General features: G+C 72.0%; 206 protein-coding genes, 1 tRNA gene and 1 pseudogene. 118 read left to right on the forward strand and 90 right to left on the reverse strand.

Going from position 1 to position 228228, the window contains the following annotated elements; translation table 11 throughout:
- Window positions 1–301 precede the first annotated feature (301 nt).
- Complete coding sequence (locus tag VIS07_02930; GenBank protein ID HEY8514448.1) at window positions 302–2059, forward strand: alpha/beta fold hydrolase; 1758 nt, start codon at window positions 302–304, stop codon at window positions 2057–2059.
- Between the two features lie 209 nt (window positions 2060–2268).
- The gene (locus VIS07_02935) at window positions 2269–2598 is read left to right on the forward strand and encodes a hypothetical protein (GenBank protein HEY8514449.1); all 330 of its coding nucleotides are present in this window, start codon (window positions 2269–2271) and stop codon (window positions 2596–2598) included.
- 45 nt (window positions 2599–2643) lie between these two features.
- Here the strand turns inward: VIS07_02935 and VIS07_02940 are convergent, their stop codons facing one another.
- Window positions 2644–4899: a molybdopterin-dependent oxidoreductase gene (locus VIS07_02940; GenBank protein HEY8514450.1), complete on the reverse strand. Its 2256-nt coding sequence runs from the start codon at window positions 4897–4899 to the stop codon at window positions 2644–2646.
- 164 nt (window positions 4900–5063) lie between these two features.
- Between VIS07_02940 and VIS07_02945 the strand changes: the two genes are divergently transcribed.
- Window positions 5064–5543, forward strand: a complete 480-nt coding sequence (locus VIS07_02945) for a helix-turn-helix domain-containing protein (GenBank protein HEY8514451.1) — start codon at window positions 5064–5066, stop codon at window positions 5541–5543.
- 21 nt (window positions 5544–5564) lie between these two features.
- Here VIS07_02945 and VIS07_02950 read toward each other — a convergent pair whose 3' ends face one another.
- A complete protein-coding gene (locus VIS07_02950) occupies window positions 5565–7052 on the reverse strand; it encodes an NAD(P)/FAD-dependent oxidoreductase (protein HEY8514452.1) in 1488 nt (495 codons plus the stop codon).
- A gap of 87 nt (window positions 7053–7139) precedes the next feature.
- Here VIS07_02950 and ybaK point away from each other — a divergent pair, with 87 nt between their 5' ends.
- Window positions 7140–7604 (forward strand): Cys-tRNA(Pro) deacylase, encoded by a 465-nt coding sequence (ybaK, locus tag VIS07_02955; protein ID HEY8514453.1) that lies wholly within the window; start codon window positions 7140–7142, stop codon window positions 7602–7604.
- Window positions 7605–7641: 37 nt separating this feature from the next.
- Here the strand turns inward: ybaK and VIS07_02960 are convergent, their stop codons facing one another.
- Window positions 7642–8484: an enoyl-CoA hydratase-related protein gene (locus VIS07_02960; GenBank protein ID HEY8514454.1), complete on the reverse strand. Its 843-nt coding sequence runs from the start codon at window positions 8482–8484 to the stop codon at window positions 7642–7644.
- A 74-nt stretch (window positions 8485–8558) separates the two neighbouring features.
- Between VIS07_02960 and VIS07_02965 the strand changes: the two genes are divergently transcribed.
- The 7 genes from VIS07_02965 (at window position 8559) to VIS07_02995 (ending at window position 14724) form a co-directional block, all read left to right on the forward strand.
- Window positions 8559–9602 (forward strand): methyltransferase, encoded by a 1044-nt coding sequence (locus VIS07_02965; GenBank protein ID HEY8514455.1) that lies wholly within the window; start codon window positions 8559–8561, stop codon window positions 9600–9602.
- The gene (locus tag VIS07_02970) at window positions 9521–10219 is read left to right on the forward strand and encodes a phosphatase PAP2 family protein (GenBank protein HEY8514456.1); all 699 of its coding nucleotides are present in this window, start codon (window positions 9521–9523) and stop codon (window positions 10217–10219) included. The genes VIS07_02965 and VIS07_02970 overlap by 82 nt, the downstream gene beginning before the upstream one ends.
- Window positions 10216–11475, forward strand: a complete 1260-nt coding sequence (locus VIS07_02975) for a hypothetical protein (GenBank protein ID HEY8514457.1) — start codon at window positions 10216–10218, stop codon at window positions 11473–11475. Before VIS07_02970 ends, VIS07_02975 begins: the two co-directional genes overlap by 4 nt.
- Window positions 11472–12218 (forward strand): lysophospholipid acyltransferase family protein, encoded by a 747-nt coding sequence (locus VIS07_02980; protein ID HEY8514458.1) that lies wholly within the window; start codon window positions 11472–11474, stop codon window positions 12216–12218. The genes VIS07_02975 and VIS07_02980 overlap by 4 nt, the downstream gene beginning before the upstream one ends.
- Before the next feature lie 20 nt (window positions 12219–12238).
- Entirely contained in the window at window positions 12239–13900 is a 1662-nt protein-coding gene (locus tag VIS07_02985; protein ID HEY8514459.1) for an NCS2 family permease, read from the forward strand.
- A gap of 115 nt (window positions 13901–14015) precedes the next feature.
- Window positions 14016–14387, forward strand: a complete 372-nt coding sequence (locus VIS07_02990; GenBank protein HEY8514460.1) for a hypothetical protein — start codon at window positions 14016–14018, stop codon at window positions 14385–14387.
- Window positions 14388–14397: 10 nt separating this feature from the next.
- Window positions 14398–14724, forward strand: coding sequence for a copper-binding protein (locus tag VIS07_02995; protein HEY8514461.1), 327 nt, complete (start codon window positions 14398–14400; stop codon window positions 14722–14724).
- Window positions 14725–14757: 33 nt separating this feature from the next.
- Here VIS07_02995 and VIS07_03000 read toward each other — a convergent pair whose 3' ends face one another.
- Window positions 14758–16785, reverse strand: a complete 2028-nt coding sequence (locus tag VIS07_03000) for a PQQ-binding-like beta-propeller repeat protein (protein ID HEY8514462.1) — start codon at window positions 16783–16785, stop codon at window positions 14758–14760.
- A gap of 93 nt (window positions 16786–16878) precedes the next feature.
- On the opposite strand from VIS07_03000, the gene VIS07_03005 reads away from it, so the two are divergent.
- Entirely contained in the window at window positions 16879–17883 is a 1005-nt protein-coding gene (locus tag VIS07_03005) for an AraC family transcriptional regulator ligand-binding domain-containing protein (protein ID HEY8514463.1), read from the forward strand.
- 166 nt (window positions 17884–18049) lie between these two features.
- Here the strand turns inward: VIS07_03005 and VIS07_03010 are convergent, their stop codons facing one another.
- Window positions 18050–19036 carry an LLM class flavin-dependent oxidoreductase gene (locus tag VIS07_03010; protein ID HEY8514464.1) on the reverse strand — a complete coding sequence of 329 codons (987 nt, stop codon included), beginning with the start codon at window positions 19034–19036 and terminating at the stop codon, window positions 18050–18052.
- Window positions 19037–19216: 180 nt separating this feature from the next.
- Between VIS07_03010 and kdsB the strand changes: the two genes are divergently transcribed.
- The 16 genes from kdsB to VIS07_03090 all read left to right on the forward strand — a co-directional run bounded on the left by kdsB (window position 19217) and on the right by VIS07_03090 (window position 33156).
- On the forward strand, window positions 19217–20038 hold the full coding sequence (gene kdsB / locus VIS07_03015) for a 3-deoxy-manno-octulosonate cytidylyltransferase (protein ID HEY8514465.1): 822 nt from the start codon (window positions 19217–19219) through the stop codon (window positions 20036–20038).
- Window positions 20031–21713, forward strand: a complete 1683-nt coding sequence (locus VIS07_03020) for a CTP synthase (protein ID HEY8514466.1) — start codon at window positions 20031–20033, stop codon at window positions 21711–21713. The genes kdsB and VIS07_03020 overlap by 8 nt, the downstream gene beginning before the upstream one ends.
- Window positions 21710–22555, forward strand: a complete 846-nt coding sequence (kdsA, locus tag VIS07_03025) for a 3-deoxy-8-phosphooctulonate synthase (GenBank protein ID HEY8514467.1) — start codon at window positions 21710–21712, stop codon at window positions 22553–22555. Before VIS07_03020 ends, kdsA begins: the two co-directional genes overlap by 4 nt.
- Window positions 22552–23553 (forward strand): KpsF/GutQ family sugar-phosphate isomerase, encoded by a 1002-nt coding sequence (locus VIS07_03030; protein ID HEY8514468.1) that lies wholly within the window; start codon window positions 22552–22554, stop codon window positions 23551–23553. The genes kdsA and VIS07_03030 overlap by 4 nt, the downstream gene beginning before the upstream one ends.
- Window positions 23553–24506: a lysophospholipid acyltransferase family protein gene (locus VIS07_03035; protein ID HEY8514469.1), complete on the forward strand. Its 954-nt coding sequence runs from the start codon at window positions 23553–23555 to the stop codon at window positions 24504–24506. The genes VIS07_03030 and VIS07_03035 overlap by 1 nt, the downstream gene beginning before the upstream one ends.
- A 91-nt stretch (window positions 24507–24597) precedes the next feature.
- Window positions 24598–25251: an LPS export ABC transporter periplasmic protein LptC gene (gene lptC, locus VIS07_03040; GenBank protein HEY8514470.1), complete on the forward strand. Its 654-nt coding sequence runs from the start codon at window positions 24598–24600 to the stop codon at window positions 25249–25251.
- An 8-nt stretch (window positions 25252–25259) separates the two neighbouring features.
- On the forward strand, window positions 25260–25907 hold the full coding sequence (locus VIS07_03045) for an LptA/OstA family protein (GenBank protein ID HEY8514471.1): 648 nt from the start codon (window positions 25260–25262) through the stop codon (window positions 25905–25907).
- Between the two features lie 17 nt (window positions 25908–25924).
- A complete protein-coding gene (gene lptB, locus VIS07_03050; protein ID HEY8514472.1) occupies window positions 25925–26686 on the forward strand; it encodes an LPS export ABC transporter ATP-binding protein in 762 nt (253 codons plus the stop codon).
- Between the two features lie 21 nt (window positions 26687–26707).
- The gene (gene rpoN / locus VIS07_03055; protein ID HEY8514473.1) at window positions 26708–28219 is read left to right on the forward strand and encodes an RNA polymerase factor sigma-54; all 1512 of its coding nucleotides are present in this window, start codon (window positions 26708–26710) and stop codon (window positions 28217–28219) included.
- Entirely contained in the window at window positions 28216–28572 is a 357-nt protein-coding gene (raiA, locus tag VIS07_03060; protein HEY8514474.1) for a ribosome-associated translation inhibitor RaiA, read from the forward strand. Before rpoN ends, raiA begins: the two co-directional genes overlap by 4 nt.
- Window positions 28569–29030, forward strand: coding sequence for a PTS sugar transporter subunit IIA (locus VIS07_03065; GenBank protein ID HEY8514475.1), 462 nt, complete (start codon window positions 28569–28571; stop codon window positions 29028–29030). Before raiA ends, VIS07_03065 begins: the two co-directional genes overlap by 4 nt.
- A 75-nt stretch (window positions 29031–29105) precedes the next feature.
- Complete coding sequence (hprK, locus tag VIS07_03070) at window positions 29106–30056, forward strand: HPr(Ser) kinase/phosphatase (GenBank protein HEY8514476.1); 951 nt, start codon at window positions 29106–29108, stop codon at window positions 30054–30056.
- The gene (gene rapZ, locus VIS07_03075; GenBank protein ID HEY8514477.1) at window positions 30053–30919 is read left to right on the forward strand and encodes an RNase adapter RapZ; all 867 of its coding nucleotides are present in this window, start codon (window positions 30053–30055) and stop codon (window positions 30917–30919) included. Before hprK ends, rapZ begins: the two co-directional genes overlap by 4 nt.
- A gap of 75 nt (window positions 30920–30994) precedes the next feature.
- Window positions 30995–31426: a PTS sugar transporter subunit IIA gene (locus VIS07_03080; GenBank protein HEY8514478.1), complete on the forward strand. Its 432-nt coding sequence runs from the start codon at window positions 30995–30997 to the stop codon at window positions 31424–31426.
- Between the two features lie 19 nt (window positions 31427–31445).
- Window positions 31446–31712, forward strand: a complete 267-nt coding sequence (locus VIS07_03085) for an HPr family phosphocarrier protein (protein HEY8514479.1) — start codon at window positions 31446–31448, stop codon at window positions 31710–31712.
- A gap of 133 nt (window positions 31713–31845) precedes the next feature.
- Entirely contained in the window at window positions 31846–33156 is a 1311-nt protein-coding gene (locus VIS07_03090) for an OmpP1/FadL family transporter (protein ID HEY8514480.1), read from the forward strand.
- Between the two features lie 6 nt (window positions 33157–33162).
- Here VIS07_03090 and hemW read toward each other — a convergent pair whose 3' ends face one another.
- On the reverse strand, window positions 33163–34347 hold the full coding sequence (gene hemW, locus VIS07_03095) for a radical SAM family heme chaperone HemW (protein HEY8514481.1): 1185 nt from the start codon (window positions 34345–34347) through the stop codon (window positions 33163–33165).
- 126 nt (window positions 34348–34473) lie between these two features.
- Between hemW and VIS07_03100 the strand changes: the two genes are divergently transcribed.
- Window positions 34474–35373 (forward strand): ATP-binding cassette domain-containing protein, encoded by a 900-nt coding sequence (locus VIS07_03100; protein HEY8514482.1) that lies wholly within the window; start codon window positions 34474–34476, stop codon window positions 35371–35373.
- A gap of 3 nt (window positions 35374–35376) precedes the next feature.
- A complete protein-coding gene (locus VIS07_03105; protein HEY8514483.1) occupies window positions 35377–36252 on the forward strand; it encodes an ABC transporter permease in 876 nt (291 codons plus the stop codon).
- Between the two features lie 34 nt (window positions 36253–36286).
- Here the strand turns inward: VIS07_03105 and lexA are convergent, their stop codons facing one another.
- Window positions 36287–36907, reverse strand: a complete 621-nt coding sequence (gene lexA / locus VIS07_03110) for a transcriptional repressor LexA (GenBank protein ID HEY8514484.1) — start codon at window positions 36905–36907, stop codon at window positions 36287–36289.
- A 67-nt stretch (window positions 36908–36974) separates the two neighbouring features.
- The gene (mltG, locus tag VIS07_03115) at window positions 36975–38039 is read right to left on the reverse strand and encodes an endolytic transglycosylase MltG (protein ID HEY8514485.1); all 1065 of its coding nucleotides are present in this window, start codon (window positions 38037–38039) and stop codon (window positions 36975–36977) included.
- 443 nt (window positions 38040–38482) lie between these two features.
- Between mltG and VIS07_03120 the strand changes: the two genes are divergently transcribed.
- Window positions 38483–39715 carry a peptidoglycan DD-metalloendopeptidase family protein gene (locus tag VIS07_03120; GenBank protein ID HEY8514486.1) on the forward strand — a complete coding sequence of 411 codons (1233 nt, stop codon included), beginning with the start codon at window positions 38483–38485 and terminating at the stop codon, window positions 39713–39715.
- Window positions 39716–39763: 48 nt separating this feature from the next.
- On the opposite strand, the gene VIS07_03125 is transcribed toward VIS07_03120, so the two are convergent.
- The 5 genes from VIS07_03125 to alr are packed head-to-tail and all read right to left on the reverse strand — an operon-like array spanning window position 39764 to window position 45678.
- A complete protein-coding gene (locus VIS07_03125; GenBank protein HEY8514487.1) occupies window positions 39764–40987 on the reverse strand; it encodes a DUF1015 domain-containing protein in 1224 nt (407 codons plus the stop codon).
- 9 nt (window positions 40988–40996) lie between these two features.
- Window positions 40997–41620, reverse strand: a complete 624-nt coding sequence (locus VIS07_03130) for an L-threonylcarbamoyladenylate synthase (protein HEY8514488.1) — start codon at window positions 41618–41620, stop codon at window positions 40997–40999.
- Entirely contained in the window at window positions 41617–42924 is a 1308-nt protein-coding gene (purD, locus tag VIS07_03135) for a phosphoribosylamine--glycine ligase (protein HEY8514489.1), read from the reverse strand. The genes VIS07_03130 and purD overlap by 4 nt, the downstream gene beginning before the upstream one ends.
- A 7-nt stretch (window positions 42925–42931) precedes the next feature.
- A complete protein-coding gene (gene purH, locus VIS07_03140; GenBank protein ID HEY8514490.1) occupies window positions 42932–44515 on the reverse strand; it encodes a bifunctional phosphoribosylaminoimidazolecarboxamide formyltransferase/IMP cyclohydrolase in 1584 nt (527 codons plus the stop codon).
- Window positions 44512–45678, reverse strand: coding sequence for an alanine racemase (alr, locus tag VIS07_03145; protein ID HEY8514491.1), 1167 nt, complete (start codon window positions 45676–45678; stop codon window positions 44512–44514). Before alr ends, purH begins: the two co-directional genes overlap by 4 nt.
- A gap of 117 nt (window positions 45679–45795) precedes the next feature.
- Here alr and thiS point away from each other — a divergent pair, with 117 nt between their 5' ends.
- The 4 genes from thiS (at window position 45796) to dksA (ending at window position 47885) form a co-directional block, all read left to right on the forward strand.
- Complete coding sequence (gene thiS / locus VIS07_03150; GenBank protein HEY8514492.1) at window positions 45796–45996, forward strand: sulfur carrier protein ThiS; 201 nt, start codon at window positions 45796–45798, stop codon at window positions 45994–45996.
- Between the two features lie 21 nt (window positions 45997–46017).
- Window positions 46018–46791, forward strand: a complete 774-nt coding sequence (locus VIS07_03155) for a thiazole synthase (GenBank protein HEY8514493.1) — start codon at window positions 46018–46020, stop codon at window positions 46789–46791.
- 38 nt (window positions 46792–46829) lie between these two features.
- On the forward strand, window positions 46830–47447 hold the full coding sequence (gene thiE / locus VIS07_03160; GenBank protein ID HEY8514494.1) for a thiamine phosphate synthase: 618 nt from the start codon (window positions 46830–46832) through the stop codon (window positions 47445–47447).
- 75 nt (window positions 47448–47522) lie between these two features.
- Entirely contained in the window at window positions 47523–47885 is a 363-nt protein-coding gene (gene dksA / locus VIS07_03165) for an RNA polymerase-binding protein DksA (GenBank protein ID HEY8514495.1), read from the forward strand.
- 43 nt (window positions 47886–47928) lie between these two features.
- Here dksA and VIS07_03170 read toward each other — a convergent pair whose 3' ends face one another.
- Window positions 47929–48399 carry a hypothetical protein gene (locus VIS07_03170; GenBank protein HEY8514496.1) on the reverse strand — a complete coding sequence of 157 codons (471 nt, stop codon included), beginning with the start codon at window positions 48397–48399 and terminating at the stop codon, window positions 47929–47931.
- A gap of 298 nt (window positions 48400–48697) precedes the next feature.
- Between VIS07_03170 and VIS07_03175 the strand changes: the two genes are divergently transcribed.
- The 3 genes from VIS07_03175 (at window position 48698) to VIS07_03185 (ending at window position 50403) form a co-directional block, all read left to right on the forward strand.
- Window positions 48698–48770 (forward strand) — tRNA-Ala (locus VIS07_03175).
- A 104-nt stretch (window positions 48771–48874) separates the two neighbouring features.
- Window positions 48875–49669 (forward strand): dienelactone hydrolase family protein, encoded by a 795-nt coding sequence (locus VIS07_03180; protein HEY8514497.1) that lies wholly within the window; start codon window positions 48875–48877, stop codon window positions 49667–49669.
- 32 nt (window positions 49670–49701) lie between these two features.
- Window positions 49702–50403 carry an EthD domain-containing protein gene (locus tag VIS07_03185; protein ID HEY8514498.1) on the forward strand — a complete coding sequence of 234 codons (702 nt, stop codon included), beginning with the start codon at window positions 49702–49704 and terminating at the stop codon, window positions 50401–50403.
- 67 nt (window positions 50404–50470) lie between these two features.
- Here VIS07_03185 and VIS07_03190 read toward each other — a convergent pair whose 3' ends face one another.
- Window positions 50471–51268, reverse strand: coding sequence for an SDR family NAD(P)-dependent oxidoreductase (locus tag VIS07_03190; GenBank protein HEY8514499.1), 798 nt, complete (start codon window positions 51266–51268; stop codon window positions 50471–50473).
- 76 nt (window positions 51269–51344) lie between these two features.
- Window positions 51345–52742, reverse strand: a complete 1398-nt coding sequence (locus VIS07_03195; GenBank protein ID HEY8514500.1) for a C1 family peptidase — start codon at window positions 52740–52742, stop codon at window positions 51345–51347.
- 197 nt (window positions 52743–52939) lie between these two features.
- Between VIS07_03195 and VIS07_03200 the strand changes: the two genes are divergently transcribed.
- Window positions 52940–53407 carry a hypothetical protein gene (locus VIS07_03200; protein HEY8514501.1) on the forward strand — a complete coding sequence of 156 codons (468 nt, stop codon included), beginning with the start codon at window positions 52940–52942 and terminating at the stop codon, window positions 53405–53407.
- A gap of 205 nt (window positions 53408–53612) precedes the next feature.
- Here VIS07_03200 and VIS07_03205 read toward each other — a convergent pair whose 3' ends face one another.
- The 4 genes from VIS07_03205 to VIS07_03220 all read right to left on the reverse strand — a co-directional run bounded on the left by VIS07_03205 (window position 53613) and on the right by VIS07_03220 (window position 58925).
- Window positions 53613–54578, reverse strand: a complete 966-nt coding sequence (locus tag VIS07_03205) for an alpha/beta hydrolase (protein HEY8514502.1) — start codon at window positions 54576–54578, stop codon at window positions 53613–53615.
- 142 nt (window positions 54579–54720) lie between these two features.
- Window positions 54721–55992: a trypsin-like serine protease gene (locus tag VIS07_03210; protein ID HEY8514503.1), complete on the reverse strand. Its 1272-nt coding sequence runs from the start codon at window positions 55990–55992 to the stop codon at window positions 54721–54723.
- A gap of 88 nt (window positions 55993–56080) precedes the next feature.
- On the reverse strand, window positions 56081–57031 hold the full coding sequence (locus VIS07_03215; GenBank protein HEY8514504.1) for a PHB depolymerase family esterase: 951 nt from the start codon (window positions 57029–57031) through the stop codon (window positions 56081–56083).
- A 130-nt stretch (window positions 57032–57161) separates the two neighbouring features.
- Complete coding sequence (locus VIS07_03220; protein ID HEY8514505.1) at window positions 57162–58925, reverse strand: AMP-binding protein; 1764 nt, start codon at window positions 58923–58925, stop codon at window positions 57162–57164.
- 140 nt (window positions 58926–59065) lie between these two features.
- Here VIS07_03220 and VIS07_03225 point away from each other — a divergent pair, with 140 nt between their 5' ends.
- A complete protein-coding gene (locus VIS07_03225) occupies window positions 59066–59359 on the forward strand; it encodes a hypothetical protein (GenBank protein ID HEY8514506.1) in 294 nt (97 codons plus the stop codon).
- 45 nt (window positions 59360–59404) lie between these two features.
- Here the strand turns inward: VIS07_03225 and VIS07_03230 are convergent, their stop codons facing one another.
- Both VIS07_03230 and VIS07_03235 read right to left on the reverse strand, forming a co-directional pair.
- On the reverse strand, window positions 59405–61792 hold the full coding sequence (locus VIS07_03230; protein ID HEY8514507.1) for a TonB-dependent receptor plug domain-containing protein: 2388 nt from the start codon (window positions 61790–61792) through the stop codon (window positions 59405–59407).
- Between the two features lie 121 nt (window positions 61793–61913).
- Entirely contained in the window at window positions 61914–62354 is a 441-nt protein-coding gene (locus tag VIS07_03235) for a hypothetical protein (protein HEY8514508.1), read from the reverse strand.
- Window positions 62355–62667: 313 nt separating this feature from the next.
- On the opposite strand from VIS07_03235, the gene VIS07_03240 reads away from it, so the two are divergent.
- The 5 genes from VIS07_03240 (at window position 62668) to VIS07_03260 (ending at window position 71182) form a co-directional block, all read left to right on the forward strand.
- A complete protein-coding gene (locus VIS07_03240; GenBank protein HEY8514509.1) occupies window positions 62668–64995 on the forward strand; it encodes a thrombospondin type 3 repeat-containing protein in 2328 nt (775 codons plus the stop codon).
- Between the two features lie 1043 nt (window positions 64996–66038).
- Window positions 66039–66314: a hypothetical protein gene (locus VIS07_03245; protein ID HEY8514510.1), complete on the forward strand. Its 276-nt coding sequence runs from the start codon at window positions 66039–66041 to the stop codon at window positions 66312–66314.
- Between the two features lie 73 nt (window positions 66315–66387).
- Window positions 66388–67032, forward strand: coding sequence for a hypothetical protein (locus VIS07_03250; GenBank protein ID HEY8514511.1), 645 nt, complete (start codon window positions 66388–66390; stop codon window positions 67030–67032).
- Window positions 67033–67151: 119 nt separating this feature from the next.
- Window positions 67152–69080 (forward strand): acyl-CoA dehydrogenase family protein, encoded by a 1929-nt coding sequence (locus VIS07_03255; GenBank protein HEY8514512.1) that lies wholly within the window; start codon window positions 67152–67154, stop codon window positions 69078–69080.
- 110 nt (window positions 69081–69190) lie between these two features.
- Window positions 69191–71182: an alpha/beta hydrolase gene (locus VIS07_03260; protein ID HEY8514513.1), complete on the forward strand. Its 1992-nt coding sequence runs from the start codon at window positions 69191–69193 to the stop codon at window positions 71180–71182.
- 45 nt (window positions 71183–71227) lie between these two features.
- Here VIS07_03260 and VIS07_03265 read toward each other — a convergent pair whose 3' ends face one another.
- From VIS07_03265 to VIS07_03285, 5 genes are all read right to left on the reverse strand, one after another.
- Complete coding sequence (locus tag VIS07_03265) at window positions 71228–72034, reverse strand: M48 family metallopeptidase (GenBank protein HEY8514514.1); 807 nt, start codon at window positions 72032–72034, stop codon at window positions 71228–71230.
- Between the two features lie 31 nt (window positions 72035–72065).
- Complete coding sequence (locus VIS07_03270) at window positions 72066–75668, reverse strand: adenylate/guanylate cyclase domain-containing protein (protein ID HEY8514515.1); 3603 nt, start codon at window positions 75666–75668, stop codon at window positions 72066–72068.
- Between the two features lie 63 nt (window positions 75669–75731).
- Complete coding sequence (locus VIS07_03275) at window positions 75732–76250, reverse strand: hypothetical protein (GenBank protein ID HEY8514516.1); 519 nt, start codon at window positions 76248–76250, stop codon at window positions 75732–75734.
- Window position 76251: 1 nt separating this feature from the next.
- A complete protein-coding gene (locus VIS07_03280; GenBank protein ID HEY8514517.1) occupies window positions 76252–77307 on the reverse strand; it encodes a lysyl oxidase family protein in 1056 nt (351 codons plus the stop codon).
- A gap of 2 nt (window positions 77308–77309) precedes the next feature.
- A complete protein-coding gene (locus VIS07_03285; protein HEY8514518.1) occupies window positions 77310–78296 on the reverse strand; it encodes an MBL fold metallo-hydrolase in 987 nt (328 codons plus the stop codon).
- Window positions 78297–78320: 24 nt separating this feature from the next.
- On the opposite strand from VIS07_03285, the gene VIS07_03290 reads away from it, so the two are divergent.
- From VIS07_03290 to menE, 10 genes are read left to right on the forward strand one after another with little or no spacing between them, the layout of a single operon-like run.
- Entirely contained in the window at window positions 78321–79055 is a 735-nt protein-coding gene (locus VIS07_03290; protein HEY8514519.1) for an SOS response-associated peptidase, read from the forward strand.
- A gap of 56 nt (window positions 79056–79111) precedes the next feature.
- Window positions 79112–79864 (forward strand): MerR family transcriptional regulator, encoded by a 753-nt coding sequence (locus VIS07_03295; protein ID HEY8514520.1) that lies wholly within the window; start codon window positions 79112–79114, stop codon window positions 79862–79864.
- Complete coding sequence (locus VIS07_03300; protein HEY8514521.1) at window positions 79861–80571, forward strand: ubiquinone/menaquinone biosynthesis methyltransferase; 711 nt, start codon at window positions 79861–79863, stop codon at window positions 80569–80571. The genes VIS07_03295 and VIS07_03300 overlap by 4 nt, the downstream gene beginning before the upstream one ends.
- A complete protein-coding gene (locus VIS07_03305) occupies window positions 80568–81926 on the forward strand; it encodes an isochorismate synthase (protein HEY8514522.1) in 1359 nt (452 codons plus the stop codon). Before VIS07_03300 ends, VIS07_03305 begins: the two co-directional genes overlap by 4 nt.
- Window positions 81927–83963 (forward strand): 2-succinyl-5-enolpyruvyl-6-hydroxy-3-cyclohexene-1-carboxylic-acid synthase, encoded by a 2037-nt coding sequence (gene menD / locus VIS07_03310; GenBank protein ID HEY8514523.1) that lies wholly within the window; start codon window positions 81927–81929, stop codon window positions 83961–83963.
- On the forward strand, window positions 83960–84781 hold the full coding sequence (menH, locus tag VIS07_03315) for a 2-succinyl-6-hydroxy-2,4-cyclohexadiene-1-carboxylate synthase (GenBank protein HEY8514524.1): 822 nt from the start codon (window positions 83960–83962) through the stop codon (window positions 84779–84781). Before menD ends, menH begins: the two co-directional genes overlap by 4 nt.
- 20 nt (window positions 84782–84801) lie before the next feature.
- Window positions 84802–85620 (forward strand): 1,4-dihydroxy-2-naphthoyl-CoA synthase, encoded by an 819-nt coding sequence (gene menB / locus VIS07_03320; GenBank protein HEY8514525.1) that lies wholly within the window; start codon window positions 84802–84804, stop codon window positions 85618–85620.
- Window positions 85617–86567 (forward strand): 1,4-dihydroxy-2-naphthoate polyprenyltransferase, encoded by a 951-nt coding sequence (locus VIS07_03325; GenBank protein ID HEY8514526.1) that lies wholly within the window; start codon window positions 85617–85619, stop codon window positions 86565–86567. The genes menB and VIS07_03325 overlap by 4 nt, the downstream gene beginning before the upstream one ends.
- Window positions 86564–87661 (forward strand): enolase C-terminal domain-like protein, encoded by a 1098-nt coding sequence (locus tag VIS07_03330; GenBank protein HEY8514527.1) that lies wholly within the window; start codon window positions 86564–86566, stop codon window positions 87659–87661. The genes VIS07_03325 and VIS07_03330 overlap by 4 nt, the downstream gene beginning before the upstream one ends.
- Window positions 87661–89160, forward strand: coding sequence for an o-succinylbenzoate--CoA ligase (gene menE / locus VIS07_03335; GenBank protein HEY8514528.1), 1500 nt, complete (start codon window positions 87661–87663; stop codon window positions 89158–89160). Before VIS07_03330 ends, menE begins: the two co-directional genes overlap by 1 nt.
- Before the next feature lie 102 nt (window positions 89161–89262).
- On the opposite strand, the gene VIS07_03340 is transcribed toward menE, so the two are convergent.
- Window positions 89263–89796 (reverse strand): hypothetical protein, encoded by a 534-nt coding sequence (locus VIS07_03340; GenBank protein ID HEY8514529.1) that lies wholly within the window; start codon window positions 89794–89796, stop codon window positions 89263–89265.
- Between the two features lie 179 nt (window positions 89797–89975).
- Here VIS07_03340 and VIS07_03345 point away from each other — a divergent pair, with 179 nt between their 5' ends.
- On the forward strand, window positions 89976–91901 hold the full coding sequence (locus VIS07_03345) for a hypothetical protein (protein ID HEY8514530.1): 1926 nt from the start codon (window positions 89976–89978) through the stop codon (window positions 91899–91901).
- A gap of 89 nt (window positions 91902–91990) precedes the next feature.
- Window positions 91991–92977, forward strand: a complete 987-nt coding sequence (locus VIS07_03350) for an alpha/beta hydrolase (GenBank protein ID HEY8514531.1) — start codon at window positions 91991–91993, stop codon at window positions 92975–92977.
- Here VIS07_03350 and VIS07_03355 read toward each other — a convergent pair.
- A complete protein-coding gene (locus VIS07_03355; protein ID HEY8514532.1) occupies window positions 92919–93686 on the reverse strand; it encodes a HAMP domain-containing sensor histidine kinase in 768 nt (255 codons plus the stop codon). The two genes, VIS07_03350 and VIS07_03355, sit on opposite strands and share 59 nt — an antisense overlap.
- 65 nt (window positions 93687–93751) lie before the next feature.
- Window positions 93752–94297, reverse strand: a complete 546-nt coding sequence (locus VIS07_03360) for a PadR family transcriptional regulator (GenBank protein ID HEY8514533.1) — start codon at window positions 94295–94297, stop codon at window positions 93752–93754.
- Between the two features lie 91 nt (window positions 94298–94388).
- On the opposite strand from VIS07_03360, the gene sixA reads away from it, so the two are divergent.
- The gene (gene sixA / locus VIS07_03365; GenBank protein HEY8514534.1) at window positions 94389–94895 is read left to right on the forward strand and encodes a phosphohistidine phosphatase SixA; all 507 of its coding nucleotides are present in this window, start codon (window positions 94389–94391) and stop codon (window positions 94893–94895) included.
- An 80-nt stretch (window positions 94896–94975) separates the two neighbouring features.
- Here the strand turns inward: sixA and aat are convergent, their stop codons facing one another.
- From aat to norR, 4 genes are all read right to left on the reverse strand, one after another.
- Window positions 94976–95608 carry a leucyl/phenylalanyl-tRNA--protein transferase gene (gene aat / locus VIS07_03370; GenBank protein HEY8514535.1) on the reverse strand — a complete coding sequence of 211 codons (633 nt, stop codon included), beginning with the start codon at window positions 95606–95608 and terminating at the stop codon, window positions 94976–94978.
- 42 nt (window positions 95609–95650) lie between these two features.
- Entirely contained in the window at window positions 95651–96598 is a 948-nt protein-coding gene (locus VIS07_03375; protein ID HEY8514536.1) for an endonuclease/exonuclease/phosphatase family protein, read from the reverse strand.
- 133 nt (window positions 96599–96731) lie between these two features.
- Entirely contained in the window at window positions 96732–97517 is a 786-nt protein-coding gene (locus VIS07_03380) for a methyltransferase domain-containing protein (GenBank protein HEY8514537.1), read from the reverse strand.
- Window positions 97518–97582: 65 nt separating this feature from the next.
- Window positions 97583–99145: a nitric oxide reductase transcriptional regulator NorR gene (gene norR / locus VIS07_03385; GenBank protein ID HEY8514538.1), complete on the reverse strand. Its 1563-nt coding sequence runs from the start codon at window positions 99143–99145 to the stop codon at window positions 97583–97585.
- 162 nt (window positions 99146–99307) lie between these two features.
- Between norR and ytfE the strand changes: the two genes are divergently transcribed.
- The 3 genes from ytfE to VIS07_03400 all read left to right on the forward strand — a co-directional run bounded on the left by ytfE (window position 99308) and on the right by VIS07_03400 (window position 103632).
- On the forward strand, window positions 99308–99973 hold the full coding sequence (gene ytfE / locus VIS07_03390; GenBank protein HEY8514539.1) for an iron-sulfur cluster repair protein YtfE: 666 nt from the start codon (window positions 99308–99310) through the stop codon (window positions 99971–99973).
- Between the two features lie 17 nt (window positions 99974–99990).
- On the forward strand, window positions 99991–102285 hold the full coding sequence (locus tag VIS07_03395) for a nitric-oxide reductase large subunit (protein HEY8514540.1): 2295 nt from the start codon (window positions 99991–99993) through the stop codon (window positions 102283–102285).
- A 201-nt stretch (window positions 102286–102486) separates the two neighbouring features.
- Complete coding sequence (locus tag VIS07_03400; protein ID HEY8514541.1) at window positions 102487–103632, forward strand: amidohydrolase family protein; 1146 nt, start codon at window positions 102487–102489, stop codon at window positions 103630–103632.
- 112 nt (window positions 103633–103744) lie between these two features.
- Here the strand turns inward: VIS07_03400 and VIS07_03405 are convergent, their stop codons facing one another.
- From VIS07_03405 to VIS07_03430, 6 genes are all read right to left on the reverse strand, one after another.
- Window positions 103745–104365 (reverse strand): hypothetical protein, encoded by a 621-nt coding sequence (locus tag VIS07_03405; protein ID HEY8514542.1) that lies wholly within the window; start codon window positions 104363–104365, stop codon window positions 103745–103747.
- Between the two features lie 373 nt (window positions 104366–104738).
- Window positions 104739–105974, reverse strand: a complete 1236-nt coding sequence (locus tag VIS07_03410; GenBank protein ID HEY8514543.1) for a polysaccharide ABC transporter ATP-binding protein — start codon at window positions 105972–105974, stop codon at window positions 104739–104741.
- Window positions 105974–106861 carry an ABC transporter permease gene (locus VIS07_03415; GenBank protein ID HEY8514544.1) on the reverse strand — a complete coding sequence of 296 codons (888 nt, stop codon included), beginning with the start codon at window positions 106859–106861 and terminating at the stop codon, window positions 105974–105976. Before VIS07_03415 ends, VIS07_03410 begins: the two co-directional genes overlap by 1 nt.
- Window positions 106858–108273, reverse strand: a complete 1416-nt coding sequence (locus tag VIS07_03420; GenBank protein ID HEY8514545.1) for a sulfatase — start codon at window positions 108271–108273, stop codon at window positions 106858–106860. The genes VIS07_03415 and VIS07_03420 overlap by 4 nt, the downstream gene beginning before the upstream one ends.
- Window positions 108274–108349: 76 nt before the next feature.
- Window positions 108350–109573, reverse strand: coding sequence for an amidohydrolase family protein (locus VIS07_03425; GenBank protein HEY8514546.1), 1224 nt, complete (start codon window positions 109571–109573; stop codon window positions 108350–108352).
- 191 nt (window positions 109574–109764) lie between these two features.
- Window positions 109765–110226, reverse strand: a complete 462-nt coding sequence (locus VIS07_03430) for a hypothetical protein (protein ID HEY8514547.1) — start codon at window positions 110224–110226, stop codon at window positions 109765–109767.
- Window positions 110227–110425: 199 nt separating this feature from the next.
- Between VIS07_03430 and VIS07_03435 the strand changes: the two genes are divergently transcribed.
- The 3 genes from VIS07_03435 (at window position 110426) to VIS07_03445 (ending at window position 114534) form a co-directional block, all read left to right on the forward strand.
- On the forward strand, window positions 110426–112615 hold the full coding sequence (locus tag VIS07_03435) for a CocE/NonD family hydrolase (GenBank protein ID HEY8514548.1): 2190 nt from the start codon (window positions 110426–110428) through the stop codon (window positions 112613–112615).
- A gap of 8 nt (window positions 112616–112623) precedes the next feature.
- Window positions 112624–114051, forward strand: coding sequence for a sulfatase-like hydrolase/transferase (locus tag VIS07_03440; GenBank protein HEY8514549.1), 1428 nt, complete (start codon window positions 112624–112626; stop codon window positions 114049–114051).
- 69 nt (window positions 114052–114120) lie between these two features.
- Complete coding sequence (locus tag VIS07_03445) at window positions 114121–114534, forward strand: glycine zipper family protein (protein HEY8514550.1); 414 nt, start codon at window positions 114121–114123, stop codon at window positions 114532–114534.
- 120 nt (window positions 114535–114654) lie between these two features.
- On the opposite strand, the gene VIS07_03450 is transcribed toward VIS07_03445, so the two are convergent.
- The gene (locus tag VIS07_03450) at window positions 114655–116577 is read right to left on the reverse strand and encodes a hypothetical protein (GenBank protein HEY8514551.1); all 1923 of its coding nucleotides are present in this window, start codon (window positions 116575–116577) and stop codon (window positions 114655–114657) included.
- Between the two features lie 298 nt (window positions 116578–116875).
- On the opposite strand from VIS07_03450, the gene VIS07_03455 reads away from it, so the two are divergent.
- The 4 genes from VIS07_03455 (at window position 116876) to VIS07_03470 (ending at window position 122493) form a co-directional block, all read left to right on the forward strand.
- Entirely contained in the window at window positions 116876–117610 is a 735-nt protein-coding gene (locus tag VIS07_03455; GenBank protein HEY8514552.1) for a hypothetical protein, read from the forward strand.
- Between the two features lie 107 nt (window positions 117611–117717).
- Window positions 117718–118866, forward strand: a complete 1149-nt coding sequence (locus VIS07_03460; protein ID HEY8514553.1) for a right-handed parallel beta-helix repeat-containing protein — start codon at window positions 117718–117720, stop codon at window positions 118864–118866.
- A 55-nt stretch (window positions 118867–118921) separates the two neighbouring features.
- On the forward strand, window positions 118922–120112 hold the full coding sequence (locus VIS07_03465; GenBank protein HEY8514554.1) for a RidA family protein: 1191 nt from the start codon (window positions 118922–118924) through the stop codon (window positions 120110–120112).
- On the forward strand, window positions 120109–122493 hold the full coding sequence (locus VIS07_03470; GenBank protein HEY8514555.1) for a tetratricopeptide repeat protein: 2385 nt from the start codon (window positions 120109–120111) through the stop codon (window positions 122491–122493). Before VIS07_03465 ends, VIS07_03470 begins: the two co-directional genes overlap by 4 nt.
- A 124-nt stretch (window positions 122494–122617) precedes the next feature.
- On the opposite strand, the gene VIS07_03475 is transcribed toward VIS07_03470, so the two are convergent.
- Window positions 122618–122947, reverse strand: a complete 330-nt coding sequence (locus VIS07_03475) for a hypothetical protein (GenBank protein ID HEY8514556.1) — start codon at window positions 122945–122947, stop codon at window positions 122618–122620.
- A 176-nt stretch (window positions 122948–123123) separates the two neighbouring features.
- Here VIS07_03475 and leuC point away from each other — a divergent pair, with 176 nt between their 5' ends.
- Entirely contained in the window at window positions 123124–124560 is a 1437-nt protein-coding gene (leuC, locus tag VIS07_03480; GenBank protein HEY8514557.1) for a 3-isopropylmalate dehydratase large subunit, read from the forward strand.
- On the forward strand, window positions 124560–125201 hold the full coding sequence (gene leuD / locus VIS07_03485) for a 3-isopropylmalate dehydratase small subunit (protein ID HEY8514558.1): 642 nt from the start codon (window positions 124560–124562) through the stop codon (window positions 125199–125201). Before leuC ends, leuD begins: the two co-directional genes overlap by 1 nt.
- Window positions 125202–125273: 72 nt before the next feature.
- Here leuD and VIS07_03490 read toward each other — a convergent pair whose 3' ends face one another.
- Window positions 125274–126791 (reverse strand): hypothetical protein, encoded by a 1518-nt coding sequence (locus tag VIS07_03490; protein HEY8514559.1) that lies wholly within the window; start codon window positions 126789–126791, stop codon window positions 125274–125276.
- 273 nt (window positions 126792–127064) lie between these two features.
- Here VIS07_03490 and VIS07_03495 point away from each other — a divergent pair, with 273 nt between their 5' ends.
- Together VIS07_03495 and VIS07_03500 are read left to right on the forward strand one after the other, a co-directional pair.
- Window positions 127065–128354: a PilT/PilU family type 4a pilus ATPase gene (locus VIS07_03495; protein ID HEY8514560.1), complete on the forward strand. Its 1290-nt coding sequence runs from the start codon at window positions 127065–127067 to the stop codon at window positions 128352–128354.
- Between the two features lie 179 nt (window positions 128355–128533).
- Window positions 128534–128857, forward strand: a complete 324-nt coding sequence (locus tag VIS07_03500) for a hypothetical protein (protein HEY8514561.1) — start codon at window positions 128534–128536, stop codon at window positions 128855–128857.
- Window positions 128858–128993: 136 nt separating this feature from the next.
- Here VIS07_03500 and VIS07_03505 read toward each other — a convergent pair whose 3' ends face one another.
- Entirely contained in the window at window positions 128994–129929 is a 936-nt protein-coding gene (locus VIS07_03505) for an aldose 1-epimerase (GenBank protein ID HEY8514562.1), read from the reverse strand.
- 199 nt (window positions 129930–130128) lie between these two features.
- On the opposite strand from VIS07_03505, the gene VIS07_03510 reads away from it, so the two are divergent.
- The gene (locus VIS07_03510) at window positions 130129–130449 is read left to right on the forward strand and encodes a hypothetical protein (protein ID HEY8514563.1); all 321 of its coding nucleotides are present in this window, start codon (window positions 130129–130131) and stop codon (window positions 130447–130449) included.
- A gap of 116 nt (window positions 130450–130565) precedes the next feature.
- Here VIS07_03510 and VIS07_03515 read toward each other — a convergent pair whose 3' ends face one another.
- The gene (locus VIS07_03515; protein ID HEY8514564.1) at window positions 130566–131552 is read right to left on the reverse strand and encodes a PHB depolymerase family esterase; all 987 of its coding nucleotides are present in this window, start codon (window positions 131550–131552) and stop codon (window positions 130566–130568) included.
- A gap of 32 nt (window positions 131553–131584) precedes the next feature.
- Window positions 131585–132571 (reverse strand): phosphotriesterase-related protein, encoded by a 987-nt coding sequence (locus tag VIS07_03520; protein HEY8514565.1) that lies wholly within the window; start codon window positions 132569–132571, stop codon window positions 131585–131587.
- An 81-nt stretch (window positions 132572–132652) separates the two neighbouring features.
- Here VIS07_03520 and VIS07_03525 point away from each other — a divergent pair, with 81 nt between their 5' ends.
- Together VIS07_03525 and VIS07_03530 are read left to right on the forward strand one after the other, a co-directional pair.
- A complete protein-coding gene (locus tag VIS07_03525) occupies window positions 132653–133864 on the forward strand; it encodes a CoA transferase (GenBank protein ID HEY8514566.1) in 1212 nt (403 codons plus the stop codon).
- 53 nt (window positions 133865–133917) lie between these two features.
- Entirely contained in the window at window positions 133918–134316 is a 399-nt protein-coding gene (locus VIS07_03530; protein HEY8514567.1) for a hypothetical protein, read from the forward strand.
- 34 nt (window positions 134317–134350) lie between these two features.
- Here the strand turns inward: VIS07_03530 and VIS07_03535 are convergent, their stop codons facing one another.
- Window positions 134351–134536 (reverse strand): hypothetical protein, encoded by a 186-nt coding sequence (locus VIS07_03535; GenBank protein ID HEY8514568.1) that lies wholly within the window; start codon window positions 134534–134536, stop codon window positions 134351–134353.
- Between the two features lie 411 nt (window positions 134537–134947).
- Here VIS07_03535 and VIS07_03540 point away from each other — a divergent pair, with 411 nt between their 5' ends.
- The 3 genes from VIS07_03540 to VIS07_03550 all read left to right on the forward strand — a co-directional run bounded on the left by VIS07_03540 (window position 134948) and on the right by VIS07_03550 (window position 136339).
- The gene (locus tag VIS07_03540; protein ID HEY8514569.1) at window positions 134948–135250 is read left to right on the forward strand and encodes a DUF1330 domain-containing protein; all 303 of its coding nucleotides are present in this window, start codon (window positions 134948–134950) and stop codon (window positions 135248–135250) included.
- A gap of 88 nt (window positions 135251–135338) precedes the next feature.
- A complete protein-coding gene (locus tag VIS07_03545) occupies window positions 135339–135767 on the forward strand; it encodes a hypothetical protein (GenBank protein HEY8514570.1) in 429 nt (142 codons plus the stop codon).
- 176 nt (window positions 135768–135943) lie between these two features.
- Window positions 135944–136339 carry a DUF202 domain-containing protein gene (locus tag VIS07_03550; GenBank protein ID HEY8514571.1) on the forward strand — a complete coding sequence of 132 codons (396 nt, stop codon included), beginning with the start codon at window positions 135944–135946 and terminating at the stop codon, window positions 136337–136339.
- Between the two features lie 142 nt (window positions 136340–136481).
- On the opposite strand, the gene VIS07_03555 is transcribed toward VIS07_03550, so the two are convergent.
- The 3 genes from VIS07_03555 to VIS07_03565 all read right to left on the reverse strand — a co-directional run bounded on the left by VIS07_03555 (window position 136482) and on the right by VIS07_03565 (window position 140641).
- A complete protein-coding gene (locus tag VIS07_03555) occupies window positions 136482–138407 on the reverse strand; it encodes an MFS transporter (GenBank protein HEY8514572.1) in 1926 nt (641 codons plus the stop codon).
- Between the two features lie 83 nt (window positions 138408–138490).
- A complete protein-coding gene (locus tag VIS07_03560; protein ID HEY8514573.1) occupies window positions 138491–140317 on the reverse strand; it encodes a pectin acetylesterase-family hydrolase in 1827 nt (608 codons plus the stop codon).
- 102 nt (window positions 140318–140419) lie between these two features.
- Window positions 140420–140641 carry a DUF6116 family protein gene (locus VIS07_03565; protein ID HEY8514574.1) on the reverse strand — a complete coding sequence of 74 codons (222 nt, stop codon included), beginning with the start codon at window positions 140639–140641 and terminating at the stop codon, window positions 140420–140422.
- A 76-nt stretch (window positions 140642–140717) separates the two neighbouring features.
- Between VIS07_03565 and VIS07_03570 the strand changes: the two genes are divergently transcribed.
- From VIS07_03570 to VIS07_03580, 3 genes are all read left to right on the forward strand, one after another.
- On the forward strand, window positions 140718–141080 hold the full coding sequence (locus VIS07_03570) for a cupin domain-containing protein (GenBank protein HEY8514575.1): 363 nt from the start codon (window positions 140718–140720) through the stop codon (window positions 141078–141080).
- Window positions 141081–141194: 114 nt separating this feature from the next.
- Window positions 141195–141536 (forward strand): DUF2845 domain-containing protein, encoded by a 342-nt coding sequence (locus VIS07_03575; protein ID HEY8514576.1) that lies wholly within the window; start codon window positions 141195–141197, stop codon window positions 141534–141536.
- Window positions 141537–141800: 264 nt separating this feature from the next.
- Window positions 141801–143093 (forward strand): MFS transporter, encoded by a 1293-nt coding sequence (locus VIS07_03580; protein ID HEY8514577.1) that lies wholly within the window; start codon window positions 141801–141803, stop codon window positions 143091–143093.
- Here VIS07_03580 and VIS07_03585 read toward each other — a convergent pair.
- The 4 genes from VIS07_03585 to VIS07_03600 form a co-directional block, all read right to left on the reverse strand.
- Window positions 143078–144094, reverse strand: coding sequence for an aldo/keto reductase (locus VIS07_03585; GenBank protein HEY8514578.1), 1017 nt, complete (start codon window positions 144092–144094; stop codon window positions 143078–143080). The genes VIS07_03580 and VIS07_03585 overlap by 16 nt on opposite strands.
- 112 nt (window positions 144095–144206) lie before the next feature.
- The gene (locus VIS07_03590; GenBank protein HEY8514579.1) at window positions 144207–145514 is read right to left on the reverse strand and encodes an alpha/beta fold hydrolase; all 1308 of its coding nucleotides are present in this window, start codon (window positions 145512–145514) and stop codon (window positions 144207–144209) included.
- Window positions 145515–145578: 64 nt separating this feature from the next.
- Window positions 145579–145800 (reverse strand): hypothetical protein, encoded by a 222-nt coding sequence (locus VIS07_03595; protein ID HEY8514580.1) that lies wholly within the window; start codon window positions 145798–145800, stop codon window positions 145579–145581.
- A gap of 49 nt (window positions 145801–145849) precedes the next feature.
- Window positions 145850–146005, reverse strand: coding sequence for a hypothetical protein (locus VIS07_03600; GenBank protein ID HEY8514581.1), 156 nt, complete (start codon window positions 146003–146005; stop codon window positions 145850–145852).
- Window positions 146006–146261: 256 nt separating this feature from the next.
- Here VIS07_03600 and VIS07_03605 point away from each other — a divergent pair, with 256 nt between their 5' ends.
- Window positions 146262–146819: a hemerythrin domain-containing protein gene (locus VIS07_03605; protein ID HEY8514582.1), complete on the forward strand. Its 558-nt coding sequence runs from the start codon at window positions 146262–146264 to the stop codon at window positions 146817–146819.
- A gap of 102 nt (window positions 146820–146921) precedes the next feature.
- Here VIS07_03605 and ahcY read toward each other — a convergent pair whose 3' ends face one another.
- Genes ahcY through VIS07_03625 form a run of 4 tightly spaced genes read right to left on the reverse strand, consistent with a single transcriptional unit; the run spans window position 146922 to window position 150951 of the window.
- Window positions 146922–148400 (reverse strand): adenosylhomocysteinase, encoded by a 1479-nt coding sequence (ahcY, locus tag VIS07_03610; protein ID HEY8514583.1) that lies wholly within the window; start codon window positions 148398–148400, stop codon window positions 146922–146924.
- Window positions 148401–148411: 11 nt separating this feature from the next.
- A complete protein-coding gene (locus VIS07_03615; protein ID HEY8514584.1) occupies window positions 148412–149392 on the reverse strand; it encodes a metalloregulator ArsR/SmtB family transcription factor in 981 nt (326 codons plus the stop codon).
- 59 nt (window positions 149393–149451) lie between these two features.
- Window positions 149452–150162 carry a DUF4136 domain-containing protein gene (locus VIS07_03620; protein HEY8514585.1) on the reverse strand — a complete coding sequence of 237 codons (711 nt, stop codon included), beginning with the start codon at window positions 150160–150162 and terminating at the stop codon, window positions 149452–149454.
- Window positions 150163–150198: 36 nt separating this feature from the next.
- Window positions 150199–150951 carry an NAD(P)H-dependent oxidoreductase gene (locus VIS07_03625; GenBank protein ID HEY8514586.1) on the reverse strand — a complete coding sequence of 251 codons (753 nt, stop codon included), beginning with the start codon at window positions 150949–150951 and terminating at the stop codon, window positions 150199–150201.
- 111 nt (window positions 150952–151062) lie between these two features.
- Here VIS07_03625 and VIS07_03630 point away from each other — a divergent pair, with 111 nt between their 5' ends.
- The gene (locus VIS07_03630; GenBank protein ID HEY8514587.1) at window positions 151063–152061 is read left to right on the forward strand and encodes a LysR family transcriptional regulator; all 999 of its coding nucleotides are present in this window, start codon (window positions 151063–151065) and stop codon (window positions 152059–152061) included.
- Here the strand turns inward: VIS07_03630 and VIS07_03635 are convergent.
- The 3 genes from VIS07_03635 to VIS07_03645 form a co-directional block, all read right to left on the reverse strand.
- Complete coding sequence (locus VIS07_03635) at window positions 152058–153887, reverse strand: pectin acetylesterase-family hydrolase (protein ID HEY8514588.1); 1830 nt, start codon at window positions 153885–153887, stop codon at window positions 152058–152060. The genes VIS07_03630 and VIS07_03635 overlap by 4 nt on opposite strands.
- 171 nt (window positions 153888–154058) lie before the next feature.
- Complete coding sequence (locus VIS07_03640) at window positions 154059–154610, reverse strand: carboxymuconolactone decarboxylase family protein (protein ID HEY8514589.1); 552 nt, start codon at window positions 154608–154610, stop codon at window positions 154059–154061.
- Window positions 154607–155512, reverse strand: coding sequence for an SDR family NAD(P)-dependent oxidoreductase (locus tag VIS07_03645; protein ID HEY8514590.1), 906 nt, complete (start codon window positions 155510–155512; stop codon window positions 154607–154609). The genes VIS07_03640 and VIS07_03645 overlap by 4 nt, the downstream gene beginning before the upstream one ends.
- A 214-nt stretch (window positions 155513–155726) precedes the next feature.
- Here VIS07_03645 and VIS07_03650 point away from each other — a divergent pair, with 214 nt between their 5' ends.
- Window positions 155727–157400: a carboxylesterase family protein gene (locus tag VIS07_03650; protein ID HEY8514591.1), complete on the forward strand. Its 1674-nt coding sequence runs from the start codon at window positions 155727–155729 to the stop codon at window positions 157398–157400.
- 28 nt (window positions 157401–157428) lie between these two features.
- Here the strand turns inward: VIS07_03650 and VIS07_03655 are convergent, their stop codons facing one another.
- Window positions 157429–158559, reverse strand: coding sequence for a serine hydrolase domain-containing protein (locus VIS07_03655; protein ID HEY8514592.1), 1131 nt, complete (start codon window positions 158557–158559; stop codon window positions 157429–157431).
- Window positions 158560–158600: 41 nt separating this feature from the next.
- Window positions 158601–159269: a YSC84-related protein gene (locus tag VIS07_03660; GenBank protein HEY8514593.1), complete on the reverse strand. Its 669-nt coding sequence runs from the start codon at window positions 159267–159269 to the stop codon at window positions 158601–158603.
- A 204-nt stretch (window positions 159270–159473) separates the two neighbouring features.
- On the opposite strand from VIS07_03660, the gene VIS07_03665 reads away from it, so the two are divergent.
- The 3 genes from VIS07_03665 to VIS07_03675 all read left to right on the forward strand — a co-directional run bounded on the left by VIS07_03665 (window position 159474) and on the right by VIS07_03675 (window position 163187).
- Window positions 159474–159866, forward strand: a complete 393-nt coding sequence (locus VIS07_03665; protein HEY8514594.1) for a hypothetical protein — start codon at window positions 159474–159476, stop codon at window positions 159864–159866.
- A 162-nt stretch (window positions 159867–160028) separates the two neighbouring features.
- Window positions 160029–160814: a urate hydroxylase PuuD gene (locus VIS07_03670; protein HEY8514595.1), complete on the forward strand. Its 786-nt coding sequence runs from the start codon at window positions 160029–160031 to the stop codon at window positions 160812–160814.
- Window positions 160815–160943: 129 nt separating this feature from the next.
- A complete protein-coding gene (locus tag VIS07_03675; protein HEY8514596.1) occupies window positions 160944–163187 on the forward strand; it encodes a hypothetical protein in 2244 nt (747 codons plus the stop codon).
- Between the two features lie 7 nt (window positions 163188–163194).
- On the opposite strand, the gene VIS07_03680 is transcribed toward VIS07_03675, so the two are convergent.
- From VIS07_03680 to VIS07_03690, 3 genes are read right to left on the reverse strand one after another with little or no spacing between them, the layout of a single operon-like run.
- Entirely contained in the window at window positions 163195–163854 is a 660-nt protein-coding gene (locus VIS07_03680; GenBank protein ID HEY8514597.1) for a prolyl oligopeptidase family serine peptidase, read from the reverse strand.
- Window positions 163855–163858: 4 nt separating this feature from the next.
- On the reverse strand, window positions 163859–164995 hold the full coding sequence (locus VIS07_03685) for an acyl-CoA dehydrogenase family protein (GenBank protein HEY8514598.1): 1137 nt from the start codon (window positions 164993–164995) through the stop codon (window positions 163859–163861).
- 3 nt (window positions 164996–164998) lie between these two features.
- Complete coding sequence (locus tag VIS07_03690; GenBank protein HEY8514599.1) at window positions 164999–166192, reverse strand: acyl-CoA dehydrogenase family protein; 1194 nt, start codon at window positions 166190–166192, stop codon at window positions 164999–165001.
- 114 nt (window positions 166193–166306) lie between these two features.
- On the opposite strand from VIS07_03690, the gene VIS07_03695 reads away from it, so the two are divergent.
- Complete coding sequence (locus VIS07_03695; GenBank protein ID HEY8514600.1) at window positions 166307–167248, forward strand: right-handed parallel beta-helix repeat-containing protein; 942 nt, start codon at window positions 166307–166309, stop codon at window positions 167246–167248.
- Between the two features lie 18 nt (window positions 167249–167266).
- Here VIS07_03695 and VIS07_03700 read toward each other — a convergent pair whose 3' ends face one another.
- Window positions 167267–167677 carry a hypothetical protein gene (locus VIS07_03700; protein ID HEY8514601.1) on the reverse strand — a complete coding sequence of 137 codons (411 nt, stop codon included), beginning with the start codon at window positions 167675–167677 and terminating at the stop codon, window positions 167267–167269.
- An 84-nt stretch (window positions 167678–167761) separates the two neighbouring features.
- Here VIS07_03700 and VIS07_03705 point away from each other — a divergent pair, with 84 nt between their 5' ends.
- From VIS07_03705 to VIS07_03730, 6 genes are read left to right on the forward strand one after another with little or no spacing between them, the layout of a single operon-like run.
- Window positions 167762–168871, forward strand: coding sequence for a DUF882 domain-containing protein (locus VIS07_03705; GenBank protein HEY8514602.1), 1110 nt, complete (start codon window positions 167762–167764; stop codon window positions 168869–168871).
- A gap of 52 nt (window positions 168872–168923) precedes the next feature.
- Window positions 168924–169559, forward strand: coding sequence for a class II aldolase/adducin family protein (locus VIS07_03710; GenBank protein ID HEY8514603.1), 636 nt, complete (start codon window positions 168924–168926; stop codon window positions 169557–169559).
- A 36-nt stretch (window positions 169560–169595) separates the two neighbouring features.
- Entirely contained in the window at window positions 169596–170375 is a 780-nt protein-coding gene (locus VIS07_03715) for an SDR family NAD(P)-dependent oxidoreductase (GenBank protein ID HEY8514604.1), read from the forward strand.
- 8 nt (window positions 170376–170383) lie between these two features.
- Window positions 170384–171160 (forward strand): enoyl-CoA hydratase, encoded by a 777-nt coding sequence (locus VIS07_03720; protein HEY8514605.1) that lies wholly within the window; start codon window positions 170384–170386, stop codon window positions 171158–171160.
- Between the two features lie 31 nt (window positions 171161–171191).
- Window positions 171192–171590: a DUF423 domain-containing protein gene (locus VIS07_03725; GenBank protein ID HEY8514606.1), complete on the forward strand. Its 399-nt coding sequence runs from the start codon at window positions 171192–171194 to the stop codon at window positions 171588–171590.
- 42 nt (window positions 171591–171632) lie between these two features.
- Window positions 171633–172379, forward strand: coding sequence for a DUF547 domain-containing protein (locus VIS07_03730; protein ID HEY8514607.1), 747 nt, complete (start codon window positions 171633–171635; stop codon window positions 172377–172379).
- A 75-nt stretch (window positions 172380–172454) separates the two neighbouring features.
- Here VIS07_03730 and VIS07_03735 read toward each other — a convergent pair whose 3' ends face one another.
- The 5 genes from VIS07_03735 to VIS07_03755 form a co-directional block, all read right to left on the reverse strand.
- Window positions 172455–173639: a cytochrome P450 gene (locus tag VIS07_03735; GenBank protein HEY8514608.1), complete on the reverse strand. Its 1185-nt coding sequence runs from the start codon at window positions 173637–173639 to the stop codon at window positions 172455–172457.
- A gap of 17 nt (window positions 173640–173656) precedes the next feature.
- Window positions 173657–174451 (reverse strand): alpha/beta hydrolase, encoded by a 795-nt coding sequence (locus tag VIS07_03740; GenBank protein ID HEY8514609.1) that lies wholly within the window; start codon window positions 174449–174451, stop codon window positions 173657–173659.
- Window positions 174452–174589: 138 nt separating this feature from the next.
- The gene (locus VIS07_03745) at window positions 174590–175786 is read right to left on the reverse strand and encodes an LLM class flavin-dependent oxidoreductase (protein HEY8514610.1); all 1197 of its coding nucleotides are present in this window, start codon (window positions 175784–175786) and stop codon (window positions 174590–174592) included.
- The gene (locus VIS07_03750) at window positions 175783–176424 is read right to left on the reverse strand and encodes a TetR/AcrR family transcriptional regulator (GenBank protein HEY8514611.1); all 642 of its coding nucleotides are present in this window, start codon (window positions 176422–176424) and stop codon (window positions 175783–175785) included. Before VIS07_03750 ends, VIS07_03745 begins: the two co-directional genes overlap by 4 nt.
- 116 nt (window positions 176425–176540) lie before the next feature.
- The gene (locus VIS07_03755; protein ID HEY8514612.1) at window positions 176541–177731 is read right to left on the reverse strand and encodes an MFS transporter; all 1191 of its coding nucleotides are present in this window, start codon (window positions 177729–177731) and stop codon (window positions 176541–176543) included.
- A gap of 161 nt (window positions 177732–177892) precedes the next feature.
- On the opposite strand from VIS07_03755, the gene VIS07_03760 reads away from it, so the two are divergent.
- The 13 genes from VIS07_03760 to VIS07_03820 all read left to right on the forward strand — a co-directional run bounded on the left by VIS07_03760 (window position 177893) and on the right by VIS07_03820 (window position 197289).
- On the forward strand, window positions 177893–179257 hold the full coding sequence (locus VIS07_03760; protein ID HEY8514613.1) for an aspartate aminotransferase family protein: 1365 nt from the start codon (window positions 177893–177895) through the stop codon (window positions 179255–179257).
- A gap of 6 nt (window positions 179258–179263) precedes the next feature.
- Window positions 179264–179530 (forward strand): hypothetical protein, encoded by a 267-nt coding sequence (locus VIS07_03765; protein HEY8514614.1) that lies wholly within the window; start codon window positions 179264–179266, stop codon window positions 179528–179530.
- 12 nt (window positions 179531–179542) lie between these two features.
- On the forward strand, window positions 179543–181483 hold the full coding sequence (locus tag VIS07_03770) for an alpha-galactosidase (protein HEY8514615.1): 1941 nt from the start codon (window positions 179543–179545) through the stop codon (window positions 181481–181483).
- A gap of 92 nt (window positions 181484–181575) precedes the next feature.
- The gene (glgX, locus tag VIS07_03775; GenBank protein ID HEY8514616.1) at window positions 181576–183657 is read left to right on the forward strand and encodes a glycogen debranching protein GlgX; all 2082 of its coding nucleotides are present in this window, start codon (window positions 181576–181578) and stop codon (window positions 183655–183657) included.
- A 46-nt stretch (window positions 183658–183703) separates the two neighbouring features.
- Window positions 183704–184903 carry an extracellular solute-binding protein gene (locus VIS07_03780; protein ID HEY8514617.1) on the forward strand — a complete coding sequence of 400 codons (1200 nt, stop codon included), beginning with the start codon at window positions 183704–183706 and terminating at the stop codon, window positions 184901–184903.
- On the forward strand, window positions 184900–185748 hold the full coding sequence (locus VIS07_03785) for a sugar ABC transporter permease (protein ID HEY8514618.1): 849 nt from the start codon (window positions 184900–184902) through the stop codon (window positions 185746–185748). The genes VIS07_03780 and VIS07_03785 overlap by 4 nt, the downstream gene beginning before the upstream one ends.
- Window positions 185745–186578: a carbohydrate ABC transporter permease gene (locus VIS07_03790; protein ID HEY8514619.1), complete on the forward strand. Its 834-nt coding sequence runs from the start codon at window positions 185745–185747 to the stop codon at window positions 186576–186578. Before VIS07_03785 ends, VIS07_03790 begins: the two co-directional genes overlap by 4 nt.
- Window positions 186578–187675, forward strand: a complete 1098-nt coding sequence (locus tag VIS07_03795; protein ID HEY8514620.1) for an ABC transporter ATP-binding protein — start codon at window positions 186578–186580, stop codon at window positions 187673–187675. Before VIS07_03790 ends, VIS07_03795 begins: the two co-directional genes overlap by 1 nt.
- The gene (locus VIS07_03800; GenBank protein ID HEY8514621.1) at window positions 187672–189051 is read left to right on the forward strand and encodes an MATE family efflux transporter; all 1380 of its coding nucleotides are present in this window, start codon (window positions 187672–187674) and stop codon (window positions 189049–189051) included. The genes VIS07_03795 and VIS07_03800 overlap by 4 nt, the downstream gene beginning before the upstream one ends.
- 107 nt (window positions 189052–189158) lie before the next feature.
- Entirely contained in the window at window positions 189159–191366 is a 2208-nt protein-coding gene (locus VIS07_03805; protein ID HEY8514622.1) for a bifunctional alpha,alpha-trehalose-phosphate synthase (UDP-forming)/trehalose-phosphatase, read from the forward strand.
- Between the two features lie 9 nt (window positions 191367–191375).
- The gene (locus tag VIS07_03810) at window positions 191376–193043 is read left to right on the forward strand and encodes a hypothetical protein (GenBank protein HEY8514623.1); all 1668 of its coding nucleotides are present in this window, start codon (window positions 191376–191378) and stop codon (window positions 193041–193043) included.
- Window positions 193044–193072: 29 nt separating this feature from the next.
- Complete coding sequence (locus VIS07_03815) at window positions 193073–193300, forward strand: DUF1566 domain-containing protein (GenBank protein HEY8514624.1); 228 nt, start codon at window positions 193073–193075, stop codon at window positions 193298–193300.
- Between the two features lie 404 nt (window positions 193301–193704).
- A complete protein-coding gene (locus VIS07_03820) occupies window positions 193705–197289 on the forward strand; it encodes a c-type cytochrome (GenBank protein HEY8514625.1) in 3585 nt (1194 codons plus the stop codon).
- Here VIS07_03820 and VIS07_03825 read toward each other — a convergent pair.
- From VIS07_03825 to VIS07_03835, 3 genes are all read right to left on the reverse strand, one after another.
- Window positions 197277–198257 carry an ABC transporter substrate-binding protein gene (locus VIS07_03825; protein HEY8514626.1) on the reverse strand — a complete coding sequence of 327 codons (981 nt, stop codon included), beginning with the start codon at window positions 198255–198257 and terminating at the stop codon, window positions 197277–197279. The two genes, VIS07_03820 and VIS07_03825, sit on opposite strands and share 13 nt — an antisense overlap.
- 203 nt (window positions 198258–198460) lie before the next feature.
- The gene (locus tag VIS07_03830; GenBank protein ID HEY8514627.1) at window positions 198461–199771 is read right to left on the reverse strand and encodes an MFS transporter; all 1311 of its coding nucleotides are present in this window, start codon (window positions 199769–199771) and stop codon (window positions 198461–198463) included.
- Window positions 199768–200487: a hypothetical protein gene (locus tag VIS07_03835; GenBank protein ID HEY8514628.1), complete on the reverse strand. Its 720-nt coding sequence runs from the start codon at window positions 200485–200487 to the stop codon at window positions 199768–199770. Before VIS07_03835 ends, VIS07_03830 begins: the two co-directional genes overlap by 4 nt.
- A gap of 9 nt (window positions 200488–200496) precedes the next feature.
- On the opposite strand from VIS07_03835, the gene VIS07_03840 reads away from it, so the two are divergent.
- Window positions 200497–201372 carry an NAD(P)-dependent oxidoreductase gene (locus VIS07_03840; protein HEY8514629.1) on the forward strand — a complete coding sequence of 292 codons (876 nt, stop codon included), beginning with the start codon at window positions 200497–200499 and terminating at the stop codon, window positions 201370–201372.
- A gap of 60 nt (window positions 201373–201432) precedes the next feature.
- On the opposite strand, the gene VIS07_03845 is transcribed toward VIS07_03840, so the two are convergent.
- Window positions 201433–202005, reverse strand: coding sequence for a carboxymuconolactone decarboxylase family protein (locus VIS07_03845; GenBank protein ID HEY8514630.1), 573 nt, complete (start codon window positions 202003–202005; stop codon window positions 201433–201435).
- A 129-nt stretch (window positions 202006–202134) separates the two neighbouring features.
- Here VIS07_03845 and ftsH point away from each other — a divergent pair, with 129 nt between their 5' ends.
- Entirely contained in the window at window positions 202135–204237 is a 2103-nt protein-coding gene (gene ftsH, locus VIS07_03850; protein ID HEY8514631.1) for an ATP-dependent zinc metalloprotease FtsH, read from the forward strand.
- A 91-nt stretch (window positions 204238–204328) separates the two neighbouring features.
- A complete protein-coding gene (locus VIS07_03855; GenBank protein ID HEY8514632.1) occupies window positions 204329–206047 on the forward strand; it encodes a glutamine--tRNA ligase/YqeY domain fusion protein in 1719 nt (572 codons plus the stop codon).
- Window positions 206048–206619: 572 nt separating this feature from the next.
- On the opposite strand, the gene VIS07_03860 is transcribed toward VIS07_03855, so the two are convergent.
- The 9 genes from VIS07_03860 to VIS07_03900 all read right to left on the reverse strand — a co-directional run bounded on the left by VIS07_03860 (window position 206620) and on the right by VIS07_03900 (window position 215851).
- Window positions 206620–206901: a hypothetical protein gene (locus tag VIS07_03860; GenBank protein ID HEY8514633.1), complete on the reverse strand. Its 282-nt coding sequence runs from the start codon at window positions 206899–206901 to the stop codon at window positions 206620–206622.
- A gap of 112 nt (window positions 206902–207013) precedes the next feature.
- Window positions 207014–208450, reverse strand: coding sequence for an MFS transporter (locus VIS07_03865; protein ID HEY8514634.1), 1437 nt, complete (start codon window positions 208448–208450; stop codon window positions 207014–207016).
- Window positions 208451–208727: 277 nt separating this feature from the next.
- Window positions 208728–209684 (reverse strand): alpha/beta fold hydrolase, encoded by a 957-nt coding sequence (locus VIS07_03870; protein ID HEY8514635.1) that lies wholly within the window; start codon window positions 209682–209684, stop codon window positions 208728–208730.
- Window positions 209685–209755: 71 nt separating this feature from the next.
- Window positions 209756–210532, reverse strand: a complete 777-nt coding sequence (locus tag VIS07_03875) for a succinate dehydrogenase/fumarate reductase iron-sulfur subunit (protein ID HEY8514636.1) — start codon at window positions 210530–210532, stop codon at window positions 209756–209758.
- Window positions 210529–212478, reverse strand: coding sequence for a fumarate reductase/succinate dehydrogenase flavoprotein subunit (locus tag VIS07_03880; GenBank protein ID HEY8514637.1), 1950 nt, complete (start codon window positions 212476–212478; stop codon window positions 210529–210531). The genes VIS07_03875 and VIS07_03880 overlap by 4 nt, the downstream gene beginning before the upstream one ends.
- Window positions 212475–213197, reverse strand: a complete 723-nt coding sequence (locus VIS07_03885; GenBank protein HEY8514638.1) for a succinate dehydrogenase cytochrome b subunit — start codon at window positions 213195–213197, stop codon at window positions 212475–212477. The genes VIS07_03880 and VIS07_03885 overlap by 4 nt, the downstream gene beginning before the upstream one ends.
- 191 nt (window positions 213198–213388) lie before the next feature.
- Window positions 213389–213886, reverse strand: coding sequence for an Hsp20/alpha crystallin family protein (locus VIS07_03890; protein ID HEY8514639.1), 498 nt, complete (start codon window positions 213884–213886; stop codon window positions 213389–213391).
- Window positions 213887–214187: 301 nt separating this feature from the next.
- Entirely contained in the window at window positions 214188–214967 is a 780-nt protein-coding gene (locus VIS07_03895) for an SDR family NAD(P)-dependent oxidoreductase (GenBank protein ID HEY8514640.1), read from the reverse strand.
- Complete coding sequence (locus tag VIS07_03900) at window positions 214964–215851, reverse strand: sugar phosphate isomerase/epimerase (protein ID HEY8514641.1); 888 nt, start codon at window positions 215849–215851, stop codon at window positions 214964–214966. The genes VIS07_03895 and VIS07_03900 overlap by 4 nt, the downstream gene beginning before the upstream one ends.
- Window positions 215852–216065: 214 nt before the next feature.
- Between VIS07_03900 and VIS07_03905 the strand changes: the two genes are divergently transcribed.
- The 6 genes from VIS07_03905 (at window position 216066) to VIS07_03930 (ending at window position 222018) form a co-directional block, all read left to right on the forward strand.
- Complete coding sequence (locus VIS07_03905) at window positions 216066–217340, forward strand: glycosyltransferase family 4 protein (protein HEY8514642.1); 1275 nt, start codon at window positions 216066–216068, stop codon at window positions 217338–217340.
- Window positions 217334–218062, forward strand: coding sequence for a methyltransferase domain-containing protein (locus VIS07_03910; GenBank protein ID HEY8514643.1), 729 nt, complete (start codon window positions 217334–217336; stop codon window positions 218060–218062). Before VIS07_03905 ends, VIS07_03910 begins: the two co-directional genes overlap by 7 nt.
- Before the next feature lie 5 nt (window positions 218063–218067).
- On the forward strand, window positions 218068–219273 hold the full coding sequence (locus VIS07_03915; GenBank protein ID HEY8514644.1) for a prenyltransferase/squalene oxidase repeat-containing protein: 1206 nt from the start codon (window positions 218068–218070) through the stop codon (window positions 219271–219273).
- Window positions 219274–219362: 89 nt separating this feature from the next.
- Window positions 219363–220769, forward strand: a complete 1407-nt coding sequence (locus tag VIS07_03920; protein ID HEY8514645.1) for a DUF3696 domain-containing protein — start codon at window positions 219363–219365, stop codon at window positions 220767–220769.
- Window positions 220766–221311, forward strand: coding sequence for a hypothetical protein (locus VIS07_03925; GenBank protein HEY8514646.1), 546 nt, complete (start codon window positions 220766–220768; stop codon window positions 221309–221311). Before VIS07_03920 ends, VIS07_03925 begins: the two co-directional genes overlap by 4 nt.
- The gene (locus VIS07_03930; protein HEY8514647.1) at window positions 221308–222018 is read left to right on the forward strand and encodes an RNA ligase family protein; all 711 of its coding nucleotides are present in this window, start codon (window positions 221308–221310) and stop codon (window positions 222016–222018) included. The genes VIS07_03925 and VIS07_03930 overlap by 4 nt, the downstream gene beginning before the upstream one ends.
- Before the next feature lie 23 nt (window positions 222019–222041).
- Here the strand turns inward: VIS07_03930 and VIS07_03935 are convergent, their stop codons facing one another.
- The 4 genes from VIS07_03935 to VIS07_03950 form a co-directional block, all read right to left on the reverse strand.
- Window positions 222042–222668, reverse strand: coding sequence for a class I SAM-dependent methyltransferase (locus tag VIS07_03935; GenBank protein ID HEY8514648.1), 627 nt, complete (start codon window positions 222666–222668; stop codon window positions 222042–222044).
- 82 nt (window positions 222669–222750) lie between these two features.
- Window positions 222751–223086 carry a P-II family nitrogen regulator gene (locus VIS07_03940; protein HEY8514649.1) on the reverse strand — a complete coding sequence of 112 codons (336 nt, stop codon included), beginning with the start codon at window positions 223084–223086 and terminating at the stop codon, window positions 222751–222753.
- A gap of 2 nt (window positions 223087–223088) precedes the next feature.
- Window positions 223089–223823, reverse strand: a complete 735-nt coding sequence (locus tag VIS07_03945) for a DUF1538 domain-containing protein (protein ID HEY8514650.1) — start codon at window positions 223821–223823, stop codon at window positions 223089–223091.
- Window positions 223820–224479: a DUF1538 domain-containing protein gene (locus VIS07_03950; GenBank protein HEY8514651.1), complete on the reverse strand. Its 660-nt coding sequence runs from the start codon at window positions 224477–224479 to the stop codon at window positions 223820–223822. Before VIS07_03950 ends, VIS07_03945 begins: the two co-directional genes overlap by 4 nt.
- A gap of 217 nt (window positions 224480–224696) precedes the next feature.
- Between VIS07_03950 and VIS07_03955 the strand changes: the two genes are divergently transcribed.
- Both VIS07_03955 and VIS07_03960 read left to right on the forward strand, forming a co-directional pair.
- The gene (locus VIS07_03955) at window positions 224697–225158 is read left to right on the forward strand and encodes a GatB/YqeY domain-containing protein (protein HEY8514652.1); all 462 of its coding nucleotides are present in this window, start codon (window positions 224697–224699) and stop codon (window positions 225156–225158) included.
- A gap of 748 nt (window positions 225159–225906) precedes the next feature.
- Window positions 225907–226665: pseudogene (locus VIS07_03960) on the forward strand (endonuclease/exonuclease/phosphatase family protein).
- A 72-nt stretch (window positions 226666–226737) separates the two neighbouring features.
- Here the strand turns inward: VIS07_03960 and VIS07_03965 are convergent.
- Complete coding sequence (locus VIS07_03965) at window positions 226738–228210, reverse strand: potassium/proton antiporter (protein ID HEY8514653.1); 1473 nt, start codon at window positions 228208–228210, stop codon at window positions 226738–226740.
- Window positions 228211–228228: the final 18 nt, after the last annotated feature.

The following is a 228228-nucleotide window of genomic DNA, read 5'->3' on the forward strand; positions in this document are numbered from 1 at the left end:
GAGCGCGCCCGGGAGCGAGCTGCCGGAGGTGCTGCGCGCGCAGGCGGTGCGCGGCGAGAGCGGCGACGCGAGCGGGGCGTACCTCGACCCGGAGCTGGCAAGCGCGCTCGTGCAGCAGATCCACGACGAGATCCGCGACGCAGCGGCCGGGCGGCGAGCCATCGGCGACCGCACTTAATTTTTGCCACGCACTGCCGATTTCGAATGCGGGCCGCCAGGCGCGGCCGACTTTTCGATCGTTCGGAGGTGTCGTGAAGCAATGGTGAGGTGGAGTAGGACGAAGCGTTTCGCTGTGGGACTCATGGCGGCCCTGCTGGCCGCCTGCTCTGGCTCGTCGTCGTCGCCGCCCGAGCCGGACATCGCGTGGCACGACTGCGATCCGGAAGCCGTTTCCGAAGAATACATCAACCAACTTGGCGAGCGTCTGAAGTGCGCGACGCTCGCGGTGCCGCTCGACCACGACGATCCCCGAGGCGCCACGATCGAGCTCGGGCTGTCGCGGGTCGCGGCGGGCGATCCGTCGCGGCGGCGCAACGCGATCTTCGTGAATCCGGGCGGCCCCGGCGCCGACGGGCTCTCCTTGGGAGCGGAGCTCGGAGCGCTCTTCGCCCTCGCCGATCCGTCGGATCCGCTCGGCGCCAAGCTGCGCCGGATCTCGGACGAGTACGACGTGATCGGCTTCTCGCCGCGCGGCCTGGGCTCCTCGACGCATCTCACCTGCGAGCTCGACGCGCAGTTTCACGTGACGCTCCTGGCGTCGACGGCGTTCACGCCGGAGAACCTGAACGCGATCCACGAGAACAAGCTTCTCGAGGCGCGCGCGTGCCGGGCGAATCCGCTGACGCCGTACATCAACACCGACGCGGTCGTGCGCGACATCGACTTCGTGCGTGAGAAGCTCGGCGACGAGAAGGTGAGCTACATCGGCTACTCGTACGGCACCTGGCTCGGTCTCTGGTACGCGAGCCGGTTCCCCGAGCGCGTCGACCGCATGATGCTCGACAGCGTGGTGAACTACACGCTGCCGAGCTTCTATGCGGAGGGCGACGACCAGGCGGTGCCGCTGCAGTTCATCCTCGACGAGCTCGTCAGCCCGTACGCCGCGGCGCTCGACCCGATCTTCGGGCTCGGCTCGTCGCCCGACGAGATCCGCGGCATCTTCGGCGAGCTGCCGGTCGAGCTGCAGACCGTGCTCAGCAGCAAGCTCTACGGCCTGCTGTTCTCGCAGAAGGCGGCGGACGACACGGTGGTGCAGCTCGGCGCGGCGAAGGGCGTCGGCGAGGTGCTGCACGCCCATCCCGACGCGCCGCGCGAGGAGCTCGAAGCGCGCGTCGCCGAGCGCCGCTATGCGCCGGACGACGAGGTCGACGAGGTCATGCGCGAGGCGGCGAGCGAGCTGCTCGACGGGACCCTCGAGCTCAAGAGCGGCGAGCGGGATCCGGTGGAGCTCGATCCGGAGTCTGCCGTGAACAAGGCGGTCGTCTGCAACGACGGGCCCTCACCCACCGATCCGGAGTTCTGGATCCGGGAGGTCGAGGCGATCCGCGACACCGCGCCCGTGTTCGCGCGCATCGCGAACTGCACGGACGAGTGGGGCGGGCCGAGCGTCGCGAAGCCGGACGTCGAGGGTGCGCGGCGCGTGCCGAACATCCTGTTCGTGCAGAACCAGTACGACGGCGCGACGCCGCTCGACGGCGCGCTCAAGACCCGCGATCTGCTCGGCAACGTGAGCCTGGTCTACCAGACGCGCGACTACACCCATGGCGTGTTCCCGAGCCAGGAGGTGTGCATCGACGACCCGGTCGCGGAGTTCTTCGCCGCCGACGAGATCCCCGATCGCTACGTCGTCGAGTGCGAGGGCAAGGGCCTGCTCGACGGCCTGCCGTCCGCCGCGGCGGGCGCGCTGCCCGAGACCCTGCGTGCCCAGGCGGTGCGCGGCGCGAGCGGCGATGCGAGCAGCGCGTACCTCGATCCGGACGTGGCGCGCACGCTCGCGCAGCGGATCCACGACCAGATCCGGTCCGCGGCGGCCGCCGCACGCGGCGCCGACGCGCGCTGAGCGCCGAACCCGGCGAGCGCGCGCGACGTCGATGGTCGCGAGCCATCGCGTCGCGCGCGCCGCGCGGCTCCGTCATCGGGCCGCGCCGCGCGGCGGGGTCGGCGAGCGAGCCCCCCGAGGCCTGGCGCGACGCGGCCCTCCCTCGCCTTGCGCGGGCCGGTCGTTCGCGAATACGCTGGCAGAGCGAGCCATCGCTCGGAAGGGATCGCGTGGGCATGCGTAGCAAGACAAAAAACATCGCTCCTTGGCTCGCCGCGGCCGTGCTGGTCGCGTGCGGGATCCCCGGGCCGCTCGCCCTCGCGTGCGAAAGGACGGGACAGGTGAGCGAGACCTCCGACGAGGCGGCTTCCGACGGGGCGCACACGGCGGACGCGCCCGTGCGGGATCTCCCCGACCACCTGCGCGCGCAGGCGGTGCGCGGCCCGAGCGGCGACGCGAGCGGCGCCTACGTCGACCCGGAGAAGGCGCGCGAGCTCAGCGACCGGATTCACCAGGAGGTCCAGGACGCGGCGGCCATCGGAGGCGGCCGCCCGCGCTGAGCTGCGACCGCGCGCGCTGGTCGCGAGCGCGGCCGCGCGCAGGCGTCACGCGCGAGCCTCGAGACGCTCGAGCCGCGCCGGGACGTGCTTGTGGTACGGCGTCCCCGCGATCGGATCGCGGTGCTCGCCCGACGTGAGCTCGTTCGGGCGGACGCCGACGGGCGGCTCGTCGGGCGTGCGCGTGAGGCCGAGGCCGTTGGGCAGCGAGATGTGGCCCGGGCGCATCATCGGGCTCACCTCGACGACGACCTCGGCGCGGCCGCGCTTCGTGGTCAGCACGGCGCGGTCGCCGCTCGTGAGCCCGAGGCGTGCGGCGTCGACCTCCGAGATGCGCAGCGCGCCCTCGTAGTCCTTCTTCCGCCACTCGGGGCTGCGGAAGATCGTGTTGGCGGTGAACGAGCGGCGCTCGCCGGCGCTCAGCACGAACGGGAACTCCGGGTCGCTCGCGGGCGGCGGCGTGGTCGCGAGCTCGGCGAGGGCGCGGATCATGATCTCGTTGTCGACGTGGATCCGGCCGTCGCCGGTGCGCACGCGGCTCCAGCAGTCCTCGGGCTCGTCGACGCTGAACACCACGCCGCTCGGGCTGCTCAGGATGGCGTCGAACAGCGCGCCGCCGGGATCGTCGCCGCCGAAGCCGGCGCGCGCGAGGCTCTCGGGGAAGCGCAGCGCGGCGATGTTGGCAGCGCCCCAGAGCAGCGCCGCCGCCGCGGCGCCGTTCGGCAGCGTCGGACCCAGCGTTCGATACAGGATCACCGGCGTCAGCTTCTCGAGCTCGGGGTGCGCGCCCATGAACGCGAGAAACGCGTCGCGGAACTCCTTGCGTCCGACGTTTGCTGCTTCGCGCAGCGGCGTCAGGTCGACGCCGTCGAGCGCGCCCAGAGCTTCGACGATCCGCGCGTGGATCTCCGCCTCGGGAAGCGTCCCGGGTAGCGCCTCGACGACCGGACGCCGCAGGTGGAAGGAGTTGCGCGGGAACTCGAAGTTGAAGAACGTCGCCTCCCACTTCTCGAACTGCGACGCGGCCGGCAGCACGTAGTGCGCGAGCTGCGCCGTCTCGGTCATCGCGACGTCGATCACGACGACGAATTCGAGCGCCGCGAGCGCCTCGCGCATCCGCGGGCTGTCGGCGAGCGAGTGCGCCGGGTTGGCCGACTCGACGATCATCGCCCGGTAGCGCTTCGGGTGATCCGTGAGGATCTCCTCGGGGATCACGTTGCACGGGACCATGTTCGAGATGATCCGCGCGCCGACGACCGGCGACAGCTTCTCGCGGCGCTCGACGCCGCTGCCGGCGAGCGACACGATCGACGTCGGGATGTAGTGGCCGCCGCGCTTCGCGAAGTTGCCGGTCAGCGCCCAGAGCAGCTTCTCGAGGTAGCTGCACAGCGTCGAGTGCAGGTTCATCTGGACGCCGAGGTCCTCGTACACCGCGACGCTCGACGCCGACGCGATGCGACGCGCGGTGCGGCGGATGAGCTCGGGATCGAGCTCGCAGATCCGTGCGTACGCATCGACGTCCACGGCGGCGAGGACGGGCTCGAGCTCCTCGAGGCCGGCGCCGTGCTCCGCCCACCACGCGCGGTTCACGAGACCCTCCTGCACGAGCACCGCGGCGAGGGCGGCGAGGCACCACGCGTCGGTGCCGGGCTTGAGCCTCAGGTGGTAGTCGGCGAGCTCCGCGGTCTCCGTGCGCCGCGGATCGATCACGATCATCGAGCGTGACGGATCGCGCGCGATCTCCTTCAGCGTCGTGCGGGCGTGGGGGATGCCGTGCGACTGGTACGGGTTCTTGCCGACCCACACCGCGACCTCGGCGTTCGCGATGTCCCCGCGCGTGTAGCCGCCGAGCATCTTGCCGTTGACCCAGAACTCGCCGGTCTTCTCCTGCGCGAGCGCGTTCGAGCGGTACACGCTGCCGAGCGCCGCGCGCGTTGCCGTCGCGTAGCCGCCGTTCAGGTGGTTCCCCTGACCGCCGCCGCCGAAGTAGAAGATCGTCTCGCCGCCGTACGTGTCGCGCACGCGCGCGAGACCCGCGGCGACCTCGGCGATCGCGGTGTCCCAGTCGACGGGCTCGAAGGTGCCGTCGGCGCGGCGACGCAGCGGCGTGTCGAGGCGATGGCGACCGTTCTGGTAGTGGTCGAGCCGCAGCGCCTTCTGGCACGTGTAGCCCTTCGAGGCGGGGTGCGCCCTGTCGCCGCGGATGCGCTCGAAGGTCCTTTTGTCCTCGCCGACCTGGATCTCGATCCCGCAGTTGCACTCGCAGAGGATGCACGCGGACTGCCGCCACTCACTGGAATTCATGATTGACACCGCTTGCCTTTCCTGGAACGGCGGCCGGTCGTACCCGACGCCCGCGCGCCCGGAACGCGCGACCGGCCTGGCGCCGCCCTGGGTCCGTTCCATGATGGAACGAACCCTACGCGGGCGAGTTTCATGATGCAACTATCTCGACTACGCTCCCGGCGATGAAGCGCACCGACACCTCCGGCTGGCCGTGCACCATCGCGCGCGCCGCCAACGTGCTCGGCGACCATTGGAACCTGCTGATCATCCGCCAGGCCTGCCTCGGCGTGCGCCGCTTCGACGACTTCCAGGCGGCGCTCGGCATCGGCCGCAACATCCTCACCCAGCGCCTCGGCCGCCTGGTCGAGGAGGGCCTGCTGCGCCGGGTCGCGTACCAGGAGAGCCCGCCGCGCTACGAGTACCGCCTGACCGACAAGGGCCGCGACGTCTTCCCGATCCTGGCCGCGATGGCGGCCTGGGGCGAGAAGTGGATGACCGGTCCCGAGGGCACGCCGCTCGTCCTGCACGACACGGGCTGCGACCACGACATGCGCGCGGTCGTCGTGTGCAGCGAGTGCCGCGAGCCGGTCGACCTGCGGCGCACGACCGCGCGCTTCGGTCCGGGCTTCGTGCGTCCGAAGACGAAGGGCAAGAGCCGCTGACCGGCGGCGCCGCCGCGCGACCTACGCGCGCCGTGGCGCCGCGTGCGGATCGTCCTGCGCCAGCGACCGCGCCGCCGCGCGCCCGGCGAGGAACGCCGTCGCCCACGCCCACTGGAAGTTGAAGCCGCCGATGCGGCCGTCGCAGTCGAGGATCTCGCCCGCGAGGTAGAGACCCGGAGCGCGGCGCGAGGCGAGCGTGCGGTAGTCGACCTCGGCGAGCGGCACGCCGCCCATCGTCACCTCGGCGTGGTCCCAGCCGCGCGGGCCGACGACCGGCAGCTCGAGGTCGGTGAGCGCTGCGACCAGCGCGCGCCGCTGCTCGCGCGTGAGCTGCGCGGCCTGCGTCGACGGGTCGACGCCCGCGACGCGGAGCAGCGCGAGCGCGAGGCGCTCGGGCAGCAAGCCGGCGAGCAGCCGACCGAGCGAGGCGCGCGGGCGCTCGGCGGCGAGCGCGCGCAGACGGGCGTCGACCGCCTCGGCGCTCTCGCCGGGGAAAAAGCTCGCCGCGAGGCGGACGCGCGCGCCGCTTGAGCGCGCGGCGAGCCAGTGCCGGCTCGCGTCGAGCGCGACCGGCCCGCTGATCCCGAAGTGCGTCCACAGCATGCTGCCCGTGCGGCGATCGACCCGCTTGCCGTCGGCCCAGGTCGCGAGCTCGGTCGGCTGCGAGACGCCGCGCAGCTCGGCGTGGAAGAAGCCGCGCGCGAGCACCAGCGGCACGAGCGCGGGCTGCGTCTCGGTGACCGTGTGGCCGAGGGATTGCGCGAGCGCGTAGCCGCTGCCGTCGCTGCCGGTGCGCGGTAGCGAGCGTCCGCCGGTCGCGAGCACGAGACGGCGTGCGCGCAGGACGCCGCGCGCGTGCGTCACCTCGAAGCGCGCCGCTGCGTCCGCGGTCGTCTGCGAGCTCGAGCCACGCGAGCCGGCGACGCCGTCGCTGTCCGTGCACGCGCGCACCGCCTCGACGCGACAGCCCGTGCGCAGCTCGACGCCGAGCGCGCGGCAGCGCGCGACGAGCGCGTCGACCACCGTCTGCGCACGGTTCGTCACCGGAAAGAGCTTGCCGGTCTCTTCCCGTTTGAGCTCGACGCCGAGCGACGCGAACCAGCGCACGGTCGCCTCGACATCGAACGCCGCGAGCACGTTGCGGATCGGGTTGCGCGCGCCGTTGAAGTCCTCGGGTGTGACGCGCTCGTGCGTGGCGTTGCAGCGCCCGCCGCCCGAGATCAGGATCTTGGCGCCGATCCGGCGCGCCGACTCGAGCGCCACGATCCGCGGCGGCCGCGCGAGCCGCGCCGCCTCCTCGGCGGCGAAGATCGCGCACGCGAGCCCGGCCGCGCCGGCGCCGACGATCGCGACGTCCGCGACGTCGGCCGCACGTGCGACGTCGGTGAGGCCGTCGCCGTTCGCGTCCGCGGCGGCCGCCTCGCCGCTCGCGCTCCCCGCGCCGTCGGCGGGCTCCCCGTCGTCACCGACCTCCGCGCCGCTGCCAGCGCCTCCGCCGTCCTCGATCACGCGCGTAAGCCGTACGCAGCCACCGCGCGTGCGTCCACCCAGGCGCACGCTTGCGCCCGGTGCGGACGCCCGCTAGCCGCACCCCGCGTGACCCCGGCCGTCGTCGCCGCGCGCCGCGCCAAGATCTGGCACGAGCTGCGCGAGTACCGTCACGACGCCGACGCGCCGTCGTACGGCGTCGAGGCAGCGCAGGCGCTCGGCCTCGACCCGGAGCACGTCTTCAAGACGCTGGTCGCCGAGTGCGACGGCACGCTCGTGGTCGCGCTCGTTCCCGTCGCGCGCTCGCTCGACTTGAAGGCGCTCGCCGCCGCGGTCGGCGCGAAGCGCGCCGCGATGGCCGATCCCGCGCAGGCCGAGCGCGCGACCGGCTACGTCGTCGGCGGCATCAGCCCGCTCGGGCAGAAGAAGCGCCTGCCGATGGTGGCCGACGAGAGCATGCTCGCGCTCGAGACGGTGTACGTCAGCGCCGGACGCCGCGGGCTCGAGCTGGCGCTGCGTCCCGCCGACCTGCTGCGGCTGTGCGACGCGGCGACCGCGCGCATCGCGCGCTGACGCGCCACGAAACCGGACCGCGGAACGCCGCGCCGGCCTACCGTCCTTTCCAGACGGGCTTGCGCTTCTCCTTGAAGGCCGCGATGCCTTCCTTCGCGTCCTCGCTCATGAAGACCTTGGTCGAGTAGCTCATCTCGTTCGCGAGCGCCGCCTTGAGATCCAAGAAGGTGCTCTTCTTTGCCGATTCTTTGCAAGCACGCACCGCGAGCGGACCGTTGAGGCAGATGGTCTCCGCCCACTCGCGCGCCTTCGCCATCACCTGGTCGCGCGGCACGACCGCGTTGACGAGCCCCATCTCGAGCGCACGCTGCGGCGTGATGCGGTCGGCGAGCAGCAGCACCTCCATCGCGTTGCACCACGAGAGCTGACGCACGCTGTGCACCGTCGAGCCGCCGCCCGGAAAGAGCCCGCGGCGCGGCTCGGCGAGCTGGAACCACGCGTCCTCCGCGACCACGCGCAGGTCGGTGTTCCACATCATCTCCATGCCGCCCGCGGCGCAGATGCCGTTGATCGCGGCGATCACCGGCTTGTAGAGCGCGAACTCGCTGCCGTCGGGGAGCGTCGCGCCGTCGCGCAGCACGGCGACCAGGCTGTGCGCCATGGTGTACTTCGAGCCCTCGACCTGCTGCTTCGAGCCGCCGGCCGCGAGCTTGTCGGCCTGCTCGGTGACCACCGAGATGAACTTCTTCAGGTCCGCGCCGACGCAGTAGACGTCGCCCACTCCCGTCAAGATGGCGACGTAGGCATCATCGTCGTCTCGGAAGCGCACCCAGCAGTCCGCGAGCTGGCCGAAGTGCTCGAGATCGAGGGCGTTGCGCGCTTCCGGGCGGTCGATCGTGATGGTGACGACGTGGCCGTCCTTCTCGTAGTGGATCGCCATGGCGGTGGAGCCTTCTATGGCGTACAGCCAGCTGTCAATCGCTCGACCGAGACCTCCAGGAAGGAGACGAACGCATGAAGGAGCATGTCAAGACGCCCCCCGCGGAGGAGCCGCGGCCAGACGGCATCCTGGGCCTGGCCGAGAGCTTCTGGGCCGCGAAGGCGCTGATGTCGGCGGCCGAGCTCCGGCTGTTCACCGTGCTCGCGCAGGACGGTCCGCTCGACGGTGAGACGCTGCGTCGGCGGCTCGGTCTGCACGAGCGCAGCGCGCGCGACTTCTTCGACGCGCTGGTCGCGCTCGGCATGCTCGAGCGCGAGAACGGTCACTACGCGAACACGCGCGAGACCGATCTCTACCTCGACGAGAAGAAGCCGACGTACGTCGGCGGCTTCATCGAGATGCTGAGCGCGCGCCTCTACCCGGCCTTCGCGACGCTGACCGAGGCGCTGCAGACCGGCAAGCCGCAGTCTCCCGAGGCGAAGGGCGGCAACGCCGACTTCTTCGCCGAGCTGTACTCGAATCCGGAGCAGCTGCGGCTCTTCCTGCGCTCGATGACCGGGGTGAGCCTCGCGGCGGCGCGCGGCATCGCGCGGCTGTTTCCGTGGAAGGACTACGAGACCTTCTACGACGTCGGCGCGGCGCAGGGCGGTCTGCCGGTCGAGGTCGCGCTCGCGCATCCGCACTTGACGGGCGGCGGCTTCGACCTGCCGCAGGTGCAGCCGATCTTCGAGGAGTACGTCGCGTCCTTCGGTCTGCAGGACCGGCTGCGCTTCGTCCCCGGCAACTTCTTCACCGATCCGCTGCCGCGAGCCGACGTGCTGGTGATGGGGCACATCCTGCACGACTGGAACCTCGACGAGAAGCGGATGCTGCTCCGCAAGGCGTACGAGGCGCTGCCCAGCGGCGGCGCGATCATCGTCTGCGATCGCATCATCGACGACGAGCGTCGCCGTCACGCGAACGGATTGCTGCTGAGCCTCGTGATGTTGATCGAGACGCCCGGCGGCTTCGACTATACGGGCGCCGAGTGCCGCGAGTGGATGAAGGAAGCGGGATTCCGCGAGAGCCGTGTGGTGCCGCTCGACGTTCGGGAGTCGATGGTCGTCGGCATCAAGTAACGACCGCGTTCGGCTACGAGCACCTCGTCTGGGGCGCGATCGTCGGACAGGTCTTCTTCGCGGGCTATCTCGGGATCCCGCGATGGCTCGGCGACGCCGCCGGATTCTCGCTCGCGCTGCCGCTCGACCAGCACGTCCCGTACGTCGGCTGGGCGGCGGTGCCCTACACGCTGGGCTACGCCTACGCGCTCGCGCCCGCGCTGTTCTTTCCCGAGCTGCACTTCTTCCGTCGTGGCGCGCTCGCGCTGCTCGCGACCATGGCGGTGTGCTTCGTCTTCTTCTTGACGGTGCCGGTGCGCTGCGTGCCGCCGCCGCTCGAGGGCGGGCTCGACGCGCTGCTGCTGCCCCGTCTGCCGTGGCTGCAGGACGGCGGCTGGAACTCGTTCCCCTCGCTGCACGTCGCGACGGCGACGCTCGCGCTGCTGTCGCTGCTCAAGGTGTCGCGCGGCGTGAGCGTGATCGCGGCGCTGCTCTGGCTCGCGATCGTCGCGAGCACCGTGCTGCTGAAGCGTCACTACCTGCTCGACCTGCCGGCCGGGATCGCGGTCGGCGCGCTCGCGCACTTCGTGATCGTCGAGCCGGAGCTGCGGCGCAGCGGGGTGCGCTGGGCGTGGTGACGGCGCGGCGCGCGCTCGCGGCGGGCGGCGTCGCTGCGCTGCTCGTGTCAGCGTGCGCGGTTGCGGCCGCCGCGTCGGGCGAGCGCTTCGACCACGTCGTCGTCACGAGCCCGTCGCCGCTGCCGCCGGTCGACGTCGTGGCGTTCGACGAGGCCGGCGTCCGACGCTCGACGCCGGTCGACGCGTTCGCGTCGCGCGCGGGCGGCAGCGAGTTGCACCTGCGCGCCCGTGACCTCGGCGCGCGTGCTGCGACGCCGCCCGCGGGCGCGCGCTGGATCGTGCGCGCGCGTCGCGACGACGGCGGCGCGGAGCGCGTCGGCTACCTCGTGCCGCGCGTGGCGGACGCGGTCGCGCCGCCGCCGCTCGGGCGCCTCGACGCGATCGCGTTCGTCGGAGCACGCTTCTCTCTCGCGTTCCCCGACGGCTCGGGCTTCTACCGCGACCTGCGCATCGGAGACGCCGTCAAGCCTCTCGTGCACGCGATCCGTCTGCGCGTCACCGCGACGCTGCCCGCGGGCTTCGCGGTGACGCGCAGCGAGGAGGACTTCCGCTGGCAGGTCACCGGCCTCGACGTCGGCGCACGCTTCGCGCGCCGCAGCTCGACCGCGTCGGTGCGCGCGCTCCTCCGCGACACCGAGCCGCGCGCGCAGACCGCGCTGCTCGCGGACGATCTGATCGAGCAGCGCGTGCGCGTCGACCTGCCGCGCTCGCTGCTCGCGCTCGCGCGCGACGTGACGCTCGACAATGCCTTCGAGGTCGACGCGGGCACGCTGGCGCTCGTGCCGGGCGCATCCGCGTGGCAGCCCGTGCGCGCGCTCGCCGCGAGCAGCGCGCGCTACACGTGGCTCGTGCTCGCGAGCGACGCCGGCGCGCTCGTGCACCGGCTCGCTCCCGAAGGAGAAGCCGCGGCGCTCGAGCCCGTGCTGCTCTCCCGCGCCCGCGACGGCGACGGCGCGCGCTGGGAGGTCGGCTACCGCGTCGCGCACGCCGAGCGCGCGGCGCACGCCGCGGGCGCCGCGCGCGAAGGCGAAGTTCAGCGCGCGAACCCCGCGGCCGCTGCGGACACCGCGGATACAACGGACGACGGTCGCGGCTTCGTCCTCGGGCAGTACGTCGCGATCCTCGGCGACGGCGCGTGGGCGCAGGCGCTCATCGCGGATCCCGAGCGTACGCGCGCGCTCGCGCGCGAGCTCGAGGCGGAGCTCGCGCGTCCGCTGCCGGCGTGGCACGCGACGCTCGAGGAGCTCTCGCCGTGACGCGCGACGACGTCCGCGACCTCGCCGTGACGCTCTCCCGGCTCGGCGTCATCGGCGGCGTGTCGGCCGCGATGACGCTGCCCGCCCTCGCCGCGCTCGCCGCGGGCTACGACAACGACTGGGGGCACGAGCACCTGCGGCGCTTCTGGAGCGGCGGCATCCTGCGCGGCTGCCGCATCCGCTACGAGGCGCGCGGCCTCGAGCGGCTCGACACGAGCGCGACCTACGTCTTCGTCTCGAGCCACGCGAGCGAGTGGGACTGGTACCTCTTCACCCACCTCGTGCCGTTCAACTGGCGCGCGGTGATCCGCGCCGACCTGCGTCGCTTCCCGCTCGGCGGTCCGATGGCGGCGAAGACCGGGCAGCTCTTCCTGCCGCCGCGCGCCTCGGTCGAGGACCTGGTCGAGCTCTGCCGCCCGCAGCTCGAGCGCGGCTGCTCGATCCTGATGTACCCCGAGGGCCGGCGCCCCGCGCCCGGCACGATCGCGGAGTTCAAGCCGGGCGCCTTCGTGCTCGCGGCGCGCGTCGGCGTGCCGGTCGCGCCGATCGCGGTGGTCGAGGAACGGCCGGCCGCGCGCCGCGGCGCCTTCGGGCGGAATTTCGGCCATGACCCGGGACGCGTGCGCCTCGTCGCCGGCGAGCCGCTCAAGGCGCGCGACGCATCTGCCGAAGCGATCGAGGAGCTGCGCCGCGCGGCGCAGGAGAGCGTCGAGCGGCTCGCGGCAGTGGACTGGCGAGACTGATTCTGCTGAGGGAACGCGCGATGTCGAGCCCACCGCCTTCTCGATCGACGGGTGCTGCGTCGCGCGCCGGGACGCCGCAGCCGCTCTTCCAGCCCGGCGACGTCGACGGCTTCTTCGGCCTCGCGATCGACAACCTGATCCAGTTCCTGCTGATCCTCGCGCTCTGCACGCAGGTCCTTGGCTTCCCGCTCGAGCTGCTGCTCGACACGATCCTGCCCGGCGCTGCGCTGTCGGTGGTGGTCGGCAACTTCTTCTACGCCTGGCAGGCGCAGCGTCTCTCGGCGCAGACCGGGCGACGCGACGTCACGGCGCTGCCCTACGGCATCAACACCGTGTCGCTGTTCGCGTTCGTCATGCTGGTCATGCTGCCGGTCAAGCTCGCGGCGCAGGCGGAGGGCCTGAGCGAAGCGGAGGCCGCACGCGTCGCGTGGCGGATCGGGCTCGCGTCGTGCGCGCTGTCGGCGCTGATCGAGCTCGGCGGCGCGCTGGTCGCGGAGCGCGTGCGTCGCTGGACGCCGCGCGCGGCGCTGCTGTCGACGCTCGCCGGGATCGCGATCAGCTTCATCGCGATGGACTTCGCGATCAAGACGTTCGGCGCGCCGCTCGTCGCGCTGCTGCCGCTCGGGGTGATCCTGGTGACGTACTTCTCCGGCGTGCACCTGCCGCTGCGCATCCCGGGCGGCGCCTGGGCGCTGCTCCTCGGCACGGCGTCGGCGTGGCTCCTGCACGCGCTCGGCGAGCGCTCGCCGGTCGACGCGGCGCGCATCGCGGGCGCGACCGCGACCGTCGGCTTCTACCTGCCGACGCCGGTCGTCGGCGACCTCGTCGCCGGGCTCACGCACCCGCTGTTCGCGCAGTACCTGATCCCCGTCATCCTGCCGATGGGGCTGTTCAACGTGCTGGGCTCGCTCCAGAACATCGAGTCCGCCGAGGCCGCCGGCGACCCGTACCCGACGCTGCCGAGCCTCACGGTGAACGGCGTCGGCTCGGTGCTCGCGGCGATGTTCGGCTCCTGCTTCCCGACCACGATCTACATCGGCCACCCGGGCTGGAAGGCGCTCGGCGCGCGCTCGGGCTACTCGGTGCTGAACGGCGTCTTCTTCGCCGTGCTGTCGCTCTTTGGTTTGACGTACCTGATCAACACCTTCGTGCCGATGGAAGCCGGCATGGCGATCGTGCTGTGGATCGGCATCATCATCACCGCGCAGGCGTTCCAGGCGACGCCGTCGGAGCACGCGCCGGCGGTCGCCGTCGGGCTCTTTCCCGCGCTCGCCGGCTGGGGAGCCTTGATCTTGACGCAGACGCTCGGCGCCGCGGGCAACGCGGTCGGCGATCCGTCGGTCGCGGCGCGCGCGCTCGCCGACCCGCGCGCCTTCGCGATGGCGGGGCTCGACCTCTCCGGCCTGGTCGCGCTGTCGCAGGGCTTCATGCTGACCTGCATGGTGTGGTCGGCGATCAGCGCGAAGCTGATCGACCGCGAGTTTCGCACCGCCGCGGTGTGGGCGCTGATCGGCGCCACGATCGCGTTCTTCGGCTTCGTCCACGCGGGCTCGCTGACGCCGTCGGGCGGCACGTACGACATCGGCTTCGCGAGCGGCTGGCGCTGGGCGCTGGGCTACGTCGCCTGCGGGCTGTTCTTCCTGTTCGTCGAGCGCGTCGGCGGTGGCGTGCGGACGCACTGACGAGCGCGCTGCGTCGCTGCTGCTGCGGCCGACGAACGTGCGCGGAGCGTCGAGCGATACGCCCGCACGGCGCCGAAAGCTGGTATCCGACGGCAGGCGCGAGTATCGTCGCGCCATGTCCTTGCGAAGCGTCCTCGGCTGGCTCGCGGCGCCGTCGCTCGTCGTCGGGCTGCTGGTCGTCGCGCTGCCGCTCGGCGGACCGGTCGCGTGCGGCGGCTGCGACGTCAAGATCGTGAGCGAGTCGCTCCCCGACGGCGTCGTCGGCGTGCCCTACTTCTTCGACCTCGACTCCGACTGCGGCGGCGACGCCTGGTTCCTCGAGCAGGGCAACCTGCCGCCCGGCATCGAGCTGCGCGACGACGGCCACATGCGCGGCACGCCGCTCCTGCCCGGCGTCTACGCCTTCACGATCGGCGTCGTCGACTTCGACGACGGCGACTTCGCATTCCGCGGCTTTGTCTTGACGGTGAACGATGCGAGCTCGTGACCTGCGGCGGATGGGCGCCGCCATTCTCGGGATGACGATCGCGGCGTGCACGAGCCTGCCCGAGGGCAAGCTCTACCCGATCCGCGGCGAGGTGGTTTCGGTCGCGGCGGCGCGCAACGAGGTGATGCTGCGCCACGAGCCGATCGCGGGGTTCATGGAAGCGATGACCATGCCCTTCCCGGTCGCGAAGTACGAGCTACTCGAGGGCATCGAGCCGGGCGATCGGGTCGAGGGCGTGCTGCTCGTCGAGGGGACGCGCTTCGTGCTGCTGAGCCTCGCCGAGATCCCGCCCGCCGCGGAGGAAGCGAAGCCCGCTCCGCCGGGCGAGTCGAGCTGACGCGCGCCGCGGCGCGCCAGCTCGGTCACCCGCTCACTCGCGCGCGAGCAGGCGGCACGCGCGGCCGAGCGCGTCCGCGGCGCGGCGGTGGAAGCGCGCGACGCCGGCGGCGTCGAGCCCTTGTCCCGGACGTCGCACCGCGCTGAGCGCGAGCGGCTGGTCGTCGCCGGCGAGCAGCGGGCTGCCGTCGCCCGCCGCCGCGAGGGCCGCGAGCGCGCGCACGCGGCGCGCGACGCTCGACGACAGCTCGCCGCGGCCCAGCGCGCGCTCGACCGCGTCCTGCATCTGACGGCGCAGCACCTCGACTTGCTCCGCGTCGGCCGCCGCGGAATCCGGGCACTCGGCGGCGTGCGCGAGCGCGTTCGCCGCGCGGTCGGCGGCCGCGCACGCGGCGTCGCGCGCGAGCAGGTCGTCGCGGGTCGACGACCACTTCGAGACCCCGCCGATCAGCGGCTCGTTCGTGATGCCGATCGCGAGCGAGAACGCGCGGCGCAGCGGCGCCTGCGGCAGGTAGAGAGCGCCGTCCTCGCCGGTGCTCATCGCGCCGAGCGACTCCTCGAGGCCGTCCGCGAACCACCGCGGCAGCCCGGTCAGGCGGTCGAGGTGGACGATGCCGGTGCGCACCGGCAGCGATTGCGTCGCGGTCATCAGGCCGACGCCCGACTGCAGCAGCAGGCCGTTCGCCCCGATGCCCGTCAAGAGCAAATTGATTCCGCCGTAGCCGCCGAGGTCGTCGGGGACGTCGTAGAGGTCGAGCGCCGCGGTCCAGCCGCGTCGTCCGTGCGTGCCCTCGTCGAACACCTGGAAGACGCCGCGCGCCGACGCGGCGAAGAGCTCGCGGCCGTCGGAGCCGGCGGCGATCGAGCCGAAGATCTGCGAGTCGAGCGGCACGCGCCAGGCTTCGCTGCAGTCCTCCGCCTCGAGCGCGAGCAGCGCACCCGCGTCGTCGCCGAGGTAGACGCGCGTGCCGTCCTGGCCGAGCGTCGGCGTCGACGCCGAGCCGCCGGAGAACGTGTGGTGGCACGCCTCGACGAGCTCCACGCGCGCGCCGTCGCGCACGACGTCGAAGCGGTAGAGCGCGCCGAGCTCGGAGACGCCGTCGATCGTGCCGTCGGCGTCGTCGCGCGCGGTGGCGGCGATCCACAGGCGTCCGCGCCGCGCATCGACCGAGAGGTTGTTCGCGATCTCGCTGCTGCCGCCGAGCAGCACCTGGATGAGGTCGCGCACGCCGCGTCCCGGCGTGAAGGCGACGAGCGGCGCGAGCAGGGCGTCGACCTGCGCCGCGAGCTCGGGCGACACCTCGCTCTCCTGCGGCGGCGACGGCTCGCCGGGGAGCTGCAGCGGCGCCGGCAGAAGCGCCGTTCCGGTGCGGCGGTCGAGGAGGAAGAGGAAGCCGTCTCGCGTGAGCCCGACGATCGCGTCGGAGACGGGCTCCCAGGCGAGGCCGATCGGCGACTGCACCGCGGTGGTCGCGGGCCCGAGCCCGGTCGGCGCGTCCCACACCACGCGGCCGTCGCTGCGCACCGCGACCACGCGCTGGTAGCCGTGCGCGTAGATCACGTCGTCGCCCGACTCCGGGTCGCGCAGCACGAGCGGCACGACGCCACCACCGCGGTCGCCCGACCCGAGCGGCACGACGAAGCGGCGCTCGCCGGTGCGGGCGTCGAGCGACAGCATGAGGATCGGCTCGTGCGGCAGGAGCGGCGACATGTAGAGGTTGCCCGCGCGGTCGAAGGACGGCGTCGTCACCTGGTAGAGCTGCGGCTCGGCGATCCACTCGCGCTCGAAGACGGGCGGGTAGGCGAGCAGCACCTCGTCGCTGCTCTCGAGGTCGCCGTGCGCGCGGCGAAACGCGGTGCGCGGCGTCAGCACCGGGTGCGACGGCGGCACGCTGCGGCAGCCCTGCGGACGCCACTCGGTGCGTCCCGGGATGGGCAGCGGGCGCGGCGTGATGCGCTCGGCGGGCGTCTGGGCGGCGGCGTCGAGCGCGGACGCGGCGACGAGGGTGAAGACGGCGGCGACGGTGACGGTCGTCGCGAGGCTGGGGAGACGCGTCGGCATGGGGCCCGATGTAGCGCGCCGCGCGCGTCGTACGTTGTCCGCGGCGGACAAGGGCTGGTCCGCGGCGGACAACTTCGGCTAGGAAACGAGGAGATGTCGCTCGACGGCGCGGTGCGCGTGCTGCTCGCGGAGCTCACCACGGTCGGGCTCGATCCGCGCGCGGTGTGCGCCGCGGAGGGCCTGCCGCAGGCGACGCTCGACGACGGGACGCTCGCGCGCGAGCCGCGGCTCCTCGCCCGCGTGCTCGAGCGCGCGCAGCGGATGGCGGCGGAGCCGCTGCTCGGCCTGCGCATGGCCGAGCGCGCGCGTGGCCGCGGCGTGCTCGCCTACCTGACGCGCGCGCAGCGCACGGTCGGCGACGCGCTCGAAGCGTTCGCGCGCGCCGCGGCGCGCTCGTGGGGCATGCCGGACGTCGTGCAGGTCGAGCGTGGCGAGCGCACGGCGGTCGTGCGCTTCGCGCTCGGCGACGAGGTGTCGCGGCACGCGGTCGAGTACCTGGTCGGACGCACCGCGATCGCGCTGCGGCGCGACGGCGCGCCGCCGCTGCGCATCGCGTTTCGCCACGCGCCCGGCGTGTCGCCCCGAGTCTACGAGGAGGCTCTGCGCTGCCCGGTGAGCTTCCGGCAGCCCGCGACCGAGGTCGTGCTGCGCGCGACCGACCTCGCGCGTCCGCTGCGCGCGGCGAACCCCGAGGCGGCGGCGCTGCTTCGCGCGGCGATCGACGAGGCGCCGAGCGCGAGCGTCGCGGCCGCGCGGACGTCGGCGCGGGCGCGGCTCACGACCGCGGTCGGCGACGCGCTCGCGCGCGGCGCGCGCCTCGACCGCGAGACGCTCGCGCGCTCGCTCGGCATGAGCGGCAAGACGCTCGCGCGCCGGCTCGCCGCGGAGGGCGTCTCGTACCGCGACGTCGTCGACGAGGTGCGACGCACGCTCGCGTGCCGTCTGCTCGCGAACGAGCACGGCGCGGGCGCTCCGCTGCCGCTCGGCGAGATCGCGCTGCGCGTCGGCTTCGCCGACCTCGCGGCGTTCGGCAAGGCGTGCCGCCGCTGGTTCGGCACGAGCCCGTCGGCCGTGCGCGCCATGCGCCGCGTGGGGTGAGCGAGCGACGGACGCTCGCTCGGCGGAGGCGTTCATCGTCGCTCGCGCGTGTGCTGATCGTCGGGCGCGCGTAGTCGTCGTCGCTGCGCTGCCTGCAGAACGAGCAGGCACGTCCCGGCGCGGGTGCGCACCGGGACGCATCGTCAGCGCGGCGCGAGCTTCGGCGTCAGCGCGGCGCGAGCGCCTCGAGCGTTCGCCACATGACCGCCTCGTCGGGGTAGAACGCCGAGATCATCGGCGTCGTCACGCCGGCCTCGCGGAAGGCCTCGATGCGCTCGCGGCACTCCTCGGCGCTGCCGATGATGCCGATGCGGTCGAGCATGTCGTCGGTCACGCCGGCGGCGACGCGCGCGCGGTCCTTCGCCTGCCAGCCGGCGAGGATCTCCGCGGCTTCCTTGTCGAAGCCGCACCAGGCGACGAAGCGGTTGTAAACCGAGGTCGCGAAGTACGGCCCGAACGCGGCGCGCAGCACGGCACGCGCGCTCGCCTTGTCGTCGGTCACGCAGGTCTGGAAGCGGGCGACGATCTCGAGCGAGGAGGGATCCTTGCCCGCGCGCGCGGCGCCGGCGCGGATGTGCTCGATCATGCGCGGCACGACCTCGACCGGCATCATGTTGAGCGTCACGCCGTCCGCGATCTCGCCGGCGAGCTCGAGCATCGGCGGCATCAGCGCGCCGACGTGGATCGGGATCGGCGGCTGCGGCGTGCGCATCAGCAGGCGGTAGCCGTGCGACGACAGCGTGCGGCCGGAGAAGTTGGTGCGCTCCCCGGCGAGGATCTGACGCACCGTGGTCACCGTCTCGCGCACGCGCGTGAGCGGACGACGGAACGGGATGCCGCTCCAGTTCTGCACGATGTTCTCGCTCGACGCGCCGATGCCGAGGATGAAGCGTCCGGGCGCGAGCTCCGCGCACGACGCGGCGGCGCCGGCGATCACCGGCGGCGTGCGCGTGTAGGCGGGAATCACCGCGGTGCCGATGCGCACGCGCGACGTCACCGCGGCCGCCGCCGCTGCGACGACGAACGGATCCGGTCCGCCGACGTCCGCGATCCACAGGCTCTCGTAGCCGAGCTCCTCCGCGCGCTGCGCGACACGCTGTGACATCTTCATGTCCGGAGGAGCCGGCAGACTCGCAGCAATCCGTCCCGCCATGCGGCACCGCTTACCATTGCGAGGCGCGGAAGCGAACACGCGGCGCGGTGACGACGCGAAAGTGCGCGTCGCTCAAGGCGTCCGGGGCGACGTTGACAGGCTACTCACCCCGGGTGCTACAAGGGCCTCCCGTAGCGTCGATCATCTTGACGCGCCTCACGGGGAGCCATCGAGCATCGCATGTCGGTCGTCGTCGTCATACCTGCACGCTATGGCTCGACCCGCCTCCCGGGGAAGGCGCTCGCCGAGATCAACGGCAAGCCGATGATCGTGCACGTGCTGCGTCGCGCGGAGCTCGCGCGCGGCGTCGATCGCGTGCTGGTGGCGACGGACGACGAGCGCATCGCGGTCGCGGTCGAGCGTGAGCGTGGCGAGGTCGTGATGACGAGCCCGAGCCACGTTTCGGGAACCGATCGCATCGCGGAGGTGGCGAGCAATCTCTCCGCCGACATCATCGTCAACGTGCAGGGCGACCTGCCGATGCTCGAGCCGGGCTACATCGAGGCCGCGGTCGCGGCGCTCGAGCCGTCCGCAGAGGTGGCGGGCGAGACGACGCCGCCGACGCCGTCGATGTCGACGCTCGCGACGCCGCTCGCGCCGGGCGAGGCCGAGCGCCCACAGGTGGTCAAGGTGGTTCGTGATCGCTTCGGCGACGCGCTGTACTTCTCGCGCAGCCCGATTCCGTGGGGCGTGAAGCCGGAAGACGGCGTCGCGGGGGAAGCGCCGATCGCGCTGCGCCACATCGGGCTCTACGCCTATCGCAGGCCATTTCTCCTCGGGCTCGCCAAGCTCGCGCCGACGCCGCTCGAGAGGGCGGAGAAGCTCGAGCAGCTCCGCGTGCTCGAGCACGGCCAGTCGATCCGCGTCGCGATCGTGGAAGCGAGCCCGGCGATGATCGAGGTGGACACGCCGGAGGACCTGGAACGGGTACGCGCGCTGTTCGCCACGCGCCCGGGCCGGGAGGGGACGGGGACCGCAAACCTGCGGGAGCGACATGGCTGAGCGCGGGTCGAGGCAAGGCAAGACAAAATTCATCTTCATCACCGGCGGCGTGGTGTCGTCGCTCGGCAAGGGGCTCGCGTCGGCGTCGATCGGCGCGCTGCTCGAAGCGCGAGGACTGCGGGTCACGCTGATCAAGATGGACCCGTACATCAACGTCGATCCCGGGACGATGAGCCCCTTCCAGCACGGCGAGGTGTTCGTCACCGACGACGGCGCGGAAACCGACCTCGATCTGGGTCACTACGAGCGATACGTCTCGACGCCGATGGGGAAGATGAACAACTTCACCACCGGCAAGATCTACTACGCCGTGATCCAGAAGGAGCGCCGCGGCGAGTACCTTGGCGGCACGGTGCAGGTGATTCCCCACATCACCGACGAGATCAAGTCGCGCATCCTCGCCGCCGCCGAGGGCTACGACATCGCGATCGGCGAGATCGGCGGCACCGTCGGCGACATCGAGAGCCTGCCGTTCCTCGAGGCGATCCGTCAGTTCCGCTGGGATCGCGGCAAGGAGCACGTGCTGTACGTGCACCTGACGCTCGTCCCCTACATCGCGACCGCCGGCGAGGTGAAGACCAAGCCGACGCAGCACAGCGTCAAGGAGCTCACCGGGCTCGGCATCCAGCCCGACATCCTGCTGTGCCGCACCGAGCGTCCGCTCGACCCGAAGATCAAGTCGAAGATCGCCCACTTCTGCAACGTCGAGGAGAACGCGGTCATCACCGCGCGCGACGTGAGCTCGGTCTACGAGGTGCCGCTCGAGCTGCACGCGGAAGGGCTCGACGAGCGCATCGTCGAGAAGCTCAACATCTGGACCGCGGCGCCGAGCCTCGGCCGCTGGCGCAAGCTGGTCGCGACCATCAAGGGCGCGCGCGAGCGCGTCAAGGTCGCGATGGTCGGCAAGTACATCGAGCTCTCCGACTCCTACAAGAGCCTGAACGAGGCGCTCGTGCACGGCGGCGTCGCGAACGACGTCGGCGTCGACATCATTCCCATCGACTCGGAGCGCGTCGAGACGGAGGGCATCGTCGAGGAGATCCGCTCGGCGGACGCGATCCTCGTGCCGATGGGCTTCGGGCCGCGCGGCACCGAGGGCAAGATCGCGACCGTCAAGTATGCGCGCGAGAACGGCGTGCCGTACCTCGGCATCTGCTTCGGCATGCAAATGGCGGTGATCGAGTTCGCGCGTCACGTCTGCGGCCTCGAGGGCGCCAACTCGACGGAGGTCGATCCCGACACGCCGCACCCGGTGATCACGCTGATGTCCGAGCAGCGCGAGGTGGTCGACAAGGGCGGGACGATGCGCCTCGGCGCCTTCCCGTGCACGCTCGAGGCGAACTCGCTCGCCGCCCGCGTCTACGGCAAGCGCAAGATTTCGGAGCGGCATCGCCACCGCTACGAGTTCAACAACGAGTACCGCGAGCTGCTGCAGAAGCACGGGCTGGTGTTCTCCGGGCTGTCCCCGGACGGCAAGCTGGTCGAGATGATCGAGCTGCCCAACCACCCGTGGTTCCTCGCGAGCCAGTTCCACCCGGAGTTCAAGTCGCGCCCGCTCGACTGCCATCCGATCTTCAAGAGCTTCATCCGCGCGGCGATCGACCATCGCGACCGGGTGTCGGGGCACCAGCCGGAGCTGCTGTCGAGCGTGGCCGCCGCGGGATCCGGAAGGTGAGCAGGCGGGTCGAGGTCGGACCGCTCAGCATCGGCGGCGGCGCGCCGCTCACGATCATCGCCGGCCCGTGCGTCGTCGAGAGCCGCGACTCGGCGCTGCGGCACGCCGAGCGTCTCGCCGCGCTCGCGCGCGAGCTGGGCATGCCGCTGATCTTCAAGGCGTCCTACGACAAGGCCAACCGCACGTCGCGTGACTCGTTCCGCGGCCTCGGACGCGACGAGGGCCTCGCGATCCTCGCCGAGGTGCGCGACGCGACCGGTCTGCCGGTGCTCACCGACGTGCACGAGCGCGAGGACGTCGCGGCGGTCGCGCAGGCGGTCGACGTGCTGCAGACCCCGGCCTTTCTCTGTCGCCAGACGGACTTCATCGAGGCCGTGGCGCGCTCGGGCAAGCCCGTCAATCTCAAGAAAGGTCAGTTCCTCTCGCCGTGGGAGATGAAGCACGTCGTCGAGAAGGCGCGCGCGACCGGCAACGAGAAGCTGCTGGTCACCGAGCGCGGCGCGAGCTTCGGCTACCAGAACCTGGTCTCGGACATGCGCTCGCTGGTCGTGCTCGCGGAAGCCGGCTTCCCGGTGGTGTTCGACGCGACGCACAGCGTGCAGCTGCCCGGCGCCGCGGGCACCGCGTCGGGCGGGCAGCGCGAGTTCGTGCCGGCGCTGGCGCGCGCCGCGGTCGCGGTCGGGGTCGACGCCGTGTTCCTCGAGGTGCACGAGGACCCGCCGCGCGCGCTGTCGGACGCGGCGACGTCGTACCCGCTCGACCAGCTGCCGGGGCTGCTGCGCACGCTGCGCGCGCTCGACGCCGTGGCGCGCGAAGCGCGCGCGACGGGGGAGGGCGCGTGAAGGGACGCGCCGAGCCGCAGCGCGACCCGCGCGCCACGGTCGACGCCGATCTCGCGAGCGCGCGGCGCACGCTCGCGATCGAGATGCGTGCGCTCGAGGCGCTCGCCGCGCGTCTCGGCGAGGAGTTCTCGCGCGCCGTCGACGTGATGGCCGACTGCCAGGGCAAGGTGGTGGTGAGCGGTCTCGGCAAGTCGGGGCTCATCTGCCGCAAGATCGCCGCGACGCTCGCCTCGACCGGGACGCCGGCGCTCTTCCTGCACGCCGCCGAAGGTCTGCACGGCGACATCGGGATGCTCACCCGCGGCGACGTGCTGCTCGCGGTGTCCTACAGCGGCACGACGGACGTCGTCGCGCTGGTGCCGCCGGCGCGTCGGCTCGGTCTGCCGGTGATCGCGGTGTGCGGTGACCTCTCGTCGCCGCTCGCGCGCGCCGCGGACGTCGTGCTCGACGTGAGCGTCGCGGAGGAAGCGTGCCCGCTCGGGCTCGCGCCCACCGCGAGCACCACCGCGACGCTGGCGCTCGGCGACGCGCTCGCGATCGCGCTCCTCGAGCGGCGGCAGTTCAGCGCCGAGGACTTCGGCTCGCTGCATCCCGGCGGCGCGCTCGGGCGTCGCCTGATGCGCGTCGACGAGCTGATGCACACGGGCGACGAGATGCCGCTCGTTCCCGCCGACGCCGACATGCGCACCGCGCTGCGCGAGATGTCGGCCAAGCGCCTCGGTCTGACGGGCGTGATCGCGCCCGACGGCGCGCTCGTCGGCATCATCACCGACGGCGACCTGCGCCGCGCGATCGAGGCGCACGGCGACCTGCTGCGGTTCTCCGCGGGCGACCTGATGACGCGCAGCCCGAAGACCGTGCCCGCGGGAGCGCTCGCCGAGAGCGCGCTCGCCTTGATGGAGCAGCACTCGATCACGTCGCTGTTCATCGTCGAGGCCGACGGCCGCCCGGCGGGCGTCGTCCACATGCACGACCTGCTGCGCGCTGGCGTCGTCTGATGGCGCGCCGCTATCGCGCGGCATATCGCGCCGGTCGGGACCGCGCGCTGGTCGCGCTGCTGCGCGGCGCGCGCAGCATGCTCGGCGCGCTCGGGCTCGAGCGCGGACTGCGCCTCGCCGACCGCGTCGGGGCGCTCGTGCCGCGCATCCTGCCCGAGGTGCGAGAGCTGTCGCTCGAGCACCTGGCGCTCGCGCTGCCCGAGCTCGGTCGCGACGCGCACGAGCGTCTCGTGCGCGACATGTTCCGCGGCCACGCGCGCTCGGTGATCGAGATCGTGCGGATGGCGGACCTCGCGGCGCGCATCGACGACGTGGTCTCGACCGAGGGCGTGGAGATCCTCGACGAGGCGCTCGCCGCGGGACGCGGCGTGATCGCGGTCACCGGCCACATCGGCAACTGGGAGCTGCTCGCGGCGTACTTCGGGATGCACGGCTACCCGGTGACGGTCATCGCCACGCCGGTGAAGGGCGAGCGGCTCAACGCCGAGAACATCGCGCTGCGCGCGCAGTTCGGGGTCGAGACCGTGCTGCGCGACGGACCGGGGGCGTCGCGTCGGATCCTGCGCACGCTGAAGAACGGCCGCATCCTCGCGATCCTCATGGACCAGGCGACGCGCGGGCAGGCCGTGCAGGTGCCGTTCTTCGGCCGCCCGGCGTGGACTCCGATCGGCCCGGCGCTGCTCGCGCAGCGCACCGGCGCGCGCGTGATCGGCGCCTTCATCCACCGCCTGCCCGACGGCCGCCACCGGATCTCGATCCGACGACCCGAGCTGCCGGCCGCGACCGGCGGCGACGTCGCGTCGCGCGACGCCTGGGTCGAGGCCGCGACCGCGTCCTTCACCGCGCTGATCGAGCAGGAGATCCGCCGCCGGCCCGACGAGTGGGTCTGGTGGCACCGCCGCTGGCGCGAGATGCCGAAAGATCGTCCGCGCGACGCCGTGGTCGCGGCGTAAATCGCTAACTCTGCGAATTTCATAGGAAAATGAAGCTTTACTCGGTCGGTACCGCGTGGTATCGAAATTGCGTGTCGCCGGAGAGGAGCGCGTGCAGCGAAGCCACGTCAGGCTGGCGTTGATCGTCGCGGTGATGCTGGCGCTCGCCGGCCTGGGCTTCGTCCTCGGCCGCACGCTCGTCGCCCAGCAGGTCGCCGAAGCCCCGCCGCCACCCGATCTCGAGCCCGACGTATCGCAGCGGATGAAGGAGTTCCGGCGCGTCAAGGTCAAGGATGGGCGGAAGGTGTGGGAGCTGACGGCCCGCGAGGCCGAGTACTTCGCCAGCAAGGGTGAGGTCGTGGTCGAGGAGCCGAAGCTCGCCTTCTTCACCGACGACGGGCGCAACGTCGCGGTGACCGGCCACCAGGGCAAGATCCAGCTCGACGGCGGCAACGTGAAGCAGATCGAGCTCGACGGTGGGATCGACGTCACCGTGGGGGAGTATTTCCTTCAGACCGACCGGGCGATCTACGTCGAGAGCCTCAACGCGATCGTCGCGCCGGGCGACGTGAGCCTCACGAGCCCGGAGATCTCGCTCGCCGGAAACACGATGGTGCTCGACATCCCGTCGCAGCGTGTTCTCTTTGCGAAAGGAGTGACCACGACCTTTCAGGGCGAGAAGGGCGACGGCCCGGACGGCAAGATCCAGCAGCCGGCGGCCGCGGTGCCGCAGGCGGCGCGGGTCGCAGCGGTGGTGGTGCCATGAGGCGTGCGATGACCGGGAGCGAGCGGCTCGCGCGCACGCTGCTCGTCGCCGCCGTGGCGCTCGTTTTCCCGAGCGCCGGCGCGCGTGCCCAGGCGGCGCCGCAGACGCCGGCGCCGGCCGCCGACGAGAAGAAGTCCGAGACCGGCTTTCTCGGCGATCTCTCGCTCTCTTCGCGCAACGAGCCGATCGTCGTACGCTCGAATCAGCTCGAGTTCGACTATCAAGCAAACAAGGTGATCTACCGCGGCGAAGTGAACGTGCAGCAGGGAGACCTTGCGATCGACTGCAAGGAGCTCGTGGTGAACCTCGCCCGCGACGAGCAGAGCGACAGCATGGAGCTGCGCGACGTCACCGCGGTGGGCGACGTGGTCATCACCCAGGGCGAGCGCAAGGCGACCGGCGGCAAGGCGATCTTCGATCAGCAGAAGCGGCAGATCGTGCTGCTCGAGAACCCGGTGCTGCACGACGGTCCGAACGAGGTCACGGGCGACCGTCTGGTGGTCTACCTCGACGAAGGACGCAGCGTCGTCGAGTCGAGCCCGCAGAAGCGCGTGTCGGCGATCCTCTACCCGAACAGCAGGAGCGGCAGCGCGCTGGACGTCGACGGCAGCAAGCGCGCCGAGGCGAGCGCGGGTGCGCAGGGGGCCGGACGGTGAGCGCGGTCGCCTTCGGCATGACCGGCCCCGGACCCGCGGTGGGACGCGCGCGCGGACAAGCCGTGCTGCGCGCGAACTCGCTCGAGAAGTCCTACGGACGCCGTCGCGTGCTGAAGTCGGTGTCGGTCGAGGTCCATCCGGGCGAGGTGGTCGGTCTGCTCGGTCCGAACGGCGCCGGCAAGACGACGACCTTCTACTGCGTCGTCGGGCTCACGCGTCCGGACAGCGGCTCGGTGACGCTCGGCGACAAGGAGCTCACGCGCGAGCCGATGTTCCGTCGCGCGCGTCACGGCATCAGCTACCTGCCGCAGGAGCCGTCGGTGTTCCGCGGCCTCACCGTGGCGCAGAACATCGAAGCCATCCTCGAGACGTTGCCGCTCACCACCGAGCAACGTCGCGCGCGCCTCGAGGAGCTGCTCGAAGAGCTGTCGATCTCGCACCTCGCAAACGCCAGCGCGAGCTCGCTGTCGGGCGGCGAGCGGCGACGGCTCGAGATCACGCGCGCGCTGGTGATCGCGCCGTCGTTCATCCTGCTCGACGAGCCGTTCGCCGGGATTGATCCAATTGCCGTGATCGATATTCAGAACATCATCGTGCAGCTCAAAGAGCGAGGCATCGGTGTGCTGCTGACCGATCACAACGTGCGGGAGACGCTCGGCATCTGCGACCGCGCGTACATTCTCAACGAAGGCACGATCCTCGAGGAGGGCGATCCAGAGACCATTGCCGCGAGCCCGAAGGCGCGCGAAATTTATCTGGGCGAGCGGTTCCGCCTCTGAGCGGAGCGAGCAGTCGGACCAATGGCATACGAGCAGAAGATCGGACTTTCCCGCAGGCTCACGCAAAGCCTCGTCATCACCCCGCAGCTCAAGCACGCAATCAAGATCCTTCAGCTCTCGCGCGCGGATCTGGAAACCCTGGTGCAGGAGGAGGTCGAGCAGAATCCGACGCTCGAGGAGGTCGCGGAGGGACAGGAGGATCGCGAGGCCGAGATCGAGGACGTGACGCCCGACGAGCGGATGCCCGAGCTCATCGATCCGGTCTCCGGCGAAGAGCCGCTCCCGCCCAAGGACGAGACGCCGACCGAGCTCGCTCCCGAGGAATCGAACCTCGGTGACATCAACTGGGACGAGTACCTCTCCGACTACGCGAACAACTTCACGCAGGGATCGCTGTCGGCCGGCAGCGGCAGCGACTACGACGAGGACAAGCGTCCGAGCATCGAGAACACGCTGACGCGCGCGTCCTCGCTCGCCGACCACCTCACCTGGCAGCTCCGCATGGGCGACTTCACGCAGCAGGAGCAGGCGCTCGGTGACGTGCTGATCGGCAACCTCGACGACAACGGCTACCTCGAGGTGTCGCTCGAGGACGCGGCCTTCGAGGCCGGCGTCGATCTCGAGTTCGCGGAGAAGACGCTGCGCAAGCTGCAGGACTTCGATCCGCCCGGCGTGTTCGCGCGCGACCTGCGCGAGTGCCTGCTGATCCAGCTCCGTCAGCTCGGCCAGGAGGACTCGCTCGCGGCGAAGATCGTCGCCGACCACCTGTCGCTGGTCGAGGCGAAGCGCTTCGACAAGCTCGCGAAGGAGCTCAAGGTCAAGCTCGAGCAGGTCGCGGAAGCCGTCAAGGTGATCTCGTCGCTCGAGCCGAAGCCTGGCCGCAACTACTCGAACACCGAGACGCGCTACGTCACGCCCGACGTCTTCGTGCACAAGATGGACGGCGAGTACGTCGTGTCGCTGAACGACGACGGGCTGCCGCGGCTGCGCGTGAGCAACAGCTACCGTCGTCTCCTCGCCGACGCCGACGGCGCGCCGGACGCGAAGAGCTACATCCGCGAGAAGCTGTCCGCGGCGCAATGGCTGATCCGCTCGATCCACCAGCGTCAGAGCACGCTGTACAAGGTCACGAACTCGATCGTTCGCTTCCAGCGCGACTTCTTCGACCACGGCGTCAAGGCGCTGCGTCCGCTCGTGCTGAAGGACGTCGCCAACGACATCGGCATGCACGAGTCGACGGTGAGCCGCGCCACCGCGAACAAGTACGTCCACACCCCGCAGGGCACCCTCGAGCTCAAGTACTTCTTCACCTCGAGCATCCGCTCGACCGACGGCGAAGGCGTCTCTGCCGAGTCGGTGAAGGAGAAGATCCGGAGCATCATCGAGTCGGAGGACCCGCGCCGGCCGTACAGCGATCAGCACATCGCGCAGGCGCTCGCCTCGGAGAACATCGAGATCGCGCGCCGCACGGTGGCGAAGTACCGCGAGATCATGGGGATCTTGCCGTCTTCGAGACGGAGGCAGATGGCGTGAAGACGAAATCCGTGCCGATTACCGTGACGTTCCGCCACATCGCTCCGAGCGACGCGCTGCGCAGCTACGCCGAGAAGAAGCTGAAGCACGTGGCGCTGATGCCCGGCATCGTCGACGCGCACGTGACCCTCACGGCGGATGCGCACCGTCGCCAGTCGGCCGAGATCGTCCTGTACGGCTCGCACTCGGTCTTGAAGGCGGTCGAGGAGACGGACGACCTGTACGCGGCGATCGATCTCGCGGTGGCGAAGATCGACGCGCAGGTCCGGAAGGCACGCGGGCGGGTGATCCAGGCGCCGCGTCGCGGCTCGGCGGCGGTACGCCGCTCCGGAGCTTCGGCGGCGCCGGCATGACCATCACCGACATCCTCACCGCCGACCGCGTCCTGCCGGAGCTCAAAGGCACCACGAAGGAAGCGGTGCTGCAAGAGCTCGCCGGGCTGCTGAGCCGCGAGATCCCGCACGCCGACGCCGACAAGCTGGTGTCCGTGCTGCGCGAGCGCGAGCGCCTCAACAGCACGGCGATCGGCGACGGCATCGCGATCCCGCACGGGCGACTGTCGGGCACGCGCAGCGTCGTCGCGGGCTTCGCGCGCAGCACGCAGGGCGTCGACTTCGACTCGGTCGACCGCCGCCCGACGCACCTCTTCTTCGTCCTGATCGCGCCCGACGACGCGGCCGCGATGCACCTGAAGGCGCTCGCCCGCATCTCGCGGCTCCTCAAGGACAAGGCCTTCCGCGAGAAGCTGCTCGCGCTGAAGACGCGCGAAGAGCTCTACGATGCGATCGTCGCCGAAGACGCGAAGTTCTGACGGCAAGCGTCCGCCGTCGCTTGCAGCTCTGAGGCGCCACGCTGCACGTGGCGAGGGGGCTCGCATCCTCGCATCGTGAACGTCTCGGTTCCCGTCCGCGAGATGCTCTCGCTGCGCGGCTCGCTCAAGCTCAAGCTGGTGGCGGGCGCCGGCGGGCTGTCTCGCACGATCGAGGCGCCGCGCGTGCAGAAGCCGGCGCTCGCGCTCGCGGGCTACCTCGACCAGCTCCACCCCGGTCGCGTGCAGGTGCTGGGCAACGCCGAGGTCGGCTACATCGAGCGTCTCTCGCCCGCGCAGGCGGAGCGCGCCGTCACCGCCGTCTGCCGCTCGCCGGTCGCGTGCTTCGTCGTCACCAACGGCAACACGCCGCCCGAGGCGCTGCGCCGCGCCGCCGCGCGCTACCGGGTGCCGCTGTTCACGACGGAGCAACGTACGGCGACCGCGATCCGCTCGATCGCGCGCTGGCTCGAGGAGCGCTTCGCGCCCGAGACGCTGGTGCACGGCGTGCTGGTCGAGGTGTTCGGACTCGGCGTCCTGCTGCTCGGCAAGAGCGGCGTGGGCAAGAGCGAGGCGGCGCTCGCGCTGCTGAACCGCGGTCACCGGCTGGTCGCGGACGACGTGGTGCGCGTCCGTGAAGCGCCGCCCGGCACGATCAAGGGACGCTGTGCCGAGGGTCTGCGCCAGCACCTCGAGATCCGCGGCATGGGCGTGCTCAACGTCGCCGATCTCTTCGGCACGCTCGCGACGCTCGACGAGGCGCCGATCGACCTGATGATCGAGCTGCTCGACCAGCACGAGGACGTGAAGCTCGAGCGCCTCGGCCTCGAGGACCGCCACGGGACGCTGCTCGGCGTCGAGATCCCGTACCTGCAGATCCAGCTCCGCGCGGGTCGTGACGTCGCGACCATCATCGAGGTCGCGACGCGCAACCAGATCCTCAAGATGCGCGGCATCCACGGCGCGCGACGCTTCGTCGCGAACGTCGATCGCAACTTGCGCCGCGCGGCACAGCGAGGTCAGGGGTGACGCCGTCGTTGCGCGTCGAGGTGATCACGGGTCTCTCGGGGTCGGGCAAGACGACCGCCCTGCAGGTGCTCGAGGACCTCGGCTACTACTGCATCGACAACCTGCCGGCCGAGCTGATCCCGCGCTTCGTCGAGCTGTGCGAGGGCAGCGAGGAGATTTCGCGCGTCGCCTTCGGCGTCGACTCGCGCACGCGCGAGTTCCTCGACCGCGTGCCCGGAGCGCTCGACGAGGTGCGCTCGCGCGGCCACAAGGTCGAGATGATCTACCTCGAGGCGGGCGACGACACGCTGGTGCGTCGCTTCAGCGAGACGCGCCGTCCGCACCCGCTCGCCGAGGGCAGCGACGTGCTCGGCGCCATCGCGCGCGAGCGCGAGCTGCTCGCCAACCTGCGCGCGCACGCCGACCGCATCCTGGACACGAGCCCGTTCACGGCGCAGCAGCTGCGCGCCGAGCTGCGCGGCATCTTCGCGCGCGACGCGGCGGGCGCCTCCTCGCTGCAGGTGGCGCTCGTGTCGTTCGGTTACAAGTACGGCCTGCCGGCCGACGCGGACCTGGTGTGGGACGTCCGCTTCCTGCCCAACCCGTTCTACGTCGAGGACCTGCGGCCGCTGACCGGTCTGAACGCGCCGGTCGCGGACTACGTCCTGCGCCACCCGGCGACGCAGGAGTTCCTCGACCTCGTCGGCCGCTACCTGCGCTTCGCGCTCCCCTGGTACGAGCGCGAGGGCAAGAGCTATCTCACGGTCGCGCTCGGCTGCACGGGCGGGCGCCATCGCTCCGTCGTGCTGGTCGAGCGTCTGGGCCGCATGTTACAGGAACAGCGTGTCGGCCACTCGATCCGTCACCGGGACGTCGATCGCTGAGGGGCAGAGGTGGAGAGCCGTCAGCCGATACCGCGTCACCGAGACAGCGACGGCGGCCGGGAGGCGAAGGAAGCCATGGCAGTAGCCGCAAGGGGCACCCAGCGGGTGCCGGTCGGTGTGGTGGTGGTGGGACATGGGCGCATCGCCGCCGAGATGGTCGAGACGCTGCACAGCGTCGTCGGCGACGTCGACGCGGTGGAAGGCGTCGCCTGCACGCCCGACGAGGGCCCGGAGCCGATCCGCGCGCGGGTCGGCGAGGCCATCGAGCGCGTCGACCGCGGCGCCGGGGTCATCGTCCTGACCGACATGCTCGGCGACACCGCGTCGAACGTGAGCCTGCAGATCGCGGCGTCGCGGCCCGACGTCGAGGTCGTCGCGGGCGTCAACATGCCGATGCTCGTGAAGCTCACCACCTCGCGCTTCGACACCTCGGCGCACGCGCTCGCGAACTTCATCCGCCGCTACGGCCAGGACCACATCTTCTGGCCGACTGGTACCAACCCCTGATCGACGAGACCGTCCGGGCGTGCGCCGCACCTTCACCATCCAAAACAAGCTGGGCTTGCACGCCCGTGCCGCGGCGCAGCTCGTGAAGCTCGCCGAGCAGTTCACCTCCGAGGTCCGGATCGGCAAGGACGACCAGGTGGTGAACGGCAAGAGCATCATGGGTCTGATGATGCTCGCCGCGAGCGAGGGCTCGACCATCGAGGTCGAGGCGATCGGCGACGACGCCGAGCAGATGCTCGACGCGATCGGCGAGCTGATCGCGAAGAAGTTCCACGAGGAGCATTAGCGCTCGTTCACGCAGCTCGTCCGTCCGGCGAGCGAAGTTTTCCCCTGCCTCCTCTTGCCATTGAAGGCGGACGCAGGTCTGTTGGGGCCCAGATCGCACGCGTTCGGGTCCGACGACCCAAAGGGGGAGGGACATGAGGAGGGCAGCACGGGCGAGCTTGGCTCTCGTGGCGAGCGTGGTGGCGCTCGCCGTCCTGCCGCACGTCGCGCAGGCGTCGGGATTCTTCCTGCTCGAGCAGAGCGCCCGCTTGCAGGGCACGTCGTACGCGGGCACCGCGGCGCTCGCCGACGACGCGACCACCGTCTACTACAACCCGGCCGGCATGAGCCGGATCAAGAACTGGAGCTTCGCGCAGTCCGGCTACCTGGTGTCGATCCAGTCGGAGCTCGAGAACGCGACCGCGACCAACTTCGGTCAGCCGGTGACCGGTCCCAACGGCCGCAACAGCGCCGGGGCGGGAACCGACAGCGCGGTCGGCGCCACGATGGCCGCCAAGCGTCTCACGGACGAGCTCGTCGTCGGCTTCGCGTTCACCGTCCCGTTCGGTCTCGCCTACGAGTACGGCAACGCGTCGATCGCGCGCTTCACCGCGACCAAGTCGAAGCTCGTCACCTACAACATGCAGCCGAGCTTCGCGTACGAGTTCTATCCCGGCATCTCGATCGGTGCGGGCTTCGACATCATCTACGCCGACGTCGCGCTCAACCAGAAGCTGCAGCCGCCCGGCTTCGAGGAGATGAACGTCCGTCTGCAGGCCGACGACTGGACGTTCGGCTGGAACGCGGGAGTCCTGTGGGAGATCACCGAGGACTACCGCATCGGCTGGGCGTACCGCTCACCGCTCGTCTTCGGGCTGCGCGGCACGGCCAAGGTGTCGCCCAACCCGCTGTTCGACTCTCTGCAGAACGCGAAGGCGACGGTGACCTTCCCCGACACCTGGACGCTGAGCGGCGTCGCCCGCGTCCATCCCCAGTGGCAGATCCTCGGCGACCTGCAGTGGATCCACTGGGCGCGCATCCAGGACGTCAACGTGATCTTCCAGCCGCGCGGCACCGGCCAGGGACAGGCCCTCCTGCCCAACCAGACGCTGCCCTTCGGCTTCCGCAACACCTTCCGCGGCGCGCTCGGCGCCGAGTACTTCCACGACGAGGAGTGGACTTTCCGCGGCGGCGTCGGCTTCGATCAGGCGGCGTCGACCGATCGCACGCGCACCGCGCGACTCCCGGACGCGAACCGCATCCTGCTCTCGGTGGGCATCGGCTACAACTTGACGCGCCACATGGCGATCGACGTCTCGTACACGCACATCTTCATCCCCGGTCACCCGAAGATCGACCAGGTGGGCACCGGCACGACGCTCACCGGCGAGTACAGCTCGAGCGTCGACCTGTTCGGTTTGCAGCTCACCTTCACGTTCGACGAGGGGCTGCCGTTCATCTCGTGACGCGCGTCAGAGGAACGTCGCGAAGACGCTGTCGGCGACGAGCAGACCGCGCGTCGTGAGGCGCAGCCGTCCCGCGTCGCTCCACTCCGCGAGCCCGTCCGCGACCAGCTCGGCGACGTGCGGGAAGGCGTCCTCGAGCGGCTCGCCGAAGCGGGACGCGAACCTCTGCGGATCGAGCCCGCGGCGCTCGCGCAGCCCGAGCCAGCAGGCCTCGCCCATCGCCTGCGCGCGCGTCAAGCGCTCCTCGAGCGCACCGACCGCGGTACCACGCGCGCGTACCGCCTCCATGTAGCGGTTCGGGTCGCGCAGGTTCTCCCAGCGCGCGCCCCACGACGCGTCGGGATCGCGGTCGTGCGGCGTGCGCGGCGCGAACGAGTGCGCGCCCGCGCCGAGCCCGAGGTAGGGGATGCCGCGCCAGTAGGCGAGGTTGTGGCGCGCCTCGCGTCCCGCGCGCGCGTAGTTCGAGATCTCGTACTGCGCGTAGCCCGCGTCGGCGAGGCGCTCGCGCACGAGCTGGTAGAGCGCGACCTCGAGCTCCTCGCTCGCGCGCGCGATGCGTCCCGCCTCGAGCTCGCGGTGCATCGCGGTGCCCTTCTCGTAGGTCAGGTTGTAGGCCGAGACGTGCTCGGGCGCGAAGGAGATCGCCTGTGCGAGGTCGAAGGCGCAGGCGTCGAGGTCCTCGCCCGGCACCGCGTAGATCAAATCGAGCGACAGGTTGTCGAAGCCGGCGGTGCGCGCGCCGCGCAGCGCGCGCACCGAGTCGTCGACCGTGTGCCTGCGTCCGAGCGCCTCGAGCAGCTTCGGCTGGAACGATTGCACGCCGATGGAAAGCCGGTTCACGCCGGCCTCGCGGAAGCCCGCGAGCCGCGCCTCGTCGACGGTGCCGGGATTCGCTTCGAGCGTGATCTCGACGTCGCCGGCGACCGCGACCCGATCGCGCACCTCGCGCAGCAGCCGCGCGATCGTCCGCGGCGCGAACAGCGACGGCGTGCCGCCGCCGAAGAAGATGCTCGTCACCGTCGCGCCTGCGAACGGCTCCTCGCGCACGCGGTGCGCGAGCTCCGCGATCAGCGCGCCTGCGTACTCTTCCTCCGGCCAGGCGCGCGCCGCGTAGGAGTTGAAGTCACAGTAGGGACACTTGGCGAGGCAGTAGGGGATGTGCAGGTAGAGCGCGACCTCTTGGCTGGTCACTTTCGGGACGCTACCGTCGCTCGGGTGGAGCCGCAACCGAGCAACGCTTCCGCGGCCCCGCGCGTCGCGAGCGCGACGTCCGTCATCCCCACCGAAGCGTCGAGCCCCGCGCGTGACGCCGTCGTCGTGGGACGCGGCGTCTACAAGGAGTACTCGGGTCGCGCCGTGGTGTGCGGAATCGACTTCACCGTCGAGCGCCGCGAGTGCGTCGGCTTTCTCGGCCCGAACGGCGCCGGCAAGACCACGACGATCCGCATGATGACCTGCCAGTCGCCGCTCGGCGGCGGCGAGATCCGCGTCTTCGGCATGCCGGTCGGGCCCGCGTACGAGCGCGCGATCAAGAGCCGGCTCGGCGTGGTGCCGCAGGACGAGAACCTCGATCCCGACCTCGGCGTGCTGACCAACCTGCTCGTCTACGCGAGCTACTTCGGCATCCCGCGCGCGCTCGCGAAGGCGCGCGCCGAGGAGCTGCTGACGCTGTTCGCGCTCGCCGATCGCAAGGACGCGCGCATCGACACGCTGTCGGGCGGCATGAAGCGGCGGCTCTCGATCGCGCGCGCGCTGATCAACGAGCCGGAGCTGCTGGTCCTCGACGAGCCGACCACCGGCCTCGACCCGCAGGCGCGGCATCTCGTGTGGGAGAAGCTGCGCGAGCTCCGACGCCGCGGCACCACGATGCTGCTCACCACGCACTACATGGAGGAGGCGGCGCAGCTCTGCGATCGTATCCTGATCATCGACGGCGGCAAGATCATCGCGGAGGGCACGCCGCGCGAGCTGATCCGTCGCTACGCCGGCAAGGAGGTGTTCGAGGTGTTCGCGCCCTACGACGCCTCGCTTCCCGAGCGCGCGTCGCGGCTCGCGTCGCGCGCCGAGGCGACGGCGGATGCGCTGCGCCTCTACCTCGACGAGGGCGACGACCCGAGGCCGCTGCTCGAGGCGCTCGCGGGCTGCGACTTCCTGCACCGCGCGGCGAACCTCGAGGACGTCTTTCTGCGCTTGACCAAGCGCGAGCTGCGCGACTGAGAGATGACGAGCATCGGAGCACCCGGCGCCACCGTCGCCGCGACCAGCGAAGACCACGTTCCGCGCGTCGCCGCCCCCGGCGGCCACGACGGCGTTCCGTCCGCGGCGCCGACCGCAGGACTCGACCTGCGCAGCGTCGTGCGCGTCACGCGGCGCAACTTCCTCTCGTGGCGGCGCTTCTACCGCGCGAGCCTGGTGAGCTCGCTCGGCGACCCGCTGCTGTTCCTCTTCGGCATCGGCTGGGGGCTCGGACGCTTCGTCGGCGACATCGAGGGCTATCCCTACGCGCAGTACGTCGCGTCGGGAATCATCGCGTCGTCGGTGATGAACGTCGCGACCTTCGAGACCACGTTCTCGAGCTTCGCCCGCATGCGCGAGCAGCGCACCTACGAGGCGATCCGCGCGACCCCGGTGTCGCTCACCGAGATCATGGGCGGCGACATCCTGTGGGCCGCGTGCAAGTGCCTGCTGACGGCGACCATCATGACGCTCGTGCTGCTCGTCGCGGGGCTGCTCGCGAGCCCACTCGCCGCGGCGCTGCCGGTCGCGGGCTTCCTCATCGGTCTACCGTTCGGCGCGATCGGGATGTGCGTGACGGCGCGCGCGCAGTCGTGGGACTTCTTCACCTATTACTTCACGCTCGGCGTCTCGGTGATGTTCTACTTCTCCGGGATCTTCTTCCCGATCGCGGCGATGCCCCTCGCGCTGCAGGCGATCGGCTGGGCGCTGCCGCTCTCGCACGGTGTCGCGATCACGCGCGCGCTCGCGCTCGGCGAGCTGCACCCGATGCTGCTCGTGCACGCGGCGGTGCTGGCGGTCTACTTCGTCGTGCCGTTCCGCCTCGCGGTGCGCTGGATGCACCGTCGCCTGGTGACGTGACGCGAGCCGAGCGGGGTGGGTCGAACGCGCGCGCTCAGTAGCGGCGCATCAACGCGACCACGACGCCGCGGATCTCGAGATCCTGCTCGCTGCAGATGATCGGCGCGACCTGGTCGTTCGCCGGCTGCAGGCGGATGCGGCCGCCGCTCTCGCGGTAGAAGCGCTTGATCGTCGCGGCGCCGTTCAGCACCGCGACCACGGTCTCGCCGTTGTCCGCGACCGAGCGGCTCTCGACGATCACGAGGTCGCCGTCGAGGATGCCGTCGTCGCGCATCGAGTCGCCGCTCACCTTGAGGACGAAGCTCTCGGGCTTGCGCACCAGGTCCTCGGGAACCGTGACCTGCTCGTCGAGCACCGCCTCGATCGGACGTCCCGCCGCGGCGATGCCGAGCAGCGGCAGCTCGACCGCTTCCGCGCGGCGCTTGCGCGGCACCACCTCGAGCGCGCGGCTCATCCCCGAGCGGCGGCGGATGAAGCCCTTGCTCTCGAGGTTGGTGAGGTGCTTGTGGACGGTTGCGAGCGACGTCAAGCCAAAGTACTTGCCGGTCTCGTCGAGCGTGGGCGCAAAACCGTTGCGCCGGATGTAGCCCTCGATGAAGTCGAGCAGCTCCTTCTGGCGCTTGGTCAGCGTGACGATCTCGCGCTCTCGATCCACGCGCCGCGAAGAGTAGGCGAAACCCATGGTGGTGGCAAGCGGCTCTGCGCGCATCGCACGAAGAATTTCAGCGCTTGCCGTTCGCGGCCGCTGCGGCCGGAGGCGTGTCGCGCGGCGTCGGCGACGTCCGGTTGCCGCGCTGCCAGCGGTTCACGGCGCGCTGGTGCCCGGCCAGCGTGTCGTTGAACTCGTGCGTCCGGTCGTTGCGCGCGACGAAGTACAGTGCGGTTACGTTCGGCGCCGGTCGCACCGCTGCCTCGATCGACGCACGGCCCGGATTGCAGATCGGGCCCGGCGGCAGACCGGGGATGACGTAGGTGTTGTACGGCGTGGCGCGCGTGAGGTCCGCCGTGCGAATGCGTCCCGCGGGTCGATCGGTGACGCCGTAGAGCACCGTCGGATCCGACTGCAGCGGCATGCCGCGCTTGAGGCGGTTGTGAAACACCGCCGAGATCATCGGTCGCTCCTCCGCGATCGCCGCCTCCTTCTCGATGATCGACGCGAGCGTCACCGCTTGATCGACCGTCAAGCCACGCTCCTTCGCGGCCTCGACGAGGTCCGGCGTCATCATCTTGCGAAAGCGCGCCGTCATGCGTCGGATGATCTCCTCCGCGGGGACGTCGCGCTCGAAGGCGTACGTGTCGGGAAAGAGATAGCCCTCGAGGCGCGGCACCGGCAGATCGAGCGTCTTGAGGAACGCTTCGTCCTTCGCGAGCTCGCGGAAGCGTTGCATGTCGCCGATGCCCGCGCGCTCGAAGACGAGCGCCGTCTCCTCGACGGTGAGACCTTCGGGCACGGTGACCATGCGCAGGCGCTGACGACCGCTCACGAGCGCCGCGAGCACCTCCGCCGCGGTCGTGCCGCCCGTGAGCTCGTACTCGCCGCTGCGGATGCGACGGTCGTCGCCGCGCCAGCGCGCGAGCAGCGCGAAGGTGCGCGCGTCGGGAATCGCACCCGCGTCCTCGAGACGTCGCGCGAGAGCCGAGAACGGCTCGCCACGTCTCACCTCGACGACGAGCGGCGGCGAGAACTTCTCGCTGCGCCAGCCGAACGTCAAGTAAAAAACCAGCGCGCCGGCGAGCACGGCGAGCGACGTGCCCGCGACGACGAGGAGGACGATGCCGCGTCTCATCGCTCTCGGCTCACCATATCGGTGGCCGGATGGGGCGGCCACCGCGGGCCGCGGGCGCGCAGGAGCGCCTTATCTGGCGCTCAGGGGTTGACATCCGAAACCCCAACTGACAGCAAAGACGGCACTCTTGAGGGGAGGAGTCACCGCTGCAGCCGCGCGCACCACTGCCGGCAGCACGTCGTGTGTTTCGCGTGTTGTTGGCCGCGCTCGTGCTCGGACTGCTGTTCGGCATTCCCGAGCCCGCGCACTCAATAGACGGATCTGAGTCGGCGTTTCGTACACGGACGTCTGCGCCGCGCAAACGAACGCCTACGAAGGCCCGCGATGCGGAAGCGCCCCCCCGTTCTGCTCGAGCACATCTCGACGGCAAATCGTTAGAACAACCGGTTGCGCTCGCCGCGCTGCGCGAGCTGCAGCCGGAGCGCGGCCGCATCGTAAATCTCATGCGGCCGATCACCGACGTTTCTTCCGCGGAGCTCTTCCCTCTCGACGGTGACACGCTGCGCACGTACGGCGGCTCGCAGTTCATCGAGCGTCACGTCACGGTGCGTCGTGGCGACACCTTCGCGGGACTGCTGCAGCTCTTCGACGTCGGCGCCGGCGAAGCGAACGAATGGCATCGCGGCACGCGTGACACCTTCAACCTCTCGCGGATCAGCCCGCGTCGCTCGTTGACGCTGTTCTTCGAGCGCGACTCGGGCGAGCTCGCGGCGCTCGAGTACCGGATCGACGCGATGAACGTGCTGATCGCCGAGCGCGGCGCCGACCGCGAGATCCGCGCGCGCATCGCGCGCATTCCGTCGGCGACGGAGTACCGCGCGATCGCCGGCACGCTCGAAACCAACATGGCGGCCGACTGCGCGCGCGCCGGCATCTCGCAGCGCATCATCGCCGAGCTCGCCGACATCTTCGCCTGGGAGCTCGACTTCGAGAAGCTGCAGCGCGGCGACACGTTCCGCGTCGTCTACGAGGTGGCGATCGGCGAGGACGGCGAGGTCGTGCAGACGGGTCGCATCCTCGCGGCCGAGATCGGCACGCGCGGCCGCGTGCACACCGCGATCCTGCACACCGCGGAGGACGGCACGCAGGCGTATTACGACCTCGAAGGACGCTCGCTCGACCGCGGCCAGCTTCGCTACCCGCTCGAGTTCACGCGCATCTCCTCGGGCTTCAGCACGTCGCGCCTGCACCCGGTGCTCGCGCGCCGTCGTCCCCACTACGGCGTCGACTTCGCGGCGCCGCAGGGCACGCCGGTGCGCGCGATCGCGGATGGCGTCGTGACGCACGCGGGCTGGCAAGGTCAGCTCGGGCGTGCGGTGCGCATCGATCACGACGCGCCCTCGCCGTACGAGTCGGTGTACGGGCACCTGTCGCGCATCGCGAGCAACGTGCGCGTCGGACGCAAGGTGCGCCGCGGCGAGATCATCGGCTACGTCGGCCGCACCGGCCTCGCGACCGGACCGCACCTGCACCTCGAGCTCAACATCGACGGCAAGCCGGTCGATCCGCTCGGCGTGCTGGTCGCGCGACGGCCGCTCGACCGTCAGCCGGGTCCGAAGTTCGACCGCGAGCGCATGCTGCTCTTGACGGCGCTCGACGCCGTGGAGAGCGGCGGCCCGGTACGCTTGACGCGCCTGACCGAGCCCTTCTCGCTGCCGCGGACGCAGCTGCAGTGAGCCCGCCGCCGCGCGCACGCGGCGGCTCGAGCTCACACGCTCGCTCCCTCAATCGAGCTCGTGGAACGCGAGCCCGGTGACCACCTTCGGGTGAAAGTAGGTCGACTTCTGCGGCATCGTCAGCCCGGCGCGCGAGATCGCGAGCACGTCGGCGACGCGCGGCGGCGGTAGCAGCACAGCGAGATCGGTCGTGCCGCCGGCGATCGCGTCGAGCGCCTCGCGGTCGTCGTGCGTGTAGGTGAAGCGGTCGGCCGGGATGCCGGGCAGCACGGCCTCGTGCAGGAAGGACACGTCGAGCGCGCGCAGCTCGGGCGCGAGCTTGTCGAGCGGCGTGCGCTCGGTCGCCTCGACGAGCCAGCCGCGGCTCGTCCCGCGACGCAAGAGCCCGACGCGGCGTCGCCCGTTCGTCGTCGTCGCGATCGTGCGCGCGAGCGTCGTCGCGTCGTCGACCTCGGTGACGCTGCAGGTGTCACGCAGGCGCGCGAGCAGCTCGTCGTGCGCGGGCGCGTCCTGCAGCAGCCGGTGCGTGGGCAGCACGACGAGCCCCGGATCGAGCGTCGAGCAGAGGTAGGTCATCACGTAGTCGTAGGCGTGCGGACGGCTCTCGTCGGTCTCGCTCGCGCGCCGCTCCTCGCGGTAGTTGAGCGCGGTCTCGTAGCGGTGGTGGCCGTCGGCGATGAAGATCTGCTGCGACGCGACGCGCTCGACGAGCCGGTCGACGATCTCACGCTCGGTACAGCGCCACAGGCGGTGACGGATGCCGGTGCGATCCTCGAAGCTCGCGATCGGCGTGCGCCCTTCGACGAGCGACGCGAGCTCGAGCTTCGCCTCGACGAGACCGAAGATCGGGCTCAGGTTGGTGCGCGTCGCGCGCACGAGGTTCAGCCGATCGGCCTTCGGGGCGGCGAGCGTGCGCTCGTGCGGCAGGACCACGCCCGCGGAGAACGGCTGCAGCTCGAGCGCGACCAGCACGCCCCAGCGCTCGTGCGTCTCGTCGTGCACCGTGAAGCGCTGCGCGTAGATCAGGAACGAGGGCTCGGCGTCCTTCGCGAGCCAGCCGCGCTGCTTCCACTCGGCGAGCAGCGCGGCGGCGACGCGGTAGGGCTCGTCCCCCGCCGGTAGCTCGAGGTGCACGGCGTTGGCCGGGCTCGAGCGCGCGAGACGCTCGCGCTCGCTCGCGTCGATGACGTCGTAGGGCGGGGCGACGAGCTCGCCGAGCGGGCCGGCGGCTTCGGTGTAACGCAGGGCGGGAAAGGGACGAATGACTGCCACGATGACTCCTCAAACGGGTGGGGTGCCGCCGGTTGCGGCGCTGCGCAACGCGCCCTCGAGCGCGTCGCGCGCGATCGCGCCCTCGCGCAGGACGCGCAGCGGCGGCCCTGGGTCGACGAGCGTCGACGGCGCGCCGGCGATGGTCCCGCCGTCGAGATAGGCGGCGACCGCGTCGCCGAAGTACGCGCGCGCCGACGCGACGTCGCGCGCGGGCTCGCGCCCGGCGGGATTCGCGCTCGGCGCCGCGATCGGACGCCCGAGCTCTTGCGTCAAGCGTCGCGCGAGCGGGTGGCTCGAGACGCGCGCGCCGATGCGACCGTCGACGACGAGTGGCGCCGGCAAGCCTGGCCGGGCGCGAAACAGGATGGTCAGCGGACCGGGCCAGAAGGCGGCCGCGAGGCGGCGCGCGTCGTCGCCGACCTCGTCGGTGACGAGCGACAGCATCGCTGGATCGGCGACCAGGACCGCGAAGCCCTTGTCCGCGCCGCGTTGCTTGACGTCGGCGAGACGCGCCACGGCGCGCGGATCCAGCGCGTCGCAGCCGATGCCGTACAGCGTCTCGGTCGGGAAGACCACGAGCTCGCCCGCGCGCAGCGCTGCCAGCGCGGCAGCGAAGCTCGCGTCCGTGCTCATCGGTTGCGTCCCGCGGCGAGACGTCGCACGGCGTGCGCGCCGATGTCGGTCCGCATCTGCAAGCCGGGGAAGCGGACGTGCCGCGCGGCCTCGTAGGCGCGCGCGATGGCCGCCTCCAGCGTGTCGCCGAGCGCGCTCACGCCGAGCACGCGGCCGCCGTCGGTGACGATCGCGCCGTCGTCGCGCCGCTTCGTGCCGGCGTGGAAGACGATCGCGTCGGGAACGCGCGCGGCCTCGTCGAGGCCCTCGATCACCGCACCCTTCTCGACGCTCCCGGGGTAGCCTGGAGCCGCGATCACGACGCAAGCCGCGGCGCGCGGCTCCCATGCGAGACGCAGCTCGCCGACGCGGCCGTCGATCACCGCGTCGCAGGCATCGACCAGGTCGCTCTGCAGACGCAGCATGAGCGGCTGGCACTCCGGATCGCCGAAGCGGACGTTGAACTCGAGGACGCTCGGCACGCCGTCGTCGATCATCAGCCCGGCGTAGAGCACGCCCTTGTAGACGATCCCGCGCTTGCGCAGCGTCGCGACGAGCGGGCGCAGGATCTCGTCCATCACCCGACGCTCGACCTCGGGCGTGACGACCGGCGCGGGCGAGATCGCGCCCATGCCGCCGGTGTTCGGACCCTCGTCATTGTCGCGCAGGCGCTTGTGGTCCTGCGAGGAGGCGAGGGCGACGACGTCGGTGCCGTCGGTGAGCGCGAGGAAGGAAGCTTCCTCGCCGCGCAGGGTCTCCTCGATGACCACGCACGCGCCCGCTTCGCCGACGACGCGCGTGCGCATGAGCTGATCGATCGCGTCGAGCGTCGCCTCGACGGTCGTGCTGACGATCACGCCCTTGCCGGCCGCGAGCCCGTCCGCCTTCACCACCATCGGCTTCTGGCGCGACAGGACCCATGCGCGCGCCTCGTCAGGGTCCGTGAACGTCCGCGACTCCGCGGTGCGCACGCCGGCCTCGCGCATGACGTCCTTCGCGAACGCCTTGCTGCCCTCGAGGCGCGCGGCCTCGCGCGTCGGTCCGAAGGCGCGCAGACCGCGCGCCTGGAGCTCGTCGACCAGGCCCAGCGTCAGCGGCAGCTCGGGGCCGACCACGGTGAGGCCGATGCGGTTCTTCTCGGCGAAGTCCGCGAGACCTTGGACGTCGTCGACGGCGATCGGCACCAGCTCGGCGATCGCCGCGATGCCGCCGTTGCCCGGCGCGCAGTACAGACGGTTCACGCGCGGCGACGCGCGCAGCTTCCACGCAAGCGCGTGCTCGCGGCCGCCGGAGCCGACCAGCAGGACGTCGATCGTGCTCGCCACGGCTCGCTCAGTGCCGGAAGTGGCGGACGCCGGTCAGCACCATCGCCGCGCCGCGCGCGTCGGCCGCCGCGATGGCTTCCTCGTCGCGCACGCTGCCGCCGGGCTGCACGATCGCGGTCGCGCCGGCGTCCAGCGCGTGCTGCACGCCATCGGGGAAGGGGAAGAACGCGTCGCTCGCGAGCGCCGCGCCGGCGAGCGAGATCCCTTGCCGACGCGCCTTCTCGATCGCGATCTGCACGGCGTCGACGCGCGACGTCTGGCCGCCGCCGATGCCGAGCGTGCGGTCGGGGCCGGCGAAGACGATCGCGTTCGATTTCACGTGCTTGACGACGCGCCAGCCGAAGTCCATCGCCGCGAGCTCGTCCGTGGTCGGCGCGCGGCGCGTTGCGACCTTCGCCTCGCGCACGTTCTCGATCGCGGTGTCGGCGTCCTGCACGAGCATGCCGCCGACCACCTTGCGCAGCTCGACCTCGCCCTGCGGCATGCGGTCGCGGTGCCAGCGCATGAGGCGGCGGTTCTTCTTCTTGCGCAGCAGCTCGAGCGCGTCCGGCGTGAAGTCGGGCGCGATCAGCACCTCGCTGAAGATCTCGTCGACCGCCTGCGCGAGCGGCAGGTCCCAAGTGCGATTCGTGATCAGGATGCCGCCAAACGGCGACTCCGGGTCGGTCGCGAACGCCTTCTGGTAGGCCTCGAGCGGGGTCGCGCCCGCGCCGACGCCGCACGGCGTGTTGTGCTTGAGGATCGCCAGCACCGCGCGCGGGTCGTCGGCGAAGTCCATCATCAGGCGCAGCGCCGAGTCGATGTCGACGATGTTGTTGTACGACAGCTCCTTGCCGTGGAGCTGCTCGAAGACGTCGAGGAAGCGCCCGTAGAGTGCGGCGTGCTGGTGCGGGTTCTCGCCGTAGCGCAGGTGCGCCTGGCGCACGAGCGGCACGTGCAGCGTCTCGCCGAAGGGCTCCTCCGCGGTGCACTCGAGGCGACCGAGGTAGTCGGCGATCATGCCGTCGTAGGCCGCGGTGGCGCGGAACACCTTGCGCGCGAGCCGGGCGCGCGTCTCGAGCGTGGTCGCGCCGCCGTTGCGCTGCATCTCCTCGAGGACGACGCCGTAGTCGGCGGGATCGACGAGCACGGTGACCGCGGCGTAGTTCTTCGCCGCCGAGCGCAGCATCGACGGACCGCCGATGTCGATGTTCTCGATCGCCTCCTCGAGCGAGCAACCGCGCGCCGTGACCTGCGCGAACGGGTAGAGGTTCACGCACACGAGGTCGATCGGCGGGATGTCGTGCTCGCGCATCGCGGCGAGGTGCTCGGGCAGGTCGCGCCTGCCGAGGAGTCCGCCGTGGATCTTCGGGTGCAGCGTCTTGACGCGGCCGTCGAGCATCTCCGGGAAGCCCGTGTGCTCGGAGACCTCCTTCACCGGAAGCCCGGCGTCGCGGATCGCCTTCGCCGTGCCGCCGGTCGACAGCAGCTCGACGCCGTGTGCCGCGAGCCCGCGTGCGAGCTCGACCAGGCCGGTCTTGTCGCTCACCGACAGCAGGGCGCGCTTGATCGCGCCCCCTTCCGCACGGCTGCCGCTCTGGGTCGCGCTCATGGTTCCCCGATCCTCCCTCTCTGGTCGCTGCTGGATGCGTAGGCTCGCGGCGTCCTCGAGCTGACGCCGGCAAGTAGCTCGTAGCCGATCGTGCCCGCGCGCGCACCGAGCTCCATGACGTCGATCCGCTCGTTGCCGTCGCTGCCCCAGAGCGTCACCGTGTCGCCGACCGCGACGCCCGGGATGGCGGTGACGTCGACCGCCAGGTGCTCCATCGACACCGTCCCCACGACCGGGGCGCGCCGCCCGCGGATCAGCACCTCGCCGCGGTTCGACAGGGCGCGCGGGTAGCCGAGCGCGTAGCCGACCGGCAGGATCGCGAGCGTCGTCGGACGCTGCGCGGTGAAGGTCCAGCCGTAGCCCGCGCTGTCGCCGGGCGCGACCTGCTTCACCTGCGCGACGCGCGTGCGCAGGTGCATCACCGGACGCAGGTCGAGGCGGGACGCGAGCTGCGGGTGCGGCGCGCAGCCGTAGAGCAGGAGCCCGACGCGGACCATGTCGCAGTGTGCGCGCTCGTCGGCGAGGACGCCGGCGCTGTTCGCGAGGTGGCGGATCCGCGGACGGATGCCCGCCGCCTCGAGCCGCGCGCCGAGCCGCTCGAACTCCGCCACCTGGCGCGCGACGCTCGGGTGCCCGGGCTCGTCGGCGCACGCGAGGTGCGACAGGACACCCTCGACCTCGAGCGACGGCGCGTCGCGCAGCGCCGCCGCGAGCGGCTCGAGGTCGGCCTCCTGCGCGCCGATCCGGTGCATCCCGGTGTCGAGCTTGACGTGGACGCGCAGCCGGCGGTCCGGGCCCGTCGCCGCCGCGAGCGCGCGCACCGCGCGCGCGTCCCAGACCACCACCGCGAGCCCGAGGTCGGCCGCCTCGGCGGCCTCCTCCGGCGCGACGCCGCCGAGGACCAGCAGCGGGGTCGCGACCCCCGCCTCGCGCAGCTCGCGCGCCTCGTCGAGCGACGCGACCGCCATCTGCTCGATGCCGGCCGCCTCGAGTGCGCGCGCGACCGGCACCGCGCCGTGCCCGTAGGCGTTCGCCTTCACGACGCCGCAGATCGCGACACCGGGGCGCACGACGCGCCGCACCTCGGCGAGGTTGTGCACCAGCGCGTCGAGGTCGATGCAGCACACCGCCCTCGGCGCGTGCGCACGGTCGACGAGGTTCATGCGCATCGCAACGTACTGGGAAGCGACCGAAGCCGGCAAGGTCGCCCCGGCGCCGCGCGCGCTCGGCCGCAGACGCGGTTGTCAACGTGCATCCCGGCCACTATCGTCCCGGGAGCGATGGAGATCCGGCTGAACGGCGAGCTGCGCACCGTCGCCAACGGGATCTCGATCGCCGAGCTTCTCGAGTCCCTCGGCCTCGCCACGCGTCGTGTCGCGGTCGAGCGCAATCGCGACATCGTTCCGCGCGAGAGCTACGCCGAGACGCGGCTCGAGCCCGGCGACGTCGTCGAGGTGGTGCAGTTCGTCGGCGGCGGCTGAGCGGCCGTCAAGGAAGGAAAGTTGGAAGACACGTTCGTTCTCGGCGGGCGCACCTACCGCTCGCGGCTCATCGTCGGCACCGGCAAGTACAAGGACTTCGCCGAGACGCGGCGCGCGATCGACGCGAGCGGCGCGGAGATCGTCACCGTCGCCGTGCGGCGGGTGAACATCACCGATCCCGGCAAGGAGAACCTGCTCGACTACCTGCCGCTCGACAAGTTCACGATCCTGCCCAACACGGCCGGCTGCTACACCGCCGAGGAGGCGATCCGCACGGCGCGCCTCGCGCGCGAGGCGGGCGTCGGCAACCTGGTCAAGGTCGAGGTGATCGGCGACGAGAAGACGCTCTTCCCGGACGTGCCTGCGACCATCGAGGCGGCGCGCGTGCTGGTGAAGGAAGGCTTCGTCGTGCTGCCGTACATCACCGACGACCCGGTCGCCTGCAAGAAGCTCGAGGAGATCGGCTGCGCGGCCGTGATGCCGCTCGCGGCGCCGATCGGCTCGGGGCTCGGCATTCGCAACCCGTACAACCTCAAGATCATCATCGAGCAGAGCAAGGTGCCGGTGATCGTCGACGCGGGCGTGGGCTGCGCGTCGGACGCCGCGCGCGCGCTCGAGCTCGGCTGCGACGCGGTGCTGATGAACACGGCGATCGCCGGCGCTCAGGACCCGGTGCTGATGGCCGAGGCGATGCGGCTCGCGGTCGAGGCGGGGCGCAAGTCGTTCCTCGCCGGCCGCATCCCGCGCCGGCTGTACGCGTCGGCCTCGAGCCCGATCGAGGGGATGCTCGACTGAGCGGCTCGCGCGCGCTGCCGTTCGCGCCGCCGCTCTACCTGGTCAGCGATCGTCGGCGCTTTCCCGAGCCGCCGCCCGGCGAGCCGTTCTCGCCCGAGGAGTGGCGCGCGCTCGACGCGGCGATCGCGGCCGGGGTCGGGGCGGTGCAGCTCCGCGACAAGGACCTCGACGGCCGCCTGCTGTGCGCGCGCGCCGAGCGTCTGGTCGCGCGCTGCCGTGAGGCGGGCGTCGCGCTGCTGGTGAACGACCGCGTCGACGTCGCGCTCGCGGTCGGCGCGGACGGCGTCCAGCTTCCGGCGACCGGTCTGCCGACCGCCGCTGCTCGCGAGCTCCTCGGTCCCGATGCGATCATCGGCCGCTCGCTGCACGCGGCGGACGAGCTCGAGCAGGCGCGCGGCGCCGACTTCGTGGTCTTCGGCCCGGTCTGGGACACGCCGAGCAAGCGCGCCTTCGGTCCGCCGCAAGGCGTCGAGCGGCTCGCCGCGCTCGTTCGAGCCGCGTCGCTGCCGGTGATCGCGGTCGGCGGCGTGACGCCCGAGCGCGTCGCCGAGGTGCTACGCGCCGGCGCGGCCGGGGTGGCGGCGATCGGCGCGATCCTCGACGCCGACGATCCGGGCGACGTCGTGCGCCGCTTCCGCGACGCGCTTGCCGGCTGAAGGGACCGTCAGCTTTACTGCCCGGGAGGGCGCTGGTAGCATCCCCGGACGCACTCGAAAGGCCGCTCGTTTCCCATGAAGCCAGCCGATCTGCAGTACTTTCGCGAGTTGCTCGTCGCCCGCCGCACCGAGCTCCTGAACGAAGCGGAGCGCACCGCCCAGGACATGGGCGACGACGCCGAGGGGTTCCCCGACCCGACCGACCGCGGTGTGCTGGAAAGCGACCGCAACCTGCTGCTGCGCATCCGCGACCGCGAGCGCAAGCTGATCTCGAAGATCGACGAGGCGCTGAGCAGGATCGGCGACGGCAGCTTCGGTTACTGCGAGGAGTGCGGCGAGGAGATCTCGGTCGAGCGGCTGAAGGCGCGTCCGGTGACGACGCTGTGCATCGAGTGCAAGGCCGCGCAGGAAGAGCGCGAGCGCCTCGGCGCCCGCTGACGACCGTACCGCGCCGACGGCGCCGTCAGCTGACGGCGCGCCGTCAGCCGACGGCGCGCCGACGCTGCTCCTGCCCGCCGACCGCCCGCTGCCGCTGCTCGCGCCGCGCGACGGTGGCCTTCCGCGGCTCGTGGCCGCCGACCATGTGTCGCGTCCCGCCGACCCGCCGGATGCGGAACGGCACGACCTTCGAGCCGGTCGCGCGCTGACGCTCCCGCCAGCGTCGTAGACCCATGCGGATGTAGTCCGGGTCGAGCCCGAAGAGCTGGCAGATGGCGACGAAGGTGAAGGGCGAGCTGTCGTCCGAGGAGGCGAACCACTCGTCCGCCTCGCGGAAGATCTCCTGCCCGGTCGGGCTCGTCGACGAGGCGTAGAGCTGCCAGCAACGCACCGCGTCCTCGAGGACGGCGAACAGCAGCCGGTGCTCGGGGGGCCGGGCCTCGCTGCGCACCAGATCCTCGAACTGGACGGGGAGGATGGCCTCGTTCTCGAACGCGGAGCTTTCCTCTGGCACAAAATCGGACATGCGCCGCGTGCAGCGCAAACCGGATGCCAACCTTGCGGCGGGCCTGGCGCAAGGCAGGGCGGGGCCTGCGGCGCGACGGCCGGACGGCTCGACCACCGTCCTGCCGCCATCGGGGCAGACGCTGCCGGGATTTCGGCCAGACGACTCGGCGGCGCGGCCGGGATCTTTCACCACGGCCGGGGCTTGCCAACGCCGCATTCGGCCCCACCTTGAAGCGAGCGGGCACCGTCTGGTACGACGCTTCTGTCCGCATCCCAGGCTCCCGGCGACGGGAGCGACATTTCGTGGGGCAGTAGCTCAGCTGGGAGAGCACCACGTTCGCAATGTGGGGGTCGTGGGTTCGATTCCCATCTGCTCCATGACGAGAAGCCCTCGGGAAACCGAGGGCTTCTCTTTTTTGGGAAGCGTGCGGGGGGCTGCGTTCTCGACTTCCGCGCCCGTTGCGTGCAGTCTGCGCCCGCCCATGACCGAACGCATCAAGGAGCGCGACCCCCTCACCGACTTCGAGCGCCGCGACATCGAGCTGCTCGGCAAGAAGAAGCTGGTCTTCGTGTCGGGCTCGGGACCCGCTGTCATCGTCATGACAGAGATGCCCTGCATCTCGCCCGAGGTCGCCCGCTTCGCGCGCTGGGTGCGCGACGCCGGCTTCACGGTCTGGATGCCGAACCTGTTCGGCGACCCGGGGCGGCCGCCGACGCTCTTGCGCGGCATCGCGGGGATCGCGCGGGCGTGCATCAGCCGCGAGTTCAAGGCGTTCGCGTCCAACGAGTCGAGCCCGATCGTCGACTGGCTGCGCGCGCTCGCGGCGCACGCGTATCCGCTCTGCGGCGGCAAAGGCGTTGGCGCGATCGGCATGTGCTTCACCGGCAACTTCGCGCTCTCGATGATGCTCGAGCCGGCGATGCTCGCGCCGGTGCTGTCGCAGCCGTCGCTGCCGCTGAACAACCCCGCGGGGATGCACATCTCCCCGGACGAGCTCGCAGCCGTCAAGCAACGACTCGAGCGCGAGGACCTGACGGTGCTCGCCTACCGCTTCGCGGGCGACACCTTCTGCCGCGCCGAGCGCTTCGCGGCGTATCAGGCCGCGCTCGGCGACCGCTTCGTCGCCCGCGTGCTGCCGGATTCGGCGGCGAATCCGAACGCGCTGATGAAGACGCCGCACAGCGTGGTGACGGCGCACCTGATCGACCGCGACGGCGAGCCGACGCGTCAGGCGGTCGACGAGATCATCGGCTTCTTCCGCCAGCGTCTCGCTTGACGCGACCCGCGCCGCGGACCTACTGACGCGCGATGCGCAAGCTGATCTTCCTCTGCCACCGCAAGCCCGAGCTGACGCACGAGCGCTACACGGAGCACCTGCTGCGCAGCCACGTGCCGATCGCGCTGCGCCACCACCCGACGCTCAGGCGCTACGTGGTCAACGAGGTCACGCTCGGCCTCTTGCCGGGACCGAAGGAGCTCGACTCGATCGGCGAGCTGTCGTTCGCGACGCTCGACGACTACCGCGAGCGCCTCTACGACTCGCCCGAGGGCCGCAAGGTCGTCTCCGAAGACGTCGCGCAGTTCATCGGCGGCGCGGACGGCTACGCGTGCAGCGAGTACGTCCGCAAGGGCGCCGACCGTCCGGGACCGTACGAGAACGCCTCACCGGCGCCGACGCCCGGCGCGAAGCTCGTGCTCTGCCTCAAGCGCAAGCCCGACATGACGCACGAGGCGTTCGTCGAGCACTGGCTCGGCACGCACGCGAAGCTCGTCCTCGAGCACGGCGAGCGGCTCGCGAAGTACGTGCAGAACGTCGTCGACCAGAAGCTCTCGCCCGAGGCGGTCGACTACGACGGCTTCGCCGAGCTGCACTTCGCGAGCGAGGACGACTTCATGGCGCAGATGGCGAGCCACGCGCAGGGTCCGAACCCGGTGCAGGAGGACACCGCGAACTTCGTCGGCGAGATGGCGGTGTGGCGCGTGGTCGAGCACGTCGCCCGGATTCCCTGACGCGCGCGATTGGTCCTGAGGCGTCGCGCTGCGACGTCGCGGCGCCGCCGTCAGGACGCGCTCGCGCTCAGCCCTTGCAGGTGAGCCCGCCGTCGACCGGCAGCAGCACGCCGGTCACGTACTTGGATTCGTCCGAGGCGAGGTAGAGCGCGGCGTAGGCGACGTCCCAGGCCTCGCCCATGCGCTGCATCGGTACCGCCTGCTCGCGCGCGCGCACGAGCTTGTCGCGGTCGATGCCGTAGACCCGCACCACCTCGTCGACCGCCATCGGCGTGTGGATCAGCCCCGGCAGGATCGCGTTCGCGCGGATGCCCTTGGCGGCGTACTGCATCGCGATCGTCCGCGTGAGCGCGTTCACGCCGGCCTTCGACGTGTTGTAGGACAGCATCGGGATCGGCGAGCAGCGGATCGAGGCGAGCGACGAGACGTTGATGATCGAGCCGCTGCCCTGACGCTCCATGTGCGGCAGCACGTGCTTGCACGTCAGGAACATCGACTTGAGATTGACGTCGATGACGCGGTCCCAATCTTCCTCCGAGAGCTCGACCGGACCGCCGAACACGCCGATGCCGACGTTGTTGTGCAGCACGTCGATGCGGCCGTAGGCGCGGATCGACTCCTCGGCGATGCGCGCGCAGTCCTCGCTGCGCGAGACGTCGGCGACGACCACGGTCGCGCGGCCGCCCTCGGCGGCGATCGCGCGCTCGGTGTCGCGCGCCGCTTCCTCGTTGCGGTCGACGACCACGACGGAGGCGCCCTCGCGCGCGAACAGCAGCGCCGTCGCCTTGCCGTTGCCGAGCGTTTCGCCCGGCGTCTGCCCGCCGCCGACGACGATCGCCACCTTGTCGCGCAGTCTTCCGCTCATCCGGGCTTCCGTCGCCGAGCGGGCTTTGCTTGTCAAACGCCGACGCGCCGCCGTGCGACGCGTCGGCGTCGCTCTTTCAGCGCGTCAGGCTCGCCGGGCCGCGGTTGGTACCGGTGACGTCGTCGCCCGGAGGCGCGGGCGACAGCGACTCGTCCTCGACCAGCGCCACCTGCGCGGCACCGTCGAAGACGCGCTGCTCGCCCGCGGACGTCCGTCCCGCGAGGCGCACGGCGTAGAGCCCGGGCTCGAACTGCTTGCCGTCGTGCCGCGTCACGTAGTGATAGCCGGCCTGGAACCCGTGGCCGCCGTACTCGTGCGTGATCGTCGTGCCGTCGGGCGCGGTGACGGTGATGGTGTCGAGCGACAGCGGCTCGGGCAGCGTGCTCGTGAAGACGAGGTGGACGGAGGTCGCGCCGTCACGCCGCTCGACCCACTGGAAGCCGCGCTCGACGGCGCTCGCGCTCGCCACGTCGCCGTCCTTGATCGGCTCGATGGGCGGAAACGCGATCGTGCCGGAGAGGTAGATCGCGGCGAACGTCGAGTACGACATCCACATGTAGCCGGCCTCGCCCCAGCCCGGGCCGAAGCTGTTCTGGATCTTGAGCGCGCCGCGCGCGTCGTCGTAGCCGACGATCGCGACGCCGTGCTGCGCGCAGCCGGTCTTCGTCCGCTGGCTCGGCATGCAGGCGATGCCGTTGTACATCGCGCACTTCGTGTCCGGCGGGCACTCGGTGAAGGCGGAGAACAAGCCGCCGACGTAGTCCGGGAAGCCGAACGGCACGACGATCGACATCTGCGCGACGTAGTGCTGCGCGATCCAGCTCTTGATCACGTCGAGCGTCTGATCGATCGGCTCCTTAGCGAACGCTTGCCAGCCACCGATCCTGAGATCGGTGCAGAAGGCCTGGTTGGTCGCACAGCTCTGATCGAGCTGGATGGCGTCCAGGCATTGGTCGCTGTCCGGCGGGCACTCGCACACCGGGTAGTACGGGATCGACTCGAGGCTCGGCGCGGTTTGCTTCACCAGGTAGTTGAGCGTGTAGGCCGGCGACGTGCCCACGCCGCACATCTCGTTCTCCTCGGCGAGCACCGTCATGTAGACGTAGGCCGCGCTCACCGTGTTGGCGATGTCCTTGATGTTCTTCTGGTTCGCCAGGTTCGCCGCGTACGAGCCCATCGCGTAGCCCGCGGACCAGACCTCGCACGAGCCCGGATAGCCCAGCTGCGCGGGCGTTCCCTGCGCCTGCACCGGCGGCAACCTGTCCTCGGGAATGACCGACGTCGGCGGCAAGATGGAGCCGGGCCCGTCGTCGGCGAAGGCGGCGGCGGGCAGCGCCTTCGGGTAGGTCGCGAGCTCCTCGTCTGTGGGCGGCGTGCCGCCGAAATCGTCGAGCTCGTCCTGCGACGTGCTCTTGCCGTCGCTGCACGCGCTCACCGCCAGCAGCACGAGCAGCGCCAGGGTGGCGCGCAGCACACGTCGTCCATCGACCCCTGAGTGCATTCGATCCACGTAGGCTCCTTGCGTTCTTTCCCGGCCGCCATCCCCACTCGGGGTCGACCCGTGCCACGATGGTTTCGGCGCCGCAGGGTCGCGCGTAAAGCCGGAATCGTACGCGAGCGCGCGTTTTCTCGCGCCGCGCCCTGCCAGCGCCGCGGAAAGGAGCATCCCCGATGGCACGTTCCGCAGGAGTTGCGTTGCTCGGCGTCACGCTGACGCTGCTCGCTTCGTCGGTCGCGTGGGCGGCGTGGGCGCAGGAGATCTCACCGGCGCTCGGGCACAGCGCGCCCGCACCCGCGCCGCAGGAGCCGACGAGCGGCGCCACCGCCGCGCCCGTCGCGACGCCGACGCCGCCGCCCGCGGCGGTCGAGGAGATGATCGAGCGCGGCGCCTACCTCGCGCGGATCGGCGGCTGCAACGACTGCCACACGCCGCACGTGCGCGGTCCGCACGGTGTCGAGCCCGATGCGACGCGGCTCTTGTCGGGACACCCGCAAGATCTCGCGCTGCCGGCGCCGAAGCCGCCCGACGGTCCGTGGCGCATGCTGACGTCGGAGTCGCGCACCGCCTTCGCCGGACCGTGGGGCGTGAGCTACGCGCGCAACCTGACGCCCGACCGCGAAACCGGCATCGGCAGCTAGAGCGAGGAAACCTTCGTCGCGACGCTGCGCAGCGGCAAGCACGCGGGCGACGGACGCGCGCTGCTGCCGCCGATGCCGTGGCACAACGTCGCCCGTCTCACCGACGACGACCTACGCTCGCTGCATCGTTACTTGACGAGCATCCCGCCGGTGCGAAACCGCGTGCCCGATCCGGTGCCCGTGACGAGCGAGGGTGCCGCGTCCGTCAGCGACGCAGGAACTCGAGCAGCAGCGCGTTGACCTCCTCGGGACGCTCCTGCTGCGTCCAGTGTCCGCACTCCGGAATCAGCTCCGCCTTCACCAGGCCCGGGACGGTCGACTTCAGCGTCTCCGTCACGCCGGGCATCAGCGCGATGACGGGATCGCGCTGGCCGGCGATGAACAGCGCCGGCTGCTGGATGCGCGCGTCGCTCCAGGCCGCCGTCAGCTCCCACGAGAGGTCCGCGCAGCGGTACCAGCACAGCCCGCCGCGAAAGCCCGTGCGACGGAACTCGCCCACGTAGAACGCGAGATCGTCCTCGCCGAGCCACGCCGGCAGACGCTCGGGCTGCAAGAGGTGCTCGAGCATGCGTCCGGTCTTCGGTCCGCCCGCGAGCTTGAAGAGCTGATCTTGCGGCGCGTCGCCGGAGATCGAGTACAGGAACGCGCGCAGGAAGGTCTCGGTGTTGGCGTCGAGCTCCTCCTCGGCGCGGCCGGGCTCCTGGAAGTAGAGGAAGTAGAACCACTGGTCGCCGAACATCGCCTTCATGATCTGCGTCGGCGGCATCGGTGCGCGCGGCTGCCAGGGGACGCTGAGCCCCGCGACCTTGGTGAAGCGGTCGGGACGCAGCAGCGCCGCGTTCCACGCGACCGGCGCGCCCCAGTCGTGTCCGACGATCGTCGCCGTCTGCGCGCCGAGCGCGTCGAGCACGCCGACCATGTCGCCGACGTGGTGCAGCTGCGTGTAGGCGCGCTGGTCCTCCGGCCTGTCGGTCGAGCCGTAGCCGCGCATGTCGGGCGCGACCGCGTGGAAGCCCGCCGCGGCGAGCGCCGGCAGCTGGTGACGCCACGAGTACCAGCTCTCGGGGAAGCCGTGGCAGAGCAGCACGAGCGGCCCGTCTTCGGGCCCGCACTCGGCGAGGTGCATCTGGATGCCGTTGGTGGTGACGGTGCGATGGCGGATCTCGGTCATGGTGCGTCTTTCTCGCGGCGTGCTTGCGACGTGCGGCGGTGAATGGTCGCACGCCGTCGAACGGCCGCACGATGTCAGCCCGCGGCGCGCCCCGCAAACGTGCGCGCGCCCGCAAGCGCGCGCGCCTCGCGACGTCGCGCGGCTACGGCAGCGCGCCGGCGAGCTCCGGCGCCGAGGTCGCGTCGTCGTCGACGTCGTCCTCGTCCGCAGCCGCGGCTCGCATGCGCAGCCGCAGGAGCTCGTCGAGCGACGCGAGCGGGGCCGCGTCCTCGAGCTCGTCCTCGAGGAAGGGGAAGAACGCGTGGGCGGCGAGCTCGGCGCGCACCGCCTCGAGCCGTGCCGCGCGGCGCGCGGGCGGCGCGTCGAGGACCCGCTCCACAGCGAGCTCGAGCGCCGCACTCGGCACGACGAGCTCACCCGGCTCCGCGGCGCTCATGCAGACCGCGGGCGCGAATCCGATCGCGGCCGCGGCGAGCGGCGAGCGACACGCCTGATCCCACGTCGCGCCGATCGAGGACGCGCCGACCAGCGTGCCGGGCGGGCAGCCGTCGTGCGCGACCCAGGTGCCGTCGACGAAGTCGTGGCACGGCGTGATGTCGATGCCCGACGCCGCCTCGATCCAGTGCACGTACGGCGCGACCGACTCGACGAACGCGCCGGCGACGCCGGCGTTGGCGCCGTGGTGCAGGCCGACCAGCCGCCAGGTGCCGTCCGGCAGGCGCGCGAAGTACGGTCCGCCCGAGTCGCCGGCCATGAGCGCGGTGTTCTCGCTGCCGTCGCGCTGCAGCTCGAGCTTGGTCGGCGAGCCCGCGTAGTCGAGCTGACGGACGAGCTGCACCGCGACGTGACGCTTGACGCCGGCGTCGCACGGCTTGCCGCTGCCGTCGTCCTGCTCCGCGCAGCCGAAGCCGACCGCCGTCAGCCACGCGGTGTGGCCGACGACCTGCTGCGCGAGCCAGTCGCGCTCGCAGCCGATCGGCAGCATGGGCGGTACGATGGGCACGTCGGGCAGCGGCGCGGAGTCGTCGAGCAGGCAGAAGGCGAGGTCGACGCCCTCGTACATGTCCTCGCCGAGCAGGTTGCGCGCGAACTCGCCGTCGGGATGACGCACGCAGCGCGCGATGCGCGTGGCGAAGGCCGGCACCGCGATGTCCTCGCCGAAGAAGACGCGCGAGCGTCCCTCGCGCACGTCGTCGGTGCAGTGCGCCGCGGTGAGGATCATGCCGTGCCCGACGTAGACGCCGGTGCACTGCGCGGCGACGCTGACCACGGAGGGAAACTCGCAGGTCGCGCACTCGGTCGCGAGCGTCGCGTCGAGCGCGTGCGCACGCCGCGCAGGCGCCGGCACCAGGCCGAGCACCAGCAGCGTGAGGAGCACGACGCCGCGCCGGAGCGCGCTTCGGGACTTCACCACCGCGCTACTCCAACGTGCAGGAAGGAAATGCGCAAGCGCGCGCGACTGCGGACGTGCGCGAGCGTGCGCAGGAAGGAGCGCGCGTCCCTCAGTGGTCGGTGTACGGCCCGACGACGCAGCTGAAGCCCGGCGGCGGCTCGGTCAAGACGAAGTCGGCGGGATCCGAGCCCTTCGGGTGCGAGAGCAGCGTGCGCACGAGCCAGGACGTCATCGCGGTCGGCCAGATGTGCCCGTGCGAGCCCGTGCACGACACCGTGACGACGTTCGGCTGCGCCGCGTAGTACTGCGCCGCGAGCCGCGTCTCCGGATCGTAGTTCGCGATCGGATTGACGGGCGGCCAGACGTCGTTCGGCCCGCCCCAGATGACGATCTCGATCGACGGGTCCATGGTGATCGGCGAGCGCGGCGCGGCGAGGCCGTCGTACCAGTTGCCCGACGCCGGCACGCCGCCCGCGAAGAGGTCCGAGCTGAAGGTCATGATGCGGTTGGTGAACGAGCCGCCCGCGGAGATGCCGCCGACGTAGATGCGTCGCGCGTCGACCGGCCAGCGCGCCGCGATGCAGTGCACCATCGCCTCGACGAAGCGCACGTCCGGCCCCTCGTCGTCGCTCGGACCGCCGATCGTGCCGTCGTACCACGGCTCCCAGATGCGGCCGTCGCTGCCGATCTGCGCGCAGTTGGTGCGGTTCTGACTGCAGGTGCGCACCGGCGCGGCGACGATCCAGCCGTCGGCAGGAAGCTGGTCGAGACCCGACTGCGCCGCGAACGACAGCTCCTCCTGCACGGTGCCGGTGAGCGAGACGAAGAGCGGGCGCGGCGTGTCGAGCGCGCCCGCGTCGGGCAGCAGGACGTGGAACTGGCGCTGCGCGCCGTCCGACGGGAAGCCGTCGTTGAAGCCGGGCTGCGGCGTGAAGCCGGCGGGGCACGAGCCCACGAGCGCGGCGTCTTTGCCGCCGGACGACGAGGCGTCGCCGCAGCCCGCCGCGAGGACGGCGAGCGCAAGGACCATCGCGTAGCGGGAGAGCGCGTTCGGCCGCATCGCGCGCATCATCGCACGAGCGCCACGTGGCGCGCAGCGCCCGCGCGCGCGTCCGGTCGCGAGCGGGCGCCGTCCGGTCACGGCGGGCGTCGGCGCGGTACGCGCTCGCGCAGCAGCACCGCAGCTCGGCTCAGAGGCGCAGCTCGCCGCGCTCGAGCCGCTCGAGGTCGTCTGCGGTGAAGGGACGGTAGCGCTCGCCGTCGAGCACGTAGACCGGGTCCGACACCTGGCGCGGGTCGAAGCCCTCGCGCTTGAAGCGCGTCGTGACGTACTTGAAGCTCGCTGTCAGGTCCGGCGTCTGCAGGATGCGCAGGAACACCGGACGCGCCGCACGCGGCAGGTGCTGCGCGGCGTGCGCCGCGAGCAGATCGGTCGAGAACTCGTCGTCGACGATCAGCGCCGCCATGCCGGCGCGTCCCTCGTGGCCCGGCACCTGCACGCCGTAGACGATCGCCTCGCGCACGCCGACGGCGCGCGTCAGCACGTCGGCGACCTGCGCCGTCGACACGTTCTCGCCCTTCCAGCGGAAGGTGTCGCCGAGCCGGTCGGAGAACGATACCCACCCTCCCGGATGGGTCACGACTAGATCGCCGGTCGAGAACCAGTCGCTGCCGTCGCCGAACGCGTTGCGCAGGATCTTCTGCTCGGTCGCGGCCTCGTCGGTGTAGCCGTCGAAGCGCGTGAGCGGCGTGATGCGGCCGATCAGCATGCCGGGCTCGCCCTGCGGCGCGACGATCAGGTGTCCCTCGTCGTCGCGCAGCGGCTGCCCGGTCTCGGGATCGACGCGCACCACCGCCTGACCGATGCCGAGCCGTCCGATCATGCCCGGCTTGTTCTCGAGGTTGATCAGCGCGACGTTGCCCTCGGTCGCGCCGTAGTACTCGACGATCTGCGGGATGCCGAAGCGCGCCTGGAAGGCGACCCAGACGTCGTGTCGGAGCCCCGCGCCGTAGAACAGCCGCACGCGGTGGCGGCGCTCGTCCGGATGCGGCGGGCTGTTGAGCAGGAAGCGGCAGAGCTCGCCGATGTAGGGCACCGCGGTCGCGCCGAAGCGCACGCAGTCGCTCCAGAATTGGCTCGCGGAGAAGCCGTCGCGCAGCGCGAGCGTGGTCGTCGACGCGGCGACGTTGCCGAGCCCGCCCATCGCGCCGGTCGCGTGCGTGAGCGGCAGCGCGCAGTACACGACGTCGTCGGGACGCAGCGCGCAGATGGTGTACGCGAAGCCCAGCGACATCATCAGGTAGCGCCGGTTGGTGATGCGCGCCGCCTTCGGCAGCCCGGTGGTGCCGGAGGTGAACATGTACATCATCACCGCTTCCCACGGCTGGACGTGCGCCGCGCCCGGCGGAGCGGTCGAGACCTGGCCGAGCGCCGCGCGGTAGCCGTCGTCCCAGACGATGAGCTCCGCGTCGACGTCGCCCGCGCTGCGCACGTCGTCGACGGTGTGCGGTGCCGCGAGGATCCAGCGCGGACGCACGCTCGTGAGCGCGTGACGCAGCGGCTCGCCGCGCACGCCGGCGTGCGGCAGCGCGGTGATGACGCCGATCTTGTTGAGGCCGATCAGCGCGAAGACCGTCTCCGGCCGGTTGCCGAGGGCGAGCGCGACCACGTCGCCGCTGCGCGCGCCGCGGCCGAGGAACCAGTGCGCGACGCGGTTCGACACCTCGTCGACCTGCGCCCAGGTCCACCTGTGGTCCTCGAACAGCAGCGCAGGGTGCTGCGGCGCGCGCGCCGCGTTGCGCTCGACCATGGCGCCGAGCGAGCCCGGCTGACCGGGCAGCGCGAGCGCGCCGAGCGTCCGCAGCAGGCGCCCGACGAGCGTCGCGTTGGTCATCAGCGAGGAGAGGACGCCGTCCTCGCCGAGAAGCCCCGAAAGCCAACCACCAACCGCCATCTGCGACACTACGCCGTGCCGCGAGGGTGATTGCAACAGCGCAAGGGAGGGACGGCGCGGCTCTCGTCTCGCGGCCGCGATCGGCCGATGATGTGGGTGGCGCGCGGTCGCGGGCGTCGACCGCCGCGAGGAGGTGAGCGATGAAGGCGATCTCGGTGCTCGCGCTGGCTGTCGCGCTGGCGACGCCGTGCGCTCCGGCGTTCGCGCAGGGCGGCCCTGGTGGGAGCTGCCTCTACAACGGGCGCCGGTACGCCAACAGCGTCGCCGTCTGTCAGGCGGGCCAGGTGCAGGTGTGCGTCGGCGGCGAGTGGCAGACGCAGGGTCGGTTCTGCCAGGAACCCGATGGCACGATCCTGGGGGTTCCGATTCTCGGACCGGGCCAGGTCAACGTCGCCCCGGGCCCGCCGCCGATGCCGCCGGCCGAGGAGGATTGACGCCGGCGCCGCACACCCGCCCGCGCGAGCCGCGCGCGACCCGCGCTAGAAGAACACCTGGATCCCGCCGCGCACGGCGATCGGGTTGCCGGGCGTGAAGTGGATGTCCGACACGCCGTCGCCGGGGTCGAGGCCGGGCTTGGCGAGGCAGCCGGGCTGCTGGCCGATCTCGCTGCGCAGGCAGGTGTCGTCGGCGAACTGCGCCTCGCGCCAGTCGGCGTCGGTCAGGTTCAGCCCCGCGAGCATGAGCTGCACGTTGCGCCAGCGGTAGGTGACGAGCGCGTCCATCACGAAGTAGCCGGCGGCGGTGAGCGTCCGCTCCTCGTCCGCCGGACGGTCGCCGACGAAGCGGAAGCGCAGGCCCGCGGAGAAGCCGTTGTCCCAGCGCGCGGTGAGGCCGCCGTTCATCAGCAGCGTCGGCGCGAGCGGGATCGCGAGGCCGCTCGCGCGGAAGCGCGGATCGGCCCAGCCGAGGTCGTAGTCGAGCCACAGCCAGTCGGCGAGCTGCCAGCGCGCCTCGAAGTCGACGCCCCAGCGCCGGCTCGCGGGACCGGGGACGAAGTTGCCGGTCGGCTCGTCGATCTCGGCGTCGACCACGCCCGCGTCGCCCGAGAACACGAGCTCCGAGTCGAGGTCGAGCCACCAGAGCGCGGCCGCGAGGTCGAGCGTGTCGAGCAGCCGCGTGCGCGCGCCGAGCTCGGCGCCGATCGAGCGCGTCAGCGGATCGAAGCCCTGGCCCTTGGTCAGCACCGCGACGCGCGCGTCGTTCGAGTGAAAGCCGGTGCCGAAGTTGAGGTAGATGTCCGTGTGCGGCGCCGGGCTCAGGATCAGGTTCGCCTTCGGGCTCACGATCCCCGACTGCGTGCCGCCGTCGATGAACACCGACTCGAAGTTCGGATCCGGAGCTTGACGCGGCAGGCGGTCGCGGGTCGAGAACCAGAACTGGTCGCCGCGCACGCCGCCCTCGAAGCGCAGCCAGTCGGTGAAGATCACCTGCTGCGCGAGGAACGCCGACAGCGAGCTCTCGTCGACGTGCAGCTTGTTGACGGCGAAGAAGCGCTTGCGTCGTACTTGACGCCAGAGCGCGAGGTTGATCGAGTCGTTGCGGTTCTCGATCCCGAGCTGCGTCTGCATGCCGAGCGAGCCGAGCTCCCAGAGCCGCGCGTAGCGGGCCTTGAAGCCGTACGTCCAGCGCTGGTCGTCCTGCTCGATGCCGTCGCCGGGGACGTAGTTGGCGCCGGGGATCGGCGGCGCGTCACGGGTGTCGAGCACGCTGCCGTCGGGCTGCTCGATGAAGCGCAGCCCGGTGAAGCGGAAGAACGTGAAGTCCGACCACAGCGCGAGGCGGTAGCGGAAGCCGTACGCCTGCGCGTAGAGGTTGTCCTGCGGCGTGAGCGCGTTCTCGTAGGTCAGGTTGAGCGCCTCGTAGTCGGTCTTGCCGCCCTCGGTCGGATCGATCGCGCCGAAGCGGTCGAGGCGCGGTCCGGTGAACGGCTCGCCGTCCGGGTAGAAGCCGCGCACCGCGCGCAGCGGGATCTCGCCGGACGCGTCCCAGTCGGCGTCGTAGACGATCGCCGACGCGCGCAGCGTCGAGCGTGGCGTCGGCTCGAGCGTGTACTTCGCGAAGAAGTTGTACGCCCAGAAGTGCTGCGGGTTCAGGAACGGTCCGTTCGTCGTGTACGCCTGCGCGGCGAGGTAGGTCTTGCCGGGGCCGAGCTTCGGTGACGCCTGGGCGAGGAAGCGCGCGGTGTCGAACGACGCGCCCTCGAGCAGGATCGAGTTCTCCGCGACCTCGTCGCGCGTCTGCACCTCGAGCGCGCCCGCGTTCATGAAGTCGCCGAACTGGGCGAAGTACGGCCCCTTCCAGAGCTTCAGGTCGCGGATCGTCTCGGGGATGACGTAGTTCAGGTCGGCGTAGCCCTGACCGTGCGCGTGCGACACCAGGTTCACCGGCACGCCGTCGACGAAGAGCGCGAAGTCCGTGCCGTGGTCGGAGTCGAAGCCGCGGATCAGGTACTGCATCGCCTTGCCGCCGCCCTGATGCTGCGCGACGACGAGCCCGGGGACGTTCTGCAGCACCTCCTGCGTCGTCGCGTGCGGCCGCAGGTCGAAGTCGCGCGCGCGGATCTCCTGCGCCGACGCGGCGGACAGCGGCTTCGAGGCCTCGACGACGAGCTCCGCGAGCGAGGCGCGGCCGCCGTCTTCGGACAGCGTGAGCGCGTCGGCGTCGCGTTTCGTCGTCGTGCCGGTGTCGGGCGTCTGCGGGTCGGGACGTGCCTCGGCGGTCGCGACGCCGCTGGTCGCGGCCGTGGTGCTGCTGCTGGTCGTGGTCTTCGATGTGGTCGTGGATGTGCTTGACGCCGCAGCGTGCGCCGGGCTGAAGAGACACAGCACGGCGAGCGCGGCGACGGTCGCCTTGCGCCTTCCGAGCATGAACGAATCTCCGTCTGGTCGCGGCGAGCCCGCGCAGCGCCGCTGCATGCTGGGCCATGCGCGAGCCGCCGACGATCGAGCCGCGTGCGCGGCTCGGTGGTGATCAACCTTCGGTCGTCGTTCAGACGGTGGGAACGCGCGGTGGGGCGCGGGCGCAGAGGCGGAGCGGCGACGCCGCGGGGGCGCGCTCGGCGTCCGCGGGCTGCGGCGCCGGCGCCACGGTGCGAGCGTCGAGGGTCGCGTAGCGAGCGGCTTCGCTCGGCTGGAACGGCGACTGCCAGTGCGCGTGCGCGTCGCTCGAGGCGTCGGTCGAGACGAACGCGGGCCCGGCGTCGGCGGCGCGCGCGGTCGCGTCGGACCGGGGCTCGCCGTGGCCGTGGTGCCCGCCGTGCTCGTGGTGATGCTGCCCGGCGCCGTGCCGGTGATGGTGCGCGACGCTCTCCTCGAAGAGCCGCGTCCACTCGTCGTCCGGCTCGGCGCTGCGGTGTGTCGTGCCGTCCGTGTGGACGTGCCCCGGCGCGTCGGCGGCGTGCTCGTGGACGTACCACGACGGGCGCGGCACCGCGGCCGTCGCGAGGAAGGCGAGCAGCGCCGCGACGGCGAGCGTCGAGCGCGCGCGCAGGCTGTGCAGCGTCGTGTCCAGGGCACCCGCTCATAGCACATCCCGCCCGCGAGCGAAGCCTCGACGCCGCAGCGAATCGCGCGGAAAAAGCGATTCCTTCGATCGCTGAAAGGCTGATATGGGGAGGCGTCAGGGGGAAATTATGGTGTGCGCGCGTCCTCCGGCGATCCTTCGGTTCGTGGCCGCGGCGCTCGTCGTGGCCTGCGTGGCCGCGAGCACGGCCGCACGCGCGAGCGACGCAGTGACGTTCGCCGTGAGCCACGGCGATTGCAACGGCCCGCCGGGCGCGAGCGTGCTGGAATTTTACGTCGACGACGTGCTGATCGGCGCGCGCCCGACGACGATCGGCTGCCAGTGTGCCGTCGCCGAGCGCTTCGTCTTCGACGACCCCGCGACGCTCGCGCTGCTCGACGCGCCCGGTTGCCGCACCTTCGGCGTCAAGGCCGCGAGATCCCGTGGGGCACTGTTCGTCGGCCTGGTGCACGTGTCGGTGACGCGCAACGGCGAGACGCAGCGAAGCTGTCTTCTCGACTGCGCCTCGGTGGCGGCCGATCCGGAGTGCTTCGACCAGTTCTGCGCCGCGGGGGACTGCTTCGACCCCTTCCTCACGACGCAAACGGACCCCGACCTGGACCTCGTCCCAAGCGGCATCGGACCGGGGTGCGACCTGTGCCCCTTCGTCTTCGATCCGCAGCAACGGGACGCGGACGGTGACGGCTCCGGCGACGCGTGCGACGCGTGCGCGGGGCCCGGCTCGTCCGACGTCGATGGCGACGGCGTGTGCGCACCGCGCGACAACTGCCCGCGCATCCCGAATCCGGACCAGTGGGACAGCGACGGCGACGGATTCGGCGACGTCTGCGATTTCTGCGAAGGTTCCGGAAGCGAGGACAGCGACTTCGACGGCGTCTGCGACCAGTCCGACAACTGCTCCTTCTTCTTCAACCCCGAGCAGGAGGATTCGGACGCCGACGGGCACGGCGACGCGTGCGACCCGTGCGACGGCCCGTGGCTCGACGCCGATGGCGACGGCGTGTGCGACGGGCTCGACAACTGCTTCGGGACCTTCAACCCGGACCAGGCCGATGCGGACGGCGACGGCGTCGGCGACTTCTGCGACAACTGCCAGATGCTCGCCAACCCGCGCGTCTATCCGCTGTACGGCGATCAGCCGGACGGCGACGACGACGGCCTTGGCGACGCCTGCGACGACTTCTTCTGTCCCGACGTCGACGGCGACGGCCTCGCGGATCGGGTGGACGAGCGCAACGAGTGCCCGCTCGATACGTGTCCTTTTGTGTTTGACCCGACGAACGCCGACCGGGACGGCGACGGCGCGGGCGACGGGTGCGACAACTGCCCGCTCGTCCCGAACCCCGATCAGGCGGACGGTGACTTCGACGGCGTCGGCGACGCGTGCGACGACCTGTTCTGCCCCGACTTCGAAGGGGACGGCTTCGCGGAGTTCCCGGACGAGCGCAACCAGTGCCCGCTCGACACGTGTCCGTTCCTCTTCAGCCCGAACAACGACGACCGGGACGGCGACGGCCTCGGCGACGTCTGCGACAATTGCCCGCAGCACGCGAACCCCGACCAGCGGGACGACGACTTCGACGGCATCGGCGATGCGTGTGATCCGTCGGTCTGCTTCGATTTCGATGACGACGGCTTTGCCGACTTCGACCTTCCGGCGAACCAGTGTCCGCTCGACAACTGCCCCTTCACCTTCAACCCCGACCAGTCCGACCGCGACGGCGACGGCGTCGGTGACGTCTGCGACGACTGCCCCGACGAAGCGACCGAGCCCGACGCGGACGGCGTCTGCTCCGCCATCGACAACTGCCCGACGCGTCCGAACCCCGACCAGTCGGACATCGACGGCGACGGTCTCGGCGACGCCTGCGATCCCTGCTCCGATCCCGATCGCGACGGCTTCCACTCGCGCTTCATCCCGAACCCGTTCCCGAACGCCTGCCCGGACGACAACTGCCCCAACGTCGCGAACCCCGACCAGCGCGACACCGACGGCGACTTCCGCGGCGACGCCTGCGACCCGATGGACGGCACGCTGCGCATCGATCGCGCGCGCGTCTGGGCGCCGCTGCCGACGGCCGGCACGCGACGACCGCGCGGGCGCATCGAGCTGCGCGGCGTCGTGCCGCTGGTCGGCGTCAAGGACCGCTTCGACGTCGCCGAGGGCCTCGCGATCGAGGTGCGCGACGGCCACCGGCTGCACGAGACGTTCGCGTTCCTCCCCGAGCAGTGCCGGACGCGACGCTCCGGCGTCGTGCGCTGCCGCGCCGGCGTCGGCGGCAGCGTGACCTTCAAGCTGCGCCCGCTCCAGAAGAGCCGCGGGCGCGAGCTCGCCTTCAGCCTGCGGATGCGCGCGCTCGCGATCGAGCGTCCGTTCGCGGCGCCGCTCGTCGTGGCGCTCAGCGAGCGTCCCGGCGAGCGTACGCGAGGGACCGATCGCGTCGGCGTCGTCGCGGCGTGCACGTTCACGGGCGGCGTGCCGTGCGGCTACGGCTCGCCGCGCAAGGCGTTCCTCGCGAGCCCGGGGAGAAGCCTGCTCGACGGCTGAGAGGGCGCGTCGGCAATCGCGCTGCGATCGGTACGACCTCGCGCGACAATCCAAAAAAACGTCCGGGCGCGGCCTCGTGCGGTCGATCGGTCGTCGCCGCACGTGACGAAATTTGGCTCCCCGACGATCGGTGCGCGGGTGTAGGAGATCTGGTCTCGCGCGCCCGTCCCAGCCGGGGTGCCGACGGAGAACGACAGGATGAGAGGAGCTGCGCACGCTCCGCGGGCAGGGGACCGTCTTCGACACGCCGCGGTCGTCGTGGCCCTCGTTCACGTTCGCCTCTCCGGAGGCGCTGGCGCTCCTCGATCCGACGACGTGCAACGCGACCACCGCGCGCACGGCACCCAGGTCTTCCTCGGACCCATCGTCGAGTTTGCGGGCATGCCGAACGGAGGCCCGAGCTGCGTCTTCGACTTCCGCGACGAGACGTACGTGCCGGCCTGCGGACCCCTGCAGTGCGTGTTCGGCTTCGACCTGCTCCTCGCCGAGCCGGACCCGGATCCCGATGGCGACCGGCGTGCCGAGCGGCGTCGGACCGGGCTGCGACGTCTGCGTCGCCACCTGGAACCGAGATCAGGCCGACAGCGACGGCGACGTCTGCGACGACTGCCCGACCGTGCGCCACGCCCTGCAGCTCGACTTCGACGGCGACGGCCGTGGCACGCGTGCGACCCGAAGGACGCCACGCTGCGCATCGAGCGGGCGCGCGTCTGGGCGCCGCTCCCGGCGGCGGGCACGGGACGACCGCGCGGACGCATCGAGGTGCGCGGCGTCGTGCCGCTGGTGAACGAGAGCGAGCGCTTCGAGGTCGCGGACGGCCTCGCGATCGAGGTGCGCGACGGGCACCGGCTCGACGAGAGCTTCACGTTCTCGCCCGGAGAGTGTCGGACGCGCAGCTCGGGCGCGGTGTGCTGCCGCGCCGGCGTCGGCGGCAGCGCGAGCTTCGACCTGCGACCGCTCCAGCGGAGCAGGGGACGGGAGCTCGCCTTCGCCTGCGGCTGCGCGGGCTCGCGATCGAGCGGCCGTTCGCGGCGCCGCTCGTCGTGGTGCTCACCGATCGTCCCGGCGAACGCACGCGGGGGATCGACCGGGTCGGCACGATCGAGACCTGCACCGTGGCCGTCGACCGTCGACAGCAATCGGTGCGTCACCGAGCACGCGGCAGCCTGCGTGCGCCCCTCGAATCTGCTGCGGCGGCCGCGTCCCTTCTCTACGGGCTCGGCGTGCTGCTCGCGCTGATCGGGCTCTACGTCTTCGCCGACCTGATCCTGGCGCTGATCGGGTGGGCGCGATCGCCGGAGCCCTGGTGGCGCCCGTAGCGACGCCGCGAGCACCGCGAAGGCGTGCGCGGGTTGCTGCCCGCGCGCAAGGCGTATAGTCGTCGAACAGACGATGCTCGCGATGTCGTTCGTTTATGGCGTCGTCGTCGCCGGGGTGCTCGTTGCCGCTCCGGCCGTCGCCGGCGAGCCGAGCGTGGTCGCCGACGCCCCGAGCCTTCGGGTCGAGCGTACCGACGCGGGGCTTCGCGTCGCCGCCGACGGCGCGCGGATCGAGGACGTCCTCCAGGAGCTCGCCGAGAAGGAAGGCTTCGAGGTCGAGATCCAGCTCGGCGTCGAGCGTCCGCCGGTCGACGTCGACCTCCAGGGCGTGACGCTCGAGGAGGCGCTGCGCACGATCCTGCGCCGGCGCAACTACGCCATCTCCTACGCCGAGACCGAGAATGGCCTCGAGGTGTCGCGTGTCCAGGTGCTGCTGCCCGAGGCCGCCGTCCAGACGACGGCACGCCAGACGGCGACGCGATCGCAGCGCTCGACCGCGACCATGGCCCCGGAGTACCAGCAGTACCTCACGCGGCGGCGTCAGCAGGCCGAGCAACGGCTCGTGCAGCAGGCCGAGCAACGACGGCGCGCGCAGCGCGAGGCCCGGCTGGCCGAGCGGCGTCGCGCCTGGGTCGAGCGCGCGCGTCAGGCGCAGCGCGCGCGGGAGGCGCAGCAGGAGGTGCCGCTGCGCCGCCTGCTGTGGGAACGCGGACGCTGAGCGGCCCACCTAGCGCGCCGACAATCTTTCCAAACATTCGACCCTCTGTTTAAAGAGGGCATTCCGCAAGCCGGTGGTGCGTCGTCTCTCCGGCACCGCCTCGACGGGAGGGTCCAGCCTTGAGTGCAACGAACGTGAAGCTGACCAGCGAAGAGGAATCGCGCCGCCTTGCCGAGGAGTCCCGCGAGCAGGAGTGGGCCGGGCGGACGTTCATCCGCGAGATGTTCCTCGGCAACTTCATCGTCGACATGATCCACCCGTTCCCGACGCACCGGGACGAGCGACCCGAGTTCCGACGCTTCTACGAGGATCTCAAGCAGTTCCTGCGTGACCACGTCGATCCGGTCGAGATCGACGAGACCGGCGAGTACCCGCCGCACGTGATCGACGGTCTGCGCAAGCTCGGCGCCTTCGGGATGAAGATCCCGGTCGAGTACGGCGGCCTCGGCTTCTCGGTCACCGAGTACACGACGGCGATGCAGATGGTCGGCAGCTACGACGGCAACATCGCCGCGCTGCTGTCGGCGCACCAGTCGATCGGCGTGCCGCAGCCGCTGAAGCTCTTCGGCACGCACGAGCAGAAGCAGAAGTACCTGCCGGCGTGCGCGAAGGGCGCGATCTCGGCGTTCGCGCTCACCGAGCCGCACGTCGGCTCGGACCCCGCGAGCCTGTCGACCACCGCCGAGCTGCAGGGCGACTTCTACGTGCTGAACGGCGAGAAGCTCTGGTGCACGAACGGCACGCTCGCCGAGCTGCTCGTCGTGATGGCGCGCGATCCGAAGACCAAGAAGATCTCGTGCTTCATCGTCGAGACGAGCTGGCCCGGCGTGAAGGTCGAGCACCGCTGCCGCTTCATGGGCCTCAAGGCGCTCGGCAACGGCGTGATCAGCTTCAAGGACGTCCGCGTGCCGAAGGAGAACCTGGTCGGCGAGGAGGGCAAGGGCCTCAAGATCGCGCTGATCACGCTCAACACCGGACGCTTGACGCTGCCCGCGACCTGCGCCGGCCTCGCCAAGACCTGCCTCGAGATCTGCCGCGGCTGGGCCGCCGAGCGCACGCAGTGGGGCGTGCCGATCTGGAAGCACGAGGCGATCTCGCACGTCATCGCCGAGATGGCAGCGACCACCTACGCGATGGACTCGGTGTCGCGCCTCGCGTCGGCGATGGCCGACCGCGGCGGCTACGACATCCGCCTCGAGGCCGCGGCGGCGAAGGAGTGGAACACGACCCGCGCCTGGGAGATCGTCGACAAGACGCTGCAGCTCCGCGGCGGCCGCGGCTACGAGACCGAGAAGTCGCTCGCCGGCCGCGAGGAGTTCCCGGTGCCCGTCGAGCGCCTGATGCGCGACAGCCGCATCAACCTGATCTTCGAGGGCTCGAGCGAGATCATGCACCTGTTCATGGCGCGTGAGGCGGTCGACAAGCACCTCGAGGTCGCGGGCGCGATGATCGACCCGAAGAAGGGCTTCGGCGCCAAGCTCGCCGCGATGCCGGGCATCCTCGGCTTCTACGCCAAGTGGTACCCGCCGCTGTGGTTCCGCGGCATGTCGAGCTCGAAGCGCTACGCGAGCTGGGGCAAGCTCGCGGCGCACGTCCGCTTCGTCGAGCGCTCGTGCCGCAAGCTCGCGCGCTCGAGCTTCCACGGCATGGCGGTCTACCAGGCCAAGATGGAGCGCAAGCAGGGCTTCCTGTTCCGCTGCGTCGACATCGTCATGGAGCTGTTCGCGATGGCGGCGACGCTGTCGCGCACCAAGACCATGCTCGACAACGGCGATCCCGAGGCCGGGCGCGCGGTCGAGCTCTGCGACCTGTTCTGCCGTCTCTCGCAGCGCAAGGTGCGCAAGCTCTTCGCCGACCTGTGGAGCAACGAGGACGCGCGGCGCAACGCGGTCGCGGCGAGCGTCATGGCCGGCAACCACGCCTGGCTCGAGAAGGGCATCCTGGAGATCGGGCTCGACAAGCAGGAGAACTACAAGACGGTGTCCCTCACCGAGCGCCGCCGGCGGCAGGAAGCCGCGACGCCGGAGGTCAGCGCCGCGGTTTCGTGAAGCGGCGAGCGCGCGTCGCGAACGCGCTCGAGGCTGCGGCGTCGCGTCGACGGCCTCGAGCGCAAGCGCGCGGCGCGCGCTTCCTGGCGCTGGCCCTGGCCAGCGCGCTCGTGGTCGCCGTCGCGCTCGCGACCACGCTCCGTCCGGCGCGCGCGCTCGACGTGCCGCCGGACGATTCGCTCCAGGGCGCGTCGGCGTCGGCGTCGCTGGCGCTGCGCCTCGCCGCGCTCGTGCCGGACGATGCCGCCGACGAGCTGCCGGCGCGCGTCGCGGCGGCGCGGAGCGACTGCGCCGCGCTCGCGTCCGCGTCGTGCGACCCTGCGACGCTCGCGCGCTGCACTGGCTCACTCGCGGGCTTGTTCGACACCGTCGCCGACGTGCGCGCGGGCAAGACGGATCCGCTCGCCGTCGAGTACGCGCGCGTCGCGCGCAACGTCCTCGCCGACGCGCTCTCGCGGCTCGCCTGGGCGCGCGACGCGGTCCGCGCGCGGCGCTGCGACGCGCTCGCGCCGTCGAGCGAGGTTCCGGCGCACGTGCTCGCGATCGACGGCGCGCTGCTCGACGTCCGCCCGCTGCGGGCGCTGCGTGCGGGGCGACGCTACGCGCTGGTCGCGCCCGGCGCGTCGCAGGAAGACGTCGCGGCGCTGCGCGCGAGCCTGCGTCGAGGGCGCGCGGCGCGCGGCGGCGACGCCGAGGCGCCGGTTCTGGTCGCGCCCCCCGTCACGCCGACGCTGGCCGAGGCGGGCTACGAGCGCGACTTCGCCGGCCACGCGCTGCGCTTCGACGACGCGCGGGCGCGCGCGCTCCTGCGGCGCATCGCCGAGCAGGCGGAGAACACCGACGGCCTCGGCTCGAGCCCGCGCCTGCGGCTCGAGCTCCCTGAGCCCGCGACCGGCGAGGCGCTCGCGCGACTGCGGCTCGCGTTCGTGCCCGCTGCGTCGGCGACGCCCGCCGACACCATCGCGACCTTCCGGACCCGCGACGTGCGCGCGCCGTGGGCCGCGCGGCGCGCGCGTCTCGCGTCGCTGGTCTGCGCCGACGGCGAAGGCAGGGGTGTCGCGCTGGAGGAGGCGAAGGTCGGTCTCCCCGGCGCGCGCGCTGCGCTCGTGCTGCGCGGACGCGTGCCGTCGCTCGCCGTCGACGCGGACGCGACGACGGCGGAGGGCGGCGCGAAGCTCGACGTGCCGTTCCTGCTCGCGTTACCCGCCGACTGGAGCGACGCGACGCCGGTCGTGCTCCTCGTGCACGGCCACGGTTCGCGCGCCGACGCGTTCCTGAAGACGCACGCGGCGGGGCTCGTCGCGCGCGGGCTCGCGGCGCTGGCGCTCGAGCTGCCGGGGCACGGCGAGCGCAGCGGCGAGCCGCCGTTCCTCGACGTCCTCGCCCCCGAGCGCTTGCCGACCAGCATCGCGCAGGCGGCGGTCGACGTGCTCGCGACGATCCGGCTCGCGCGCGGCTGCGGCTTTCGCCTTCCCGACGGACGCAGCTACAGGCCCAGCGACGTCCTCTACCTGGGCTACTCGGTGGGGAGCGTGATCGGCGTGCTCGTGCGCGCGGTCGAGCCCGACCTCGGCACGACCGTGCTGCTCGCGCCGGCCGGCGATCTCGTCGACTGGCCGATCGTCCAGATGCCGAAGCAGCTCGGCGCCGAGGTCTACAAGATCTGCCGCGCGGGCCCGAAGCGCGGGACGCCGTGTCCGACCGACGACGTCTGCGGCGACCCGGCGGCGTGCGAGATCGACCCTCAGGTGATGCTGCTGTGGGACGCGCTGCGCTTTCCGTACGCGCATGCTCTCGCGCCCGTCGAGCCGACCGCGTACGCCACCGAGCGCACCGGAGCCGCGAGCGACGCGCCGCTGCTGCTGATCGCGGGCGGCAAGGACCAGACGCTCACCGACCGCATGACCGGACGGCTCGCCGACGCCTACGGCATGAAGCCGACGTCCGGCGGCGGTCGCCGCGGACCGCACGCGCGCCTCGTCTGGTGGGACGACCTCGGCCACGAGCTCGCCGCCGACCCGCGCGTCAAGCAACAAGCCTACGCGTTTCTCGCCTCGCGCGGGCGTCGCCTCGCGGACCGTCCTTCGAGCTCGGGTGACTGAGCGCGGGCGCGGCCGAGCCCCTGCTCGTTGCGTCGGAACGTCGCCTCAGCCGCACTTCGGGCGACGTCCCGCCGCGACCGCCTGCTCGTAGAGCTTCATCGCGTGCGGGATGCGCTCGTTCAGGTCGCGCATGCGGGTCGCGCCCGACGGGTGGGTCGAGAGGAACTCGGGCGAGCGCCCGCCGCCTGCCTTCTCCATGTTCTCCCAGAAGGCGACGCTCTGCCGCGGGTCGAAGCCGGCGCTCGCCATCAGGTCGAGCCCGACCAGGTCGGCCTCGCTCTCCTGCGAGCGCGAGAACGGCAGCAGCACGCCGACCTGCGCGCCGACGCCGAGCGCGGCGGCGAGCCGCGGATCCATCGCTTGACCCGCGACCTGCATCAGCGCGCCCGCGACCATCTGCTGCGAGACGCGCTCGTTCGCGTGCTGCGCGAGCACGTGCGCGACCTCGTGGCCGATCACGGTCGCGAGCTGGTCCTGGTTCTTCGCGACCTCGACGATGCCGGTGTAGACGCCGATCTTGCCGCCCGGCAGCGCGAACGCGTTCGCCTCGTCCTCGGCGAAGACGACGACCTCCCACTGCTTGGGGGCGTCCGGATGCGAGCTCGCTTGTGCGGCGATCGCGTCGGCGACGCAGCGCACGTAGCGCGTGGTCCTCGCGTCGCGCGCCTGCGGCGTCTCCTGCTTGATCTCCTGGAAGGCGGTCGCGCCCATGCCGGCGATCTGGTCGTTCGGCAGCAAGCGGAGCTGTCGGCGGCCGAGCGGCGAGGTCGCACAGGCTGCGGCGACGAGGATCAGGACGACGAGCGCCCAGCGTCGCGCCAGGCGCACGGGCGGTGTCGGTTGGCTGCGCACGAGGGTTTCTCCTTGCGTCCGGACGTCGGACCTACGGCTCAGGTTGTGCCGCAACCGCGCCCGGCGCAAGGTCGGCGAGCAGCGCCGCCGCGCGCTGCTCGTAGCGTCCCATGCGCAGCTCGCGCGCGAGCGCGAGCCCGCGCACGAGGTCGTGCTTCGCGCGCTCTTCCTCGCCGCGCGCGAGCGCGATCTGCGCCGCGGTGACGAGCGCGGTGGCGAGCGTCGAGCGCGCGCCGGTCTCCTCGGCGAGCGCGACGGCGCGCCGCGCGTGGCGCTCGGCGTCGGCGAGCCGGCGCGGGTCGTGGCGCAGCAGCTCGGCGCGCGCGTTCGCGCACAGCGCGTCGCGGAAGCGTCCGCCGGACTGGCGGTCGACGTGCTCGAGCACGCTCTCGCCGCGCTTCAGCTCGCCGATCGCGACCAGCGCCTCGATCACGGTGCCCACGTAGAGCGGCAGGTTGGTCGAGCCCTGCAGACCGGCCTCGATGTGACGCAGGAAGCGCGACGGCATCGGCGGCATGCCGAGCTCGACGCGTGCGGCGAGCGCCAGCGACGCCGACGGGCGGCAGGCGCCGATGTTGCCGATCTCGCGCGCGATCTCGAGGCTGAGCTCCGCCCAGCGCAGCGCTTCCGCGTACTCGCCGCGCATGAAGTGCGCCTGCGCGAGCAGCGACGACGTCCCGGTGCGCACGGTGCGGTTGTTGTGCCGCGTCGCATGCTCGTGCGTCTCGCGCGCCGACTCCATCGCGGCGTCGACCTGATCGGCGTGGAACAGCACGGTCTCGCGCATGAAGCGGACGCCGAACCACAGGTCGGTCGGCTTGCCCGGGTGCTGCATCACCTCGAGCTCGGCGAGCGCGTGCTCGACGATGTCGAGCGACTCCACGAAGCGCCCGTCGAACAAGTACGCGAAGGCGAGGCCGCGCGAGATGTTGACCGCGTTGAAGCCGAGGTTCTCGCGGCGCGCGATCGCGAGGCCTTCCTCGACCAGCGCGACGCCGCGCGCGAAGCGCTCGCTCCCGCCGGCGATCGCGGCGAGTCCCTCGTACGACGGAAAGGCGGCGCACGCCGGCTTGACGTCGAGCGCCTGCGCGAGCGCGCGTCCGCGCCGGGCGACGCGCTCGATTTCCTCCATGTCGCCGACCGACGTGTAGATGATGCTCATGTGGCAGAGGCCGAGCGCGGCGGCGAGTGCTTGACGCTGCAGCGCCTCGTCGGCGCCGGCGCCGTCGTCGAGCGCGCTCGACGCGATCCCCCACGCGGCGGCGTAGAACTCGCGCGCCGCGTGGTAGGACGGCACGCGCTCGGCGTCGGCGGCCGCGCGCAGCAGCGCCTCGATCGCTTTGTCGCGATCGTCGCTGCGCGCGAAGTGGTGCGCGAGCAGCGCGGAGCGCTCGGCGGTCCGCTCGCCCGGCGCTTCGTCGAGGAGCCGCGCGATGCGGCCGTGCAGGGCGCGCCGCTCGCGCAGCAGCAGCGAGTCGTAGGCGATCTCCTGCGTCACGCTCTCGCCGAAGCGGAACTCGTCCTCCGACAGCACGGTCTTGCGGTGGATGATGCCGCGGTGCTCGAGGTGCTCGAGCTCGGCCGCGACGTCGATGCCCTCGCCCTCGAGGAGCTGCTCGAGCTGATCGCGGCGGAACTGGCGTCCGAGCACGGCTGCGACCTGCGCGGTGCGCTTCGCGGCGGGACGCAGGCGATCGATGCGCGCGCCGATCACCTCCTGCACCGTCTCGGGGATGAGGATGTCCTGGATCGGCCGCGTCAAGCGCAAGCGTCCGCCGCTCTTGACCAGCGAGCCGTCCTCGAGGATCGCGCGCGTGATCTCCTCGAGGAAGAAGGGATTGCCCTCGGCCTTCTCGCAGATGCGCTCCTCGAGCTCGGCGGGTAGCTCGCCGCCCGCGATCGCGCGCACCACGGCGGTCGCCTGCTCGAAGGCCAGCGAGCGCAGGTGGAGCTGCGTGTACGCGGCGGCCGGACGCCAGTGCGGCTCGAAGTCCGGCCGGTGGCTGACCACCATCATCATGCGCACGCCGCGCGCCTTCGCGACCGCGAGGTCGAGCATCTCGCGCGACGCGTCGTCCATCCAGTCGATGTCCTCGAGGATCATCACCAGCGGAGCCTTGTTGCTCATCGCCACGAAGAGGTGGGCGACGGCCTCGAAGACGTCGCGCTTGACGTCGTCCGGCGACTCGAACGTGGGCTCGCTCGGCAGCGAGAAGATCCGCGCGAGCTTGGGCTCGATCTCGACGAGGTGCTCGTCGATCTCGGCGAGGCGGCGGCAGACGATCTGCGACGCCTTGCCGCAGTACTCGCCTGCGGGCAGCTCGAAGTAGTGGCGCAGCATCGACGCCCACGGCGCGTACGGCAGCATGTGGCTCAGCGACGAGCAGCGCGCCTCGAGGATGATCGGCAGCTCGCGCGCGAGCCGCTGCTTGAACTCGTAGATCAGCCGCGAGCGACCGCTGCCGGCCTCGCCGATCACGGAGACCACCTGCGGCAGGCGGCCGTGCAGACGTCGGTAGCAGGCTTCGAGCTGCGCGAGCTCCTCGTCGCGTCCGACGAGCCGGGTCAGCGTGCGCCCCGGACGCAGGCTCATCGCGTCCGCGTCGTCGAGCGTGCCGAGCACCTCGTAGGCGACCACCGCGTCGCGCTTGCCCTTCACCGTGAGCGGGCCGACCTCGCGCATCTCGAAGCGTCCGCGCACCAGGCGCTCGGTCGCGGCGCTGATCAGGATCGCGTTCGGCTGCGCGAGCGACTCGAGGCGCGACGCGAGGTTGGTCGTGTCGCCGGTCGCCGTATAGTCCATCTTCAGGTCGTTGCCGACCGTGCCGACGACCACCGGACCGGTGTTGATCCCGAAGCGCGCCTTGAGCTCGAAGTCGCGGCCCGAGAGCTTGGTCTCGTTGAGCCGCACGAGCGCTTCGCGGATCGCGAGCGCCGCGCGGATCGCGCGCTCGGGCGCGTCCTCGTGCGCGACGGGCGCGCCGAACAGCGCCATGACGCCGTCGCCTGCGAGTTGATTGACGATGCCCTCGAAGCGGTAGATCTCGCGGATGCAGAGCTCGACGTACTGGTCGAGCAGCTCGCGGTACTCCTCGGCGTCGAGGCGGTCGGCGATCTCGACGGATCCCGCGATGTCGCAGAACAGCACGGTGACCCGCTTGCGCTCGCCGGTCGCCGCCCCCGGTGTCGCGACCAGCCGATTGGCGAGGCTCTCCGGCATGTGGCGCCGCAGCCGGTCGCGCAGCTCGTCGCTCGCCTGCGCGCGCGCGTCGACGGCGCCGTTCGCGCCCGTCGCGCGGGGGACGGCGCCGCGCGCCGCGACGCCCGCGATCGCGTTCGCGCCCACGCTGCCGCCGCCGTTGCTCGCCGCGGCGCGCTCGCCTGCGGCGGCGCGCTCAGAGGGCGCGGCGCTCGCGAGGCGCTCGCTCGCGGCGGAGGATTCGAGCCCCGCCGAAGCGGAAGCCTCCGCGTGGGCCGCGCCCGCCGCCAGCGCGTGGCCGCAGTCCGGGCAGAAGCGGTAGCTCGCCTCGGTGACGGCGCCGCAGCTCGGGCAGGGGCTCCCGACGGGCGTGCCGCACGCGTGACAGAAGCGCTTTCCGGGGATCAGCTCGGTGGCACAGCGAACGCAGTGCACGCGCGAGCTTCCCGTGGCCGCCCAGGTGAGTCAATCGAAACGCGCGACGGGCGCCGCGCGGCTTCAGTGGTGCGTGCTCGGACCGCAGCTCCAGCGCGGCTCGACGAGGCGGATCTGCGCTTCGAGCGAGCGCGGATGGGTGCGGCCGGAGAGCAGGCAGAGCGCGCGGTTGCCGATGCCGGTCTCGGCCTGGGCGCGCAGCAGGGTCTGTACTTGACGCGCGATCGCGGCGCGCTCGCCGCGCCGGCCGCGGTTGCCGTCCTCGAGGTCGAGGTTCAGCGCCGCGAGCGCCGCGCCGAGCGCGAACGCAGCGGAGCCGCCGCCGCTCGCGTACACCGTCTCGTCGACCACTGCGGCGCGCGTCGCGGCGTCGCCGGTGACCGCCCGCGCGTTGCCGAGCACCGCCGCCTTGCCGCGCTCGACCTGGTCGAGGAAGGAGCCGGCGTGCGCGACGCGCGCGAGCGGTCCGGGCGCGAGCGTCAGCGTCAGCGCCGCGACGACCGCGGCGACCGCGACGAGCACGCGACGGTCGTGCGCCGTGCGGCGTCGTTCGGCCGTCGTGCTTCGCTCCGTCGTTCTCATCTCAGTCCTTCGCGTCGCCCTTCGGCAGCGGCTTTCCCGGCACGCGCACGATCCGGAAGGGCGCGGACTCGAGCTCGCCGCGCTGCACCGAGGCGTCGCGCACGACCACCTTGAGACGCGCGCTCGGCGACGCGATGCGCGCCGGCACGCGCCAGCGGAAGCTCGCGCGCTCGCCCGGCACGTCGCCGACGAGCTGCTGCCAGGTCGTGCCGTCGTCGGTCGTGAGCCACACCTCCTGCGTGACGACCTCGACGTCGTCGTGCGCGCTCCAGCGCACCTCGAGCACGTCGCCGGTGCGCGCGGTCGTGGTCGCGGTCGGATGATGGATCGCCTCGACCACCGGCGGCGCGTCGCTCGGCGCCGGGATGGTGATCGGGACGCGGCCTTCGTTGTTGTCGAGCCGCGTCTCGGGCATGCGCCGCGTCGGATTCCAGAACACGCGCAGCACGTAGTCGCCGGGCGGCACGTCGGTGACGTCGATCCACTGGCAGTCGAGCACCGCCGGGTACCAGTCGGCCCAGCCGACCTGGACGCCCTGCGACGTGCAGTCGTAGCGCCGCGGCGGGGCAGGGCCGTCGTCGGAGGGCAGCGTGTCCTCGATGCAGAAGCCCTGCTTGCGCCCGGTCTTCACCACCGTGCCCGAGGCGTCGAGCAGCTCGTACAGCGCGGCGTCGCGGAAGTGGTAGTGGCGGTGGCAGGCGCTGTAGACGAACAGGTCCGAGCGCTCGCGCGGGTTGCCGACCACGAGATCCTCGGTGCCGCGATTGTGCACCAGGACGTCGAAGCGCAGCAGCTTGCGGATGCCGGGTCCGCCGACGCAGTTCTCGTCGGGGTGAAGCACGCAGGTGCCGGAGATCGGGATCGTCGCGTCGAGCCGCGGCGCGCGGCCCGGCGGGTGGAAGATCGCGGTCGAGAGGCGCGCGGTGGCGCGCATCTGCTCGACGTCAAGCACGAGATCCGGGCCGCTCTCCTGCGCGCGCGTCCCGCCGGGCGCGAGCGTCGCCGCCGCGACGAGCGCGGTAGCCAGCGACGCGAGCCGGGCGCGGCGGGGACGCATTCTCACTGGCCGTGTCCGGCGTCTGCGGCGCGCGCCGCGCGGTGGTGCTCGCGCACCTTCGCCGACACCGCAGCGAGGCCGACGAAGTCGAGCGGCGCGTCGTACGGCTCGCCGCGGAACTCGCGGTAGGCGCGGTCGACGTTGAACACGATGCGCTCGGACTCGGCCCAGCCGGCGTACGGCCCGAGGTCGATGCGCAGCGCCGCCTCCTCCACCGTGCGTCCGGCGTCGAAGTGCCGCCGGCTCTCGTCGCGCACGTAGATCAGGTAGTCGCGCATCTCGAGCGCGCCCTCCTTGCCGCACACCGGTCCGTGACCCGGCACCAGCGTGTCGGCGTCGAGCGCGGCGATTTGCTCGAGCGCCCAGATCCAGCGCGCGAACGTTCCCTCCCAGCCGATCGGCGCGCACAGGCGAAAGACGACGTCGCCGGTGAACACGATGCCTTCGCGCGGCAGGTGGACGACGACGTCGCCCGCGGTGTGCGCGGGTCCGACGTAGATCAGGCGCACCTCCACGCCATCGACCTCGAGCTGCATGCCGTCGTCGGGAACGAAGGTCGTCGGCGGCGTGACCGTGATGCCGCTGAAGTCGAAGCGGTCGAGCCCCGCGCGCAGCGCGCGCGCGCCGGGGATCGTGTCGGGCGCCAGCTTGAGACGCTGCAGCGACTCCGGCGGCAGCGTCTGCATCAGCTCCGCGCAGCGGCGGTGTCCGATGATCTCCGCGCCGGCGACGAGCTGGTTGCCCCAGCAGTGGTCGCCGTTGTGGTGCGTGTTGACGACGCGTCCGATGTCGGAGGTCACCTTGCGCGCGATCTCGTCGAGCATGCGGCGCGTGTGCGCGAGGTCGAACAGGGTGTCGACCAGCAGGGCGTCGCGCGCGCTGCCGACGAGGCCTGCGTTCGAGAGCCCGAGGCCCCCGTCCGGCTGCAGGTAGGCGTGCACCTTGTCCGACAGCTGGACGAGACCGAGCTCGAAGGGCGGGCGCTTCATGGCGACGGTCATGTCACATTGGGCGTGCTACTGCACCACTTCATGTGCGGCCGCTACACCATCACGTCGCCCGCCAAGGTGATCGCCGAGGTGCTCGGGATCGACGAGCCGATCGATCTCGCGCCGCGCTACAACGTCTGCCCGGGGCAGGACGTGCCCGTGGTGCGCGTCCGGCGCGGCGAGGAGAAGCGCTCGCTCGACCTGCTGCGCTGGGGGCTCGTGCCCTGGTTCGCGAAGGAGCCCGGACCTGCGGCGCGCATGATCAACGCGCGCGCCGAGACCGCGGCGACGAGCCCCGCCTTCCGCGACGCGCTGCGCGAGCGCCGCTGTCTCGTGCCCGCGGACGGATTCTACGAGTGGCAGGCGCAGGGAGGTCCGCGCGGTCCGAAGCAGGCGTTCTGGCTGCACCGCCCGGACGGCAAGCCCTTCGCGTTCGCCGGCCTGTGGGAGCGCTGGAAGGGCAAGGACGGAACGCGCATCGAGTCGTGCACGATCCTCACCACCGAGCCGAACGAGCTCGTGCGTCCGATCCACGACCGCATGCCGGTCATCCTGCCGCCCGACGCCTTCGATCTGTGGCTCGACCGCGACGTGCACGACGTCGAGCGCCTGCGTCCGCTGCTCGCGCCGCTGCCGGCGAGCGAGCTCGTCGCCACACCGGTGTCGAGCTGGGTCAACGACCCGCGGCACGACGACCCGCAGTGCATCGTCGAGGTGAAGCCCGTGCCGCGTCAGCTCACGCTGCGGATCGTATCGTAAGGCGGCCCGACGCCATTGCGACGATGTGAGTACTCACTTACAGAGTACTCACTCACATGAACTACTCGGTCGAGCAGCTCGCCGAGGCCGCGGGCGTCCGGGTCGACACCGTGCGCTACTACCAGGCGCAGGGTCTGCTGCCGCCGCCGAAGCGCGCCGGACGCCGCGCCCTCTACTCCGACGCGCACCTCAAGCTGCTGCGGCGCATCCGCGAGCTGCAGCGCGAGGGCCTGCCGCTCGCGGTCATCAAGCGCATGCTCGAGGGCGGCAAGGGCAAGCGCCGCGCGACCGCGCTCGAGCGCGCGATCGCCGAGCAGCGCGGCGAGCAGCGGCTCACGCGCGCCGACCTCGCCTCCGCGTCCGGCGTCTCGGAGGAGCTGATCGCCGCGGTCGAGAACGCGGGGCTCTTCGAGCCGGTGAAGGTCGGCGGCGAGCCGCGCTACGGCGAGGCCGACGTCGCGATGGCGCGCGCCGCGCTCGCGCTGCTCCGCGAGGGCTTTCCGCTCACCGAGCTGCTCGGTCTCGCGATCACGCACGCGAGCAACACGCGCGAGGTCGCGGAGCGCGCGGCCGACCTGTTCGAGCGCTACGTGCGCCGCACCAAGAGCGGCGAGGAGCGGCCCGAGCAGGAGGTGGTCGAGAGCTTCAAGCGCCTGATGCCGGCGATCACGTCGCTGGTCGCACACCACTTCCAGCGCACGCTGATCGCGGTCGCGCTCGCGCGCCTCGAGGAGCGTGGTGAGAAGCGCGCTCTCGAGGTCGCGCTCGACGCAACCGAGTCGGGACGCCTCGAGGTCACGTGGCGATGACGCTGCCCGCCGCGGAAGAGAAGGCGGACTTCGTGCGCGCGATGTTCGACCGCATCGCGCCGCGCTACGACCGCCTGAACGCCGTCATGACGTTGCGCCTCGACCGCGGCTGGCGGCGCGCGACGATCGCCGCGGCGGAGATCGCGCCGGGGGACCGCGTGCTCGACGTCGCCTGCGGCACGGGCGACCTGATCGAGCTCGCACGCGCGCGCGGCGCGCGCGTCGTCGGCGTCGACTTCGCGCAGGGCATGCTCGCGGTCGCGCGACGGCGCGGTCTCGGCGCGGGGCTGGTGCGCGGCGACGCGCTCGCGCTGCCGCTCGCCGACGCGAGCGTCGACGTGGTCACGTGCGCGTTCGCGCTGCGCAACTTCGTCGCGCTCGCGCCCTTTCTCGAGGAAGCCGCGCGCGTGCTGCGCCCGGGCGGACGCCTGGCTCTGCTCGAGGTCGCGACCCCGCGCGGCGCGCTGCTGCGCGCCGGCCACCGGCTGTGGTTCCACGGCGCGGTGCCGCTGATCGGTCGCCTGCTCGCCGATCGCGCCGCCTACGCCTACCTGCCGGCCTCGACCGCATACCTGCCCGACGCGCCCGAGCTGATGCGCGCGATCGAAGCGTCGGGCTTCGCGGACGTGCGCCGGCGAGCGCTCGGGCTGGGCGCGGTCCAGCTTCTCACCGCGCGGCGCGCGTCGCGCGTCCGGAGCGCCGCATGAGCCGCGCCGCGCGACGCCGCGAGGCGCGCGAGGTGGTCGCGAGCGCGTCCCTTGTGCTCGACGGCGCGCAGGACCCGCTCGACTTTCTCGCTGCGTTCCCGGGCCAGCGCCGCTTCTTGTGGCAGCGCGACGCGACGGACGAGCACGTCGCGGCGATCGGCGCCGTGACGCGCATCGAGGCGCGCGGCGAGAGCCGCTTCGCCGACGTCCTGGCTGCGCTCGACGACGTGCCCTCGGCGCAGTGCGCTCCCGGCACGGTGCTGGTCGGCGGCTTCGCCTTCGATGCCGACGCGCGCACGACCGGACCGTGGCGCGACTTCCCGTCCGCGCAGCTCGTGCTGCCGGAGCTCGCGCTGGTGCGGCGCGGGGGCCAGTCGCGTCTGGTCGCGGTCGCGAGCGGTTCGGCGGATGGCGGTCGCGAGTCGGCAGAGCAGCTTCTCGAGCGCACGCGCAGCGGGCTCGCACGCGCGCTCGCGCGCGGGCGCCGGGCGCGGGAGATTCACGCGGCGCCGTCGCGACCGCCGAGCTTCCGCGTGCGCGCGCTCGCGCCCGAAGCCGCGTGGCGCCATGCCGTCGAGGACGCGCTCGCCGACCTCGACGCGGGTCGCATCGACAAGGTGGTGCTCGCGCGCGCGGTCGAGGTCGACGCCGGCGCGCCGCTCGATCCGCTGCGGGTCGCGGCGCGGCTGCGCGCGGCCCATCCGGGGTGTGCGGTGTTCGCGGTGCTGCAGGGCGGCTCGGCGTTCGTCGGCGCGACGCCCGAGCTGCTGGCGCGGGTCGACGGCGATCGTCTGCAGACGAGTGCGCTCGCCGGCAGCGCGCCGCGCGGCGAGCGCGCGTCGGACGACCGCGCGCGCGCGAGGGCGCTGCGCGCCAGCGTCAAGGACCGAGCCGAGCACGCGGCTGTGGTCGACGATCTGATCGAGCGGCTCGGGCCGCTGTGCCGGCGCCTCAGCGTGCCGCGCGCGCCGCGCATCCTGCGCACCGCCGTCGTGCAGCACCTGTGGACGCCGATCACGGGACGGCTGCGTGCCGGCGTCGGCCTGCTCGACGTCGCGAGCGTGCTGCACCCGACGCCCGCGATCTGCGGCGTGCCGCGCGCCGCGGCGCGCGAGCGCGTGCTCGCGCACGAGAACGTCGCGCGCGGCTGGTACGGCGGCTGCCTCGGCTGGCTCGACGCCCGCGACCGTCGCTCGGGCGAGCTCGGCGTCGCGATCCGCAGCGCGCTGCTGCGCGGCGAGCGCGCGATCCTGCATGCCGGCGCGGGTCTGGTGCGCGGCTCGCGCTGGGAAGCGGAGCTCGAGGAGACGCGGCTCAAGCTGCGTGCGACGCTGCACGCGCTGCTGGAGGTCTAGGTGCTCCGCTTTGCCGAGCCGCGCGCGCTCGACCCGAGCGCCGCCAGCACGTGCGACGATGCGCGCGTCGCCGCGCACGACGGCGCCGCACGGCGCATCCCGAACCGGACCGCGTTCGCCCCGACGCTGCTGGTCGACGAGCTCGCGCGCTGCGGCGTGCGCGCGGTCTGCGTGTCGCCCGGCAGCCGCTCGGCGCCGCTGGTCTCGGCGCTGGTCGCGCACGGCGGCCTGCAGCTCTGGTCGCACGTCGACGAGCGCTGCGCCGGCTTCTTCGCGCTCGGCCTCGCGCGCGCGTCGCGCACGCCGGTGGCGATCGTCTGCACGTCGGGCACCGCGGTCGCGAACCTCTTGCCCCCCGTGATCGAGGCGTTCCACGCGCGCGTGCCGCTTTTGCTCTTGACGGCGGACCGGCCGCCCGAGCTGCGCGACTGCGGCGCCGGCCAGACGATCGATCAGCACGGCCTGTTCGGGACGCACGTGCGCTGGACCTTCGACCTCGGCACGCCGGATGCGACCGTCGAGGCGGCGCGCCACGTGCGCGCGATCGCGTGCCGGGCCGTCGCGGTCGCGCGCGGCGACACCGGTGCGCCGCCGGGGCCGGTGCACCTCAACCTGCCGTTCCGCGAGCCGCTCGATCCGCGCGAGGTGTCCGGCGACGTCGCGGCGTCCTTGCTGCGGACGGCGGCCGTGCGCGGCCGCGGCGCGGCGGACGGCGCGGCGTCAGTGACGTCGAGCGCAGCGACGACGGCGTCGAGCGCACCGAGCGTCGCCTGGACGCGCAGCGCGCACGCGCAGGTCGCGCCCGACGCCGACGCGCTCGAGGACGTCGCGCGTCTCCTGCGCGCGGCGCGGCGTCCGCTCGTCGTCGCAGGCTGGCTCGACGACGGTGACGTCGCGCTCGTGCCCGCGGTCGCGGGGCTGTGCGCCGCGCTGCGTGCGCCGCTGCTGGCCGACGTCGCGTCCAACCTGCGTCGCGGTCCGGCGCTCGCCTACGCCGTCGACGCGCACGACGCGGTGACGCGCGCGCTGCTCGCGGACGACGCCGCGCCGGACGACACGCCCGACGCGATCGTGCGCATCGGCGCGATGCCGACCGCGAAGGCGCTCGCGACCTGGCTCGCGCGTCGCGACGACGTGCTGCAGGTGGTGATCGATCCCGCAGCGACCTGGGCCGATCCGGGCTCGGTCGCGTCGCACCTCGTGGTCGGCGCGCCCGCCGTCGTGTGCGCGAGCCTCGCGGCGCGCGTCGCGACGCTGCGCGCGCTCGCGGGCGTCCGGCGCGGAGATGGCGACGCCCGCGACGCGTGGCTCGCCCGCTGGCGGGACGCCGGCCGGCGCGCGCGCGCGGCGCTCGACGACGCCGTCGCTATGGTCCGCACGCGCGAGGGATGCTCGACGGAACGAGCGGCCGCGACCGTGTTCGAGGCGCACGCCGTCGCGACGCTCGCCCGCGCGCTGCCGTCCGGTGCGACGCTGTACGCCGGCAACAGCCTCGCCGTGCGCGCGGTCGACGCCTTCTGGCCGCTCGACGCCGCACCCGCGCGGGTGCTCGTCAACCGCGGCGCGAACGGCATCGACGGCTTCGTGTCGAGCGTGCTCGGGGCCGCGGCGAGCGATCCGTCGCGCGCGACCGTCGGCGTGTGCGGCGACCTCACCTTCTACCACGACCTGAACGGCCTCCTCGCCGTGCGCCGGCACGGCGTGCGCGCGCTGTTCGTCGTGCTGAACAACGACGGCGGCGGCATCTTCGACCACCTTCCGATCGCCGCGTACCGCGACGGCTACGAGGAGCACTTCGCGACGCCCACCGGGCTCGACTTTCAGCCCGTGGTCGAGATGTACGGCGCACGGTTCACGCGCGTGACCGATCCGTCGCAGCTCGCTCCGGCGATCGAGGACGGGCTCGCGTGCGGGCGCGCGGCGGTGGTCGAGCTGCGCTACGCACGCGAGGCGGCACGGGCGGCGTGGGAAGAGGCGCGCGCGCGTGCGGTGCGCGCCGCCGCGCAAGAGGCCGCGCGAGACACGGTGTCCGCATGACGCTCGATCTGCACGTGCGCGTCGTGGGCTCCGGTCCGCCGCTCGTCCTGCTGCACGGCTTCACCGGCAGCGCCGCCGCGTGGGGCGATCTCTCCCACCGGCTCGCCGAGCGCTTCCGCGTGCTCGCGTTCGACCTGCCGGGCCACGGCGCGTCGCCGGCGCCCGAAGATCCGGCGCGCGCGCGCTTGCCGCAGGTCGCCGACGCGCTGATGGCGACGCTCGACCGACACGGCGTCGGTGCGGCGTGCTGGCTCGGCTACTCGCTCGGCGGACGGCTCGCGCTGCGGGCGGCGCTCGATCACCCGTCGCGCGTGCGCGCGCTGGTGCTCGAGGGCGCGTCGCCGGGCATCGCCGATCCCGACGAGCGCCGCGCGCGCGCCGCGGCCGATGCGACGCTCGCCGATGCGATCGAGCGCGACGGGCTCGTCGCCTTCGTCGACCGCTGGCTCGCGCAGCCGCTGTTCGCGACGCAGGCGAGCTTGCCGGAGGCCGTGCGCGAGCGCGAGCGTGCGCGCCGACTCGCGGGCAGCGCTGCAGGATACGCCGCGGCGCTGCGCGCGATGGGCACGGGCGAGATGGAGCCGCTGTGGCAGCGCCTGCCGGGCCTGCGCGTCCCCGTGCTGCTGATCGCCGGCGAGAAGGACGTCAAGTATGCGGCGATCGCGCAGGCGATGGCGTCGGCGTTGCCCGACGCGCGCGTCGCGCTGATCTCGGACGCCGGTCACACGGTGCACCTCGAGCGACCGCACGCCTGGCTCGAGACGGTCGAGCCGTTCCTCTGCGACGCCGTCGGTCTGCGCACCGCCGGCGCCGCCTGAACCAGCAACGGAGTCATCACATGCACATCGAGTGGAAGCCCAAGCGTCGCTACGACGACATCCTGTACGACGTCGCCGAAGGCATCGCGCGCATCACGATCAACCGTCCCGAGGTGCGCAACGCGTTTAGGCCGCGCACCTTGTTCGAGCTCTCGGACGCGTTCCACGACGCGCGCGAGGATCCGTCGATCGGCGTCGTGATCTTGACGGGCGCCGGAAACGAGGCGTTCTGCTCGGGCGGCGACCAGCGCGTGCGCGGCCACGCGGGCTACCTCGACGACGAGGGCGTGCCGCGGCTCAACGTCCTCGACCTGCAGCGCCAGATCCGCAGCCTGCCGAAGCCGGTGATCGCCATGGTCGCGGGCTACGCGATCGGCGGCGGACACGTGCTGCACGTGGTGTGCGACCTGACGATCGCCGCCGAGAACGCGGTGTTCGGCCAGACCGGTCCGCGCGTCGGCAGCTTCGACGGCGGCTTCGGCGCGAGCCACCTGGCGCGCATCATCGGCCACAAGAAGGCGCGCGAAATCTGGTACCTCTGCCGGCGCTACGACGCGCGTCAAGCACTGGAGATGGGGCTCGTGAACGCGGTCGTGCCGCTCGAGCGTCTCGAGGAGGAGACCGTGCAGTGGTGCCGCGAGATCCTCGCGCACAGCCCGCTCGCGATCCGCTGCCTCAAGTCGGCGTTCAACGCCGACACCGACGGCCTCGCCGGCATCCAGGAGCTCGCCGGCAACGCGACCCTGCTCTACTACATGTCGGAGGAGGCGCAGGAGGGGAGAAACGCGTTCCTCGAGAAGCGCGCGCCCGACTTCTCGCGCTTCCCGCACCTGCCGTGACGGTGCAGCCGGCGTGCGCCGCGCCGCGCCCGTCGAGCATCGCGTGCTGGGTCGCGGCGGCGCGGCCGCGGACGTTGCCCGCCGCGGTGGCGCCGGTGCTGGTCGGCAGCGCGTGCGCGGCGCACGCGGGCGGCTTCGACGCGATCGCGGCGACGCTCGCGCTCGCGGTCGCGCTGCTGCTCCAGATCGGCACCAACTTCGTCAACGACTGGGGCGACCATCGCCGCGGCGCGGACGGACCCGAGCGACTCGGTCCGACGCGCGCGGTCGCGGCGGGCTGGATCACGCCGCGCGCGATGGCGTGCGGCGGTGCGATCGCGTTCGCGCTCGCCGCGGCGCTCGGTTTCGTGCTCGTGCTGCGCGCGGGGCCTGCAGCGCTGCTGCTCGGCGCGCTGTCGATCGCGGCCGGGGTCGCTTACACCGCGGGGCCGTTTCCGCTCGCCTACCGCGGGCTCGGCGAGCCGTTCGTGCTCGCGTTCTTCGGTCCGGTCGCGGTCTGCGGCACCGAGCTCGTGCAGCGCGGCAGCGTCTCGGCGCTGGCGCTCGCGGCGTCGCTGCCGGTCGGCATGCTGGCGTCCGCGATCCTGGTCGTGAACAACGTGCGCGACGTCGCGACCGATGCGCGCGCCGGGAAGCGCACGCTCGCGGTGCGGATCGGTGCGGGGGCTGCGCGTCGACTCTACGCGGCGCTGGTCGTCGCGGCGCTCGCGTCGCCGTTCGTGCTGTGGGCGAGCGGGCTCGCGCCGGCGAGCGCTCTGCTCGCGCTCGGGGCGGCGTTCGCGGCGCGCGCGCCGCTGCGCGCGGTCGCGCGGCAGACCGATGGTCCCGCGCTGAACGGCGCGCTCGCCGCGACCGCGCGGCTCCATCTCGTGTTCGGCGCGCTGCTCGCGGCCGGGATCGCGCTCGCGCCGAGCGTCGCAGCGGGCGCTGCGGTGGGCGCGCCGTGACGATCGTCGGCGTCGATCTGCTGCCCTACGCCGTGCCGCTCGCGACGCCGCTCGCCACCGCGCGCGGGACGCTCGCGCGACGCGTTGGCTGCGTCGTGCGGCTCCGCACGGACGACGGCCACGTCGCGCTCGGCGACGCAGCGCCGCACCCGCACGACGGCGAGGACGCGCTGCCGCGGCTCCGTAGCGCGCTCGGCGAGGCGACGCGCTGGCTTTGCGGCGCGAGCATCGCGCGCGCGGACGAGCTGATCGACGTGGCCACGCGTCTCGGCGGGGCGGTCGCGATGGGGATCGACCTCGCGCTGCACGATCTCCTCGCGCGCGTGCGCGGCGTCGCGGTCGCGGAGCTGCTCGGCGGCGCTCGCTGCGACGTCGACGCGAGCGCGCTGCTCGCCGGCGACGACGAAATCGCCGCGGCGCGCGCCGCGGCAGCGGCCGGCTACGAGACCGTCAAGCTCAAAGCCGGTGCGGATCGGCGGACGCTCGCGGCGCGCGTGCGCGCGATCCGTGACGCCGTCCCGACGGTGGCGCTGCGCATCGACCCGAACGGCGCCTGGAGCGCGGACGACGCCTGCGCGACCGTCGCGGCGCTGGCGCCGCGCGCGCTCGAGCTGCTCGAGCAGCCGGTCGCGGCAGGCGACCTCGACGGGCTCGCTCGGGTGCGCTCGCTCGCGCAAACGCGCGGCATCCGGATCGCCGCCGACGAGGCCGTGACCGGGCCGGAGGCGGTGCGGCGGATCGCGGCGCTCGGCGCGGCGGACGTGGTCGTCGTCAAGCTCGTGCAGGTCGGTGGCCTGCGGCGCGCGCTCGAGACGGTCGCGGCGGCGCGGTCGGCCGCGCTCGGCGTGATGGTGACGACGGGGCTCGACGCGGGCGTCGCGACCGCGGCGGCGCTGCACCTCGCGGCCGTCGTGCAGCACCTGACGCCGGCCGCGGAGCGGCTCGCGCACGGTGTGGCGACCGGGGCGCTGCTCGCGACGGACCTGGTCGACGCGCCGATCGTGCCGGCGCCGCGCATGCCGCTCCCCGACGGAGCCGGCCTCGGCGTCACGCTCGATCCGCGATCGTCCGCCTGGCTGCGGGAGGCTGCGTGATGGTGCGCGACTGGCTGTACGATCAGGCGCGCCTTCGGCCGGAGCACCCGGCGCTCGTCGCGCCGGACGGCGCCGAGATCACGTACGCGGCGCTCGAGCGTCGCGTCGCGAAGCTGTGCGCGCGGCTGCGCTCGGCGGGGGTCGCTCCGGGCGCACGCGTGCTCGCGCTGCTGCCGACGGGCACCGCGCTCGTCGAGCTGGTGCATGCGGCGGCGCGCGCCGGCGTCGCGCTCGCGCCGGTCGATCCGCGCGCGACGGTCGACGAGGCGCTGCGCGCGGCGGCGATGGTCCGGCCGCGCGTGGTGGTCGCGGCGGAAGGAGCGGCAGCGGCCGCGTCTGCGGTCGCCGAGCGCTACCATTCGGTGTCCTGGGTCGGCGGTGCGGACGACGCGCCGCTCGGCTCGCTGCCGTGCGAGGTCAAGCCATTGGACGCCGATACGCCGCGCATCGACCTCGCGGCGCCGTACACGATCGTCATGACGTCGGGGACGAGCGGGCGTCCGCGCGCGGTCGTGCTGAGCGCCGGCAACCACCTCGCGAGCGCGCGGGCGAGCGCCGCGCGGCTCGGCGTGCGCGCCGACGAGCGCTGGCTCGCCTGCCTGCCGCTGCACCACGTCGGGGGGCTCGCGCTGCTGCTGCGCGCGGTCGTGTCGGGGACGACGGTCGTCCTGCAGCGCGGCTTCTCGATCGACGCGGTGCTGGACGCGCTGCGCGAGCGACGCGTGACGCAGCTCTCGGTCGTGCCGACGATGCTGCGCCGCTTGCTCGCGGCGCCCGGTGCGGCGCCGCACGGCCTGCGCACCTTGCTGCTCGGCGGCGCGCGCGCCGAGCTCGCGCTGGTGCGCGACGCGCGCGCTGCGGGCTGGCCGGTGGCGCCGACCTACGGCATGACCGAGGCCTGCTCGCAGGTCGCGACCGCGCGTCCGTGCGACGACGTGCCGCACGAGGGCTTCGTCGGCCGGCCGCTCGACGGCACGCAGGTGCGGGTGCGCCGCGAGGACGGCACGCTCGCCGCGCCGGGCGAGGTCGGCGACCTCGAGATCTCGGGTCCGACGATCGCCGCGGCGGTGCTCGACGAGAGCGGTCGAGCGCAGCCGCTCGCGCCGGACGGCTGGCTGCGCACCGCCGACCGCGGCGCGCTCGACGCCGACGGGTGCTTGACGGTGCTCGGCCGCGCCGACGACGTGATCGTGACCGGCGGCGAGAACGTCGCGCCGGAGGAGGTCGAGGGCGTGCTGCTCGAGCACCCTGCGATCGCCGACGCGGGCGTCGCCGGCGTTCCCGACCCGGAGTGGGGGCAGGCGGTGTGCGCGTGGATCGTCCCGCGCGACGGCACGGCGCCGAGCCTCGAGGAGCTGCGCGCGGCGTGCGCCCGGCGGCTCGCGCGTCACAAGCTGCCGCGCCGCGTGATCGTCACGGACGTTCTGCCGCGCACCGCGAGCGGCAAGCTGCGACGGCGTGCGCTGGTGGCGGCGCTCGACTCGGCCGGCGCTTCGTGAAGCGCGCGCGGGCGCAGTGTCGTTCGATCTCCGCTAGCCTTCGCCGACGGCGAGCGGCGCAGCGCGCGACGGCTGCGACGGACGCCCGCGATCGGCGCGTCGTCAGCTCGCGACCGGCGTGTAGCGGATCAGCACGCGCTCGCCGCTCGCGAGGCCCTCGCGGAACGAGCGCTCCCAGCGCGACCACGCTTCGGGATACTTGACGGCGAGCTGGTCGCAGAACTTCGCGTACAGCGCCGGGTCCTGGACGATCTCGCCGGTGGCGCGGAACGACGGCCCCTGCGGCGAGCCGATCGCGATCTTCGCCTGCGGTCGTCCCCAACGGATGCGCTTCACGCGCCACGACTTGGGCGACGAGCCGACCCACACCGCGTCGTCCATCAGCGCGAACCAGATCTCGGCCGGCTTGCCGAGCGTGCCGTCCTTGCGCGTGCTCGAGATGTAGACGTACTTCGCGGCCTCGAGCTGCTTGCGCTGCTCGGGCGTGAGCTTGCCGGTCGCCGGCGCGGCGGACGGCGCCGGCGCGTCGGCGAAGGCGGGCGCGAGCGGCGCGACCAGCGCCGCCGCGGCGAGCGAGCCACCGGCGCGCAGGACGTCGCGGCGGCTCCACGTTCGCTGCTCGGAAGTCCTTCTCATGGCCGCCGACACTACCCGTCTCGCCGCGAGCGGGCCAACGTCGCGATCCGGTGCGCGTCCGCTCGCCCGCCTTCGCGACCGTTCGGACGACAGAGCGCCCTCAGGCCCGAACCAGGTTGTGCCCGGATGCGCCGGGTGAAAGGGTCGCTCCGCGAACGTTCGCCTCGAGGAGACTGCCCATGACCCGCCGCCCGCCCGCCGCGCTCGCCGCACGACTCTGTGCCATCCTCGCTACCCTCTCGCTTGCCGCCTGCAGCGGCGGCGGAGGTGACGGCGGGGGCGGCACGGCGCCACCGCCCTCGGGCGATCCCGCCTGCGCCGACGCGGCCGAGTCCTACGACAGCACCTTCGCGGGCATCCAGACGAAGATCTTCGAGCGGCGTGGCTGCACGCAGGACGCGTGTCACGGCAGCGCGACGTCGGGCGGGCTCGATCTGCGGCCGGACGCCGCGTGGGCGAGCGTGTACGACGCGCCGTCGACGGCGAGCGCGCTCGCGCGCGTCGAGCCGGGCGACGAGGAGCGCAGCTTCCTGTGGCTCAAGCTCGCCGCCGCGACGCGGCCCGGGCAGTACCAGGTGGCGGGCTCACCGATGCCGAGCGGCATGCCGCCGCTCAGCGAGGAAGAGCTCGAGCTCGTGCGGCTGTGGATCTACGCCGGCGCGCCCGCAACCGGCGTGGTTCCGGGCAGCGAGGATCTGCTCGGCGCGTGTCTCCCCGAGCCCGAGCCGCTCGAGATCGAGCCGCTCGCGCCGCCGCCGCCCGGCAAGGGCTTCCAGCTCACCATGCCGGAGTGGGTGCTCGAGGCCGAGACCGAGTTCGAAGGCTGCATGGCGACCTACTACGACGTCACCGACCAAGTGCCGCCCGAGTTCCAGGATCCGAGCGGCACCATGTTCCGCTTCGGCGCGACCGAGGTGCGGCAGGACCCGCAGAGCCACCACGTCTTCCTCTACTACCCGACCGCGAACTTCGAGCCCGGCGGCGTCGACGTCTACGCGCCCGAGTTCGGCCAGTGGACCTGCCGCGGCGGCACCGCGATCGGCGCGCCGTGCGACCCCAAGGCGCCCGACGCCTGCACCGGCGGCGGCGTCTGCGCGAGCGAGCTGCAGAAGAGCCTCGCCTGCATCGGCTACGGGCCGCGCAGCGCCGGCAACCTGGTGCTGATCGGCGGCGCGGGGCAGCCGGTCTACCGCACCGACTACCTGCCCGGCGTGTTCGCGCAGCTGCCGATGAAGGGTGTGGTCTACTGGAACAGCCACGCCTTCAACCTGACCAAGAAGGACGGCGTGATGCACGTCAAGCAAAACTACGAGTTCACGACCGACCAGGAGTACGGGGTCGTCGGGCTCGCCGACTTCTCGGCCATCTTCCGGCCGAACGCGCCGCCCTACACGCGCGAGACCTACTGCAACGACCACGTGCTGCCGCGCGGCGCACGCCTCTTCAACCTGTCGACGCACACCCACAAGCGCGGCAAGCGCACCTGGGTGACGCTGCCCGACGGCACGATGATCTACGAGAACTTCTCCTACACCGACCCGGTGCAGGGCTGGTGGGATCCGCCGCTCGCCTTCGACTCGCCCGATCCGGCCGAGCGCACGCTGCGCTACTGCGGCACCTACGAGAACGGTCTCGGCCCGAACGACGAGCCCGACCCCGCGCAGGTGACGCGTCTCTCGCGCGTCCGCGTCACCGCGGCGGGACAGATCGGCGGCACCTGCAAGCCGGTCGCGTGCACGGCGGGACGGGTCGGCGCGCCGTGCAACGGCGAGGACGACCACGCGGCGTGCGACTCGTCGCCCGGCGCCGGCGACGGCGAGTGCGACGCCTGCCCGATCACCGGCGGCGAGAGCACCGAGAACGAGATGTTCAACCTGTTCGGCCTCTACTACGTCGATCCCGCGGTGGCGGGTGAGGACGCGGCGCTGGGCGTCGCGAGCGCGGCCCAGCTCGACGCGCTCGAGGTCGACGCGCGCGGACGCTCGCTCGCGGCGAAGCCGATCCTGCCGGCGGGCGCGGGCTGTGCGATGGCGCACCCCGGCGTGAGCCACGCGGCGCACGGCATCGTGCAAGCCACCGACGGCCACGCGGGCCACGTGCACTGAGCACACGCGGAACGGGTCGCGTCGTCGCTCCCCGCAAGCGAGCGCGACGCGACCTTGAACCGCTGCTTCGCGCCTGACAACGTCGCCGGATGGCCTACGATCCTCTCTCGCGCGCGCAGCGCCGCACCGTCCAAGCGAACGGCATCCGCATCTCGTTTCTCGAGCAGGGCGAGGGCCCGGCCGTCGTCCTGAGCCACGGCTTCCCCGAGCTCGCGTACTCGTGGCGCCACCAGATCCCGGCGCTCGCCGACGCGGGCTTCCGCGTGATCGCGCCCGATCAGCGCGGCTACGGCGACACCGACCGTCCCGAGGCCGTCGAGGCGTACGACATCCACCACCTGACCGGCGACCTGGTCGGTCTGCTCGACGCGCTCGGCATCGAGCGCGCGGTGTTCGCGGGCCACGACTGGGGCGGGCTCGTCGTCTGGCAGATGCCGCTCCTGCACCCCGATCGCGTGGCCGGCGTGATCGGCGTCAACACGCCGGCTTTCCAGCGCGCGCCGATGCCGCCGACGCAGATCTTCCGCGCGATGTTCGGCGACAACTACTACGTCGTGCACTTCCAGCAGCCGGGTGTCGCCGACGCCGCGCTCGCGCGCAACGTGCGCCGCGTGTTCACGCAGATCATGCGTCGCGGCGTGCCGCTCGATCAGCTCGCCGCGCGCGCGGTGAACGCCGAGGGCAAGATCCGCAACTTCGTCGAGCTGGTGGAAGGCGAGGAGGCGCTGGGCGAGCCGTTCCTCGAGGAGCACGAGCTCGAGGTCTACGTGCGCGCCTTCGAGCGCACCGGCTTCACCGGCGGCATCAACTGGTACCGCAACCTCGACCGCAACTGGGAGACGACGCCGCAGCTCGCCGGCGCGCGCATCGACGTGCCGTCGCTGATGGTCACCGCCGAGCTCGATCCCGTGCTGCGTCCCGAGATGGCGGAGCAGATGAGGTCGTTCATGTCCGACCTCGAGATCGTCATGATCCGGGACTGCGGCCACTGGACGCAGCAGGAGAAGCCCGAGGAGCTCAACCGCGCGATGATCGACTGGCTGACGCGTCGCTTCGCGGCGCCGCGCGCAGCGTGATCGCGAAGCTCGTCCCGACGCCGGGACGCGAGCTGACCGCGATGCTGCCGCCGCAGGCCTCGATCGCCTGACGCGCGAGCGTCAAGCCAAGACCGCCGCCCGGCGCGGTCGCGTTCGACGCCCGCTGCAGCGGCGCGAACACCCGCGCGCGCTCGCCGCGCGGGATGCCCGCGCCGTTGTCGGACAGCGTGAGCGTCCAGATCGCGCCGCGCCGCCAGGCGCGCAGCGCGATCACCAGCGCGACGTCGGGACGGCGGTGCTGCACGGCGTTGCGCACCAAGTTGCGCAGCGCGATGCGCAGCCGCTCGCGCTCCGCGAGCACCGCGGGCAGGCGGCTGCGGACCTCGAAGCGCGCCCCGACGAGCCGCAGCTCGACGTCGACGTCGTCGCGCACGGTCGCGACCAGCTCGCCCAGGTCGACGGTCTCGAGCGTCGCCTCGCCCTCGCGCGCGAGCAGCGCCGGCAGCGACGTCAAGAGCTCGTCCGCCTTGGCGAGGCTCTGGCGCGCGATCTCGACCAGCAGCGGCAGGTCGGCGCGCAGATCGCCGACGTCGCGCGCGAGGCGCGCGAGACGATGGACCGCGGCGCCGGCGGTCGCGACCGGTCCGCGCAGGTCGTGGCAGATCGCGAGGCAGAAGCGCTCGAGCGGGTCGCTTCGCGGCGGCAGCGCACCCGTGGACGATGCTCGCTGGACGTCGAAGCCTTCCATGTCGCGTCGAGTAGGAACGATCGCGCGCGGAGGCCAGAGGCGGCGCGCAGATCATGCACCGCGTGTCAATCGCAGACGGTCGTCGTCGCGCATCGATCCCGTGCTGCGAGGTCCTGCTCGACGCGCGCGAGCCAGCGCAGCTCGGCCGCGACGTGACGCTGCAAGGCGCGCGTCACGACGTCGCCCGCCGCGTCGCCGCGCCGAGCGACGACGGCCGCGCGGCGCTCGAGAAGGCGCGCCATCGTCGCGCAGCGCTCGCGCTGACGCCCGAGCACGCGCGCGAGCGCGTCCGCGTCGCCGGACCACGCGAGCAGGGCGAGCCGCGCCGGCAGATCGCTGCGCGGCTCGCGCAGGTCGAGCGGCCGCGCGAGCCAGCGGCGCAGCCGCGCGCGCCCGGCGGCGGACGCGACCCAGGCGCGCCGTCGACCCGCCGGCGACGCGTCCTCCGCGATCACCAGGCCGTCGCGCGACAGACGCTCGAGCGTCGCGTACACTTGCCCCTGGTTCACGGTCCGGATACCGGTCAGCGCATGGCTCAGCTCGCGGCGGACGGCGTAGCCGTGCTTCGCGCCGCCCGAGAGGATCGCCAGGATCGCATGCTCGAGGTCCATGCCGCCGTCTTCTGCACGCGCACCGCGCAGGCAAGCGTCCCGGGCGGGGCGGCGTGAAAAAATGGCACGCATGGCAAGTCGGTGAGGAGCCATGAAGGAGCGCCGCGTCTACATCGTCCGTCACGCGATCGCGGAGGAGGAGTCTGCCTCGGGGCGTGACGAGGATCGTGAGCTGACCCCCGAGGGGCGCAAGAAGATGAAGCGCGCCGCGCGCGGCCTCGTCGAGCTCGAGGTCACGCTCCAGCGCATCGTGACGAGCCCGCTCGTGCGCGCGCGGCAGACGGCCGAGATCCTGGGCGAGGCGTTCCCGGACGTGCCGATCGAGGTCGCCGACGCGCTCGCGCCCGGCGTCGACGAGCGCGCGCTCACCCGGCTCCTGAACGGCCGCTACGCGGGCGAGAGCGTCGCGCTGGTCGGCCACGAGCCCGACCTCGGCGAGCTGCTCTCTTACTGGCTCACCGGCTCACGGCACGCGTTCGAGACGCGCTTCAAGAAGGGCGCGGTCGCGTGCCTCGCGACCGACGAGCTGCCGCCGACCGGCAAGGCGATGTTCGAGTGGATGATGACCGCGGCGCAGCTCGGCGCGATCGCGAAGTAGGCGCTCGGCGCGATCGCGAAGGAGCGGCGTAGCGCGGCGCGGTGCCGCGCGCCCGAGGTCACGCTTGCGCGACGCGCGCGTCACTCGTTCGGGAACAGCACGAGCCCGCGCGCGCGCGTGCGCCGCAGCAGGTCGAGGAACTCGCGGCGGCTCACGTTGCGCGCCCCGAGCCGCTCCATGTGCGGCGTCATCACCTGGATGTCGATCCACTCCGCGCCGCGCGACGCGAGGTGGTCGATCAGGAAGAGCAGCGCGAGCTTCGACGCGTAGGGCTCGTGGTAGAACATGCTCTCCGCGGAGAACGCGCCGTCCGTGTCGACCCCGTAGACCCCGCCGACGAGCCGTCCGTCGAGCCAGGCTTCCACGCTGTGCGCGATCCCGAGGCCGTGCAGGCGGACGTACGCTTCGCGCAGCTCGTCGGTGATCCAGGTGCCGTCCTGTCCGGGGCGCGGAGTGGTCGCGCAGTTCTCGATCACCTCGGCGAACGCGGCGTCGATGGTGAAGCGGAAGCGGCTCTTGCGCCGCGCGCGCGCCAGGCTGCGCGGGACGTGCAGCCGCGAGAACTCGAGGATCGCGCGCTCGCGCGGGCAGAACCACAGGAGCGGCAGGTCGTCCGCGGGCCACGGGAAGACGCCGTTGCGGTACGCCTGCCGTAGCGTCTCGGGCTCGAGGTTGCCGCCCAAGGCGACGATGTCGTCACTCGTCGTGGACATCCGAGCGGTACTCCCCCAGCGTGGCGCGCCGAGGCGCGGGAGTCAAAGGGACCCTGCGACGTCGATGCGCGCCAGCACGCCGTAGTGGTCCGACGGCCAGACGAAGCGTCCGTCGGCGGTGCGGTGCGGCTCGTCGAGGATGACGCGGCTCTCGAGCACCCGCGCGGTGTGCTCGGTGCCGGCGCCGACGAAGATGAAGTCGACCCGACGCGACGCCGTGCGCTGCTCGACGGCGGGATTCTGCCAGACGGTCGCGCCGACCGCGGTGGGGTTCGCGACCCGGAAGGCGTCCGCGAGCCGCGCGAGGCGTACGAGCCGTGCCATCTCCGGCATGTCGGCGGTGGCGTTGAAATCGCCCATCAGCACCGACGGCAGCGCGCTGCGCGTCTCGTCGACGAAGCGCGCGAGCGCCTCCGCCTGACAGGCGCCCCAGGAGAGGTGGGTCGAGAACACCGGCATCTCGCCCCACGGTGTCTCGACGTCGGCGCGCACGGCGACGCGGACGTCGAACAGACCGCCGCAGCGTGGCAGCGGACGCACCTCGCTGCGCACGATCGGGAAGCGGCTCAGCACCGCGGGACCCTCGGTGAAGTTCATCACCAGCCCGATCAGGTCGTCGACCGGCCACCAGCCGGTCAGGCGGAACAGCGCCGGCGCGTAGACGTAGTGGAAGCCGAGGCGCTCGGCGAGGCGCTCGGCGGTGTTGCCGCGCGCGCGGCCGGTCGACGCCTCCTGCACCCCGACGACGTCGACGCCGCTGCGCTCGAGCTCGGCGGCGATCAGCTCGAGGCGCTCGTCGATCCCGGCCTCGTCGCCGAACAGCCCCGAGGCGACGCCGCCGTGCAGCAGGTTGATGGTGACGAAGACCAGCGGCCGTGGCGGCACGTGCTCGGGTTGCCCGCCCTCATCCGCGGCCGACGCGGGCGCGAGGCTCGTTGCCGCGAGGAGGAGCAGGGCGAGCGCGTACACGGTGGCGGGACGCTGTCGCACGCTCCCCGATTCGATCCCTGCCGCGCGCGGCTGTCAAAGCGCGCGTGCCGTGTCGTGTGCGCGTGCGTCGGGCGCGCGACGTGTCGAGCGGTGGCGTGTCGAGCGCGCGTGCAGCGGGCGTGCGCCGCGCGGCTCACGAGCGCGCGCGCCGCCACGCCGGGTTCGGGCGGACGAGCGCGAACGCCTGCGGCATGTCCCAGCCGCCGATACCGCGCTCCGCGTCCCAGAAGCGCTTCTCGACCCAGGCCGCGAACGCGCGCTCGCTCGGCAGGCGCGTGAAGCCCGCGCGCTTGCGGTCGCACAGCATGAAGCGCGCGATCTCGAGCGTGTCGGCGAGCGACGTCGTGACGAGCCGCCCCGGCGCCGCGCGCAGCTCGAGCGTGAACTCGGGGTTGCGGCGCAGATCCTCGGCGAGCCGGTAGAGGTCGAAGCGCTGCGCGCCGAACTCCTCGAGCATCGCGTTGCAGCCGCTCTCCGGGTGCTTGAGCACGACGAGCAGCACGCCGTCGTCGGTGAGCTGACGCGCGCAGCGCACGACGGTCGCGCCCCAGAGATGGTCGGGCACGTGGTAGAGGACGTGGCTCAGCACCGCGACGTCGACGCGCTCGGGCAGCACGGCCTCGTCGATCGTCGCCGCGATCACGCGCGCCGCGGGAGCCGCTTGGGCGAGACGCTCGCGCATCGCGGCGCTCGGCTCGACCGCCCAGACCTCGTCGAAGCGCGCGCACAGCTCGCGCGTGATGCGTCCCGTGCCCGCGCCCCAGTCGACGGCGCGCGCGGTGCGCGGACGCCCCGCGCAGATCGCGTCGACCATGGCGAGCAGCTCGCGCTCCCCGTCGCGGTCGCCCGCGACGAGCTTCTGGAACGCCGCCGCGTACTCGGCGGAGAGCTCGTCGAAGAAGCGGACCTCCTGCTCCACGGCTCGCCTATCGGTCGTTTCCGGGCCGCGCTCCAGCGCAGCGCGAGCGCTTCCCGCGCAGCGCTCTAGCGCAGGCCGAGGCGGCGGGCGAGGTTGTGCAGGTTGCCGCGGTCCATCCGCAGGCGCCGCGCCGCCGCCGCCCAGTTGCCGCCGCTCGCGGCGAGCGCCCGACGGATCATCTCGCGCTGGAACTCCGCGACCGCCTCGCGCAGCGACATCCCGGGCTCGACCGTCGCCGCCGCGGCGAGCGCGACGCCGTCGGCGGTGGTCGGGACGTCGCCGGTGCCGAGCTCGGCGAGCTCGGGTCCGAGCGCGGGCGCGTCGATCACGATCGGCTCGCCGCGCCGCACGGTCGCCGACGCGCGCAGCACGACGCGCGACAGCACGTTGCTCAGCTCGCGTACGTTGCCCGGCCACGCGTAGCGCGCGAGCGCGAGGTGTGCCGCGCGCGTCAAGCGCACCGGACCGACGCCGAGCCGGCGGCGCGCGAGGTCGCAGAAGTAGCCGGCCAGGATCGGGATGTCCTCGCGCCGCTCGCGCAGCGGCGCGACGCGGATCGGGTAGACCGCGAGGCGGTGGTAGAGGTCGGCGCGGAAGCGTCCGGCCGCGACCTCGCTCTCGAGGTCGCGGTTCGTCGCCGCGAGCACGCGCGTCGACACGCGCAGCGTGCGGTCGCTGCCGACGCGCTGGATCTCGCCGTCCTGCAGCGCGCGCAGGAGCTTCGGCTGCACGCTGAGCGGCAGCTCGCCGACCTCGTCGAGGAACAGCGTGCCGCCGCGCGCGATCTCGAACTTGCCGGCGCGGTCGGACGTCGCGCCGGTGAAGGCGCCGCGCACGTGGCCGAAGAGCTCGCTCTCGGCGACCGACTCGGGCAGGGCCGCGCAGTTGACGTGGATCAGCGGCTTGTCGCGCAGGTGCGACGCCGCGTGGATGCCGCGCGCGACCAGCTCCTTGCCGACGCCGGTCTCGCCGAGGATCAGCACGGTGAGCTGCGAGCTCGCGACGAGCTCCATCTCGCGCCGCAGCCGCATCATCGCCTCGCTCGTGCCGATGAGCTGGCCCTCGCGCTCCTGCGCGTCGCGCACGAGCTCGCGCGCGACCAGCCCCTCGTGCGCGGCCGCGTTCTCGAGCGCTTCGATCAGGCTGCTCGTGCGCATCGCCGCGCCGGCGAGCGCGCCGAGAAACGCGAGCAGCCGAAGGTCGAGCCCGGCGAATGCGTCGGGATCGAGCGCGTCCGCGGTCAGCGCGCCGACCAGCTCGCCCTCGACGCGCAGCGGACAGCCGAGGCAGGCGTGCACGTGACGCAGCGCCGAGGCGTCGCGCGCGAGCATGCCGTCGAAGGGATCGGGCAGCGGGCTGTCGGGCGGGAAGAGGACGGGGGCGTCGGCGCTGCAGATGACGTCGAGCCGCGGGTGGTCGGCGCGCGGGTAGCTGCGTCCCATCGCGTCCGGCGTGAGGCCGTGCGCCGCGATCGGCACCAGCACGTCGCCCTCGACGCGCAGCAGCGCGGAGGCGTCGCACGGGATCGCCTGGCGGACCGCCTCGAGCAGGCGCCGGTAGCGGTCGGCGCTGCCGAGCGACGCGCTCAGGTCGAGCGCGATCGACAGGATGGGCTCGAGGTCGGTCACGTTGTGCAGCTAACTACGCCGTTGTCGATCCTGCAACATCGAATGCGTGTGAGAATCACGACATCATTAGAAAACACCCAATGATCGCGAGCTGATCTATAAGGCCAGCATCTTGCGTTGCCGAGGGTCGCGCACCCCGGTGCGCCACGGAGGCAACGCATGATGGACCTTTCGCAATCGACCCTGGCCGAGCTCGCGAGCAGCCTGCCCGCCGCGGCGCGCGTCTTCCGCCGTCACGCGCTCGACTTCTGCTGCCGTGGCGGCCGCACGCTCGCCGAGGCCTGCGCGGCGCGCGCGCTCGATCCGAGCGCGGTCGCGGCCGAGATCGAGCGCGAGTCGGCGGCCGCCACCGAGCCGTCCGAGCGCTGGGCGGAGCGGCCGCTCGAGGAGCTCGTCAATCACATCCTCGACCGCTTCCACGAGCCGCTGCGTCCCGAGCTCGCGCGTCTCGTCGAGCTCGCCCGCAAGGTCGAGCGGGTGCACGGCGACAAGCCGTCGTGTCCGCGCGGGCTCGCGGACCACCTCGCCGCGACCGCCGACGACCTCGAGGCGCACCTCATGAAGGAGGAGCAGGTGCTCTTCCCGCTCATCCTGCGCGGCGGCGGTCGGAGCGCCGGCATGCCGATCCGCATCATGACGCTCGAGCACGAGGGCCACGGTGACGCCCTGCGCCGCACGCGCGAGCTCACCGGGGATCTCGTCCCGCCGCCCGAGGCGTGCGCGTCGTGGAAGGCGCTCTACCTCGGCCTCGAGCAGCTCGAGGCCGACCTCTTCGAGCACATCCACCTCGAGAACAACGTCCTCTTCCCGCGCGCCCTGCGCGCCTGACCCCACTGGTGGAGATCATGAAAAACTTGAAGCGCTACTGGCTGGTCCTCGCCGCGACCGTGCTGGGCACGTTCCTCGTGCTGGGCTTCTTCGGCCGCGAGGTCTACCGTCAAGCACCACCGATCCCCGAGCGCGTGCTCAGCGAGACCGGCGAGGTCCTGATGACGCGCGACGACATCCTCGACGGCCAGCAGGTGTGGCAGAGCGTCGGCGGTCAGCAGGTCGGCTCGATCTGGGGGCACGGCGCGTACCAGGCGCCGGACTGGTCGGCCGACTGGCTGCACCGCGAGGCGACGGGCCTGCTCGAGCGCTGGAGCCGCGCCGAGGCGGGCGTCGAGTTCGCGGCGGCGCCGGAGGCGACGCAGGAAGCGTTGCGCGCGCGTCTGCGCCGCGAGATGCGCACCAACCGCTACGACCCCGAGACCGGGACGCTGATGGTCTCGGCCGACCGCGCCGCGGTGATGCGCGAGGTCGCGCGCCACTACACGGCGCTCTTCGGTGACGACCCGGCGCTGCAGGAGCTGCGCGAGGCGTACGCGCTGCACGACGACGCGGTGCCCGACGCCGAGCGGCGCGAGAAGCTCGCGGCGTTCTTCTTCTGGACCGCGTGGGCCTGCGCGGCGGAGCGCCCGGGCTCGACGGCGAGCTACACCAACAACTGGCCGCACGAGGAGCTGGTCGGCAACCGGCCGACGAGCGCGAACGTGCTCTGGTCGGTGCTGAGCGTGACGCTGCTCGTCGCCGGGATCGGCGCCCTCGTCTGGTACAAGGCCTTCCGCGATCGCGAGGAGCCGCTGCCGGCGCCGCCGACCGAGGATCCGCTCGACGGCATCGCGCTCACGCCGTCGATGCGTGCGGTCGCCAAGCTGTGCTTGACGGTGATCGGGCTCTTCGTCCTGCAGGTGCTGCTCGGCGTTCTGACGGCGCACTACACGGTCGAGGGGCAGGCGCTGTTCGGCATCCCGCTCGCGCGCTGGCTGCCGTACGCGGTGACCCGCACCTGGCACGTGCAGACGGCGGTGTTCTGGATCGCGACGGCGTTCCTCGCCGCGGGGCTGTTCCTCGCGCCCGCCGTCGGCGGCCGCGAGCCGCGCTTCCAGCGGCTCGGCGTCAACGTGCTGTTCGGCGCGCTGCTCGTCGTCGTGCTCGGCTCGCTCGCCGGCGAGTGGCTGTCGGTGCAGCAGGTGTTCGGCCTCGACGCCGGCTTCTGGTTCGGCCACCAGGGCTACGAGTACGTCGACCTCGGACGCGCGTGGCAGATCGCGCTCTACGTCGGGCTCGTGCTGTGGCTCGTGCTGATGCTGCGCGGCCTCGCTCCGGCGCTCGCGCGCCGCGAGGCGATCCGTCCGATCGTCGCGCTGTTCGCCGGCGCGTCGGCGGCGATCGGACTGTTCTACGGCGCGGGGCTGTTCTACTCGGCGCGCACCCACCTGTCGGTGATGGAGTACTGGCGCTGGTGGGTCGTGCACCTGTGGGTCGAGGGCTTCATGGAGGTGTTCGCCACCGCGGCGATGGCCTTCCTGTTCACCCGGCTCGGTCTCGTGCGTCCGAGCAGCGCGGCGCGCGGCGTCCTGCTCGCGACCTCGATCTTTCTGCTTGGCGGAATCCCCGGGACGTTCCACCACCTGTACTTCAGCGGCACGCCGGTCTCGATCCTCGCGGTCGGCGCGAGCTTCAGCGCGCTCGAGGTGGTGCCGCTCGCGCTGATCGGGCTCGAGGCCTGGGGCACGCTGCGCATGGAGCGTCGCGTGGCGTGGATGGAGCGCTACCGCTGGCCGATCCGCTTCTTCGTCGGCGTGGCGTTCTGGAACCTGGTCGGCGCCGGCGTGTTCGGCTTCCTGATCAACCCGCCGATCGCGCTCTACTTCATGCAGGGTCTGAACACGACCCCGGTGCACGCGCACACCGCGCTGTTCGGCGTCTACGGTCTGCTGGCGCTCGGCCTCGTGCTGATCGTGCTGCGTCGCCTGCGTCCCGCGGGCGAGTGGAAGGAGGGCGCGCTCGCGTACGCCTTCTGGGCGATGAACGTCGGGCTCGCGCTGATGGTGCTGCTGAGCCTGTTGCCGATCGGCCTCGTGCAGGCGTGGGCGAGCCTCGAGCACGGTCTGTGGTACGCGCGCAGCGCCGACCTGCTGCAGCTGCCGCTCCTCCAGGGTCTGCGCTGGGCGCGGATCGTCGGCGACGTCGTGTTCTTGACGGGTGTCGGCGCGCTGGTCTGGTTCGTCGCCGGGCTGTGGACCGGGCACTCGTACGTCGCGCGGCAGCCGGTGACCGAGCCGGACACCGCGGGCGTCGTGCCGGACGCCGCGTGACGTTGAGACGTCGCACGGCCTGACGTGACGGGGGCGGCGTGCGCGGGGCGACGGAGGTCGCCCGCGCACGCCGTCGTCCGTTGGACGGCGCGGACGGAGCGCGCTCGCGGACCGTCCCGAGGTGCGCGACGTCCGATCGAGCGTTTGCTCTAGCCAAGCACCGCGGAGCCGTCGTAGAACCGCCGCAGGAGGGTTCCTGCGATGGCTGCCGCGCGACGCAACTACAGGATCATCTCGGCCGACTCCCACACCGTCGAGCCGCCGGACCTGTGGGAGAAGTGGCTCGAGCGCAAGTACCTCGACACCGCGCCGAAGCTGGTCGACGACGGCGCCGGCGGGCACGCCTGGCTCTACATGGGCGCCTCGACGCCCGAGCCGCTCGGCCTCGTCACCTGCGTCGGGACGCGTCCCGAGGACCTCAAGTGGACCGGCGCCCGCTACGGCGAGACCATCCACCCGTCCTGCTACGACGGCGCCGAGCGCTTGAAGGTGATGGACGTCGACGGCGTCGACGCCGAGATGCTCTACCCGCCGCAGCGCGCGATGCTGACCTTCATGCGCAACAAGGACGTCGACGCGCACCTGGCCGGCATCCGCGCCTACAACCGCTGGCTCAAGGAAGGCTTCTGCGCCGCGGACCCCGATCGCCTGATCGGCATCTTCCAGATGCCGAACGTCGGCATCGAGACCGCCGTCTCCGAGCTCGAGCGCGCGAAGAAGGAGGGCTTCCGCGGCGTCGCGATCTCGGCGTGGCCGTCGGGCGGCGACAACCTACGCCCCGAGGACGATCCGTTCTGGGAGCGCGCCGCGGACCTCGACATGCCGGTGTCGATCCACCTGCTGCTCGCCGCGCAGCAGACCAAGACGCCGGCCTCGAAGCCGGCGGCGGTGGCGATCGGCGCGACCGCGTTCTCGCTCACCATGCCGCTCATCACCGAGATGATCTTCCAGGGCGTGTTCGACCGCTTCCCGAAGCTCCGCATGGCGGCGGTCGAGACGGGCGTCGGCTGGATCCCGCACTTCCTCGAGATGACCGACGACCGCTACTGGCGGAACCGCTTCTGGGCGGGCACCAAGCTGAAGAAGGTGCCGAGCGACTACTTCCGCGACCACTGGCTCGCGACCTTCATCGTCGACCGCAACGGCGTCTCGGTGCGCCACCAGGTCGGCGTCGACAACATGGCGTGGTCGACCGACTTCCCGCACCACGGCAACGACTGGCCGTACTCGCGGCGCGTGATCGACTCGCTGTTCGCCGACGTGCCCGAGGTCGAGCGGCGCAAGATCGTGTGCGACAACGCGGCGCGCTTCTGGGGACTCAGCGAGGAGCGCTGGGGCGCCGCCTGACGCCCCGGCGCTCGCCGCTCGAAGCCCCGCGTGCCACGACGCCGAGGCCCGCGCTACGCCGCGCGGCGGATTCTAGGCTTGATGGTGCCGTCCGGCGCGGGCGCCGTCGCGCTCAGGGCAGGTCGTCCGGGCAGGCGCTCGGCGCCGGGCTCTTGCGCGCCGTGAACATCTTGCCGTTCGACCCGTCCTTGCCCACTTTGCCGCCGAACCGCATGCAGTAGCGCTCGGGGGCGGTGCCGACCTCGAGCACGACGTCGATCGGATCCTGGCGCACGCCGGGCTGCAGGTCGAAGTCGAGGACCGTCGGGCCGCGGCCGTAGCAGAGCGCGCGGACCGTGCGCTGACCGCGGATCTCGACCCGCTTGCAGGTCCCCTGATCCATCTCGCGGTCGTTGTAGCGCCAGCTCCCGGTCTTCCGTCCCGTCCAGTTCTCGCACGGCAGGTCGGTGACGTGGGTCTCGCCGGTCAGCGCGCTGCGCACGATGAGCCGGCCGCCGCCGCCGCCGGCGCCGCTGCAGGTCGGGTCGCCCGCGCTGCCCGGCGGCTGGATCGAGACCGAGTCGCTGCGTCCGGTGACGACGATGCGGTTGCGCTTCTCCTGGTCCGGCAGCTTGTTGGTGATGACGAGCCGCGCGCCCGGCACGAGCTGGTCGGCCGCGTGGGCGCTGTGGGCAATCGCTCCGCCGCCGAGCGTCGCCGTGGCGAGCAGGATGGCGAAAGTGGTCCTTGACATGCGTTCCGTCCCTCTTCGCGACGGCTTCTCCCGCCGCGCATCTCTCAGAAGTGCGAACGTGCGAGCAGACGTTCAGGTGCCGTGCGGTGGGCGAGGTCGCGCGCGGGAAGAGCAATTCCGGGACCCGCGGGGCGCGCCGCTCGAAGCTCGTTGATCTCGCCCGGACGGTGGCGTCCTGCCCCACGCGGACGCCGCGAACGGGCCGATTTTCCGGGAGCTTTCCGCGGCGCGACGCGCGGCGAGGGATTTCGCTACGGCGAACGCGCAGCTCTGGCAGCCGTGCCACGTCGCGCGCGGGCGCGAACCCGTGGGCGCGCAGCACCCTGGCGAACGCCGCGTCGCCCGCGCGACCCGCGCGCTCCCGAAGAGACGCTCAGCGCTCGACCGGGACCACCGACCAGGCGCGCGGCTGGTGGTAGAGGCTCCGCCCGATCACCTCGTCGGAGCGCACCGTGAAGCGGAACGACTCGACCGTGTCGAGCGGCGTCATCCCCTCGCGCACGAGGATGCGCGCGCTGTAGATCCCCGGCACGAGCCCGCACCACGGCCAGTGCATGCGCAGCTCGACCGTGCCCGCGGTGAGCGCCAGCCGCCGTCCGTCGGCCGACGACATCAGGTGCAGCACGCGCTCCGCGTCGCCCATGCCGCTGATGATCACCGTCATCGCGCCGTCCGCGACGTTGCGCCGCACGCGGCAGCGCACGCACAGCGTCGCCGGACGTCCGGTCACCGGTCCGCGCAGCGGCGCGGCGCTCTCGTCCGTGAACCACACCGACTCGACGTCGACGCCGAGGCTCTCGGCGTCGGGCTTGGGCGGCAGGTCGAGGCGGCCGTCGCCGGTCAGCGTCGCGCCGACGTCGTCCTCCTCGTAGCGCCGCAGGACCTCGGGCGTCGGTCCCTCGCAGACGAGTTCGCCGGCGCGCAGGTAGACCGCGCGCTCGCAGACGTTCAGCACCGCGTGCGGGTTGTGCGACACCAGGATGAACGCCGTGCCGCGCTCGCGCAGCTGCGCGAGACGCTGGAAGCACTTGCGGCGAAAGCGCGCGTCGCCGACCGCGAGCACCTCGTCGATCAGCAGCAGGTCGGGCTCGGTGTGCACGGCGCACGCGAAGCCGAGCCGTGCCGCCATGCCGCTCGAGTACGTCTGCACGGGCGCGTCGATCGCGTCCGCGAGCTCGGCGAAGGCGATCACCGAGTCGAGGCGCTTGCGCACCTCCGCCGTCGAGACGCCGAGGATCGCCATGTTGGCGAAGATGTTCTCGCGTCCGCTCAGCACGGGATCGAAGCCGGCGCCGAGCGCGATCAGGGGCGCGACGCGGCCGCGGATGCGGATCCTGCCGGTGTCGGGACGGATCAGGCCGCCGATCATGCGCAGGAGCGTCGTCTTGCCGGCGCCGTTCGAGCCGACGAGGCCGATCGCCTCGCCCGGCTCGAGGCGCAGCGAGACGTCGCGCACCGCCCAGAACTCGCCGGTGCGCAGCCGGTCGGGGTGGCGCCGTCCGCCGGTCAGCTCGCCGACCACGTCGAGCACGCCGTAGAGCAGCGAGCGGTCGAGCGCGCGGCAGAACTTCTTCGACACGCCGTCGATCTCGAGCGTCGGCGCGGCCATCAGCTCCCCACCCGCTCGACGACGAAGGGCATCGCGAGCCGGAACACGACCCAGGTGACGAGCAGCCCGCAGAGCGAAAGGGCCGTCACCACCGCGAAGCGCAGCGGATCCGACACGACGCCGGTGGTCGCGAGCTCGCGCGTCGTCACGAGCAGCGGCGTCACGGGGTTCCAGCGCACGAGCGTCGCGAACGTGCCGCTTTCGGGCACCGGATAGACGACCGGCGTCAAGAGCAACCAGGTGCCGGTGAAGAGCGCGAGCCCGCGCGAGACGTCGCGGTAGAGCAGCCCGAGCGGCGCGAGAAACAGCCCGACGAGCGTTCCGAACAGGACCAGGCTCGCGAGCGCCAGCGGCGCGAGCGCGACCGTCGACGCGACCGGCACCGCGAACCACCAGAACAGCGCCGTCACCAGCACCAGCTTGACGAGCAGGTTGAAGCCGATCTCGATCAGCTTCGCGAGCACGATCGCCTCGCGCGGGAAGTTGACCCGCGCGAGCATCACGCGCGCCGCGGAGACGCCGGCGACCGGTCCGTTCATCGCCTCGACGAACGTCTGCCACAGCGTCGTGCTGAACATGACGTAGGCCGGGTAGGGGATGTCGGTCGCGCCGACCCGGATCACGTTCGCCCGGTTCGCGAGCGTGAAGCCCGCGGCGAGGACGATCGGCGGGATGAACGCCCAGGCGACGCCGAGCACGGACTGGCGGTACTGCGCGCGCAGGTTGCGCAGCGCGAGCTGCCAGGCGAGCGAGCGCGACGCGCGCACCGCGCCCAGCATCTCGCGCGCGAGCCGCCCCGGATGCCGGAGGCTGCTCTCGGCGGTGTAGACGATCTCGTCGGCGTGCTCGCCGAAAGCCGCCGTCCGCCGCGAGCGCTCGCGTCTCACGACGGCGGCGAGGCCGCCGGCAGCAGCGTGGGCGCGCGCGTGGCGCGCGGCGCGGCGATCAGCGCCGGCTCGGCGCAGACCGCGCGCTCGACGTCGAGGCCCTGCTCGAGCGCCGCCGCGCTGCCGACGAGACCGCCCTCGAGCAGGCTGCACGCGCGTCCACGGCACCTGGACATCTTCTTCACGGTCTGCGCGTAGACCTCGTCCTCCGGTCCGCACGGGCGCGGGTGCATCTCGTCGGGGTCGCGGATCAGGTCGAACACCATGCAGGGCCCGTCGTTCCAGCGCGCATACTTGACGTCGTTCGTGCGCAGGCCCTTCCAGACGAGGTGCTTCTGCAGCGCCCAGAACTCGAGCAGCAACCGGTCGCGCCACGGCATCTCCGGCTCGGCCGAGAGCAGCGGCACCATCGAGCGTCCGTCGACGCTGTCGGGCACCGGCACGCCGGCGAGCTCGGCGAAGGTCGGCGCGATGTCCTGCGACGCGACCAGCGCGTCGCTGCGTCCCTTCCGCACACCAGGGCCGCGCACGTAGAGCGGTATGCGCGACGCTTCCTCGTACGGCTGGCCCTTGCCGGCGTCGAGGCCGTGCTCGCCCATGAAGACGCCGTTGTCGGTGGTGAAGAAGACGTACGTCCGGTCGAGGACGCCGCGCTCGCGGAGGACGTCGAGCAGCATCTCCACGCCTTCCTCGACGGCGAGCATCATCTCGAGCCGGGTGCGCACGAGCTTCCCGACCTCGTCGCGGTCGGCGGAGAACGACGGCGGCCACTTGATCTCGAGGTCGTCGAAGCGTCCCCGGTGCCGCTTGGCCGACGCGAACGGGCCGTGCGGCGCGAGCGGCGCCCACACCGCGAGGAAGGGCTCCGGCGCGCTCGCGAGGAAGCGCGCGGTCTCGATGGCGAAGAGATCGACGTCGTAGACGCGCTGGACGTGAGAGACCTCGCCGTTCTCGCGCAGCACGTGGTAGTCGGCGCGGTGCAGCATGCGGATGCCCGACGTCCAGCGGTCCCAGCCCGGCGGCACGTAGGAGAGGTTGCCGCCGTAGCCGTTGACGTACTTGCCGAAGTAGCCGGTCGTGTAGCCCGCGCGCTGCAGCCAGGTGGCGAAGGTCTCGTACTCGCCGCCGCGGGCGTGGAACGGCTTCAGGAAGTTGCCCGTGATCCCGTGGTTGTGGGCGTACTGGCCGGTCAGCATGCTGACCCGCGACGGCGCGCACACGGGCGTCGTCGCCACCATGCCGAGCTCGAGCCCTGGCTCGGCCAGCATCTCGCGCAGCCGCGGCAGGTACGACATCAGTCGCGGGCTCAGGTCGTCGGTCAAGATGAAAAGAATGTTGGGGGGCTGCTGCGCGGCCGCCGTGGTCGAGACGACCAGGAGCAGCAGCGCGGCGGCGAGGAGCCGTCGGATCATCCTACGTGTTCTGCCGAAGCGCGCCGCCGCCGTCGAGTCACGATGTGGCGAGCGAGTCGCAGGGACGCGTCGGCGTTCAGGCGGCTTGCGGCGGCGGCAGCGAGTACAGCTCGGCGGCGTTGAGGCCGAGGATTCGCTCCTGCGCCGCGGGCGGCAGGCCGTACATCGCCTCGCGCAGCTCGCGGATGACGCCGGGGATCTTGGCGTCGGGGTGCGGGTAGTCGCTCGCCCAGATGATGCGCTCGGCGCCGACCAGCGGGCTCTCGGCGGTGAAGCGCAGCGTCGACTCGTCGGGGTCGAAGGAGATCCAGCACTGCCGCTTGAAGTACTCCGAGGGCTTCATCTTCATCTGCGGCACGTCCCACGGAAAGATCTCGAAGTGGTGGTCGAGCCGCTCGAGCCAGGGCACGATCCAGCCGCCGTTCGCCTCGAGGAAGATCACCTTGAGCTTCGAGAAGCGCTCGAGGGTGCCGCCGCAGATCAGCATGGTCAGCGTCGTCTGCATGTCGAAGACGTTCGACAGCGCCTGCGTGAAGAAGATGTTTTGGATGCCGACCATGCCGGTCATCTCGGCCTCGCGGCTCGCGTCGTACATGCCGCGCGCGCCCGGGGCGACGAACTTCGCGAAGCCCAGGTCGCGGCACGCGCCCGGCAGGTCGTTGGCGAGGTACGGGTGGAAGCCGACGGTGAGGTCGAGGTCCTGCAGCGTCGCCCACAGGCGGTCGTACACCGGATCGCAGAAGAACTTGCCGTCGACCGAAGGATTCGGCCGCAGGAAGACGCCGACCAGCCCGAGCTCCTTGGCCTTCTTGGCCATGCGCACCGCGCGGTCGACGTCGGTCTGGACGATCGACGCGATGCCGAACAGCCGCGTCGGCGCGTGCCGGCAGTAGTCGGCAAGCCAGCGGTTGTAGGCGTCGCCCTGCGCCTCGGCGAAGTCGAGGTCCTTGAAGCCCGAGAGGCCGAGGAACAGCGTCGGGTAGACGACCGCCTGCTGGATGTCGTCGCTCGCCATCTCCTTGAGGCGCTCGTCCGGACGGAACGCGCCCGGCTTCACCTCGCTGTACTTGAGCTCGCCGCGCTGCGCGCGCAGCCGGTCCTCGAGCGACAGCCCGCCGGTTCCCGCGAGCGCCATGAAGTTCGCGTTCGTGACGCGACCCTGGAAGTGCAGCCACTCGCTGCCGTCGGGCCGGGTCTCGATGTGGAAGCACTGCTCGCGGTACTTGGCGGGGATGTAGTCGAGCATCGCGGTCGGGTGCTCGAGCACGTGGCCGTCGGCGTCGACGATGCGCTGCTGCATGGCGAAGCCCCCCTCGCCGAGCGGAAAGCCTGCGGCGACGGCGCCACAGATACGCGCGCCCCGCGCGGGACGCAACGCCCGTGCGCCGCGCGCGCGCGCTGGATCCGGCGTGCGCGCGCAGAGAGCGTCAGCGTCGCCGTCGCCGCAGCGCTCGAGCGCGTCGCGCGCGCGCTCCGGCGCGCACGCTCGGGCTACGGGATCGGGATGCTGAACCGACCCGGCTGGATCGGGTAGTCGTCGTCGTTGACGGTGATCGTCACCGTCGGGCCGTCGAACGACGCGGTGCCGCTCACCACGTCGCTCGCTCGCAGAACGGCCGCGGCGAACACGTCGAGCGTCCCGGAGCCGGCGGCGAAGAACGTCACGGAGTTGCTCAGGAAGGTCGCGCCGCCGTTCGCGCCCACGGTGACGTTGGTGACCTGGACGATGTTGCCCTGGACGGAATCCATCACGAGCGGCTGGTCGAAGGTCAGGGTGGCGTTGCCTCCGGAGCCCGAGAGGCCGTTCACCAGGATGTTGATCTGGAAGGGAAACGCTTCCCCCTCGCCCGGCAGGGGACCCGAGCCGGGCTTCGTGGAAGCGTCGCCGCACGACGCGAACGCAGCGAACGACAGCAGCAGCGCGACGACAATCTTAAATTTGTCGGGCATCATGGGCGCGCCTCCTCGCGATCCACCGCGCTTACCACGCGTCGGCGTCCGGGGGCGAGACGGAAACGGACGCGTCGCCGCCGCGGCCTGACCGAGCGACCGTCTCCGCGGGCGGGCCGACGAGCGATTCCCGGGTCGACAGGGGTCGGTGCCGTGGTCTAGACGACACGGCACTCTCTATCCCCCATCCCAGGAGATCCACGTGTCACGTCGTTTCCTGCTCTCGTCCTTCGTCTTCCTGCTGCTCGTCGCGCCGCTCTCGGCGCAGGCGATCGAGGTCAAGCCCGGCATCGGGATCATCGCCGTGACCGGCGCCGAGCCCGACACGGAGCTCGTGCTCGAGGACCGACGCGGCAACCAGCAGCGCGGCGTCACGGACCGCTTCGGCAGCTTCCTCTTCCGCGAGCTCGAGCAGGGCGAGCAGTACACGGTGCGCGCGAGCGACGGCAGCCCGCCGGTCGTCGCGCGCGTGCTGCGCTTCAACGAGCACCCCGATCCGAGCTTCTACCGCAAGCAGGTGCTGCGTCCGGGCTTCAACTACATCCAGACGCGCGACGGCACGCTGCTGGCGGCGATGGTGCGGCTGCCGGCCGGCCCCGGACCGTTCCCGACCGTCGTCGAGTACTCGGGCTACGCGATCGCCGATCCCGATCGCACCGAGCCCGTGTCGCTGCTCGCGGGCGTGCTCGGCTACGCGACCGTCGGCGTCAACATGCGCGGCTCGGGCTGCTCGGGCGGCGTCTTCGACCTCTTCGACCTGCCGACCACCGCGGACGGCTACGACGTCATCGAGACCGTCGCCGCGCAGCCGTGGGTCAAGGACGGCAAGGTCGGCATGGTCGGCATCTCGTTCTCGGGGATCAGCCAGCTCTTCGTCGCCGGCGCGCGTCCGCCGCACCTCGCCGCGATCGCGCCGCTCGCGGTGATCGCCGACATCTACGAGTCGCCCGGCTATCCCGGCGGCATCTTCAACAACGGCTTCGCGCAGTCGTGGCTGCGCGATCGCGCGCTCGACGCGCGTCCGGCGCCCGAGGGCGGGCAGGCCTACGCGATCCGGCGCGTCCAGCAGGGCGACACCGTCTGCCTCGAGAACCAGAAGCTGCGCCTGCAGACCGAGGACCCGGCCGAGCTCACCCGCCGCTACCCGTACTACACGCCGGAGATCATGGAGCGGCGCTCGCCGGCGACCTGGGTGCGCAACATCCGCGTGCCGGTGCTGTTCTCGAGCACCTGGCAGGACGAGCAGACCGGACCTGGCTTCGCGAGCATGCTGTCGGAGCTGCCGCGCCGCCGCGACGTCAAGCTCCATCTTCTGAACGGCGTGCACGCGAGCCCGCTCGAGCCCGAGGTGCTGTGGCCGTGGCACGCGTTCCTCGAGCTCTACGTCGCGAAGCGCGTCCCCAACCAGGCGTTGCTGCCGCTGGTCGCGCCGGTCGTGCTGCAGCAGATCCTCGGCGGCAACCCGCCGACCCCGCCGCTGCCGACGAGCCGCTTCACCGGGATCACGAGCTACGCGGCGGCGCGCAAGCTCTACGAGTCGGATCCGTTCGTGCGCGTCCTGTTCGAGAACGGGGCCGGCTCGTCGACGCCGGGGCTGCCCGCGGTGACCTTCGAGCAGGGCTTCTCGCGCTGGCCGCCGCGCGAGGTGAAGGCGACCGCGTGGTGGTTCGGACCGAACGGCAAGCTCAGCCCGCGCAAGCCGAAGAAGGGCGAGGACGGCGTCGACGTCTACTACCCGGACCCGCAAGCGCGTCCGCAGCAGACGCTGCCCGGCAGCGGCGCGGACGACTCGTGGAAGATCATGCCGCCGTACGACTGGCGTCCGTTCGTCGACGGCACGGCGGTCGCGTACGCCACCGAGCCGCTCGAGCAGGACGTGACGATCGTCGGCCCGGGAAGCGTCGACGTCTGGCTGCGCTCGAGCGCGGAGGACACCGACCTGCAGGTCACGCTGTCGGAGATCCGTCCCGACGGCCTCGAGACCTACGTGCAGAGCGGCTGGCTGCGCGCGAGCCACCGCAAGCTCGGCCGCACGCGCTCGACGGCGTTCGACCCGCGCCACACGCACCTCGAGCGCGACGCTCGGCCGCTGCCCGACGGCAAGTTCGTCAAGGTGCGCATCCCGCTCTACGCGTCGGCGCACGTCTTCCGGAAGGGATCGCGCATCCGCATCGGCATCGCGGCGCCGGGCGGCGACCGCACGCGCTGGCGCTTCGACACGCCGGCGACCGACGGCCTCGTGCGCAACGAGATCGCCTACGGCCGCAAGAACCCGTCGCGCCTCGTGCTGCCGGTCGTGCCGAGCGTGCAGGCGCCGCCCGAGCTTCCGCCGTGCCCCGGCTTGCGCGGTCAGCCGTGCCGCGTTTACGTGCCCGCCGCGAACGGAGGGTAAGCGGCGGCATGACGGTGCGGACGGCGGCGCGGCGCGGGGATCGGCCGAACATCCTCTTCATCCTCGCCGACGACATGGGCTACGGCGACTTCGGCTGCTTCAGCGAGGGGCGGCTTCGGACGCCCGCGCTCGACGAGCTGGTGGCGACCGGCCTTTGCTTGACGCAGCACTACTCGGCGTCGCCGGTGTGCGCGCCGGCCCGCGCGTCGCTGTTCACCGGCCGCTACCCGCACCGCACCGGCGCGATCGATACGCTCGAGATGCGCGGGCTCGACCGCATGTCGCTGCGCGAGCGCACCATCGCCGAGCTGCTGCGCGACGCCGGCTACGTGACCGGCCTCGTCGGCAAGTGGCACAACGGCGCGCTCGACCCGCGTCACCACCCGACGTCACGCGGCTTCGACGAGTTCGTCGGCTTCTGCGGCGGCTGGAGCCCGTACTTCGAGTGGCGCATCGAGCGTGGCACGTCGCCGGCGACCGAGAAGCTCGACTTCGACGGCAGGTACTTGACGGACGTGTTCACCGAGGAGGCGATCGCGTTCTTGCGCCGCCACCGCTCGAAGCCGTTCTTCCTGCACCTCGCGTACAACGCGCCGCACTTCCCGTTCGAGGCGCCGAAGGAGGACCTCGCGCGCTTCGAGGACCGCGAGGAGCTGACGCCCGCGGTGCGCGCGATCTACGCGATGATCGAGCGCATGGACGCCGGCATCGCGCGCGTCCTCGAGGAGCTCGGCGCGCTCGGCCTCGCCGAGAACACCCTCGTGCTGTTCTCGAGCGACAACGGACCGCAGCTCGGCGTCTACGGTCCGTACGACACCCGGCGCTTCAACTGCGGCTTCCGCGGCGCGAAGCTGCTGGTCTACGAGGGCGGCATCCGCCTGCCGATGGTGCTGCGCTGGCCGGCGGGCCTCGCCCGCACCGGCACGCTCGACGCGATGGTGCACCTCACCGACTGGCTGCCGACGCTCGTCGGACTCGCCGGCGGCACGCTGCCGCGCGACCGCGTGCTCGACGGCATCGACGTGCTGCCGCTCCTTCGCGGCGAGCGCGGCAAGACGTGCGACCAGCGCTTCTGGCAGTGGAACCGCTACGCGCCGCGCCTCGAGTGCAACGCCGCGATGCGCGACGGGCAGTGGAAGCTCGTGCGTCCGGCGATCGACGAGCTGATGCGGGTGCGCGACGACGACTGGAAGATGGACGTCGCGAGCAAGTACGACCGCGAGGGGAAGCTCACCGACATCGTGCGCGAACCGGTCGAGCTCCCCGTGCCCGCGGCGGACGTGCCCTCGCAGCTCTTCGACCTCGCGAGCGATCCCCTCGAGCAGCACGACCTCGCGGCGCAGCACCCCGAGCGCGTCAGGCGCATGGAGGCCGAGCTCGCCAAGTGGTTCGAGGAGGTCGAGGCGGAGCGGCGCGCGATCCGCGACCTGCCCTGAAGGGGCCGGCGGCGGCGCTTCGTGCGCGATCCCTCTTGAGTCGCCCGCGGCGCTGGGGATCGATGGGCCATGCACCCACGTCTCTTGTGCTGGCTCGCGATCGTGCTCGTCGGCTGCTCGTCGGCGCGGCCGATCCTCTACGGGAACGACAAGTATCTGCAGGTCGGCCGCGACGGCGCGGAGCGCGACATCGAGGAGTGCACGCGGCTGGCCGATCAGGCCGGCGCCACCGCGAGCGGCGGCAGGGCGGCGGACACCGCGCAGCGCGCCGGCAAGGGTGCGGTCGGTGGTGCCGCGGCCGGCGCGGTGGGCGGCGCGATCGGCGGCAGCCCGGGCGTGGGCGCGGCGGCGGGTGCGGCGAGCGGCGTCGTCTGGAACGTGCTGTTCGGCTGGATGGAGCCCGAGCAGCCGGACGCGGTGCACAAGGCGTACGTCGACCAGTGCCTCGCCGACCGCGGCTACCAGGTCGCGGGGTGGAAGTAGCCTCGGCGCTCCGTAGCTCGTGACGCGCGGCCGTCCGACGAGCCGTCGCGACGCGGTCTGCTCGACGCGACGACGGCGGGTGCTCGACGGCGCATTCCTGCGCGCCGCGAAAGGCGCGCGTCAGTAGCGCACGAGCGTCAGCACCCGCACCCGGCTCGACGTCAGCGACGCGAAGTAGACCCGACCGTCCGGCGCCACGGCGACGTCCTCCGGACAGCCGGCGTCCGCCAGCAGCCCCGGCTGACCGTCCGCGCCCAGCGTCTGACCCGCGAGACCGGTGCCGGCGATGCTGATGATGCTGCCCTCGCGGTCGACCAGACGGATGCGGTTGTTGTTCATGTCGCCGATGAACACCTGCCCGTCGTCGCCCTGCGCGACGCCGCACGCGGAGTGGATGCGGGCGCGCGTCGCGAGGCCGCCGTCGCCGGCGTAGGCGCCGACGATGCCCATCGACAGCCCGGCGACGTGGCTCAGCGTCTGGTCGTGCTCGATGCGCAGCACGCGGTGCATCCCGGACTCGCCGATCAGCACCGTGCCGTCGGGCGCGACCTCGACCGACGACGGGATGCCGAGCGTCGCCTCGACCGCGGGACCGCCGACGCCGAACGCGTTCCCTCCGGCGACCGTCGTGATGATGCCGTTGCGGTCGATCTTGCGGACCCGCTCGGAGGCCTGGGGCGGCGCGCCGCAGAGGAACGACAGCAGCGCGGACTCGGTGACGTAGACGTTGCCCTCGGCGTCGACCGCGGACTTGTTGGGCGCCATGAGCTTCGCGGCCGTCGCCGGTCCGCCGTCGCCCGAGTGGCCCTGAGCGCCGGTGCCGGCGATGGTCGTGAACTGTCCGTTGGCGTTCAGCCGGAGCACGCGGTGCGAGCAGCGATCGGCGGCGTAGACCTCGCCGGTCGCGGGGTCGACGCTCACGTCGTAGGGGGCGCCGTAGTTCACGAACGGCGACGTCTGTCCTTGCGGCGAGATCGTGAGGATCTTGTGGTCGCCGGTCGCGGCGACGTAGACCGTGCCGTCCGCGGCCATCCCGAGCGCGTGCGGCGAGAAGATCGACTGCGGGATCGTCGCGACGCCGTAGTAGGCCGGCTCGCCGCCCGCGCGCTGGCAGGCCCGACGCGTGCGCAAGAGGCCGCAGTCGTCGCCCACGCAGCACACGTTCGCGCCGTAGAGCTCGCGCGCGACGGTGAGCGCTGCGTCCTGGAGCTGGCAGGAGAGGCAGTCGAGCAGGTCGTCGTTGTTCGCGCCGGGGGCGTCGAGTAGCTGCGTCGCGCCGAACGTGCAGGGCGCCGCCTGGAAGGCGCACGCCGGCAGGACGGTCGGCTCGATCCCCGCGCACAGCGTCGGGTAGTGCGGCGCCGAGTCGATCGGGCTCGTCGTGCACGCGGCGACGCTCGCCGCACGCCAGGCCGCGAGGCGTCGGTCGAGCAGCTTGGCGAGCCGCTTCGCGACGCCCGGCTGGCCGAAGCAGGCGGCGATGCTCTTGTCCTTGCGCGCCGGGCAGCGGTGCAGCTCGACCAGCACCCGGCGCAGCAGCTTGACGCCGCGGCGGCCGATCGTCTCGTGGCAGGCGTGCCGCACGGGCTGATTCGCGAGCAGCTTCGCGCCGACCGCGTCGAGCGTTTCCTCGATGCGGCAGGCGAGGCAGTCGAGGACGTCGTTGCGCGGTCCGAGCGCGTCGAGGACCGGTGTGGCGAAGGTGCAGCTCGAGGGCGCCGCGGCGCAGGTGCCGAGGTAGCCGAGGTCGGAGGCGAAATCGGTGTCGGCGCAGACCGTGGCGGTCGCCTTCGACCAGCGCGTGCGGAGCCGCGTGCGGGCTTTCGCCGCGGCGGGCGCTGCGAGGCAGGTCGAGATCGGCTCCATGCGCTCCGCGGCGGAGCACTCGGTGACCTGGCGCAGGACGCGTCGCGCGTAGCGGTGGCCGACGCGCTCGATCGCGCTCTGGCAGGCCTCGGGCGTCGCGTGCGCCGCGTCGGAAGCGAGCAGCGCGAGCAGGACGAGCACCGTCCCGAAGGCGAAGCGCCGCGCCTGCCGACGCACCGCGTCCGTTGCACGCGTCCTGCGGGCCTGCGCTCCGGACGTCGCCGCGGGGATCGCTCGCTCGGGCATACGCCTCCCCCCATTCTGCGTCGGCGACGCCCGCGCTGCGCGGGCACGCGTCGGCCCCCACCGTCCTACGGCCGCGCGCGGATCCCGCGCAAGCGAGATCCGAATCCGGCTTGCACCTGCGGCCCGCCACCGCCAATGTCGTTGGACGCCATCACGCCCACGCGGGCCGGCGGGCACGGGCCGCGGCTCTGGCGCCGTGCCATTGCCAACGGAGGACGAACGAGGAGTCATGCAACCGCATCACGATCGCTATCGCATCGCCGCCGCGGCCGCCGTGGCCGTGCTCGTTCTCGCGCTCGCGCCGCAGGCCGAGGCGCAGCGTGAGTCGGGGATCCAGCTCTCGCCGGAGTCCAACCGCTACTTCATCAGCAAGGACGTCAACAACGAGCGCTGGGCCATCACCTACAACCTCGACGACAAGACCGTCACCGGGAACGTCTTCCCGCTCGACGGCGGCGCGCCGACCTTCCTCACCTGCGACATCACCCGCGTCGAGCAGGCGCCCAACCCCGCGGACGCGCAGTACTTCCTGAGCTGCCGCGCGGCGGGTCCGTGCGCCGAGGCGCCCTGCGGGCCGGGCCAGTGGAGCGATCCGGTCGACGTCGGTCCGATCCCGGGCTCGTTCCTGCTGCCGACCAACACCAAGGCGACCTACGCGGGCAACGTGCAGCCGATCTACAACCAGTCGTGCGCGACGAGCGCCGTCTGCCACGGCAACGGCGCGCAGTACGTCGTCCTGTCGCCGGCGGTGTCGTACCACAACACCTTCCTCGTCGAGTCGGACGGCCCGAACGGCAAGCAGGGTCCGTTCATCGTGCCGTACCAGCCCGACGCGAGCTTCCTCTACAAGAAGCTCGACGGCACGGGCGCGGGCGAGCGGATGCCCTACAACGGCGCGCCGCTGCCGGACGATCAGATCGAGGCGATCCGCAACTGGATCCTGGAGGGCGCGGCGAACAACTGAGCCGCGCGACGATATCGTCGTTGACACCCCGATCTGCAGCGCCGTATAGGTTTGCGCACCTCGGGCGTGTCCTTCGGACCCCCACGAAGCCCGAAGAGAGAGCCTTCATGCGAGCAACCCTTCTTCTCAGCATCGGTGCCGTCCTCGTCCTTGCCGCTGGCTGCAGCGACAGCAGCGACGGCGGTGGCTCGGGTGACACGACCACCGTCCGCCCGGGCGAGTCGATCCAGGCGGCGGTCGACGCGGCCGCGCCGGGCGACACGATCGTCGTCCTGCCGGGCGACTACATCGAGCAGCACGACGGCCGCGCCGCGGTGCGCATCACCAAGCCGCTCAAGCTGATCGCGCAGAGCAACCCGCCGAACGAGCGGGTGCGCATCCTGCCGAGCGGCAACCAGCGCCACGGCATCCTGGTCGAGCCGGAGAATCCGGGCGATCCGAACGTCGACGGCGTCGAGATCAAGGGCTTCACCGTCGAGGGCTTCCCGAACAACGGGATCTGGCTGCGCTACGTCTCGAACTTCGTGATCGAGAACAACGAGTCGATCAACAACCTCGAGAACGGCATCTGGCCGACGCTGTCGGCGAACGGCGAGGTCCGCAAGAACGTCGCCTACGGCTCGCTCGACGCGGCGCTGTGGGTCGAGGCGGCGGAGAACGTCCGGGTGATCGAGAACGAGGTCTACAACAGCCCGACCGGCCTCGAGGTCACGGTGTCGAACGACATCCACATGGAGGGCAACTACATCCACGACAACGTCGTCGGCGTGGGCCTCTACCATCCGTCGGGCGCCGGTCTGCCGCCGCAGGACTGGCCGCAGGATCAGCCGTTCCACAACTGGAAGCTGATCAACAACGTCATCGAGAACAACAACCTGCCGAACCCGGTGTCCGGTGGTCTCGTCGGCGAGCTGCCGTCGGGCGGCGGCGTGCTGGTGCTCGGCGTCGACGACGTCGAGATTCGCGACAACACGATCCGCAACAACAACTTCTTCGGGATCGCGATGATCGACTACTGCATCGCCGTCGACGGCACCGCGAACAGCTGCGAGAACAATCCGCCGTTCTACTCGGACACGTCGCCGGACAAGAACCGCATCATCGACAACGTCGTCACCGGCAACGGCGCCGCGCCGCCGCCGGGTCCGTTCGAGGCGCTCGCCGGCGACATCCTCGGGATCGGCGGCAACGACAACTGCGCGAGCGGCAACACCGCGGACCGGACCTTCCTAGCGCCGGAGCTGCCCGCCTGCTGACGAAGCCGGGCCGCACGCGGCCCGGCACGCGAAGCGTCGTCTGAGTCGCGAAGCCGTGCCGGCGACAGGCTGCCTACGGAGGTTCACCGGGCCGCAGGCGGACGAGATCGCCATCCTCTGCCGCCCGGACGGCGAGGCTCGCGACGTCGCCGCACAGGTCGAGTCGGCCTACCGCGCGCTCGCCGAGAGGCTCGCGGCGAACGGCGCCACGTTCGCGCACGTCGCGGCGGAGACGGTCTTCTTGCGCGACGTCGGCGAGGAGCTGCGCGCCGTGCTGGCGACGCGCAAGCAGGTGCTCGCCGACCTCGCCGCAGGCGACCAGGCGCCGCCGCCGGCGCTCGTCGGCCAGCCGCCGGTCGACGGCGCGGCGCTCGCGCTCGCCGCGGTCGCGGTGGTGCCGCGCGATCCGGACGACTGGTCGACGCGGGACGTCGAGCTCGCGCCGTCGTGCCCGTGCGCGGGCTGCGCGCGCTCGGCCGCGCGCGTGGTCTCGCTCGGTGAGCAGCGCGCGCTCCACGCGACGCCGGTCTACGGCGTCGGCGACGACGTCTACGCGCAGGCCTCCACCATGTTCGTCGCCGCCGAGCGCCTGCTCGAGGCGTGCGGCATGAGCTTCCACGACGTCGTGCGGACCTGGATCCACCTGCGCGACATCGACCGCGACTACGACGCGCTGAACGCGGCGCGGCGCGATTTCTTCGCGAGCCGCGGCATCGGGCTGCGCCCGGCGAGCACGGGCGTCGGCGGCCTGCCGGCCACGGCTGCGCACGCCTGCGGTTTGAGCTTCCATGCCCTGCGCATGCCGCGCTCGTTGCCCGTCACCGACATGACGACGCCGCTGCTCAACGAGGCCTGGAGCTACGGCGCCGACTTCTCGCGCGGGCTGCGGGTCGTCGACGCGAACAAGGTCGCGCTCTACGTCTCGGGCACGGCGAGCATCGGCGCCGCCGGCGAGACGCTGCACGTCGGCGACTTCGCGGCGCAGGCCGAGCGCATGCTCGACAACATCGCCTCGCTGCTCGAGCGTCAGGGCGCGGGCTTCCACCGCATCGTGTCCGCGGTGACCTACCTGCGGCAGGCGAGCGACGCCGCGACGCTGCACGAGGTCTACCGCCGGCGCGGCTTCGGCGCGTTTCCGTGCGCCGTGGTCGAGGCGCCGCTCTGCCGACCCGAGCTGCTGTGCGAGACCGAGGCCCTGGCGCTGCTGCCGCACGCCGAGGCCGCAGCGGAAAGCAATTCATCGTGAAGTCGAAGGAACACGTTTGGACCGTCGTCGCGACCGTCGCGACGCTGCTGCTCGCCGCTGCGGCGCCCGTCGTCGCCGCGGCACCCGCCTCCGAAGCGTCCGCTCCCGAATCGTCCGCACCGGCGGCGCCCGCCGCCGACGGCTCCCCGCTGCGCATCACCTACCCGGCCGAGGGCACGCTGTTTCCGCCCGAGATCGTCGCGCCGACCTTCACCTGGCAGGACGAGGCGGGCGACGCCGCGCAGTGGGAGATCGTCGTGCGCGACGACTCCGGCGCCGAGATCTTGCGCGGCACGAGCAACGAGCCGCGCTGGCGCCCCGCGGAGGACGCCTGGCGCGAGATCAAGAAGCGCAGCCTCGAGCGCGACGCCGAGGTGACGGTGACGCGCACCGGCCCGGTGCCCGACGCGAGCACGCCGCCGACCGCGCGCGTGCGCATCCGCACCTCGAAGGATCCGGTCGGCGACGCGCTCTTCTACCGCGAGGTGCCGCTGCCGTTCCTCAAGGCGGTGCAGGACCCAGCGCAGATCCGCTGGCGCTTCGGCACGATCGACATGGAGGACGGGCCGCCGATCGTCCTCAAGGACCTGCCGGTTTGCGGCAACTGCCACTCGTTCGCCGACGACGGCAGCGTGCTCGGGCTCGACGTCGACTACGGCAACGACAAGGGCGGCTACGGCATCCTGCCGGTCGCGCGCGAGATGGTGATGAGCGACGACAAGATCATCACCTGGTCCGACTACAAGCGCGAGGACGGCGAGCTCACCTTCGGTCTGCTGTCGCGCGTCTCACCGACCGGACGCTACGTGATCAGCACCGTCAAGGACCGCTCGGTGTTCGTCGCGATGCCGGACCTGATGATCTCGCAGCTCTTCTTCCCGATCAAAGGCATCCTCGTCTACTACGACCGCGAGACCAAGCAGTTCGCGCCGCTGCCGGGCGCCGACGATCCGCAGTACGTGCAGACCAACGCCGCGTGGAGCCCGGACGGCAAGGAGATCGTCTTCGCGCGCGCGAAGGCGCACAAGATGGAGCGCCTCGAGCAGCAGAACGCGGCGCTGCTCGACGCCAAGGACGTGCCCGAGTTCACCGTCGAGCGCAAGCCGTTCCAGTACGACCTGTACCGCATCCCGTTCAACGGCGGGAAGGGCGGCACGCCGGTGCCGCTCGAGGGCGCATCGAACAACGGGATGAGCAACTACTTCCCGAAGTACTCGCCGGACGGGAAGTGGATCGTCTTCACCAAGTCGAAGAGCTACATGCTGCTGCAGCCCGACAGCGAGCTCTGGATCGTGCCGGCGAAGGGCGGCGAGGCGCGGCGTCTCAAGCACAACACGCCGCGCATGAACTCGTGGCACAGCTGGTCGTCGAACAGCCGCTGGCTCGTGTTCTCGTCGAAGGTCAACGGGCCGTACACGCAGCTGTTCTTGACGCACATCGACGAGAACGGGAACGACAGCCCGCCGGTGCTGCTCGAGCGCTTCACGTCACCCGACCGCGCCGCCAACATCCCCGAGTTCGTCAAGCTGCCCGGGGACGCGATCGCGCAGATCCGCGAGCAGTTCCTCGATCCGTACTCCTTCCTGCGCGCCGGCACCGCGAACGAGCGCACGGGCGACCACGCCGGTGCGGAGCGCGCCTTCCGCCGTGGTCTCGAGCTCGCGCCGGACGACCCCGAGCTGCACAACGCGCTCGGCTGGACGCTCTTCCAGTCGGGACGCACGGAGGAAGCGGTCGTCGAGTACGAGCGCGCGCTCGAGTCCAACCCGCGTCACGCGAAGGCGCACAACAACCTCGCGCTCGCGCTGGTCGAGCTCGGCCGGCTCGAGGAGGCGGCGAACCACTTCAAGGCGTCGCTCGAGATCGAGCCGCGTGCGGAGATCTACAGCGACTACGGCTTCACGATGGCGCGCATGAACCGGCCGCGGGAAGCGTTCGCGGCCTACCGCAAGGCGCTCGAGCTCGACCCGAACTGCGCATCGGCGCACTTCAACCTCGCCGCCGCGTACGTCATGGCGAACAAGCTCGCCGAGGCCGAGACGCACTACCGCAAGGCGCTCGAAGGCCGCGACACCGCCGAGACCCACAACGGCCTCGGCTACGTGCTCGCGCGCCAGAACCGCATGGACGAGGCGTTCGCCGAGTTCCGCAAGGCGATCGAGCTCGATCCGAACTACACCTTCGCCTACAACAACCTCGCGGACGCGCTCGCGCGGGCGGGCCAGCTCGAGGAAGCGGAGAAGGTCTACAAGCAGTCGCTCGCGGTGAAGGAGAGCGCGTCGGTGTACGCCGCGCTCGGCGTCGTCCAGCGCAGGCTCGGCAAGACCGAGGAGGCCGACGCGCAGTTCGCGCGCGCGCGCAGCCTCAGCGTCGCGCAGTGACGCGCGCCGCGTAGCCGCGTCCGGGCGTCGGTGCGGCGCGGATCCTCGGCGTCGGCGCGGACCAGCGAGGCCGTGACGCGCGCCGCCGTGCACCTGCACGGCGGCACGCGCACCGGCGACCTCCTCACTTCCCGAGCGGGGTGTAGCTGGTGCAGGTGTAGACCGTGGAGAGCGCGCCGCCGTCGTCGAAGGTGGGCACGTAGCAGCCCGCGGCGATGCGCTTGTCCGAGGGGTCGAACTGCGAGATCAGGTAGCCGTAGCGGTTGCGCAGAAAGGACGGCTCGAAGCACAGGCACGGCGTCTTCGCCTTCTGCAGCGACGCGCCGAGCGTCGGCACGCTGTCGAGGTCGACCGCGTACTTGCGGATCAGTCCCTGGAACTTGGCCTGGTTGGCGAGCGCGCTGCTGGCCGTCAGGACGAGCGCGAGGGCGATGGCTACACGAAGCGTCTTCACGTCGATTTCCTCCTTCGCCCGCAACCCGTCACGGGCTCGCAAGAGACGCGTTCAATTCGCCTGAACGACGTTCAACGGGAGGCGCGGCGGGGCCTTCGACCGTCGTGGAAGCGCCGACCCTCCCGCCCGCGGGACGCGCTTTTGCGCGCCCTCCCGGCGACGATTACCCAGACCCCATGGGCAAGAACCTGCTCGACAAGGTCTGGGACCTGCACACGGTCCGCGAGCTCGAATCGGGCCAGACCCAGCTCTTCATCGGGCTTCACCTGGTGCACGAGGTGACGAGCCCCCAGGCGTTCTCGATGATCCGCGAGGCCGGCCTGACGGTGCCGTTCCCCGACCGGACGTTCGCGACCGTCGACCACATCATCCCGACCGACTCGCAGGCGCGGCCGCTCAAGGACGGGCAGGCCGAGGAGATGATGAGCGCGATCGAGCGCAACTGCCGCGAGTTCGGCATCCGGTTCTTCAGCCCGGAGACCGGTCATCAGGGCATCGTGCACGTCATCGGCCCCGAGCTCGGGCTCACCCAGCCCGGCATGACGATCGCGTGCGGCGACAGCCACACCAGCACGCACGGCGCCTTCGGTGCGGTCGCGTTCGGCATCGGCACGAGCCAGGTGCGTGACGTGCTCGCGAGCCAGTGCCTCGCGATCCAGCGCCCGAAGGTGCGGCGCATCGTCGTCACGGGCAAGCTGGCGCCCGGCGTCTACGCCAAGGACGTGATCCTGCACATCATCCGTCGTCTCGGCGTCAAGGGCGGCGTCGGCTACGCCTACGAGTACGCGGGGCCGGTGTTCGAGGCGATGACGATGGAAGAGCGCATGACGGTCTGCAACATGTCGATCGAGGGCGGCGCGCGTCTCGGCTACGTCAACCCCGACCAGACCACGATCGAGTACCTGCGCGGTCGCGAGTTCGCGCCCAAGGGCGAGGCGTTCGAGCGCGCGACGAAGTGGTGGCTGTCGATGGCGTCGGATGCGGACGCGTCCTACGACGACGTCGTCACCATTCCGGGCGAGGAGATCTCGCCGACGGTCACCTGGGGCATCAACCCCGGTCAGGCGATCGGCGTCGGCGAGCCGATCCCGTCGGCCGAGGAGTTCTCGCCCGACGAGCGCTCGACCATCGAGGACGCCTACGAGTACATGGGCTGGTCGAAGGGCGACCGCGTCGCCGGCACCAAGATCGACGTCGCCTTCATCGGCTCGTGCACCAACGGACGCCTCTCGGATCTGCGCGAGGCGGCGCGGGTCGCGAAGCTCGGGCGCGTCAAGCCGGGCGTCAAGGCGCTGGTCGTGCCGGGCTCGCAGGAGGTCGCGCGCGCGGCCGAGGCCGAGGGTCTGCACGAGATCTTCCAGCAGGCGGGCTTCGAGTGGCGTCTGCCGGGCTGCTCGATGTGCCTCGCGATGAACCCGGACAAGCTCGTCGGGCGTCAGGTCTGCGCGTCGTCGAGCAACCGCAACTTCAAGGGCCGCCAGGGCAGCCCGTCGGGACGCACGCTGCTGATGAGCCCGGCGATGGTCGCGGCGGCGGCGATCACCGGCGTGGTGACCGACGTTCGCGAGCTGCTCGCGGGCGCGTCCGCGCAGGAGCAGGGGAGGGAGGCGTGATGAGCACGGGCGACAAGCAGCAGTCGGCGCTGATCCCCGTGCCGCGGGTCGCCGGACGTCCGATCCCGCTGCCCGGCAACGACATCGACACCGACCGCATCATCCCGGCGCGCTTCATGACCGCGATCACGTTCGATGGTCTCGGCGAGCTCGCCTTCCGCGACGTGCGCTTCGGGCCGGACGGCAAGGAGCTGCCGCACCCGATGAACGACCCGCGCTACCAGGCGAAGGGTCCGCGCGTCGCGGTGGTGAACAAGAACTTCGGCTGCGGCTCGTCGCGCGAGCACGCGCCGCAGGCGCTCTACCGCTGGGGCATCAAGGCGCTGGTCGGCGAGTCGTTCGCCGACATCTTCTTCGGCAACTGCGTCGCGATGGGCATTCCGTGCGTCACCGCGAGCGAGGCGGACGTCGCGAAGCTCATGCAGGCGGTCGAGGAGGATCCGGCGCACGACATGGTGGTCGACGTCGAGGCGCGCACCGTGACCTACCGCGGCGTCAGCTACCCGGTGACGATTCCCGAGGGCGCGCGCACGCAGCTCCTGAAGGGCACCTGGGACGCGACCCGCATCCTGGTCGATGCGCTGCCGCTCGTGCGCGAGACCGCGGCGCGACTGCCGTACACGCGGAGCTTCGCGAGCTGAGCGACGCGTAGCTCGCCGCCGTGCGTTCGCGCCGGCGCGCGGCGTCCGCCGATCGCGCCGTCGAACGCGTCGTCAATCAAAGATGACGCGGCGCAGGCTGTTGCCGCGCCGGACGACCCATTGCACGCTGCCGTCGGGACCGAACCGCGGCGGCGACATCACGACCTGCGCGCGCGTCAGGACCCGACCGTTGCGCACCAGGTCGACCCGCTTGCCGTCCGGATCCTGGCTCGCGCCCCACACCACGATCGAGCCGTCGGGCGAGATCTTCGGCGGGAAGACGTGCTGCCACGGCCCGTCGACGCGCTTGCCGTCGACGACGTAGTACCAGGGGTCGGTGAGCGAGTCGGCGGCGGCGTACGCGAAGTGGCTGCCGTCGGGCAGGCGCTCGAGCGCCCAGACGAAGCGGTGCGGGCCGATCTGGCGATCCGGCAGCACGACCCAGAGCTCGCGCGTCTCGGACGGGTCCGCGTCGGGCGGCGCGTCGACCGCGCGCGTGCAGACGTACATCGCGGACTTGCCGTCGGGCGCGACCTGGATCGGGTGCTCCGACGACGGCGCGTCGCACACCTGCGCGTCGATCGGCGCGCCGTTGCACACGACCCGCCAGCGGTCGGCCTCGCCTTCGAGACGCTCCCACCAGCACGCGACCGGCGCCTCCTCGGCGACCACCAGCGAGCCCGCGAGGATCGCCGGGGCCGAGCGCAGCTCCGACTGCGTGACCTCGAAGCCAGCCTTCGGCGGTAGACGCAGGCCCGCGTACTCGGCGAGCGTGCGCTCGCCGTGGAACACCGTCCAGCCGTTCTCGCCGAGCGCGACGCCGACGAGCGAGCCGTCGGGCAGGTAGCGCACGGTGGCCTCGGGCTCGAGGCCGGGGCCGCTCTTGGTCTGCTTGATCGCCGGCAGGAACGACGTCTGCGGCATGCCGAAGGCGCGCACCTGCTTGCCGTCGACGATCAGCACCTGCTGCCCGTCGTCGTCGAGCGCGACGAACGCGACGTGCTTGCCGTCCGGGCTCACGGCCGGATTCGAGGTGTCGCGATACTCGCCGAGGTTGCCGAGCGAGGACTCCACGACCAGCCGCCGGCTGGTGGCGGCGGCGTCGTTCTGCTGCGTGGCGGCGTCGTCGCTCTGCGGCTTCGCGTCGTCGTCCTGCGGCTTCGCGCTCTCGTCGCCCGCCGACGCGTCCTGCGCCGGCTTCGGCTCGACGCGCACGGGCGCGATCGACGCCCAGCCGCCGCCGGTGCGCGAGAATGCGATCGCGCCCTGGTCCGAAACGACGGCCGGCTGCGGCTCGCCGTTGATCACCAGGTGCGCGCGCGGCGGATCCTCGACCGTCTCCGTCGCCCAGTAGGCGACGGTCTCACCGTCCGGGGAGAACAGCGGGTTCGTGCAGCGCGCGAAGCGCGGGCCCTTGCGGCCGTCGACGACCACCCAGCAGGCGTCGCCGACCTGCTTCACCCAGGCGAAGCGGCGGTGGTCGCGGGACACGACCAGGCTGTTGCGCCGATAGCCGGAGCCGATCGAGCCGATCCGCTCGCTGTGGACGCGCGGCTCGTCGGGCGGACGGGTGCACGCGACGGCGGTCACGCTGGCGAGGGCGAGGAGCGGAAGCGCACCGCGGCGCAAACGAGAGCGGCGGCGCGAGGAGATCGGTCGGGAGCGCATCGGGCGGAGAAGGGGTAGCAAGACGACGCCTCGGGACGCGAGCCCCGGCGCTCGACCTGCGCACGTACGCTCTCACGCCGCCGCCGACTCTAGAGATCACCACGTTCCGCCGATGGTCCGCGGAACCCAAGCTGCCGGCGCCTCGCCGGACATTCCATCCTCCATTGCAGAACGATCGGTGAACTCTCGATGACGGTGAGCGAAGCCTTCCTTGCGTCCGAAACCTCGAACGGAACGAACCACCTCGCGGCGCCGACGATCGCCGGCGCGATCACGACCCCGAAGCTGATCCAGGCGATGCTCGACGCCGGCAAGGGCGTCAGCGACCTGCTCTTCGCGCCCGGACGGCCGCCGCAGGTCGAGAAGCACGGCCACCTCGAGCCGGTGGCGATTCCCGAGCTGCCGATCCTGCAGCCCGAGCACACCGCGCGCATCGCGAACGACTTGATCAGCGGCAACGACACTGCGGCGCGCGCGCTCGAGGAGCAGGGCTCGTGCGATCTCTCGTACTCGCTGCCGGACGGCTCGCGCTTCCGCGTCAACGTGTTCAAGCAACGCGGAACGCATGCGATCGTGATGCGCGTCATCGCGAGCAAGATCCCGACGCTCGAGGAGCTCGGTCTGCCGCAGTCGCTCGCCGAGATCGCGACCTACAAGACCGGCATCGTGCTGGTCACGGGTCCGACGGGGTCGGGCAAGTCGTCGACGCTCGCCGCGATCATCGACCTCATCAACTCGACGCGCGCCGAGCACATCCTGACGATCGAGGATCCGATCGAGTTCGTGCACCCGCACAAGAAGGGGACCGTCAACCAGCGCGAGCTGCACAGCGACACGCCGACGTTCGCGGCCGCCCTGCGCGCGGCGCTCCGTCAAGCGCCGAAGGTCATCCTGGTCGGCGAGATGCGCGACCGCGAGACGATCGAGATCGCGCTGACCGCCGCCGAGACGGGGCATCTCGTGCTCTCGACGCTGCACACGATCGACGCGTCGAAGACCGTGGAGCGCATCATCGGCACGTTCGAGTCGGGGGATCAGCAGGCCGTGCGCCAGCGGCTCGCAGCCTCCTTCAAGTGCTTCGTCTCGCAGCGCCTGATCCCGAAGAAGGGCGGCGGTCGCATCGCGATCGTCGAGATCCTGAAGTCGACGATGCGCACGCGCGAGTACCTGGCGCGCGGCGAGGATGGTGCGCACGGCAAGTCCTTGCTCGACGCGATGCGCGACGGCGCCATCGACGGCATGCAGCACTTCGACGGCGAGCTCGAGAAGCTGGTGCGGCAGGGCGTCATCACGCTCGAGACCGCGCTGCTCTACGCGACCAACCCCGGCAACCTGAGGCTGGCGCTCGCCGACTACCGCGAGGTCGACGAGCCATCGGCGTCGGCCGCGAAGGACGAGCCGCAGGCGGCGGAGCGAGAGCCGCAGGTGGCGGAGCAGGCGCCGCCGGCCGCGCCGATGATCCTCACCGGCGCGCAGCAGTACTAGGAGCGTCTGCCGCGCGAGCGACGCCAGCGGATCGGAGCAGCCTGCCGAGCAGCCGCCGATGAACACGCGAGCCGTGCCCACACGGAGTCACGAGTTCTCCCCCTACGCGAGCTCGTCCCTCGCGGGCGCGATCGGGTCGTTGGTGGCGCGGCTCTGGAGCGGCGCTTGAGGACGCGGCCGTGGATCGGAGGAAGCGCTTGACGACGCCGCTCACGACGAACCTGACCGCGCTCCTGCAGATCGTGATCGGCTTCGTTCTGCTCGCGCTCGCCTACGACGGACATCGAAAGGGCTGGATCCGAGCCGGGTCGAAGGGCTTCCGCCCGTACCGACCGTCGCGCGACGACAGCCCGTTCATGTTCCACTTCTACATGCTGGTCTACCTCGCCGGCGGGCTCGCGATGATCGTATGGGGCGTGCTCGTGCTGATCGGCCTCGCCGCACCGCTGCCGATCTCCCGCGGGACGCGGGTCACGTGTCCCGTGCGGAGTAGCGCGCCGTAGAGTCGGTCCCCGGTCGCTGCGACGAGGACGACGCGCTCCGGTGACCCTCGTGGGCTCCGGGGCCGTCGTGCGTCGCGCGCGTTCCGACGGGGCGCCTTGGCCTCCACCGGACCGGAGGGCAGGAGCGTCGGCGCGCTCAGCTCTCGATCGTCAAGCGAAAGACGGCGCGCAGCTGGTCGCCCGGCCCGAGGACGCGCACGCCCGAGTCCGGGTCGCCGAGCGCCGCGAGGTTGAAGCCGTTGTTCGAGTGGCTGACCGGCTCGAGCGCGAAGAACGGCTTGCCCGGCGGCGCGAAGAGGATCAGGTGGTCGAGCGGCGGCTCGCACCGGACGCTCGCGCGGACGCCGCTGCGGGGCCAGCTGATGGTCGCTCGACCGTCCCAGCCGGCGAAGCAGACGTCGAGGTCGCGGTCGCCGAGCGGACGCTTGCGCGAGAAGTCGAGCTCGGGCGGCACCGGCACGGCGGGTCGCGTCGGCACGAGCTCCTCGTAGACGCGCGCGACGCGCGCCTCGATCTCGACCTGCTCCGTGTCGTCGAGCAGCGTGCGCCGGTAGTACGGGTGGAAGCCGAGCCCCGCCGGCATCGGCTCGCGCGCGTGCGAGGAGAGCGTCGCGCTGACGACGAGCGTGCTGTCCTCGAGCGCGTAGACGAGCCGGCACGCGAACGGGAAGGGGAAGTTCACCGGCTCGGCCGCCGTCCCGCCGGCGCGCGCATCGGGGAAGTCGCGTGAATCGAAGATGAACGACGCCTCCGCAGGCGAGACGGCTTCCGTGCGCCACGGACGCTTGCGCACGTCGCCGTGGATCGCGTAGCCCTCCGGCGTGTTCGGCCGCAATTGATGATTGACGCCGCGGAAGACGAAGCGCGCGTCCGCGATGCGGTTCGACCACGGCGCGAGGAGGAAGCAGGCCATCAGCGAGGTGTTGCGCTCCTCGACCGCCTGCGGCGGCGTCTCGCGCAGCACCGGCACCCAGAGATCGCCGACGCGCGCCTCGAGCCCGACCACGCTCGCGCCCGAGTCGGGCGCGACCTCGAGCCGCAGGTGCTCATTCTCGATCCGGATCGTCGCCACGTCGTCCTCCTCGCGCTGCCCGTGTGAAGTTCGCACATTCGCGCTGCAGCAGGAACCGCGGGCGCATGCCTGCGTCGGCGCTGCGCGCCGCGACGGCGCCGCGTGAATCTTTCGCGACGGAATTCCTCGGCTCGTTCGTACAACGAGTGTCCCGAGAATCGTCGGGAGTTGCACGACGGAGACGAAAAAGGAGTCGATGATGAAGAAGCTTCGTAACCTCACCGTTGCTGGTGTGTTGCTCGCGCTGCCGGCGGCGGCGCTCGCCTTCCCGGGCGGCCGCGGTCATGGTGATCCCGCCGAGCGCGAGAAGGTCCGCAACGAGGTGTTCGCCGAGGCGGATGCGAACGGCGACGGCGCGCTCGACCAGAGCGAGTTCGCGACCTTCCACGAGCTGCTGAAGCAGCGCATCGAGCAGAAGCGCTTCGCCAAGCTCGACGCCGACGGCAGCGGCGGCGTGACGCTCTCCGAGCTCGACGCGCACGAGGGCCGTCATCACGGACCGCGCGGTCCCAGGCACTGATCACCGCTCGCGATCCCCTCGAGATCTTCGCTGATCGCCAGCGAGCGGTCGCCCGGAGCCCCGTGATCGCGGGGCTCCGGGCCGTCAAGCTGATTCTACGCTGGTTCTTTGTCGCGCTAGTTCTGCGCGGCGCCGGGCGTCGTGGCTTCCGCCGCCGGCAGCGGGTGCGCGGCGAGGAAGCGCCAGATCCGCTCGGTCGCCGGCGCCGGCCAGCGGTGCGCGAAGTCGCCCTCGCAGTACTCGACGGTGACGTTCGCGCGGCAGCGCTCGGCGCGCTGGCACGTGGTGCCGTTCGCGGAGCTGGTTCCGTCCTCGGCCGGCGAGGTTGCGGGGTCGTCCGGAGCGGCCGATCCAGAGCAGCCGTCGATCGTCTGCCAGGCCGCGAACGCGCGACGCGCCTCGGCGACGTCGATGATCTCGTCGCGCCGTCCGTGGTGGATCAGCACCGGCACCGGACGCGACGGCGCGCAGCGCCACGACAGCCAGCCGCCGCTCACGGGCGCCACCGCGGCGAAGCGGTCGGCGTGCGTGCAGGCGAGGACGTGGCTGAAGAAGCCGCCGTTCGAGAAGCCGGTCGCGAAGACGCGCGCGCGGTCGATGCAGTAGTCCTGCTCGAGGCGGTCGAGCATCGCGAGCGTGAAGGCGACGTCGCGGTTCGGCGCGAGCGTGCGGATCTCCCAGCCGCGCCCCGAGAACGTCCGCCCGTCGCGCGTGAAGGACACCTGGTCGCCGTCCGGGTAGACGGTGATGAAGCGCTCCTTTTCGGCGAGGTCCTTGAAGCCCGAGACGTTCCACACGCCAGCGCCGCTGTGGCCGATGCCGTGGAAGTCGAACAGCAGCGGGACCGGCTCGCCGGCGCGGATCGAGTCGGGGACGTCGAGGACGTAGCTGCGCTCGAGGCCGTCGACCTCGATGGTCTGCTCGATGCGCCGACCGTGCGTGATCTCGCGACGCGCGCAGCCGGCGCTCGGCCGCGGCGCGACGCGCGCCGCCGCCGTCTCTTCCGCGGCGCCGAGCGCGTCGTCCGCGCCTGGCGACGGGAGCGTCGAGACCAGGACGACGAGCGCGGTCAGCAGCAGGGCGAGCCGGGCAGCTCGCTGCACGCGGTGCCGCTGACCACGCAGAGCACGGACCCTCACGCCGGCGGCGTGCCGCGGAACCAGCGCGTCGGGTTCTCGTCGAGCATCGTCCAGATCGCGCTCTCCTCGACTCCGGCGTCGAGCAGCATCGGGATGATGCGCTCGAAGAGGTGGGTCGGCGTCCAGTTCGGCAGCATGGTCGGGATCAGCGCCGGATCGAGCACCTGCCCGGGACCGATGATCGGCCGGCCGAGCCACGACGCGCAGATCGTGTCGTGCGACAGGCAGACCTGCTTGCCGAAGCCGTCGCGCACCAGGCTCGCGATATTCTTGACGCGCACCTCGTCGGGCAAGATGATCGTGATTCCGAGGCGGTCGAAGCCGATGTAGGAGCCGGCGCGCACGATCGCGCGGTGGTAGTCCGGATCGTCGATGCCGTCCGAGTGCCCGACCAGCAGACGATGCGGCGGCACGCCCTCACCGGTCACGATCTCGATCTGGTCGAGGCCGCACGAGCCTTCCTGCGTGTGCGAGATCAGCGGCACGTTGCAGCGCTTCGCGGCGCGCGCCGCCGCGACGAGCAGCTTGCGCTCGTACTCCGAGACGTGGTGGTTGCCGGTCGCGATCTTGATGAGCCCCGCCTTGATGCCGGTGTCGCCGATGCCCTCGGTGATCTCCTTCTCGTAGATCGCCGCGATGTCGTCGAGCGGCAGGTTGGCGAAGGTGTAGGTCAGACCTTGCTCCTCGAAGTACGCGCCGGTCGTGCAGATGATGCGCATGCCCGACGCCTGCGCGACCTCCGCCATGAACTCCGGGTCGCGCCCGAGGTCCATGGGGCACGGATCGATGAACGTCTTGACGCCGAACTCCTGCAGGCGGTGCATGGCCTCGATCGCGCGCTTCTTCGCCTCGTTGCGCTCGAAGCGCGGCGCGAGCGCGTCCATCTGCCAGCCCGGATAGCCGACCAGCAGGTGCTCGTGGACGAGCGTGCGGCCGAGCTCGTCGGGTCGGCAGTTGCCGGTGACGGTGTTGATCGTGTCCATGGCTCGGCAGTAGAGCCCCGGGTCGGGCCGCTTGTCTAGCCCCGCGGGAAAGTGGGAGGACGACGGGCGGAGGGTTGCGCCATGCCGTTACCTCTCGAAGGGATCCGCGTCCTCGACTGGACGATCTGGCAGCAGGGGCCGATCTCCGCGATGATGCTCTCCGACCTCGGCGCGGACGTCATCAAGATCGAGGAGCGCACGAGCGGCGACCCGGGGCGCGGCGTCCTGCGCGCGTCGGGGCTCGACCTCTCGAGCAGCCCGAACTTCTACTTCGAGGCCAACAACCGCGGAAAGCGCAGCATCGCGGTCGATCTCAAGCAGCCCGAGGGCCGCGAGATCGTGCACGAGCTCGCGAAGCGCGCCGACGTCTTCGTGCAGAACTTCCGCCCCGGCGCCGCCGAGCGCGCTGGCCTCGACTACGCGACGCTGCGCGAGCTCAACCCGCGCCTGATCTACGCGAACGGCAGCGGCTTCGGCCGCAAGGGGCCGGACGCCGAGCGTCCGTGCATGGACTACCTCGGGCTCGCGCGCTCCGGGATCATGAACGCGGTCGGCGAGCCGGGCTCGCCGCCGCTCGCGATCCAGGGCGCGATCGCCGATCAGATGGCGGGCACGATGCTCGCGTTCGGCATCGTCACTGCGCTGCTCGCACGCGAGCGCTTCGGCATCGGCCAGGAGGTCGACGTGTCGCTGCTCGGCGCGATGACCTGGCTGCAGGGGCTGTCGATGTCGTCGCGTCTCATGCTGGGCGGCGAGATGCCGCGCTTCTCGCGTCGCTACGCGTTCAACCCGCTGTGGAACCACTACCGCTGCAAGGACGACAAGTGGATCGCCTTCGCGATGGCCCAGGCGGATCGCTGGTGGAAGGACTTCGTGCGCGTGCTCGGCCGTCCCGAGCTCGCCGACGACGAGCGCTTCGCGACCATGATCGGCCGCGGCATGCACGCCGGCGAGCTGATCGGCATCTTCGACGAGGTGTTCGCGACGCGCACGCGCGACGAGTGGATGCGCGCCTTCCGTGAAGGCGGCGACTTCATCTTCACGCAGGTGAACAGCGTGAGCGACCTGCCCGACGATCCGCAGGTGCGCGCCAACGGCATGATCGCCGCCGTGCAGCATCCGGCGCACGGCATGGTCGAGATGCTGAACCTGCCGATCGGGCTGTCGGAGACGCCGCCGCGCATCCAGGGGCCGGCGCCGGAGTTCGGCCAGCACACCGAGCAGGTGCTGGTCGAGGAGCTCGGCTGGTCGTGGGAGCGCGTCGCCGCGCTGAAGGAGCGGCAGGTCGTCTGATCGTGCGCGCTCGTGCTCGCGCCGCGCGGCGGCGCTCCGTGTCACGTCTGAGTTTGCATCTCGCGCACGTCGCGCTCGTGCTCGTCGCGCTGCTCGCGGCGGGCTGCGGCCCGACGATCGCGCGCGTCGCCAACCCCGCGGCGCCGAAGTGCCAGGAGAGCCTGCGCGACGCCTTCGCGCTGATCCTGGTCGGTCAGGACGAGAAGGTCGAGGTCGCGGAGGAGCTCGCCGACACCGCGACGGAGTACCTCACCGAGAACGAGCTCGGCCCACGCCCGTTCATCGTGTCGTCGCCGTCGGGGACGGACTACGCGTTCTTCTTCGACGACGAGCGCAACCCGTCGCGCTGCCTGCTGCGTCTCGTGTCGTGGCGCAAGGGCCTCGTGCAGTACACCAACCACGTCACCTACATCGCGACCCGTCCGCTGCCCGGCTGCAAGTGCGAGCGCTGACGTCGCGCGCGCGACGGCGGCTGATTCCGTAGCGTCAAGCAGCGACGCGATCGACCGCGACGACCAGGAGCGTGGCGCTCGCGGTCGCGACGATCGCATCGTTCGCGTCGCTCAGCGTCGCCTCGAGAAAGACCAGATCGCCGTCGCGGTGCACGATGCGTCCCCGACCGACCAGCCGGCCCGGCGCCGCCTGGCGCCGGAAGCTCGTCTTGAGCTCGATCGTCTGAACTGCTCGGGCTCGAGCGTCGCGAGCAACGCCGGGCCGACGGTGTCGTAGAGCATCGCCGCGAGGAACCCGCCGAGCACGTCACCGAACGGTGTGGTGAACGCGTGCGGCGCCGCGAACGCGAGCTCGATCGTGCCGCGCTCGGGATCGACGTCGAGCACCTCGAGCCCGAGCGTCGCGGCCGCCGGCGGCAGCGGCGCACGTCCCGCGACGGCGTCCCAGAATGGACCGATGCGTTGCTTCATCGTGCGACCTCCTGGTTGCGGCTGCCGACGCGCGGGAGCATGCGCACGTCGGCAGCAAATCCGCTGCCGCGCCGCCGCCCCTTCGTCGCAGGACGCTCGTTCCCACAGCGCGCGCGATGTGGCGTCATGAGCTCGCTGCACGCGGCAGGAGGGAAGCGAGATGCCGGTCTACATCGTCAATAACATGACCATTCACGACCGCGCGGCCTACGACACCTACGTGCGCGGCTTCATGGACGTGTTCCGCAAGTTCAACGGCGAGGTGCTCGCGGTCGCCGATGCGCCGCAGCCGGTCGAGGGCGAGTGGCCGTGGGATCGCACGGCGCTGCTGCGCTTCCCGAGCCGCGAGGACGCCGAGCGCTGGGCGCAGTCGCCGGAGTATCAGGAGATCGCGCAGCACCGTCACCGCGGCACGAAGAGCAACGTCGTCATCCTGGACGGCTTTCCGGCGCCGGCGCGGTGAGCGACGCGGCGCGTTCGCGGGGCGTGCGTGCGCGCCGGCGAGGGCGCGCGGCGTTCGAGGACGGCGTCCGCGCGCGGGAGACGGCACGATGAAGGAGCTGCCGACCTGGCTGCGTGTCGCGCTGCTCGCGACCGCGGTGATGAACGTCGCGGCGGCGCCGGCCTTCCTGCCCGCGGGAGAATCGCTGCGCGTGCGCCTCGGCTTTCCGCCGGGCGGCGAGCCGTTCTACCTCGTGCTCTCCGGGCTGTTCGTGCTGCTGTTCGGCCTCGGCTACCTGTGGAGCGGCGTCACCGGTCGCGCCGACCGGACGTTCCTGCTCGTCGCGGGCGTCGGCAAGTGCGCCTTCTTCCTGCTGCTCGCGGGCTTCTGGCTCGCGGGCGCCTTGCCGTCGCGCGCGCCGCTCCTCGGCGTCGCCGACCTCGTCTTCGGCGTCCTCTTCCTCGGCTGGCTTGCGAGTGGGCGCACGCGTCCCGACGCCGCGGAGCGGGTCGCGCGCGCGGTGGCGGGTCGCCGTTGACGCCGCGAGCGGGTGCCGCCGACGCTGCGCTGCCGCCGAGCTTGCGTCGCCGCGCGACGCCTCGCGGTCGCACGCGGCGCGGGCGCTGCCGAGTGTCGCCCGTCTCACGCTCGTCGTCCTCGCGATGCCGCCGCGGCTTGAACCGGACGACGCGCCGGAGGAAAGTGCCGCCGCCGATGAGCCCGTCTGGCAGCACGACCGACGCCAACGACCCGCGCGTCTACTTCGCGGCCGAGCGCACGCTGCTCGCATGGATCCGTACCGGGTTGACGGTCATCGGGCTCGGCTTCGTGATCGCGCGCTTCGGCGTGTTCCTGCGCATCGCCGCGCGCGAGGGCGTCGTCAACGACCCGCCCGCCACCTCGACGGCGCTCGGCGTGGCGTTCGTCGTCCTGGGCTCGCTCGCGATCGCGGTGGGCGTCGTGCAGTTCGCGCGCTTCGCGCGCGCGTTGCCGGACGACGCGGTGCCGCGTCCCTACGCGACGAGCTGGCCGGTGTGGTTCGCGTGGCTCTTGACGGCGACCGGCGCGGTCCTCGCTGGCTACCTGCTGGTGCGCAGCCAGGTCCTCTGACGTGGCGCGGTACCTCGTCCGTGCTGCACGACCGGAGGGACCCCGCCGGCCGCGGCTCGAGCTCGACCTGCGCCGGGCGTGAGGTCGCACCGGCGCCGGTCGCCGAAGCTGGCGCCGGGATCAAGCGGAAGCCGACGTCAACCTAAAGTGCGGCGGAGCGTCCGCCGGCCGCTTCCGTCGCCTGCGCCGGCGGCGGCGTGAAGCCGCCGAGCGCCGCGACGCGCACGGCGAGATTGCTCGCGCGTACGTCCTGCGGCGCGACCGGCTCTCCGATCACGAGCGTGATGCGCGACCAGAAGCGGCGGAACGGCCGCCGCATCGCCTTGCCGCCCTTGCGGCTGAAGAAGCTGCCCCACATCCCGACCAGCGCCATCGGGATCACCGGCACCGGCGTGCGCGCGACGATCTTCTCGATCCCCGGCTTGAAGGGATTCATCTCGCCGTCCGACGTGATCTTGCCCTCGGGGAAGATGCACACGAGCTCGCCGGCCTCGAGCTCGCGCGCGACCGCGTCGAACGCCGCCCGCATCGTCGACACGCTCTCGTGCGCCGGCGCGATCGGGATCGCCTTCGCGTCGCGGAAGAACCAGCCGAGCAGCGGGTTGCGGAAGAAGCCGTGGTACATGACGAAGCGGATCGGCCGCTTGCACGCGCTCGCGACGATGAGCCAGTCGACGAAGCTCACGTGGTTGCAGACCAGCACCGCGGGACCCCGTTCGGGGATGTGCTCGCGGCCGACCACCCGGAGCCGGTACATGACGCTCGCGACGATCCAGGCGACGAAGCGGAAGAAGAACTCCGGCAGCGTGCGGTAGACGTAGAACGACGCCGCCGCGTTGAGCACGGCGAGCACGAGAAAGATCTGCGGGTGCGACAGCTCGAGCCCGTACAGCGCACCGAGCAGCCCCGCCCCGGCCACCATGAAGCCGGCGCTCACGATGTTGAGACCCGCGATGACGCGCGAGCGCTCCGCGGCGTCGGTGCGCTCCTGGACGAAGGTCATCAGCGGCACGATGAAGAAGCCGCTGAACAGCGCCATCAGCAGCAGGTCGAGCGTGATCCGGACGCCGCCCGGGCGCGCGAGGAACTCGGAGACCGAGAGCAGCTTCTCCGGCGCCGTCGCCGGCGCGCCGACCAGGAACAGGTCGAGCGCGAACAGCGTCATGCCGAGCGAGCCGAGCGGCACCAGCCCGAGCTCGAGCTTGCCGCTCGAGAGCCGCTCGCAGAGCAGCGAGCCGACGCCGATGCCGACGCAGAACGAGGCGAGGAAGAGTGTCGTGACGGGCTCGGCGCCGTGCAGCGCGTTGCGGGTGTAGGTCGGCAGCATCGACAGGACGACCGAGCCGTAGAGCCAGAACCACGACGCGCCGAGCACGGCGAGGAACACCGAGCGAATGCGGCGCGTGTGGCGGATCATCTCGAGCGTCGGCCGAAGCGGGCGCTTCGAGATGCGCAGCGTCGGATTCTGTGCCGCCAGGGCCGGCACGAGCCAGCTCGTGCACACCCCCACGAGCGACGTCGCGAGCATCACCCCGCCGAGCACGTGCAGGCCGACATCGCCCTGCGAGACCGCGACCGTGCCGCCGATCGTGCCGAGCAGGATCGCGAGGAAGGTCCCCATCTCGACGAGCGCGTTGCCGCCGACCAGCTCGTCCTCGCGCAGCAGCTGCGGCAGGATGCTGTACTTGACGGGGCCGAAGAAGCTCGAGTGCGTGCCCATCAGGAACAGCGCCGCGAGCAGCAGCCAGAGGTCCTGCGTCCAGAACCCGGCCAGCGCGACGCACATGATCCCGATCTCGGCCACCTTGACGGCGCGCACGATGCGGTGCTTCGGGAAGCGATCGGCGAGCTCGCCGGCGACCGCCGAGAACAGGAAGAAGGGCAGGATGAAGATCCCGCTGCACAGGGCGACGAGCGTCTCGGGCGGAATCCCGAGCACCGTCATCGCGCGGTAGGTGATCAGGACCGCGAGCGCGTTCTTGAGCAGGTTGTCGTTGAACGCGCCGAGCAGCTGCGTCCAGAAGAGGCCGGCGAAGCGGCGTATGCGCAGCAGCTCGAGCTGGCTCATCGGGGAGGTCGCTCCTGCCGTCGATAGCGGGAATGCGGCGCTAGGTCACGGAGCGCGCGCTCCGCGCCTAGCGCCGCGACCTCTCACGGAGCCTCGCAGTCGATCACGACGTCGGCGCCCACCTGCTTGAACGGCGCCTGCAGCGGGCTCGGACGCGGATCGCCCGACAGGAGGAGACCGCAGTTCGTGCACTCGACGTTGGTCCACAGCGGATCCGGGTTCGCCGGCGTGCTGTTGCGCATGGCGTTCACCCAGTCGACGATGCGCGGCACGCCGCCGGTCGTGTCGGTGTAGACGCGGTTCGTGCCCCACATCGTGTGCCGCGAGCCGGTGCCGATGTAGTAGCGATAGTTGTTCGGGAGCGCGGCCGCCGTGGCGAGCGCCTGCACGCGCATCTGCGCGTTGAAGGGGCAGCTCGCGGTCCACCAGGTCACGCCCGCGATCGGGCTGTCGGCGAGCATCACGGCGTAGAAGCCGGTCTGGCCGCCGGTGCCGCCGTCGAACGCGGTCGTGTAGTGCGCCCACTTCGTCTCGGGGAAGCGCCGCGCGACGATCTCGGTGTAGCCGGGGATGCCGGATCCGTCGAACAGCACGTCGCGCAGACCCGGGATGTTGCGCGGGATGTTCGCCTCGAAGTTCCAGTTCGGGAAGTAGTCGCGCATGAACTGCTGCGTGACGACGCCGTTGCCGGCGTCGGCGAGCACGTTGAACTCGGCGTTCGGCCACACCTCGTGCAGCAACGGCGCATGGAACCACGCGCCGTAGGCGCCGGCGCTCGAGCCGGTGACGAACACCTCCTCGGGATCGAGGAAGTGCTCGCGCGCCCACTTCTCGACGATGCGCGCGTTCTGGTAGCCGCGGTGCTCGACGTGCAGCGGGTAGTCCTGCGCGGCGTCGCCGAAGTGGATGTCGCAGCTGCAGTACGAGACGAACACGATGTGCCAGTCGCGGAACGGGTTCTGCGGGTTGCTGCGGTCGGCGAAGCCGCTGCTCTGGTTGTTCGGGTTGTCGCTGCCGTTTGGATTGACGCTGGTGTCGCACACCGGCACCGAGCACGTGAGCTGCTCCCAGCACGCGCCGCCGCCCTGGTAGTACATCAGGACCTTGTTCACGGAGCCGCGCTTGACGAAGAAGTGGTACGGCGAGCCGTTCATGCAGACCGCTTTGTAGCCGCGTCCGAGGTAGGGCGTCGTGCCGGTCGGCGAGATGGTGGTGAACCGCGCATCGTCGACCTTCGGAGAGATCACCGTGTCGCGACGGATTCCCTGCGCGATGCTCGTCACCAGCTCCGCGAGCTCCGTGCTGGTCGTCGTGCTCGGGCAGCTCGGGCCGGCGAGGAACCGCGACACCGCGCGCCCGAACGCCGTGCTCGCACGTTCCTGCGCCGCAGCGCGCTTCTTGCCGCCCGCGTCGCGCGCCGGACGCGCGATGTACTGGCTCTCGGCGCGAAGCAGCTTGCGGCAGAGCTCGCCGCTCTGCTCGAGAAGCTTGCGCGCGCAGCTCGCCTGCTTGCGGTCGTCGAGGTTCAAGCCCTCCTCGACGGCGGCGACCACTTGATCGACGCCGGCGTCGATCGCCGCCACGGCCGCGGCGACGTCGAGCGTCGTGTCCGCGCAGTCGCTCGCCTGCGACGCCGCGTCGGCGTCCGCTTTCGCCCAGAACGCGCTCAGCTTGTCCGCGGCGGCCGCGATGTCGGCCGCTCGTCGGACGGCGTCGCCGCTCGCCGCGTAGCGGCTCCACGCCTTCAGCACCGCGCGGCAGTACTTGCCTGCCTCGCGTTGCTTGACGCTGACGCAGCGGTTCGCCGGATAGGCTTCGCGCGCATGCGCCGGCTGCGAGAGCGCGCCGGTCGCGCCGGCGACGAGGACGAGCGACAAGCCGAGGACGGTCGTGCGCAGGGTCGACGTCATGGGTCCCTCCTTGGACGGGTCAAAGTGCGGTGCCCGGCGGACTCTACTCGCGTCGCGCCTCGCGGGGCAACACGAGAGTCGTCGCTGCGTGCCGTGTGTCGCTCAGCGCGCGGCGGGCTGCGGGCTCTGATCGGGCAGGCCGCGCTTCTTCCAGAGGGCGAGGAGCAGCGTGACGAGGCCGAGCAGCAGCTCGTCGACCGGCGGGATCGGGTCCGGCAGGACGAGGCTCAAGAGGAACAGCGCCCCGGTCAGCAGCATCAGCGTCGGGAAGCGGAGCCGACCGAGGTAGCGGAGCAGCAGCGCGACGAGCGGCCTGCGGACCATTTCGCGATGCTTGCTGGCCGCGGCTTCTGGTTCAAGGCGGCGGCGCGGGCTATGGTCGGTGCCCGCGAGGAGACCGATGCCGCAGCTCATCGAGAAGCCGACCATCATCCAGGCCGCCGGCAACAAGCCCAAGCAGATCGCCGAGTACGTCGGGCGCGTGAACAGCGGCCACGACGCCGTCAGCGTCGCCCACATGCGCTCGCCGGAGGGCTGGGTCGAGCCCGGGCAGCGTCCCGAGTTCGAGGAGATCACGCTCGTGCTGCGCGGCATGCTGCGCGTCGAGCACGAGGGCGGCGTGCTCGAGGTGCGCGCCGGACAGGCGGTGGTCGCGAAGCCCGGCGAGTGGGTGCGCTACAGCAGTCCCGAGCCCGAGGGCGCGGAGTACGTCGCGATCTGCTTGCCCGCGTTCTCGCCCGACACCGTGCACCGCGACGCCTGAGCAGCGCGACGATCGACGCTCGCCGCGCGCGATTATGACGCGCGCGTCATGGCGCACGCGGACCACGTGGCGTAGCTCGTCCTTACCCCCGACCCCCGCGACGGGAGGTCGACGATGCGACGAGCGTCGAGGACGGCGAGCAAGGTGGCGCTGCTGTGCGCGGCGGTCGTGGCGGCGGCGGTGCTGCTGCTCTTCGCGCAGACGGCCGCGGCCGGGATGATCTGCGGGCGGACGGTCGTCCTGCCCGGCGCCAGCAAGCGCGAGGTGCTCGCGAAGTGTGGTCCGCCGTCGCGCCGGCAGTCGTTCGACGGCAAGCCGCTGCGCGGCAAGGTCAAGAGCAAGGGCGGCAGCCGCGAGGTGTGGGTCTACGACCTCGGCTCGCGCCAGCTCGTGCGCTACTTGACGTTCGACCGCGGCCGGCTGCGCTCGATCGATTTCGGCGGCTACGGCCGCTGACGCGCGCGCTGCGGCTGACGCGCGATCTGCGACACGGTCGATCCGCGCCTCGTGCGCAGGCAGCGGGCGCGGCGGGGCGAGCCCGCACGGCGACACCGCAGCGTGCGACGCGGCGACGCCCTCGCGTGCGCTCGGCGACAGCGCGGCATGCGAAGCGCCCGTTCGCCCGCGGCTTTGGCGCGCGCCCGCGGGCGTGTACGCTCGGCGTGCGTTCCGGCGCCGCATGCTCCCGCCATGCGTCGCGCCGCCCCGCACGCTCCCGCCATGCCGAGCCCGAGCCTCGACCGCGACGCGGCGTCGCGTCGCCGCGTCCTGACGATCGCGCTCGCGTACGTCGGCTTCGTGAGCCTCGGGCTGCCCGATGGCCTGCTCGGCGTCGCGACGCCGTCGATCCTGCGCGACTTCGCGCTGCCGCCGGAGGGCATCGGCGGTCTGCTGGTCGCGTTCACCGCCGGCTACCTGCTGTCGAGCGCCTCGACCGGCTGGGTGCTGTCGCGCATGGGCGTCGGCACGCTGCTCGCGCTGAGCTGCTCGGCGACCTCGCTGAGCCTGTTCGGCTACGCGACGAGTCCGTGGTGGAGCCTGGTGCTCGCCTGCGGCGTGACGTCGGGCCTCGGCGCGGGCGCGATCGACGCCGGGCTCAACGCCTGGGTCGCGTCGCGCCACGGCGCGCGCACCGTCAACTGGCTGCACGGCTTCTACGGCATCGGCGCGACCGCCGGACCGCTGGTGATGACGGCGGTGCTCGCGGAGGGTCGGCCGTGGCGCACGGGCTACGCGCTGGTAGCCGCCGCGCAGCTCGTCCTCGCGGCGGGCTTCGCCGCGACGCGCGCGTCGTGGAACGACGCGCCGACCGCCGCGGAGGCCGTGCGCGGCGACGCGCTCGTCACGACGCCGGACGAGCCGTCGGATCCGACGTCGCAACCGGACGCAGCGCAGCCGACGTCGTTCGCGTCCGCGACCGCCGCCGACACCCTGCGGCGTCCCGTCGTCTGGCTGAGCGTCCTGCTGTTCTTCCTCTACTCCGGCCTCGAAGCGTCGACCGGGCTCTGGACCTACGCGATGCTCACCGAGTCGCGCGGCGTCGCGCCGTCGGTCGCGGGCACCTGGGTCGGCCTCTTCTGGCTCGGGCTCACGGCGGGACGCTTCGGCTTCGGCGTGATCGCCGGACGCGCGCCGCTGGTCACGCTGCTGCGCGCGAGCCTCGCTGCGATCGCGCTCGGTGCGGCGCTGATCGCGCTCGACCTCGGCGACGCCGCGACCTTGGCCGGCCTGGTGATGTGCGGGCTCGCGATGGCGCCGATCTTCCCGACCATGATCGCGACCACGCCGGCGCGGCTCGGCGCCGCGCACACCGGCAACGCCGTCGGTTTCCAGATCGCAGGCGCGACCGTCGGCACGGCGATCGTGCCGACGCTGATCGGCTTCGCGGTCGGCCGCTTCGGGCTCGAGGCGGTGGGCCCGGCCTTGCTCGCCGGCGCGCTGCTGCTGCTCGCGCTGCACGAGCTCGTCGCGCGGCGCGAGGCGGCGACGCGCGGGCTTCAGCCCATCGGGTAGGGGATCTCGCGCGACACCGCGTCGCAGGCCTTCAGCACGTCGTCGGAGAGCACGACGTCGGCCCCGGCAAGCGCGTCGGGGAGCTGCGCGGGGTCGGTCGCGCCGATGATCGTCGAGCCGACGTAGTCGTGCTGGAGCGTCCAGGCGACGGCGAGCGTCACCGGCGACATCCCGGCCTCGCGCGCGATCGCCGCGAAGCGACGCGTCGACTCGAGCGTGCGCTCGTTGACGAAGCGTCGGGTCATCGCCTGCGTGCGCGGGCTGTGCTCGGCGTAGCGCGTGAAGCGCGCGCCCGGCGGCCACGCGCCGTCGAGGTACTTGCCGGACAGCACGCCGCCGCCGATCGGGCTGTATGGCAAGAGGCTCACGCGCTCGCGGCGGCAGACCTCGGCGAGCGCGTCCTCGAAGCGGCGGTTCAGCAGGCTGAAGTGGTTCTGGATCGTCTCGAAGCGCGGCAGCGCACGGACGTCCGAGGTCCACAGGCTCTTCATCAGCCCGTACGCGGTCTCGTTGCTGCAGCCGATCGCGCGCACCTTGCCGGCGTCGATCGCGCGCGACAGCGCCTCGAGGGTCTCCTCGATCGGCAGCTCGGGGTCGGGCCAGTGCGTCTGGTAGAGGTCGATGTAGTCGGTGCGCAGGCGGCGCAGGCTCGCGTCGAGCGCGCGCTGGATCGAGTGCCGGTCGAGCCCGGTGTGCCCGTGGCGCACGACGGCGGGGAACCAGCCGCCGCCCGGCCCCGCGACCTTGGTGGCGATGAACAGCGAGTCGCGCGGTCGGCCCTCGAGCCAGCGGCCGACGATCTCCTCGGTGACGCCCGCGGTGCGCGCGTCGGGCGGCACGGGATAGACCTCGGCGACGTCGAGGAAGTCGACGCCGTGGTCGACCGCGACGTCGAGGATGCGGCGGCTCGTGGCCTCGTCGGCCATCGAGCCGAAGGTCATGGTGCCGAGGCAGATCTCCGACACCTGCAAACCCGAGCGTCCGAGCCGTCTCCGCTTCATGAGCGCTCGTCTACAACGGGGCGCGCGGACGGTCGACCGCCGGACGTGCGCGTGGCGTTGGCCGACGTGCGGCGTCGGTCGAGCGCGCGTCGTCGGCGAGTGCCGAGTGTCGTCAGCGAGCGCTGGGCGTCGGACCGGCGGCGTGCGCGGTCGCGCTCGCGCCGCTGCGCGACGACGGCGCGAGCCCGAGCACGAAGTCGGCGACCGCGCGGTTGAACTCCTCGGGCGCCTCGAGGTTGCTCAGGTGTCCGGCGCGCGGCAGCACGGTGACGCGCGCGTCGCGCAGCCGCGACGCCATGCGCCGCGCCTCCTCGACCGTGGTCACGACGTCGTCCTCGCTCGCGATCACCAGCGTCGGGCAGGAGATCGTCGACAGCATCGGCGTCGAGTCCGGACGCGAGGCCATCGCGCGCAGCGCTCCCGCGACGCCCGCTTCCTTGTTCTCGAGGATGATCGTGCGCACGCGGTCGACGAGGTCGGGACGGTCGTGGAAGGTCGAGGTGCCGATCAGCTTCGGCAGCAGCTCGTCGGCCGCGACCTCGACGCCGTTCGCCTCGACCTCGGCGGCGAGCCGGTGGCGCTGTGTGACGGCCGCATCGTCGTCGGCGGTGGAGCGCGTGTTCGCGAGCACGAGGCCGCGCACGCGACGTCCGAGCCTCGCGACGAGCGGGAAGGCGACGTAGCCGCCCATCGACAGCCCGACGAGCACCATCTCGTCGACCTTCAAGTCGTCGAGCGACAGCTCGACCGCCGCCGCCTGGTCGGCGAGCGAGAAGCTCGCGTCCGGCGTCCAGGAGAGACCGAAGCCCGCGAAGTCGGGCGCGATCACGCGGAAGCGATCGGACAGCCCCTCGAGCTGCGGCTCCCACATGCGGCCGTTCAGCGGAAACGCGTGCAGGAAGACGATCGCCGGGCCGTCGCCGACGTCGCGGACGTAGAGCGGCGCGAGGCGCGCGCGCACCTCGCGGTCGAACTGCGGCGCGTCGTCGGGACCGTCGCTGCGCGCGCCGGCGATGGTCGTGACGTGCTCCGTGGCCGTGGGCGTCGGAGGCTGCGTCGCCTGCGTCTGCGGGGGGTGCGTCTGCGTCAGGTCGCGCTCCCGTGCACGCGGGGTCTCGCGGGCGACGCTCGACGCCGGCTTGCGCGCGCGCGCCGTCTCGCGCGGCTCCCTGCGCGTGACGTGCGGCTCGCCTCCGGCCCCGTCGTGCGCATGGCGTGCGGCTTCCTCGTGCGCGCGTCGCGCGGCTTCGCTGTCGGGCCCGACGTCGAGGAAGATCGACGCGACGTCGAGCGGGATCCGCATCGTGCGCGGCACGAGGGACAGAGGCCACGGGGCTGCGCGCTCCGCCCAGCGCAGCATCCCGCGGCCGGTCTTCGTCGCGAAGGTGATCGTGTCGGTGAGTGCGTCCCAGAGACCCATGGCGCCCCTTCGAGCGACAATCATGCCACGGGTCGGGAGCCCTGTTGAGTGGTCTACCAGCGCCTCAAGAATTCTCGTCGGTCGCGACGTGCGAGGGCAGGGCGTAGCCCGCCCCGACCAGCGCTTGACGCTCCTCGTCGCTCGCCTCGACGAGCTGGAGTCCAGCGTCCGAGGCCTCGAGGACGCCGTACTCCCTTCCTTCGACCAGCAGCTTCGCGTCGGGCGACGTCGGATTCCTGATCGACCCTTCGACGATGCGCGCTTCCCGGGTGTGCAAGAGCTTCACCGCGCCTCCTTTCGCGCCTTCCTCGGCGGCGTCGTGCGCCGCGGCGTGATCAATCCGCGATGGTGGCGAGGATCGCGAGACGGGTCCGGCGATCCTCGACCCAGTCCGCGAAGCGGACCAGCCGCGCGCCGAGCCAGTTTGCGGCCGGCGTGCAACGATCGGCTCCGTTGAGGATGCTCAAGGCGATGCGGCTTGCGACTCTCATGGTGCGGTCCCTCCGCCGGGGTGTCGAGCAAGGCCCTTGCCACCGAGCGACGGCGGGCTCTTGAACGATCGGGTGTGCCGCCGTGACACGTCGCTCTTGTAGGAAGAGCAAAGCGCGGCGGAACGTCTTGCCGATTCGCGTCTGCGCCGTGCTCCGATCGCGCGCAGGCCTACGCGGCGACGGCGGATCGGACGTGCGATCGAGCGTGCGCGCCCTGGCCGCGATGTTGCGGAAGCCTCACCTCAGGAGGTGGTCCATGAAGGCGACCGAGCTCTTGAAGCGTCAGCACCGCGAGGTGAAGAACCTCTTCCGCGAGGCCAAGAAGGCCGAGGATCCGGAGGAGCGCCTGCGCATCCTGGGCGAGATCGAGCAGAAGCTCGACGTCCACATGATGATCGAGGAGGAGATCTTCTACCCGGCGGTGCGCGAGGTCACCGGGAAGAAGACCGAGGACCTGATCCCCGAGGCCTACGAGGAGCACCACGTCGCGAAGCTCGCGATGCTCGATCTCAAGCAGGTCGATCCCGACGACGAGCGCATGAAGGCCAAGATCACCGTCCTCGAGGAGCTCATCGAGCATCACGTCGAGGAGGAGGAGAAGGAGGTCTTCAAGCTCGCCGAGAAGCTCGGCGCCGAGCGTCTGGCGGAGCTCGCCGAGGAGATGGAGGCCGAGGCCGCGTCGAGCGAGGAGCTCGGCCTCGAAGGCGACGAGGACCTCGAGGAAGACGAGGAAGGCGGGGAGTCGGCGCGCACGCGCAGCGACTCGCAGCACCACGAGCGGCCCGCGCACCACGCGCGTCCGCACGGGCGCTGAGCGCGCGTCAAGCAAAAACGCCGACCCCAAGGCCGGCGTCGCACGCAGGAAAACGTTCGGGGGCGGGCCGCATACACGGCCCGCCCCGAGCGATGATGCAGCTCAGTACCGGTAGTGGTCCGGCTTGTACGGACCCTCGACCGGCACGCCGATGTACTGCGCCTGCTTCGGCGTGAGCTTGGTCAGCTTGACGCCGAGCTTGTCGAGGTGCAGCCGCGCCACCTCCTCGTCGAGCTTCTTCGGCAGCATGTAGACCTTCTTCTCGTAGCTCTTGCCGTTCTGCCAGAGCTCGAGCTGCGCGAGCACCTGGTTCGTGAACGACGCGCTCATGACGAACGACGGATGACCCGTCGCGCAGCCGAGGTTCAGCAGGCGTCCCTCGGCGAGCACCAGCACCGAGTGGCCGTCGGGGAAGATCCACTCGTCGTACTGCGGCTTGATGTTGACCTTCTTGATGCCCTTCACCTTGGCGAGGCCGGCCATGTCGATCTCGTTGTCGAAGTGGCCGATGTTGCCGACGATCGCCTTGTCCTTCATCCGCGCCATGTGGTCGGCGGTGATGATGTTGTAGTTGCCGGTCGCGGTGATGAAGATGTCCGCGGTCTCGACGTAGTCCTCGACCGTCGCCACCTCGTAGCCCTGCATCGCCGCCTGCAGCGCGCAGATCGGGTCGATCTCGGTGACGATGACGCGGCAGCCCTGGCCGCGCAGCGCCTCGGCGCAGCCCTTGCCGACCTCGCCGAAGCCGCACACGACGGCGATCTTGCCGCCGAGCATGACGTCGGTTGCGCGGTTCAGGCCGTCGATCAACGAATGACGGCAGCCGTAGATGTTGTCGAACTTCGACTTGGTGACCGAGTCGTTGACGTTGATGGCCGGGAAGAGCAGCTTGCCCTCCTTCGCCATCTGGTAGAGGCGGTGGACGCCGGTCGTGGTCTCCTCGCTGACGCCGCGGATGTTCGCCGCGACCCGCCGCCACTGCCCCGGATCCTCGGCCTGGATCCGACGCAGCAGGTCGAGGATGATGCCCCACTCCTCGGGGTCGTTCTTCGGGTCGAACTTCGGAACCTTGCCCGCCTTCTCGAACTCGAGGCCCTTGTGCACGAGCAGCGTCGCGTCACCGCCGTCGTCGACGATCAGATCGGGACCCGAGCCGTCGGGCCACACGAGCGCCTCGTTGGTGCACCACCAGTACTCCTCGAGCGTCTCGCCCTTCCAGGCGAAGACCGCCGGGCCCTTCGGCTTCTCGGGCGTGCCGTCGCGGCCGACGACGACGGCGGCCGCGGCCTGGTCCTGCGTCGAGAAGATGTTGCACGACACCCAGCGCACGTCGGCGCCGAGGTCGACCAGCGTCTCGATCAGCACCGCGGTCTGCACGGTCATGTGCAGCGAGCCCATGATCTTGGCGCCCTTCAGCGGCTTCTTCTTCGCGTAGCGCTGACGGACCGCCATCAGGCCCGGCATCTCCTGCTCGGCGAGGCGGATCTCCTTGCGGCCGAGCTCGGCGAGCGACAGGTCCTTGACCTTGTACGGCAGCCGCGCCGGCGCCTCGGCCGGCTTCAGCTTGCGGATCGTGCCCATTCGTCTTCCTCCTATGATGGTCTGCTGCTTCGATGACCGTTGATCTGGCGCGCGCGGCGCGCGGTCGCTGCGAACAGAGCCGGCCCCTTGGCTTGGGGGTCGGCGGGTAGGGCGCGCACGCGGACGTCGGAGTAGCCGGCGTCGACCAGCCACTGCTCGATCTGTGCGCGCGAGAAGCCGAGCCAGACGTGCCCCATCTGCTGCTGGTACTCCGCACGCTCGTGCTCGAACATGTCGACGATCAGGAGACGTCCGCCGGGCTTGAGCACGCGACGCGCCTCGAGCAGCACCACCAGCGGCTCGGGCAGGTGGTGCAGGACGAGGAACATCGTCGCCGCGTCGAGCGACTGATCCTCGACGGGTAGGCTCTCGAGCTCGCCCTGGCGCAGCTCGACGTTGTCGAGGTGGGAGAGCCGCTGGCGCGCCGCCTTGAGCATGGCGCGCGAGCTCTCGACCGCGACCACGCGCGCGACGAACGGCGCGAGCGCCTCGGCGATCTGTCCCGTGCCGCAGCCGAGGTCGCCGACCACCCAGGTGTCGTCGAGCAACGCGGCGAGCGCCAGCAGGTCGAAGCGCTCGCCGAACATCTCGCGCCGCAGCCGGTCCCACTGCCCGGCGGCGGAGGTGAAGAAGGCCTGCGAGCGCGTGCGGCGCTCGGCGAGGACGCGCGTCAAGCGATGGTCGTCGCGCTCGGCAGCCGGCATGTGCGACGTCTGCTCGCGCAGCAGCGCCCAGAGCCGGCGCGCCGCCGGATCGATGTCCTCGGTCGCCATCCGGTAGAGCCGGCTCGTGCCGTCGGGGCGCACCTTCACCCAGCCGTCGTCGGCGAGGACCTTGAGGTGGCGGCTGACGGTCGACTGCGGCGCCTGCAGGATGGCGCACAGGTCGGCCACGGTGAGCTCGTGGCGCTCGACCAGACGCAGCAGGCGGGCGCGCGTCGCGTCGGCGAGCGACGCCATCCAGGACAGCATGGCGGGCGCGGCGGGTTCCATCCGTTTATCCGGATGGACCGTTACAGGCGCCGCGCGGGCGAGTCAACGGGGTTTCTGGCTCAGGGCTGGGGGACGTAGATGTAGCGGTCGAGGTCGACGAGCTTGGACTTGGGCGTGGCGGACGTGTCCGAGCCGTCGCCGCCGGACGAGGCGGTCGCGGTGTCGCCGTCGGTGTCGCCATCGTCTCCGGCGCCGGCGACCGGGAAGCCGGCCAGGATCTCGCCGACCGCGCCCTCGAGCTTCGCGATGTCCTGGCCGTCGTCGAGGACGACGGTGCGGGCGCCCGACCAGGCCGGCTTGCGCGAGCGCGCGTCGGTCACCTCGACCACCACCGTGCCCTCCTCGTAGCCGAAGACGAAGGCGCCACCGAGGTTCTGCTGCCCGCCGCGGTCGCGGTAGGCGATGTACTCGCCGAAGGTGTCGGCGGACTTCTCCTCGAGGCGCACGCCGAAGTCGACCAGGAAGTCCGGGCTCGCGCCCGCGGCCGGCCGGTAGCCCTTGGCGGCGAGCGCGCGATCGACCGCTTCGCGGATCGTGATCTCGAGCACCGCCGCGTCGCGCGCGCGCTCCTCGTCGGCGTCGATCACGGGCGCCGCGGTCGCCCAGGCGTAGGTCCGGTAGGTCGATACGTCGACGGCGGGTGCGGCGACGTCGCGGGCCCGCGTCGCGCTCGCGCAGGCCGCGAGCGCGAGCCCGAGGACGACGGGGCTCAGCAGCGCGCGCAGCGGCGGACGGCCGGCGACGCGCGACGGGGAAAGCGTCTCGCGCATGCAGGGCCGTTAGCCGCGCGCACGCTGCTCCTCAACCTACGCGTCCGACGCGCCGGCGGCGTGGGCGGCGGGCTCGCTCGACGCGCGAGCGTCGCCGACGGACCCGCGAGCGGCATCGAAGGACGCGCCGTCGGCGCCGGTCGACACCCGCTCCGCGAGCAGGCGCGCGAGCCGCTCGACCTCGCGCGTCGCCGCCTCGCGCGTGCGCACCAGGTGCTCGTCGTCCCACTCGTCCGACTCGACCGCGACCGTCGCGACGAGCTCCGCGCCGACGAAGCGCAGCACGGTCTCGACGTGCCGGTCGAGGTGGTTCATGTGCGCGAGCGGTCCTCCGGGTCCGAAGCCGCGGTCGCCGCGCGAGGTGACCAGCACCGCGGTCTTGTCGCGCAGCAGCGGCTGGTAGGGATCGGTGGGGTTCGCGGGATCGAAGGCGAACGTGCGTCCGACGCGCACGACCTGATCGACCCACGCCTTGAGCTGGGCCGGCATGCCGAAGTTGTACATCGGCGCGCCGAGCACCAGGACGTCGGCGCGCTCGAGCTCGTCGATCAGCGCGTCGCTGGTCGCGAGCGCGCGGCGCATCTGCTCGGTGCGCTCTTCCGGTGCGCTGAACGCGGCGGCGACCCACTCGGCGTCGACCGGCGGCGGCGGGGTGGCGCCGAGGTCGCGGTACACGATCGTGTCGTGCGGGCGCAGCGCGCGCCAGCGCTCGGCGAAGAGCCGCGTCAAGCGGCGGGTGTGCGAGCGCTCGTGACGGGCGCTCGAGTCGAGGACGAGAAGCGTTGCCATGCTGCGAAGACCTCCTTCGCAGCGAGCAGTAGGCGCGCCGCCGAGCCTTGAGTAGCCGCGTCGGACGGAAAACAGTGTTCACGCCGCGTTGACGATCGGCGGCGCGAGACGATGGACACGATCGAGAGCATGCGCACGTTTGCCGCCGTCGCGCAGGCGGGCAGCTTCTCCGCCGCCGCGCGCCGCCTCGGCATCTCGAAGGCGCTCGCGAGCAAGCAGGTGGGGATGCTCGAGCGTCGCCTCGGCGCATGTCTGTTTCAGCGCACGACGCGCGCCGTGACGCTGACCGACGCCGGCCGCGACGCGCTCGCGCGCTGCCTCGACATCCTCGCCGCGGTCGACGACCTCGAGAACGAGGCCGCGAGCGCGCACGGCGAGGTGTGCGGGACGTTGCGCGTCGCGGGTCCACCGCTGCTCGGCGAGGAGGTGCTCGCGCCGGCGGTGGCGTCGTTCGTGCGACGCCATCCGAGCGTGCGCGTCGAGCTCGCGCTCGAGGAGCGCTTCGTCGACGTCGTCGGCGAGGGCTTCGACCTCGCGATTCGGGTCGGCGACCTCACCGACTCGGGTCTGGTCGCGCGCCGCATCGGCACGCAGCGGTTCGTGCTCTGCGCGGCGCGCGCCTACCTCGCGCGCAAGGGCACGCCGAGGCGCCCCGAGGAGCTCGCGCAGCACGACTGCATCGTCGATCTGGCGCTGAGCCCGACCGCGCGCTGGCACGTCGGCGGCAAGCGGGGAGCGCAGGTCGTGGCGGTCCGTCCGCGCGTGCGCGTCAGCTCGGCGCGCGCGGTCGCGACGCTGGTGCGCGCCGGCGTCGGCGTCGGGCTCGTCGCGACGTCGCTCGTGCGCGACGACCTCGCGAGCGGGCGCGTCGTGCAGCTGCTCGGCGAGGACGCGGTCTACGAGCGCGACGTGTGGGCGATCCACCCGCACCCGCACCGCTCGCAGGTCCCCGCGCGGGTGCGCGCGTTTCTCGAGCACCTGAGCGAGGCGCTGCGCTCGGCGTGCGCGCCGGCGCCGCGGCCGGGCCGCGGCTCCCGCCGTCAAGCACACGTCGAGGGCGGTGTGCGCGCCGCGCGCTCGACCGGCCGCGCGGCGCGCTCGACCGGCTAGGAGCCGATGTCGCAGGGGAACGGCTGCACGCCCGGGAAGTCGGTGATCAGCGTTCCCTCCTCGACCTTGTCGACGACGCTCGCGGGATCGGCCATTGCGCCGCCCACCCAGTCGCGCAACAGGGTCCCGCCGACGACGGTGCTGTTCCAGGTCGAGGTCGTGATCTCGCCGTGCACCGAGCTCGACGTGCCGCGCAGGAAGGCGTGCAGCCCCGGCGTACCGCGCAGCGCGCAGTAGTGCTCGCGCGCGGTGTTGATGAACGCGACCATCGACGGGAACAGCGTCGTGCTGCGCTGCGTGTTGTCGACCTGATTCGAGATCTGCAGGAAGCGCTGGTACGGCGTGCCGAGGAGCCGCGGCGCCGACGCGAGCTCGAGGACGCCGAAGATCTCCATGCACTCCGGCCCGTTGCAGTAGGGCGGCAGGAAGGGCCGCACGTTCCAGCCGGGCGACGCCGGCTGGGTGACGAGCGAGCCGAGCGCGATCACGCCTGCGAAGCCGTTGTCCATCGACAGCGCCGCGTCGGGCACGACCGTCGTGTTCACCCAGCCGAGGTCGTCGAGCACCCAGTGGTAGTTGTACGCGACGCCGAAGCCGCCGGCGGAGGTGCCTGCGAACACCACGATCGGGCGGTCGGCGCGGTAGCCCTCGGGATCCGTCGCCTGCATCTCCGCCCAGATCAGGTCGCGCAAGTAGCGCAGCGCCGCGCGCACGTTCAGCGCGCCGTAGCGGTGCACGGTGATGTCCGGGAAGACGTTCGTCGTGCCGCCGCCGATGTGCAGGTCCTGCGTGCAGTACGGCAGGCTGACCTTCGTCCAGTCGCGGAACGGATTGGTCGCCGCGGTGCTCGACATGATGCCGCCGTTCGGCAGCGAGTCGCCGAGCGCCTCGAAGAGGCCCGGGTTGACGCCCGGGCAATCCGCGGCGCCGAGGCACACGCCGCCGCCCTGCAGGTGCACGACGATCCGCTCGACCGGCGCGCCCACGGGCGCGAGGCGCAGGTCGAATGCGTAGTCGCTGCCGTTGCCGCAGCGCGTGCCCCAGACGTTCGAGGGCAGCACGACCTTGGTCGCGACGCCGCGCGCCGGCACGGGAACGCTCGCGCGCGGACCGCAGTCGAGGCTGAGCGGCGCGGTGTCGCCGTGCGCGCTCGCGACCAGGCAGCGCGCCTGCTCCGCGGCGCGCGCCGTGAAGTCGGTCGGCTCGAGCCCGACGAGCTGCGCGAGCGGGGTGACGCACTTGCGCGCGAGCTTCGCCGCCGTCTTGCTCGCCTTCGTCGCGAGCCTGCTCGCGACCACGCCGGTGTTGCACGACTTGCCGGCCCGCGCGTTCCGCACGCAGGAGCTCTGCTGCTTCAGGTCGTGCACGAGCAGCGACGCGCCCTCGCGCCAGGCGAAATCGAGGCACTTCTGCTCGCTGGGGAAGACTTCCGCACGTACCGCCGCGTGCGGTCCGCCGTAGCTGCGCGCGGCGAGGCTCGCGACCGCCTGCGTGCACGCGTTCTGGATGCGCTGCACGAGGCCGTTCGGCGTCAGCACCGGACCGTAGCCGCCCGCCTGCACGGTCGCCTGATCGGGGCAGCGCTTGAGGATCTGGCTCGCGACCCGGTCGAGCTGCTTGGCGAGCCTCGCGTCGGACGCGGCGCAGGCCGAGCCGGTCTTGCGGTAGCACTGCTGCTGCAGGCGGCTCACCTGGCTGACGCACGCGCGCAGCGCGTCGCTCACCGCGTTCTCGCACCGCTGCCCGGCGGTGAGGGCCGCATCCGCGGACGTCGAGAGGAAGACGGACGCAGCAAGGGCGAGCAGGACGGTTCGGGCAGCGGACATCGGTGGGATCCTCCTTCAGTGGTGGGGGGCGACCATAGCCGCGCAGGGCCGCTGCAGTAAACCCGCGCGTGACGCGCGTCGCCGTCGGACGACGGCCAGCCGCAGGTCGCGCGGGCCCCGCGCGCGGAACGTCTTTCGTGCCCGCGCGGACCGTCCGCTCGCGCGGCTCGTCTAGTGCGCCTCGTCCGGCTGGATGCGCAGCGTGTGGATCGTCGTCGCGAGCATCTCGTAGTGCCCGACCAGCATCACGAGCTCGATGCGCTCCCGCTCGTCGAGCTCGCGCGAAAGCTCCGTCCACAGCGCGCCGGAGAGATCCTGCGTCGCGTGCAGCTCGTCGGTCGCGCGCAGCAGGAGCCGCTCGCGCGGCGACCAGCCGTCGGCGTCGGGGCCTGCCTTGACGCGCTCGACGTCGGCGTCGCGAAGTCCGGCGCGGGCGCCGAGGCGAACGTGGTGCTCGAACTCGTAGGCGCAGCCCCGCAGGTGCGCGACCCGCAGGATCACCAGCTCGGTGTCGCGCCGCGGCAGCCTGCCGAACGGCATCAGGCGCGAGGCGAACGACAGCCAGCCGCGGAACAGCCGACGGTGCCGGCCGAGCGTCAAGAACAGGTTCGGCGGCCTGGTGCCGGCGACCCGGCCGAGCACCTGCACGAGGAGCCAGGTCCTCAGGCCGAGCTCGGCGCGTCCGCCGGGCGCGATCCGGGGCTCGTCCGGGCGCGCGCTCATCCGACCGCGGCGTCGCTCGTCGGCCCGGCCGGACGTCCCTTCTCGGGCTGCGGCGTCGTGAGCGGCGCGTTCTCCGCGCGCGCGATCTCGAGCGCCTCCTGGACGGCGGCGCCGGAGCCCACCCCGAGCTCGACGATCCTCTGCATGAGCATGCGCACCGGCAGGATGGCCGCGACCCACCACGGCGCGACGATGCGGCGCGCACGGCGCGCGATCCCGCGCTCGAGCGCGTCGATGCCGATCGAGAGCGGCGCGACCCGGGTGAAGACGCTGTCGCGGTGGATCTTCGCCGCCGCCTTGGTGCCGAAGCCGCGCTTGGTCATGTCGGTGTCGAGCTCGGCGAAGTACGCGACGCCGACGCGGGCGCCGGTCGCGGCGAGCTCGATCCGCAGGCAGTTCGCCATCGCCTCGACCGCAGCTTTGGACGCGCAGTACGCGCCGAGCAGCGGCGGATGGACCGCCGCGGCGAGCGAGGAGACCGCGAGCGCGTAGCCGTTCGGGTGGCTGACGTGCGGCCCCGCCGCGCGCAGCGTGTAGTACACGCCGAGCACGTTGACCGACATGTGGCGCTCGAAGACCTCGGGGTTGCCGCCGACGAGCGGCAGCTGCGACGCGACGCCGGCGTTCGCCACCACGACGTCGAGGCCGCCGAGCGCGCGGACCATCGCCTCGACGCCGCGGTCGACCTGCTCGCGATCGCTGACGTTGCACTCGGCCCACGGTGCGCCGCCGCACTCGGCGGCGACGGACGCGAGCAGGTCCGGCTCGAGGCCGAGCAGCGCGACGCGGGCGCCGCGCTCGGTCAGACGGCGCGCGAGCGCAGCACCGATGCCACGCGCGGCGCCGGTCACCAGCACGCGCCGTCCCGCGAGCGACTGTTCGGAGGAAGAAGACTGGGTCATGGCTCGATCTCTCTCGTGCCGAGTGCCGTAGCTTCCAGAAGCGCGCGAGGCGAGTGCGCGAAGCGGGACGTGCGGAGTTTCCCGTCGGCGAGCGGGGTGCAGGCTGGGCGCGCGCCTTGAGATTGTCTGCGCACAATCCTAACGTCGCGCGTCGCTCTCCTCTCTGATCATTGTTGCCAGTTCGGTACGCGGTACGCGGGAAGCGGGGGTCGTCATGACGGGTCGGTGGCCGAAAGCATGGCTGGGTGCGCTCACGACGGCGCTCGCGTTGACGCTCGCTGCGTGCTCGGACGCGCCGGACGCAGGGTGTCCGACCGGCGTCGTCGAGACCACGAGCGGCGCGGTGTGCGGCGTCGTCCTGCCGATCGAGGATCTGCCGGGGACGAGCGTCGACGCCTTCCTCGGCGTGCCGTACGCCGAGAGCACGGCGGGCGCGAACCGCTTCCGGCCGCCGGTGCCGAAGGCGCGCATGTCCGGCGTCTTCCAGGCCGACACGCTGAGCCCGGCCTGTCCGCAGACGCTCAATCCGCTCGGCGCGACCTCGATCAGCGAGGATTGCTTGACGATCAACGTCTGGCGGCCGCGCCAGAGCAACCGGCCGGTCGCGCGTCCCGTGCTGGTGTGGATCTACGGCGGCGCGTTCATCTCCGGCGCGAACCAGAACCCGCTGTACCAGGGCGGCTACATGGCGGCTGCGGCCGACGTGGTCGTCGTCGCCCCGAACTACCGCGTCGGCGCCATGGGCTTCCTCGCCGGCACCGACGGCATCGACGGCAACCAGGGCCTCAAGGACCAGCAGCTCGCGCTGCAGTGGGTGCGCGACAACATCGATCGCTTCGGCGGTGATCCGAACAACGTGACGATCTTCGGCGAGAGCGCGGGCGCGATGTCGGTCGGCCTGCACGAGCTCTCGATCCCGTCGAGCGCGGGGCTCTTCCGTGCGGCGATCATGCAGAGCAACCCGTTCGGCGTGCCCTACAAGAGCCTCGCGCAGGCGCGGCCGATCGCGGCGCTCTTCAAGGAGAAGGTCGGCTGCGCCAATCAGGGCATCGAGTGCCTGCAGCAGGTGCCGGTGGACACGGTCCTGAGCGTGCAGGCCGACGTCGAGCTGCAGCTCCGGAGCCTGCTCGGCGCGAGTCTCGCGGGCTTCCTGGTGTTCGCGCCGGTGATCGACGGCTCGTTCGTCGTCGGCGACCCCACGGTGATCGCCGATCAGAGCGGCGTGCCGCTGCCGACGCTGCTCGGCACCAACGAGGCCGACGGCATCATCTTCGTCGAGGAGATCGCGAGCATCCTCGGCGGCACGATCGACGCGAACGCCTACCGGCTGATCATCAGCGTGCTCTTCGGCACCGACCGCCTCGACGAGATCATCGCCCTCTACGGCATCGACGAGACGGGCAACAACGCGCCGAACCTCTCGCGGATCGCGACCGACTACCTGTTCGGCTGCGCGAACCGCTACGTCGCGCGGCGGGCGCGCTCGGACATCTGGACGTACCGCTTCGACGAGACCAGCGTGAACGTCTGGCCCGAGTACCCCGCCTGCGAGAACGAGGCCTGCCACGCCGACGACGTGCCGTTCGTCTTCCACGTCGACCGGCCGCTCGGCTTCGTCTTCACCCCGGCGCAGGACGCGCTGTCGCAGGCGATGATCGGCTACTGGACGGCGTTCGCCGAGACCTTCGACCCGAACGGTCCTGGCCGGCCGACCTGGCCGCGCTTCACGCCGAACGGCCTCGAGTACATCCTCCTCGACACGCCGATCTCGACGGCGGTGAACCCGACCAACAACTGCGACTTCTGGGACGAGGTCGGCTACGAGATCGACAGCCCGATCGGGTTCTTGACCTCGATGGCCGAGGCGGCGCTGAGCGCCGCGCAGTAACCGAGGCTCGGGACGCCGCGCGCCCGGCTCAGGACGGCGCCCGGCGTCCGCACGCCGCGAGCACGGCGTCCGAGAGCCGGGTCATGCGCATGTAGTTGACCATCGAGCTCTGCACGCCGTTGGTGAAGAACGCGACGGCGAGGTCGAGCTCGGGGTCGGCCCACGCGGTCGTGCAGCCGTGGCCCGAGTGCCCGAAGGTCTTCGGGCTCGAGCGCCGTCCGAACGCCGACGCCGGTCCGCCGAGCATGAAGCCGAGCGCCCAGCGCACCGGCACCTGCAGCGTGCGATCCTTCTTCATGTCGACGACGACGCGCGTCGCGCGCGCGATGGTCTCGGGACGGAGCAGCCGCACGCCGTCGAGCTCGCCGCCCGCGAGCAAGCACGCGTAGAAGCGCGTCAGGTCGTCGGTGGTCGAGACGCCGGTCGCGGCGCCGCACTGCACGCTGCGCACCTCGGGGCGGTTGAAGTCGGCGACGAACTCGGACTCGCCCGAGAGGTCGACGTGGTTCGCGACCTCCGGATTCCGCTCGGGCGGCAGGCCGACGTAGGTGTCGCGCAGGCCGAGCGGTCCCGTGATCTCGTCGGCGACGAAGCGGCCGAGCGTGCGGCCGTCGACCCGGCGCACGACCTCGCCCAGCACCCAGCCGAAGTTGAGCGGGTGGTAGCCGACGTCCTCGCCCGGCACCCAGCGCGCCGGACGCTCCTCCATCGCGCGCGCCACCGTGTCGAGGTCGCACCAGCGCTCCCAGGTGAGCCACTTCGGACCGAGCGGCAGCCCGGCCTGGTGGCTCAGGACGTGCGCGATCGTCGCGCGCTCCTTGCCGTGCTGGCCGAACTCCGGCCAGTAGCGCGCGACCGGCGCGTCGAGGTCGAGCACGCCGCGCTCGGCGAGCATGTGGATCGCGGTCGCGGTGAGCGGCTTGGTCGCCGAGAAGATCAGGAACAGCGTGCGCTGCGTGACCGGCGGACCCGCCTCGCCCGGACGCATCGTGCCGCCCGCCGCCTGCACGAGGATCCGACCGGCGCGACGAACGGTGAGCTGCGCACCCGGGTGCGTGCCGCTCGCGAGCAGCTGCTCGAAGGTCTCGAGCACCCGCTCGAGCGCCGCCGGGTCGGTGCCCGTGTCGCGGGACGCCTCCCGGTCGATGTGCGCCTGCATCGCCGGCCCATCGTAGGGGCCGGCGACGCGATGCGAAAGGGTCAGAAGGACTCGAGCGTCCGGATCAGCTCGTGCGCCGACTTCGGCGGCCGCACCTTGCCGGAGAGGATCTCGTCGGCCGTCACCTTGCGGCCGTAGTACTCCTCGTTCGCGTCGTCGCGGGTGACGATCACCGTGCCCTCGAGCGACACGCCGGCGAACAGGCCCTGGCTCCTGCTGTAGCTGTACACCGCCGCGACCGGCATCACGCCGGCGGCGATGTCGCGTCCGACCGGGCCCGCGGCGACGCTCACGTCGGCGCCGAGCTTGATGTTGCCGCCGTGCGAGAACGCCTTCACCGCGTCGTCGGTGTTGAGCACCATGACGAACTCCGTCACCGACGCGCCGATCTGGAAGCCGAAGCCGGCGCCGCCGGTCGCGATCGCCGACGGCCCGCTCCAGCTCGACTTGCCGAGCCGCGCGATCACGAGCCCGGTGCCGCCCTCGCCGCTGAACACGAACCCGGCCTTGAGCACGGTCAGGATCGCGAGCCCCTTCGCGTCGCGCAGCACGGCGCGGGGGATGCCCTCCTCGGGCATGTCCTTGAAGCGCTCGAGGATCGTCGTCGCCTGGCGGACGTCCTCGGCGAGCGTTGCCTGCGCGGGCGCCGCCGACAGCGCGACGACGGTCGCCACGAGCGCGGCGACCGCGGCGGTGTGAGCTCTCTTCATCGGCAATCTCCTTTCGGGCCGTTCGGGCGCCGTGGCGCCATCTCGTCAGCATACAGGGGTCTGCCCCGCGCCCCTAGAGGTCGGCGCGATCGACGCGCGCTGCTCCGCGACGATCGTGATCGGCGCCGGCAGCGCGCCCGCACGCCGCGAGGCGCGCAAACCGCGTCTTGAAATGCGGCAGGGCAACATCCACACTCACGCCTCGTGTCCGACGGAGCCCAGATCATCCGCGGTCCCTGGCCCGCGCTGCGCGGGGCGGGTGATCCACGCGCGAACGGCGCCGCGGCGGAGGACGCGGGCGAGCCGTCGTCGCGCGACGGGCGCCGCGATCTGCTGACGGGCGGCAAGATGATGCTCGGCTTCGTCGTGCGCGAGTGCGCCGTCGAGCTCGGTCACGACCCGACGCCCGCCGAGCTCGCCGAGTGGGCGAACCACCAGCGCGACGAGCGCGGCGAGTTCTGTCTGTTCGGGCGGGCCATCACGCCGGAGGAGGCGCGGGTGATCTTGAAGCACCCGGGACGTCCGGTGTCGGTGCGCGAGAGCCGGCTGCGGGCCCGCGGTCCGGGATCGGGCGACGCCTTCCGCAGCCGTTCCTGAGCCACGGCGCCCGTTCCATTGACCTAATTTTGGGGCGCTGGTACGGCCGAGCGAAGCGATCTGAGCCGCCGCGCGCGCCGCGCGCGGTGATGGAAGCGGACGGGGAGTGGCGTCCCGTGCGCTTCGCCACGGGCGGGTAAACCGCATACACAGGAGAGGGTGATGCAGGTTCTCGAGGCTATCTTCCGGTGGATCCACGTCGTCGCGGGCATCATGTGGATCGGGCACCTGTACTTCTTCAACTTCGTCAACGGCCCGTTCCAGGGGGCGATCGACGGCGACACCAAGAAGAAGGTCAACCCCGAGCTGCTGCCGCGCGCGCTGTTCTGGTTCCGCTGGGGCGCGGCGTGGACGTGGGTCAGCGGCTTGCTGCTGCTCGCGCTCGTCTTCTGGCACGGCTGGCTCGGCGGCAACCTGTTCGACGCGACCGCGAATCCGTCGACGCCGCTCGCGATCCTGATGATCGCCGTCAACCTGCTGGGCTTCCTGGCCTACGACGTGATCGCCAAGCAGGAGTTCGGCAAGAACGGCACGACGATGTTCATCCTCGGCCTGATCCTGGTCGCGGTGATCGTGCTGCTCGACATCCACGTCGGCGGCTTCGGCTACCGCGGCATGGTGATCCACACCGGCGCGATGTTCGGCACCATCATGGCGTTCAACGTCTGGTTCCGGATCTGGCCGGCGCAGCAGAAGATCATCGCCGCGGTGAAGGCCGGCACGCCGCCCGACGCGAACCTGGTCGCGCTCGCCGGCCTGCGCTCGCGCCACAACACCTTCCTGTCGGTGCCGCTGGTCTGGATGATGATCGACACCCACACCGTGCTCTACGACGGCTTCCTCGGCCTGCCGGGCTGGGTGTGGACGGTGATCATGACCGCCATCGGCTGGTGGTTCGTCACCATGTTCTACCGGCAGTCGACGAAGGAGAGCACCAAGGCCTTCTGAGAGGCCGCTGCAGAGAGGCGGATGCCGAGCGGGCCGGACGTCACGTCCGGCCCGCTTTTTTTGTGCCGGCGCGCCGCGGGTCGCGAAAGACGATGTTTTTTTGTCGCGGTTCGCGCTATGGCGCGCGCGATGGCCGCGGCGCCGTCTTTCCTGCAGGGAACAGCGTACGACCAACGTTCGCGTGACCGCGCGCGCGCACCCGAGCGCGCGCCGTTCGCTTCGGCTCTGACCCCGGGCGCCGTCCTCGCGACCGCGGTCCTCTACGCGGCGCTGACGGCGTGGTTCCTCTGGCCGCTGCCGACCGCGGCGTCGTCGCATCTCCTCTACCCGACGAGCTCGTGGGAGCTCATCGACGCCGACGCCGACTTCGCGCTGTGGGCGATGGCGTGGACGGCGCACGCGCTCGTCACCGACCCGCTGCACCTCTTCGACGCCAACGTCTTCTACCCGATGCCGCGCGCGCTGGCGCTCTCCGACCACATGGTCGGACATCAGCCGGTGTTCGCGCCGGTCTTTCTCGCCACCGGCAATCCCGTCCTCGCGGGCAACGTGCTCCTGCTGTTCGACTTCTGGCTCGCCGCGATGGGAACCTTCCTGCTCGCGACGCGCTTCATGCCTGCATCGGCCGCGGTGGTCGCCGGCGCGGCGTTCGGCTTCGTCGCCTCCCGACGCGCGAACACGTTCCACCTGCACGTGCTCGCGGTCGGCTGGATGTCGCTCGCGATGTTCTTCGCCGACCGCTGGCTCGAGCGCGCGCGCTGGCGCGACGGCGCGCCGATGGCGGTCGCGCTCGCGCTCCAGCTCCTGAGCTCGTTCTACCTCGCGTACATGATGCTGGTCGGCGCGCTGTGCGCGCTGGTGCCGCTCCTCTGGCGCTGGCGCGAGCGCCTCGACCGTCGCCGCGTCCTCGGCGGATTCGCGTGCTGCGCCGCGGCCGCGCTCCCGTTCGTCGCGCTCGCGATTCCGTACGTGCTGCTGCGGCGCGACGGCTACCTGCCGGAGTACGGCACGGACGGCGGGCAGGTCGGCGGCCTGCTGCCGGGGGTCGCGCAGTTCGTGGCGTCGCGCATCCTGTTCGCGCAGAGCGCGGGCGTGGTCGCCGCGGCGCTCGCGGTGCTCGGGCTGCTGCCGCCGTGGCGCGGACGGCGAACCGTGCTCGCTCTGGCGCTCGCGCTCGTGCTCGGCGGCTGGCTCGTCGGGCGCGGTCCGGCCGACCTGACGCTCGGCCCGCTCGCCTTCCCGAGCCCGTACCGCTGGCTCATCGAGTGGGTGCCGGGCTTCTCGTCGATGCGCGTCCCGGACCGGATCCTGAACGTCGCGACGCTCGGCCTCGCGCTGCTCGCCGGGCTCGGCGCGGCGCGCGCGCTGCGGGTCGTGGCTTCGCGCCCGCGCCTCGCGTGGCTCGGCGGCGCGGCGCTCGCGGTCGCGATCGTGGCGTTTCCCGCCGAGCGCACCGAGCTCGAGCTGCACCCTCGCGACGTCGGCGAGCGCGCGCCGGCGTCCCCGCGCTGGCTCGCGCAGCACGCCGACGGTCGCGCGCTGCTCGAGCTGCCGCCGAAGACCTTCCGTCCCGCCGCGGCGCGCATGCTCGCGAGCACGACGCACTGGCTGCCGCTGTTCGACGGCTACACGAGCCACCCGCCGCCGGTGCGCAACTACCTCGCGCACCGGATCGCGGACCTGCCCGATCCGCGGGCGCTGACGACGCTGCTGCGCGAGACCGACGTCGGCTGGATCCTGGTCCACGGCGACGAGCTGCCGCCGCCGCTGCGCAAGCGCTGGAGCTCGACCGCGATCCCGCCGGAGCTCGAGCACGTCGCGACCTTCGGCGACGAGCGGCTGTTCCGCGTGCGCGCGCAAGGTCCGATGCGTCCCGACTCGCCGCTCTACGACACCGCGCGCACGCCGGGCGGCGTGCCGCGCGAGCCGCTCGGGGCGAGCTGTCCGGGACGGCTCGAGCTCGTCCCGCGTCCGCCGACCGAGCCGCTCGCGCCGGGCGCCGCCGTCCCCGCGGGCGAGCTGCTGCGCTTCACCGCGCGCATCACCAACGACGGCGACCGCCCGTGGCCGGCGGGCGGGTTGCACCCGTACCGTCAAGTACGTCTGCGCGCCTGCGTCGGGCTGCCCGCCGGTCGAGGCGTCTCGCCCTGTCCGGAGCACGAGATCCTGCTGGTCGAGGACGTTCCCGCGCACGGGACGGTCGAGCTCGAGTGGGCCGTGGTCGCGCCGCGCGTGCCCGCGGACTACGTGCTGTGGGCGGACCTGCTGCAGGTCACGGTCGGCTCGCTCGCCGACTGCGGCGTCGCGCCGGTCGAGGTGCCGCTCCGCGTGGTCGCGGCTCCGGAAGGCGCGCGGCGCTCGCGCAGGCGCTGACGCGGGCTCAGGCGAGGAGCGCGCGCAGCCAGGCGTCGAGGTCGGCGAGGCTCGCGGGGCTCACCTCGTGCGCCATGTCGTACTCGCGGTGCGTGATGCGCTCGACGCCGAGGTCGCGCAGCTTGGCGACGGAGTCGCGTCCGCGGCTCGCGAGGATCACGTCGTCGCGCGTGCCGTGCGACACCCAGGCGTCGAGGTGCGCGCGGTCGACCTGCGGCAGCCTGCGCACGAGGTAGTCGGGCAGCCAGCTGCTGAGCGCGACGATGGCGCGGAAGCGCTCTGGCTCGGTGAGCGCGATCCCGTAGGCGATCACGCCGCCCTGGCTGAAGCCGAGCGCGACGGTGCGCGCCGGATCGACCGCGTAGCGCTCGCTCGCCTCGGCGACGAACGCGCGCGCCACGTCCTCCGCGGCGCGCAGCGAAGCGGGCGTCGGACGCTTGGCGAGCGTGAACGGGAACCACGCGAAGCAGCCGCCCGGATGCTTCGCCGGGATCTCGGGCGGCGCCGGCTCCGGCGCCTGCGGGGCGATGATCAGCGCGCGCTCGTCGAGCAGCGGCGCGGCCAGCTCGAGCACCTCCTGCGCGTTCGAGCCGAAGCCGTGAAAGGCGAAGATCGTCGGGTGCGGTCCGTCCCCGGAAGGCGGCCGCACCCGATGCTCGAGCTGCACGCGCTCACCAGCCCGACAGCGTCGCGACCCGCTCGCGGTGCCAGCTCGGGCTGCCGAACGCGACCTCGTTGCACTTCGCGCGCTTGAACCAGAAGTGGATGTCGTGCTCCCAGGTGAAGCCGATGCCGCCGTGCATCTGCACCGCGGTGTTGGTGGTGCGCGAGTACACGTCGCCGAGCCGCGCCTTGGCCATCGCCGCGGCGCGCGAGGCGTCGCGCGGGTTGCCCTGCAGCGCCCACGCCGCGTACCAGAGCAGCGAGCGTGACGGCTCGATCTCGCTCGTGCACTCGGCCGCCATGTGCTTGACGGCCTGGAAGCTGCCGACCGGCCGACCGAACTGCTCGCGCACCTTGACGTACTCGACGGCCATCTGGAGCGCGCGCTCGGCGCCGCCCTGGCTCTCGGCCGCGATCGCCACGCAGGCGACGTCGACCAGACGCGCGAGGTGCTTCCAGCCCTTGCCCTCGGTGCCGATCACGCGCTCGGGCGGCACCGTGACGTCGTCGAACACGACCTCGTAGACGCGTCGGGTCGGGTCGATCGTCGGCAGCGGCGTCACCGTCACGCCCGGCGTGTCGCGCGGCACGAGCAGCAGCGTGATGCCGGACTCGCCGTTGCCGGGGCCGGTGCGCGCCGCGACCAGCAGGACGTGCGCGATCGCGGCGTCGAGCACGAAGAGCTTCGAGCCGGCGAGGCGGAAGCCGCCGCGCACGCGCCGCGGACGCAGCGTCACGCCCGCGGGATCGAGACGGTCGCTCTCCTCGAGCCACGCGACCGTCGCCAGCACCTCGCCCGACGCGAGCCGCGGCAGCCACTCCTTCTTCTGCGCGGTCGAGGCCGCGGAGCACAGCAGCGACGTCGCGAGCACGGCGGAGGAAAGGATCGGCACCGGCGTGAGCGCGCGCCCGAGCTCGGTCAAAAGCACGGCGGCGTCGAGCATGGTGAGGCCGAGGCCGCCGTACGCCTCGGGGACGAGCAGGCCCGTCCAGCCCTGCTCGACGACCTTGCGGAACAGCTCCGGCGAGAACGCGTGCGGATCCTCGATGATCCGGCGGATGACGGCCGTGCTCGACTCCTGCTCGAGGAACTCGCGCGCGCTGCGCGCGAGCATCTCCTGGTCTTGCGTCAATCCAAAGTCCATCGCTCAGGCGCCCTTCGGAAGGCCGAGGCCGCGCTCGGCGATGATGTTCTTCTGGATCTGCGACGTGCCGCCGCCGATGATCATGCCCAGCGTGAACATGTGGTCCTTCGGCCAGGAGCCGCGGCGCTCGACGTGCGGCGCGTTCTTGGCGAGCGGCCCGAAGCTGCCGAGGATGTCGAGCGCCGCGGCGCAGATGTCGTGGTTGAGCTCGGTGGTCACGAGCTTGTTGATCGACGCGCCGATGCCCGGCGAGCGGCCGTGGATCGCGTCCGAGAGCTGCTTCAGCGAGTGGTACTTCATCGCCTCGACGCGGATCTGCAGGTCGGCGAGGCGCTGACGCACGACCGGATCGCGCGACGCCTTGACGCCGTTGCGCGTGCGGCGCTGCGCGAGCTCGATCAGATCGTTCATGAGCTGCTGCGTGCGCGTCGTGCTCGCGAGCATGTTGCGCTCGTGGTGCAGCGTCGAGTTCGCGACCAGCCAGCCCTCGTTGAGCTTGCCGACGAGGTTGGTGCGCGGCACGCGCACGTCGTTGAAGAACACCTCGTTGAAGCCCGGCTCGCCCGTCATCTGCACGAGCGGACGCACCGTGATGCCGGGCGTCTTCATGTCGATGAGGACGTACGAGATGCCCTTGTGCTTGGGCGCGTTGGGATCCGTACGCACGAGGCAGAACATCCAGTCCGCGATCTGCGCGGCGCTGGTCCAGACCTTCTGGCCGTTGATGACGAAGTCGTCGCCGTCGATCTCGGCGCGCGTCTTGAGCGACGCGAGGTCGGAGCCGGCGCCCGGCTCCGAGTAGCCCTGGCACCAGATCTCGTCGGCCGTGAGGATCTTCGGCAAGAAGCGCTTCTTCTGCTCCTCGGTGCCGTGCGTGATGAGCGTCGGGCCGACCATCTGGATGCCCATCATGCCGATCAGCGTCGGCGCACGGTGGAGGACCAGCTCCTCGTTGAGGATCGTCTGGCGGACGATGCTCGCGCCCTGGCCGCCGTACTCCTTCGGCCAGCCGATCGCGACGTAGCCGGCCTTGTACAGCGTCCGCTGCCAGGCCTTGGCCGCCTGGACGCGACGCGGATCGGCGTAGCTCAGGTTTTCACCGCCATCGAGCTCGCCGCGCTTGGGCAGATGCTTGCGCAACCACGCCCTGAGCTCGCGCCGAAACTCCTCGTCCTCCTTCGCGTACGAGAGATCCATGCCCGGTCGTATCGCGTCGGCGCCCGCGGTGGTCAAGGGTGATCGCAGACCTCGCTCAAGTCCGAGCCCGCGACGGTCGTACCTCCCAACAGGCGGGTCGAAGGGAGTACCACGATGGGCTTTTGGGGATGGCGCACGCTGCTGGTGTGTGCGGTGGCGGCGCTGCTCGCGGCACCGGCGAGCGCGGCGGCGAAGGAATGTGGCAATGGCGTCGCGTGCGCGTGCGGCGACGCGGTACGTGGCGTCGCAGTGCTCGACGCGGATCTCGTGGATTGTGCGGCGGGCCTGCGCGTCAAGAATCGCGCCGTGCTCGACTGCGCCGGACACGCGATCGTCGGCCGCGGTGACGGCGACGGGATCGTCGTCGACGAAGCGCAGGGCGCCGTCGTTCGCGGCTGCACCGTGAGCGGATTTCGCACCGGAATCCGCCTGCGCGGCGGCAGCCTCAACCGGATCGAGCACAACGACGTCGTCGACAACGCGCGCTACGGCATCGAGCTCGCGGTCGCGACGAAGAGCAACATGCTGATCGGCAACGTCGTCGTCGGAAGCGGCGACGAGGGGATCCACATCGGCACGGCGGCGGACGACAACGTGCTCGTCGGCAACGAGATCGCGGACAGCGGCAAGGAGAACCTCTACCTGCTCGACGCGCGCGGCAACTTCGTGCTGGTGAACCGTCTGCGCGGCGCCGGCTCGGCGGCGATGTACGTCAAGCACTCGAAGGACAATCTGTTCTTCGGCAACGAGGTCGAGGACCGTCCGATCCAGCTCCGTGGCGAGTCCGAGCGCAACGTCTTCGAGGGCAACCTGGTGCGCGGCGCGGGCTACCTGTTCCAGGCGTACGAGGACGCGGAGCGCGGCTGGAAGGGGCCGCGCGAGAACCAGGTGCGGCGCGGCGCGGTGCGCGAGGTGAAGACCTGCTTCCGCTTCGAGGGCGCGGCGCACAACACCGTGACCGGCGTGATCGTCAACGGCTGCAGCCCGGTGTCGGCGCAGAAGAAGTCGGGCGGCATCGCGGCCACCGGCAACGTCGTCGACGTCGTGCGCGAGTAGGGCGGCGGGTGGCCGTCGCTACTTGACGCGGCGGATCTCGCGCCGTCGCCGCATGACCTCGAGCGCCTTCTCGTAGCGCGGGTCGACCGTGACGTCGCCGGCGAGCGCCGCCTGGGCGTGCAGGACCTGGCCCCCGGCGGACTGGTGCGCCTCGCGCGCGCAGGACGCGCAGAGCTGGAAGGCGAAGATCGCGCCGTCCGCGAGCGGGACACGAACCTGCGCCGCGGGCGGCGCCTCCGCGCACCAGTCGCACTTGCCGGCGCGACGGGCGGCGCGCTTCGTGAGCTTCAGCAGCTCCTCGGGCTCGAGCTCGTGGTCCCGGTAGCGCTCGTGGCAGGGGATGCAGAGCCACACCCGGCGGTCCGAGCGCTCGCCGAGGCACGCGACACGCGCGATCAACGACGTCTCGCAGAGCTCGCAGGTGTGCACGACGCAAGGATAACACTGCGGCTGCACGCGTTCAGCGTGCGCGAGCCCTCGACGCGACGGCGAGCGCTGCGCTACGACCGGCTCGTGTCGTCGCACGTACACGCAGGACGCGCGCGCGGTCTCGCGCGCGCCGGGCACCAGGGTTTCCTCCTCGTCGCGCTGGCCGCGGCGCTGCTCGGCGCCGGCGGCACGCACGCTGCGGGCGAGCGGGCCGCGTCGCAGGCCGCGGACGAGCGGGCCGCGCCGCAGGACGCGGACGAGCGGCGCGGGCCGCAGGAGAGCAGCCGCTTCTTCCTCGCCGGCGACGGCGTTCTCGAGCTCGAGAACGCGCACACGCACGAGAAGGTGCGCGTCGTGTTCCGCAATCCGGACGGCACCTACTCGGCCGACGCGCTCAGCAAGATCGACGCGATCTTCCGCTCGCGCGGCGACGACGAGCGGACGCGGGTGTCGCTGCGGCTCATCGAGCTGATCGACTTCCTCGAGGACACGGAGAAGCCGCGCCGGCTGCTCCTGATCTCGGGCTACCGCAGCGAGGGCTACAACAGCGCGGTGATCGCGCGCGGCGGGCAGGCGGCGCGGGCGTCGATGCACACCGAGGGCCTCGCCGCCGACCTGCGCTTCGAGGGCGTCGACCAGCGCGCGCTGTGGAACCGGCTGCGCGCCCGCGAGTGCTGCGGCGCCGGCTACTACGCGAAGAGCGGCTTCGTGCACGTCGACACCGGCAAGCCGCGCTTCTGGGAGGAGTCGACCTCGAAGGTCGGACAGAACCTCTCGAAGGGCAACGCGCGCGTCATCGCCCGCACCGACTACGACCGCTACACGGACCTGGTCGGCGCCGAGACGAGCCTGCACGCGATCACGCTGCGCCCGCTGCGCGTCTCGACGCGCGCGCGTCTCGAGGACGAGCAGAGCCGCACGCTCGCCACGCTGACGCTTGCGAGCGCGAACGGACGCGCGGTCGACGCCGACGGCTGCATCACGTTCGCCGAGGACGAGGGGCCGGGGCGCGACGTCGTGCGCGTCGCGTCGGTCGAGCCGGATGCGACGGCGAGCGCCGGCGACCGCGTGCTGCGTGCGCGCGTCGTGCTCGAGACGTGCGAGCCGCGGCTCGAGGCGACGCCCGCGCGCATCGAGAGCAACCCGATCGAGGTGTCGTCGACGACGCTGCGGCGTACGGCCGTCGGGGGTTGACGACGCCCGCGCGAGCGGAAACTCTGCATTCTCACCGGGGGACCACGCGCACATGACGACGGATGCCGAAGCCAAGGAGCTGGTCGTCCAGATCACCAACGAGATGTTCCAGCTCGGTCTACTCACCGCGACCGGCGGCAACGTGTCGGCGAAGTCGTCCGACGGCGAGACCATCTGGATCACCCCGAGCCGGCTCTACAAGGGCAACCTGCGCGAGGAGGATCTGGTGCGCATCCGCGCGGACGGCTCGGTGGTCGAGGGCGAGCGTCAGCCGTCGGTCGAGTGGCAGATGCACTTCTCGAGCTACCGTGCGCGCCCGGAGTCGACCGGCGCGCTGCACACGCACGCGCCGATCGCGACCGCGATGGGCATCGTCGGTCTGCCGTTCCCGCCGATCAATACCGACGCGATCTTTTTGCGCGACACGCAGCTCGTACCGTGGTTCATGCCGGGCTCGAAGGAGCTCGCCGACGCGGTCGAGGAGGCGATGAAGAAGAGCCGCGGCTGCTTCCTGCAGAACCACGGCCTGATGACCGTCGGCAAGACGCTGCGGGAGGCGGCGACGCGGGCGATGAACCTCGAGGAGACCGCGAAGATCGTCCTCTACTGCAAGCAGTTCGGCGGCGAGCTGACGCTGATTCCCGACGAGTGGGTCGAGAGGCTCGCGCCGCTCGCGGAATTCATCTGATGAACGAAAGGGCCTCGCAGCGCGGGAGGTAGGCGGATGGCAGAGCTCGAGGGCAAGGTTGCGCTCGTCACCGGCGGCGGCAGCGGCATCGGGCTCGCGGCGGCGAAGGCGCTCGCGCGCGCGGGCGCGACCGTCGCGCTCATGGGCCGCGACGGCACGAAGCTCGCGCGTGCGGTGAACGAGATCGGAACGCAGCGCGCCTGGGCGGTCGCGGGCGACGTCGGCAGCGAGGACGACGTGCGGCGCGTCGTGAGCTCCATCGTCGACCGCTTCGGACGCCTCGACATCGGCGTCAACGCGGCCGGCACCGGCTTCATCGCGAGCGTCGTCGAGCAGAGCGCCGAGGACTGGGCGATGACGCTGCGCACGAACCTCGACGGCGCGATGTACTGCGTCAAGCATCAGGCGGCGGCGATGATCCAGGGCGGGCACGGCGGCTCGATCGTCAACGTGTCGTCGATCGCCGGCGCGCTGACGCACCGCCTGATGAGCGCGTACTGCGTCTCGAAGGCGGGCCTCGAGATGCTCACGCGCTGCGCGGCCGACGAGCTCGGTCCGCACCGGATCCGCGTCAACGCGATCCGCCCGGGCCTCGTCCCGACCGACCTGTCGCGCATCCTCGCCGACCACGAGAAGGTGCGGCACGACTACGAGACCAAGATGCCGCTCGGCCGTCTCGGCACCGTCCACGAGGTCGCGGAGGCGATCTTCTTCCTGGCGAGCGACCGCTCGTCGTGGATCACGGGCCAGGTGTTCTCGGTCGACGGCGGGCACACGCTGCGCGGCGGCCCCGACGTCGGCCTGCTCCTCACGTGAGCTCCGGCGTGCGCTACGAGGTCGGCGCGAACGGCGTCGCGACGCTGACGCTCGATCGCCCCGACAAGCGCAACGCCGTCATGCCGCCCGACTGGCGCGCGCTCGAGGAGCACCTGGACGCCGGCGCGGCGGATCCGAACGTGCGCGTCTTCGTCGTCACCGGCGCGAACGGCATCTTCTGCTCGGGCGGCGACCTGAAGACGATGGGCGAGCGCCTCGAGCAGTCGCCGGTGCAGCGCTCGCGCGAGCTGCTGCGCATGACGCGCGCGATCCAGCGCTTCCGCGACACGCCGAAGCCGATCGTCGCCGCGGTCGACGGACCGGCGATTGGCGCCGGCTGCGTGATCGCGCTCGCCTGCGACCTGCGCGTCGCGAGCGCGTCGGCGACGTTCGCGGTGCCGTTCCTGCGCGTCGGCCTCCAGCCGGATTTCGGCGGCGCGTACTTTCTGCCGCGCCTGATCGGCACGGCGCGCGCGCTCGAGCTCTTGTGGACGGGCGACGTGCTGTCGGCGGAGGAAGCGGCGCGGCTCGGGCTCGTGAACCGCGTGTTCCCCGACGACACGTTCGCTCGGCAGGTCGACGACTTCGTCGGGCGCATCGCGCGCAACCCGGCGGGTCCGCTCGCGCTCTCGAAGCTCACCGTCTACCACGGCGCCGAGCAGACGCTGTCCGAGCTGCTCGACCTCGAAGCGCTCGCGCAGACGGTGCTGTCGAAGTCGGCGGACGCGCAGGAGGGCGTGCGCGCCTTCGTCGAGAAGCGCAAGCCGCGCTTCACCGACGCGTGATCCACCGGAAGCAGCAGAGCAGGGGGAAATCTTGACGGCCAACGGAATCGTCGCGACGGGTGCGGTGCTGGGTGCTCTCGGGGTCGCGATCGGCGCGTTCGGCGCGCACGTGCTCGCGGGACGCGTCGCGCCCGAGCAGCTCGCCGTGTTCGAGACCGCGGTGCGCTACCACTTCTACCACGCGCTCGCGCTGGTGCTGACCGGCGTGCTCGCGTGGCGCGCGTCCATGGGAGGCGTCGCGGTGCCGGCGAGCGGCGGGCTCGCGCTCGCGGCGTGGCTGTTCATCGCGGGCGTCGTCGTGTTCAGCGGCAGCCTCTACGTTCTGGTCTTGACGGGGCAACGCTGGCTCGGCGCGATCACGCCGCTCGGCGGACTCGCGTTCATCGCGGGCTGGATCGCGCTCGCGCGCGCGGCGCTCGCCGGGCCGTAGGAGGTGCGCGGGATCGCGCTCCTCGTCGGCGTGTGCCTGGCGATGAGCCTCGTCGCGCGCCCGGCCGCGGCCGCCGACGACACACCTTACGCACGCTTGCTCGCGAAGCACCTGCGGCCGGGGACGGTCGATGGCGTGCGCTCGATGCTGGTCGACTACCGCGCGCTCGCGGCCGATCCGGACTACCAGGCGGCGCTGCGCAACCTCGCGAGCGCCGACCCCGAGGCGCTCGCGACCGACGCCGAGCGCTTCGCGTTCTGGGTCAACGCGTACAACCTGCTCGCGATCGAGACGGTCGTCGATCGCTACCCGATCGCCTCGATCAAGGACGCGGGCAGCTTTCTCTTTCCGGTCTGGAAGCGGAAGGTCGGCACGGTCGGCGGACGCGCGATGTCGCTCGACGAGATCGAGCACGGCATCCTGCGCAAGCGCTTCCGCGAGCCGCGCGTGCACTTCGCGATCGTCTGCGCGTCGCTGTCGTGCCCCGACCTGCGCGCCGAGCCCTACGTCGCCGAGCGCCTCGACGCGCAGCTCGCGGAGCAGACGAGCGCCTTTCTCGGCAATCCGACGAAGGGGCTCGTTCCGGGCGAGGACGGCCGCAGCGCGCGCGTGTCGTCGATCTTCAGGTGGTTCGCGGACGACTTCGCGGATGCGGGCGGGGTCGCGGCCTTCGTGCGCGCGCACGCGCCGAGCGCGGTCGCGGCGCGCATCGCCGGGCTCGACGACGCGGGGCTCACGTACCTCGACTACGACTGGAGCCTGAACGACGCGGCGCGCGCCGCGCCGTGACGCATCGGCTGAACGCGCGAGCGGAGCGACGCGCAGCGCCCCGCGGACGCGCCGACGCGGCGCGCAGCCGCCGCGTCAGACCGCCTCGAACGGGACGCTCTCGAACCCGTGCACGTTGCTCATGTGCACGCGCACGCAGCGCGCCTCGTCGACCCTGTAGCGCGGGAAGCGACGGCTGAACTCCTCGAGCGCGACCCGGCTCTCGAGCCGCGCGAGCGAGGCGCCGAGGCAGAAGTGCACGCCCTGCCCGAAGCCGAGCGCGATCGGGATCTTGCGCTCGATGTCGAAGCGGTCCGGGTCGGGGAACTCGCGCTCGTCGCGGTTCGCCGACCCCGTCAAGAGCAGGATGCGCGCGCCCTGCGGGACGGTCGTACCGTACCACTCGACGTCGCGCGTCGTGACGCGGCCCTGGTACTGCGACGGCGAGGTGTAGCGCAGCACCTCCTCGACCGCATTCGGGATGCGCTGGGGGCTCTCGAGGATCTTCTCGTACTGGTCGCGGTGCCGGGCGAAGAGCACGGCCGCGTTGGCGAGCAGCTTGGTGACGGTCTCGTTGCCCGCCGCGCCGATCAGCGTGCAGAAGCCGACCACCTCGCCGTCGGTGAGCCGCGTGCGCGAGCCGTCGTCGGTCTCGATCTCCGCCTCGAGCAGCGCGCTGATCAGGCCCTCGTTCGGCTTCTTGCGCAGCTCGGCGACCAGACGGTCCCAGTAGTCCTGCATCGCGATCATCGCCTCGATCGCGTGCGGCGGGATGTCCGGCGTGTCGCGCGAGCGCTCGAGCGACGCGTCCATCTGCTTGCGCAGCCAGACGCGGTCGCCCTCGGGCACGCCGAGCATCGTGAAGATCATCGCCATCGGCAGCGGCGCCGACAGATCCTTGACGAAGTCGCCGCCGCCCTGACGGACCAACGGCTCGAGCAAACGGACGACGGTCTCGCGCGCGAACGGCTCGAGCTCCGCGATCCGCCGCGGCGTGAACGCGCGGTTCACGAGCTTGCGCAGACGGTCGTGGCGCGGCGGGTCGGTGAAGATCATCATCGGCCGCTCGCCGAACACCGCGCCGTCGATGCGCTCGACCGTCGTCCCCTGCGCCGAGCTGTAGGTTTGCCAGTCGTGCGACGCGTCGAGCACGTCGCGGAAGCGCGACAGCGCCCAGAAGTCGAGCTTGTCGTTGCGGTAGAGCGGCGCGTGGTCGCGCAGCCAGCGGTAGGTCGGGTACGGGTCCTCGTGGAACTCGTGCGAGAAGGGGTTCAGCTCCATGCGCCGCCTGGACTCGCTCAGCCGAGGAAGCTCGTCACCGCGCGGTGGAACTCGTCCGGCTTCTCGAATGGGATCAGGTGCCCGCACTGCGGGATGATCTCGACCTTCGCGTCGGGGATCAGGCGCGCGAACTCGTGCGCGTAGTCGACCGGCACGAGGCGGTCGCCCTCGCCCCACAGCACGAGCGTCTTTGCCTTGACGCGCGGCAAGAGGCTCGCGAGCCGCGGGTCGTGCAGCAGCGGGTTCCAGCCGATCTTCGCGGTCGCCGCGAAGCCGTTCATGATGTCGACCAGCATCTCGTCCGGCAGCGACATGTCGGCCGGGTTCGGCATCATCTGCGCCGCCGGGCACTCGATGTCCCAGAACAGGACGCGCTTGACGCGCTCGGGGAAGCGGCTGTCGAGCGCGAAGATGTCGGTGATCGGCTTGTGGCGCAGCCAGATGCCGCAGGACGCGGCGAGCACGAGCTTCGAGACCCGCTCGGGGTAGCGCGCCGCGATCTCGGCCGCGATCCAGCCGCCGAGCGAGAGCCCGATCACGTCGACCGAGTCCCAGCCCTGCTGGTCCATGTAGGCGAGGTAGTGGAAGACGAGGTCCTCGATGTCGCGGATCTGCTCGATGCCCTGCGAGGAGAGGAAGCCGGGGTGCGCGGGCGCGTGCAGCTCGCGCGTCTCGGCGAGGCGCTGGAGGTGCGGCATCCACACCGCCTCGCCCATCGCGCTGTGCAGGTAGAGCAGCGGGCGTCCCGTGCCGCCGCGCAGCTCGTGGATCTTTCGTCCGAGAACCTCGATCTGGGTGACCGTCTGCTCCATCGCTCGTTGGTCCTGAATCTCTTGGAGGGGCTCGCGCCCGTCGCCCGGCGCGGGGACGCGCGCCGGGCCGATGTCGTTGCGCGCGACCCGCACGGCCGCGGGCCGCGCGCGCGGATGTTCGTCAAGTGCGGCGCGCCGTCAGGCGGCGCGCGGGAACGGAATCGGAGTGGGCACCGGCTCGGCCGGCGTCGGCAGCTCGCGGTCGAGGATCGGCTTCACCTCGGTCGCGTAGCGGCGCGCGTTCTCGAGCGCCTTCTCGTGCGGCATGTCGCCGAGGTGGAAGAGCCCGAGCAGGTTGCCGCAGCCGATCTCCTTGCACCACTCGGTGAGCTTCTGCGCGACCGTCTTGGCGCTGCCGACCACCGCGAAGCCGCCGCGCTCGACGTCGTCCCAGGTCTCGCAGGAGTTGATGAAGGTCTTGCCGTCCTGCAGCGCCTTGAAGATGCGCAGGGCGGAGCGCACCGAGGTGTAGCCCGGCGGCGACAGCGTCAGACCCGGGATCAGGTTCTTCTGGAAGTACCAGAAGTGCTTCTCGAACTCCTCGCGCGCCTTCGCGTCGGTCTCGCCGACGTAGATCGGCATCAGGAGACCCATCTGCTCGGGGTGGGCCTTGTAGCCCTCCTTCTCGCAGATCTCCTTGAACATCGCGTAGTTCTTGATGAAGAAGTCAATCCTAAAGTAGGGGATGCCCATGTAGGCGTAGCGGCGCTTGGCGACGAACTCCATGGTCTCGATCGAGCCCGCGCCGGGGATCCAGATCGGTGGGTGCGGCTTCTGCAGCGGCTTCGGCCAGACGTTGACGTAGCGCAGCTTGAAGTGCTCGCCGTAGTGCTCGAACGGGCCTGGCTCCGTCCAGGCGCGCATGATGATCTCGTGCGCTTCGGCGAACCGCGTACGCGCCTCGGCGGGGTTGATCGAGAACGAGAAGTACTCCGGACCGCCGCCGATCACCTGCCCCGAGATGATGCGCCCGCCGGAGATGCAGTCGAGCATCGCGATCTCCTCGGCGACGCGCGTCGGCGGGTCGTAGAGCGGCAGCGCGTTGCCGACCACCGCGATGCGGATCTTCTTGGTGCGCATCACGAGCATCGACGCGATGATGTTCGGCGACGGCATCAGCCCGTACGCGTTCTGATGGTGCTCGTTGACGCACACGCCGTCGAAGCCCATGTCTTCGGCGGCGGCGAGCTGGTCGATGTAGTCGTTGTACGCGCCCTGCATCACCTGCGGGTCGAACAGCTCGTTCGGCGCCCACACCCAGGCCGACTCGTGCTTCTGCGCGAAGTCGGCGGGCAGCTTCGGGTAGGGCATGAGGTGAAAGAGAAAGTGCTTCATGCGGATCTCCTTCGCGTCGCTCCCGTGCGGTCGCGGGCGCCGCGCAGGGCGAAGTTGGTGCAGAACGTCGCAGCTTCCTCCGGATCGAGCTTGCCGCGCGCGAGCATCCGGCGCGCGACCATGAGGCCCATGCCGACCATCGCGGTCGCGACCAGGTCGGGGTCGTCGCCGCCGAGCGCGCCTTCTTGCGCGTCGGGCAGCAGGTCCTCGCGCAGCTCCTCGATCGAGAGGCGCAGGTTGCTCGACGCCTGATCGCCGCGCGCCCACAGCAGGCGCTCGAGCACGTCGTACAGCGGGCGCTCGTCGACGACGAACTGGAAGTAGGCGAGGTAGGCGAGGCGGATGCGCTCAGCGAACGGCACGCGCCGGTCGCGACGCACCGCGCGCAGGCGCTCGCGCAGCCCCGCCCACGCCTCGTCGGCGACCGCGGCGAACACCTCCTCCTTGTCGCGGAAGTACTCGTAGAAGGTGCCGACGGAGAGGTCGGTCGTGCGCACGATGTCGCGCACCGTCGCGGCGTCGTAGCCGAGCTCGCCGAACACGCGGCGCGCGGCGGCGAGGATCGCGGCGCGGTTGCGCGCCTTGGTCTGCTCGCGCTTGCCGAGGGGCAGCGCGGCGATGGTGCGGCGGGCCGGCATGACGAAGTCGACGCTAGCGTCGACTTCGACGACGAGTCAATCACGCGACGCGTCGACGCGCCGCGAGCACGACGCCACGCGGCGCAGGGCCGGGAGCAGCTCGGCGCGCTCCGCGCTCAGCGCTCGACGAAGTCGAGATCCTTCGCGAACGTCTCGTCGAGCAGCGCGAGGCTCACGAACGCGACCACGATCGCGAACGTGCCCACCGAGATCCCGCTGCCGATCACGCCGAGCGTCGGCGTCAGCGCCTGGAACGCGGACGTCAGCAGCACGACCGCGCCGCGCACGAAGTTCGGCGCGCTCGTGGTCGCGGTCGCGCGCACGTTGGTGCCGAACTGCTCGGACGCCATCGTGACGAACACCGCCCAGTAGCCGGTCGCGAAGCCGAGCAGGCCGCACACCGCGTAGAACACGACCAGCGAGCTCGCGGCGACGGTGAAGTACACGCCGACGCAGAGCGCGGTCAGCGTCAAGAAGGTGCGCACGATGCGCTTGCGGCTGCGCAGCATCTGGCTCGCGAAGCCGCTCGCGAGGTCGCCCGCCGCAAGCCCGATGTACGCGAACATCACCGCGCGTCCGGCCGACGGCACCTCGTTCATCCCCATCGCGCGACCGAACTCCGGCGAGAAGGTGACGAGGATGCCGACGACGTACCAGATCGGCACGCCGATCAGGATGACGCACAGGTAGCGCCGCGCGCGGTCGCGGGTCGCGAACAGCGACAGGAAGCTGCCGCGGCGCACGTCCTGCCGCTTCACCTGCTCGAACATCCCGGACTCGTAGACGCCGACCCGCAGGAGCAGCAGCAGGATGCCGAGCCCGCCGCCGACGAAGTACGCCGTGCGCCAGTCGAAGAGGTCGCCGACCAGCGCCGCGACCACGGCGCCGAAGATGCCGATCGTGGCGATGAGCGTCGTCCCGTAGCCGCGCGTCTCGCGTCCCATGAGCTCGCTGACGAGCGTCACGCCCGCGCCGAGCTCGCCCGCGAGGCCGATGCCGGCGACGAGACGCAGCACGGCGTAGGTCGGCACGTCGTGCACGAAGCCGTTGGCGATGTTCGCGACGGAATAGAGGAAGATCGAGCCGAACAGCACCGACAGGCGGCCGCGCTTGTCGCCGAGCACGCCCCAGAGGACGCCGCCGACCAGCATGCCGCCCATCTGCATGTTGAGCAGCAGCACGCCGGTGCCGAGCAGATCCTCCTCCGCGACGCCGATGCCGCGCAGGCTCGAGACGCGGACGATGCTGAAGAGGATCAGGTCGTAGATGTCGACGAAGTAGCCGAGCGCGGCCACGAGGACCGCCATGGCGACGGCCCGCGGTCGGTCGTGCTCGGCCGCGAGAGCGGCGTCGCCGTGCGCCGATGCCGCGCTGGTGCTGTGCCTCATCTTTCGCACTTTCGATCGTCCGGGACGCGTCCTTTAGCACGAACCGGCGGCGCCGCTGTGCTAGATCAGCGCGGAGAGCCATGGGACGCGACGATCTCGACCGCCTCGACCGCGCCCACCTGGTGCACGGCTTCGGCTCGCCGGCCGTCACCGAGCGCGACGGCACGCTGCGCCTGGTCAAGGGCCGCGGCGTCTGGGTGTGGGACGCCGCCGGGCGCCGCTACCTCGATGCCGTCGCCTCGCTGTGGAACGTCAACGTCGGCCACGGCCGCGCCGAGATCGGACGCGCGATGGCCAAGCAGGCCTCGACGCTCGAGTACGCGCCGACGCTGCTCGGCTTCTCGAGCGAGCCCGCGATCGCGCTCGCGGCGCGCATCGCGCGCATGACGCCGCCCGGGCTCGAGCACGTCTTCTTCACCTCGGGCGGATCGGAGTCGAACGAGAGCGTCATCCGGCTCGCGCGCCTCTACTGGCGGCTGCGCGGACGTCCCGAGAAGATCGGGATCGTCGCGCTGTCGCGCGCCTACCACGGCTCGTCGACGGGCGCCGCGAGCCTGACCGGGCTCGAGGCCTTCCACCGCGGCTACGAGCCGATGCTGCCCGACGTGCGGCGGATGGCGCGGCCGTACTGCTACCGCTGCGAGCTCGGCAAGACGTACCCGGCGTGCGACCTCGACTGCGCGAGCGAGCTCGAGCGGCTCGTCGCGCGCGAGGGCGCCGAGCGCATCGGCGCCTGCATCGTCGAGCCGGTGCAGGGCGTCGGCGGCGTGATCGTGCCGCCGCCGGGCTGGCTCGAGCGGCTGCGCGCGATCTGCGACCGGCACGAGATCCTGCTGGTCGCGGACGAGGTCATCACCGGCTTCGGCCGCACCGGCAAGGCGTTCGCCGTGCAGCACGGCGCGGCGGTGCCCGACATGCTGGTGTTCGCGAAGGGCGTCACCAGCGGCTACGCGCCGCTCGGCGGCGTCGTGCTGCACGAGCGGGTCTACCGCACGCTGGTCGAGGCGGGGCCCGACTTCACGCTGCACCACGGCTTCACCTACTCGGGCCATCCCGTCGCCTGCGCCGCCGGGCTCGCGAACCTCGACATCATCGAGCGCGAGAAGCTGATCCCGGCGGTGCGACGTCTCGGCACGTACCTGCGTCGGCGGCTCGCGCGCCTCGAGCGTCACGACATCGTCGGCGAGGTGCGCTCGATCGGCCTCATGGCGGCGATCGACCTGGTGCGCGACCGCACGACGCGCGCGCCGTTCCCCGAGGCGGAGAAGGTGCCGTGGCGGATCCGTCGAGCAGCGCTCGAGCGCGGCGTCATCGTGCGCGCCGGCGGCGACACGATCGCGCTCTGCCCGCCGTTCGTCGTCACCGCGGAACAGATCGACCAGATCGTCGACGTCCTGGACCAGGCGATCGCGAGCGTCGCGACGTCGCTCGCGGCCGCAGCGTAGGAAGCCATGCTGCCGATCCTCGGTGTTCTTCTGCTCCTCTACTGCGTGTGGCGCGAGGGCAATCCGTACGGGATCGCGCTGCTCGCGGCCGGCGTCATGCTGCAGGTGATGCTCGCGCTGCGCTTCGCGCGCGCCACCCGCGGCGGCGTCGGCGGACACGCGGAGTGGGTGCGCGACGTCTCGCAGCGTCCGCGTCTCGAGCGCAATCCGGGCTGGCTGCTCGGCTCCGCGCTGGTCGCGATCGGCGCCGCGATCGCGCTGTTCACGCGCTGAGCGGGCGACGCGATGAACGACCTGCTCCGGCTGCAACCGTACTCGCTGCGGATCCTCTACCGCGTGGACGGCGTGCCGCGGGTCGCGGCGACGGCGATCGACCCCGTCGGACGCGGCGTCGGCGTGGTGCAGGGCGCGAACGACGACCTCGAGTGGACGGTGCGCCTCGAGCGCGACGACGCGAGCTTGGTCGTCGAGCCGCGCGTCACCTCGCTGCGGCTCGGCGTCCGTCTCGACGCGATCGAGCCGCTGCGCGCGGTCGGCTCGCTCGACGCGCGTGAGGCGCGCGCGCTGCACAACGGCTGGCAGAGCTGGTCGGCGTTCCTCGGCGTCGAGGCGGACGCCGTCGTGCCGCGGCCGCGCTGGCGTCTGATCGATCGCATCACGTCGAGCCCGAGCACGGCGCCGAGTGCGCGCGGCGAGATCTGGTCGGAGCTCGTTACCGCGCTCGTCGCCGCGAACGGCGGCGCCGCGGTCGTCGCGGGCTACCTGCGTGCGGCGTCGCAGTTCGGCGGCTTCGAAGTCGTGCTGCGTCGGGGCGAGCCGCCGGCGCTGATCGCGCGCCTGCCGTTCGACGGCGTGCCGCTGCCGCCGGGCGAGACGCGCGCGGGCGAGCCGCTGCTCGTCCTCGCCGGCGACGAGCCGACCGCGTTGCTCGAGGACTGGGCCGCGCGTCTCGCGCGCGCGAGCGGCGCGCGCGTCCCTGGCGCGTCGGTCGTCGGCTGGTGCTCGTGGTACGAGCACTTCGAGCGCATCTCCGAGCCGGTGATCGCGCGCAACCTCGAGCAGGCGGCGGCGCTGCGCGAGCGCCTCGACCTCGAGCTCTTCCAGATCGACGACGGCTACCAGGCGGCGATCGGCGACTGGCTCACGCCGGCGCGCAAGCGCTTCGCGCGCGGCGTCAAGCACTTCGTGCCGCGCATCGTCGAGCGCGGGCTCACGCCGGGCCTGTGGCTCGCGCCGTTTCTCGCCGCGCGCCGCGCGCAGGTCGCGCGCGAGCATCCCGACTGGCTGCTGCGCGACCTCTACGGACGCGTCGTGCCGGCGATCTACAACCCGCGCTGGTCGCGCGTCTCGACCGCGGCGGCGCTCGACCCGACGCACCCCGGGGTGCAGGAGCACGTCGCGTCGGTGTGCGCGACGCTGACGCGTGAGTGGGGCTTCCGCTTCCTGAAGCTCGACTTCCTCTACGCCGCGTCGCTGCCCGGCGCGCGTCACGACCCGCGCGCGACCAACGCCGAGGCGCTGCGCACCGGGCTCGAGGCGATCCGTCGCGCGGTCGGCGACGAGGTGCGGCTGCTCGGCTGCGGCTGCCCGCTCGGGCCCGCGATCGGCGTCGTCGATCTCATGCGGATCGGGCCGGACGTGGCGCCGACGTGGAGCGACTGGCTCGCGCGCAACCTCGGGCGCGACGTCGGCCTGCCCGCGACGCGCAACGCGGTGCGCAACTCGATCGGGCGCGCGTTCCTGCACGGCGTCGCGTGGGGCAACGACCCGGACTGCCTGCTGGTGCGCAAGCGGCGCTCGCGCCTCAGCGACGACGAGGTGCTGACGCTCGCGACGACGGTCGCGCTCGCCGGCGGCAGCGTGCTGCTGTCGGACGATCTCGCGGCGCTGCCCGAGGAGCGCGTCGCGATCGCGCAGCGCGTGCTCGAGATCCATCGCGAACTCGCGCCGGGCGGGCGTCGCGCGCTCGATCCGGCGACGCCCGGCTTCCCGCGCCTGCTGCTCGCGCCGCGGCGCGACGGCGGCGTCTACCTCGCGGTCGTGAACCCCGACGATGCGCCGCGCGCCACGACCGTGCGGCTCGACGAGCTGCCGCTGCCGCCCGCCGCGTGGCGCGCGGCGCGCGTGCGCGACGTCTGGAGCGGCGCCGAGCTGCCGGCCGTGGACGGCACGATCGATCTCGGCGTGCTGCCTCCGCACGCGAGCCGGCTCCTGCAGGTCGCTTGAGGCGCGCGTCGGACGATCCGCGCTGCGCGCCTCGTGCGAATCCGGAGGCACGCGGCGCTTGCTCTGCCGCGCCCGGCGTGGTCGGTGGCGACATGCAGCTTCGCTCCGGCGCGCCCGCGCCGCTCGGTGCCACCTGGGACGGCGAGGGCGTGAACTTTGCAATTTACTCCGAGAACGCGACCGCGGTGGAGCTCTGCCTGTTCGACGAGGCGTCGAACGAGACCCGGATCGCGCTGCGCGAGCGCACCGGCTTCGTCTGGCACGGCTACGTCCCGGGGCTGCGCCCAGGGCAGCGCTACGGCTACCGCGTGCACGGACCGTACGACCCGGCGCGCGGCCACCGCTTCAACCCGGCGAAGCTGCTGATCGATCCCTACGCGCGCGCGCTCGACGGCTCGTTCACCTGGCACGACTCGCAGCTCGGCTACGCGGTGCTCGACGGCGGCCTCGAGCACCCGCAGCCGAGCACCGACGACAGCGCGCCCTGGGTGCCGAAGTCGATCGTCCACGCCGACGCGTTCGTCTGGGACGACGACCGTCCGCCGCGTACGCCGTGGAGCCGCACGGTGATCTACGAGTGCCACGTCAAGGGCATGACGGCGCAGCACTCCGACGTGCCCGAGGAGCTGCGCGGCACCTACCTCGGTCTCGCGTCGGATCCGGTGATCGAGCACCTGCTGTCGCTCGGCGTGACGGCGGTCGAGCTGCTGCCGATCCACCAGATCGCGGCCGAGCGCCACCTCGCCGAGCTCGGGCTCACGAACTACTGGGGCTACTCGCCGACCGCGTACTTCGCGCCCGACCCGCGCTTCGCGACCGGCGCGCGCGGCGAGCAGGTGCTCGAGTTCAAGGCGATGGTGAAGCGCCTGCACCGCGCGGGCCTCGAGGTCATCCTCGACGTGGTCTACAACCACACCGCCGAGGGCAGCCACCTCGGTCCGACGCTGTCGTTTCGCGGCATCGACAACGCCGTCTACTACCGCCTCGGCTCGCCGGACGCCTCGACCTACGTCGACTGCACGGGCTGCGGCAACACGCTCGACTTGACGCACCCGCGCGTCCTGCAGCTCGTCGTCGACAGCCTGCGCTACTGGGTGCTGGAGATGCACGTCGACGGCTTCCGCTTCGACCTCGCGCCGAGCCTCGCGCGCACCGCGCGCGGCTTCGAGCGCGACGCGCCGTTCCTGCAGGTGGTCGCGCAGGATCCGGTGCTGTCGCGCGTCAAGCTCATCGCCGAGCCCTGGGACCTCGGGCTCGACGGCTGGCAGACCGGCAACTTTCCCGCCGGCTGGGCCGAGTGGAACGACCGCTACCGCGACACCGTGCGCCGCTTCTGGCGCGGCGACGCGGGCGTCGTGCCGGAGCTCGCGTCACGCTTGTCGGGCAGCAGCGACCTCTTCGCGGCGCGCGACCGCAGCCCGCTCGCGAGCGTCAACTACGTCACCTGCCACGACGGCTTCACGCTGCGCGACCTCACGTCCTACGAGCGCAAGCACAACGAGGCGAACGGAGAGGACAACCGCGACGGCTCCGACAACAACCTGAGCCGCAACTGGGGCGTCGAGGGACCGACCACGCAGTCGTCGATCGCGCGGTTGCGCGCGCGCACGGCGCGCAACCTGCTCGCGACGCTGCTCTTCTCGCAAGGGGTGCCGATGCTGTCGCACGGCGACGAGATCGGACGCACGCAGCAGGGCAACAACAACGCCTACTGCCAGGACAACCCGCTCACCTGGGTCGACTGGCGGCTCGACGACGAGCGCCGCGAGCTGCTCGAGCTCGTGCGCCACGCGGTGGCGCTGCGCCAGGCGCACCCGGCGCTGCGACGCAAGCGCTTCTTCACCGGCCAGCCGATCGGGCCCGACGGACGCAAGGACATCGTCTGGCTGCGCCCGGACGGCGCCGAGATGGGCGACGCCGACTGGCAGGATCCCGAGAACCATTTCCTCGGCATGCTGATCAACGGCGCGACCGCGGACGCGCCGGGGCACGACCTCCTGCTGCTGATGAACGCCGGGACGCGCTCGCGGAGCTGCACGCTGCCCGAGATGCCGGTGCCGGGGCGCTGGCGCGAGCTGCTCAACACCGCGCACGGCGGCGAGCGCCTGCTGCGCGGCGCGACGACGCTGGTGCTCGCGCACGCCCTGGTGCTGCTGCGCTTCGAGCCGCGCTGACGCGCGCGGCGTTGACCGCGGCCCCGTCGCGCGACAGTCCTTGTGCATGCGGCTCGTGCCGATGCTCGTGCTCTGCCTCGTCGCCGCCTGCACCCGCGGACCTGCGCCGCTGACGCTCGCCGTCGGCCTGCTGCCCGGCGAGCTCGCGCCCTACCGCGCGGTGATCGCCGACTTCGAGCGCGAGACCGGCGAGCGCGTCGTCGTCGTGCCGCAGCAGTACGCCGACATCCGACGCGCGCTCGCCGCCGAGAGCGCGGCGGAGCGCGGCACGCTCGACCTCGTCGAGCTCGACGTCTACTCGCTCGCGCCCGCGGCGAACGACGTGCGCGTGCTCGACGAAGCCGCGCTCGGCGACGTCCTCGAGGCGCTCGAGCCCGCCACCGTGCGCGCCGGCACCATCGACGGGCTGCGCTTCCTGCCGCACCGCGTGTCGTGGCAGGCGCTGCTCTACGATCACGCGCGTCTGGGCGCGCCGCCCGCGACCTGGGACGAGCTGCTCGCGGTGGCGCGCGCGCACCCGGGCAAGATCGGCTTCAAGGCGTCGCGCTACGAGGGCCTCACCTGCGACGTGCTGCCGTTCGTCTGGTCGGCGGGCGGCGACGGGACGTCGTTCGACGACGCCGGCGCGCGCGCCGCGTTCGCGCTGTTCGAGCAGCTCGCGCCCTACGTCAACCCGCAGAGCGCGACCTTCAAGGAGGCGACCATCGTCGAGGCGATGGCGCGCGGCGAGCTCGTGCTGCACCTCAACTGGCCGTTCGCGATCTCGGTGCTCGCGGACCAGGGTCTCGCGCCCGAGCCGATCCGCGCGGCGCCGCTGCCCGCCGGACCGCAGGGACGCGCGACCGTGCTCGGCGGCGGCTACCTCGCGCTCGCGCGCAACACGGCGCGTCCGGACGCCGCGCTGCGGCTCGCACGTTACCTCCTGTCACGCGAGGTGCAGGAGCGGCTCGGGCGCGAGCTCGGCTGGTTCTCGGCGCGGCGCGACGTGCCGCCGGGCGAGGGCAGCCCGCTGCTCGCCGGCTTCGCGGCGATGCGCGGCGCCCTGCGCTCGCGCCCGGAGCGCCCGGACTACCCGGCGCTGAGCCGCGCCTGGCAGGAGGCGTTTCGCGCCGTGGTGTTCGACGGCGTGGCGCCGGACGCAGCGCTCGCCGCGGCGCGCGAGCGGACGCGCGCGGCGCGGACGCCGGCTCCCGCAGCAGCCGCTGCAGCTCGCCGCGCAGACGCGCTCGGGAGCGGCGACGCGTGAGCAGCGGGCTTGCGCGCCTCGCGACGCGGCGCCTGCTCGGTCTGCCGCTCGCGCTCTACCTGCTCGCGTTCCTCGCCTATCCGAGCGCGTACGCCGTCAAGCTCGCCCTCACCGACGGCGCGACCGGCGCCTTCCCGACGCTCGAGCCGCTGCGCGCGCTCGCGGGCGATCGTCTCTTTTGGCAGGCGATCGCGGGCAACCTCGTCGTGCCGCTCGCGAGCGTCGCGCTCGAGCTCGTCGCGGGGCTCGGGCTCGCGCTGCTGCTCGCGGCGCGCATCCCCGGACGGCGGCTCCTGCGCGCGTCGATCGTGATCCCGTTCGCGCTGCCGGAGATCGTATTCTTGACGATCGTGCGGACGCTGCTCGCGCCGCGCGGCTACGTGAACGGCGCGCTGGATGCGGCCGGTGTGGGCACCGTGCACTTCCTGCTGCCCGGCGACTGGCTCGCGTACGCGACCGTGATCGTGGTCGACGCCTGGCGCACCACGCCGGTCGTGTTCCTGATCCTGCTCGGCGCGCTCGGCGCGCTGCCGCGCGAGGTCGGCGAGGCGGCGCGTCTCGACGGCGCGGGCGCGCTGCGCCGGCTGTGGTTCGTCACGCTGCCGCTGCTCGCGCCGGCGATCGTCGCCGCGGTGCTGCTGCGCGGGCTCGACGCGCTGCGCATCTTCGCAGCACCCCTCGTGCTCGCCGGCGTCGAGGGCGTGCCGGTGCTGTCGACGTACGCCTACCACCAGTGGTCGGACTACGGCGACGACGGCGCCGCCGCCGCGGCGTCGCTCGTGCTCGCCGTGCTGTGCGTCGTCGCGAGCGTGCCGCTGCTGCGGCGTCGCGCGGAGGCCGCATGAGCGCTGCTCGCTCCCGCCGCCACGGCCGCGGACGCCTCGTGCGCTTCCTGCTCGCGAGCGCAGCCGCGCTGGTGTCGCTGCTGCCGCTCGCGGTCATCGTCAAGCAAGCGTTCACGCCCGACCGCGAGAGCTTCGCCTGGCCGCCGACGTACCTTCCGCGCACGCTGACGCTCGAGAACTTCGCCGCGATCGCGGACGCGGTCGAGGTCGCGAGCGGCTTCGTGATGAGCGTGTCGGTCGCGCTGGTCTCGGTCGTGCTGGCGCTCGCGCTCGCGCTGCCGGCGGCGTGGCTCGCGGCGCGCGACGTGCCGGCCGGACGCGGGCTCGATCTACTCGTCGTGCTGGCGCGCATCTTTCCCGCGATCGCGGTCGCGGTGCCGCTCGCGGTGCTGCTCGTGCGCGCGGGGCTGTACAACAGCCCGATCGGCGCCGGCCTCTGGTTCGCGCACGCGCTGCTCGGGCTGCCGATCGCGTTCCTCGTGCTGCGCGCCGGCTTCCGCGCTGTGCCGCGCGAGCTCGAGGAGGCGGCGCGGCTCGACGGCGCGCGTCCGCTCGCGGTGTTCTGGCGCGTGACGCTGCCGCTCGTGCGTCCGCAGCTCGCCACCGCGGCGCTGCTCGTCTTCCTCGCCTCGTGGGACGAGCTCACCTACGCGCTGCTCCTGCAGGTGACGAACCGCACGCTGCCGCCGCTCCTCTACTATCTCTCGGCGTTCGGCTTCCCCGGGCTGTCGAGCGCGGTCGGGGTGATCATGCTGCTGCCGGCGCTGGCGCTGGTCGTCGTGCTCGAGCGCGCGTTCCGCTCGGGCCTGCTCTCGGGGAGCGGACGCTGATGGCGCGCGCCACGATCGAGGGGCTCGAGAAGCGCTTCGGCGACGTCGCCGTGCTGCACGCCTTCTCGCTCACCGCCGAGGACGGCGAGCTGGTGACGGTGCTCGGGCCTTCGGGCTGCGGCAAGTCGACGCTGCTGCGCCTGATCGCGGGGCTCGAGGAGCCGAGCGCCGGCACGATCGCGCTCGACGGACGGCGGATCGACCATCTGCCGCCGCACGAGCGCGACGTCGCGATGGTGTTCCAGAGCTACGCGCTCTATCCGCACATGACGGTGCGCGCGAACATCGAGTTCCCGCTGCGCATGCGCGGCGTCGGACGCGACGAGCGGCGCAAGCAGGCGGAGGAGGTCGCCGAGCTGCTCGAGCTCGGCGCGCTGCTCGACCGCAAGCCGGGCGCGCTGTCCGGCGGCCAGCGTCAGCGGGTCGCGCTGGCGCGCGCGCTGGTCCGCCGTCCGGCGCTGTTCCTGCTCGACGAGCCGCTCTCCAACCTCGACGCGCGCCTGCGCGAGAGCGTGCGGCGCTACATCCGCGACGTGCAGCGGCGCCTGGGCGTGACGACGCTCTACGTGACGCACGACCAGACCGAGGCGATGACGCTCGGCGACCGCGTCGTCGTGCTCGAGCGTGGGCGCGTCCAGCAGTGCGACACGCCGGTCGAGGTCTACGAGCGTCCGGCGAACGCCTTCGTCGCGGGCTTCGTCGGCACGCCGCCGATGAACCTGCTGCGCGCACGCTACGAGGACGGCGTGCTCACGCTCGGCGACTTGCGCTTGACGCTCGACGAGGCGACGCGCCGCGCGCTCGCCCGTGCGGGCGAGCGCGAGCTGCTGGTCGGCGTGCGCCCCGAGGCCTTCGTCGCCTGCGACGACGCGTCGACGCGGGAAGGCGCGGACGGCGCGATGCTGGTCGCGACCGTCGACCCGGCGTCGCGCGAGTGGCTCGGCGGCGAGACGCTGCTGCGCGCCTCGCTCGGCGGCGAGACCGTCACCGCGCGCCTTTTCGGCGCGCTGCCCGCGGCGCCCGCGCGCGTCGCGGCGCCGCTGGGCGCGCTGCACTTCTTCGCTGCCCTCGACGGCCGGCGACTCGCGCCGCAATGAGCGCACCGAGCGCACCGCGCACGCCGAGCACGCTCGACGAGCGCAACGACGCCGACGAGCACGCCTTCGTCCGCCACCCGCACCGGACGATGCTCGCGCTGTCCTTTCCGGTGCTGCTGTCGCTGATCGCCGAGCCGCTCACCGGACTCGCCGACACCGCGTTCGTCGCGCGCCTCGGCGCAACCCCGCTCGCCGCGCTCGGCGTGGCGACGGTGCTGCTGTCGAGCATCTTCTGGGTGTTCAACTTCCTCGGCATCGGCACGCAGACGGCGGTCGCGCGCGCGCACGGCGGACGGCAGCCGCGCGACGCGGCGGAGGCGATCGCGACCGCGCTGCTCACGGCGCTCGTGCTCGGCACGACGCTCGCGATCGTCGCCTGGCCGTTTCTCGATGCGCTCGTGCAGTTCATGGGCGCGGGCGGCGAGCTGCGCGCCGACGCGATCGCGTACCTGCGCATCCGCTTTCTCGGCGCGCCGGCGGTGCTGGTCACGATCGTCGCGTTCGGCGCGCTGCGCGGCGTGCAGGACATGCGCACGCCGCTGCGGATCGCGGTCGCGGTGAACGTGGCGAACGTCATCCTGGACGCGCTGCTGATCTTCGGCGCGGGTCCGGTGCCCGCGCTCGGCGTCGCGGGCGCGGCGTGGGCGACGACGGTGAGCCAGGTGGCCGGAGCGGTGTGGGCCGTCCTCGCCGCGCGGCGCGTGCTCGGGCCGCTCGCGCGCGTCCGCCTCCGCGGCGTGCTCGCGCTGCTCGTCGTCGGGCGCGACCTCGTCCTGCGCACCGGCCTGCTGCTGCTTTTCGTGCTGCTCGCGACGCGCGCGGCGACGCTCGCCGGGCCGGACTCCGGCGCCGCGCACCAGGCGATCCGCCAGGTGTGGATGCTGACCGCGCTCGTGCTCGACGCCTACGCCGCGACCGCGCAGACGCTCGTCGGCTACTTCCTCGGCGCGCGGCGGACGGCCCTCGCACGGCGCGTCGCCGCCGTCGGCTGCCGCTGGGGCGTCGCGACGGGCGTGCTGCTCGCGGTGGCGATGCTCGCGTCGCGCGAGCAGGTCGCGTGGCTGCTCGTCCCGACCGCGGCGCAGGCGGCGTTCGCGTCGGCGTGGACGGTCGCGGCGCTCGCGCAGCCGCTCAACGCGCTGTCGTTCGTCACCGACGGCGTGCACTGGGGGACGGGCGACTTCCGCTGGCTGCGCAACGCGATGCTGCTCGCGACCGCGAGCGGCGCCGTGGCGCTCGCCATGATCGACGTGCACGGCGCGCGCGCGCTGCTCGACGTGTGGCTCGTGACCGCGGCGTGGATCGCGATCCGCGCCGCGTTCGGCATCGTGCGCGTGTGGCCGGGTGTCGGCAGCGCGCCGCTCGCTCGATTCTGATTTGCGCCGCCGCCGCCTTTCCGTCCTCACCGGCCGCGGGTACAATGCAGTGTCCCGCCCCTTGCGCGTGTCTCGCGCCGGACCGGATCCGGGCGGAGCGACCTGCGATGTCCCGCTTGTTGATCGTGTCGAATCGCCTGCCCTTGACGCTCAAGACCGAGGGCGAGGTGACGCGCGTCGAGCGCAGCGCGGGCGGACTTGCGACCGGGCTCGCCGGACCGCACGCGCGCTCCGACGGGCTGTGGATCGGCTGGCCGGGCGACGTCGGCGAGCTCACCGAGGGACAGCGCGAGCAGCTCCAGTCCGAGCTCGCCGACCAGCGCTTCGTGCCGGTGTGGCTCGAGGCGGAGGACGTGCGGCAGTTCTACGCCGGCTTCTCGAACAGCGTCCTGTGGCCGCTGTTCCACTACCTGCTCGATCAGCTGCCGCTGCACCCTGGCGGGTGGGAGGCGTACGAGCGCGTCAACGAGCGCTTCGCCGAGGAGGTCGCGCAGCGCTACAAGCCGGGCGACGTCATCTGGGTGCACGACTACCAGCTCATGCTCGTGCCGCAGATGCTGCGTCGCCGCATTCCGGAAGCGCGCATCGGCTTCTTCCTGCACATTCCGTTTCCCGCTTCGGAGATCTTCCGCACGCTGCCGCACCGCGAGCGCATCCTCGAAGGTCTGCTCGGCGCCGATCTGGTCGGCTTCCACACGGCGTCGTACATGCGCGCGTTCGCGTCGTCGCTGCTGCTCGTGCTCGGGCTCGCGGCGAACGTCGACCGCGTGCGCACGGGGCAGCGCGAGGTGCGGCTCGGCGTCTTCCCGATGGGCGTCGACGCCGAGAACTTCGGCGACCTCGCGAGCCGTCCGGAGGTCGCGGCCGAGGTCGCGGCGCTGCGCGGTTCGGACGGCTGCTCGCTGCTCGTCGGCATCGATCGCCTCGACTACACCAAGGGCATCCCGCGCCGCCTGCTCGCCTTCGAGCAGCTGCTGCGCGACCACCCGAGCCTGATCGAGCGCGTCCGCATGATCCAGGTCGCGGTGCCGTCGCGCGAGCAGGTGGGCGCCTACCAGGAGTTCCGCGGTCAAGTCGAGGCGCTGATCGGCCGCATCAACGGCGCCTTCGGCACGCCGCGCTGGGTGCCGATCCACTACATCTACCGCGGTCTCGCCGAGCACGAGGTGGTGGCGCTCTACCGCGCCGCCGACGTGCTCGTCGTGACGCCGCTGCGCGACGGCATGAACCTCGTCGCGAAGGAGTTCATCGCCTCGCGCACCGACGAGGAGGGCGTGCTCGTGCTGAGCGAGCTCGCGGGCGCCGCGTCCGAGCTCGCCGAGGCGATCATCGTCAATCCGTACGACGTCGAGGGCACGGCGGACGCGCTGCGCCGCGCGCTGACCATGCCGGGCGCCGAGCGTCGCGCGCGCATGCGCGCCCTGCGTCGCCGCGTGCGCACCTACGACGTGCACTCCTGGGTGCGCTCGTTCCTGCGCGCGCTCGACGAGTCCGGGTCGCCGGTCGAGCTCAGCGCGCTCGCGATGACGCCGTCGTGGCAGCTCGAGCGCGTCATCGACCGCATCCGTCGGGCGGAGAAGCTGCTCCTGCTGCTCGACTACGACGGCACGCTCGTGCCGTACGCCAGCGTGCCGGAGCTCGCGATGCCCGACGAGAACCTGCTCGCGCTGCTCGCCGCGCTCGCGGCGCGGCCGGGGACGGAGGTTCATCTCGTGAGCGGCAGCTCGCGCGAGGTGGTGGAGACCTGGTTCGGCGACCTGCCGGTGAGCCTGTACGCCGAGCACGGCTTCTGGTCGCGGCCGCCGCGCTCGCTCGAGTGGACGCGTCACCCGATGCCGCCGCAGGAGTGGCGCGAGCAGGTGCGGCCGATCCTCGAGAACTTCAGCGCTCGCACGCCGGGCTCGCTGATCGAGGAGAAGACGGCGTCGATCGCGTGGCACTACCGCATGGCCGAGCCGGTGTTCGGCGCCTTCCAGGCGAACGAGCTGCGCATCCACCTGACGCAGCTTCTCAGCAACGTGCCGATCGAGGTGCTGAACGACGACGAGGACAAGGTCATCGAGCTGCGTCCGTTCGGCATCAACAAGCGCTCGCTGCTCGCGCCGCTGCTCGCGCGCGTCACCGACGACACGCTGGTGGTTGCGATGGGCGACGACCGCACGGACGAGGAGCTGTTCGCGGCGCTGCCCGCGGGCGCGCTGACCGTGCACGTCGGGCCCGGGCCGAGCCGCGCCGAGGTCCGCTTGCCGAACGTCGACGCCGCGCGCCGCATGCTCGAGGCGCTGCTCGAGACGCAGGCGGCGGTCGCGGTCTGACCTCGGCCCGTGGACGGCCTGCTGCGCCTCGCTGGCGCGTTCACGGCGTCGGCCACGTGGTGGGTGTTCCTGCTCGCCTCGGCGGTCGGATGCGTGGTGCTCGTGCTGCGCCTTGCGTCCTTCGTCCGCCGGCTCGCGACGGGCGACGCGGACGCGCGTCGTCGAGCATTCGTTTCCTGCGCGCTGTTCGCGATCGCGTTCGCCGTGCGCTGGCTGCTGCCCGAGCGCACGCACTACACGTTCAACGACGAGTACGAGTACGTCGCCTACGCCCGCACGCTGCTCGCGACGCACGTCTACGGTCTGCCGAGCGGTCCGCCGGCGGGCGTCTTCCTGTGGGCGCTCGCGTTCGTGCCGCTCGGGGTGTCGACGCACGCGGTGTTCACCACGACGATCGTGCTCGGGAGCCTGACGCCGCCGGCGCTCGCCTGGATGCTGCGCGTGCTGCGCGTCGAGCGCGCGGTCGCGCTGACCGCCGCCGTGCTGCTGGCGCTCGCGCCGCTGCACGTCAAGCACTCGGCGTCGGCGTCGCTCGAGGTGCTGTCGCTACTGTGCGTGGTGCTCGCGGTCGGGACGTTCGTCGAGCTGCTGCGGACGCCGGGCCTGCTGCGCTCGGTGTGCTTCGCAGTCAGCCTGTTCTTCGCGCTCACGATGCGCGTCGAGAACTGGGCGCTGCTCGCGCTGCTGCCGCTCGTCTGGTGGCTGTGGCGTGACGAGGCGCGGCTGCGCTCGCCGGTGTCGGCGCTCTTCGTGCCGCCCGCGCTCGCCGTGGCGGTCGCGGCGGTGTACGTGCCCGGGATCCTCGCGGCGCCGATCCGCTGGGAGCCGGCGTGGAAGAGCCGTCTGCCGGCGGCGAAGCTGCTGCTCACGAACCTCGCGTTCTTCGTCGGCGGCGATCCGTGGACGGGCAAGGTGCCGCTCGTGCTCGGTGCGGTCGGGCTCGTCGCCGGGCTGCGCACGCGGGCGCGCGCGGTCGCGCTCTGGCTCGCGTTCCTGTTGCTCTACTCGGTGATCTACGTCTTCTACGGGCTCAACGTCGGCTGGCTCGAGGAGCCGCACCAGCCGCCGCCGTGGGGCGCGCGCGGCGCGGGACACGACATGTTCCGCTTCAACGTCGTGCTGCTCGCGCCGGTCGTGCTGCTGCTCGCGTACGGGCTCGTCGCGCTGGCGCGCGGCGCGTGGGCGGCGCTGCGGGTCGACGTCGACGGCCGGCGGCGTCCGCTGCGCGTCGCCGCGCTCGCGGGCGGCGTCGTGCTGGTTGCGGTGCTGCTCGCGTGGCGAGGAGAATACGCCACGTACCGACCGCTCGAGCTGATCGCGTCCCGCTACAACCGCGGCTACGAGATCGCGGAGCTGCGCTTTCTGCTTGACGCGACCGCGAGCGTCGCGGCGGGCGCGCGGCTCTACCTGCCACCACCCGCACAGGGCATCGTCCTCGGGGAGATCGAGACCCGGCCGCTCGCGGCGCTGCACGTCGACCTCGCACGCGGCAACACGGGCGGCGAGGCGCTGCTCTACGTGAGCGGACGCCACCTCGGCGTCTCCGGGGTGCGGACGCGCATCGCGACGCTGCAGCGACGCTTCGAGCTGCACGAGATCGCGCGCCGGCGCGAGGGGCCCGACACCTTCCAGCTCTTCGCCCTCCGCCCGCGAAAGCGCGCGGCGGCGGCGCAGTGAGCGCGCTGCCAAGCGAAAACTGTCTGCGCATGCTTGCTACCTTCGTCGACAACGGCGACGGCACGATCACGGACGCCCGCACCGGCCTGATGTGGGAGAAGCTGTCCGACGACGACAGCATCCACGACCGCGACAACCTCTTCACCCATGCCGACGCGACCGCCGTCAAGATCGCGACGCTCAACGCGAGCCACTTCGCCGGCTACGACGACTGGCGGCTGCCGACCGTCCGCGAGCTGATGACGCTGGTTTCGTGACGGGGCGCCGCTCGGGGTTCCGTCGGCCTTCAACTCCGGCTGCACGCCCGGCTGCGACGTCCTGACCTGCAGCTGCGCCACGGGGGGCGCGTACGCGACCTCGTCGCAGGGACCCAAGAACACCTTGGTGGGCCTCATCTTCACCGGAACGGGGGCGGCCTACTCTGCGGGCAGCCCGATCGGCGGCATGATCCGGGTGCGCGCGGTGCGCGGCGGCTCGTGACGACTGCGCTGCGTCGCTGGTCATCGCTGCGTTTCCGCGGTTGACCGCGCTCGCGAGCGCGCGCTAGCGGGAAGGGGCCGCCCGCGTCGCTGGCGGCTTCGCGATGCGCCTTCCTGCGGCACCGCTCCTCGTCCTTGCCGTCCTTCTCGCCGTCGTTCTCGCGGTCGACGCCGTCGACGCCGTGGACGCTCGGACCGCGGGCGCCGAGCGCGCAGCCGACGGCGCGCGGCTCGCAGCCGAGCTCGGCTGCGCGGCCTGCCACGCAGGGCTCGACGTCGAGAGCCCGCTGCGCGAGCGCGCACCCGACCTGAGCTACGCGGGTCTGCGCTGGCGCCGCGCGTACCTCTTCGACTACCTGCAGCGGCCGCGCGCCGTGCGTCGGCACATCGGCGCCTCGCGCATGCCGGATTTCGCGCTCGACGAGCGCGAGGCGCTCGCCCTGACGCTCTTCCTCGCCGAGCAGCGCGCCGAGCCGCCGCTGCCGCACGCCGCGCTCGAAGACCCGGCGCGTCCGCGGGCGACCGGCGAGGACGCGCAGATCTCCGATGCCTCCGAGGAGCAGCTCGTGGGCGACCTGCGCGAGCACTCGTGCCTCGCCTGCCACACCTGGCGCGGCGCGGGCGGCGTGCGCGGCCCCGAGCTCGCCGACGCGGGCGCGCGGCTCGATCCCGCCTGGCTGCGCCGCTTCCTGGTCGCGCCGGACGCGTACGGCGTCGCGGACGGCGTGATGCCGGCGCTGCTGTGGCGTGCGGGTCCGGACGGGCGCGCGGCCGAGACCGTGCCCGGCGCCGGGCGCGCGCTCGAGCGCATCGTCGCCGCGACCGACGCGCTCGCGCGCGAGCAGCGCGCGGCGCTCGAGGCGCGCTTCCGGGAAGCGCGCGACCGCCATCCCGAGATCGACGCCGCGGCGGGCGAGCGCGTGTTTCGCGCGCTCGGCTGCGCGGCCTGCCACCCGATCGGCGACGTCGACGCGAATCCCGATGCGCCCGACCTCGCGAGCGAGGGCATCCGCGTCAAGCCCGAGTGGCTGCGCGCGTACCTGCGCGCGCCGTCTCCCGTGCGTCCTTCGGGCGGGCAGCCGGGCAGCGGCAGTCGGATGCCGGATTTTCGCTTGACGGAGGACGAGGTCGAGGCGCTCGCCGCGTTCCTCGGCACGCGTCGGCGCGGCGCCGAGCACTTGCGCGCGGATGGCGCGCCGGCACCGCTCGGCGCCGTGGCGCGCCGCAAGGTCGAGACGCTGCTCGATACGCGCCTCGCGTGCCTCGGCTGCCACGCGCTCGGCGAGCGCGGCGGTCGGATCGGGCCGAACCTCGCGGCAGCGAGCGAGCGGCTCGAGCCCGCGTTCGTCGAGGCGATGGTGCGCGATCCGCAGCTCGTCGTGCCGCACGCGGCGATGCCGAAGCTGCCGCTCCCCGCGCGCACGCGCGAGCTCGTCGTCCGCTACCTCGTGCACCACGCGGGCGAGGCGGGACGCGCGCCGCGCGAGCGCCTGTCGCCGCTCGACCTCGCGACGTCCGCCGGGACGGACGCAACGGCGGGCGATGCGGGCGACACGGGCGCGGCGCTCTACGGGCGGCTGTGCGCCGCGTGTCACGGCGCGCGCGGCGACGGCGACGGCTTCAACGCGCGCTTCCTGCCCGTCCGCCCGACCGCGCACGCCGACGCGAGCTACCTCGCGACGCGCGCCGACGACACGCTGTTCGACGGCATCGCCGCCGGCGCCGCGATCCTCGGGCGCAGCCACCTGATGCCGGCCTGGGGCGAGACGCTCAGCACGGCGCAGATCCGCGACCTGGTCGCGCACCTGCGCGAGCTGTGCCGCTGCGAGGCGCCGGCGTGGACGCGCGACGGCGACCCCGACGCGCCGACGCTCGCGCGCTCGCTCGTCGCGCCGCTGCCGGCGTCGACGGTGTCGGCCGCGCCGAGCGCGAGCGCTCCTGCAGCCGGTCCCGCGCAGGACGAGAGCAAGAGCGCTCCCGCCGCCAAGCCCGCACGCCTCGAGCTGCCGCTGCCCGCGCCGACGCCGCTGCCGACGATCACCTTCGACGATTTCGTCGGCGCCGAGGCGTGCCGCGAATGTCACGCCCGGCAGTACGACCTCTGGGCGGCGTCGACGCACGGCAAGGCGGGCGGCGCGCCGCGCGACGTGCGGCTGATCGCGCCCTTCGACGGCACGCCGCTGCGCTTCGCCGACGCGGTCGTGACGCCGCAGCTCGGCGAGCGCGGCGAGCCGTTCTTCGTCGTCGAGCACGAAGACGGGCGCAGCGAGCGCTTGGACGTCGTCGCGGTGGTCGGCGGCGGTCACCTGATCGGCGGCGGCACGCAGACCTTCTTCGCGCGCTTCCCCGACGGCACCCTGCGCTTCCTGCCGTTCGACTTCATCCGCGGCGAGGGCGTGTGGTTCGGGCAGCGCCGCGACGACGGCTCGTGGCAGCCGGTCGACGAGACGCTCGCGCTCACCGACCTCGCCAACTGGCCGCCGCAGCGCATCCTCGGCAACGGACCGTTCGCGAACTGCGACGTCTGCCACGGCAGCCAGATCCAGGTGCTGCCGCTCAAGGGCGAGCGTGTCTTGACGCGCATGAAGTCGCTGAAGATCGACTGCGAAGCGTGCCACGGACCGGGACGGCAGCACGTCGCGTGGGCGCGCTCGCCCGATCGCGACGCCGCGAGCGACGACTTCATGGCGTCTCTCGACACGCTCGACAAGGACGGCTCGCTGCGCGTCTGCTTCCAGTGCCACGCGAGCCGTCCCGTGCTCGATCCCGACTACCTCTCGGGTCGTCCCTTCGAGAACTCCTTCGCGCTCAAGTACCTGCTGTTCGAGGACAACCCGTACTTCGCCGACGGCCGCATCCGGACGTTCAGCTACCAGGACAACCACCAGTTCAGCGACTGCTACGTGAACGGCTCGATGACCTGCGTCGACTGCCACGACCCGCACGCGCAGACCTACCGCGACGTGAACGGTCGCGCGCTCGCGGGACGCTTCGACGACGGGCAGTGCACCGGCTGCCACGCGAGCAAGGCCGAGCGCTCGGAGCTGCACACGCACCACCCGGACGGCTCGCCCGGCGACGCCTGCACCGCGTGCCACATGCCGTTCCTGCAGCAGCCGACGGTCGGACGAAAGCTGCGCTTTACGCGCTCGGACCACACGATCGCGATCCCGCGCCCCGCGTTCGACGCGTCGCTGCCGATCGAGGGCGCGTGCCGGCAGTGCCATCCGGAGCGCAGCGTCGAGGAGCTGCAGCGCCAGACCGAGGCGTGGTGGGGACCGCTCAAGCCGCACCCGCCCGCGGTCGCGGCCGTGCTCGAGGCGGAGCGTACGACCGACGTGCGCGACGCGGCGCGCCTGCTGCTGCGCCCCGGCGACAAGCACGTCATCGGGCAGTTCGCGGCGCTCGCGCGCTTCACGCGCCGCTTCCTGGCACCGGACCGCGTGCCGGAAGACGAAGTGCTCGAGCGCCTGCGAGCGCTCGCCGCGAGCGAAGACCTCGACGTGTCGTCGCTCGCGCTCGCGAGCCTGCACTACGCCGCCGGCGAGCGCGACGACGTGCGGACCTTCCTCGTCGAAGCGCTCGAGGACGCAGGGCCGCGCGATCGCGCGCTGCGCCTACGCTGGGGATCGGCGCTGCGCACGCTCGCGCAGGCGCACGAAGCGGCGGGCGACGCGCGCGGCGCGAGCGCCACCCGCCGAAAGCTCGGCGAGGTGCTGCCGTTCGGGGTGCAGAGCCGGCCCTGGATTCGCGCTCACTTCAGGTAGGAGAGGTCGTACACCGACTCCGGCGATATCGGCTTCTCCATCACGTTGCGCTCGACGAAGAAGTCGATCAGGTCCTTGGTCGCAGCGATCACCGGACCGGGCTTCTCCGGCGTGCCGACCTCGGCGAAGTTCTCCTCCTTGGTGAAGAACTTGACCTTGCTGAGCATCGCGGACGTCTCCTCCGGGGTCTGCTCGAAGGCCTTGGCGGCGATCTCCGCCGCTTCCTTCGGATTCGCGAGGATGAAGTCGTGCGCCTTCGCGAACGCGCGCAGGAACTTCTCGCTGAGCTCGCGCTTCGCGTGCTTCGGGCTCAGCACGGCGACGTCGAGGATGACGTACGCCGCGTCCTTCGTGCTGTAGACGACGTGGCCCTGGCCGGCGCTGGTCGCCTTGGTGATCCACGGCTCCCAGGTGACCGCGCCGTCGAGGCCGCCCGACGCGAACGCGGTGCCGGCGTCGTCGGGGTTCATGTTGACGAGCTGGATGTCGGACTCCTTCATGCCGTTGGCTTCGAGCGCCTTGAGCAGCAGCAGGTGGTTGCACTCACCGAGCGTCGCCGCGACCTTCTTGCCCTTCAGGTCCGCGACGCTGGCGTACTCCGTCTTGGCGAGGAACGCGTCGGCGCCGCGCGAGGCGTCGATCAGGAAGGGTACGACCACCGATCCGGGATCCTTCTCGTCGGCCTTCACCACGGTGTCGAGCGTGGTGAGGTGGATGTCGAGGTCGCCGTTCATGACCGGCGGCACGCCGTCGCTGGGCGCGCTGAACAGCTTGGTCTCGACGTCGAGCCCTTCCTCGGTGAAGTAGCCCTTGTCCTTGGCGACGAACAGGCCCGTGTAGCCGATCCAGTTCACGTACCCGACGGTGAACTTCTGCAGCTTCGCGTCGGCGCCCGCGGCGGTTGTGGTCGTCGCCGCGGCGAGCGCGGCGAGCGTCAGGGTGAGCACGGTGCGCAGGAACGCGTTCATCGTGGTGGTCCTCCCATTCCCTCCGTCGTCTCGTCCGTAGGTCGGTTGGCGTGCGCGAGCGGACGTCGGTCGCGTGCCCACGTCGCGAGCAGTGCCGCGCCCGGAAAGGCAGCAGCCGCCGTCAAGATACGAAGCGACGGACACGGCTCGCCCGGCAGCGCGACGTCACGGTGCGCGCGCATGCAGGGACGATGCCGTGCGCGTCAGTGCTCGGCGCTGATCGCTTCGAGCTCGCGCCCGCTGGTCTCGGGCAGCAGGAGGAGCGACGCGCCCGCGAGCACGGTCAGCGTCGCCATCAAGCTCACCATGAAGGGCAGCGTCGCGCCCTGCGCGAGCCCGTAGCCGACCGCGCCGAGCCCGCCCGCGGTGCCGAGCGTCTGCACGAGGGTGAGCCAGCCGCCCGACGTGCCGCGGTGCGAGGTCGGGAAGACCTCGGTCGCGAGCGCGCGGATCGTGACGTTGCACGACACCGAGCAGACCGTGAGCAGCGCCCACAGGAAGGGCAGGGCGACGCCGGGGAGGTGGTAGAAGAGGTAGGCGAGCACCGGAAACGAGGTCGCGACGACGAAGCCGACCGGACGCCGCCCGAACAGGTCGCCGAGCCGACCGGCGAGCACGTTGCCCAGCATGCCGATCGCGCCCGCGCCGACAACCATCACCGAGAACTGCCACGGCGCCCAGCCGTGCGTCGTCAGCGTGAAGTAGCCGCAGAACTGGAACACCGCGATCTCGCCCGCCGCGTAGAGCCCGCCCGCGAGCGTGACGGCGATCACGCGACCGGGGTACGTCGAGGCGAGCGCGCGCATCGGCTCGAGCCAGCCCTCGAGGCCGCCGATGCCCTCCGCAGTGGCGAGGCGCGCGCGACGGTGGGCGTCGAAGCGGCGCGTCTCGGGGATGCCGCGCGCGAGCGGCCGCAGGAAGAGGAGCGGCGTCACGCCGACGACGTAGAGTGCGCGCCAGGTCCACGGCAGGTGGTCGACGAAGCCGAACAGGATCGCGCCGAAGCCGAAGCCGCAGGCGCCGAGCGCGCCGACCATGCCCACACCCCAGCCGCGGTGCGCCGCCGGAAACTCCTCGGCGATGATGACGAACGCCATCGTCGCCGCGGACAGCATGAAGGCGCGCACCGCCATCTGCAGCCCGACGAACCAGAACACCGACGGCGCGAACGCGGTCGCGAGCGTCAGCACGCTGATGCCGGCGACCGACACCAGGAACACCGTGCGCCGTCCGAGCCGGTCGGCGAGCGGCACGAAGAGGAAGGCGGGCAGGGCGCCGAGCCGGATCAGGCCCGTGTAGCCCGCGAGCTCCGACTCCGGGATGCCGAGGTCGTCCGCGATGTAGCTCAGCGCCGACATCAGCATCGACATGTCGTAGTTCTCGAAGAAGTAGGCGAGCGAGACGAGTCCGAGCAGCGTCAAGGAACGCTGCTCGATCGCCGGCACCGGGCCGAAGATCGGCAGCAGCCACCACGGCCGGCGCGGCTTCACGAGGCGCGCATCCTGGACGCTCACGCGTGCGCCTTCGCGCGCGACCGCTTGCCGCCGCGGTAGACGATCAGATGATCTTGACGCTGGACCAGCGGACGTCCGCGGCTCCAGAGCTCGCGGTAGACGTACTCGGTGATCTCGATGCGCTGCTCGGGGCCGTAGCGGTGCACGTTCGGGTAGAGAAGGATCATCCACACGACCGCCATGAAGAGCGCGAAGTCGTCGACGAAGAAGTCGACGACCGTCGACCGCACCTCCACCTGCGCGTCGGCGAACGTCGGGTCGCGACGTAGCTCGCCGGCGAACGCGCGCAAGTCCTGGTCGTTGACGACGCCGAAGTAGCGCCCCGCGAAGGACTCGTAGAGCCAGCTCGTGCTCGCCCGGTCGTCGCTGCGCGGCGACATCAGAACGGCGTGGATCGTGGCGGTCGGTCCCGGACCGGGGCGGGTCGCGAGCAGGTGCTGGTAGATGCGGCGGAAGAGCCCCGGCCACGCGCTGCGCGGCGCGTAGTAGAGCGAGTGGTGCAGCGTGACGAGCGTCACGCGGCGTCCGCCGAGCGCGCGCTTGCGGAAGCGCAGCGTCGCCGCGTCGCTACCGAGGAGCTTGCCGTAGTCGCCGCGCACGAGGCGCACGTGCTTCGTGCTCTGCCGGCGGATGCGCTCGGCGACGACGTCGTTCCGCCGCCGACACCCTTCCCGCCATCGCCGCGCCTTGTTGCGCGTCGGCAGGGGGTTCGACAAGGGAAGCGAATGAAGCTCGCCTTTCTCGGACTCGGCGTCATGGGCTACCCGATGGCGCGCCACCTTGCGGCCGCGGGTCACGAGCTCGCGGTGTTCAACCGTACCCGCGCGAAGGCCGAGCGCTGGGTCGCGGAGCACGGCGGTCGGGTCGCGACCTCCGCCGCCGACGCGGCGCGCGACGCGGAGGTCGTGTTCGCCTGCGTCGGCAACGACGACGACGTGCGCGCGGTGACGCTCGGCGACGACGGCGCGCTCGCGACCATGGCGCGTGGCACGGTGTTCGTCGACCACACGACGACGTCCGCGCGGCTCGCGCGCGAGGTCGCGGCCGCGGCGGCCGAGCGCGGCGTCGCGTTCCTCGATGCGCCCGTGTCGGGCGGACAGGTCGGCGCCGAGAGCGGCGCGCTCACCATCATGGTCGGCGGCGACGCGGACGCGCTCGAGCGCGTGCGGCCGCTGCTCGACTGCTACGCGCGCCGGGTCGCGCGCCTCGGTCCCTCGGGCTCGGGCCAGCTCGCGAAGATGGTCAACCAGATCTGCCTCGCCGGGCTGATCCAGGGGCTCGCGGAAGGGCTGCACTTCGCGCGCGCCGTCGGTCTCGACCCGCAGGCGGTGGTCGACGTGATCTCGCACGGGGCGGCGCAGTCCTGGCAGATGGACCATCGTCACAAGACGATGCTCGCCGGCGAGTACGAGCACGGCTTCGCCGTCGACTGGATGCGCAAGGACCTCGGCTTCGCGCTCGACGAGGCGCGCCGGCACGGCGCGCACCTGCCGGTCACGGCGCTCGTCGACCAGCTCTACGGCGAGGTGCAGGCGATGGGCGGCGGACGGTGGGACACGTCGAGCCTGCTCGCGCGGCTCGAGCGCCTGCGCGGCAGCTGAGCGCGTCGTTTCCGCGCGCGGTCACCGTGAGCGTCCGCGAGGGCGCGCGGGGCGCGTCGGTCAGCGTCGCGGCGAGCGCTTCGGGCGCGGCACCGTCGCGTCGATCTCGACGCCCAGGCTGTTCAGCGCGCCCGCGAGCATCGCGTACTGCCCGACGGTGAAGATCAGATCGAGGATCTGCTCGGTCGAGTAGCGCTCGCGCAGCGCCGCCCAGGTGGCGTCGGAGAGGCACGAGTCGCGCTTCAGCTCGTCGGCCGCACGCAGCAGCGTCGCGTCCTCCTTGCTCCAGCCGGGCGCGTCGGGACCGTCCGCGACGCGGTCGATCTCCTCCTCGGTGAGCCCGGCCATCTTGCCGATCACCACGTGCTGCGCCCACTCGTACTCCGAGCCGCACAGCCAGCCGGCGCGCAGGATGAGCAGCTCGCGGTCGCGCGCCGAGAGCGTGCTCTTCGCCAGGATGTGGTTCGCGAACACCATCCAGTGCTTGAGGAGCTTCGGATGGTGCGCGAGCGTCGAGAAGACGTTGAACACCTGGCCGCCCGAGAGCGCCTTGGTCGGCTCGATCACCGTGCGTGCTTCGTCCGTCCACTCGCTCTCCGGCAAGGGCGCGATCCGTGGCGTGCTGGGCATCATGTCCGCTCTCCTTCGGGGCGAGCCTGTCGGAGGCGGGTCGCGCGCGCAAGCGCTTGCGCGCTTCGGGTCGGGGGGTAAGGTGCGAGCCCTGCGCGGCGCCGCCGCAGACGGCTGCGGGACGAGGAGCACATGGAACGACGGACGCGGTTTTCCCTCCTCTACTACCTGTGGGTGTTGAGCCTCATCCTGCTCGTCGACACGTTCCTGTTCGGCGGGCCGTCGGTGCCGGAGATCCCGTACAGCGAGTTCCTCGACCGCGTGACGAAGAACCAGGTCGCGACGGTCGTGCTCACGCCGGAGCAGATCTGGGGGGAGATGAAGGCCACGTCCGGCGCGGCGCCGACCGATGTGGCGAAGACGTCGGATGCGACGAAGGCGTCGGACGCGGCGACGGCGTCGGCCGACGCTGCGCACGCGCCGACGTCCGACGCGGCGAAGCAGGCGTCCGACACCGCGAAGGCGGACGCGGACGCCACGAAGAAGACCATCACCCCGCCCGCGCGCGAGACGCCGTGGCGCCTCGACCGCATCCGCGCCTGGTTCGCCGGCGCCGAGGAGCAGGCGAAGCGCGCGCAGCAGGAGCGTGAGGCGGCGCTGCGCCGTCAGTTCACGGTCACGCCCGTCGACGATCCGAACCTCGTCGCGACGCTGCAGGCGCACGGCGTCGACTTCCGCGCCGAGATCGAGTCGCACTGGCTGCGCGACCTGTTCCTCAACTGGATCGTGCCCTTCGGCATCCTGTTCCTGCTCTGGGGCGTGGTCATGCAGCGCATGGGGCAGGGGCCCGGCGTGCTCAACGTCGGCAAGAGCAAGGCAAAAATCTACGCCGCGGACGAGCAGAGCCGCACGCGCTTCTCCGACGTCGCGGGCGTCGACGAGGCGGTCGAGGAGACGCGCGAGATCGTCGCGTTCCTGAAGGAGCCCGCGAAGTACACGCGGCTCGGCGCGAAGCTGCCGACCGGCGTGCTGCTCGTCGGACCGCCCGGCACCGGCAAGACGCTGCTCGCGCGCGCGGTCGCCGGCGAGGCCGGCGTGCCGTTCTTCAGCCTCTCGGGCTCGGACTTCGTCGAGATGTTCGTCGGCGTCGGCGCGGCGCGCGTCCGCGACCTGTTCCAGGAGGCGAAGAAGAAGGCGCCGTGCATCATCTTCATCGACGAGCTCGACGCGATCGGGAAGTCGCGCGGCCAGACCGCGGCGCCGGTCGGCGGCTACGACGAGCGCGAGAATACGCTCAACCAGATCCTGGTCGAGATGGACGGCTTCGACGGCAAGTCGGGCGTCGTGCTGATGGCGGCGACCAACCGTCCCGAGGTGCTCGACCCGGCGCTGCTGCGTCCCGGGCGCTTCGACCGCCAGATCCTCGTCGACCGCCCCGACCGCGAGGGACGGCTCGCGATCTTCCGCATCCACTCGCGCAACCTCACGCTGGGCGACGACGTCGACCTCGCGCAGATGGCGGCGCAGACCGTCGGCTTCGTCGGCGCGGACATCGCGAACCTGTGCAACGAGGCGGCGCTGCTCGCCGCGCGCCGCGGCCGCGACCGCGTCGTGATGGCCGACTTCCAGGACGCGATGGAGCGCGTGATCGGCGGGCTCGAGAAGAAGAATCGCGTGCTCAACGAGCGCGAGCGGCGTACCGTCGCCTACCACGAGTCCGGCCACACGCTGGTCGGATACTTGACGCCCGGCGCGGACCCCGTGCAGAAGGTGTCGATCGTGCCGCGCGGACGCGGCGCGCTGGGCTACACGCTGCAGGCGCCGCTCGAGGACCGCTACCTGATGTCGCGCGCCGAGCTGCTCGGCCGCATCCGCACGCTGCTCGGCGGCCGCGCCGCGGAGGAGATCGTGTTCGGCGAGATCTCGACCGGCGCGTCCGACGACCTCGAGAAGGCGAGCAAGATCGCGCGCGACATGCTCACCGTCTACGGCATGAGCAAGCGCCTGCCGAACCTGTCGCTGTCGCGCGGCCAGGCGGGCTTCCTCGGCCAGGGCCCGCAGACCGCGCCGCACTCGGGCGAGATCGAGCAGGCGATCGGCGAGGAGCAGCTCGAGATCCTGCGCGACTGCTACGCCGAGGCGAAGCGCATCCTCACCGAGCACCGCGCGCAGCTCGAGGCGCTCGCGCAGCGCCTGCTCGCGCAGGAGAAGCTCGAGGCGTCCGACCTGCTCGAGATCCTCGGCCCGCGTCCCGGCGAGGCGGGCGGCGAGCGCTCGCCGACGGCCGCGGCCTGACGGCGGCGCGCCCTCGTCGCCCTGGCCGCCGTCGCCCGGTGACCGCCCCCGTGGGTGCGGGCGCGGCCGTTTCGCTAAGACTCCCCGCACCATGAGCGAGCGAGACACCGGCGCCGCGGCCGAGGCCGCGGCACGCGCCCCCGGACAGGACTTCATCCGTCAGCGCATCAGCGCCGACGTCGCGGCCGGCAAGAACGGCGGCCGCGTGCACACCCGCTTCCCTCCCGAGCCGAACGGCTACCTGCACGTCGGGCACGCGAAGTCGATCTGCCTGAACTTCGGCGTCGCGCAGGAGTACGGCGGGCTCTGCAACCTGCGCTTCGACGACACCAACCCCGTCAAGGAGGACGTCGAGTACGTCGAGGCGATCAAGCGCGACGTCCGCTGGCTCGGCTTCGACTGGCAGGACCGCGAGTACTACGCGTCCGACTACTTCGAGCAGCTCTACGAGTACGCGGTGCAGCTCATCCGCAAGGGGCTCGCCTACGTCGACAGCCTGTCCGCCGACGAGATCCGCGAGTACCGCGGCACGCTCACCGAGCCGGGGCGCAACAGCCCGTACCGCGATCGCTCCGTCGAGGAGAACCTCGATCTCTTCGCGCGCATGCGCGCCGGCGAGTTCGAGGACGGCGCGCACGTGCTGCGCGCCAAGATCGACATGGCGTCGCCGAACCTGAACCTGCGCGACCCGACGCTCTACCGGATCCGCAAGGCGAGCCACCACCGCACCGGCGACAAGTGGTGCATCTACCCGATGTACGACTTCGCGCACGCGCTGTCGGACGCGATCGAGGGCATCACGCACTCGCTCTGCACGCTCGAGTTCGAGGATCATCGCCCGCTCTACGACTGGTTCATCGAGAACCTCGACGTGCCGAGCCGGCCCGTGCAGATCGAGTTCGCGCGCCTGAACCTCACCTACACGGTGATGAGCAAGCGCAAGCTCCTGCAGCTCGTGCGCGAGGGGCACGTCAAGGGCTGGGACGATCCGCGCATGCCGACGCTCGCCGGCATGCGTCGGCGCGGCGTGCCGCCCGAAGCGCTGCGCGACTTCTGCGCGCGCATCGGGCTCGCGAAGAAGGACGCGACGATCGACATCGGCCAGCTCGAGTTCTCGATCCGCGACGAGCTGAACCGCACCGCGCCGCGCGTGATGGCGGTGCTGCGTCCGCTGCGTCTCGTGATCGAGAACTGGGAGGAGGGCCGCGTCGAGGAGGTCGAGGCGGTGAACAACCCGGAGGATCCGTCCGCCGGGACGCGCCTCGTGCCGTTCTCGAAGGTGCTGTGGATCGAGCGCGACGACTTCATGGAGAACCCGCCGAAGAAGTTCTTCCGCCTGTCGCCCGGCGCCGAGGTGCGGCTGCGCTACGCCTACATCGTCAAGTGCACGGGCGTCGTGAAGGACCCCGCGACCGGCGAGGTCACCGAGGTGCGCTGCACGATCGATCCCGAGACCAGGAGCGGTCTGCCGGGCGCTTCACGCAAGGTGAAGGGCACGATCCACTGGCTGTCGGCGGCGCACGCGGTGCCGGTCGAGGTGCGGCTCTACGACCGCCTGTTCCGCAGCGAGAAGCCGGAGGAGGCGGGCTCGTTCCTCGACGATCTGAACCCGAACTCGCTCGAGGTCGTCGAGAGCGCGTTTGCCGAGCCGTCGGCTGCGGCGGCGCCCGTCGGCAGCCGCTTCCAGTTCGAGCGTCTCGGCTACTTCGCGGTCGACCCCGACACGACGCCCGAGCGGACGGTGTTCAACCGCATCGTCACGCTGCGCGATACGTGGGCCAAGATCGCACAGTCCGCACAGTCGCAGTGAAACGTTGCGCTTGACGCGCTGACCGCAGCGGGCGCCTCCAGCGCGGGGCGCCCGCTGCAGCCCACGCGGAACGTGGCGCGGGCCGTCGGATCCGTTGGGCTGCGACAGGCCTCCGGCGACCCACTGCCCGTCGTGCTCGGCCACGCGGTCGACGCCGCCGCTCACCACGGAGACGCCGGCCATTGCCATGTTCCCGAAGCCTCCCCCGATCGAGGAGTCTGCGCCGTACGCGTCGTCGTGCTTGCCGCCGCACACCGTCGATCCCTGGCCGGCGGCATGGTTGTCCTCCCCTCCGACGACCACGGCCCAGCGGCCGGGCACGCGGTTGTCCTCAACGCCGACGATCGCCGCGCCTTCGCCGCGCGCGTCGTTGTTGGTGCCGCCGACGACGACCGAGTGCGCTCCACGCACGTCGCTTCCCCACGAGCCGATCGCCGCGGCGTGTGGGGCGGTCACCTCGTTGAAGCGCCCCGACACGATCGCGCCGTAGCTCGTGTACTCGTCGTACGAGCCGAGGACGAGGTTGTGCGAACCGTTGGGCAGCTCGTCGCTCTGCTCGTTGTAGCCGATGATCACGTTGCCGGTGCCGTTGGTCGGGCCGGCGTGGAGCCGCTGCCGCTCACCACCTGCAGGTTGACGCTGCTCAGGCGCAGGGTCTTGCCCTCGTCCGCGAGCTCGAGGGCGGCGAGCAGCTTCTGCAGCGCGGTGAAGGAGCCGAGCTGGATCTCGGTCGGGCGACAGCGGTCGGCGCGCACGACGAGGTTGCGTGCCTTGCCGCGCTGCCGGATGCAGACGAGATCCTCCGCGGCCGACGCTGCCGTCGCGAGCGACACCACTGCGCCCAGGGCAGCCACGGGACGAATTCGAAGAGACGCCATCCGTCTGTCCTGCAAGCGACAAGCAACTCTTTGGGGACGGCCTTGCAGAGCCCGGTCGCGCGCGACGCGCGTGCCCGGGAACGCAGCTTCAGCCTTTGCGCGGCGCTCGCGCCGCGAGCGCCGCGCGGATCTCTTCGTGCCGCTCGCGCGACAGCGGGAACTTCCGCACGACGAGCAGCGTCGCGACGAAGAACAGCGCCGGCAGCGGACCCCACGCGAGCTTGAGCAGCAGCACGGTCTCCGCGGACTGCTGCTCCTGGCCGGGCACGTAGCCGAGGTAGGGCAGCAGCACGCCGGCGAGCGCGATGCCCACCGCACCGGCGAGCTTCATGGTGAGCGTCCACACGCCGAAGAACGCTCCCTCGCGGCGGCGTCCCGAGTCGAGCTCGTCCTCGTCGAACACGTCGGCGACGATCGCGAGCGGCAGCACGTAGCCGCCGACGCCGAGCCCGGCGAGGACGATGAACGCGAACATCGCCGCGATCGGCCAGCTCGGGTTGACCAGCGGCGAGACGCACAGGCTCAGCACGCTCCACACGAGGCACGCCGCGAACGACAGGTTCTTGCCGAAGCGCGCGGCCGCGGCACCCCAGAACGGGAAGCTCACCGTCGCCGCGAGCAGGTAGAGGGCCACGACGAGCCCGGCCTCGCGCGGCATGCCGAACGCGTCGCGGAAGACGTAGAGCGAGAACGCCTGGTTGATCGACGAGCCGCAGACCGCGAGCGCGGTTCCGGCGAGCACGATGCGGAACGAGCGCAAGCGCAGCGTCGCACGCAGGTCGGCGAGCAGCGCGCGCAGGCTCGCGCTCTCCAGCTGCGCGGGCGGCGGCGGCTCGCGCGTGCCGAGAAACGCGACCACGCCCGCGACGAGCATCAGCGCGGCGAGCGCGATGCCGGCCGTCGCGTAGCCTTCGCGTCCGCTGCCGAGCGCGGCCGCGAGCGCGAGGAAGCCGCCGCCCCCGAGCAGCAGACCGAGGTTGTGGAACACGGCGCGCACCGTCACGACGCGCGCGCGCTCGCCGTAGTCGGTGCTGAGCTCCGCGCCGAGCGCGAGGTAGGGCGTGGTGTAGAAGCCGAAGAAGATGTCGAACAGGAAGAGCGCGCCGACCAGGTAGACGAACACCTCGCGCGGCGTGCCCGCGGGCGGCATCCACAGCGCCGCGAAGCAGATCGCGAGCGGCACGATCATCGCCGCCATGTACGGTCGGCGCCGGCCGAAGCGCGTGCGCGTGCGGTCCGACAGCCAGCCGGTGATCGGGTCGTTGATGCCGTCCCACACGCGACCGAGCGCGAGCGCGGCACCGACCATCGCGGGCGGCAGCAGCGCGACGTCGGTGTAGAACGGAAACAGCACCACGCTGAGCGACGCGAGGCGCGCGCCGACCGGCAGCTCGCCCGCGCCGTAGAGCAGCTTGCGCGCGACCGACAGGCGCTCCGGCGCGGCGGCGGAGCCGGCGCGGGCGGCGGTCGTGGCCGGCGCGCTCTCGCGCGCGCCACGGACGAGGGTGGCGGGCTCGCTGGTCACGGCCCTCCACGCTGGCGTGCGGACCGAGCCGCGGCAAGGAGATCGGGGCGAAAGGTCGAAAGCCCGCCCGGTCCGGATCTTCGTCGCGACGCGCAGGGGGCAGGGCGCGGTACGGCGTTGGGGGCGCGGCCTCCAAGGTGAGAGCGTCCGTGGCGCCGCGTCCGAGGCACGAGCGCCGGTGGCGCGAGCGTCCGCCGCAGGAGCGTCCATGCGACCGCCGTCTGCGGTCGCGTCATCCGTTCCGCGGCAGCGCGACCGGCTCGGCGGGTCGCCGCCGTCAGCGGCCGTCGCCGCGTCCGCAGTGCTCCGCGAGCCAGCGCACGACCAGCTCCTCGGCCCAGTAGCCCGGCCGCCGCGGGTGGCGCCCGGCGACGAACCCGCAGTGCCCGCCGCGCGGCGTCACCACCAGCTCGACCGCCGGCGACGCCGCGTCGCGAACGTCGTCGAGCACGCGGCTCGGCAGGAACGGATCGTCCTGCGCGCTGATGCACAGGGTCGGCGTCGTGATGCGGTCGAGGTAGCGCAGCGAGCTCGAGCGCCCGTAGTAATCGGCGGCGCCGGCAAAGCCGTGCAGCGGCGCCGTCGCCGCGTCGTCGAAGGGCTCGAAGTCGCGCGCGCGGCGCGCGCGCTCGAGGTCGACGCGCTCCGCGACCTCGGGGAAGCGGCGCGCGAGCCCGGCGATCTTGGCATACAGCGTCGGCAGGAAGTGCCGCGTGTAGAGCCGTCCGATCCGGCACGCCAGGTGGCGCGCGCCGGCCGAGAGGTCGTACGGCACGGACACGGTCGCCGCGGCGCACACCAGACGCTGCTCCGGATTCTCGCCGAGCCACTTGAGCAGCACGTTGCCGCCGAGCGACACGCCGGCCGCGACGATCGGCGTCTCGGGCTCGCGGCGCGCGAGCTCGCGCACGACGTGGTCGAAGTCGCTGGTCTCGCCCGAGTGGTAGAGCCGCGGACGATCGTTCGGCAGCCAGCGCGTGACGTCACGCGGGTCGCGCGCGCACGACCGGAAGTTCAGCACGGTGCCGCGCAGCCCGGCCGCGCGCGCGAGCATCATCATCCCCTGCGCGTAGACCGAGTACGAGCTGCCCTCGAGGCCGTGCAGCAGGACGAAGCGCGGCGACCCGGGCGGGCCGTCGACGTGGTCGAGCACGAGCTGATCGCCGTCGGGAGCGGCGAGGATCTCGCGCTCGAACGACACCAGCGTGCGCGGGCGCGTGAACTGCCCCCACACCGTCTGCAGGTGCGGTCCGGGCAGCCACCACGCGCCGCGGAAGGTGGTGTGGAGCGCGCGCGCCTGGCGGACTAGTCCTGATTCTGGAGCGCCGCCCGCAGGTACTCGCGCCGCAGCGCCGCGATGTTCTCGATCGAGATCGACTTGGGACACGCCGCCTCGCACTCGCCGTGGTTCGAGCAGTCGCCGAAGCCTTCCTCGTCCATCTGCTGCACCATGGCAAGGACGCGCTGGGTCCGCTCGGGGTGGCCCTGCGGCAGCAGCGCGAGGTGACGCACCTTGGCGCCGACGAACAGGTGCGCCGCCGCGTTCGGGCAGGCCGCGACGCAGGCGCCGCAGGCGATGCAGGCGGCCGAGTCCATCGCGGCCTCCTGCACGTGGCGCGGCACCGGGATCGAGTTCGCCTCGGGCGCCGAGCCGGCGTTCACCGAGACGTAGCCGCCGCGCTGGATGATGCGGTCGAACGCCGAGCGGTCGACGATCAGGTCCTTGATGACCGGGAACGAGCGCGCGCGGAACGGCTCGACCACGATGGTCGCCCCGTCCGGGAACTCACGCATGCGCAGCGAGCAGGTGGTGATGTTCGGCACCGGCCCGTGCGCGCGACCGTCGATGACCACGCCGCAGGTGCCGCAGATGCCCTCGCGGCAGTCGCTCTCGATCGCGATCGGCTCCTGGCCCTTCTTGAGCAGGTGCTCGTTGAGCTGATCCATCATCTCGAGGAACGACATGTTCGGATCGATCCCCGAGATCTCGTAGTCGACGAGCTTGCCGGCGGCGGAGCCGTTCGGCTGCCGCCAGATCTTGAGCTTGTACGACCGCGTTCCCTGTCCGTTCTGCGCGCTCATTTGTAGTTCCGTACAGCCAGGTGGACGTTCTCGAATTTGAGCGGCTCACGGTGCAGCCGCGGCTTGCCGAGGTCGCCCGTGTACTCCCAGGCCGCGACGTACGCGTAGCGCTCGTCGTCGCGGATCGGCTCGCCCTCCGGGGACTGGTGCTCGACGCGCAGGTGGCAGCCGCAGCTCTCGTCGCGCGCCAGCGCGTCGATCGCGATGAGCTCGGCGAGCTCGAAGTAGTCGGCGACGCGGCCCGCCTGCTCGAGCACCTGGTTGATGTCCTCGCCCCCTTCGAGCTGGACGTTCTCCCAGAACTCCTCGCGCAGCTCGCGGACCTTCTCGATCGTCGTGGCGAGGCCGCTCGCGCTGCGCTCCATGCCGACGTGGTCCCAGAGGAGGCGTCCGAGCTGCCAGTGGAGCTCGCGCGCCGTCTTCTTGCCCTTGAGGGAGAGGAGCTTCTTCACCCGCGCGCGCACGCCCTCCTCGGCCTCGGCGAACGCCGGGTGGTCGGTGCTGACCTTCCCGGGCTGCTGACCCGCGAGGTAGTTGCCGATCGTGTAGGGCAGGATGAAGTAGCCGTCGGCGAGGCCCTGCATGAGCGCCGACGCGCCGAGCCGGTTCGCGCCGTGATCGGAGAAGTTCGCCTCGCCGATCGCGTGCAGACCGGGGATCGTGGTCATCAGGTTGTAGTCCACCCAGAGGCCGCCCATCGTGTAGTGCGGCGCCGGGTAGATGCGCATCGGGACCTCGTACGGATCCTCGTTGGTGATCTCGTGGTACATCGCGAACAGGTTGCCGTAGCGGTCCGCGATGCCCTCGCGACCGAGCCGCTGCAGCGCCTCCGCGAAGTCGAGGTAGACGGCGCGACCGGTGGGACCGACGCCGTAGCCCTCGTCGCACATGCGCTTCGCCGCGCGTGAGGCGACGTCGCGCGGCACGAGGTTGCCGAACGCCGGGTACTGCCGCTCGAGGAAGTAGTCGCGCTCCGACTCCGGGATCTGGTTGGGCGGCCGCGTGTCGCCCTTCTTCTTCGGCACCCAGATGCGGCCGTCGTTGCGCAGGCTCTCGCTCATCAGCGTGAGCTTCGACTGCCACTCCGCGACCTGCGGGATGCAGGTCGGGTGGATCTGCATGAACGACGGATTCGCGAAGTACGCGCCGCGCTTGTGGCAGCGCCAGATCGCGGTCGCGTTGGAGTTCACCGCGTTGGTCGACAGGTAGTAGACCGTCGAGTAGCCGCCGGTCGCGACCACCACCGCGTCCGCGGCCCAGCGCTCGATCTTCCCGTCGACCAGGTTGCGCGTGATGATGCCGCGCGCGTGGCCGTCGACCAGGACGAGGTCGAGCATCTCGCGGCGCGGGAAGAGCTTGACGCGTCCCGCGTTCACCTGGCGCATCAGCGCGCCGTAGCAGCCGAGCAGGAGCTGCTGACCCGTCTGGCCGCGCGCGTAGAACGTACGCGACACCTGCGCGCCGCCGAACGAGCGGTTGTCGAGCAGACCGCCGTACTCGCGCGCGAACGGTACGCCCTGCGCGACGCACTGGTCGATGATGTTCACCGACAGCTGCGCGAGGCGGTAGACGTTGGCCTCGCGCGCGCGGAAGTCGCCGCCCTTGACGGTGTCGTAGAACAGGCGCCAGACGCTGTCGCCGTCGTTCTTGTAGTTCTTCGCGGCGTTGATGCCGCCCTGCGCGGCGACCGAGTGCGCGCGGCGCGGGCTGTCGTGGATGCAGAAGTTGAGGACGTTGTAGCCGAGCTCCGCGAGCGACGCGGCGGCGGAGCTGCCGGCGAGGCCCGTCCCGACGACGATGATGGTGTACTTCCGCTTGTTCGCCGGGTTGACGAGCTTCATCTCGAAGCGGTGGCGATCCCACTTCGTCTGGATGTCGCCACCCGGGACCTTCGAGTCGAGCGTCCCGTCACGAACTTCGATTTGACCGATCGCGGGAGCGTTCATGGCTGCACCGACGCGACGCCCGCCGTCGGGAGGGGCGTGAAGAGGTAAACGTAGAGCGGCAGGACGAAGAAGCCCACCGCGATCACGATCGCGAACACCAGGCCGACCGAGAACGCGAGCGGACGCACGCGCGGGCCGAGCGCGCCGATCGACTGGAACGCGCTCCAGAAGCCGTGCCGCAGGTGAAAGCCGAGCAGCGCCATCACGGCCATGTAGAACGCGACCCAGAACGGCTGCTTGAAGGTCTCGACCACGATGCGGTGTAGGTCCCAGACCCGCTGCCCGTTCAGATCGGCGACGTAGCCCTGCGCCTCGCCCGGACCGAAGCGGAACTGCCAGAGGTGGATGATCAGGAAGACGAGCAGCACGAGGCCCGTCCAGATCATGGTCCGCGACGCGATGGTCTGCTTGCTCGCCGCGCCCTTGCTGCGCGACACGGTATAGCGGGTGTCGCGGGCGCGCTGGTTGTCGCGCCACACGGTGATCGCGCTCACCGCGTGCAGGATGAACACCGCGGCGAGCCCGAGCTCGATGACGATCAGCAGACCGCCGAGGCTGTGGGTCGTTGCGGCGTAGGCGTTGAGCGCGTCCTTACCGGCGAAGATCGTCAAGTTGCCGGCCAGGTGCGCGACGATGAAGAGCAACAGCAGGACGCCGGTCAGCCCGTTGAGCAGCTTTTTTCCGACCGACGACCAAGGACGAAAGCGCGGCGTTTGCATGAGGGAATCTCCCCACTAGCGATTGCGATCATAATTGCAATTCATCGCCGGGAAGTCATCCCACGACGCCGCGTGGTGACGTGTAGTTGTCTAACGTTGCCCATAAGCGCGGATACGAGTCGGCGCGGGGCGAGCCCGCGCGGGCCGTCCGTGGCCCGCGCTCTCGCACCCGCGCCGACGTGCCCCGCGCGTCAAGCAGCGTTGACGGCGATCTTCTTCCGCTGGCTCGCCGCCGTCTTGGGCAGCGTGACGGTGAGGACGCCACGCTTGAACGACGCCTGCACCTTGTCCGGGTCGATGCCCCGCGGCAGCGGGATGGAGCGGTGGAAGGAGCCGTAGGACTGCTCGCGACGGTAGTAGTCCTTCTCCTTCTCCTCCTTCTCCTCGCGACGCTCACCCTTGATGGTCAGGACGTCGTCGCTCAGCGACACCTCGATGTCCTTCTCGTCCACGCCCGGAAGCTCGGCGGAAACCTGGATCTCGGTGTCGGTCTCCGACACGTCGAGACGCGGCCGGAAGCTACCGAGGTCGTGCGTCCAGTCGAACGGCTCGAGCCCGAAGCCGTCGAAGAACCGTTCGAAGAGCTCGTTGATGTCGCGCTGAAGCGCTGCGAACGGCGAGTCGACGTCGCGACGGACCGGCACGTTCTTGCGTCCCGGACGCCAGTGCACGAGATCCCTGATTGCCATCACCCTCTCTCCTTTCCGGGGATAGCCCCCTCTTCGCTTCGTTCGTTCGTTTCGCTTTCGAGATAAGTCCGCTCGGAGGTCCTTCAAGGGTGGGCGAGCGGGCTTTCGTCCAGGTTTCGCGCGGGTTCGCGCGACAAGCACACGGTTGGGATCACGCCCCGCGCGGACGCGTCGGCACGCGCATCGGCAGGCGCAAAGGGCGAGCGGCGGGACGCGTCCGCCGGACGCCGGCGGCGCGCGAGAGCGTCCGGCCGCGCGCGTCAGGCGAGGGTGGCGAGCGCGATCGTCCCGGCCGCGCGCGTCAGACGACGGTCGCGCCGCCGTCGGCGGCGATCACCTGACCGTTCACGTACGACGCGTCATCGCTCAGCAGGTGGCAGGCGAGGTCGCCGATCTCGTGCGGCTCGGCGATGCGCCGCAGCGGGATGCCGCGCGTCGCCCGGCGGGCGCTCTCCGGGTCGTCGTAGGCGCCGCCCACCATCGGCGTCCGCGTGAGCCCCGGGCAGACGCAGTTCGCGCGCACGCCTTGCTCGCCGTACTGGAAGGCGACGAGGCGGGTCAGCGCGACGACGCCGCCCTTGCTCGCCGTGTAGCCGGAGCCGAAGCCGTGCCCGCGGAGCCCGGCGGTCGACGCGACGGTGACGATCGCGCCGCGCGTCCCGTGCGGACCTCGCGGGGCGCGTAGAAGGTGCGGCAGCGCATGCTTGACGAAGAGGAAGGTCCCGATGAGGTTCACCGCGAGCGTCTGCTGGAAGGTCTCGAGGGCGACCTCGGCGACCGGCCGCAGGTCGTCCGGCAGGAAGACGCCCGCGCTGGTGACGAGCCCGCCGACGCCGCCGAGCTCCGCCGCCGTGCGCTCGATCGCGGCGCGCACCTCGTCCTCGCGGCTCACGTCGGCGGCGATCGCGAGCGCACGCGCGCCGCTCGCGCGCAACACCCGCTCCACCTCGCGCGCGAGCTCGAGGTTGCGGTCGACGATCGCGACCGCGGCCCCCTCGCTCGCGAGGCGCTCGGCGGCGGCGCGGCCGATGCCGCTCGCGCCCCCGGTGACGATCACCGTGCGTCCTGCGAGTCCCTTCATGCCGACGAGCCTCCTCGCGGCTCCGCGGCCGCGTCGCCGCGCGCCCGCGCGAGTACGGCGCACATCGCGTCGCCCGCGCGCCGCGCCACCTCGAGCGGTGGCCGCGCCGCGAGCTCCTTCGACCACACCTCGACGCTGATCGGCGCCGCGCAGCCCGCCGCGTCGAGCTCGCGCAGGAGACCGACCAGGTCGAGCTCGCCCTCGCCCGGCAGCAGCCGGCGCTCGAGCGTCGCGCTCATGTAGTCCGGCTCCGGGCCGTCGACGAGCGGCGAGTCGCAGAGCTGCAGCGCGAGGATCCGACCTCCGGGGACGGTGCGCAGCAGCTCGCGGCCGCCGGCGGTGCGCGCGAGGTGCCAGGCGTCGACCAGAATGCCGCCGTTCGGGCGGTCGGCGGCTTCGACGATCCGCGCCGCGGTCGCGAGGTCGACGCGCGAGCCCGGCCAGAACTCGAGGTGGAGCAGGAGATCGAGCGCCGCCGCGCGGTCGCAGAGCGCGGCGAACGCTGCCGCCGCCGCCTCGACGGGCAGCGGCTCACCGGGGCCATCGACGACGCTGATCGAGCGCGCGCCGAGCGCCTGCGCGAGGGCGAGCATCTCGTCAGCGCGCACCTGACGCCGTCCGAGCTGCGCGCCCGGTCGCCAGTCGCCGAGCGCCTCCATCTCGGCGACCACGAGCCCGTGCTCGTCGAGCAGCGCGCGCAGGTCGTCGTCCGTAAGCCCTTCCTGCTCGCGGGCGCGGACGACGTCGCGGACGCGCACCGAGATGGCGGCGAAGCCGCCCGCGCGCGCCGCCGCGACGCGCTCGCGGAAGGTCGCGTTCGGGATCGTGCCGGCGGACAGCACCAGGTCGTCGCGACCCAGCGTGCGGCGCGGCGGTCGCTGCATCGCCGCACCGTCCCGCGGCGGCGCGGTCGCTGTCAAGGCGCGTGCCGGCGCGTGCGGGGCGCGGTCCGTGGGCGCGTCTCGCGCCTCGCGGCGCGCCGGAGCTTTGTTGCAAAGGCCCCCGCCAAGCCGTATGACCACAGACCGCGGCGGGAAACGGGCCAACCGTCGACGCCCGGTCAGACGTCGCTTCCAAATTCAAAGTTTGGGTGCTCGATTGGCCGGGGAGAAGCCGCTGCGGATTTGTCTGCTCACCTACCGAGGCAACCCGCGCTCGGGTGGGCAAGGCGTCTACGTCAAGCTCCTCAGCCGCGAGCTCGCCGCGCTCGGTCACCAGGTCGACGTGTGGAGCGGACCCCCGTACCCCGAGGTCCCCGACGGCGTCCGCCTGGTCAAGGTGCCGAGCCTCGACCTCTGGAACGAGGCGGCGCTGCTGCGACGCCCGTCGCTGCGCGAGCTGCGTGACCCGATCAACCTCTCGGAGTACGCGCGCACCGCGCTCGGCGGCTTCCCGGAGCCGCTGACCTTCTCGCGCCGCGTGGCGCGCCGCTTCCGGCGCGAGTCGCTCGAGCGGCACTACGACATCGTGCACGACAACCAGTCGCTCGGACCGGGCCTGCTGCGCGTGAAGAACTGCCTGCCGGTGGTCGCGACCATCCACCACCCGGTGACGATGGACTTCCGCATCGCGCTGCGCGCCGCGAAGACGCCGCTCAAGCGCTACGGGCTCAAGCGCTGGTACAGCTTCCTGCCCGTGCAGCAGCGCGTGTCGCGACGGCTCGACCGCGTGCTCACGGTGTCCGAGGCGTCGGCGCGCGACCTGCAGACCGAGTACGGCATCCGCGCCGACCGGCTGCGCGTCGTCGGCAACGGCATCAACCTCGACGTCTTCCAGCCGCTGCCCGGCATCGAGCGCCGTCCCGACCGCCTGATCACGACGCTCTCCGCCGACTCGCCGCTCAAGGGCTTCTCATTCCTGCTCGATGCGCTCGCCGAGCTGCGCAAGACGCGTCCGACGCTCGAGCTGACGGTCATCGGGCAACCCGGCGTGCGCTCGCAGACCAGCGCCCAGGTCGAGCGGCTCGGCCTCAAGGAGGTCGTGCACTTCACCGGGCGGGTCGAGGCGGAGGACATCGCGCGCAGGTACGCCGAGTCGACGATCGCCGTCGTGCCCTCGCTCTACGAGGGCTTCGGCTTCCCGGCGGGCGAGGCGATGGCGTGCGAGGTTCCGGTCGTGTCGACGACCGCCGGCGCGCTGCCCGAGGTGATCGGCCGCGACGGCCGCGCCGGCGTGCTCGTCGAGCCGGGCTCGGCGGAGGCGCTCGCGCGCGCGATCGGCGAGCTGCTCGACGCCGCGCCGGAGCGCCGCCGCGCGATGGGCGAGGCGGGGCGCGCCCGGGTCACGTCGTTGTTCACCTGGCGCCGTGCGGCGGAGCGCACGGTCGAGTCGTATCGCGAGGCGATGCAGGAGCGAGCGGCCGCTCGATGCTGACCGTCGAGCTCGAACGCTTGCCGCTCCGGCCGGGCAGCCGGGTTCTCGACGTCGGCTGCGGCGGCGGGCGTCACATCCGGGCGACGCGTGCGCTCGACGGCGTCGCCGCGATCGCGCTCGACCGCGGCCGCAAGGAGGTCGACGAGACCGCGGCCTCGCTGCGCGAGCTCGATGCGCTGCCGCCGGAGGCCGGCGGGTCGTCGCCCAGCGCGGGCCCGTGGGCGGCGATGCAGGGCACGATCTACGACCTGCCGTTCGCCAATGGCGCGTTCGACTGCGTGATCCTCTCCGAGGTGCTCGAGCACCTCGAGGACGACGAGCGCGCGCTGCGCGAGGTGACGCGCGTGCTGCGTCCGGGCGGCGTGCTCGCCGTGTCGGTGCCGCGCACGCTGCCCGAGGCGGTGTGCTGGGCGCTGTCGCGCCGCTACCGCAACACGCCGGGCGGACACGTCCGCATCTACCTGCGCTCGACGCTCGAGCGCCTTCTCGAGCGCTGCGGCTACCGAGTCGTCGCGCGCCACTTTGCCCACGCGCTGCACTCGCCGTTCTGGTGGCTCAAGTGCCTCGTGGGCGTCGATCGGCAGGATGCGCTGCCGGTCGCGCTGTACCACCGCTTCCTCGTCTGGGACCTGATGCAGCGTCCGCGCATCACGCGGCTTCTGGAAGCGGCCCTCAACCCGCTGATCGGCAAGAGCCTCGTGCTCTACGCCGTCAAAGGATGACGCGCATGCGCCGAGCCGTGAAGCGTAGGTCGAGCCGGGGTCCGCTGACGCAAGCCGAGATCGAGCAGACCGGCGCGTGGATCGCATCGCAGCAGCGGCCGAGCGGCGAGATCCCCTGGTGCCGCGACGGCAAGACCGATCCGTGGGACCTCGTGCACGCGGCGATGGGCTTGACGGTCGCCGGCCGGTACGAGGAGGCGATCGCCGCGTTCCGCTTCCTCGCGCGCACGCAGAACGAGGACGGCTCGTGGCCCGCCGAGTGGCGGGGCGAGATGGTGAGCAACGCGACGCGTGAGACCAACCACGCGGCGTACCTCGCGACCGGCCTCTGGCACCTCTACCTCGCGCGGCAGGACGTCGACTTCCTCGCCGAGATGTGGCCGACGCTCGACGGCGCGATCGACTTCGTCGTCCGCATGCAGGAGCCGTGCGGCGGCATCGCGTGGGCGCTCGATCCGCAGGGACGTCCGTGGCGCGCGCCGCTGCTCACCGGCACGTCGTCGATCCACGGTAGCCTGGTGTGCGCGGTGCGCATCGCCGAGCGTCTGCAGCACGACCGTCCGGCGTGGCGTCGCGCGCGCGAAGCGGTCGCGCGTCTGTTGCGCTGGAACCGCGAGCGCTTCGAGCGTCCGGATCTGCCCGAGCCGCAGGGACGGCACTCGATGGACTGGTACTACCCGGTCCTCGGCGGCGCGCTGCGCGGGCGCGCGGGCCGCGAGCACCTGCTGAACGCCGAGCAGAACGCGGCCTTCATCGAGGAGGGCGTCGGCTGCCGCTGCGTCAAGGACCGTCCCTGGTACACGGTCGCCGAGAGCTGCGAGCTGGCGCTCGCGCTCGACGCCGTTGGCTTGACGGTGCGCGCGCGCCAGATCGTCTCCTGGATGAGCGCGCTGCGCACGGAGGAGGGCGGCTACTGGACGGGCACGACGCACCCCGACCGCATCCTCTACCCCGAGGGCGAGCAGACGACGTGGACCGCGGCGACCGTGCTGCTCGCGCACGACGCGCTCGCCGGCGAGGGCGCGACGCGCACCTTTTTCCGCGACCTCGCGGGCGACGACCTGGGCGTGGTCGAGCCGCTGCCCGCGCCGCGTCCGAGCGTCGAGCGTCCGCGCGTCGATCGCCCGGGCGTCGAGCGGCCGGGCGTCGGCGAGCACGCGGAGGTCGCGAGCGCCGTGCACGGCGACGACGGCGATCCGGCGTTCGGCTGACGCGCGAGCTGGCCTTCGCTCCGCCCGCCCGGGTGGCGCCGCCGCGCGCGCTCGAAATCCCGCGGCGATTCTGCTTCCGATGAGCCAGCGTGCTGACCCGGCTGCGGCTCAGGAACTTCAAGGCGTGGCGTGACTCGGGCGACATCCGCTTCGCGCCGCTGACCGTCCTGTTCGGCACCAACAGCGCCGGCAAGACGAGCATCCCGCAGCTCCTGCTGCTGCTGAAGCAGACCGCCGAGTCCGCGGATCGCCAGCGCGCGCTGCACTTGGGCGACGCGCGCTCGCTGGTCGACGTCGGAACGTTCGAGGAGGCGGTGCACGGGCGCGACGTCGAGCAGCCGCTCGAGCTTGCCCTCGACTGGACGCTCGCGTCGTTGCTCGAGGTGCGCGATCCGCTGTCGGATCGGGTGTACGCGGGCAATCAGCTTTCCTTTCGCGCGCGCATCGGCGCCGACGAGCGACGTCAGCCGCGCGTCGAGTCGTTCGCCTACGAGCTGCGCCGCGATGGCCTGCTCGAGCTGGATCTCTCGCTCGAGCGGCGGCGCGAGGCCGGTGGAGGCGGTTCGCGCGAGCGTCCGGAGTACGAGCTCGGCTCGCCGTCGTCGCGCTACCCGCTCGCGCGCCGTCGAGGACGCGAGGGCGCGCTGCCGGCGCCGCTTCGCTTCTACGGCTTCCCCGACGAGGTCGCGGCGTACTTCCAGAACGCGACCTTCGCCGCGGACTTCGTGCTCGAGCTCGAGCGCCTTCTGAAGAGCATCTTCTACGTCGGGCCGCTGCGCGAGTACCCGAAGCGGCTCTACCTGTGGTCGGGCGAGGCGCCCGAGCACGTCGGCACGCGCGGCGAGCGGGCGATCGAGGCGATCCTCGCGGCGAGCGAGCGCTCCTTCACCTGGAAGGACGGGCAGGAGGCGAAGAGGCTTCCCGTGCTGGTCGCCGAGCGGCTGCGCGCGATGGGGCTGATCCACGACTTCCGCATCGAGCCGCTCGGCGAGCGGCGCAACGAGTACGACGTGCTCGTGCAGACGAGCCCGGGGCTGCCGCACGTCAAGCTCACCGACGTCGGCTTCGGCGTGAGCCAGATCCTGCCGGTGATCGTCGAGTGCTTCTACGTGCCGCGTCGCTCGATCGTGCTCTTCGAGCAGCCGGAGGTGCACCTGCACCCGCGCGTGCAGGCCGACCTCGCGGACCTGTTCGTCGACGCGATCCGCGCGCGCGAGAGCGGCGCCCGCCGCGACTGCCAGTTCGTGATCGAGAGCCACTCGGAGCACTTCCTGCGCCGGCTGCAGCGTCGCATCGCCGAGCAGGAGATCGCGCACGACGACGCCGCGCTCTACTTCATCCACGGCGACGTGTCGGGCGCGCGGCTCGAGGAGCTCGACGTCGACCCGTACGGCAACATCCGCAACTGGCCGCCGGGCTTCTTCGGCGACGAGATGGCCGACCTGGTCGCGCGCAGCGAGGCGCAGGCGCGGCGGATGTCGGAAGCGACCGAGTGAACGAGCTGCCGCTTCGCTGCGTCGTCGACACCAACGTGCTCATGACGGCGAACGGCGCGAATCCCGCCGTGTCGGCGGAGTGCGCGGCGCGCAGCGCGAGCGCGCTCGCCGCGGTGATGGCCTCGGGGCACGTGTTCCTCGACAGCGGACGACGGATCCTCCGCGAGTACGGCGCGAACCTCGACGGCGCCGCACCCGGACCCGGCACCGCCTTTTACAAGTGGCTCTTGACGCACGAGTGGAACGAGCGGGCGGTGACGCGCGTGCGGATCACCAGGCTCGCCGGCGACGAGGAGCGCTACCTCGAGCTTCCCGAGCCCGACGACGGCACGGTCTACGATCCTTCCGACCGCAAGTTCCTCGCCGTCGCCGCGGCCGATCCCGAGCACCCGCCGATCCTGCAGTCCTTCGACAGCAAGTGGTGGGGCTGGCGCGACGCGCTCGCGAAGCTCGGCGTCGTGATCCACTTCCTGTGCGCGGACGAGATCGCGCGGAAGTACGCGGAGAAGCACTCGGAGAGCCATCCGGAGGACGGCGGATGAGCGAGCCGTTCTTCCGCTTCCCGCGCACGCCGCACCTCGCCTGGCTCGGCTCCGGTCAGCCGCGCGACGACAAGGTGCTGTCGTCCGAGGAGGCCCGTGAGTTGCTCGACGGCGAGGTCGTGGTCGAGGAGAAGATCGACGGCGCGAACCTCGGCCTCTCCGTCGATGCACACGGACGCCTGCGCGCGCAGAACCGCGGCTCGTACGTGGCGCGCGAGCGTTCGGCGCCCCAGTTCAAGCACCTGTTCGCGTGGCTCGACCAGCGCGCGAGCGAGCTGGTGGACGCGCTCGCGCCGGACCTCATCCTGTTCGGCGAGTGGTGCTACGCGGTGCACGCGATCCGCTACACGCGGCTGCCGGACTGGTTCATCGCCTTCGACGTCTACGACCGCGCGCGCGGCGAGTTCTGGAGCGTGCCGCGGCGCGACGCGCTGATCGAGCGGCTCGGGCTCGCGCTCGTGCCGCGCATCGCGAGCGGACGGTTCGACCTCGAGGGCTTACGTCGCCTGCTCGGACCGTCGCGCTTCACCGACGGTCCCGCCGAGGGGATCTACGTGCGACGCGACGAGGGCGACCATCTGCGCGCGCGCGCGAAGCTCGTGCGCCCCGAGTTCACGGCGGCGATCGGCGAGCACTGGTCGCGCCGGACGCTCGAGCGCAACCGGCTCGCCGTCGAGGCGCCGAGCGCGCCGCCGCGCACGCGCTGAGCGAGCCCAGTCGGACGGACGCGTCAGACGTCGGTGCGCCGGCGCAGGACGCCGAGCGTCTTCGTGCCGGGCAGCTCCTCGAACAGCCCCGAGGCGAGCGCGCGGCGGTAGATCGTGATCGGCGCCTGCCCGCCCTGCGTCGGGTCGGGGAAGAGATCGTGGATCGCGAGGATGCCGCCCGGCGCGACCTTCCCCGACCACGACTCGTAGTCGGCCTGCGCCGCGGCGTCGCTGTGGCCGCCGTCGATGAACACCATGCCGAGCGGCGGCGCGACGAGGCTCGCGGCGACCGGGCTCGACGCGACGATCAGCACCGCGACGTCCTCGAGCCCCGCCGCGTGCAGCGTGCGGCGCAGCTCCGGCAGGCTGTCCATGCGTCCGGTGTGCGGATCGAGCAGCTCGGGATCGTGGTACTCCTCGCCGGGCTGGTGCTCCTCGGAGCCGCGGTGGTGGTCGACGCACACCAGCCTGCCGCCCGCGGCGCGCACGCCGGCGCCGAGATAGACCGACGACTTGCCGCAGTAGCTGCCGATCTCGACCACGGGGCCGAGCTTCGCGTGCTCGCGCGCGAGGTCGTGCAGGCGCAGACCCTCCTCGTCGTCGAGGAAGCCCTTCGCGGCGAGCGCGATGCGGTGTGCGTGTTCGTCCATCGGGCGAGCGGTGTAACGGACGCGGGCGCGACGCACGACCTCGCCGCGGTCCGCGTCGTCGCGTTCGATCGGCGCGGAGCGCTCAGCCCTCGTCGTCCCCGCGCGTCATGAAGTGCGCGATGCCGACCACCTTCTCGACCGGGACGACGAAGGCGATGCCCTTGCCGACCGCGTTCAGGTCGGCGGCGCGCACGATCTCCTCGAGGACGGTCTCGACCTGGTGCTGGTAGACCACCGTCAAGATGATCTCCTTCTCCGGCTCGATCGACATGCCGAAGATGCGCTGCTGCTCGTTGATCCCCGCCCCGCGGCCGAACAGCACCGTGCCGCCGCGGGCGCCGGCCTTCACCGACGCCTCGAGCACCGTGCTGCCCCAGCCCTTCTGCACGATGGTGATGATCAGCGACATCGCCGACATGCTCACGACTCCTTCCGAGGCTCTTTTCTGCGCACCAGCAGCCCGAGCGCCATCACCGACACCAGCGGTGCGACCGCGATCAGCGCCACCAGGCCGAGCCCGTGCACGAGAGGATTGCTGTGGTCCGACGTCGACGCTGCGCCGAGCGCCAGCGCGAGCAGGAACGTGTTGGCGAGCGGACCGGTCGCGACGCCGCCCGCGTCGATCGAGATCGAGACGAAGCTCGGATGGCTCCAGCGTATCATCGCGACCACGAGACCGTAGCTCGGGACGAGGATGTACAGCAGCGTGATGCCGTAGGCGATGCGCAGCATCCCGAGGCACACCGCAACGGCGACGCCGATGCAGATCGCCGCGAGGACGAGCGAGCTGCGGATCGAGCCCGCCGAGGCCTCCTCGACCTGATCGGCGAGGATGCGCACCGCGGGCTCTCCCCACGTGGTGACGAAGCCGAGCACGAGCCCGAACGCGCCCATCATCCACTTCGAGGGGAGCGTGCCCACCGCCTCGCCGATCGCGCGCCCGAACGGCAGGAAGCCGAGGTTGACGCCGAACAGGAAGAGAAACAGCCCCACGGCCGCGATCGCCGTTCCGGTGAGGATGCGCCGCACCTCGCGGCCGGGCAGCTTCAGGAAGAACACCTGGAAGGTCGCGAACAGCACGACGAGCGGCAGCACCGCGAGGACGACGTCCCACGCCAGCCGGCCGATCTGGCTCAGTGTCAGCGCCCCGCTCATCCGATCAGCAAGCCGGCCAGCAAGACGACCACGATCGCCCCGGCCGACGCGAGCCCGAGGAGACCGAAGCCGTCGGAGATCGCCGAGCGCCCGGACAGCACCGTGCTGACGCCGATCGCCACCGCGAGGACCACCGGTGCGGTGAGGACGCCGGTCGTGACGCTGCCCGCGTCGTAGGCGAGCGGCACGAACTCCGCGGGCGCGACGAACGACAGCGCGATCATGACCACGTAGATCACGGTCAGCAGCGTCACCATCGAGAAGCCCCAGACGACGCGCAGCAGACCGAACGCGGTGAAGAGCCCGACGCCGAGCGCGATCAGGTAGATCAGCGGCTGCGCGCGCAGCGCGCCCTCGGACGCTTGCTCGGCCTGCAGCGCGAGGACGAGGACGTCCGGCTCCGCGACCGTGACCGCGAAGCCGAGCGCGCCGCCGACGCCGGCGATCAGCGCGATCGATCCGCGTCGCGGCATGTCCGCGCCGATGAAGCGGCCCATCGGCAGCACGCCGAGGTCGATGCCGGCGAAGAGCAGCACCATGCCGACGATCACCAGCACCGATCCCGCGAGGAAGCGCAGGAAGACCGCGGCCGACGCCCCGACCAGGACGACCTGCAGCACGCACGCCACGACGACCAGCGGGCCGACCGCGCGCAAGACCTCCCCGAGCCTCCCTCGCAGCAGTGTGAGCATCGTCCTCCGCGTTTCGGATCGGGGGCCAAGCGCCCCGCGACCGTGCCGAGAGAGTGACGTGCGCGAAGCGTTCGGGCAAACGGACGGCGACGTCGAGGCCCACGAGCGTCGTCCACGTCGCTCCAAACGTCGCTGCGCCGTTCCTGCAGCGTCGCGCCGCGAGGCGTGCTAGGAGCGCGACATGCCGATCGAGCAGGATCTCGATGCCCGCCTCAAGCAGGCGCTGCGCGACAAGGACCAGGCGACGCTCGACGTCGTCCGCATGATCAAGTCCAAGGTGCAGGAACGGCGCACCGCGAAGGGCTTCTCCGGCGAGGTCGACGACGCGCTGCTGCTCGACGTCATGGCGGCGTACCGCAAGCAGCTGCAGAAGGCGGCCGAGGAGTACGAGAAGGCCGGCGAGCGCGGCCGCGAAGCGCTCGAGAAGCTGCGCTTCGAGATCGACTTCGTCTCGCAGTACCTGCCCAAGACGATGAGCGAGGACGAGCTGCGCGCGCTGGTGCGCGAGCGCATCGCCGCGCTCGGCGTGAGCGATCCGAAGCAGGTCGGTCGTCTCGTCGGCGACGTGATGAAGACGCACAAGGGCAAGGTCGAGGCGGCCGACGTCAAGCGCGTCGCAGAGGAGATCCTCGCCGGCGGCTGAAGCCGCCGCGACGGCAGCGCGTCGCGTGGTCCCGCGACCGTACGCCGAAGCCACACGCCGCGCGCCGCGAGCGCGCGCGCTGGGCGCGAGCCTCGTCGCGCTGCTCGTCGTCGCGGCCGCTCTCTTCGGCTGCACGCGACCCGCGGCGAGCGAGGCGCCGGCGCCGGTCGTCCTCGACGGCCGCTTCGACGACTGGCCGCCGGGCGTCACGCTGCGCGCGGACGACGACTACCTCTACGTGCGCTTGACGCTGCCCGAGGAGCGCACGCTGCAGGCTGCCGACGCGCCGCTCGTGCTCGCGATCGAGCCCGCGCTCGAGGTCGTGTTCTCGCCGCGCGAGAGCGAAGGGCAGGGCGTCGCGGTGCGCGCGCTCGCGGGCCCGTCGGACGCGGCCGAGGCAAACGCGAACGCACGACGCCTCGGGCACGCGGCGCTCGACCTGGTGGTCGCGCCGACGTTCGCGTCGCGCGACTTCGAGCTGCGCATCGCGCGCGAGGTGCGCGGACGTCCCGAGCTGAGCTCGGCGCTCGCGAGCGGAACGGTGCGGGCGCAGGCGCGCATCGAGGGCGAGGACGGTGCGCCCGCCTGGCGGAGCGAGGTCGCCGAGCTGACGCTGCCGCCGCGCGCGGCGTCGAGCGTGGCACCGAACGCGGCGTCGAGTACGCCGTCGAGCGCGTCGCCCAACGCATCTGCGAGCACGGCGTCGCCGGTCGCGATCCCGAGCGCCGCGGACGGCGAGCTGCGCGTCGTGTCGTGGAACGTCCACCTCGCGAAGCCGCGCAACGAGCCCGAGCCGTTCGCGCGCGTGCTGCGCGCGCTGCGACCCGACGTCGTGCTGCTGCAGGAGTGGGACGGTGCGAGCGCCGAGGAGATCGCGGCCTGGTTCGACACGCACGTGCCCGGAGAAGCGCGGTGGCAGGCGCTGACGTCGGCCGGCTGGGGCGTCGCGCTCGCGGCGCGCGCGCCCTGGCAAAGGCTCCTCGCGGAGCGCGTCGCGCGTCCCGGCGACGCGCCCGCCGACGCGTACCGCGGCGACGAGTACCTGCGCGTCGTCGCCGGCGTCGCCGAGACGCGGAAGGGCCGGGTGTGCGCGACGTCGCTGCACCTCAAGTGCTGCGGCTCCTCGACCGACGCGCGCGACGCCGCGCGCCGCGCCGAGGCGCGGGCGGTGAACGAGCTGCTCGCCGCCGCCTTGCCGGGAGCGGGCGACTGCGTGCGCGTCGTCGGCGGGGATCTCAACCTCGTCGGCTCGTCGCAGCCGCTCGAGATCCTGCGCGCCGCGCTCGCGGCCGACGGCGGCGCGCTCGCCGTCGCCGACACCATGGTCCTCGGTGACCGCGCGGCCTACACGTGGATCCAGCCGTGGTCGCGCTTCTCGCCCGGACGGCTCGACTGGCTGCTCTACGACGGCTCGCAAGCGACCGCGGCGCGCGCCTTCGCGCTCGACGTGCCCAGGCTCGACGACGCCGCGCGTACCGCCGCAGGACTCGAGCGCGACGACGGCGCGGCGAGCGACCACCTACCGCTCGTGCTCGATCTCCGTCCCGGACGCGACGTGCCGCGCGCGGCCGCGCATGGCTCAGTCGGATTCGTCGGACGCGCCGAAGAGCAGGTTCAGGAACGCGCTGTGCTCCTTGGTCGAGAACACGCAGACGTGGTCGTCGGGCTGCAGGCAGGTCATGCCGCGCGGGGCGAGCACCTCGTGGCCGCGGAGGATCAGCGTCAAGACACAATCCGTCGGTAGCGGCAGGTCGCGCACGTGCGCGCCGCAGACCGCGGACGGCGGCGCGACGTAGTACCAGTGGAACTCGCCGGCGTAGTCGCTCAGCGACACCAGCTCGACGCTCGCCGGCGGTGCCGTGATCGCGGGCGCGGTGAGCTGCCAGCGGCGCGCGAGCCACGCGAGCGTCGCGCCCGGCACGAGGCCGTTCAGCAGCACGATGAAGAAGACGACGTGGAAGATCTCGTCGCCACTCGGCACGCCGCGCAGCACCGGATAGGTCGCGAGGATGATCGGGACCGCCCCGCGCATCCCGACCCAGGCGGTGAACAGCCGCTCCTTGAGCTCCATCCGGAACGGCGCGAGCAGCAGCAGCACCGCGATCGGACGCGCGACGAACACCAGCACGATGGCGACGGCGAAGCCCTCGTCGGCGAACGACACGAGGTGCTGCGGCATCACCAGCAGCCCGAGCATGAGGAACATCACGAGCTGCGCGAGCCAGGCGAGCGCGTCGTGCACGCGCAGCGTCCCGGCGCGGTACGGCATTCCACCGGAGCCGATCACCAGACCCGCGAGGTACACCGACAGGAGGCCGCTGCCCTCGAAGAGGCTCGGCAGCCCGAACGCGATCAGCGCGATCGCCACGCTGAGCACCGGGTAGAGGCCGGCGGCCGGCAGGTGCGCCCGGTGCAGGACGAAGCGCCCGAGCCAGCCGATCGCGAGGCCGCCGATCGCGCCGACCACGAGCTGGCGCGCGAGGAAGATCAGCGTCCCTTCCCCCGCCTGCGGGCCGCCGACGAAGTACTCCGTGCCGACGACGGTCAGCATCATCGCCATCGGGTCGTTGATGCCGGACTCGACCTCGAGCAGCGCTCCGGTCTTGCCGCGCAGGCGGATGCCGCCGCCGCGCAGCACGTTGAACACCGCCGCCGCATCCGTCGACGACACGACGCAGCCGACCAGCACCGCGACCGGCAGCGACAGGCCGAGCAGCAGCCCGGCTCCCGCCGTGATCGCCGCGGTCAAAACGACGCCGAGCGTCGCCAGCACGAGCGCCGGGGCGGCCACGCTGCGCAGCGTGCTGACTTTTGTATTGAGAGCGCCGTCGAAGAGGATCAGGACGAGCGCGAGCGAGCCCAGGCGGAACGCCGTCTCGTAGTTGTCGAACGGGATGCCCCCGATCCCGTCCTCGCCGGCGAGCATGCCGACGAGCAGGAAGACGAGCAGCATCGGCACGCCGAGCTTGCGCGACATCGGGCTCATCAGCGCGCCCGCGAGCAAGAGGAAGCCGGCGGCGGTGAGGAAGATCGAGGTGGCGAGCGGCTCCATGCGGAGGAACGACGAAAC

The sequence above is a fragment of the Candidatus Binatia bacterium genome (assembly GCA_036563615.1).
In the GTDB taxonomy this organism is placed as follows: Bacteria; Desulfobacterota; Binatia; order UBA12015; family UBA12015; genus DATCMB01.

What these genes read in the sequence shown, in the direction of transcription:
- VIS07_03065 (HEY8514475.1), top strand. Translation starts at nt 28,569, where the DNA reads ATGACCATCACCGACATCCTCACCGCCGACCGCGTCCTGCCGGAGCTC.
- VIS07_03855 (HEY8514632.1), top strand. Translation starts at nt 204,329, where the DNA reads ATGAGCGAGCGAGACACCGGCGCCGCGGCCGAGGCCGCGGCACGCGCC.
- ftsH (HEY8514631.1), top strand. Translation starts at nt 202,135, where the DNA reads ATGGAACGACGGACGCGGTTTTCCCTCCTCTACTACCTGTGGGTGTTG.
- VIS07_03770 (HEY8514615.1), top strand. Translation starts at nt 179,543, where the DNA reads ATGAACGACCTGCTCCGGCTGCAACCGTACTCGCTGCGGATCCTCTAC.
- thiS (HEY8514492.1), top strand. Translation starts at nt 45,796, where the DNA reads ATGGAGATCCGGCTGAACGGCGAGCTGCGCACCGTCGCCAACGGGATC.
- VIS07_03045 (HEY8514471.1), top strand. Translation starts at nt 25,260, where the DNA reads ATGACCGGGAGCGAGCGGCTCGCGCGCACGCTGCTCGTCGCCGCCGTG.
- VIS07_02940 (HEY8514450.1), bottom strand. Translation starts at nt 4,899, where the DNA reads ATGAATTCCAGTGAGTGGCGGCAGTCCGCGTGCATCCTCTGCGAGTGC.
- leuD (HEY8514558.1), top strand. Translation starts at nt 124,560, where the DNA reads ATGAGCACGGGCGACAAGCAGCAGTCGGCGCTGATCCCCGTGCCGCGG.
- VIS07_03875 (HEY8514636.1), bottom strand. Translation starts at nt 210,532, where the DNA reads ATGAGCGCGCAGAACGGACAGGGAACGCGGTCGTACAAGCTCAAGATC.
- VIS07_03010 (HEY8514464.1), bottom strand. Translation starts at nt 19,036, where the DNA reads ATGGCGGGACGGATTGCTGCGAGTCTGCCGGCTCCTCCGGACATGAAG.
- VIS07_03585 (HEY8514578.1), bottom strand. Translation starts at nt 144,094, where the DNA reads ATGAAGCGGAGACGGCTCGGACGCTCGGGTTTGCAGGTGTCGGAGATC.
- VIS07_03940 (HEY8514649.1), bottom strand. Translation starts at nt 223,086, where the DNA reads ATGTCGGCGATGTCGCTGATCATCACCATCGTGCAGAAGGGCTGGGGC.
- VIS07_03525 (HEY8514566.1), top strand. Translation starts at nt 132,653, where the DNA reads ATGCCGTTACCTCTCGAAGGGATCCGCGTCCTCGACTGGACGATCTGG.
- VIS07_03630 (HEY8514587.1), top strand. Translation starts at nt 151,063, where the DNA reads ATGGACACGATCGAGAGCATGCGCACGTTTGCCGCCGTCGCGCAGGCG.
- kdsB (HEY8514465.1), top strand. Translation starts at nt 19,217, where the DNA reads ATGTCGGTCGTCGTCGTCATACCTGCACGCTATGGCTCGACCCGCCTC.
- VIS07_03000 (HEY8514462.1), bottom strand. Translation starts at nt 16,785, where the DNA reads ATGCCGACGCGTCTCCCCAGCCTCGCGACGACCGTCACCGTCGCCGCC.
- VIS07_02960 (HEY8514454.1), bottom strand. Translation starts at nt 8,484, where the DNA reads ATGGCGATCCACTACGAGAAGGACGGCCACGTCGTCACCATCACGATC.
- VIS07_03760 (HEY8514613.1), top strand. Translation starts at nt 177,893, where the DNA reads ATGGGACGCGACGATCTCGACCGCCTCGACCGCGCCCACCTGGTGCAC.
- VIS07_03955 (HEY8514652.1), top strand. Translation starts at nt 224,697, where the DNA reads ATGCCGATCGAGCAGGATCTCGATGCCCGCCTCAAGCAGGCGCTGCGC.
- VIS07_03565 (HEY8514574.1), bottom strand. Translation starts at nt 140,641, where the DNA reads ATGGTCCGCAGGCCGCTCGTCGCGCTGCTGCTCCGCTACCTCGGTCGG.
- VIS07_03930 (HEY8514647.1), top strand. Translation starts at nt 221,308, where the DNA reads ATGAGCGAGCCGTTCTTCCGCTTCCCGCGCACGCCGCACCTCGCCTGG.
- VIS07_02985 (HEY8514459.1), top strand. Translation starts at nt 12,239, where the DNA reads ATGTCGAGCCCACCGCCTTCTCGATCGACGGGTGCTGCGTCGCGCGCC.
- VIS07_03945 (HEY8514650.1), bottom strand. Translation starts at nt 223,823, where the DNA reads ATGAGCGGGGCGCTGACACTGAGCCAGATCGGCCGGCTGGCGTGGGAC.
- VIS07_03400 (HEY8514541.1), top strand. Translation starts at nt 102,487, where the DNA reads ATGGCTGCCGCGCGACGCAACTACAGGATCATCTCGGCCGACTCCCAC.
- ytfE (HEY8514539.1), top strand. Translation starts at nt 99,308, where the DNA reads ATGGACCTTTCGCAATCGACCCTGGCCGAGCTCGCGAGCAGCCTGCCC.
- VIS07_03550 (HEY8514571.1), top strand. Translation starts at nt 135,944, where the DNA reads ATGAGCCCGTCTGGCAGCACGACCGACGCCAACGACCCGCGCGTCTAC.
- VIS07_02990 (HEY8514460.1), top strand. Translation starts at nt 14,016, where the DNA reads ATGTCCTTGCGAAGCGTCCTCGGCTGGCTCGCGGCGCCGTCGCTCGTC.
- VIS07_02995 (HEY8514461.1), top strand. Translation starts at nt 14,398, where the DNA reads ATGGGCGCCGCCATTCTCGGGATGACGATCGCGGCGTGCACGAGCCTG.
- VIS07_03215 (HEY8514504.1), bottom strand. Translation starts at nt 57,031, where the DNA reads ATGCGGCCGAACGCGCTCTCCCGCTACGCGATGGTCCTTGCGCTCGCC.
- VIS07_03230 (HEY8514507.1), bottom strand. Translation starts at nt 61,792, where the DNA reads ATGCTCGGAAGGCGCAAGGCGACCGTCGCCGCGCTCGCCGTGCTGTGT.
- VIS07_03895 (HEY8514640.1), bottom strand. Translation starts at nt 214,967, where the DNA reads ATGAAGGGACTCGCAGGACGCACGGTGATCGTCACCGGGGGCGCGAGC.
- VIS07_03735 (HEY8514608.1), bottom strand. Translation starts at nt 173,639, where the DNA reads ATGGAGCTGAACCCCTTCTCGCACGAGTTCCACGAGGACCCGTACCCG.
- VIS07_03845 (HEY8514630.1), bottom strand. Translation starts at nt 202,005, where the DNA reads ATGATGCCCAGCACGCCACGGATCGCGCCCTTGCCGGAGAGCGAGTGG.
- VIS07_03130 (HEY8514488.1), bottom strand. Translation starts at nt 41,620, where the DNA reads ATGAGCACGGACGCGAGCTTCGCTGCCGCGCTGGCAGCGCTGCGCGCG.
- VIS07_03220 (HEY8514505.1), bottom strand. Translation starts at nt 58,925, where the DNA reads ATGGCGGTTGGTGGTTGGCTTTCGGGGCTTCTCGGCGAGGACGGCGTC.
- VIS07_03445 (HEY8514550.1), top strand. Translation starts at nt 114,121, where the DNA reads ATGCACCCACGTCTCTTGTGCTGGCTCGCGATCGTGCTCGTCGGCTGC.
- VIS07_03740 (HEY8514609.1), bottom strand. Translation starts at nt 174,451, where the DNA reads ATGGAGCAGACGGTCACCCAGATCGAGGTTCTCGGACGAAAGATCCAC.
- VIS07_03005 (HEY8514463.1), top strand. Translation starts at nt 16,879, where the DNA reads ATGTCGCTCGACGGCGCGGTGCGCGTGCTGCTCGCGGAGCTCACCACG.
- VIS07_03360 (HEY8514533.1), bottom strand. Translation starts at nt 94,297, where the DNA reads ATGGACCTCGAGCATGCGATCCTGGCGATCCTCTCGGGCGGCGCGAAG.
- VIS07_03625 (HEY8514586.1), bottom strand. Translation starts at nt 150,951, where the DNA reads ATGGCAACGCTTCTCGTCCTCGACTCGAGCGCCCGTCACGAGCGCTCG.
- VIS07_03350 (HEY8514531.1), top strand. Translation starts at nt 91,991, where the DNA reads ATGGCCTACGATCCTCTCTCGCGCGCGCAGCGCCGCACCGTCCAAGCG.
- VIS07_03685 (HEY8514598.1), bottom strand. Translation starts at nt 164,995, where the DNA reads ATGGACTTTGGATTGACGCAAGACCAGGAGATGCTCGCGCGCAGCGCG.
- VIS07_03425 (HEY8514546.1), bottom strand. Translation starts at nt 109,573, where the DNA reads ATGCAGCAGCGCATCGTCGACGCCGACGGCCACGTGCTCGAGCACCCG.
- VIS07_03885 (HEY8514638.1), bottom strand. Translation starts at nt 213,197, where the DNA reads ATGCAAACGCCGCGCTTTCGTCCTTGGTCGTCGGTCGGAAAAAAGCTG.
- VIS07_03355 (HEY8514532.1), bottom strand. Translation starts at nt 93,686, where the DNA reads ATGGAAGGCTTCGACGTCCAGCGAGCATCGTCCACGGGTGCGCTGCCG.
- VIS07_03080 (HEY8514478.1), top strand. Translation starts at nt 30,995, where the DNA reads ATGGCAGTAGCCGCAAGGGGCACCCAGCGGGTGCCGGTCGGTGTGGTG.
- purH (HEY8514490.1), bottom strand. Translation starts at nt 44,515, where the DNA reads ATGAGCGCGACCCAGAGCGGCAGCCGTGCGGAAGGGGGCGCGATCAAG.
- VIS07_03840 (HEY8514629.1), top strand. Translation starts at nt 200,497, where the DNA reads ATGAAGCTCGCCTTTCTCGGACTCGGCGTCATGGGCTACCCGATGGCG.
- leuC (HEY8514557.1), top strand. Translation starts at nt 123,124, where the DNA reads ATGGGCAAGAACCTGCTCGACAAGGTCTGGGACCTGCACACGGTCCGC.
- VIS07_03710 (HEY8514603.1), top strand. Translation starts at nt 168,924, where the DNA reads ATGACGACGGATGCCGAAGCCAAGGAGCTGGTCGTCCAGATCACCAAC.
- VIS07_03185 (HEY8514498.1), top strand. Translation starts at nt 49,702, where the DNA reads ATGCGCAAGCTGATCTTCCTCTGCCACCGCAAGCCCGAGCTGACGCAC.
- dksA (HEY8514495.1), top strand. Translation starts at nt 47,523, where the DNA reads ATGAAGCCAGCCGATCTGCAGTACTTTCGCGAGTTGCTCGTCGCCCGC.
- VIS07_03305 (HEY8514522.1), top strand. Translation starts at nt 80,568, where the DNA reads ATGAGCCGCGCCGCGCGACGCCGCGAGGCGCGCGAGGTGGTCGCGAGC.
- VIS07_03405 (HEY8514542.1), bottom strand. Translation starts at nt 104,365, where the DNA reads ATGTCAAGGACCACTTTCGCCATCCTGCTCGCCACGGCGACGCTCGGC.
- VIS07_03730 (HEY8514607.1), top strand. Translation starts at nt 171,633, where the DNA reads ATGAGCCTCGTCGCGCGCCCGGCCGCGGCCGCCGACGACACACCTTAC.
- VIS07_03635 (HEY8514588.1), bottom strand. Translation starts at nt 153,887, where the DNA reads ATGTCCGCTGCCCGAACCGTCCTGCTCGCCCTTGCTGCGTCCGTCTTC.
- VIS07_03540 (HEY8514569.1), top strand. Translation starts at nt 134,948, where the DNA reads ATGCCGGTCTACATCGTCAATAACATGACCATTCACGACCGCGCGGCC.
- VIS07_03825 (HEY8514626.1), bottom strand. Translation starts at nt 198,257, where the DNA reads ATGAACGCGTTCCTGCGCACCGTGCTCACCCTGACGCTCGCCGCGCTC.
- ahcY (HEY8514583.1), bottom strand. Translation starts at nt 148,400, where the DNA reads ATGGGCACGATCCGCAAGCTGAAGCCGGCCGAGGCGCCGGCGCGGCTG.
- VIS07_03020 (HEY8514466.1), top strand. Translation starts at nt 20,031, where the DNA reads ATGGCTGAGCGCGGGTCGAGGCAAGGCAAGACAAAATTCATCTTCATC.
- VIS07_03590 (HEY8514579.1), bottom strand. Translation starts at nt 145,514, where the DNA reads ATGGGTCTCTGGGACGCACTCACCGACACGATCACCTTCGCGACGAAG.
- sixA (HEY8514534.1), top strand. Translation starts at nt 94,389, where the DNA reads ATGAAGGAGCGCCGCGTCTACATCGTCCGTCACGCGATCGCGGAGGAG.
- VIS07_03340 (HEY8514529.1), bottom strand. Translation starts at nt 89,796, where the DNA reads ATGAGAAGGACTTCCGAGCAGCGAACGTGGAGCCGCCGCGACGTCCTG.
- aat (HEY8514535.1), bottom strand. Translation starts at nt 95,608, where the DNA reads ATGTCCACGACGAGTGACGACATCGTCGCCTTGGGCGGCAACCTCGAG.
- menH (HEY8514524.1), top strand. Translation starts at nt 83,960, where the DNA reads ATGACGCTCGATCTGCACGTGCGCGTCGTGGGCTCCGGTCCGCCGCTC.
- VIS07_03805 (HEY8514622.1), top strand. Translation starts at nt 189,159, where the DNA reads ATGTCCCGCTTGTTGATCGTGTCGAATCGCCTGCCCTTGACGCTCAAG.
- VIS07_03395 (HEY8514540.1), top strand. Translation starts at nt 99,991, where the DNA reads ATGAAAAACTTGAAGCGCTACTGGCTGGTCCTCGCCGCGACCGTGCTG.
- VIS07_03460 (HEY8514553.1), top strand. Translation starts at nt 117,718, where the DNA reads ATGCGAGCAACCCTTCTTCTCAGCATCGGTGCCGTCCTCGTCCTTGCC.
- VIS07_03880 (HEY8514637.1), bottom strand. Translation starts at nt 212,478, where the DNA reads ATGAACGCTCCCGCGATCGGTCAAATCGAAGTTCGTGACGGGACGCTC.
- VIS07_03605 (HEY8514582.1), top strand. Translation starts at nt 146,262, where the DNA reads ATGAAGGCGACCGAGCTCTTGAAGCGTCAGCACCGCGAGGTGAAGAAC.
- VIS07_03190 (HEY8514499.1), bottom strand. Translation starts at nt 51,268, where the DNA reads ATGAGCGGAAGACTGCGCGACAAGGTGGCGATCGTCGTCGGCGGCGGG.
- VIS07_03520 (HEY8514565.1), bottom strand. Translation starts at nt 132,571, where the DNA reads ATGGACACGATCAACACCGTCACCGGCAACTGCCGACCCGACGAGCTC.
- VIS07_02930 (HEY8514448.1), top strand. Translation starts at nt 302, where the DNA reads ATGGCGGCCCTGCTGGCCGCCTGCTCTGGCTCGTCGTCGTCGCCGCCC.
- VIS07_03600 (HEY8514581.1), bottom strand. Translation starts at nt 146,005, where the DNA reads ATGAGAGTCGCAAGCCGCATCGCCTTGAGCATCCTCAACGGAGCCGAT.
- mltG (HEY8514485.1), bottom strand. Translation starts at nt 38,039, where the DNA reads ATGAGACGCGGCATCGTCCTCCTCGTCGTCGCGGGCACGTCGCTCGCC.
- VIS07_03935 (HEY8514648.1), bottom strand. Translation starts at nt 222,668, where the DNA reads ATGGACGAACACGCACACCGCATCGCGCTCGCCGCGAAGGGCTTCCTC.
- VIS07_03790 (HEY8514619.1), top strand. Translation starts at nt 185,745, where the DNA reads ATGAGCGCTGCTCGCTCCCGCCGCCACGGCCGCGGACGCCTCGTGCGC.
- VIS07_03965 (HEY8514653.1), bottom strand. Translation starts at nt 228,210, where the DNA reads ATGGAGCCGCTCGCCACCTCGATCTTCCTCACCGCCGCCGGCTTCCTC.
- VIS07_02945 (HEY8514451.1), top strand. Translation starts at nt 5,064, where the DNA reads ATGAAGCGCACCGACACCTCCGGCTGGCCGTGCACCATCGCGCGCGCC.
- VIS07_03675 (HEY8514596.1), top strand. Translation starts at nt 160,944, where the DNA reads ATGGCCGCGGCGCCGTCTTTCCTGCAGGGAACAGCGTACGACCAACGT.
- VIS07_03455 (HEY8514552.1), top strand. Translation starts at nt 116,876, where the DNA reads ATGCAACCGCATCACGATCGCTATCGCATCGCCGCCGCGGCCGCCGTG.
- VIS07_03645 (HEY8514590.1), bottom strand. Translation starts at nt 155,512, where the DNA reads ATGACCCAGTCTTCTTCCTCCGAACAGTCGCTCGCGGGACGGCGCGTG.
- VIS07_03545 (HEY8514570.1), top strand. Translation starts at nt 135,339, where the DNA reads ATGAAGGAGCTGCCGACCTGGCTGCGTGTCGCGCTGCTCGCGACCGCG.
- VIS07_03105 (HEY8514483.1), top strand. Translation starts at nt 35,377, where the DNA reads ATGACGAGCATCGGAGCACCCGGCGCCACCGTCGCCGCGACCAGCGAA.
- VIS07_03780 (HEY8514617.1), top strand. Translation starts at nt 183,704, where the DNA reads ATGCGGCTCGTGCCGATGCTCGTGCTCTGCCTCGTCGCCGCCTGCACC.
- VIS07_03575 (HEY8514576.1), top strand. Translation starts at nt 141,195, where the DNA reads ATGCGACGAGCGTCGAGGACGGCGAGCAAGGTGGCGCTGCTGTGCGCG.
- VIS07_03795 (HEY8514620.1), top strand. Translation starts at nt 186,578, where the DNA reads ATGGCGCGCGCCACGATCGAGGGGCTCGAGAAGCGCTTCGGCGACGTC.
- VIS07_03205 (HEY8514502.1), bottom strand. Translation starts at nt 54,578, where the DNA reads ATGACCGAGATCCGCCATCGCACCGTCACCACCAACGGCATCCAGATG.
- VIS07_03280 (HEY8514517.1), bottom strand. Translation starts at nt 77,307, where the DNA reads ATGCGTCCCCGCCGCGCCCGGCTCGCGTCGCTGGCTACCGCGCTCGTC.
- VIS07_03765 (HEY8514614.1), top strand. Translation starts at nt 179,264, where the DNA reads ATGCTGCCGATCCTCGGTGTTCTTCTGCTCCTCTACTGCGTGTGGCGC.
- VIS07_03750 (HEY8514611.1), bottom strand. Translation starts at nt 176,424, where the DNA reads ATGCCGGCCCGCCGCACCATCGCCGCGCTGCCCCTCGGCAAGCGCGAG.
- VIS07_03655 (HEY8514592.1), bottom strand. Translation starts at nt 158,559, where the DNA reads ATGCAGGCGCACATCGACCGGGAGGCGTCCCGCGACACGGGCACCGAC.
- lptB (HEY8514472.1), top strand. Translation starts at nt 25,925, where the DNA reads ATGACCGGCCCCGGACCCGCGGTGGGACGCGCGCGCGGACAAGCCGTG.
- VIS07_03580 (HEY8514577.1), top strand. Translation starts at nt 141,801, where the DNA reads ATGCCGAGCCCGAGCCTCGACCGCGACGCGGCGTCGCGTCGCCGCGTC.
- VIS07_03660 (HEY8514593.1), bottom strand. Translation starts at nt 159,269, where the DNA reads ATGAAGAGAGCTCACACCGCCGCGGTCGCCGCGCTCGTGGCGACCGTC.
- VIS07_03410 (HEY8514543.1), bottom strand. Translation starts at nt 105,974, where the DNA reads ATGGCCGCGCCGACGCTCGAGATCGACGGCGTGTCGAAGAAGTTCTGC.
- VIS07_03745 (HEY8514610.1), bottom strand. Translation starts at nt 175,786, where the DNA reads ATGAAGCACTTTCTCTTTCACCTCATGCCCTACCCGAAGCTGCCCGCC.
- VIS07_03420 (HEY8514545.1), bottom strand. Translation starts at nt 108,273, where the DNA reads ATGATCCGACGGCTCCTCGCCGCCGCGCTGCTGCTCCTGGTCGTCTCG.
- menB (HEY8514525.1), top strand. Translation starts at nt 84,802, where the DNA reads ATGCACATCGAGTGGAAGCCCAAGCGTCGCTACGACGACATCCTGTAC.
- VIS07_03180 (HEY8514497.1), top strand. Translation starts at nt 48,875, where the DNA reads ATGACCGAACGCATCAAGGAGCGCGACCCCCTCACCGACTTCGAGCGC.
- VIS07_03640 (HEY8514589.1), bottom strand. Translation starts at nt 154,610, where the DNA reads ATGAGCGCGCGCCCGGACGAGCCCCGGATCGCGCCCGGCGGACGCGCC.
- VIS07_03690 (HEY8514599.1), bottom strand. Translation starts at nt 166,192, where the DNA reads ATGGATCTCTCGTACGCGAAGGAGGACGAGGAGTTTCGGCGCGAGCTC.
- VIS07_03910 (HEY8514643.1), top strand. Translation starts at nt 217,334, where the DNA reads ATGCTGACCGTCGAGCTCGAACGCTTGCCGCTCCGGCCGGGCAGCCGG.
- VIS07_03620 (HEY8514585.1), bottom strand. Translation starts at nt 150,162, where the DNA reads ATGCGCGAGACGCTTTCCCCGTCGCGCGTCGCCGGCCGTCCGCCGCTG.
- VIS07_03295 (HEY8514520.1), top strand. Translation starts at nt 79,112, where the DNA reads ATGAACTACTCGGTCGAGCAGCTCGCCGAGGCCGCGGGCGTCCGGGTC.
- alr (HEY8514491.1), bottom strand. Translation starts at nt 45,678, where the DNA reads ATGAACCTCGTCGACCGTGCGCACGCGCCGAGGGCGGTGTGCTGCATC.
- VIS07_03440 (HEY8514549.1), top strand. Translation starts at nt 112,624, where the DNA reads ATGACGGTGCGGACGGCGGCGCGGCGCGGGGATCGGCCGAACATCCTC.
- VIS07_03430 (HEY8514547.1), bottom strand. Translation starts at nt 110,226, where the DNA reads ATGATGCCCGACAAATTTAAGATTGTCGTCGCGCTGCTGCTGTCGTTC.
- VIS07_03510 (HEY8514563.1), top strand. Translation starts at nt 130,129, where the DNA reads ATGAAGAAGCTTCGTAACCTCACCGTTGCTGGTGTGTTGCTCGCGCTG.
- VIS07_03200 (HEY8514501.1), top strand. Translation starts at nt 52,940, where the DNA reads ATGGCACGTTCCGCAGGAGTTGCGTTGCTCGGCGTCACGCTGACGCTG.
- VIS07_03615 (HEY8514584.1), bottom strand. Translation starts at nt 149,392, where the DNA reads ATGGAACCCGCCGCGCCCGCCATGCTGTCCTGGATGGCGTCGCTCGCC.
- VIS07_03815 (HEY8514624.1), top strand. Translation starts at nt 193,073, where the DNA reads ATGCTTGCTACCTTCGTCGACAACGGCGACGGCACGATCACGGACGCC.
- VIS07_03715 (HEY8514604.1), top strand. Translation starts at nt 169,596, where the DNA reads ATGGCAGAGCTCGAGGGCAAGGTTGCGCTCGTCACCGGCGGCGGCAGC.
- VIS07_03555 (HEY8514572.1), bottom strand. Translation starts at nt 138,407, where the DNA reads ATGAGCCAGCTCGAGCTGCTGCGCATACGCCGCTTCGCCGGCCTCTTC.
- rpoN (HEY8514473.1), top strand. Translation starts at nt 26,708, where the DNA reads ATGGCATACGAGCAGAAGATCGGACTTTCCCGCAGGCTCACGCAAAGC.
- VIS07_03695 (HEY8514600.1), top strand. Translation starts at nt 166,307, where the DNA reads ATGGGCTTTTGGGGATGGCGCACGCTGCTGGTGTGTGCGGTGGCGGCG.
- VIS07_03300 (HEY8514521.1), top strand. Translation starts at nt 79,861, where the DNA reads ATGACGCTGCCCGCCGCGGAAGAGAAGGCGGACTTCGTGCGCGCGATG.
- VIS07_03090 (HEY8514480.1), top strand. Translation starts at nt 31,846, where the DNA reads ATGAGGAGGGCAGCACGGGCGAGCTTGGCTCTCGTGGCGAGCGTGGTG.
- VIS07_03800 (HEY8514621.1), top strand. Translation starts at nt 187,672, where the DNA reads ATGAGCGCACCGAGCGCACCGCGCACGCCGAGCACGCTCGACGAGCGC.
- VIS07_03570 (HEY8514575.1), top strand. Translation starts at nt 140,718, where the DNA reads ATGCCGCAGCTCATCGAGAAGCCGACCATCATCCAGGCCGCCGGCAAC.
- VIS07_03275 (HEY8514516.1), bottom strand. Translation starts at nt 76,250, where the DNA reads ATGAGAACGACGGAGCGAAGCACGACGGCCGAACGACGCCGCACGGCG.
- VIS07_03560 (HEY8514573.1), bottom strand. Translation starts at nt 140,317, where the DNA reads ATGACGTCGACCCTGCGCACGACCGTCCTCGGCTTGTCGCTCGTCCTC.
- glgX (HEY8514616.1), top strand. Translation starts at nt 181,576, where the DNA reads ATGCAGCTTCGCTCCGGCGCGCCCGCGCCGCTCGGTGCCACCTGGGAC.
- VIS07_03225 (HEY8514506.1), top strand. Translation starts at nt 59,066, where the DNA reads ATGAAGGCGATCTCGGTGCTCGCGCTGGCTGTCGCGCTGGCGACGCCG.
- VIS07_03915 (HEY8514644.1), top strand. Translation starts at nt 218,068, where the DNA reads ATGCGCCGAGCCGTGAAGCGTAGGTCGAGCCGGGGTCCGCTGACGCAA.
- menE (HEY8514528.1), top strand. Translation starts at nt 87,661, where the DNA reads ATGGTGCGCGACTGGCTGTACGATCAGGCGCGCCTTCGGCCGGAGCAC.
- VIS07_03890 (HEY8514639.1), bottom strand. Translation starts at nt 213,886, where the DNA reads ATGGCAATCAGGGATCTCGTGCACTGGCGTCCGGGACGCAAGAACGTG.
- VIS07_03250 (HEY8514511.1), top strand. Translation starts at nt 66,388, where the DNA reads ATGCTCGCGATGTCGTTCGTTTATGGCGTCGTCGTCGCCGGGGTGCTC.
- VIS07_03345 (HEY8514530.1), top strand. Translation starts at nt 89,976, where the DNA reads ATGACCCGCCGCCCGCCCGCCGCGCTCGCCGCACGACTCTGTGCCATC.
- VIS07_03755 (HEY8514612.1), bottom strand. Translation starts at nt 177,731, where the DNA reads ATGGCGGTCCTCGTGGCCGCGCTCGGCTACTTCGTCGACATCTACGAC.
- VIS07_03285 (HEY8514518.1), bottom strand. Translation starts at nt 78,296, where the DNA reads ATGAAGCGCCCGCCCTTCGAGCTCGGTCTCGTCCAGCTGTCGGACAAG.
- VIS07_03035 (HEY8514469.1), top strand. Translation starts at nt 23,553, where the DNA reads ATGGCGCGCCGCTATCGCGCGGCATATCGCGCCGGTCGGGACCGCGCG.
- VIS07_02965 (HEY8514455.1), top strand. Translation starts at nt 8,559, where the DNA reads ATGAAGGAGCATGTCAAGACGCCCCCCGCGGAGGAGCCGCGGCCAGAC.
- VIS07_03650 (HEY8514591.1), top strand. Translation starts at nt 155,727, where the DNA reads ATGACGGGTCGGTGGCCGAAAGCATGGCTGGGTGCGCTCACGACGGCG.
- VIS07_03120 (HEY8514486.1), top strand. Translation starts at nt 38,483, where the DNA reads ATGCGGCCGATCACCGACGTTTCTTCCGCGGAGCTCTTCCCTCTCGAC.
- VIS07_03900 (HEY8514641.1), bottom strand. Translation starts at nt 215,851, where the DNA reads ATGCAGCGACCGCCGCGCCGCACGCTGGGTCGCGACGACCTGGTGCTG.
- VIS07_03670 (HEY8514595.1), top strand. Translation starts at nt 160,029, where the DNA reads ATGCAGGTTCTCGAGGCTATCTTCCGGTGGATCCACGTCGTCGCGGGC.